Consider the following 226637-nt stretch of genomic DNA (forward strand, 5'->3'; position numbering starts at 1 on the left):
GGCCTTGTTCATCAAGGACGCCGAAACCGCGGCCCGGCTCGTTGCAGGCGCCGCAGGTTGCGTCTTGGAGGTGCCGACCGTCGACTCCCGCCTGGCCATCCGGGGAAACCGCGAGCTGCTGCTCGCCGCATTGGCGAACCTCTTGCAAAACGCGTTCAAGTTCACGCACCCGCACACCGATGTCGCCTTGAGGGCCTATGAGCGTGGCGAGCACGTCCTGATCGAAGTCGAAGATCGCTGCGGAGGGCTGCCACCGGGAATCGCCGCCAAAATGTTCGCCCCCTTCAATCAGCACAGTCACGACAGGTCGGGATTGGGCCTGGGTCTTTCCATCGCCCGCCAAAGCGTTGAGGCGGACTTCGGCACCCTGACCGTTCGCGACGTGCCGGGCGTCGGTTGCGTCTTCACCATCTGCCTGCCGCGTCACCCCCTGCCCTGACCGGCCCTTCGTCGTTCTCCGATCCGAAAGGACTCACCATGGACATTCAATTACTGATGAGGATCGGACGCATGACGCCCCCCCGGTGGCTCACGCTGTCGGCAGATGTCGCTGCGGCAAAGCGGCTGGTTGCAAGCGGCATGATCGAAATGACTCTTGAGGTTCAAGGCAAGGCAAAAAGACTCGCGCTGGAAGTAGCGCATGTGGACGCGATCACCAGCGAGGGCGCCTCGGCGATCGCGCACGAAAAATCCTCCTCAAGGCGGAAATAGGCATCGCGATTGCGTCGATGCATCGGACTGACAGCATCCATTGATGCATCACGCACTTCGCTCCGATCCCACCGGGTTCACCTCGAATCAGCATTCCTTTTGGTCTGGGTTCCCCACCGGTCTGCCAGATCGTGAGCGGCAAGCATGCTTGGCAAAGGAAGGGCACCGCTTGATGTCAAGGACGAGCCGGACGAGCGTCCCAGCGATCTTTGGGCGCACGCGTTGCGCTATGTCTCCCGTGGAATAGCTGATGTGCCCCAAGAACAATCGTCGCCAGCAACTGCGACTCGTAGACTGGTCCGCGACGTTCCAATTCATGACATCAGGAGACACCATGGACAATTTCGCTCAGCTCAAAGTGACTATCGCGGCAAGAAATACGACGCGCGCCAGTCAATTCCTCGAGTGCCTGCGGATTATTTAACTTGCCCGCGATAGTTGTCGGTGGAAAAAAGAGCGTTGAATATCGTCGCACCCCCTTCCTCCAGATCAATGAGAGAAATTGGATACGATCTTGAAATCATCTCTTCGCTCAAACACCGAACGCCGAATTTCTTCAGCACATCCAATATTTCAGATGCCAACCGATCGGACGTCTCCGCCCCATCGATCAACAGGATCTGGTCGGCATCGATCTTTGCAAGAACCGCAAATCGACCGATGAATGACAATCTGAGGATGTATGTCTCTTCGGTCTTGCACAAGCGACAATGCAATGAGACGTCAACATTGAAATCCGTATCGTCGAATACAACAAATCCCTGGGCCCTGAAGAAATCCAGAAGCCCGTCGTAGTTCTCTTTTTCCTCTTCATTCGAAAGGAAGAAATATTCGGGATTTTCCAGATTCTTGTATTTTTTCTTTATTGCCCGCTCGATGTCAGGATAAAAATCTTCCATGATTTGCTTTCAATGCTCAAGGCGTTTCCGGTCCGGCAGGGTGCCCATGAATATTACCACTGGCATCTTGATGGACGCGGACAATGGACTGTCCTCCGCCTTTGGGGCCTGTTCCAATGGGTTGCAAGAAATCGTAATCCCTGACCCCAGGACGCCCCGGAACCGGTGTACCCTTTTGCCAGGCCTCCTGGGTAAGCCGATCTGCCTCGGCCGCATCTCCGGAGAATGTCGAGGTTGGCTTTCCTTGCTTGATCCGATTTGTATTTTGAGGTGTCCCTTTTACATGCCCGTTTTGCTTTTGCCGGGAAATCGGCAAAGCCGGAGGCGGGCGGGCGACAACGGTTCCACTTTTTGCCGATTTTGATGGAGGGGATGGAGTGACTTCCTCGGGAGGAAGAGGCGTTTTCGATGCTCCCGCCGGCTTGCCAACATTGCCTGGCAACGGGTCTTGTTGCATCCGCGGTGGCGATTGACGCAGCACGGGTTGATATTGCCCTTTTGCAATCACCGCCGAACCGGCGGCCCCCAGGAGTCCCGAGGTCATCTGGCCTGCTTGACCCGCGACTGTTTCATTTGCATCGAACCAGCGTGCAATCAATACACCTGGAATACTGGCGAGCGATACGCCCATGCCGATGTTGTTTCCAAATCTTCGAAAATACTCCTTCTCCGGCTCGCTCATGTAATTGGCAGGATCGGTTCGGTAAGGTGCACTCACCTGATACAGCCCTTGGACCTTGTTCACTGCGCCCCGCAAGCGAATCGCGTCTTCGGCGCTCATGCTCAATTCGCCTCGATCGTATGCCATCAATCGATCGCGAGCGCGAGTGTATTTCTCCTCTTCCAGTTGATCCGGCCATTGCTTGCATTCCTGGTATTGCGCGTTGATCACAAATGGATTTCGCCAGGATTCGTCTTTTGTCGCGATCCACTGCAGCCAACCCATCGCTTTTTCAGCTTCGCGAACGTCACTCCAGATTCTTTCGCAATCCTTCTTTCGAAGCATCTTGGGCGTCGGTATCTGGCGCGTTTGCAGTCGACCGATGGTCCCGTTGCCGTTGAAAGGTGCCTCCGCCATCAACTTGCCCCGTTCATCTCGCAAAGATCGCCGTGGCGCGCCACCGCCCGGCTCTCGACGAAGACGGTCTGTGAACCGGAAATGATCTTCACATGGCCGTCGCCCAGCGACACGCCCGAGCGCACGCCGCTGCCGGCATTCCCAGCCACACCTTCGACGATGCTCTCCACCATGAGGACCTTCTCGCTGCGCGCAAACACGGAGTGGGCGTATGCGGCCTTCTCGGGCGGCAGGATGGAAACGATGTCGAAGGGCACGACCTGGTCGCCGACGATGCAGAAATCCGGCGTGACATTGACGACCATGAATTGCGCCTCTGCATCGGCGATGTGCTTTTCCATGCTCATGCGGATGCCCCCTCGGTGGCCTCGTGGTGACGGCGTCGGTCGGCCTCGGCATTGCGTGACAGCAGGTCCACGCCGACGACGTCACGCGCCTGGTCGAGCGTGAGCCGCCAGGTCAGATGCACCAGCATCTCGTCAAGATCGATATGCACGGTATCGAGCTTCATCGATTCGCTGCTTTCCGAACCATCGCCGCAGCGGCAGAGCGCCTCGATCCGTACATCGGGCAACTGCATCTCCAGCGCGTCGGTCGACGCGAAAAAGCCCGCGAGGCGCAGCCGCTCGTCGCCGACCAACCCTTGCGCGACCCGCTGGTCGGCTGGCGCGTATTGGAAGAAGCGCGGGTCGAAGTCCTCGGCGTAGTCCATGAAGGGTGCCTGCGCATGACGCTGCAGCCAGGCGTCGTCGTAGGTGCCCGCGAGCGCCAGGCGGGGCTGCCAGTGGCGCGCAATCGGGCCGAAGCCCGCGGGAACAAGGCCGTCCTGGTTGCCATGCGCGATCGGTGCGTCGACGCCTTCGATCTGGGGGGCGGGCACGGGAGCGCCGCGGTCGTAGCGCGCGCGGGGGTGGGTGTCGCGGCAAGCCGATCCGAAGCGCCCGCTGCCGCAGGGGTTGGCCGCGTCCGTGCGCGGCGGTGCATCCGGCGCGTCGCCAGCGTCGAACCACCATCCGCCGAAAGCGAGTTCGTAGCGCAGGGGCACCTCGAGCACCGGCTGTGGATCGCTCGGCGCGCGCTGCGCCGGATCGTCATGCCAATGCCACGCGCGCGGCCCGGTCAGACGCAGCGACTTGCTCAGAAGCTGGGTGTCGCCTCGCGCGACTTCGAGAGTGGCGAGCCAATCGCGCCGCGGCGTCCAATCGCGCGCCCGTGCGCTGCCCGTGACGAAGACATCGGCTTCGGGCTTGACCAGCACCAGATCGGTCGCGGAACGCAGGCTCGACAGGACAGGCTGCACTGCATCCCACGCGGTATCGGCGAAGACCGGGCCCCGGTGCATCGGCGCCGCTTCCAGCCGGCCCGCCGCAAGCACGAAGCTCGCACACACGATCACGATGTCGTGAAAGCACTTGCCCGGGCCCATCTTGTCGTACTGAAAGTGGCCGAAGGACGTGAGATTGCGCACCTGCTGCAGCCGGGGTGGCGGAACGGAAGGCACGCTCATCAGTGCGCCGCCTTCGCCGTCGCGACTTCGGCGCCTGCGGCGGGCGCCGGGGCGCGGCCGAGAACGTCCGAGGCCACTGCCGCGGACGCCACGCCCAGCACCTGCGCCGCCAGACCGCCGCCTGCACCATCGCCAGAGCCGGCGACCTGCTGGGCGATCGACATCAGCTGGGACGCCTTGCCCAGGAGTTCGCCCGGGTTGCCGCCCATCACCGCGCCCAGGCTTGCCAGCGGGCTGCCGCTTGGCTCCGGCGGCGGCGCGGTCGGTACCGCCGTTGGCTGCAACGCGGCCTGGCCGCCCTTGGGATTGAGCCAGATGTGCTCGCCGTTCAGCGTCACGTCGTCACCCTGCGCGGTGATGTTGATCTTCTTGCCAGTCACGGCGATGGACCCATCGGCCTTGAGCTGGATCACCGACGCCCCCACCCGCAGCGAAATGGTCCTGCCATCCATCTCGATGTGGCTGCCCTTGTCGCCGCCCACCGACAGCAGGTACTTCTCGCCGACCTTGGTGGTCTGCGTCTTGCCGACCATGGTGTTGTCGACCATGCCCACGACGGTGTTGCGCAGCATGCCGACATTGAAGGAATAGGCCAGGCCGATGTTCACCATCTTGGCGAGGCCCACGTTGTGCATGTAGGCCATGCCGATCGTGGCCATCTGGTTGCGGCCCACTTTCTTGCTGCGGTCGCGGCCCACCCAGTGGGTCTCGTCGTGCTCGACCTCGATGTCCTGGTTGCGCTCCGCATGCAGCCACACCTGCTCCTGCCCTTTTCTGTCCTCGAAGCGCAGGGCGTTGGCGTTCTCAGTGCTTCCGCCTTCGCTGCTGCGCGTGAGCAGGCCGCTTTGCGTGGCGTTGTCGGGCAGGCTCCACGGCGGCATGTTGTCGGCGTTGTAGACGCGCCCGGTCACGATCGGGCGGTCGGGATCGCCGTTCTCGAAGTCGACGATCACCTCCTGGCCGATGCGCGGAATCTGGATGCCGCCGAAGTTGGTGCCAGCCCAGGGCGAGGACACGCGCACCCAGCACGAGCTGTTCTCGTCCTTGGTGCAGTAGCGGTTCCAGTGAAAGCTCAGCTTCACGCGGCCGTATTCGTCGGTCCAGATCTCGCGGCCGGCCGGGCCGGTGACGATCGCCGTCTGTGGGCCGGTGGTGCGCGGCCTCGGCACCGTCGGTGCCGGCGCCCGGAACACCTTGCTGGTCGGAATCACCTCGAAATCGACGCGGCACTCGAACTCCTGCTGCGCACTGGCGTCGCCCACGTCCTGCAGCCGGAGGCGGGCTTCCGTCACCAGGTACTGGCGGTTCGACTCGTTGTGGGGGTGGCGCTCCAGCGCGAGCAGATACCCCGGCACCACCGCACGGAGGTTGCCCGAGCCGCTCGCGCGCTCACCGCGGCTGCCGGTTTCCTCCATGCGCGTGCGCACCAACTGCTCGCCCTCCGCCTCCACCACGTAGTCGCCCGGCCAACCGTACCGCTCCCAGCTGTTCTGCGCGGTCTTGCGCGGCATGGCGCTGACCTGCTGCAGCTCGGCCTTGGGGCGCTTGAAGTCGAAGTCGTCCGTGACCCAGCGGCCGCTTTGCAGCTCCTCGCAGGCGTTGAAGCGGTCGCAATGCTCTTCGCGCACGGTGGCTTCGGCCGCATGGAAGGGAATGCGCTGGTAGCCCGCATGGGCGAAGGGCTGGTGCGACGCCATGTCGTCGACGATGACCAGCTTGTGATGGCCCTCTTCGTGTTCGAAGTAGAAATACAGGCCCCACTCGTGCAGCAGCCGCGCGACAAAGTCATGGTCGCTCTCGCCGTACTGCACCTGGAACTCGCGCGGCGGATAGCTGCGGGTGGCCCGCACGTCGAACGCAAAGCCGTACGTGCCGAGGATATCCTTCACGATGTCCAGCACGTTCTGGTTCTGGAAGATGCGGTAGTCGCTGGTGCGCGTGGCCAGGGTGAGCCAGGGTTCGATCACCGCTTCGTACAGTGCGCGCCGGTTCTCCAGGCGCAGGAAGCGCACGCGCGTCACGAGCCCGGAGATATGGCGCTGCTGCGGGCCCGAGCCCTGACGTCCATCGAGCACGATATGGGCCGTGAGCGCCTCGCCCACCAGTTGCTTGATGGCCACGTTGGCGGCCTGGCGCTCGTTGTAGCCGGGCTGCTCCGGCGTGGCCAGGGTCAGGGTGTAGCGAAACAGCCGGCTCAGCCCTTCATCGCCCTCGATGGCGATGGGCTCCAACGCCGGCTCGCCGCCCAGCGTCGGCATGGCGGACGACGAAATGCTGAGAACACGCGCAAGCTGCGCGGAGCCTGTTGGCATGAGATCCCCCTGAGTTGGCCCTACGGAAAGAGGCGTGGCCGGGATGCCCGGGGACCTCATGCGCGCTGAGGCCCTGGAGGCATCGAATGGCGAGAGGCTCAGGCCTCCCGGTTTTCCTTGATGTTCCAGGCCAGCACGGTCTCGGCACCCTTGCCGCCCTTGTCCGTCTGCTCCCAGTACTGCTGCTTCACCTTGGCGGCCTGGAACGCGAACTGCACCAGCACCGCATCGCCGCCCTGCTCGGCCGAGTACTGCACCGAGGTCACCAGCACTTCTTCCAGCGTGACGCGCGTGTATTCGATCTGCGAGCCCCCCGCCTTGCACACCGACACCTCCACCTTGCTCAGGTGCTTGCCGCTGGCGCAGTTCTTCATCACGGACGGCGCCGCCTTGTCGATGCGCGCAAGAACCTGCAGGTCGTTGAAGCTCGCCTTGCCCACACCGCCGCCACCGCCGCTGACCATGTTTCCAGGCTGCGTCGCTCCCCATGCAAACGACTTGATATCCGTCCAGTCCTTGTGGTTCGAGTCCTTGGATTCGCCGTTTGCGCCCTCGACGCGCATGAACATGTCTACTGCCATGATTAACCCCCGAAGTTATATATGCCCGATTGCGGGACACCGTTGAAATCGGCTGCCCTCCTGTTGGACAACACCCCTACCTCTTTATCAATGCCGAAATTAGCTAAATCCGAGCAGGTCTGCCAGTGCCTAAAGTTATTAATCAGAAAGTGCCAAGACAACACAAATTACGAATAAACATCTAATCACCAGATGCCCACGATCCTTAAAAATGAATCTGAATTGGCCTCCATTACTTTAGTAAAATATCAGCTTCCATTGCACGAGTCGATTTCGGCTTTGTTATTTTTTCTTTGCGTCCGTGATTTATTTCCATAAGAAATAGGTATCTGTTTTTCAACGGCATTTGAATTGCACAGATGGTCCCGTGCCGATACGCTCTCGCCCCCGCGCTTTCGGCAGCGGCGCCAGCCAATCGGCCACTGCTTCTGGTTTCGATGTGGATTGCCATGCTCGTTTGACCCGCCTTTCCATCGAGCGCTGGGCCGCACTGGGCGCCAATGCACTGGATCGCCGGCGTGTGCTCTGAGGTATGGGTGGGTCAAGCGCCAACCGAAAGGTGGATCGCGCCCATGCGGAATCAACAGCCTGGGAGCAAGGGCATCCCGTGGCGCCTGAGACGTCTACGGCCCCACGATGAGGGGCAAGCCGGCTTCGGCATCAGGGCACCAGCAGCAGCTTGCCGGTGGTCGCGCGGCTTGCCATGTCGGCGTGGGCCCTGGCGGCATCGGCCAGCGGATAGACGCCGCCGACATGGACCTTCAGCCTGCCTTCGGCGATCCAGTCGAACAGCCGCGCTGCGTGCGCGCGCAACAGTTCCGGCGTATGGATGTGGTCGAAGAAGACCGCGTAGCCCAGCTTGATGCTCTTGGGCAAGCTCATGATGTCGATGGCTCCGGGCCCGCCCAGCACCGGGCCGTACCAACAAAAGGTCCCCGAGCGGCGCAGCACATCCAGCGATCCCTGGAAGGTGCTGGGGCCCGAGCCGTCAAACACCACGTGCACGCCCTCGCCGCCGGACAACTGCCTCGCCTGCCCGGCGAAATTGCTTCCGGTATCGACGATCACGTGATCCGCGCCGGCTGCCTTGGCCATCGCCACCTTGTCCGTCGATGACACGCGGCCGATCACCCGCCCGCCGCGCAGCTTGATGATCTGCGTCAGCAGCAGCCCGAGGCCGCCGGCCGCCGCGTGGACGAAGGCGATATCGCCCGGCTGGATGGCATGGAAATCGGTGGCGAAATGGCTGGCGGTCAGCCCTTGCATCATCACCGACGCGGCGGTCTTGTCGTCGATGCCGTCGGGGATGGGCACCAGCGAGGTGGCGGCCATGGCGATCTTCTGTGCATAGCTGCCGGGCGCATAGACCCAGGCCACGCGTTGGCCGACGTCGAAGCCGTCGACCCCCTCGCCCACGGCCAGCACGCGGCCCGCGCCCTCCACGCCCAGGATCTTCGGATTGGGCATCTCGTTCCACGCCATGCCCTGGCGCACGCCGATGTCCATGAAGTTGACGCCGGCAACGGCGATCTGCACCAGCACCATCCCGCGGCCGGGCACAGGGTCTGGCCGCTCCACATACGCCAACTCTCCGACATCGCCGGTCCGGTTCATCACCACTGCCTTCATCGCTTTTCCTTTTGTTGCTTCGGGGTATGGCGGACCGGCCGGCTCACCCACGCGTCACGTCGAGCACGGCCTTCGCGAAGGCCTCGGGCGCTTCCTGCGGCAGGTTGTGGCCGATGCCGCCGCTGACCAGCCGATGCTCGTAGCGCCCCGAGAACTTCTTCGCATAGGCGCTGGGTTCCGGGTGCGGCGCGCCGTTGGCGTCGCCTTCGAGCGTGATCGTCGGCACGCCGATCACCGGCGCCTTGGCGAGCCGGTCCTCGAGCGCCTGGTACTTCGCCTCGCCGTCGGCGAGGCCGAGGCGCCAGCGGTAGTTGTGGACCGTGATGGCCACGTGGTCGGGGTTCTCGAAGGCCACGGCGCTGCGCTCGAACGTGGCCGCATCGAAGCTCCACTTCGGCGATGCGAGTTGCCAGATGAGCTTGGCGAAGTCGTGGCGGTTCTTCTCGTAGCCCGCGCGGCCGCGCTCGGTCGCGAAGTAGTACTGGTACCACCACTGCAATTCGGCCTCGGGCGGCAGCGGGTTCTTGCCGGCCTGCTGGCTCCCGATGAGATAGCCGCTGACCGATACCAGCGCCTTCACGCGCTCCGGCCACAGCGCCGCCATGATGCAGGCCGTGCGCGCGCCCCAGTCGCAGCCGGCCACGGTGGCGGTCTTGATCTTCAAGGCATCCATCAGCGCGATGATGTCGACGGCGACCGCCGACTGCTGCCCATTGCGCGGCGTGTCGGCCGACAGGAAGCGGGTGGTGCCGTACCCGCGCAGATACGGCACGATGACGCGAAAGCCCGCGGCGGCAAGCTGCGGTGCGACATCGACGAACATGTGGATGTCGTAGGGCCAGCCGTGAAGAAGAATCACTGGCGCGCCGGTGGCCGGCCCGGCCTCGAAGTACCCGATGCTGAGGCTGCCGGCCTCGATGCTCTTGAGCGGCTCGAGGCGCCTGGCGCTGCCCGTGCCGGCGGATTGAGCGAAAGCGGGCACGATCGAAGTCAGCTGGGCGGCGGCGATGCCGAGCGCCGCCTTGGCGAGGAACGAGCGGCGGGGCAACTGTGGCGAAGCGGTCATTGGGATTCCTTTCGGATGGATGGTGGCAATCGGGAAGATCGGTTGTCAGCCGGATCGCACGCGCTTTCCGAACCGATGGAGCGATTGTTCGGCGCAGAGGCGGCCTCGCGATCGGCTTGCGTATGCCTGTGTATCTGGCGCGGCTTCACCAACAATAAATTTCAATCGCAGGCACTCGCCACCGTGCAGGTCGTTTGCAAAGTAATGTCGCAAGGCGACCTCCCGACACACGGGCATACAGAGAAGGCCGGCAGGCATGCGTACCACCCCTAGATTCGACGGCGTCGGTTTCGAGCCGACCTTGTTTTCCCAACGTCGAACCAAGGAAAGAAAGATCGTCATGACAAAGTTCTCCCGCCGCATCGGCATGGCCCTGATCGCCGGCGCAGCAGGCCTGGCCGCCCTCGTGCCGCTGCAATCCCTCGCACAGCCGGATGCGGCCGCGCAGCCGACCAGGCCCACGGTCGTGCTCGTGCACGGGGCGTTCGCGGATTCGTCCAGTTGGGACGGCGTGGTGCGCGGCCTGCAGGCCCGGCACTACCCGGTGATCGCCGCCGCGAACCCGCTGCGCGGGCCCAGGTTCGATGCCGCCGCCGTCGCCGGCATCCTCGATTCGATCAAGGGCCCGGTCGTTCTCGTCGGCCATTCGTATGGCGGCTCGGTCATCTCGGCGGCCGCCAGCGGAAAGGCCAATGTCAAGGCGTTGGTCTTCGTGGCGGCGTTCGCGCCCGAAGCCGGCGAGACGGCGATCGGCCTGACCGGGAAATTCCCGGGCAGCACGCTCGGCCCGACGCTCGCCCCGGCGGTGCCGCTGGCCGACGGCGGCAAGGACCTGTACATCCGGCAGGACAAGTTCCCCGCCCAGTTCGCGGCCGACGTGCCGCTCGGGAAGGCGCGCCTGATGGCCGCGGGCCAGCGCCCCATCGCCGAGGCCGCGCTGAACGAGCCGGCCGAGGCGCCGGCCTGGAAGTCGGTGCCTTCGTGGTTCGTCTACGGTGATCGCGACAAGAACATTCCACCCGCGGCGATGGCCTTCATGGCCGAGCGCGCGAAGGCGGTGAAGACCGTGGTGGTCAAGGGTGCGTCACACGTGGTGATGACGTCGCGACCCGATGCCGTGACGAAGGTGATCGCCGAGGCAGCGGCGCACTGAGCGCGACGGCCGCGTTGCCACGCTCGCCGATAGGGTCTGGCGCGTGGCCACCCGCGCGGCCAGACCCGGCGTACCGGCACGTTCGCGAGGTCGGCGCACCGCGGCACAGTGGAAGCTCTCGGCCGTGACGCGCCGAGGCTCCGTCCCCCGCGTCCAATCCAGGGACAGCGATCGACGGAATCCAACATCACGGGATCATTGCAGCCAGGCTCCTGCCTGACGATCTCAACCCAGTCCCTGGCGCGTTCGTCGATTGGCCCCCCGCCCGGAGACCCATGCATTCGATTAATCTTCTTGCCGTACCTCGCGCTCGCGCCGGGGTGGCGCGTGCTACTTGCCCCTGGACAGATGAGGTCTGGTATGACGCGGGGCTTCTGTCCATGCAGAAGGGCCGATGTTCGTTGCGCGACTGCCATCATGCGGCGGCTTGCCGGGATGAACGGCACAACCAAGCGAAACCTGCATCACCACGATCGCGCGAAAGACGGTTTCCGGGTCCACTGGTGAAGTCATCGGTGGTGTCTCGAGTCCGGAACCGACTCTGCATGGAGGAACCGCGAACTGCACCGAGGTGTTCTGTTCGACGAAACCAAGCAGCGAGATACCCCGCGCTTGACAAACCGGTCCCGTCAGAGATCGCTACCGAAAACTGACTCTGTCGGTACTCGACGGGTCTGATCGAGACCGCGATCACCACGCTCAAGACAACGACGCCCTACGTTTCGCCGCGCTTGACAACCGTGGGGGAGATCGAAGACGGCCGTGCCAAGCTCGAGAATGATGAGCGAGGCCCCCCAAGGAGAATCTCGATGCAATTCACTTGGCTGATGTGACCCTGAGCATTTCTCGATGCGGCGCCGTAAGCGGCAAGGAAAAATCCCGCTAGTCGAAGTCACTTGTTCCCAAGAGCATCGGGTTGGCGTCCGTGTACACATCGCCAACCGGGGCAAGTTCCAACACCTTGGCGTTGATCGTTGCTCGATGGGCCCGGTACGCATGAGCGAGATCCTTTTCGCCCTGTCCCGCTCCGAAGTGAGCTTCAAGCGCTGCGCGCGCTATGGCCACCGGAACCGACCCCTTGTCATCGATTCGTTTGACGCGCACGAACAGCGTGCCGCGCCGGTCTTCAAGGTTCGCAAAGTCGTCGCCAGCGCCAGCGCCCTCTTCCTCCTCATTTGCCTGGGTTCTTACGCTCTTGGTCATGGGGTACTCCGTTCTCGCACGCTGGTTGCAACTAGTGGTCTCCATGCGGCGGGCCGGCCGGCGGGACACAACTTTCGGCGGCGGCTCTGGCACTTCAACGAGGTGCATCCGCACTCGGCACTGAAGACGAGATCACCCCGAGAGTTCAGGCAGCATCGCGCTGCACAACAGCGCCTTGCTCAGACCGGGCAGCCGCTACATTGCGAATAGCCTGTCTCCTGAAATACGGGGCAAGCTCAGGAAGCGGAATGCCTCTCCAACTCGGTTGCGTCGCCCGTGGCGCAACGGAGCAGCCAGTGCCAAGCATCGTGGTGGTCGTTGATCAAGGTCGATCGAGATCAAGGCATGGTGCGAAAGCTGCATGTCTGTTGCCCCTTAGGACTGAGGTTGCGCGTCGCCGGTGCGGTCATGAACCCAGCGCATCGCCTGCTGCTCTGCATGCCGGGTCGCCTCAGCCTCGGTCCCATACACGATCTCTTCCGTGTCGTTGGGCAGTTGTGTCTCTTCCTCATCCGCAGGTGTGCGGACAACAACAACGATGGGTTGATAGCCCCCGGGCACGGGCGCCGTGCGAAGCTCAAAGCGGAACCCACGGTATTCAAGGGAGTGGCCGTCTGAAATGGGTGTGCTGTCGTCTGTCATGGCTGTTGACCCGGGAGTTCCCGACATGGTGCCCACCTTGGAAGCAGCGGCCTGCAGGCGCGCGGACAAACGGCCTGAAGGACGGCGCGCCGTGGCTCGACGTTGACGGGCGTCCATGCGATGAAACCATGACGATGGAGCCGCTCATGACGAAAAGCTCCCAGTGTGAGTTCTGAACGCGTAGGAAACGGCGAAGCGTGTGCCAATTCGCGGAACGCGAATGCGATGAAGTGGCCTTTGAGGGTCTCGCTTGATCGCACTCCACCGTCGCAAGGGACGGTGGACGCGTCGCACAGATCAGACTTTTGTCAGGCGACACGGCAAACTGCGCCCTGACGACATGAGGAATTGACCCCCTCGTGGCAGGAGGCCAAGATGGACGGGGCCACCGCGTTCATGACAATGAACTCCTGTGGAAGACACAGGCGGGATTGCCTGCGTGCCCCCGCGACCCCGTCGCGGCGCAGCGCCCAGGGCTGCAGCAGACGCGCAGCACGCACCGAGCACGCGCAGCGCGCGCAGGGCCTTGAACGCGAGAACGGGGGGTCAGCCTCAGGGCCCACAGGCAAGCCCTCCCCTATCCTTCGCAGCGCCCCGCGGATCCCGCTGCCTGCCTCTGGGCGCCTCCGGTCAGGATCGCGCCTCAGACAGGCGGCTCCAGACAGAACAAGAACTGCATCGACTTCATGGCAGCGTCACAGCAGGCCGGACCGGCACAGGGGGGTGCCAGACCTGATGTGCTACAAGTGTGCTACAATGGCGTTCGCCGTCAACGCCATTAGGACAATCAACATGTCGACAACGACCATCCGTCTTGAAGATGAGCTGAAAGCCCGCATCGCGGCTGCGGCTGCGAGGTCGGGCAGGTCTTCCCATGCGTTCATTCTGGATGCGCTATCCGACATGGTCGAGCGCAGTGAACTGGACGAGGAACTGCATCGGATCGCAGACAAGCGATGGGCTGCGTTGCAGCGCACCGGCGAGTCGATCGCCTGGGAGGACGCCGCGGGCTACTTGCGGGCGCGCGCGGCTGGCAAGAAACCTCGCCGGCCATCGGCTCGCAGGCCGGGATCCTGATTGACCCATGGTCCGCATCGAACTGGCCCCTGAGGTCCTGGATGACATCGACCGCTTCATCGACCGTCTGGAACAGCACGAGGTCGCCAATGTGGCAGACCGGGTCGGAGAGATTCTCGAGGCCATCCAAATCCTTTCGCGCAGCCCGCTGATCGGTCGCCCTGTTGGGGATGGCAAGCGCGAACTGGTCATCGGCAAGGGCAACCGCGGCTACGTGGCGCTATACCGTTACCTGGCCGGGATCGAGACGATCTTCATCCTGGCACTGCGAGCCCAGCGGGAGTCCGGGTTCAAGCATTGACGGGCCGACCGGCCGCGCCTTCAGCCCCGCTCAATTGACGCGCTACAGCGTGGTGATCACACCGGCCTCACCGACAAGCTGCCAGGGCAGCCGCAATACCAGCGCATCGAACTGCGATCGGCTCAGTGTCAGCGTTTCGTCAATGTTCTTGGGCCAGGCGAACTTGCCACTGTTCAGCCGCCTTACTGCGTTTAGAGGGTCAATTTTCGGTGGCAATCAACACTGATATGGTCGCTCCGGTGAGCGCGGCGAGTTCTTCAGCGGTGATGGTGGCGGGCGACGACACGCCCGGTTGGATCGGCGTGCGCCATCATTGTTCCTTCAGGCCACGCTGGAATAGCGCAGACGGGAGTGGCGTTGCACCACCGCCATGTCGATGCCCTCCAGCAACCAGTGCAGCTGTTCGGCCGTCAGCGTGGGAACTGCCTCGGCCGAGGGCCAGATGAACCGGTCCTTCTCCAGGCGCTTGAGCAGCAGCCAGAAGCCGTTGCGCTCCCAACCCAGGATCTTCACCCGGTCGCGCCGCCGGTTGCTGAACACGCACGCGCACGAGGCGAACGGGTCCGGGCCCAGGGCCTGTTCCGCCAGGCCGTTGATGTTCAGCCGGAAGTCCACCGGCTTGCGATGCAGCCGCTTCGTCGAAGCGGAACATGGCAGTCGGCTCAACATCTGCACCAGCGTCGGCAATTCCTGCAAGCTTGTCTCACCGAGGTCGAGCTGCGCGCCGTTGGGCAGGCGCACCTGCAACCCGACCATCGGGGTCGGTGCCGCCAAGGAACTCTCATCCGGGATCACCGCCACGGCCGTAGCAGGTGTGTGGGCTACCGCGGGCACAGCCACCGCGCGCTCGCGCCGAGGCACTCGCTGAGGCTGATCTTGTTCACCCTCTACACGCACGGCAACGAATGCCGCATCTTGCATTCGCGCGATGTCGCCCGCGGGCACCTGGGCGCTTCGCCGCTGGTAAGCCGCGATCCACGTCCTCAGCAGGTTCGTGTTGACACCGTGCTCCATCGCCATGCGTGCCACTGACGCTCTCTGCTTGAGGCAGGCAACGATCAATTCCTTCTTGGCGGCTTCGTCGTAGACGCTGCGACCGTCAGTCTTGCGTCCCACAACCAACCGGCCTCTCAACTCTGCGTACTGCTCTGTCATGTCTACGTGTCCATGTTGCTCTGCATGGGCACGTAGCCTCACAGCTCATCGTTCAATGAACAAGGGCGTGGTTAGTTGACGGCTTACGCAACCGCCTGACGGAAGTCCCGGCGCTCGCAAGCCCCCATGAATCTTGATAGTAGGATGCGCTGGCGCAGTGCATCGCCCGTTCAGCCAGGCCTCGTTCCCAACGACGCATTCTCCAAGGTGCTTGGGCTGCCAACTGTCTGGGTGCCGCATTCATATCCGGCGTGTTCCCAGCATGCGCCCAATGAGCACATGCTTGGCTCGGTCGCGCGGGAAGGCCTTCAAATCATGGCGGGCCCGTTCTGGGACTTGGGAGAGCCCGGCGGCGCCTTCTTTCAAACAGAGAGCACCGTGCGCGCCTAGCTAGCCCACCAGCAAATCGAGACGCTGTTCGTACTCGCGGTGCCAGCCTTTCAGAGCGTTCTTGGTCGGATACCCCAGGCTTGAAACGAATGCCGGGCATGCCGGCGCAGTTATCGACGTCACCGAATAGTGAAGTCGTTTCGGATCGCAGCCACGCAGGGCTGACGTTCCAGAAAATTGAGGCGTATGGCACGCGCGTCAGGCTTGTGGCAAGGGTGAAACTCGGCCCATCTCGCCTTTGTGATAGCGATCGAACGCCTGTTCGAGTTCGCGCCGAGTATTCATGATGAAGGGGCCGTAGACGGCCAACGGCTTCGAATCCACCCCGGACAGCACGAGCACAGCCGTCGGGATGCCCTTGTCGATGATGTGCGGGGCGACGGGCGACCTCCACCAGCGTCTCGCACTTCGTGCAGACGCACTTGCCGCGCACATAGCGGTACCCGCCCACCAAGCTTCGGTTTTCCGAATCAAGCCATGGTTCTTTGGCCTGAAGCAGCAGCAATGCAACTTATGAATGCCCGGGCCGCGCAAACTCGATGGGCAATTCCTTGAACTGCTTGCGCACGCCCGGCGCGGGCGCCCCGCCCACCACGATGCGCACAAACGCATCGAGCGGACTGAAGAAAGCGGGCCGCAGGCGATTGAGCTTGCTTTCATCCACGATCAGAAAGCTCTCCGACGCGCTGCGGATCGCGGCCTGCTTCACCGGCACTTCATGAAAATTGGAGCAGCTCGCGCCACGCTCCAAGTCCAGTCCGCCGGCTGAAATGAAGGCCTTGTTCACGCCCAGCCGATTGAGATATTGCAGCCCCTCGTCGGAAAAGTACGTGGCCGACGACGCGTGGTACAGCCCGCCCATCAGCATCAGCTGCGTGTTCGGCCGGCGGCTCAGGATCGACGCAATGTTCGTGGAGTAACACACCACGCTCAGCGGTATGTCGGGCGGCAACGCCTCCGCGAAATGGACCATGGTGGTGCCGCAGTCGATGAACAGGCTGTCGTGCGCCTGCACCCATTCGGCGGCGCGCTCGCAGGCCGCGCGCTTGTGCGCCGCGTGCTGGTCACTGGCTTCGTCGAGCGAGTACCTGTCGCCCCCCGGCAGCGTGGTCGCAAGCACGTAGCCGCCGAGGGCGGTGAGCGGTGAATCGGCGGCCGACAGGTCGCGGCGGATCGTCATCTCCGTCACGTCCAGCCGCTGCGCGGCCTGCTTGATCGGCAACGGTCCGCCGGCCTCGACGAGCTCCTGCATCTTGGCAAGTCGCAAGGCCCGGGCCTCGGCGCCGGCGGTCTTTCGCATGTTCTGGTTCCTCTGGTCCACAGGCCCGAGTATCGGGCATCGAAAATGTTATTTGAAAAACATCTTGCGCGATCAAATGTTATTGCAATAACATTCACGCCGATGCGCCGCCGGCCCTGCACGATGGCACGCACAACCGATCAGAGACAACGACATGCCCATTGCCTGCCTGCCGCCCATGCGGCGCCTGCGCGCCCCGGCGCCCTTCACGCCATGAATTCCACTTCCCTCGTTCGTGCCAGCGGCGCGGTGCGCGCACGCCCCGTCTCGCCCGCCGCGGCTGCATCGCCGCCGGCTGCCGCCAACGCCGCCGCAGCGGCGCCCGCCAACAAGCCGCACCCCATCGCACGCAACACCGCGCAGCCTTTCGATGCCGGCTGGTTCGACAACCTCCGCGTCAACCTCTCGGCCGCCGAACGCCGCGTGGCCACGCTGCCCGGCCGCCGCTCGGTCAAGAAGGACGCGCAGGCCGGCTGGCTGCTCAAAGCCATCAGCTGCATCGACCTGACCACGCTCAATGGCGACGACACGGCCGAGCGCGTGCGCCGGCTGTGCGCCAAGGCCGTGGCCCCCGTGCGCCCCGACCTGCTGGCCGCGCTGGGCTTTGCGGACCGCACGCTGCACACCGGCGCGGTCTGCGTCTATCACCGCTTCGTGGCCACGGCCGTCGAGGCGCTCGCGGGCACCGGCATTCCGGTGGCGGCGGTGTCCACCGGCTTTCCGGCCGGGCTGATTCCGCACGAGCTCAAGCTCAAAGAGATCGAGGCCTCGGTGCGCGACGGCGCGGCCGAGATCGACATCGTCATCACGCGCGAACACGTGCTCACCAGCCAGTGGCGCAGGCTCTACGACGAGATGCGCGACTTCCGCCTCGCGGCCGGCGACGCGCATGTGAAGGCCATCCTCGCGACGGGCGAACTCAGGACGCTGCGCAACGTGGCCAAGGCCTCGATGGTCTGCATGATGGCCGGGGCCGATTTCATCAAGACCTCCACCGGCAAGGAAGGCGTGAACGCCACGCCGCTGGTCACGCTGGTGATGCTGCGCATGATCCGCCAGTACGAGGCCCGCACGGGTTTTCGCGTGGGCTACAAGCCCGCCGGCGGCGTCTCCACCGCCAAGACCGCGCTCGACTACCAGGTGCTCATGAAGGAAGAGCTGGGCCGCGCCTGGCTCGAGCCCGACCTGTTCCGCATCGGCGCCTCCACCTTGCTGGCCGACATCGAGCGCCAGCTGGAACACCACGTCACGGGCCGCTACTCGGCCTTCCACCGCCACCCGATCGGATGACCCGATGAGCAGCAACAGCAGCGTCGCACGCTATTTCGACACCATGGACTACGGCCCCGCGCCCGAGAGCGACACCGACGCCCGCCAATGGCTCGCATGCCACGCCCAGGGCTTCGGCCACTTCATCAACGGCCGCTTCACCGCCGCGTCGGCCGGCCCGCATTTCGAGACCGCCGAACCGGCCACCGGCCAGCGGCTCGCCCGCATCGCCCAGGGATCGGCGCAGGACGTGGATGCCGCCGTCGCCGCGGCGCGCGCCGCGCAGGCCGGCTGGCTGGCGCTCGGCGGCCACGGCCGCGCGCGGCACCTGTACGCCCTGGCGCGCATGGTGCAGCGCCATGCGCGGCTGCTCGCGGTGGTCGAGGCGCTGGACAACGGCAAGCCGATCCGCGAGACCCGCGACCTCGACGTGCCGCTGGTGGCGCGCCACTTCTATCACCATGCCGGCTGGGCGCAGCTGCAGGAGCGCGAGTTCGCCGACCAGGTGCCGCTGGGCGTGATCGGCCAGATCATTCCCTGGAACTTCCCGCTGCTGATGCTGGCCTGGAAGATCGCGCCCGCGCTCGCGCTGGGCAACACGGTGGTGCTCAAGCCCGCGGAGTTCACGCCGCTCAGCGCGCTGCTGTTCGCCGAACTGGCCGCAGAGGCCGGCCTGCCCGCGGGCGTGCTGAACGTGGTGACCGGCGACGGCGACACGGGCGCCGCGCTGGTGGCGCACGAAGGTGTCGACAAGATCGCCTTCACCGGCTCGACCGACGTGGGCCGCCTGATCCGCGAGGCCACCGCGGGCTCGGGCAAGTCGCTCACGCTGGAGCTGGGCGGCAAGTCGCCCTTCATCGTGTTCGACGACGCCGACATCGATGCCGCGGTGGAAGGCGTGGTCGACGCCATCTGGTTCAACCAGGGCCAGGTGTGCTGCGCCGGTTCGCGGCTGCTGCTGCAGGAAGGCATTGCGGCCGACTTCATCGAGCGCCTCAAACGCCGCATGCAGAGCCTGCGGGTGGGCCTGCCGCTGGACAAGGCGATCGACATCGGCAGCCTGATCGATCCCTCGCAGCTCGAGCGCGTGCGGTCGCTGGTGGCCACCGGCGTGCGCGAAGGCGCGGCCTGCTACCAGCCGCCGGGCGCGCTGCCCGCGGGCGGCAGCTTCTTTCCGCCCACGCTGCTGACGGGCGTGCACCCGGCCTCCACCGTCGCGACCGAGGAGATCTTCGGCCCTGTGCTGGTGACGATGACCTTCCGCACGCCCGACGAGGCCGTGGCACTGGCCAACAACACGCGCTACGGGCTCGCGGCCAGCGTATGGAGCGAGACCATCGGCCTCGCGCTGGGCATCGCGCCGCAGCTGCAGGCCGGCGTGGTGTGGGTCAATGCGACCAACCTGTTTGACGCGGGCGTGGGCTTCGGCGGCTACCGCGAATCGGGCTACGGCCGCGAGGGCGGACGCGAAGGCTGCTACGAATACCTGAAGCCGCGCGCATGGGCCGGGCGCAGGCCGCGTTCGGCCTCCGCGGCGGCCCAGGCCGCGAATGAGGCGGACACGGCGCCGGCCGGCGCGGGGCTTCCGGCCATCGACCGCACGGCCAAGCTGTTCATCGGCGGCAAGCAGGTGCGCCCCGACGGCGAACTCTCGCACCCCGTGTTCTCCGCCGCCGGCCACCGGCTCGGCGAGGCGGGCACCGGCAACCGCAAGGACATCCGCAATGCCGTCGCCGCCGCGCGCGCCGCCGCGGGCTGGTCGAGCGCCACGCCGCACCGCCGCGCCCAGGCGCTCTACTACCTGGCGGAAAACCTCTCGGCACGCGCCGGCGAATTCGCCGCGCGCCTCGCGAGCCTGACCGGCGCGGCCGCGCGCGCCGCGCAGGCCGAGGTCGACGCCGCCGTGAGCCGCCTCTTCGCCTACGGGGCGTGGGCCGACAAGTACGAAGGCACAGTGCATGTGCCGCCGCTGCGCGGCGTGGCCCTGGCCACCGTGGAGCCCATCGGGGTGGTCGGCGTGGTGTGCCCCGACGAGGCGCCGCTCTTGTCCTTCGTGAGCCTGCTCGCGCCGCTGCTCGCCATGGGCAACCGCACGGTGATCGTGCCGAGCGAGAAGCATCCGCTGATTGCCACCGACTTCTACCAGGTGCTCGAAACCTCCGACCTGCCGGCCGGTGTCGTCAACCTCGTGACCGGCCCCGCTGCCAGCCTCGCGCAGACGCTGGCCGAGCACGACGACGTCGATGCGCTGTGGGTCTTCGGCGCGAAGGAGCTGTCGCGCATGGCCGAGCGGCTCTCGGTCGGCAACCTCAAGCGCACGCTGGTCGATCACGGCCTGGCCACCGACTGGCACGAGGGCGCAGCCGCCGAGGGCCCGCTGTTCCTGCGGCATGCCACCCAGGTCAAGAACATCTGGATTCCCTATGGCGAATGAGCGTCGGCAGGGCCGGCCAATCTCTCGAAACCAAGGGAAATCCCCCAATAGCAAACGTTTGCGCAAACGTTTTCTTTCCCTAAGATCGCGCTCTGCCGCGCCGTTCCACCCCCAGGAGTCCGCATGCTGAAGTCCATCCATCCGCTGCTCAATGCCGACGTGCTGTATGCCCTGCGCGCCATGGGCCATGGCGACGAGCTGGTGCTGTGCGATGCCAACTTTCCGGCCGATTCGGTCGCGCGCCAGACCACGCTGGGCCGGCTGCTGCGCATCGACGGCGTGGGCACCACCGAGGCGGCGCGCGCCATCCTGTCGGTGCTGCCGCTCGACAACGCCGTGGACGATCCGGCACGCCGGATGGAAATCATGGGCCAGCCGGGCGAGATCCCTCCGGTGCAGCAGGAAATGCAGCGCGAGATCGACGCGGCCGAGGGGCGCGTGCGCCCGCTGGGCTCGATCGAACGCTTCGCCTTCTACGAAGCCGCGCGCCGCGCCTACTGCGTGATCGCCACCGGCGAGCGCCGCTTCTACGGCTGCTTCATCTTCAAAAAGGGCGTGCTCGCGCCGCAGGACTGACCCCATGACCGTCGTCACTTCCAGGCAGCACGGCGTGGCCGTGCTCGGCATCTTCGTCGCCGACCTCGCATTCCGCGCGGCCAGCCTTCCGGGCGTGGGCCAGACCATCGCCGGCTCGGGCTTCGCGATGGGCCCGGGCGGCAAGGGATCGAACCAGGCCGTGGCGGCCGCGCGCGCGGGCGCCGGGGTGACGTTCATCTCCAAGCTGGGACAGGACGCCTTCGGCAACGACGCGCTCGCCCTGTGGTCGCGCGAAGGCATCACGCCGCGCGCGCCGCAGGTGACGGCGCAGCCCACGGGCGCGGCATTCATCTACGTGCACGAGGTCACCGGCGACAACGCCATCATCGTGGTGCCGGGCGCGGCCGCGCTGATCGATGCGGCCGACGTGGATGCCGCCGCCGATGCGATCCGCGGCGCGCGCGTGTTCGTCACCCAGCTCGAGCAGCCGGCCGCCGCCGCGCTGCGCGCACTGGAGATTGCGCGCAAGGCCGGCACAGTCACCGTGTTCAACCCCGCGCCCGCCTTGCCCTTCGACGATGCGCTCTACGCGCTGTGCGACTACATCACGCCCAACGAGCACGAGGCCGCGGCCCTGAGCGGCATGCCCGTCGAAACCATCGAGGACGCGCGCCGCGCGGGCGACTTCTTCCTCGCCAAGGGCGTGGGTTGCGCGCTCATCACGCTCGGCGACAAGGGCGCCCTGCTGCACAGCGCCGGCGGCTCCGAGCACATTCCGGTGTTCCACGCCGGCGCGGTGAAGGAAACCGCCGGCGCGGGCGACGCCTTCAACGGCGGCTTTGCGGCCGCGCTGGCCGAAGGCGCCACCGCCCGCGAGGCGGCACGCTTCGGCGCGGCGGTGGCGGCCATCTCGGTGACGCGTGCCGGCACGGCGCCCTCGATGCCCACGCGCGCCGAGGTCGATGCGCTGCTGGGCCGCGCCGCCTGACAGGACTCTCTTCATGAAGCTCACGTTTTCAGACCGCGAACTCAACTTCCTGGTCGGCATCAACGTCCTCATCCTCGTGGTGGCGACGGTGCTCTCCAAGGGCGACTTCCTGGATGTCTACAACTTCCAGTCCATGGGCGGCCAGCTGCCCGAACTCGGCCTGCTGGCCATGGGCGTGGCGCTGTCGATGATCTCCGGCAACGGCGGCATCGACCTGTCGGGCGTGGCGCTGGCCAACCTCGCGGGCGTGGTGGCCGCCACGCTCGCACCGCAGCTGGCCTCGCCCGACGTGTCGCCCTGGCTCTACACCGGCTGGTTCGCCGCCATCGCGCTGGCGACGGGCCTGGCCGGCGGGCTGCTCAACGGCCTGCTCATCGCGAAGGCAGGCCTCACGCCGATCCTCTGCACGCTGGGCACGCAGCTGCTCTACACCGGCGTCGCCGTGGTGCTCACGGGGGGCTCCAGCCTGCGCGTGGGCAATGCCGAGGCGCTCTCCGCCATCGGCAACGAGATGGTGCTGGGCGTGCCGATCCCGTTCGCGATCTTCCTGACCATGCTGCTGGCCGTCGGCTGGCTGCTGCGGCAGAGTCCCTTCGGCATCCGCCTGTTCCTGCTCGGCACCAACTCCAAGGCGGCGCGCTACGCCGGCATTTCGCAGGCCCGCATGCTGGTCGCGACCTATGCGCTGTGCGGATTCCTCGCGGCCGTGGCCGGCGTGATCATCGCCGCGCGCACCGCGAGCGTGAAGTCGGACTACGGCAACTCCTACCTGCTGATCGCCATCCTCATCACGGTGATGGCAGGGGTGCGGCCGCAAGGGGGCTACGGACGCATGGTGTGCCTGTTCTTCTCGGCGGTGGCGCTGCAGCTGCTGTCGAGCACCTTCAACCTGCTGGGCATTTCCAACTTCTTCCGCGACTGCGCCTGGGGCCTGCTGCTGCTGTTCTTCCTGGCGTACGGGCGCTTCGGCCTGCACGACCTGCGCGTCTTTCTTTCCACCACGCGCGCCAGCGCACCGCCGCACCAGCTCCCTCCTGGCGCGGCGCAAAGGAATTCCGAGGGCTAGGAGACAAAGAAATGCTGAAGAAAACCAAGATCGCCTGCACCGTGCTCGCACTCACCGCCGTGGCCTTCGCCTCGGCACTGCATGCGCAGGGCAAGCCGCAAGACATCGTCACCGTGGTCAAGATCACGGGCATCAGCTGGTTCAACCGCATGGAAGTGGGCGTGAAGGAATTCGGCGCGAGCACGCCCGGCGTGGCCACGCGCCAGATCGGCCCGGCGCAGTCGGACGCCGCGCAGCAGCAGCGCCTGGTGGAAGACCTGGTGGCCAAGAAGGTCGACGCCATCGCCGTGGTGTCGATGGATCCGCCCACCCTGGAGCCGGTGCTCAAGCGCGCGATGGAGCGCGGCATCAAGGTCGTGACCCACGAGGCCGACAACCAGAAGAACACCATGGTCGACATCGAGGCCTTCGACAACACGGCCTACGGCGCGCGCATCAACGAGCGCCTGGCGGCCTGCATGGGCCAGCAGGGCAAGTGGACCTCGCTGGTCGGCTCGCTGGGCAGCCAGTCGCAGGTGCAGTGGGCCGACGGCGGCGCCTCGAACGCGAAGAAGTACCCCAAGATGGCGCTGGTCGACGCCAAGAACGAATCGCTCAACGATGCCGAGAAGGCCTACGGCAAGGCCAAGGAAATGCTGCGCAAGCACCCCGACCTGAAGGGCTTCCAGGGCTCGTCCTCGCTCGACGTGCTGGGCATCGGCCGCGCGGTGGAAGAAGCGGGCCTGCAGGGCAAGGTCTGCGTCTTCGGCACCGGGCTGCCGAGCGAGGCGGCCAAGTTCCTCGAGTCGGGCGCGGTCGGCGGCATCGCCTTCTGGGATCCGAAGGACGCCGGCCTCGTCATGAACAAGGCGGCCAAGATGCTGATCGACGGCAAGACCATCGCCGACGGCGCCGACATGGGCGTGCCGGGCTACAACAAGGTCTCGGTCAAGAAGGGTCCTGGCGTCGGCATCGTCGTCACGGGCCAGGCCTGGGTCGAGGTCGACAAGCAGAACTACAAGAAGTACGCCTTCTGAGCCTGCGAACCATGACGCTTGCAGCGCCCTTCACGCACGCTCCGGCCGCGCCGGCGGGGCGCCGCGTCTTTCTCGAAGTGCAGGACGTGCACAAGCGCTTCGCGGGCGTGTACGCGCTGCGCGGCATCGACCTGACGATCGAGGCCGGCGAGATCTACCACCTGCTCGGCGAGAACGGTTGCGGCAAGAGCACGCTGATCAAGATCATCTCCGGCGCGCAGCCGCCGAGCCAGGGCCGCATCGTGATCGACGGCACGCCGCACGATGCGCTGTCGCCGCTTCAGGCGCTCACGCTCGGCATCGAGACGGTGTACCAGGACCTGTCCCTGTTGCCGAACATGAACGTGGCCGAAAACGTCGCGCTCAGCGAGCAGCTGGTGAACACCGGCGGCAAGCTGGCGCGCCGCTTCGACCGCAAGGCCGTCGCGGACACGGCCGTGCGTGCGCTGGAGACGGTGAAGCTGCCGACCGATGCCGCCTTCCTGGCGCGCCGCGTCGACGAACTGCCCATTGCCACGCGCCAGCTGGTGGCCATCGCGCGGGCCGTGGCCACGCGCGCACGCATGGTCATCATGGACGAACCCACCACCTCGCTCACGCAGAAGGAGGTGGACAACCTCGTGCGCGTGGTCGAGGCCCTGCGCGCACAGGGCGTGGCGGTGCTGTTCGTGAGCCACAAGCTCGACGAGTGCATGGCCATGGGCGGCCAGGCGATCGTGTTCCGCGACGGTACCAAGGTCGCCCAGGGGCCGATCAAGGGTTTCACCAAGGCCGAGCTTTCGCACTGGATGACCGGCAAGCAGCTCGACGGCGCGCGCTACCGCCATCGCTCGCACGACGGCGACACGCTGCTGAAAGTCGAGGCGCTGGGCCGGGGCACGCAGTTCAGCGACGTGGGCTTCACGCTGCACAAGGGCGAGATCCTGGGCATCACCGGACTGCTCGATTCGGGGCGCAACGAGCTGGCGCTGGCGCTCGCGGGCGTGCAGGCCGCCGACCGCGGCCGCATCTCGCTCGCAGCGGAGGAGATCACGCTGAAGACGCCGGCCGATGGCATTCGCCAGGGCATCGGCTATGTGCCCGAAGACCGGCTCAGCGAAGGCCTCTTTCTCGACAAGCCGATCCGCGACAACATCGTCACGGCCGTGCTCAGCCGCCTGCGCGGGCGCTTCGGCGCGCTCGATGCGCGCCAGTGCCAGGCGCTGGCCGAACGCACGGTGACCGACCTGCAGATCGCCACGCCCGACGTGGACCGACCGGTGCAGTCGCTCTCGGGCGGCAACCAGCAGCGCGTGCTGATTGGCCGCTGGCTCGCCATCGATCCGCGCGTGCTGATCCTGCACGGCCCGACCGTGGGCGTGGACGTGGGCTCGAAAGACACCATCTACCGCATCGTGCAGCGACTGGCCGAGCAGGGGCTGGGCGTGATCCTCGTCAGCGACGACCTGCAGGAGCTGCTGCAGAACTGCGACCGCATCCTGCTGATGCGCAAGGGCCGCGTCGCCCACGACTTCGATGCGCAAGGGCTGGCCGAAAGCGAGCTGTACCGTGCGCTGGTTTCAGACACTCCCTCCCCCGCATTCTCATGACCGCTTCCACCATGCAAGCGCACACCGCCGCCGTGCCCGTGGCCCCCAAGCCCCGCACGCGCACGTCCTGGCGCCACTGGCTCGCGCAGCGCCCCTCGGTCTTCACGCTGGCGTTGATCGTGCTCGTGAGCCTGGTGGTGGGCGTGATCAACCCCAGCTTCTTCCAGCTGCCGGTGCTGTTCGACATCGTGCGTGCCTGCACCGTGCTGGGCCTGTTCGCGCTCGGCGTGCTGATCGTGCTGGCGGCCGGCGGCATCGACGTGTCGTTTGCGGCCATTGCCGCACTCACGATGTACAGCATCACCAAGCTCGTGCTGAACTACTTTCCGGAAGCGCCGATTGCGCTGCTGCTGGTGGCGGGCGCGGTGAGCGGTGCCCTGCTCGGCGTGCTCAACGGCCTGCTGGTGCACTGGCTCAAGGCGCCTTCTTTGATCGTGACCATCGGCACGCAATACCTGTACCGCGGCATTCTTCTGACCTTCGTCGGCACCGTGTTCTTCATGAACGTGCCGCTGCCGATGGACGCCTTCGGCAAGCTCGCGCTCTGGCGTTTCGACACGCCGCAGGGCCTGCATGCGGTGCTGCCGGCGACCGTGCTGGTGCTGGCCGGCGCCGCGGTGCTGACCTGGTGGCTGCTGAACCGCACGCTGATGGGCCGCGCGGTGTACGCCATCGGCGGCAGCCTGGCGATCGCGGAGCGGCTGGGCTACAACCTGCGCACCGTTCACGTCTTCGTGTTCGCCTACGCGGGCTTCCTGTCGGGCCTCGCGGGCATCGTGCATGTGTCGAGCACGCGGCTGGCCAACCCTTTCGACCTGGTGGGCAACGAACTGGACGTGATCGCCGCCGTGATCCTGGGCGGCGCACGCATCACCGGCGGCAGCGGCACCGTGGGCGGTACGCTGCTCGGCGTGGTGCTGGTCACGCTGATCAACAACGTGCTGATCCTGGCGGGCGTGCCAAGCACCTGGCAGAAGGTCATCATCGGGGCCTTCATCCTGGTGGCGGGAGCCTGCTTCGCGATGCGCAAGAGGGCGTGAAGCTTCTCCGGCATCCACCCCGCATCGCGCAGGCGTGAAGCCGGGGTCGAGCGCGATGTACCTGCATGGCCAGATGCATCGCTCGAACATCGGCCCCTGTGAGTCGATAGCGGCTCGTTGTCTGGCCATAGGTCGACCCACCGATCGGTTGACGCCGGCACGCACCCCTGGCTACATTCCCAGAAAGCTCTGGGGGAGGCCACGTTGCCAGTACATGTGTACTTCGTACTCACTCTCGTTGCCATCGCAGTGCTCACGGGCCATCTGATCGCAACGATCATCCCGCCCCTGAAAGCATGGACGGACGGCCTCCAGGAGCCCGCCTTCTTCACCAGGAGGCATGCGCCTCTGCGAAAAATTCAAACTCACTTCCGAAATCGAAGACCATGTTCGGCCGCATCAAGCTCCATCCATTCATCAGGGCGAACCCTCCGCACGCCGACTGCGCGCCCGCGACAAAGGAACTGCGGGACATGTACGAGGGGCAGTTGCCCGCCGCGCTGCTCGAGTTGTGGCGCAAGCACGGGCTCGGGCTCTACGGCCGCCGGCAGATCTGCCTGATCGATCCGCGGGCATGGCAGTCCACGCTCGACCGATGGATCGTTTCGCCGCCCAGCGCCACCGTGCGCGTGCCCATTGCGCTGACGCCATTCGGCACGCTTCTTTTCTACAGGAAGCTCACTGCTTCGGACGAGGACGTTGCGGCGCTGAACCCCGTGACCCGCAGCATCAGCATCCTGAGCTGGGACCTGGCGGATCTGTTCAACGACGTGCTGAGCGACCCGAGCCAGGCCGATGAATTCATCCAGCCGGCCATGCTCGAAACCGCGCAGCAGCAAGCAGGCACGCTCGCTCCCGGCGAGGCGTACCACGTCGATCCGATGCTGCTGTCCATGCAAATGCTGAAGATCACCAGGACGGATGCGCTCGCGCTTCACCAGAAGCTGCGCGCCCAGGTCGACCACGAGCAGGCGCCGCCCGCGCCGCCGCCGGACAGCATCCGCGCCGCCCTGCCCGCCAAATACCGCGAGGCCTTCAAGGACGTGGAAGGCAAAGACGGCCACCCGAGCGGGCTCTATCTGTCAACTTATATCGATTGGCGCCGCCTGGTTGCGTTCGACGCGGACGGCAGCTATCAACTGCTCTTCTGGAAGAACGACCACAAGACGGGCGAGGCATCGGGCATTCGGCACTACAACGGGCGGTATCGGATGCTCGACACCGAGGAAGGTGACTGCCTGCTGCAGCTGGACCTGGTGTTCACCAGCGAGTCCCTGGGCAGCGACGCCAACGATGACGGCCTGTACCTGATGCACAGCGGCGGACAGCCGCTGCTGCTGCAGGCCGCCCGCCTCGAGGACATGGCAACGGCCATCGGCGGGCGCGCAACGATGGGCAGCTCCGAACACCACTTCCGGCCCGTGCGGCTGGACGATCCTTTTCCTGTCGAGGACTCCGACGGAATGGACGCTCCACCCTTCGAGGACCTGCCGGCTGCGCTGCAGGCCCTGGTGCACCGCGAGCCGCTCAAGGCCACGATCGTCGAGGTCGGCGCCGACAGCGACCCGGAAGACGACACCGTGATGGTCTGGGTGGACCTGGGAAGCAACGGCGGGCTGCGGATGAACATGCCGCTCATGTCGCCCAAGGGCGCCCCGCGCGCACTCTACGGCTGGGTGTGGCAGATGGACCCGGCGCGTTGCGGCGTCGGCATCCGGGTGCGGCGCGACGCAGCAGGCGCCATCGTCAACGGGCCCGAGACCGGCGATGTCCTGGTCAGCCGGGCGGATTGAAGCAGGCCAGCCGATGCCGCGCGGCGCGTCGACCTTCTTCCCCCGCGTCACCTGCCCATGCGACCGAGTCCGACATGCCTGAATTTGCCAACGCCCAAGCCCTGCGCGACTCGCTGCGCAAAGCCGGACTGAGCGACTACGCCCGACGCATCGAGGCCTCGGTCCGGCCCGTGGTGATGTTCGTCCGCCGCCAGGAGAGAGACGACGCGCTGCCCGTCGGCAGCAGCAAGATGGCCGGCCATCCCGACCTGCCCCCCGACGTGCCATGGCCCGTGCGCCCCGCGCTGGCGGCGCCCGAGCGCCATCTGGCGCAACTTCGCAGGCAGATCGAGGACATCCGGCACCCCAAGCCGTCGATGTCCGCAGGCGACGCCGAGAAACTGCTGCAAGCGATGCGCACCAGCGGCGCCACCGAGCAAGACATGGCGCTCATGCGCGACAGGCTGCTCGGCCCCCCGCGGCGCGATCCCAAGGTCGACGCGAGCCGCATCGCGTGGCTGCAGGCCCGCATGGCCGCACTGCAGACCGAATTTCCACTCGCCTTCATCGCGCAGCTCGACCTGGGTCAGCTGTCTGCGCTGCCCGGCTTCGACCCGAAGCTGCCGCGCAGCGGCATGCTCGCCATCTTCATGGATGCGATGCGCGATGACGATGGCGAGACGCCGCTGCACCGCGTCTACTGGCACGACGCAAAGCCGTCCGCACTGCGGCGCCGCGAATGGCCCGTCGAACTCCAGCGCTGGAACGACCGCTGGTCTTCCTACGGCCATCCTGCGCGCCCCGAAGATGCCTGGTCCCGCCTGCCGATGGCCGACCGGCTGCTGCCGCACTCCGGCCTCAGCGTGCCGCATCACTGGAAGACGGCCCTGCCGCAGCACAGCAGCCAGGCGATCTGGGCCTGGTTCCGTGAGCCGGACCCGCTGCAGCTGTCGCCGAAGTTGCCGCCGGGGGACACCGCGCACGGCGGCAATTTCGGTGACCGGCTCGGTGGCTGGCCCGACGACATCCAGGGCCATGCCGAGGACGATGTGGACCCTGCCGGCAGGCACATCGCAGTGCCCGGCCGAACGCCCTGGCGGCACCTGTTTTCCTACGGGGGTGAGTACCATGCCGGCGCCCGCCGCTCGGATTCCGTGGCCAGTGGCGACGGCAACCACTTCCTCATGATCCGCGACGAGGACCTCGCGCAGCGCCGGTTCGACCGTGTTCGCGAGAGCTACCAGTCGACCTAAGCATCGAATAGAGCAGCCTCGCGCCGCGGCTCAGCTGTTCTCGGGCGCTCCAAGCACGCGTCCTGCCCGGGCTCGCCGATTTGCCCCTGCACCGCGTGCCGACCCATCGCTTTCCGCATATCCAAGCACGTTTTCGTTATTTAACGGCACAGGCATCGCTGACTAGCATCCGGCTCATCCAACCGGTCATAACCAGTCAGCCGCATGTCCACTGCCAGGGGCCTTGAGCCCATCGCCTTTTCCCCCGTCCCGCTCTACACCCAGGTGCGCGAGACGCTGCGCGAGCGCATCCTCGACGGCACCTACGCACCGCATGCGCAACTGCCTTCGGAAAGCGAGATGGTCGCGCTGTTCAAGGTCAGCCGCATCACGGTGCGCCAGGCGCTCAGCGACCTGCAGCGCGAGAACCTGATCTTCAAGATCCCGGGCAAGGGCACCTTCGTCGCCAAGCCCAAGGTATTCCAGCACCTCGGCCAGCTCGAGGGCTTTGCCGAGGCGATGGTGCGCATGGGCTACGAGATCCGCAACCAGGTGACGAGCCACAAGACCGTGCCCGCTTCTCCCCGCGTAGCGCAGCGCCTGAACCTGGCCGAGGGATCGCCGGTCGCGCAGATCAAGCGCGTGCGCCACCTCAACCGCGCCCCGGTGTCCTACGAGGTGACCTACCTCCCGCATGCCATCGGCGAGCGGCTGCGCCAGGCGGACCTGGCCGGGCGAGACATCTTCCTGATCCTGGAGAACGACTACGGCCTGGCACTCGGCCACGCCGATCTGCAGATCGACGCGATGTTGGCCGACGAAGTGCTCGCGCGCGCGCTGAGCGTGCCCGAAGGCACCGCCGTGCTGCGCGTGGAACGCCTCACCCACACCGCCGACGGCGCGCCGCTGGATTTCGAAGACCTCTACTTCCGCGGCGATGCGTTCCAGCACCGGCTGCGCATCGCCCGCAGCCACCCGACGAAGGCCCACCCATGAACATCCTCACCCGCACCGTCGACGTGCTGGTCATCGGCGGCGGCACGGCCGGCCCGATGGCCGCCGTCAAGGCAAAAGAAGCCAACCCCGCGCTCGAAGTGCTGCTGCTGGAGAAGGCGAACGTCAAGCGCAGCGGCGCCATCTCGATGGGGATGGACGGCCTCAACAACGCGGTGGTGCCGGGCTTCGCCACGCCCGAGCAGTACGTCAAGGAGATCACCACCGCCAACGACGGCATCGTCAACCAGAAGACGGTGATGGCCTATGCGCGCAACAGCTACTCGATGATCGAGGAGCTCGACCGCTGGGGCGTCAAGTTCGAGAAGGACGAGACCGGCGACTACGCGATGCGCAAGGTGCACCACATGGGCACCTACGTGCTGCCGATGCCCGAGGGCCACAACATCAAGAACGTGCTGTACCGGCGCCTGAAGCGCACCCGCGTGGAGATGTCGCAGCGCCTGGTGGTGACGCGCCTCATCACCGCCGCCGACGGCAGCATCGCGGGCGCGATGGCCTTCGATTGCCGCACGGCCGAGTTTCACGTGCTCCGTGCCAAGGCCGTGGTGCTGGCCACCGGCGCGGCGGGCCGGCTGGGCCTGCCGGCCTCCGGCTACCTCTTCGGCACCTACGAGAACCCGACCAACGCGGGCGACGGCTACAGCATGGCCTACCACGCGGGTGCCGAACTCTCGGGCATCGAGTGCTTCCAGATCAACCCGCTCATCAAGGACTACAACGGCCCGGCCTGCGCCTACGTGACCGGCCCCTTCGGCGGCCACACCACCAACAACAAGGGCGAGCGCTTCATCGAGTGCGACTACTGGAGCGGCCAGATGATGATGGAGTTCTACAACGAGCTGCAGGGCGGCAACGGCCCGGTCTTCCTCAAGCTGAACCACCTGGCCGAGGAAACCATCGCCACCATCGAGCAGATCCTGCACACCAACGAGCGCCCAAGCCGCGGCCGCTTCCATGCCGGGCGCGGCACCGACTACCGCGCGCAGATGGTGGAGATGCACATCTCCGAGATCGGCCTGTGCAGCGGCCATTCGGCCTCGGGCGTGTGGGTGGACGAGCATGCGCGCACCACCGTGCCGGGCCTGCACGCTGCGGGCGACCTGGCCTGCGTGCCGCACAACTACATGCTGGGCGCCTTCGTCTACGGCCGCCTCGCCGGAGAAAGCGCGGCGCGGCATTGCGCCGAGACCGAGCTGCCCGCGCTCGACCAGGAACAGGTGGCGCGCGAGCATGCCCGCGTCAGCGCACCGCTGCTTCGCACCGGCGGCCTGCCGCCCGCGCAGGTCGAATACAAGCTGCGCCGCATGGTCAACGACTACCTGCAGCCGCCCAAGGTGACGCGCAAGATGGAGATCGGCCTCGCGCGCTTCGAGCAGATCCATGAAGACCTGGAGCAGCTCGGCGCCCCCGGCCCGCACGAACTGATGCGCGCGATGGAGGTGCACGCCATCCGCGACTGCGCCGAGATGGCCGCGCGCGCCTCGCTGTACCGCACCGAAAGCCGCTGGGGCCTCTACCACCACCGCGTGGACTTTCCCGAGCGCAACGACCGCGACTGGTTCTGCCACACGCAATTGCAAAAGCAAGGCGACGCGATGGTGAGCTTCAAGCGTCCCGTCGATCCCTACATCGTGCCGCTGGAAACCCACGAGATGTCGGCCTACCAGCGCCTGCGCGTGCCCGCTGCCGCGCGCGAGCCGGTCGCGGCCTGACACACCTTTCCCCACAAGAAGAGAACCCCACATGCCTCTCGCCTTCAATCCCACCAGCGTGCCCGTGCGCGTGGACGAGGACAAGTGCATCGCCCACAAGGGCTGCACCGTCTGCGTGGATGTCTGCCCGCTCGACGTGCTCGCGATCGATCTCAGCAAGGGCAAGGCCTACATGAAGTTCGACGAATGCTGGTACTGCATGCCCTGCGAAAAGGACTGCCCCACGGGCGCGGTCACCGTCGACATCCCCTACCTGCTGCGCTGACCGAGCCGCGGCCCCTCGCATTTCAACCGGAGCATCACGATGAAGACCCAGAGAACACTCGCCCTGTGGGGCGCGGCCCTCGGCCTGCTGCTGGCACTGCCGGCCGCCCGGGCCGAGACCGTCCGCATCGCCATCGGCACGCAGGACACCACCATCAACTGCGCCACCGGCGGCCTGCTGATCCGCGAGCTGAAGTTGCTCGAAAAATACCTGCCGCGCACCGGCAAGTACAAGGACGCGCAGTACCAGATCGAGTGGAAGAACTTCACCTCCGGCGCGCCGCTGACCAACGAGATGGTCGCGGGCAAGCTCGACCTCGGCTCGATGGCCGACTTTCCGGGCAGCTTCAACGGCGCGGCGTTCCAGAAGGCGGGGCGCAAGAGCATCTTCATCACCGTGCTCTCCGGCAGCACCACGGGCAGCGGCAACGGCATCGTCGTGCCGAAGGATTCGAAGGTGCAGTCGCTGGCCGAGCTCAAGGGCAAGACCATCTCCGTGCCCTTCGCGTCGACCTCGCACGGCATGCTGCTGCGCGCCATCCAGGCGCAAGGATGGGACCCGCTGAAGGACGTGAACATCACCACGCAGGCGCCCGAGGTGGCGGGCCCCGCGCTGCAGGCCGGCAAGGTCGAGGCGCATGCGGACTTCGTGCCCTTCGCCGAGCTCTTTCCGTACCGCGGCTTCGCGCGCAAGATCTACGACGGTTCGCAGGCGAGCGCACCCACCTTCCATGGCAGCCTGGTCGACGAGGACTACGCGAAGAAGTACCCCGAGGTCGTCACCGCCTACCTGCGCGCCGCGCTGGAGGCCGACCGGCTCGTGGCCGCGGAACCCGAGAAGTACAGCGAGCTGATCGCCAAGGTCACTGGCGTCGAGGCCGAGGTCAACTACCTGTTCCACGGCCCGCTCGGCCTGCAGACGCGCGACCTGAGCTGGAAGCCCGAGTACCGCCAGGCGGTGAAGACATCGCTGGAGACCCTGCGCCTGCTCAAGCGCACCGACAACGACATCGACGCCAACGCCTTCGTGCAGGACGGCTACATCCGCGCCGCTTTTAAGGAGGCCGGCCAGGACTACGACAGGCAGCTGAAGAACTATGCCCGAGCCCCGCTGGTGGCCAAGGACGCCTCGACCGGCAAGCCGATCGCCGACGTGAGCCGCGTGGCCCAGATCTGGGTGGCGGGCGAGCCGCTGGTGCGGCACTACGCCTCGCCCGAGAACGCCTTCGGCGACCTGCAGAAGCTGGAGAAGGCCGGCAAGAAGGCGCGCGTGGTCTATGCGCAGGACCGCCACAGCGGCAACAAGCTGCTCGCGGCCGATGCGTGGTTCGTGCTCGGCGCCAGGGGCGAGGTCGACGCCTTCCTGCTCAAGGAGCAGGCCGAGGGCTGGGCCGCGAAACATGGCGGCAAGGTGGCGGACTTCGCCGGCGTGCGCACAGCGCTGGCCGGCTGACGCCTTCCCCGTAGCCCGATCTTCACCATGTCCGGCTTCTTCAACGCCAACCTGCCGCGCGCCACCTGGCGCATCGCCGCGCTGCTCGCCTGCGTGCTCGCGTGGCACCTGGCCACACGCCAGCGCATGAACCTGGGCTTCATCACCTTCCAGAACGTGCCGCCGCCGCGCGAGGTGTTGGAGTCGGCATGGGCGCTGGTGCGATCGCCGCTGGTGCTGCCGCACCTGTCGGCGAGCCTGCGCCGCGTGTTCATCGGATTCGGCCTCGCCGCCATGGCGGGCGTCGCGCTGGGCCTCGCGATCGGCCGCGCGCGCTGGGCCGAAGACACGCTGCTGCCGCCGCTCGAAGTTCTGCGGCCGATTCCCGCCGTGGCCTGGATCCCATTGGCCATCCTGATGTTTCCGTCCTCGGAGGCGTCGATGGTCTTCATCACCTTCGTCGGCGCGCTTTTTCCGGTGCTGCTCAACACCGTGCACGGCGTGGAGGCGGTGGATGCGCGCCTGGTCGCCTCGGCGCGCAGCCTGGGCGCCGGCCGGCTCGCGGTGTTCCGCGAGGTGGTCTTGCCGGGCGCGCTGCCGAGCATCGTCACGGGCCTGGCCATCGGCATGGGCACGGCATGGTTCTGCCTGGTCACGGCCGAGATGATCTCCGGCCAGTTCGGCATCGGCTACTACACGTGGATGTCGTACACGATCCAGAACTACGCCGACATCGTGGTCGGCATGCTCTTCATCGGCGTGCTCGGCATGGGCAGCAGCGCGCTGGTGCGATGGATCGGCCAGGCGCTGATGCCCTGGCGCTCCATGCAGGAGAAAAGACCGTGAGGGCCGATGTGCAAACCGGCCGCATCGCCATCGACGAGCTGCGCGTGCGCCTCGGCCAGGGCGCGCAGGCTTTCGACGCCGTGCAGGACATCACGTTGCACATCGAACCCGGCGAGTTCGTCTGCCTGCTCGGCCCCTCGGGCTGCGGCAAGTCGACGCTGCTCGGTGCGCTGGCCGGCCACCTGACGCCTGCGGGCGGTGCCATCCACCTGGACGGCGAACCGGTGCGCGGGCCGCACCCGGACCGCGGCCTCGTCTTCCAGCACCACACGCTGTTCCCATGGAAGAAGGTGCTCGACAACGTCGCCTTCGGCCTGAAGATGCAGGGCGTCGGCCGCCGCGAGCGCCATGCACGGGCGCACGAGATGCTGCGGCTCGTCGGACTGGACGAGTTCGCTGGCTTCTACCCCTCGCAGCTCTCGGGCGGCATGCAGCAGCGCGCGGAGATCGCGCGGGTGCTCATCAACCACCCGCGCGTCGTGCTGATGGACGAGCCCTTCGGCGCGCTCGATGCCCAGACGCGGCTCATGATGCAGCGCCAGCTGCTCGACGCCTGGGCGCGCGTGCGCACCACCATCGTCTTCATCACGCACGACATCGACGAGGCCCTGTTTCTCGGCGACCGCGTGCTCGTGATGGGGCCGCGGCCGGGCCGCATCGTCGCCGAGTTCGCGCTCGATTTCGCCCGGCCTCGCGATCCCTCGCTGGTCACCTCCTCCGAATTCGCCGCGCTCAAGCGGCGCTGCCTGCAGCTGCTGCATCCGCACGCGGGCGCCGGCGCGCCGCTGGAACGCCTCACGCCGCTCGGGGCCCCCGCCGCCGCGCAGCTGCGCTTCGCCATCTGAAGGAAAAATGAACCCCGCCCTCCTCGACGATCCCGAACTGCAAGTCATCGCCGCACGGCTGGACTCGCCCGACATCGAAGTGCGCCGCATCGCCGTGCTGGCCCTCGGCGATCTCGCCGACGAGGCGCACACGCCGCTGCTGGTCGCCGCCCTGCGCGACGATGCGCCGACAGTGCGCGCCGCCGCCGCGCAGGCGCTCGAAACCATGGAGAACCAGGCCGCCGTCGAAGGGTTGGCGCAAGCGCTCGACGACCCCGACGCGCAGGTGCGCGAAGCCGCGGCCCACAGCCTCGCCGAACTGAAAGACCCCGCGTCCGCCGCCTGGCTTCTGCCGCATGCGTGCGCCGGAGCCGCGCGGGTGCGCGCCGCCGCGCTGCGAGCGCTGCGCGAACTGCGCGTGCCCGCCAGCGCCGGCCCCGCTCTGGCGGTGCTGCAGGAGCCCCGGTCCGCGCAGGGCACCGCCGATGCCGTCGCGCTGCGCCGGGAGGCCATCGGCGTGCTCGGCTACCTGAAGCACGCGCCTGCGCTGCCCGCGCTGGCCGACCTCGCCATCTCCGACCCCGTGGATGAAGTGCGCCGTGCGGCCGTGGGCGCACTGGCATTCGCCGCCGCCGATGTCGGCGCCCGCGTCGCACTCGAGGCAGCGCTGCGCGATGCGAGCTGGCAAGTGCGGGAAGAAGCCGCCACCGCGCTCGGCAAGCTGCAGCAGCGCGCCGCATCGGCCGCGCTGCTGGCGGCGCTGGATGACCCCTATTGGCAGGTGCGCCTGCGCGCGGCACGCAGCCTCGGCCGGCTGCGCAGCCCCGGGAGCATCGCGCCGCTGCTCGCGACGCTGGGCCACGGCATCAGCAACCTGCGCAAGGAGGCCGCATTGGCGCTGGGTGAGATCGGCGATTGCGCCGCGCTGCCCGCGCTGGAACTCGCCGCCGCCGATCCCGACCCGGAAGTGCGCAAGTCGGCCCGGCTGGCCATCGCGCAGATCGGTGCAGCGGCCCATGGCGCCTGAATCCATCGTCGACCATCGCGCGCGCGCCGCGCTGGAGTTCGGTTGGGCGGATGGCACTCGGCATCTCGCCGCGTACCGGCTGCTGAGATCGAGCTGCCCTTGCGCCGATTGCAAGGCCCGGCGCGCGATCGGCGCGGCCGGGCAGGATGGAGAAGCAGCAGAGTTGCCCTCGGCCGCAGCCATACGGCTCACGGACATCCGGCCGGTGGGCGCCTACGGCGTGCAGTTCGTGTTCAGCGACGGCCACGACCGGGGGATCTTTCCCTGGGTCTTCCTGAGGGAGCTGCTGGACCAGAGTCCCGCCTGGCTGCAGACGGGCGCTGGTCAAGAGGCCGCTGCTTATGCACGCACCGGCTAAGCAATGACAAAAGCCTTCTTTGGCGAGCGCGCAGGCCGCGCGTAGCCTGCAGCGTTCCTTCTCCCTCCGAGGAACTTGCAGATGAACGATCGTTTGAACCGCGTGCACGCATCGCGCTCCGCCGCCGTGAAGGCCGGCCTCGACCATCCCGTGATCGACACGGATGTCCACGTCAACGACTACGCCCCTGTGCTCGAAGACTACGTGGCGCAATACGGCGGCAGCAAGCTCGTCGACGCGCTGCGCAAGGCCCTGGGCGGGCGCTTCGTCACGCGCAATGGCGGCGGCAAGGACTGGTACCAGCAGACGCCCGAGGAGCGCCAGTTCCACCGCACGCTGCGGGCGCCCTGGTGGGCCCGCGTGACACGCAACACCTATGACCTCGCCACCTACACGCTGCCGGCACTGCTCTACGAACGCCTGGGCGAGCAAGGCTCGGACTATTCGATCCTGTTCCCCAACGACGTGCTCTCGCCCGCTGCGGCGGGCAGCGAATACCGCCAGCCGCTGCACCGCGCGATCAACCACTTCCACGCCGACCAATACCGGCCGTACGCCGACCGCCTGACGCCGGTGGCGGGCATCCCGCTGCACACGCCCCAAGAGGGCATCGAGGAACTGGAGTTCGCGGTCAAGACGCTCGGGCTGAAGGTGATCAACATCGCGGGCGGCGTGCGCCGGCCGATCCGCGCCATCGCGGAGAAGTATCCGGCGAAGGAGCATCCGGAGATCAGCAAGCAGGTGGGCTACATCGACTTCTACGGCATCGACAGCGAGCACGACTACGACCCCTTCTGGGCCAAGGTGGTGGAGCTCGGCGTGCCCGTCACCACGCACTATGGCAGCCAGGGCTGGACGGGCCGGCAGTCGATCAGCAACTACATGAACAACCACGTCGGCCACTTCGCCGACGGCTCGCAGGCCTTTGCCAAGGCGCTGTTCTTCGGCGGCGTGACGCGGCGCTTCCCGGGCCTGCGCGTGGGCCTGCTCGAAGGCGGCGCCGACTGGGGTTCGCATGTCTACACGCACCTGGTGGACCGCTGGGAAAAACGAAACAAGCATGCGGTGCGCAACTACGATCCCGCGGAAGCCGACATCGAGCTGCTCGCCTCGCTGTTCGAGCGCTATGGCGGCGACCTGCTCAAGGGCCGCACGATCGACAAGTCGACGCTGCTGCGCGACAGCCTCGGCATCTCCGCGCTGCCCCACAGCCGCGAGCCGAACGAATCGGAGATCGACGACTTCGCGCTCGCCGGCATCGAGAAGGTCGAGGACATCCGCGACCGCTGGGTCAACAACTTCTACTTCGGCTCCGAGGCCGACGACCGCACGGTGGCGGCCGCCTTCAACGACCGGGTGAATCCGCTGGGCGTGAAGATCAACGCGATCTGGTCGTCCGACGTGGGCCACTGGGACGTGCCGGAGTTCACCGAGCCGCTGGCCGAGACCTGGGACCTGGTGCAGCAGGGCGTGATTTCGGCCGCCGACTTCAAGGCCTTCGTCTTCGACAATCCGCACCGCTTCTACACCGAGGCCAATCCGCGCTTCTTCGAAGGCACCGAGGTCGGCCGCAAGCTCGGCCTGAAAGGCGCGAAGTGAACAACACACGTCCTCTGCTCGCCCTTCTGCGCCGTTGGGCCGCGCCGCTTGGCTCGCTTGCGCTGATGGCAGCCGCCGCATGGCCCGCGCAGGCGGCGACGGAGACCATCCGCATCGGCGTCGCCACCGCGGGCGGCGGCGATCCCGTGACCTGGGGCGGCTCGCCGGGCGGCGTGGCGCGCGTCAACAATTGGCTCGAGGAAGAGTTCAAGGCCTCGGGCGTGAAGGTCGAATGGCTCTTCTTCAAGGGTGCCGGCCCGGCGGTGAACGAGGCGCTTTCCAACAAGCAGATCGACTTCGCCTACCAGGGCGACCTGCCGCAGATCGTCGGCCGCTCCAACGGCCTGAAGACCAAGCTGCTGCTGGTGAGCGGCGCGCGCAACAACCTGTACCTGGTGACGCCGACCAAGTCGGAGATCCGCTCGATCAAGGACCTGAAGGACCGCACGGTCTCGATCTTCCGCGGCACCAACGGCCACCTCGTGGCCATCAACGTGCTGGCCGCCAACGGGCTGGCCGAGCGCGACATCAAGGGCGTCAACCTCGACACCGGCAGCGCGCAGGCCGCGCTGGTGTCGAACGGCGTGGATGCGGCCTTCGGTGGCTACGAATGGTTCAAGGTGCGCGACCAAGGCCTCGCCAAGGTGGTGTACTCCACGCAGGGGCAGGACCCGGCCTTCACGCGCCAGGCTTCGCTGCTGGTGCGCTCCGACTTCGAGCAAGCCAACCCGGCCGAGGTGCAGCGCGTGGTCGACGTGTTCGTGCGGGCGGCGCGCTGGTCGTCCGACGAGAAGAACCGCGACGAACTTTTCCGCATCTGGGCACGCAGCGGCACGCCGGTCGCGTCCTGGACGGCGGAGTTCGATCAGCAGCAGCTCGCCGTGCGCAACTCGCCGCTGGTCGATGACTTCATCATCGGGCGCTACAAGGCCGTGGTGGCCGACGCGCTCAAGCTCAAGCTGATCCGCCGCGAAGTGTCGGTGGACGACTGGTTCGACACGCGCTACCTGAAGAACGCGTTGAAGAAGCAGGGCCTCGAGAACTACTGGACGGCCTACGACGCCAAGGGCAATCCCAAGGGCGGGCCGGCCGCATCGGTCGCGGCCAGATGAGCGCCGAAGCCAAGTTGACGGCCGTCCTGCGGCCTCGCGCCGATGCGCCCGTCTCCGCCGGAGCGCGCTCGTTCGCATCGTCGCTGCCCTGGCGCCGCATCGGCCGCGCCGGTGAAGGCGCCCTGCCCTGGCTCCTGCCTGTCGCGCTGCTGGCGCTGTGGTTCACGGGCGCCGAGCAGGGCTGGATCTCGCCGCAGGTGCTGCCGCCGCCGCAGTTCGTCTGGGAAACCTTGCGCGACCTGGCCACGAGCGGCGATCTCTGGCGGCATGTGAGCACCAGTTTCGCCCGCGTGGGTATCGGCTTCGCGGCCGGAACGCTCCTCGGCCTGGCGCTGGGCTCGGCCATGGGCCTGTCGCGCAGCTTCGAGGCCTACGTGCTGCCCACCTTCAATGCGCTGGTGCAGATCCCGGTGCTGGCCTGGCTGCCGTTCGTGCTGCTGATCGTGGGCATCGGCGAACCGTTGAAGTACATCCTCATCGCCAAGGCGGCGCTGGTGCCGGTGGCGCTGAACACGCTGCAGGGATTCCGGCAGACCCCACCCGCGCTGCGCGAGGTCGGCCAGGTCTATGGCTACAGCCGGCGCCAGCAGGTGCTGGAAATCGTGCTGCCGCATGCCGTGCCCACGCTCTTCACCGGCGTGCGGCTGGGCTTCACCAAGGCCTGGCTCTCGCTGGTCGTGGTGGAGCTCGTGGCGTCGAGCGAAGGGCTGGGCTACCTCATCGTCTACGGCCGCCAGCTGTTCCAGCTCGACCTGGTGATGGCGGCCGTGATCGTGGTGGGTGCCATCGGCTATGCCATCGACCGCCTGCTCGACCGCCTCGAAACCGCGGTGCACCGGCGCCAGCCCGGCAGAGCCGTGCGATGAGCAGCGCCACGCGGGACGCGGCCGAGCTGGCCGCCGTGCAGCCGCTGCGTCCCGAGCAACGCGGCCGCTGGCGCGGCTTCGTGCTGCCCGTGGCGGCCTTCGCGCTGTGGTGGCTGCTGTCGTCGCTCGATGTCGTGAATTCGGCGCTGCTGGTCTCGCCGGCCAAGGTGTTCGACACCGCCGTCGATCAGCTGGCGAGCGGACGCCTCTGGCGCGCGCTGAGCGCCAGCCTCGCGCGCGAGGCGACGGGCTTCCTGATCGGCACCGTCTCGGGCCTCGTGCTCGGCGCGCTGCTGGGCCTGTCGCCGCTCTTCAATCGCATCGTCGGCCCGAGCTTCAACACCTTCAAGCAGATCTCGCTGTTCGCGTGGATTCCGCTGATCTCCGTCTGGTTCGGCCTCGGCGACGTCGCCAAGGTGGTATTCCTGTCGCTGGCGGCGCTGGTGCCGGTGGTGGTCAACACCTGCGACGGCATCCGCACGACGCCGGCCGGCCTGCTCGAGGTGGCGCGCGTCTACGGCTACACGCGCTGGCAGACCGTCACGCAGGTGGTGCTGCCGGCCGCCCTGCCCTCGATCTTCACGGGCGTCTACCTTGCGCTCATCTATTCCTGGCTCGCGACCATCGGGGCCGAATACCTGCTGGTGGCCGGCCGCGGCATCGGCAACACGCTGATCGAGGGCAGCGAGCATTTCCAGATGGACCTGGTCATCTTCGGCATGTTCGTGATCGGCCTGGTCGGCTGGCTCATGAACGCCTCGGCCCGCGCGCTGGAGCGCCGTCTGGCGCGCTGGACCGGGCGCGCATGAACGACGCACAAAGGACTCTCCTTCCATGACCTCCCTCCTCGAAAACCCCTCCAACGAACTCGACATCCGCGGCCTGGGCAAGCGCTATGCGAACGCGCAGGCCAGCGGCGGCGAACTGCAGGTGCTCGAAGGCATCGACCTGCACGTTCCGGCCGGCCGCTTCGTGAGCATCGTCGGCGCCAGCGGCTGCGGCAAGTCGACGCTACTGCGGCTCATCCTCGGCCTCGACGCGCAGTACGAGGGCCGGATCCTGCTGGACGGCGAACCGATCTCGGGCACCGGCCGCGAGCGCGGCATCGTGTTCCAGGACCACCGCCTCTTCCCCTGGCTCACGGTGGAGCAGAACATCGCGGTCGGCCTGCGCAATGCCCCCTTCAGTCCCAAGGAAAAGCGCGAACGGGTGGCCGAGCACGTCGCCCTGGTCGGGCTCGAGGGCTTCGAGAAGTCCTGGCCGCACCAGATCTCCGGCGGCATGGCGCAGCGCGTGGCGATCGCCCGCGGCCTGGTGAACCGGCCGCGCGTGCTGCTGCTCGACGAACCCTTCGGCGCGCTCGATGCGCTCACACGCTCGCGGCTGCAGAACGAGCTTCAGCGCATCTGGCAGAAGGAGCGCATCACCATGCTGCTGGTGACCCACGATGTCGAGGAAGCCGTATTCCTGGGCGATCGCGTGGTGGTGATGCAACCCTCGCCCGGCCGCATCCGGCGCACGGTCGAGGTCGACCTGCCGCACCCGCGCAACCGCAGCGACCCGGCCTTCATCGCCTTGCGCGACGACGTGCTCAGCGACTTCCTCGATGTCGATACCGATCGCGCGCCAGCGGCCGCACCGCTGCCCGAAGCGGCCGGCACCGGCCTGCCGCAGCGACTGCAGCTGGCGTGGTGAGCGCCGCAACCTCTTTCTCTCTTTCCCAAGGCATTCGACCCATGGCTTCCCCCGTGCATCCCGCGCGTCCGGCGCGCAAGGCGCATCTGGCCGCCATCTCGTGACCGCCTTCCTCACCTCACTTGTTCCGTCTCCGCTGATGCCCCCACAACCACCGACCGACGAGCAGCTCGCCGAGCGCTTCCGCCCCGTCTTCGCTCGCATCGCCAAACATGCCGCCCAACGCGAGAACGAGCGTGCATTGGCCTACGACGCCGTCACCTGGCTGCGCGAGGTGCGCTTCGGCGCGTTGCGTGTGCCGCTCGCCCATGGTGGCCTTGGCGCTTCGGTCGAGCAGTTGTTCGAGCTGCTCATCGAGCTTGGCGCGGCCGACTCCAACCTGCCGCAGATCCTGCGCGCGCACTTCGGTTTCATCGAACGGCTCTACGCCGAGATCGATCCCGAACTGCATGCCCCCTGGCTGCGGCGCGCGGCCGAGGGCGCGATCTTCGGCAATGCGACCACCGAGCTGGGCGAAGCCGAGGTGGGCACGCTGCAGACCAAGCTCACACGCGACGGCAAGGGCTGGCTGCTCGACGGCGACAAGTACTACAGCACCGGCACCCTCTATGCCGACTGGATTCCGGTGACCGCGCAGCGCGCGGACGACCCGGGCAAGCAAGGGCGGGTCCTGGTGCTCGTCCCCGCGCACGCGGGCGGTGTGGAGCGCATCGACGACTGGCGCGGCTTCGGCCAGCGCCTGACCGGATCGGGCACCACGCGCTTTCGCCGCGTCGCTGTCGAGGCCGGCCATGTGCTGTCCTACGACCGCGATCGGCCGACGCCGCTCACGGCCCATTTCCAGCTCACTCACCTGGCCACGCTGGCCGGCATCGCGCGCGCGATCGAGCGCGACGCGGTTGCCTTCGTGCAGCCGCGCCGCCGCGTGTACAGCCACGGCAGCGGCGCGACACCACGGGAAGACCCTCTGGTCCAGCAAGTGGTGGGGCAGCTTTCCAGCGCGGCCTTCACTGCGGCAGCCGCGGTGGCCGCGGTAGCCCGCGGACTGGGCGACATCGACCGCCTGCGCCAGCGCGGCGAGGCCATCCCCGAAAGCCTGATCGTCGACGTGGAGCTGCGCACCGCCAAGGCGCAGGTCGGCATCGTCGACGCCGTGCTGAACACCGCCACGCGCCTGTTCGACGTCGGCGGCGCCTCGGCGCTGCAGGAAGACCGGAGGCTGGATCGCCATTGGCGCAACGCGCGCACACTCGCCTCGCACAACCCGGTGATCTACAAGGCGCGCATGGTCGGCGACCACGCGCTCAACGGGACCCGGCCTTCCTTCTATTGGGCGGTGGGGACCCGTGCCGAAGGTTGATCAGGCTTCGCCGTCCCGATGCCGGAACTGCGCCGCCGCATGGCGTGCGGGCAGCCGGTCGCCGGCGTCGAACAGCTTGTGGCGCAGGCTGCCTTCGGCATAGGCGGTCTTGTAGACGCCCCGGTTCTGCAGCTCGGGCACGACCAGGTCGACGAAATCCTCGTAGCTCTCGGGCACCACGGTGCGGCTCAGGTTGAAGCCGTCGACTCCAGTTTCCTCGATCCACGACTGCAGTTCGTCCGCCACCTGCGCCGCATCGCCGACGATGGCCGGGTAACGCCCGCCGAGCTCGAACAGTTCCAGCAGCTTGCGGCGCGTCCAACCCTGCTGCTCGGCGGTGCGGGTGGCCGATTCGATGGCATTGGTCTTGCCGTAGTCGATTGGCTCGTCCAGGTCGTAGCGCGCGTAGTCGATGCCCGTGCTGGCCGAGAAGTGGGCCAGGCCCGCCTCGCGGCTCGCGTAGCGCCGATAGTCCGCATACTTGTCCCGTGCCTCCTTCGCGCTCGCGCCCGGCACCACCGCGGCACCGACGAACACCTTGACGTCGTCGGGGCGGCGGCCGGCGCGCACCAGTTGCTCGCGCAGCGCCTGCACGGTCTTGCGCGCCGCATCCTTGCTGGGCGGCGAGATGAAGACGCACTCCGCGTGCCGTGCCGCAAATCGCTGGCCGCGACCGGAACTGCCGGCCTGGAACAACACCGGCGTGCGCTGCGGCGAGGGCTCGGCCAGGTGGTAGCCCTCGACCTGGTAGTAGCGGCCCTCGTGCCGCACCTTGTGCACCTTGGCCGGGTCCGCGAAGACACGCGCGGCCTTGTCGCGCCGCACCGCCCCATCCTCCCAGCTTCCCTCCCACAACTTGTAGAGCACTTCCAGGTACTCGTCGGCCCGGTCATAGCGCTCGTCGTGCGCGATCTGTTCCGCCAGGCCCATGGCGCGCGCGGCGCTGTCGAGGTAGCCGGTGACGACGTTCCAGCCGATGCGCCCACGCGTGAGATGGTCCAGCGTCGAGAAGCGCCGCGCCAGCAGGTACGGCTGCTCGTAGGTGAGATTGACCGTGACGCCGAAGCCCAGGTGCTGCGTCGCCGCCGCCATGGCCGATACCAGCAGCAGCGGGTCGTTCACCGGCAGCTGGATCGACTCGCGCAGCGTCACGTCCACGTTGTGCTGGTAGACGTCGTAGACCCCCACGATGTCGGCGATGAACAGGCCGTCGAACAGGCCGCGCTCCAGCGTGCGCGCAATGCCGGTCCAGTGTTCGAGGGCGTTGTATTCGACAGAACGGTCGCGCGGATGGGTCCACAGGCCGTGGTTGATGTGGCCTACGCAATTCATGTTGAACGCGTTGAGCAGGATCTGTTTCTTCTGCGCCATGTCAGAACGCGGGCAGCACGCCGCCGGCGAAGGTCCTGACGATGAAGTCGCGCACCTCGTCGGTCTGGTAGGCCTTGACCAGCTGCTGCACCCAGGGCTGCTCCTTGTCCTGTTCGCGTACCGCGATCAGGCAGGCATAGGGGCCTTCCTTGTCCTCCACCAGGATGCCGTCGCGCGCCGGATTGAGCCCGGCCTTGTTGGCATAGTCGGCATTGACCGCCGAGGCGTCGGTGTCGTCGAGCGTGCGCGGCAGCTGCGCGGCCTCGATCTCGACGAAGCGGAACTTGCGGGGATTCTCGGTGATGTCGCGCGGCGTGGCGTTGATGCCGGCGATCGGGTCGATGCCGCTCTTGAGCTTGATGGCGCCGGCCTTCTGCAGCAGCAGCAACACCCGGCTTTCGTTCGACGGGTCGTTGGGAATGGCGATGCTCGCGCCCTCCGGCAGATCCTTGAAGGCCTTGTACTTGCGGGAATAGATCGCGATCGGGCCGATCCAGGTGCGGCCGAAGCCGACGATCCTGTAGCCGCGCGAACGCACCTGCGCCGCGAGAAAGGGCCGGTGCTGGAAGCTGTTGGCGTCCAGGTCGCCGGCGTCGAGCGCGGCGTTGGGCCGGCTGTAGTCGGTGAAGGGCACGATCTGGATCTTGAGGCCGTAGTCGCGCTCGGCCACGCGCTTGACGACCTCGAAGGTCTGCTCGTGCGGTCCGGTCGTGACGCCGACCTTCAGGACCTTGGCGGTGCCCGGCTGCTCCTTGAGGGCCGCGAAGGCGGGCAGGCCTGCGCCGGCAGCGGCGGCGGCCGAGGCGAGTTGCAGCAGATGGCGGCGCGACAGTGCGGCCGGAAACAAGGGAAGACGGCTCAAGAGAAACTCCGGGATAAGGGGAAAAAGGACCCGGCGCTCACAGCGCGCCGTGCCGCGGCGGCGGCCGGTCGTTGAGGTGGTAGTTGCCGATGTGGTGGTACTTCCAGCGCACCGGGTCGTGCAGCGTGTGGGTGCGCGCGTTGCGCCAGAAGCGGTCCAGCCCCAGGCCGTCGAGCGTGGCGCCGGTGCCGGCCAGCTCGAACAGGCGGTTGCCGGCGTCGAGCGAGGCAGTGGTGCTCAACACGCGGGCCTCGGCCACCGCGACCGAGGCCGCGGCCACGCTGTGCTCGTCGGGGGCGCGCTGGGCCGCCTCGACGAAGCGGGCGGCGCGGCGCAGCAAGGCCTCGGCCGCGCGCAGGCGCACCGCCACCTCGCCGGTCAGCTGGATCGCGAGCGGGTCCTCGCTGGCGCGTTCCACGCCGGCATCGATCCATGGCCGCGAACGCTCGCGCACGAAGGCCAGCGTGGCCTCGAAGGCGCCGCGCCCCAGTCCCAAGTCGATGGCGGCATGCAGCAGCTGCGCGAAGGGGCCGATGGTGGTGGGCCGCTCGAAGGAGGCCAGGAAGGGGATGACCCAGGCCGGGTCGATCTGCACTCCCTCGAAGCGCACCGAGCCGCTGCCCGTCACGCGCTGGCCGAAGCCGTCCCAGTCGTCCACGATGCTCACGCCCTCGGCGCGGCGCGGCACGAAGGCGAGCTTGGTCACCTCGCGTTCGCCCTCCTGCGCCACGACCAGCGTGGGAATCCAGTGCGCGAACAACGCCCCGGTGCAGTAGAACTTCTGCCCGTCGATCTGCAGGCTGCCGCCTTCCTCGTGCAGGCGCGTGCGGCGCTTGAAGTCCTTGTGGCCGATCTCCGCAAGCGCATTGCCGAAGCGCTCGCCTTCGAGCACGCGGCGGTAGAAGAAGCTTTTCTGCGCGTCGGTGCCGCCGACGCGCAGCACCTCCAGCGCGTAATAGTGGTTCTGCGGGATCTGGCCGAGCGAGCCGTCGGCGGCCGAGATGATGGCGATCACCTCCGCCAGCGTGCGCGCCGACACGCCGGCGCCGCCATGCTCGCGCGGCACGGTGATGGCCCAGAGGCCGCTGGCGGTGAACCGCTCCAGCTCGGCCCAGGGCAAGCGCCGCTCGCGGTCGCGCGCCGCGGCGTCGCGGGCGAAGTCGGCAGCGAGCTCGCGTGCGATTTCCAGCGCCTGGGCATCGTCGCGGATGCGCAGCGGCTTCTGCTTAGGGATGGGCGCGGGCTGTGCCTCGGCACGGACGGGAGCTCGCCCCGCGGACGCCTCGGACGCGCGATCGGGAAGAAGGGCGGTGAGCGTCATTCGTCAGTTCCAGGAATGCCGCGGCGGCGGCACGTGGTTGAGCAGGTAGTTGCCGATCAGGTGCGCCTTCCAGCGCACCGGGTCATGCAGGGTGTGCGTGCGGGCGTTGCGCCAGTGCCGGCCCAGGTTGTGGACGTCCCGCGTGGCCGAGGAGCCGGCGAGTTCGAACAGCTTCTCGGTGGCATCGAGCGCGATGCGCGTGGTCAGCACCTTGGCTTCGGCCACGGCGACCGAGGCGCGCGCGCTCGATTCGGCGGTCACGGGCTGTGCCGCCACGGCATCGAGCGTGCGACCGCTTTCCAGCAACACCTCGTGCGCAGCATGCAGGTCCACCTCGAGGCGGCCCACGTCCTGGACGATGTAGGGATCGTCCGCGGCGCGGGCCACACCGGAATCGGTCCAGGGCCGCGCGTGCTCGCGCACGAAGGCGATCGCCTCGGCCAGTGCGGCCTGCGCGATGCCCTGGTCGATGGCCGCCTGCAGGAGCTGCGAGCCCGGGCCGAAGAGGCCTGGCCGGTCCGCCAGCTGCCACAGCGGCAACACGTCCGCCTCGTCGACCGGCACGGCCTCGAAGCGCACCGTGCCGCTGGCGGTGGTGCGCTGGCCGAAGGAGGACCAGTCGTCGATCACGGTGAGCCCCGGCGCATCGCGCGGCACCCACACCTGCACGGCGCGGCCCTGGTCGTCGAGCGCGCGCGCCGGCACGCGATGGGCGAAGAGCGCGCCGGTCGAGTAGAAGCGCTCGCCGTCGAGGCGCAGGCCCTGGGGCGTGCGGCGCAGCCGTGTCCCGCCCTCCACGACGGTCTTCGATCGCCGCTCCGGCCCGGCATTGCCGAGGCGCCCGCCCGCGAGCACCTCGGCGTAGAAGCGGGTCTTCTGCGCCTCGCTGCCGATCTCGCGGAGCACGCCCAGCACACCGAAGTGGTTCTGCGGGATCTGGCCGAGCGAGCCGTCGGCGGCCGACAGGATCACGAAGATCTCGGCCAGCGTGGCGTAGGACACATCGGCGCCGCCATGCTCGCGCGGCACGGTGATGCCGCCGAGCCCGCTCTCGGACCAGCGGTCGAGCTCCTCCCAGGGCAGACGGCGTTCGCGGTCGCGCTGCGAGGCGCCCGCTGCGAACTCGGCCGCGAGCCGGTGCGCGGCCGCCAGCGCTTCGGGGTCGCTTTGAATGCGGTGCACGCGCGGCAGCCGCAGGGGCGAGAAAGTTGGGGAATGGGCTGAAGACATGAGAGTGCTGTATCCAAGGCCGCGCAGTTCCGGCAGCACGAGCCGCGAAGGCCCGAGTTCCCGTGCCCGACCACGGGTCGATCAGGCCAGGGCGAGCGAAGGCACCACCGCAGGCGCGTGGGCACGTTGCCGCAGCACCGGCAACGCACGTTCGATCGCGAGTGCGATACGCGCACGCAGCGCCTCGCCGCTCACGCGGTAGTTCTCGAACTCCTTGTCCGTCGCGTAGACACCGACCGGCAGGGTATGCGCCTGGAAAAAGCTGAACAGCGGGCGCAGCTGGTGATCGATCGCCAGCGCGTGGCGGTCGCTGCCTCCGGTGGCCGCAAGGAGCACCGGCACGTCGATCAGCGATTCGTGATGAACGAAGTCGAAGAAATGCTTGAAGAGCCCGGTGTACGACCCGCGATAGATCGGGCTCGCCACCAGCAGCAGGTCGGCCGATTCCACGTCTCTGAGCGCCTGCTCGACCTCGACCGGAAGCTGGCCGCGCTGCAGCACGCCGCCGAACTTCGGCACCAGCTGGCCGAGTTCGATCAGGCGCGTCTCGGCGGGCCGGGCCACGGTCAGGCCGTCCAGCAGTTCCTCGACCAGCGCGAGCGTGCGCGAGGGACGCTGCAGGCCACCGGAGACAGCGACGATCTTGAATTTTTGAGTCATGGTGAAGAGAAGAAAAAAAAGCCAGACCACGAATGTGCCGCCCGCGCAGGCCTTTTCATGCACGGCTTCTAGAAGCATTTCAGTTATGGATATGCGGATTCCGGGCTTGGCACCCATGCCGAGCGGACCGGTTCGAAGGTCCCGTTTCCAGTTCAAGTTCTTCGAACGAGCTGCACCTCGCTACGAATGAGGCGCCAAGGTCAACGCCGCAGCAACGCGCAGCCGGCGCCTGGCCCTGACCGGGACATAACCATGGGGGGCGCGCCGCGCCACCTCGTGCGGCGAGACTGGTGCAATGCCCCAGGCCGCGGCAGTCAATGCGAGGACATGGCGGGCCTGTGTCGCTGGAGAAACATGGAAGGTGCAGACTGTTGCCATTGGTGGCTCCGGATGAACGCTTCGGCGATTCTGCGGAGCTGCCCCGCGTTTTCCAACGACGGATTGCGAGTTTCTTGATGCGGAAATCTCCCTTGCCGCCGCATTGCTCCGGTCACGACCTGCCCACGACCATCCCAAGGCGCACGGTGCGTGATCCACTGGCTGCGATCACCGAGACGCGGCCATGCGAGGCCCCTTTTGCGCATAAGCATGCGCGGTTTTCTTCGTTGATGGCGCAACCAGGGCTTCCTAGGATCGGCGCTTCGCAACCAGCCCCACCGCTCCCGTGCCGGAGCGCGCCGTCATGCCCATCGAGACGCCCTCCTCTTCCCCTGCCAGCGCCCCGCCTTCGAGGCGCCTGGCGCTCAAGACCCTCGCCTCCCTCGCATCCGTCAGCGCCATCGGCGGCCTGGCGCTCGCGGGCTGCTCGCGCGAGGACGGCGGCCGGGCCGCTGCGGCCAGCGGCCCGGCCGTGGTGAAGAAGACCGGCGACAAGGTGGCGTTCAAGTACCCGAACAATCCGTCGTTCGACCTGATCTACCTGGCCGACGAGCTCGGCTACTTCGAGGGCGGCAACACCCGCCCCGAATACGTCGGCAAGATTGCCGCGCCGCAGATCATTCCGCTCGTGGGCACGGGCGAGATCGACTTCGGCAGCCGCATGGTCCCGCTGGTGATCTCGGCCATCGCGTCGGGCGCAGACCTCAAGGTGGTGGCTGCGGGCGGCAAGACGCTGCAGGAGGCACCGCACATGAAGTACTTCGTCCGCAAGGATTCGGGCATCCGCCAGCCCAAGGACCTCGAGGGCAAGACCATCGGCTTCAACAGCTTCGGCGCCTGCGCCGAGTTCGTGACCAAGAAGTACCTGCGCCAGCACGGCGTGGACGTGGCGAAGATCAACTTCGTCGTCATTCCCGACGAGCAGGCCGAGCAGACCCTGGTGACCGGCAACACCGACCTCGCGATCATCCATGCGCCCTTCTCGGGCAGAGCCGACAACGCCGAGTCGCTGGTGCGGCTGTGGAGCGACTACGACCTCGACGGCGGCCTGGGCGGCATGGCGCCGTACAGCGCGCACGGCCAGTTCATCCGCCAGCACCCCGAGGCGGTGCGCGACGTGGTCGCGGCGCTCGCCAAGGCCGGCAACTGGGTCAACGCCAACACCGAGGACGCCCGCAAGCTGGTGGCCAAGCGCATCAACATGGACCTGAAGAACGTCGACCGCTACGCGTATGTCGACGACCTGGTGGTGACCGAGCCGCCGATCCAGTACTACATCGACATCCTGCAGTCCGAAGGCAAGCTCGCCGCTGGCAAGGTCGCGGTGAAGGACGTCTACACCAACGAGTTCAACCCCTTTGCGCAGCAGGCCGCGAAGTCTTGACCCCAATGCCTGCCATATGAGCTTGAAGATCTCGGCCCGCGAAGTGCGGATGGACTATGCGGCGCGCGGCGCGAGCGAGCGCGTGCGCGTCCTCGAAGGCTTCGACCTCGACGTGCGCGACGGCGAATTCCTCTCGGTGCTCGGCCCGTCGGGCTGCGGCAAGTCGACCTTCCTCGGCATCCTGGCCGGACTGACGGAACGCACCGGCGGGCGCATCGCCATCAACGGCCAGCCGCTGGCGGGCATCAACCGCAACCAGGGCGTCGTGTTCCAGGGCTATGCGCTGTTTCCGTGGCTCTCGGTGCTCGACAACATCGCGGTCGGGCTGGAGATACGCGGCATCGGCAAAGCCGAGCGCCGTCGCACCGCGCACGAATACCTCGAACTGGTGGGCCTGCATGGTTTCGCAGACCGCTATCCGCACGAGATCTCGGGCGGCATGAAGCAGCGCGTGGCCATCGCACGCTCGCTCGCCTACAAGCCCGACGTGCTGCTGATGGACGAGCCCTTCGCCGCACTCGATGCGCAGACGCGCGAGATCCTGCAGGGCGAGCTGCTGCGCATCTGGGAGCAATACCGCAAGACCATCGTCTTCATCACGCACAGCCTGGAGGAAGCGGTGTACCTCTCCGACCGCGTGGCGGTGATGACGCAGCGGCCCGGCCGCATCAAGGACATCATCGACATTCCGCTCGCGCGCCCGCGCTCGGCGGAACTTCGTCACTCGACCGAGTTCGCCGCGCTGCGCCAACGCGCGTGGGAGGTGCTGAAGGACGAAGTGCAGATCGGCTTGCGGCCCAGTTCGCTGGAAGGGGTGGTGTCATGAGCGCCGTGCTCGATGCGCCGGTGGTTCGCACGCCCGGTCGATTCTTCAAGTTTGCGCGCAGCTTTGCCCGCGTGGCCGAGCGCGGCATCGGCATCGCGATCTTCCTGGCGCTCTGGGAGGCGTTGCCGCGCCTGGGCGTCGTGAGCGATGCCTACCTGAGCCCGCCGTCGGCCGTGGTCGCGAGCATCGTCCAGCTCGTCGAGACCGGCCAGCTCTGGAAACACCTGGCGGCAAGCCTGCAGCGCTCGCTGTGGGGCCTGCTGCTCGCGGGCTTCTCGGGCGTGCTGCTGGGCCTCTTGATCGGCAGCTCCAAGCGGCTGGCAGCCATCGTCGATCCGGTGCTGCAGCTCTTTCGGCAGACCTCGGCCTTCGCGCTGTTCCCGGTGTTCATCCTGTTCCTGGGCATCGGCGAACTGTCGAAAGTGGCGATCATCTTCTGGGCTTCGTTCTGGCCGGTGCTGCTGAGCACGGTGAGCGGCGTGAAGCAGGTCGACCGGCTGCTCGTCAACTCGGCGCTGTCGATGGGCGCCTCGCCGCGCTTCGTCTTCTTCAAGGTGGTGCTGCCGGCGTCGCTGCCGTCGATCTTCACCGGCGTGCGGCTGGCGGGTGCCTACAGCATCACGGCGCTGGTGGCGGCCGAGATGATCGGTGCGCATTCCGGGCTGGGCTTTCTCACGCTCAACTCGCAGGAGACCTTCCAGATCCCGACGATGTATGCCGGCATCCTGCTGTTGGCCGTGCTCGGGCTGCTGCTCAACTACCTTCTGGCCTTGCTGGAGCGGCGACTGCTGCGCTGGCGCAAGGGGCTGAGCCTCGATGACTGAGCGCAGGCGGTCCAAGCGCGGGCTGGTCCTGGCAGGCACGGCGCTGGCGATGGCCGTGGCGATTGCCGGCATCGGCGGCGCCTGGGCTTTCGCAACGCCCGTGCTGTCGGGCCTGCCGAAGGGACCGGTGCTCGCGCAGGCGATCGAGCGCGGCAGGCTGATCGTGGGCGTGCGCCGCTATCCGCGCCCTGCCCCGCCCGAGGCGCCGACGCCGCCGGAGCCCGATGGTTTCGACGCCACGCTCGCACGGCAACTGGCGGCTTCGCTCGGCGTGCCGCTGGAGCTGGTCGGCCTCGACCCTGCAGCGCAGGAGGCCGCGCTGCGCGAAGGCCGCGTCGACCTGCTGGTGGCCGGGGTGCCCGCGCAATCCGTGCCCGGCATCGCCGCCACGCCCGGCAGCTACGACATCGGCCGCGGGCTCGTGGTCGCGCTCAGGCGCGGCAAGGTCCAGGATGCATCCGCGCTGCGCGGTGCCCGGGTCTGCGTGGGCGAAGGTTCGGGCTACGCCGGTGCGGTGTCGCAGCGCTATGGCGCGCAGCCGCGCAGCTACCCCTCTTCGGTGCATGCGGCGTCGGCTTTCATGGCCGGCGAATGCGCGGCGCTTGCCGAGGACGCCGAGGTGCTGGAACGGCTCATGCAGAACGAGGAATGGCGTTTCTACAAGCCGCTGGCGAGCGATGTGCGCCTGCCCTCGGATGCTGCCATTCGCCTGCCCGAGGGTGATGTCGTCTCGCGCGATTACCTGGCGGCGGCCCTGCGTCAATGGCGTGCCGACGGCACACTGGACAAGGCGCGCGCCGCGCGCGCGGGCAACCTGCAGTTCGAGATCACGCTGCTCAAGGACGGCTTCGTCTGCCATTCCTGAGCACGATGCACTTCAGGCTTGCACCGCACGCCACGGCACGAGCGGGGAAGCTCGCGAGCTTCCCCGCCGCCCTTCTCCACTAGCGCGCGCGGCGCTGCCCTGCCAATCGCCGCACCACCCGCACCAGGCGGTCGATCTCGTCGAAGGTGTTGTAGAAGGCCAGCGACGGCCGCACGGTCGTCTCGACACCGAAGCGCCGCAGGATCGGCTGCGCACAGTGGTGGCCCGTTCGCACCGCGATGCCTTCTTCGTTCAGCGCGTGGCCCACTTCTTCGGTGGTGTAGCCGTCGAGCACGAAGGACATCACGCTCGCCTTGTCGGCGGCCGTGCCGATCAGCCGCAGGCCCGGGATCGCCCCGAGTTGCGCCATGCCGTAGACCAGCAGGTCGTGCTCGTAGCGCGCGATGTTCTCGATGCCCACCTTGTTCACGTAGTCGATGGCCGCGCCCAACCCCACCGCATCGGCGATGTTGCCGGTGCCGGCCTCGAACTTGTTCGGGATCGGCTGGAACACGGTCTTCTCGAAGGTCACGTCGGCGATCATGTTGCCGCCCCCCTGCCAGGGCGGCATGTCTTCGAGCACTTCGCGCTTGCCCCAGACCACGCCGATGCCGGTCGGGCCGAAGACCTTGTGGCCGGAGAACACGAAGAAGTCGGCCCCGATGTCCTGCACATCGACCCGCATGTGCGAGACCGACTGCGCGCCGTCGACCAGCGCCCTGGCGCCGGCACGGTGCGCGAGCTCGACGATCTCCTTCACCGGCACCACGGTGCCCAGCGCGTTCGAGACCTGCGTGACGGCGACGAGCTTCGTGCGGTCGTTCAGCAGCTTGCGGTATTCGTCGAGCAGCACCTGGCCCGAATCGTCCACCGGGATCACGCGCAGCTTCGCGCCCTTGGCGGCGGCAAGCTGCTGCCACGGCACGATGTTGGCGTGGTGCTCGAGGTTGGAGACGATGATCTCGTCGCCCTCGCCCACGTGCTGCCCGCCCCAGCTCTTGGCCACGAGGTTGATGGCCTCGGTGGTGCCGCGCACGAAGATCACCTCTTCGACCTCGGGTGCGTTGAGAAACAAGCGCACCCGCTCGCGCGCGCCTTCGTAGGCATCGGTGGCGCGAGCGGCCAGTTCATGCGCGGCGCGGTGGATGTTCGAATTCTCGTGTTCGTAGAAGTACGCGATGCGATCGATGACCGATTGCGGCTTGTGCGTGGTGGCCGCGTTGTCGAACCACACCAGCGGCCGGCCGTTCACGCGCTCCCGCAGGATCGGGAAGTCGCGGCGCACCGCATTGACGTCGAACGGCGGATGCTGGCCGTTGCCGGCGAGCGGCACCGCATCGGGACCGCGCGGATCGGGCTTGGCCGGCGTGACGAAGCCGTTGGGCAGACGCACCGCGTCGACGAAGTAGAACTGCGCATCGCGCCCGGCAGGCACTGCTGGCGGGCTCGGCGGCGAGACGGGCGCGGCCGCTGGCGGCAACGCAAGGCCCGCGAATGGGTCATGAATCGCAATGCCCTCGGTCGCACCCGCCGACGGATGGCCGTAGCTGTTGCCCACGAAGTAGAACGGCGAGGCCGCGGCCTGCGGCGTCACGGGTGCATGCGCCTGAGGCACGCCCTGCACCGTGCCGCCCGAGCGCGGCTCGAAGGCCGGTGCGACCGACAGCACCGTGTCCGGCACGCCGTTGCCCGCCACCGCATGCGGCAGCAAGGCCGGTGTGCGGTTCGCGAGCGAAGGCAGTTGCGTGGGTGATGCCGGCAGCACGTTGGCGCCGGGAATCTGGCCTTGCGGAATCGGCGTGCCCGGCACGCTCGGCCCGAAGCCCGCAGGGCTCGCCAGCGGCGAACCGGGCGGTGCGACATTGGCGGGAAACTGCGCGCCCGGCACCAGCCCGCTCGCCACGCCGGGCAGCGAGGCCGGTGGCGTGCCCGGCAGTGCGGAGAACATGGCGCTCGCCATGCGTGCGAGGATGGCCGTGTCGAACGGCGCCTCGCCCGGAATCGATGGTGTGCTGCTCACCGCGGCTTACTTGTAGGTGTCGGGATAGTCGTGGTACTTGCCGATCTCGACGTCGTCGAGCACCGCCAGTGCATCGGTGGTCAGCACCGCGAGCGAGCAGTACAGCGAGATCAGGTACGACGCGATCGCGTGGTTGTTGATGCCCATGAAGCGCACCGACAGGCCCGGGCCCTGCTCGCCCGAAAGCCCCGGCTGAAACAGGCCCACCACGCCCTGGCGCTTGTCGCCCACGCGCAGCAGCAGGATCTTGCTCTTGCCGTCGGCCACCGGCACCTTGTTCGACGGGATCAGCGGAATTCCGCGCCAGGTGATGAACTGGGAGCCGAACAGGCTCACCGTCGGCGGCGGCGTGCCGCGGCGCGTGGCCTCGCGGCCGAAGGCGGCAATGGCCAACGGGTGCGTGAGAAAGAAGGCGGGCTCCTTCCACACCTTGGTCAGCAGCTCGTCGAGGTCGTCGGGCGTGGGCGCGCCGGTCAGCGGGAAAATGCGCTGCTCTTCGCTCACCTGGGCCAGCAGGCCGTAGTCGGGGTTGTTGATGAGCTCGCTCTCCTGGTTCTCCTTGATCGTCTCGATCGTGAGGCGCAGCTGCTCCTTGATCTGGTCGTGCGGGCTGCTGTAGAGGTCGGAGATGCGGGTGTGCACGTCGAGCACGGTGCTCACGGCGTTGAGGTAGTGCTCGCGCGGGTTCTCTTCGTAGTCGACGAAAGTGCGCGGCAGCTGGTTTTCCTCTTCGCGCGAGGTGCAGGTGACCTTGATCGATTCGGGGTTCTTGACCTTGTTGACGCGGTAGATGCCCGCCTCCACCGGCACCCATTGCAGCAGGTGCGTCAGCCAGCGCGGGCTGATGGTCTCCAGCTGAGGGACTGTCTTGGTGGCATTGGCTAGTTGGCGGGCGGCGTTGTCGCCAAGGGCGGTGGTACCACCGACTGTTGCGCTCATGGATCAGGGCTCCGTATCGAGAAGAAAGTGGCCGCAAGTGTCAGGCGGCATGGGGTTTTCCCTCAACAGGCTATAGCCGCCAAATTGATCCTTCGCACAAGACGCGATTGCTCCAGCTGCTCGCAGCGCAGCAGCAGGCCCACCATGTTGATGTCGAGCGCCGCAGCCAGCTTGTGCGCGGTGACGATCGACGGGATGACGCGCCCGCGCTCCACTTCGCCGACATAGGAGCGGTTCAGGTCGGCGTGCTCGGCCAGTACTTCCTGCGACCAGCCCTTGCCTTCGCGCAGCTGGCGGATGGTCACGCCGAAGTCTTCGACGAAATCCTTCATGCGCCGGCTCCCTTCGGGGCGTTCTGCAGGCTGGCCTGCGTCACGCTCGCACCCGCGGGCACGTCGTCGGTGATCCACACGTTGCCGCCGATGACGGCGCCCTTGCCCAGTGTCACGCGCCCGAGGATGGTGGCGCCGGCATAGATCACCACGTCGTCCTCCACCACCGGATGGCGCGGCAGGCCCTTCTGCAGATTGCCCTCGGCGTCGGTCGGAAAGCGCTTGGCGCCCAGCGTCACGGCCTGGTACAGGCGCACGCGTTTGCCGATGACCGCCGTCTCGCCGATCACCACGCCCGTGCCGTGGTCCATGAAGAAGCCCGCGTCGATCTGCGCGCCGGGGTGGATGTCGATGCCTGTCTGTGCATGCGCGAGTTCGGCCACGATACGCGCCAACAGCGGCAGGCCGAGCTGGTAGAGCTCGTGCGCCAGCCGGTGGTGGATCATTGCGAGCACGCCGGGATAGCACAGCAGCACCTCGTCGACGCTGCGCGCCGCCGGGTCGCCCTGGTAGGCGGCGAGCACATCGGTGTCGAGCAGGCGGCGAAGCTGCGGCAGCGCGCTGGCGAAGCGGCGCACCGCATCGGTCGCAGCATCGTCGATCTCGCCCGGGGAACGCGGTTCGTGCCGGGCGTTGAATTCGAGCTCGAGGCGGGCCTGCACCAGCAAGGCCTGCAGGGCGGAATCGAGCGAGTGGCCGACGTAGAAGTCTTCGCTTTCGTGGCGCAGGTCGGGCGGTCCGAGCCGCATCGGGAACAGCGCGCCCTTGAGCGCCTCGACGATCTGCGCGAGCGCGTGGCGCGATGGAAACTCGCGTGCGCCGGGCTCGCGCGAGCGCCGCTGTGAATCGCGCCATTCGTCGCGCACGCCATGCAGCGCGCGCACGATGCCGCTCACCTCGAAATGAGCCATGTGGTGGTTCTCCCTGGAAAGGAACGCTCGCGTCAGTCCTGCACCCACGGCAGGCCGTGGAAACGCCAGCCATCGGAACCGCCGCGGTGCTGACGGGCGTCGATCTCGCCCTCGAAGCCCTCGAGCACGTTGAACACGTGCGTGAATCCGGCCTTGGCGGCTGCTTCCGCCGCGAGTGCCGAGCGCTTGCCACTGCGGCACAGCAGCAGCGCCACCGCGTCCTTGCCGCCGTGCTTCGCCAGCCTGGCCTCGAGCTCGCGCACGAAGCGCGGATTGCGTGTCAGCGCCGTGCCGGTCGCCCAGGCCACGTGCAGGCTTTCGGGCACATGGCCCACGAACTTGCGCTCTTCACCCGAGCGCACATCCACCAGCACGGCCTGGCCACCCTGCACCAGCGCCCATGCCACGGACGGGGCCACGCCACCGGCGTAGGTCCATCCCGCTTCGGCCGCGCGAACGCGCGCTTCCTCAAGGGCGGGCGGCAAGGCGACGACATCTTCAACTTCCACTGACATGCGCTCTGGCTCCTGTGCGTTGGCTCATTTCCCATCCGGCTTGATGGCGATGACCATCACTGTAGGAGCGCAGCGATGAAGCTCAAACAACTGAAAAGTCGGTTCTAAACAACCAACTGGTCTAAAGAGAAATCCGGCGCACAGGCCCGGTCGCCATCCAAGACCTTCGGAAAGACCTGCAAAAAAAACGGGCCCCATGGGGCCCGCCAAACGTCGCTTTGGGGACGACGAGGAGACACTCACCTCCAAGCGAGAACGGCCATTCTTCAGGCTACGGCGCGGAAAGCGAAGCACGGAATCCGCATACGCTGAGACGCTTTTGTTCTTTGGCATCTGCGGGCGCACGCGACAGGTTGCGGCCGGCCTGCCACCTGCACATCAAATCAGCGGCAGTTCGATCGCAATGCGAAGTCCGCCCAACGGCGATGCCGAGGCAGTGATGCGTCCCTCGTGGGCCTCCACGATGTTGCGGCAGATCGCCAATCCCAGGCCGCTTCCGCCGGTCGCACGATTGCGCGACTGTTCGACACGGTAGAAGCGCTCGAACAGCTTCTCCAATTTGTCGTCCGGGACGCCGGGTGCACTGTCCTCGATGACGATGAGCGCGGTGGTGCCGTGCCGGGCGCAGTCGACACGGACCGTGCCGGCACCGTCCGTATAGCGCAGCGAGTTTTCCAGCAGATTGCCGAACAACTGGTGCAGGCGCGCCTCGTCGCCACTGATCGTCAGCGGCACCTGTGCGATCTGCAGCACCAGTTGCAGGGACGCCGCGTCAAGCCGCCGCTGCATGCTTTCGGCCGCCGCCTGGAGCACCGTGACCACATTGAGGGGGGCACGCCGGTATGCCATGGCACCGACATCGCTCAGCGACAGATCGTGCAGGTCGTTGACCAGCTTGCCGAGCCGCTCGACCTCCAGGTGCATGAGGTTTGTCGACTGGATCGAGGATGAGCGAATACCGTCCTGAACGGCCTCGAGTTGCACGCGCAATACCGCGAGCGGCGTTCGCAGTTCATGGGAGATATCTGCCATGAAGCCTCGCCTTGCTCGTTCGGCATGCTCCAGCGTCTGCGCCATGTGGTTGAAGTCACGCGCCAGCGCTCCGAGCTCGTCATGGGCCCCGGCCGCAATGCGCGACGCGAAATCGCCTGCGGCCAGGCGATGCGTGGCCCCAGACATGTCGCGAAGCCGCCGCAACAAGGCGCGCGCCAGGATGAATGTCAGCAACGCTGCCACCAGGACCGACCCGAGCCCGACCATCGTCAAGGCGGTGAATTGGTGTTCGAGAAAGCGCTTGTCATTCTTCGGAAGCACAGCCTCGAACGGCACCGTCGCGACCCAGCCCACCGTCCGTCCCTCGACCACGATGGGAACGCGGATCGAATCCGCGTTGACGTCCGGATTGCCGACCACAACGCGCATCTGCGCATCCAGCAGGCCCACGCGCGCGAGTGCGCCAGACAGATCGGAACTCGCCAACCGAGGCGCAGCATCGCCGCCCGTTTCGCGGAGAAAGGGCAACACCAGGTTCATCCACTCCCGGAAATCGGAGCGCAAGAAATCCCAACTGCCTCGAATGGCATAGGTTTGCTCCAGGCGTGGGACGATCTCTTCCATCCGAGTCCGGCTCTGCTGATTGAGGTAGCTCAGAAAGCCACGTTCCATCACGAGCCGCACGGCAACGGCCTGCACCACGACCACGGCAGCGCACGCAAGCAGAACGAACAGGAAGAGCTTTGCCCTGATGCCGAATTTCATGTGAGCGGACCTGCCGAACGGGCTGCGGGCACGGGTGCTCCGTCCCGTGTCTCCTTATTTCTATACACTGATGATCATTATTGATTGCCAGGCCGCGGGGGTCAAGCAATTTCGATACAGCGTTGTCCATTTAATGGGCGGCCGGACGGCATGAAATTTCCGCTGTCGCATGGCGCCATGCGAGACATCCACCCATCGACCGAGACTGGGGACTCCGCTCAGCGAACGCTCGCCTTGGCACGCTGGCGCAGCGGCCGCGCAATGGCTCAGAAGCGCAACCGCAACTAGGAGGCGCAGGTGTAATTGGCAGCCAACTTCGAAGCTGCCGCATCATTGGCGGGACCTGTGTATCGCGGATACTGCGGGTACTGGCACAGAGGCCGGCTCAGGACAACCGCGTCTTCTGCATCGCGCTTCTCCGCGGCCAAGGTGGCAGGGGCCTTGCTTTTCGTCACCCATTGGTCAAGGGCTGTCAGCAGATCCGACGAATCGGCACCCGGCCCTCCGGCGCAGTGGTTGACCCCCGGCGCGACGTAGAAACGCGTTGATGCGTCAGCGGCCGCAGCGCCCACCGAACTGCGCATATTGCCGTAGTACTCGATGGTCGATTTCACGCTGAGAGCGGAATCATTCCCGCCGTGCCACAGGATCAGCTTGCCGCCGCTGTTGATGAACGGTCGAATGTCCGCGTTGGTCGCGTCATTGAGCGCGGCCATGGCATAGAGTGCATTCTGATTCTGATCCCAAGGCGTGTAGGCCAGAGAACTGACCGTCCTGTCGCGGGCCAGATAGTTCTTGACCGTTGTGTCCTGAAACAGGAATTGCAGCGCTGCGGCGAAATTGCCGTCGCCCGTGAGCCATGTCCGCCAGGCGCCCGGGTCGTCCTCGTTTCCTGTCAGGTTCCAACCGGCGTTCCGGAAGCTGGCGCTACCCGTGAAGCTTGCTTCCGTGGTCCAGGACGCCACCACGTCGAGTTGTGCGTCCGACAGGCAGCTGTCACCCGTATCGGTTCCGCCGGCGCAGCGCAGGGCGGCCACATTGACGAGCGCCGGCGTGCATGCGGCCTGGTTCGACACCACGCCGTCGGTGACCCCGTCGAGCCCATCGCAAGCGTCTCGCACATGCTTGCTCAGAAGCGCCGTCTTCGCCGCGGAGAAGGCACCGCCAGGCGCGGCGAGGGCCCTGGAATTTCGGTTGAAGGCGCCCATGAACCCGACCCAGTTGTACGCGGGTGCACGTGCGATGACGCCATCGAAAAGGTTCGGCGAGCGTTGCACCGCCATCAATGCTTCCCGCCCGCCATTGGAGCAGCCCTCGAAGTACGACTTTGCCGGTGGCGCCCCATAGGCAGCCGCCAGGGTCTCGGTCGCCGTCGACATCACGGTGGGTACCGAGAGGCTGCCGAACAATTGGGCCGCAAAGGTATCGGTCAACGCGAAGTCCGCGCTCAAGGCATTGTCCTGATGCCCCGAGTCGCTCGCAACGACCGCATAGCCTTGGCCCAGGGGCGCCGCGGAAGGTGGTGAAATGGCGCCGTTGTAGCCGCCTCCCCCTTGGTAGTAAAGCTTGCCGTTCCATGCCTCCGGCAGAGAGATCTGGAAGTTCAACGCGGGTGATATGGTGCCGGTCACCTTGCAGTACACGGGAACGTTGGTCGTCGCAGCCACCATGACGGCCGTGAGCGCAGCGCCCGCTACGGTTTTTCCGGTCAGGTCGCTGCAGGCCTTCTGAGCCGTCACAGCCGGTGCGGATGGAGGACTTTCGGGTTGTGCAGCTGGGGGGCCAGGGAGCAGCAGCGGGAACGCGCCGCCGTTGTCGGAGCCGCCGCCGCAAGCTGCCAGCATCGCCACGCTGACGGCAGCAGCGTGAAGCTTCGCGCGAGCCAAGGGTGCCTTTGGGGAGAAGAAGTGCATGTCTCTATCCTTTATCAGTTTTCAGCCTGCGCACCGCAACGAGATGGAGCGATGCCCAGGAGATTCTGAAAGGCGAGACCTTGGCCAACTGTTCCGGGACAGACATTCAGCCCACTGATTTCTAAGGAGAAACCCTCCGGTTTCGATGCACGGCAGCCGTGTTACGGGTACTTGGCAAGTGCTTGCCTGTCCATCACGGTGATGTAGCCGTAGCCCCGCTGAATGAGGCCCGCGGTTTCCAGTTCGGTCAACGCGATGTTGACCCGCTGGCGCGAGATGCCGACGAGCAAGCCGATCTCCTCCTGGTTGATCCGCAGCGTCGAGTCGGTGTTCGGATAGAGCACTGGATGAAAGAGGCTGGAGATGCCACGCGCCACGCGCGCCGTCGGTTCGAGCAGTCGATCAAACTTCACCATCGCGATGAATTGTCCAAGCCGCTCGTTCAGATGCGAAAGCATGAAATGGTTGAACGGGATGCTTCGATCGAGCAACCATGAGAACGTGGTCCTCGGCAGATGGACGGTGATGGTCGGTCGCGTCGCCATGATCTCGTACTTGCGCTGCTCTGGCTTCAGGAGCGACCCTTCGCCGATCCACCCGCTGGCGGCAACCCCGGTGAACATGATCAGGCGACCGTCCACCGTGGTGTCCTGAACACGCAGGAAGCCCTCCAGCACTCCGATCCAGCTGTCGGCGATCTCGTCGCGTTGGCACACATAGGAGTGCGCTTCATGGTGTCGAACGTACAGGGCCTCGAACGCTTTCGTTCGTTCTGCCTGCGTCAGGGCACGCGGCCAGATGCATCGTTCAAAGAAAGCGCTCAGATCCTTGGCAGGCAACATCTGTCACCACCCAACGACACGGGCGAAGACCAAACCAGATCGAGCTCTCATTGCATATTTCCCTCAGGCTTGCGAATCCTATGAACATAGGCTCGTCGCGTTTGTTGCGCGAAGGACATTTGGGCCCTTAGACCGCGGGGACATACCCTGACGAGGCGACGGTGCTGGGACTCGATGGCGACAAACGCCTGCCATCCTTGGCCGGAACGAAATCGGCAGCAACGCCGTCGAGGCGTACTTGCATATCCATTTGCAGCCCTAAAAAAACTTACAAATGTGAACGATTTCGCATTCGTTGAGGGAATGCAAAGTGCACTTGAAATAGTGCAAGTCCATTGCATTAGAGTCCGGCTCGTTCCAGGGAGTACAAGAGCACCGGCCACACCGGTGCCGCAGGCGCAGTTCAAGCAAGCGCGCTATTTGTTGCCGGGGACTCAGGCCATGAACAGGATTTTTCGCGTCGTTTCGAACGACGTTCTCGCCCTTTGGGCCGTTGCATCCGAACGCGGACGCGCCCACGCGAGATCAACCGCCGCCAAGGTGGACGGTGGCCTCGCGCCCCCTGCAGGCACTGCGGTGATGGTGATCCCAGGCACGACGGTCAGCACAGGCAACAACGCTGGCGCCGACATCGCCTTTTCTATGAAGTGAACTGCTGCCCTCCTCCAGGAGCGGGTTCGATGGGCTCATGTTGTCCGGCGCCATTGCGATCCGTCTTTTCTCCTCAGCCGTCACCGGCGTATCAGTTCATCTTTCCCCAGCGGTCCGATCGATGAGGTCCAGTCCACGGGCGGGTCAATTTTCGGCCGGCGCCAACAGCGCTCTTGGCCCAACCGACCCTCTACCGGCTCGACTCAAACCGTTCGGTTCTTGCGGGGAATCATTCAAAGAATCAAAGTACTATGATTTTCAGCGACGATAGCAGCGGCTTCGCGTTCTCTTGCGAAGACGCCAAGATGTCCATCTGCGCAAGCACGTGGAACAAGCGCCTATCGCAAATTGCGCGCGTCATCGGCCCCGTCTTGATAATGACCGGATCACTTCCGGACCCGGATTACATCTCTCACACCTTGGGCAAGCGCCCGCGAGACATATTCATCATTGCAAACACCGACGCGCAGAAGGAAGCGAGGGTGCTTAAGCTCCGCTTCCCCGATGTACGCATGGCACTGCATCGCAACAACAACGCCAAAGTGGTGCTGGTGGCGCCGGACACGGTTTGGGTATCCAGTGCGGACTTCGGCAAGACAACACGGATAGAGTCTGCTGTCGGTCTGCATTCAAGCGTCGTGTTCAAGAAGACCCGGGAGTCCCTTTTCAATAGGGTATGGGCGGAGGCAACCGAGATCGCATGATTTGCTCCATTGGCGTTGCACGCGGCGGTCTATTGATCGAGCGCCGCTGTCAACACCTGCCGAGCAGAAATATGAATGCGACCAACGGACTCTCTATTAAAATACTCCATGCACCGTCCAGTAGTTACATTTTGAAATTCGACGCTTCCAACCTCCAATGAACTCAAAACGCAAACTGCTGCTTGGCGTCGCGCTCCTGTCAGGTTGGATGGGCCTGGCCTCGGCCCAGGATGCAGATCCAACGAACATGGTTCGCGGCGGCCTGCAGGCCATCCAGATGGTGGATCAGGGCAAGATCGGCGATCTCTGGGACGGCGCCGCGCCCGCGACCAAGAAGCGGGTCGCTCGTCCCGAGTTCGTCCGCCAAGTCGAGGCGTCGCGGTCGCCCCTCGGTGCGGCGCAGCAGCGCACCTGGATCTCGGTCAATCGCCAAATGGTTGCGAACGAAGATCCCGATCTGGCCGGCCAATACGTCAACGTTGAATACGAAACCCGTTTTGCCAACGCCCCCAACCGGGTGGCGCGAGAGATGACGAGCTTTCGCCTCGAACCCAACGGCACGTGGCGCTTGAGCGGCTACGTACTGCGCTAAACCGCCCCCGCCCCCTTCGATCCGCCGCAATCTCCGCGGTGGACCTGCTCGACGAAGCCGCATGGCAGCAGGCAGTCGCAGCACCTCTCCCTCCCCGCTCGCTCGATCGCCCCGCAGCTCTTGAGCCGGGGCTGTAGCCATCGGCGACAGCCCGCACCCGGGCACCTCGCGCGCCAACCAAGACCGGCAGGCAGCTCCTCCTCTGAGGCAGCCGCTCCCCGACCTCGACCCTTCCTCACAGCAACCCGTGCGAGCCGGACACCGTCTTGCGCCGGGTTCCCGGGTCTGCCGAGCGCGCAACGCGCTCCAATTCAGTGCGCCGCCATCTTAAAAAATACTCGACATTAACTTTCAATCTTTTGACATCGGAGAGAAATGAAACATTTAAAAACTTAGTGTTACTATTGATGCTGAACCTTCAATAGGAATTTAATAATACCCCTTTTCAAGTAATGAGGTAGGCGCTTTTTTGAATAGTAAATTCTTGGTACTACCCATAGAACAGCATCGATAAAGATCCTCAATTTTGCGCTTCCTTTCTTGACGCTAATTCACCACACGCCAGTTGCACTTCATTGCTTTCTCTTAAGATTCGCCCCAAAAATGTTTCCGCTTAATTGCAATTGATGTCGTCGTGTTGCAATTATTTCTAAAGGTTTCATTGGCACAGGCCGTCCGTGGACACCGCTGCCGTGAAGCAAGGCTTTTGGCGTCTCAACAATCGAGGAAAAATGCATGAATAAGTCGTACCGCAGCATCTGGAATGAGGCATTGGGCGCCTGGGTGGCCGCCTCGGAGCTCGCATCGAGCCGGGGCAAGAAAGGTTCTTCGCGTGCCCTGGCGAGCGGCCCGGATGTCGAGGCATCGGGGCCGGCGGACACCTCGAGAGTCCACGTCAAGTTCGCCAGGATCGTGGCCGCGCTGGTGGCGATGGGCGGGATGGGTTGGGCCTCGTCGGTCCAGGCACAGGTGAACTGCAGTGCGGCGCCCTACAACTTCTACAACGGCAGCTCGACGTGCGTGGGTTTTCAGTCCCAAGCGACTCTCGCCGGAGCCACTGCAATAGGTTTTAACGCCTTAAGTGCGGGGATAAATGCCACGACTCTCGGCTACGGCGCCATTGCCTCTGCGACCAATGCCCTTTACCTGGGTGCGCGCGCGGCCCCCGGGACAGGTGCATTGGCCGAGAGCGCCATTGCAATCGGTACAGACGTGACTTCCAGCGGCGAGGGGTCCATCGGCATCGGTGTGCAGTCGCAAGCAACCGGAAAATTCGGCATTGCCCTTGGAGTGCAAGCCATTGGCACGGCGCAAGGCGTGGTCGCAGTGGGCGGCGGTGCCACGAGTTCGGGATTCAATGGTGTGTCTGTTGGCGCCGGAGCCACTGCCACCGGAGTCAACTCGATTTATCTCGGCGCTCGCACCGCTGCCGGGACGGGTGCATTGGCCGAAAGCGCCATTGCAATCGGCACAGACGTGAATGCTAGCGGGCTCCGGGCCACTGCCGTTGGCTTCCAAGCCTTGGCCACCGGCGCATCAGCCACCGCCCTTGGGGCGACCGCTCAGGCGGTCGGGGGCGGCACCGTTGCGATCGGCCAGGGGGCCGGTGCGGCCTCGACGAGTGCCAATACGGGTTCGGTCGCGGTGGGTATTGCCTCGGGACAATTTGTCTCTGGCGCGCAGAACACCGCCATCGGCGGTGGCGTTGAGAGCGTGATCCGGGGCGCGGGTTCGGGCGTCACGGGCACGCGCAACGTCGCCTTCGGCACGGGCGACGGCTCGATAACCTACGCCGGGACCTTGAAGGCTGCGGCAGGCAGCCTGGTCAGCGGCAACGACAATATCGCGATCGGCACCAACGCCGGCATCGGCGTCGCGGCCAGCGCGACGACGTCGATCGGCTTGAATGCGAATGCGACCGCGATATCTGCAGTCGCGGTAGGTACCGGCACGGTCGCTAGCAACGTCAATGCGGTCGCGCTGGGAGCTGCCGCCACTGCCACCGCCGCTGGCGCCAGCGCGTTGGGCACTTTCGCCAATGCCTCGGGAGCGAACTCCACAGCGGTCGGTGTCAGCGCCACCGCCGGTGCCGAGTTTGCATTCGCCGGCGGTTGGGGGAGCAAAGCACTCGGGCTGCGCAGCGTCGCCCTTGGCTTCCAAGCAAACACGGCCGCGATCGCGGTGGATGCGATTGCGCAAGGTAACAGTGCTTTTGCAGGCGACCAGAATGCCATCGCAATCGGCTTCCAATCGGTGGCTTCCAAGATAAATTCCATCAATCTTGGCGCAAGCACGCTTGTGGGAGCGGGTGCCACGGCGCAGGGCGCTGTCGCCATCGGCACGGATGTGACGGCCTCGAAGGATCGCGCTGTCGCAATGGGTATCGTAAGCCGGGCAACCGGCCTGGATGCCGTAGCCATCGGTACCCGGGCCACCGCAGCTGCCGACAACGCCACCGCACTCGGCTCGGGCGGAACCGACGCCGCGACCGCCGTGCGCGCTTCGGGCACCGGTTCAGTGGCGCTGGGCGGCAACACGACCGCGGGCGCCAACGCCGCGGGCACAAATGCCATCGCCATCGGTGGCGAGTCGTCCGCCACCCAAACGGAGGCGATCGCCATGGGCCGCCTGGCCACCGCCTCGGCCTCGAACACCATCGCGGTCGGCAGCAATGCGCGCGCCGATTCGGCCGAAGCCGTGGCGATCGGCACCAACGCAACGGCAACCGGCGGCAAGTCTGTCTCCATCGGCTCCGGCAACACCGCCTACGGCAACGGCGCCGTGGCCATCGGCGACCCAAGCTTTTCCAGTGGTACCGGCGCGTTCGTCGGTGGCGCGGACAACATCGCCAACAGCGACGGCACGGCGAGCGCAACAGCCGCCAACCAGGCCAACGGCGCAGTAGCCATCGGCAATGCCAACAAGGCGATCGGCCAAGGCAGCGTGGCACTGGGCAACGGTTCCACCGCCGGCGCCGTCGGCATCGCGGGCAATGTGGCGATCGGCGACGGCGCCACGGCGACCGTGAGTGCGGGCGATGTGGCGCTGGGCTCTGGCTCGGTGACGGCAGCGGCCGTGGGCACGCCCGGCGTGACCATTGCGGGGACGCCCTATACCTTCCAGGGAACGAACCCGGCCAGCACGGTGAGCGTGGGCAGCGTCGGCGCCGAGCGCACCATCACCAACGTGGCGGCGGGGCGCATCAGCGGCACCAGCACCGATGCCATCAATGGCAGCCAGCTGTTCGCCACCAACAGCGCCATTGATGCGGTGAGCACCGTCGCCAACGCGGGCTGGAACGTGACCACGGCAGCCACCGGCACCGGCACTGCGACGGGCACCACGGTGCAGAACATTGCACCGGGCGGCACGGCCACCTACACGGCGGGCAACAACATCGCCATCACGCAAAACGGTGCGGAAGTGCAGATTGCCACCAGCATGACGCCGACCTTCACCAGCGTGACCAGCACCAACTTGACGGCCACCGGCCCGACCACGCTCACCGGCGGCACCACCATTGGCGGCAGCCTGACGCTGAACCCGGCCACCACGGTGAACATGGGCGGCAATGTCATCACCAATGTGGCACCCGGCGTGGCCGGCACCGATGCGACGAACGTGAACCAGCTGAACGCAGTGAGCGCTGTGGCCAACGCCGGCTGGAATGTGACCACGGCGGCCACCGGCACCGGCACTGCGACGGGCACCACGGTGCAGAACATTGCACCGGGCGGCACGGCCACCTACACGGCGGGCAACAACATCGCCATCACGCAAAACGGTGCGGAAGTGCAGATTGCCACCAGCATGACGCCGACCTTCACCAGCGTGACCAGCACCAACTTGACGGCCACCGGCCCGACCACGCTCACCGGCGGCACCACCATTGGCGGCAGCCTGACGCTGAACCCGGCCACCACGGTGAACATGGGCGGCAATGTCATCACCAATGTGGCACCCGGCGTGGCCGGCACCGATGCGACGAACGTGAACCAGCTGAACGCAGTGAGCGCTGTGGCCAACGCCGGCTGGAATGTGACCACGGCGGCCACTGGCACCGGCACTGCGACGGGCACCACGGTGCAGAACATCGCACCGGGGGGCACGGCCACCTACACGGCGGGCAACAACATCGCCATCACGCAGAACGGCGCTGAAGTCCAGATCGCAACCTCGGCAACACCGAGCTTCACCAGCGTGACCACGGGCAACAGCACGCTGAACACCAACGGCCTGACCATCACCGGCGGGCCGAGCGTGACCAGCACGGGCATCAATGCCGGCAACACCGTCATCACCAACGTGGCACCCGGCGTGGCCGGCACCGATGCGACGAACGTGAACCAGCTGAACGCAGTGAGCGCTGTCGCCAATGCGGGCTGGAACACCACGACGGCCGCGACGGGCACCGGCACGGTCTCTGGCACCAGCGTGGCCAATGTGGCACCCGGTGCCACGGTGACGACGACGGCGGGCAACAACATCGCCATCACGCAGAACGGCGCCAATCTGACCATCGCGACCAACCCCGACCTGGTGGCCACCAGCCTGACCACGGGCAACAGTGTGCTCAACACCAACGGCCTGACTATCACAGGTGGGCCGAGCGTGACCAGCACGGGCATCAATGCCGGCAACACCGTCATCACCAACGTGGCACCCGGCGTGGCCGGCACCGATGCGACGAACGTGAACCAGCTGAACGCAGTGAGCGCTGTCGCCAATGCGGGCTGGAACACCACGACGGCCGCGACGGGCACCGGCACGGTCTCTGGCACCAGCGTGGCCAATGTGGCACCCGGTGCCACGGTGACGACGACGGCGGGCAACAACATCGCCATCACGCAGAACGGCGCCAATCTGACCATCGCGACCAACCCCGACCTGGTGGCCACCAGCCTGACCACGGGCAACAGCGTGCTCAACACCAATGGCCTGACCATTACTGGTGGCCCGAGCGTGACGAGCACGGGCATCAACGCCGGCAACGCCGTCCTCACCAACGTGGCGCCTGGCGTAGCTGGCACCGACGGGGTCAACGTGAACCAGCTGACCGCGGTCAGCGACGTGGCCAATGCCGGCTGGAACACCACGACGGCTGCGACGGGCACCGGCACGGTCTCTGGCACCAGCGTGGCCAACGTGGCACCCGGCGCCACGGTGACGACGACGGCGGGCAACAACATCGCCATCACGCAGAACGGCACCAACCTGACGATTGCCACCAACCCGGACCTGGTGGCCACCAGCCTGACCACGGGCAACACGACCGTCAACAACACCGGCCTGACCATCACCGGCGGGCCGAGCGTGACCAACACGGGCATCAATGCCGGCAACACCGTCATCACCAACGTGGCACCCGGCGTGGCCGGCACCGATGCGACGAACGTGAACCAGCTGAACGCAGTGAGCGCTGTGGCCAACGCCGGCTGGAACACGACGACCGCGGCCACCGGCACCGGCACGGTCTCCGGCACCAGCGTGGCCAACGTGGCACCCGGCGCCACGGTGACGACGACGGCGGGCAACAACATCGCCATCACGCAGAACGGCACCAACCTGACGATTGCCACCAACCCGGACCTGGTGGCCACCAGCCTGACCACGGGCAACACGACCGTCAACAACACCGGCCTGACCATCACCGGCGGGCCGAGCGTGACCAACACGGGCATCAATGCCGGCAACACCGTCATCACCAACGTGGCACCCGGCGTGGCCGGCACCGATGCGACGAACGTGAACCAGCTGAACGCAGTGAGCGCTGTGGCCAACGCCGGCTGGAATGTGACCACGGCGGCCACTGGCACCGGCACTGCGACGGGCACCACGGTGCAGAACATCGCACCGGGGGGCACGGCCACCTACACGGCGGGCAACAACATCGCCATCACGCAGAACGGCGCTGAAGTCCAGATCGCAACCTCGGCAACACCGAGCTTCACCAGCGTGACCACGGGCAACAGCACGCTGAACACCAACGGCCTGACCATCACCGGCGGGCCGAGCGTGACCAGCACGGGCATCAATGCCGGCAACACCGTCATCACCAACGTGGCACCCGGCGTGGCCGGCACCGATGCGACGAACGTGAACCAGCTGAACGCAGTGAGCGCTGTCGCCAATGCGGGCTGGAACACCACGACGGCCGCGACGGGCACCGGCACGGTCTCTGGCACCAGCGTGGCCAATGTGGCACCCGGTGCCACGGTGACGACGACGGCGGGCAACAACATCGCCATCACGCAGAACGGCGCCAATCTGACCATCGCGACCAACCCCGACCTGGTGGCCACCAGCCTGACCACGGGCAACAGTGTGCTCAACACCAACGGCCTGACTATCACAGGTGGGCCGAGCGTGACCAGCACGGGCATCAATGCCGGCAACACCGTCATCACCAACGTGGCACCCGGCGTGGCCGGCACCGATGCGACGAACGTGAACCAGCTGACCACGCTGGGCACGAGCACAGCCTCCTCGCTGGGCGGCACCTCGGCGTACAACCCGGCCACGCAAACCGTGACGGCCGGCTTGGCGGTGGGCGGCACCACCTACACCAACGTGCAGGATGCGCTGACCCAGGTCAACAGCAGCGCCACGGCCGGCTGGAACACCACGACGGCGGCCACCGGCACCGGCACGGTCTCCGGCACCAGCGTGGCCAAGGTGGCACCCGGTGCCACGGTGACGACGACGGCGGGCAACAACATCGCCATCACGCAAAACGGCACCAACCTGACGATTGCCACCAACCCGGATCTGGTGGCCACCAGCTTGACCACGGGCAACAGCGTGCTCAACACCAATGGCCTGACCATTACTGGTGGGCCGAGCGTGACGACGACCGGCATCAACGCCGCGGGCACGACGATCACCAATGTGGCGGCCGGCACCAATGCGACCGACGCGGTGAACGTGGACCAGCTGAACGACATGGTGGCGGCCAACAGGACCAGGTACTACAGCGTGAACGACAACGGGGTGGCCGGGGCCAACGTCAACAACAACGGGGCGCAGGGCATCAACTCCATTGCCGCGGGTGTGGGCGCCAGCACTACCGCCGCGGCCACCGGGGGCGTGGCCATGGGCAACAACGCCGCGGTCAGCAGAGTCAACGGGGTGGCGCTGGGCACCGGTGCGGCGGCGAGCGCCAACGCGGGCGACGTGGCACTGGGCTCGGGCTCGGTGACGGCCGCTGCGGTCGGCACGGCCAGCACCGTGATCAACGGCACGACCTACAACTTCCAGGGCACCACACCGGCGAGCACGGTCAGCGTTGGCGCAGTCGGCGCCGAGCGGACCATCACCAACGTCGCGGCCGGCCGGATCTCCGGCACCTCGACCGATGCCATCAACGGCTCGCAGCTGTTCGCCACCAACCAGTCGATCGAGAATCTCAGCACCACGGTCACGGCCAACAGGATCAGGTACTACAGCGTCAACTCCACCGGCGGGGGCAACGAAGACAACCTCGGTGCCACAGGTGCCGACGCCATCGCGTCGGGCAAGGATGCGAGCGCAACGATTGCCGGCTCGGTGGCCATCGGCTCAGGCGCCGTCTCTGACCGGGCTGTGGCGCCCTCCACCGGCAGCATCCCGGCGGGCAGCTCGTTGATCAGCTACAACACGACCGACCGCACGCTGCTGGGCGCCCTCTCCGTCGGCAGCGCCACCAGCTATCGCCAGATCACCAACGTGGCCGACGGCACGCAGGCGCAGGACGCGGTCACGGTGCGGCAGCTCTCGGGCGCGCTGACGTCCTTCGCGGTCACGCCAACCCTGTACTTCCACGCCAACTCGAGCGCGGCAGACTCGCTGGCCATCGGCGCGGAATCGGTGGCGGTAGGGCCGCAGACGGCGGTCAACGGCGACAACGGCATCGGCATCGGCAACGGCGCGGTGGTGCAGCAGAGCGCGCCGGGCGGGGTGGCGATCGGTCAGGGGGCAACCTCGCACATGGCCGACTCCATCGCCCTGGGCACGCAGTCATCGGCCGCCGCGGTCCAGGGCGTGGCACTGGGTGCGGGCAGCAGCGTGACGCAGGCCGGCGGCGTGGCGCTGGGCGCGGGCTCGGTGGCCTCCACCGCCGCGGGCGTGGCCGGCTACCTGCCGCCCACGGCCACCGACGCACAGCGCATCGCCATCGGCGCCACAACCAGCACGCTGGCAGCGGTGTCCGTGGGCGATGTGGCCAACGGGCAATTCCGCCAGATCACCGGCGTGGCGGCGGGTTCGGCCGACAGCGATGCGGTCAACGTCTCGCAACTGCGAGGCGTGCAGGGCCAGGTGGCGGTGATCGACCAGTCGACCGTCAAGTACGACACCAACCCGGATGGCTCCATCAACTACAACAGCGTGTCCATGGGCGGCAGCAACGCAACCGGACCGGTCACTGTGCACAACGTGGCGCCCGGCGTTGCTGGCACCGATGCGGTCAACGTGAACCAGCTCAACAGCGGCATTGCGGGGGCCAACGCCTACACGGATGCGCGCGTCAATGCCCTCGGCGGCGAGATTCGCAGCATCGCCAAGGATGCCAGCGCGGGCGCAGCCGGTGCGATGGCCATGGCCAACATGCCGCAGGCCTTCATCCCGGGCAAGAGCATGGTGGCCGCGGGTGTCGCGGGCTTCGACGGCCAAGCGGCGCTCGCCATCGGCGTATCGAAACTCTCCGACAACGGGAGGTGGGTCGTGAAGTTCAGCGGCTCGGCCAACTCGCGCGGAAAAGTCGGCGTGGCGGCCGGTGCGGGCTTCCACTGGTAAGCCGTGGCATCAAAGAGGAACAACATCATGACAACGCAATTTCATCGCTTCTCGGCCATTGCAACGGGGGCTGCCGTACTGCTTGTGCTGCAGGGCTGCAGCACCTATGTGAGCAAGGGCATCACCGACGACGGCAAGGCCACGGAAGTGGTCTTTCCGAACATCGACAACGATGCGTGGCTCAAGGAAGGCACGTTCCCGAATCTGGACAATCTGCGCGCCGTGGCCCCCGGCGTCACGAAGGACCAGTTGTACGACCTGCTCGGCCGCCCGCATTTCAGGGAAGGCATTGCGGGTCCGCGCGAGTGGGACTACATCTTCCACTTTCGCAAGGCCGGAGGCGGGGTGACCACATGCCAGTACAAGGCGATCTTCGACAAGGACTACAGGGCGCAGACCTTCCATTGGCTGCCGGCCGGTTGCGGCGACGTGCTGGCGGCTCGTGCGGTGCCGGCGTTCGAACGTCCGATCACCGCAAGCCCGACGGCGCCGCGCCGGACCACGCTGGGTGCCGATGGCCTGTTCCGCTTCGACGGTAGCTCGATGGCAGACCTCTTGCCCCAAGGGCGCCGCAATCTCGAGGCCCTGGCCGGCGACATCCGTGGCAGCTTCAAGGCGACGGATGCCGTCAAGGTGACGGGCCATACAGACCGGCTCGGCAGCCAAGCCTATAACAACGCGCTCTCGCTGGCACGCGCCAACACCGTGCGCGACTATCTCGTACAGGCCGGCGTGCCGGCGCAGAAGATTCAGGTACAAGGCAAGGGCGAATCCGAATCGAAGGTGCACTGCGCACAGACGGCGCGCGCGGACCTGATCGACTGCCTGGCACCGAACCGCCGCGTCGAAATCGAGGTATTCGAAGAACGCTGAGCTTCGACCAGGCTCGCCAAACAGCTGCTGCGCTCGCGCTGGCAGCCAAAGGTGGCATCAATGGCTCAGCGTTGATGGCCGAGGCGGACGCCTCGGCCGCGTTGAAAAGAACTCACGGCTCCACGGTTGCCGATCGCTACTTCAAGGTGGCGCCGCCTCGTGCGAGGTACTGGGCCGACAGGCGCGCAAATTGACCGCCATCGGTGCTGATCGAAGTCTGAACGCTCCCCCCAGGGCTGAAGACGATTGCAAAAGTGTGGGTGTCACCGTACTCCTGGGCGTTGCGCAGCATGTAGTCGACATGGTTGTCTCGATAGTGCAGGTCGGTCCCACCGGGCGTGTCGGATGGCACGCCCATCGGCGTTTGCCACCACAGGATCGGCAGCCCATTGCCCAGGGCAGCGCGATAGTCGGAAATCTGGCGCTGCGACTCGTGGAAGTTCGGGCTGGCGATGTTGCTTGCGTCCCAGTAGAACGGACCGCTTCGGCCCGTGCATTCCGCGGGCGGCGACGGGACCTCCCTGCAGCCCGCGTCGCGGTCGGTCGTCTGGGCGACGATGAAGTCCGCCTGATGCGCCCCGGCCGCCCGCATCTGGGCGCCGATTGCCGCAGGGGTGCCGCTCCAGAATGCGGGCGGGAATCCCACCAGCGCCTTCGGCGCGATCTGCCTCCCCATCTGCACCAGGCATTGGCCGAGGCCCCCGGCGGTGTTGGGCAACCCGCCGCATTCGGGCTGGCTGTTCACGACGGCCGCCAGCCGCGTCGCATCGCGATCGGGCGCCAGCGCCGCAACGAATCCCCAGAAGTCCGGCTCCAGGTTGATCAGAACGGGCGTACCGAGGGCCGCAATGCGCTGGTACATCAGCCGGACATGCGCCAGTAGTTGTTCATGAACTCTTCCCGTGCCACCGCCGCTTTGGCTTTCGCCACCCTGGCTGGCGCCATTGACGCCCTGGCTACCAGTGCTGCCTGCCAGACCGGCCAGCCCGGCGAAGCCCCCACCTTGAGTACCACCGCCGCCGCCGCCTCCACCGCAGCGAAGAGGAGCACCGAAATCATCAGTGCAGAAACGCATCGTCGGGAAAACATGATCATGAAAAACATTTTTTGATTGAAAGAGAATCAGCTGCCGCCGGGGCCGCTTTGCCGGAGACTTGCCGTGGGCATTCATGTCCCACGGCGTCACCGGCCGTGGCACACGGGCCCACGATCCATGCCCACTTCCCGCGAAGGAAGAACACGCGCGTTGACCTCGAAAAGTGACATGGAGCGTCGCTTCGGACTCCGCATGCGACAGTTTTGGCTCGCACTCAGGTGAAGGTCGACAAAAAAGAGATACCGGGGCTCCCGGTTGCCGGCTGCGGCCGGCCGTGCAGCTGCGTGCGAGAAGCGGCTACAACTCGAATATCCGCTCCATGCCCACCCACTTTTCTCCTGCAGGCGTCCAAGGCGTAGGCGCCTGGAACTTCCACATCAGTTCTTCCCAGGCCCGGATCTTCGGATCGTTCCGGGTCGCAGCCGCCATGGCCTCGGCGTCATACCGCGCGTCGTCCGTCTCCATCAGCATCACCATCCGCGTCCCGAGCCGATAGATTTCCATTCCCGTCACGCCATGCGCATGCAGATGCGCGCGCACCTCGGGCCAGATGCTGCGGTGGTAGGCCTCGTACTCGGCGATCAGCGCCGCATCGTCTTTCAGGTCAAGGGCAAGGCAGTGGCGCATGGGTCGTTCGTTCCGGTCGTCGATGAAAAAGAGGACGAGTGAAGAGGGATCAGGTCAACGCCCGATCCAGGTGCGTATACCCGCCGTCCACGAACACCCACTGCCCCGTCGTGTGCGAGGCCTGTTCGGAGAGCAGGAACACCGCGGTGCTTGCAATCTCCTGCGGCGTGGTCATGCGGCGGCCGAGGGGGATCTTGTCGGTGATGGCAGCGAGCTTGCGGTCGGGTTCGTCGAAGGCCGATATCCAGCGCTGGTACAGCGGCGTCATCACCTCGGCCGGTATCACGGCGTTGACGCGCACGCCGTCCGGTGCGAGCGCGGCAGCCCACTCGCGCGTCAGCGACAACTGCGCGCCTTTGGCGGCGCAATAGCCGCTGGTATTGCCCTGCCCCGTCAGCGCCGTCTTCGATGAGACGTTTACGATGGCCCCGCGGCTGGCCTTCAAGTGCGGCAGGCAGAAATGCGCCATCACGTAGTAGTGAACGAGGTTCCGGTCCAGCGATGCGATGAATGCCTCGCGCCCCGCTTCGAGCCCCACGCTGTCATTCACGCCCGCGTTGTTGACCAGCCCGTCGATGCGACCGAACTCCGCGACGGTACTCTCGACGGCCTTGCCGCAAGCTGCCTCTTCCATCAACTCGAACTGGAGAAACCGCGCCCGCGGCTGCAGCCCTCGCAGCTCTTGCTCGAACGCCGCATCCAGCGGATTCTTGCCGCAGATCACCGGCACCGCCCCTTCGCGCGCGAGCGTGAGCGAAATGGCCGCGCCGATGCCGCTGCCGCCGCCGGTGACGAGCACCACCTTGTCTTTCAGATTCAGGTCCATGACTGCGCGATGCCTTTCTATTTTTCCATCTACCCACGGAAGCGATAACGCTCGAGCGATTCGGGCTTCATCGTGATCGAGAAGCCGGCCGCCGTCGGCGGCATGTACGCCGCGCCGCGAATCACGCAAGGGTCGGCGAAGTGTTCATGCAGATGGTCCACATACTCGATCACCCGCCCTTCGCGCGTCCCCGAGATGCACAGGTAATCGATCATCGACAGATGCTGCACGTACTCGCACAGCCCTACGCCGCCGGCATGCGGGCACACGGGCAGCTTGTACTTCGCGGCCATCAGCATCACCGCCAGGATCTCGTTCACACCGCCGAGCCGGCACGAATCGATCTGCACCACGTCGATGGCGCCGCGCATGATGAACTGCTTGAACATGATGCGGTTCTGGCACATCTCGCCCGTGGCCACCTTCACCACCGGCGCGATGCCTTCGCGGATCTTGCGATGGCCTTCGACGTCGTCGGGGCTCGTCGGCTCCTCGATGAACCAGGGCCTGGCGAATGCCAGCTGCCGCACCCAGTCGATCGCCTGGTCGACCTCCCAGACCTGGTTGGCGTCGATCATCAGGTGGCGGTCGGGCCCGAGCACTTCGCGCGCCACGGTCAGCCGGCGGATGTCGTCCTGCAGGTCGCGCCCCACCTTGAGCTTGATGTGGTTGAAGCCCGCATCGACCGCCTCCTGCGCGAGCCGCCGCAGCTTCTCGTCGGAATAGCCGAGCCAGCCGGCCGAGGTGGTATAGCAGGGGTAGCCCTCGGCTTGCAGCGTGGCGATGCGCCCGGCCTTGCCGACGGCCGCCTCGCGCAGCAGCGCAAGCGCTTCTTCGGGCGTGACGCAATCCGTGATGTAGCGAAAGTCGATGCAGCGCACCAGCGCCTCGGGGCTCATGTCCGCCACCAGCTGCCACACCGGCTTGCCCTCGGACTTGGCCCACAGGTCCCACATCGCATTGACCACGGCGCCGGTTGCGAGGTGAATGGCGCCCTTGTCGGGCCCGATCCAGCGCAGCTGGCTGTCGGAGGTGATGTGCCGCCAGAAGCGGCCCATGTCCTCGGCCACCCACTGCAGATCGAGCCCGACGACCAGGTGACGCATCGCCTCGATGGCCGCGCAGCAGATCTCGTTGCCGCGGCCGATGGTGAAGGTCAGGCCATGGCCTTCGAGCCCCGGCTGGTCGGTCTCCAGCACGACATACGCCGCGGAGTAGTCCGGGTCGGGGTTCATCGCGTCGGAGCCGTCGAGCTGCTGCGAGGTGGGAAAGCGCACGTCCAGGACGCGCATGGATCGGACGATGGTCATGAGGTCTTCGCCGAAAGAATCAGTCGTACAGAACCGCGGCGATCTTCGGATCGGCGATATTGGTCTTGTCGTACCAGAAGAACCCGGTGTCCACCACCTTGGGCAGCTTCTCGCCCTTGATCGCCTTGACCGCCATCTCGACGGTCTTGTAGCCCATTCCCACGGGGTTCTGCGTGATCGCGCCGGCCATGCTGCCGTCCATGATCGCGTTCTTCTGCTGCTTGCCGGAGTCGTAGCCGATGATCACGACCTTGCCGTTGCGCTTCATCTCCTTCACGCCGTTGACCACGCCGATGGCGGAGCCCTCGTTGGCGCCGAAGATGCCCTTGAGGTTCGGCGAGGCCTGCAGAATCGACTTGGTGATCTCGGTCGACTTCAGCTGGTCGCCGCCGCCGTACTGCACGCTCACGATCTTGATGTTCGGGTAGGCCGACTTGATGCGGTTGACGAACCCGTCGCGGCGATCCACGCCGGTGCGGCTGGTCTGGTCGTGCACCACCAGCGCCACCTCGCCCGACTTGCCGATCATCTCGGCCATCTTGTCGGCCGCGAGCGCGGCGGCGGCCTTGTTGTCGGTGGTGGTGGTGGTCACGGGAATGTCGCTGTCCACGCCCGAGTCGAAGGCCACTACGGGAATCTTCGCGGCCTGTGCCTTCTTCAGGAGCGGAATGGCGGCCTGGCTGTCGAGCGCGGCAAAGCCGATGGCCTGCGGCTTCTTCGCGAGCGCAGCGGAGAGCATGTCGATCTGCTTGTCGACCATCGCCTCGGTCTCGGGCCCTTCGAAGGTGACCTTCACCTTCAGGTCCTTCGCGGCCTGTTCGGCGCCGGATTTCACGGCCTGCCAGAACTGGTGCTGGAAGCCCTTGGACACGAGCGGGATGTAGATCTCCTGCGCCTGCTGTGCCTGGGCGAAACCCGGCAGGCCGATGAGGGCTGCGACCAGCGTGGTTGCGACTGCTCTTCTTTGAATCATGCGAATGTCTCCTTCGGTTGTAGAAATAAGGTCAGTGCGTGTTGCTGCTGCGACGGCGCAGGATGTCCGCGTACACGGCGAGGATGATGATCACGCCCGTCACCACCGTCTGCCATTCCTGCGCGACCGAAAGAATGCGCAGGCCGTTGGTCAGCACGCTCATGATGAAGGCGCCGATGATCGTGCCCACGATGGTGCCGGTGCCCCCGCTGAGCGAGGTGCCGCCGATGACCACGGCGGCAATCGCATCGAGTTCGTACCCTTGTCCCAGCGCAGGCTGGGCGGAGTTCAGGCGCGAGGCAATCAACAGGCCCGCGATGCCGCAGATGCCGCCGCTCACCGTATAGACCACGACCTTCCAGAAGTCGGTGTTCACGCCCGACAGGCGCACCGCCTCCTCGTTGCTGCCGAGCGCGAAGGTGTAGCGCCCGAGGATGGTCTTGTTGAGCAAGATGCTCGCGGCCACCGCCACCAGGAACAGGATCAGCACCGCATTGGGAATCGGCAGCGACGGAATGAAGTAGCCGATCAGCGAATCCTGCGAGATCGCCGGAAAGTCCGGCGTGTCGTTGAAGTAGATCGGCTTGGTGCCCGAGATCACGAGCGACAGGCCCTTGAGTAGCATCATCATGCCCAGCGTGGCGATGAAGGGCGGGATCTTGAGCTTGGCGATCAGCACGCCCGACACGAACCCGGCCAGCGCACCGAAGAAGATCGCAGCCGCGATGCCCAGTGCGAGCGGCATACCCATGTAGGTGAGCACCACACCGGCCATGACGGCGCAGAAGGTCATCAGCGTGCCCACCGAAAGATCGATGCCCGCGGTGATGATCACGAAGGTGCAGGCGATGGCCAGCACGCCGTTCACCGCGGTCGACTGCAGGATGCTTACGAGGTTGTCGGTCTGCAGGAACTGCGGCGACGCGACACTGAAGAACACCAGGAGCGCGATCAGGCTGGCAAAGGCCAGCAGCTTCTGCCGCGTGGCGGGACGAAAGAGCCGTGCCTTCAGCGAGAAGCCGGGCGCGGCGGCGGTGGTAGCGGTGGGGGTTGTCAAAGCGTTGTCTCCAGTCGTCATGCGGTGGCGGCAGCAGCAGTGGTCTCACGCCGGGTGGCGAGCTGCATGATCTTTTCCTGCGAGGCTTCGCGCCCCGCCAGTTCGCCGGTGATGCGGCCTTCACACATCACCAGCACGCGGTGGCTCACGCGCAATATCTCGGGCAGCTCCGACGAGATGATCACGATGGCCTTGCCCTGCGCGGCCAGGTCGTTGAGCAGGCGGTAGATCTCGGCCTTGGCGCCCACGTCGATGCCGCGCGTGGGCTCGTCGAAAAACAGCACGCTGCAGTCGCGCAGCAGCCACTTGGCGATCACGATCTTCTGCTGGTTGCCGCCCGAGAGCAGCCGCACCTGCTGGCGCACCGAGGGCGTCTTGATGCTGAGCTGCTTCACGTAGCGCTCGCCTGCGGCCTCGATGGCGGCCTGGTCGATGAAGACGCCCATCGACAGGAACTTCTTCATGCTCGGCAGCGCGATGTTGGTTTCCACATCCATGCCGGTGGCCAGGCCGAAGTGCTTGCGGTCCTCGGAGAGGTAGCCGATGCCGTGCGACACCGCATCCTCGGGCGACCTGATCGACACCCGCTTGCCGTGCACCCGGACCTCGCCCGCGTCGAGGGGGTCGGCCCCGAACACCGCGCGCGCCAGCTCGGTGCGGCCCGCGCCCATGAGCCCCGCAAAGCCCAGGATCTCGCCGCGGCGCAGCACGAAACTCGCATCGCGCACCATCGAGCCGCGCGTGATGCCTCGGGCCTCGAGCACGATCTCGTTGCCCGAAGTGTCGGGAAAGTCGTTCTCCACCTCAGTGAGCTGGCGGCCCACCATCATGGCGATCAAGGTGTCCATAGGGGTGTCGGCCATCGACACGGTGGCGATGTACTGGCCGTCGCGCATCACGGTCACGCGGTCGGCGATGCGCTTGAGCTCGTCCATCTTGTGCGAGATGTAGACGATGGCCACGCCCTGCGACCTGAGCTGGCCGATGATGCGGAACAGGTCGGCCACTTCCTCGTTGTTGAGCGCAGCGGTGGGCTCGTCCATGATGAGCACGCGCGAATCGAACGAGAGCGCCTTCGCGATCTCGACCATCTGCTGCTTCGCCACCGTGAGTTCGCCGACCGGCGTGTGCGGGTCGAGCCGCAGGTTCATGCGCTCGAAGACGCGCTCGGCCGCGGCGCGCATCGCGTCCTCGTCGATGAAGAGGCCGAAGCGCCCGCGCGGCTCGCGGCCGATGAAGATGTTCTGCGCAGCGCTCAGGTGGTTCATCAGGTTCAGCTCCTGATGGATGATCCCGATGCCCAGCGCCTGCGCCGCTCGCGGGCTCGCGATGTCCGTGGGCTGGCCGTCGATCATCACCTCGCCGGAGTCCTTGCTGTAGACACCGGCCAGCACCTTCATGAGCGTGGACTTGCCCGCGCCGTTCTCGCCCATCAGGGCATGCACCTCGCCGGGCAGGAGATCGAACTGCGCCCTGTCGAGCGCGCGCACGCCGGCAAACGATTTGCAGAGGTCGCGGATGGTGACGATGGGTTGCAGCATGGCGCGTTCAGTCCGTTGCAAGGCCATAGAAGCGTTGCGCGGTGCCGCGCCAGAGGTGCGACTGCTCGCTGGCCGACAGGCCGCCGATGCAGGCTTCGCTGACCGAGATCCATCCTGCGTAGTCGCCGGCCAGCGTGAGCACCGGCCAGTCGCTGCCCCACATGAGGCGCGCGGGGCCGAAGCTCTCGAGCAGCTGCTCCCACACCGGCCGCACGGCGCGTGCCGCCACATCGACGTCGTGGTGCGCAGCCTGCGGCGCCTCGCCCCAGAGCCCCGAGAACTTGCAGCACACCTGCGGCAGCGCGGCGAGCTCGGCCATGTCCCTGCGCCAGGCCGCGAAGGCCTCGCTGTGGTGCGCGCCCACGGGCGGCTTGGCCGCGTGGTCGATCACCACGGGCAGCTGCGGCCAGTCCTTGAGGAACCGCATCAGCGAGGGCAGGTGCCGCGGCTTCACCAGCGCATCGAAGCGCAGGCCCAGGCGAACGAGCGCCTGAATGGCATCGGGGCGTGGCATGCGCGCGATCCAGTCGTCGTCGGGCAGGTCCTGCAGCATCGGCCGCACGCCCTTGAACCTGGGATGCCGCGCCATGCGTTCGAGCGAAACCACGGCATCGGGGCTGCTCAGGTCGACCCAGCCGACCACGCCGCCAACCACGTCGTGCGCGGCGGCCAGTTCGAGCATGAAGTCGGTTTCGGCTTCCGAGTCGGCGGCCTGCACCAGCACGGTCCGCTCGACGCCGTGCGCTTGCAAGAGAGGCGCGAGATGCGCGGGAAGAAAGTCGCGCACCAGCGGCGCGAGGGCGGGCACATCGGCGCGCAGCCACGCGTAGTCGCCGCGCGCGGGCCGCCAGAAATGCTGATGCGAGTCGATGCGTTGTCTCATGCTGGTTGGCACCTCGAGCCTCCTCAAACGGAACGCCGCCATCTCTTTTGGCCTTACCAATTTTGAAGTGGCACTTTGCCATAGCGTCAAAAATGGCCTCACCGGAACAAACCCTTTTCGGGTTTTCCCGCAAAATACAGCTCATTAGTAGCAATCACTACATAGAGGATGGCAAACTGGCATGACCAAATTGCCGACCCGCTCTTCTCATGTTTCCCCCCACCAAGCCCGCCGACACCCGCCGGCTCTACCAACAGATCGCGGACCAGATCCGGGCTTTCATCCGCAACGGCAATCTGCCCGTCGGTGCGCGCTTGCCACCGGAGCGGGAGCTGGCCTTGCAATTGGGCGTGTCGCGCCCCTCGCTGCGCGAAGCGCTGATCGCCCTGGAGATCGACGGGCGCATCGAGATACGGATGGGGTCAGGCGTGTATGTCTGCGCGGCGCCGGATGCGCCGGAGCGCGCAACGCCCGCGGTCGGCGAAAGCCCGTCGGAAATGATCCAGGCGCGCGCGATGCTCGAAGGCTCAGTCGTCACACTGGCCTCGGCCCGCGTCACGCCGCAGCATCTGGAGCGCGTGGGGGCAGCGCTCGAAAGCATGCGCCAGGACGGCCGGAGCGGCCGCACCCAGATCGAGAACGACCGGCGCTTCCACATCGCCATCGCCGAGATGACGGGCAACTCGGTTCTCGTGCGGCTGGTCGGTGAACTCTTCGATGGGCGGCACAGCCCGATCTCGTCCCGCATGAGCGAGCGCACGGAGGATTCGCAGGCGTGGAAGGCGGCGTTCGCCGAGCACGAGGCGATCTACCGCGCGCTGGAAGCGCGGGATCCGCAGGCCGCGGTGGCAGCCATGCTGCATCACCTGGGCGCGTCGCATGCGCGGTGGACCGAAGAGTCCGGGCCGCGCGCTGCCGGCTGACCGGCGAATCCCTGCTCTCGCTTTCCCTTTCAGTCGCGCGCCGGAACCCACGGTTCAGCCGCATCGGGAGTGGCCTTGTTGCGCGAAAGCAGGCGGCGCCGCCCCCATTGCAGCAGATCGTCGACATAGGTAAAGATCACCGGCACCACCAGCAGGCTCAGCGCCGTGGAGGTCAAGAGACCGCCGATCACGACGATGGCCATGGGCTGGCGGAAGCTGGGTTCCGCACCCAGGCCAAGGGCATTGGGCAGCATGCCGGCGCCCATGGCGATGGTCGTCATCACGATCGGACGCGCCCGCTTGTGGCAGGCATCCAGCAGCGCCTCGAAGCGGCCCATGCCCCGGTCGCGGCGCGCCATGATCGCGTATTCCACCAGCAGGATCGAATTCTTCGTGACGATGCCCATCAGCATCAGCACGCCAATCACCACCGACATCGAGAATGACTGGTGCGTGACCCACAGCGCGAACATGGCCCCGCCCATTGCGAGCGGCAAGGCGCTGAGAATGGTGCCCGGCTGCAGGAAGTCGTGGAACAGCAGCACCAGCACCGCATAGATGCAGAAGATGCCGATCGCCATCGCGACGCCGAAACTCTGGAACAGCTCGGACATGCGCTGCACCTCGCCCTGCTCCACTTGATGCACGCCGGCCGGCAAGGACTTGAGCGCCGACAGCGCCATCGCCTCTTTCTGGACCTCGCCGATCGGGCGTCCGTTCAGCTCGACGCTGAGCGTGATGTTGCGCGAGCGATCCATCCGGTCGATCTGCGACGGGCCGCTGCCCATCGCAATGTCGGCCACCGAGCCCAGGTCCACGATGCCTTCATTGCCCTTGACGCGCAGCTGCGCGATGGCTTCGATGTTCTCGCGCACCGACGGATCCATGCGCACGCGGATCGCAATCTGGCGCTCCGGCAGGTTGAGCTTGGGCAGCGAATTGGAGTAGTCGCCGTATGTGGCCAGCCGTATGGCGTCGTCCAGCGCTTGCGCGGTGACGCCGAGCGCTGCGGCGCGGCCCGTGTCGGGGCGCACCTGGATTTCGGGCCGTTGCAGCGAAGCGCTGGAGGTCACGTTGCCGATGCCCTTGAGCGTGCGCAGTTGCGTCTCGGCCTGAGCCGCCGCGCTCGCGAGGACCTGGGGGTCGTCGCCTGCCAGCGTGATGTCCAGCGACGCGCCGTTGGTACCGGCGCCCACCGTGACGCGGGCGCCGGGAAGCGTTCGCAAGAGCTCGCGCATCCTGGCCTCGACGCCCGATTGCTTGAGCTTCCGGTCGCCGCGCGGTGCCAGGTCGATGGTCAGCGTGGCGCTGGTGACGTCGGTCGACGAGCTGGCGCTCATGCCGGCTCCGCTGGTGGCCGTGCCGGCCGAGACGAAGACGCCTTTCACCTCGGGCAGCGTGCGCAGCATCTCCGCCGCGCGTTGGCTCATCGTCGCCGTGTCCTGCAAGGTGCTGCCCGGTGCCAGCTTGATGGTCACGCTGCTTTGCGCCTTGTCCTGCGCCGGGATGAAGGCCGTCGGAATGAACGGGATGATGATCAACGCCAGGGCAAAGAAGGCCGTGGCGGCCAGCACCGTGGCCTTGCGCCGCGAGAGGCTCGCCCGCACCCAGCCGAGATAGCGGGTCATCGTGGGCCCGTCGGGCGAGATCTCGTGAGATCCCGGCGCCTTGCGCTTGAGCAGATAGGCCGCCATCATCGGCGTCAGGAGCCGCGCCACCAGCAACGAGGCCAGTACCGCCACAGAGGCGGTGACGCCGAACTGCCGGAAGAATTTTCCGGGAATGCCTCCCATGAAGGCCGTCGGGAGAAAGACCGCGACCAGCGCGAAGGTGGTCGCGATCACCGCCAGCCCGATCTCGTCCGCGGCTTCCATCGCGGCCTGGTACGGTGTCTTGCCCATCAACAGGTGGCGCTCGATGTTCTCGATCTCGACGATCGCGTCGTCGACCAGGATGCCCACCACCAGCGACAGGGACAGCAGCGTGATGACGTTGAGCGAAAAGCCCGCGAGCGCCATGAAGCCGAAGGTCGGGATGATCGACAGCGGCAGCGCGGTGGCCGAGATCAGCGTGGCGCGCCAGTCGCGCAGGAACCACCACACCACCACGATCGCCAGGAACGCGCCCTCGAACAGCAGGTGCATCGAACCTTCGTAGTTGTCCTGGATCGGCGTCACCGTGTTCGAGGCCTCGGCAATGCTCGCCTCGGGGTGCGACTTGGAGAAGCGCTCGATCGCGCCGCGCACGTCCTCGGCCACGCTCACGTCCGAATAGCCGCGCGACCGCGTGACCTGGAAGCCGATCACCGGCTTGCCATCGCGAAAGGCCATGGTCGTGCGGTCGGCATGGGTGTCGCTGACCCGCGCGATCTGGTCCAGCCGCACGTAGCGGCCATCCGACAGCGGTATGGTGATTGCCGCGATCTCCCCGGCCGTGCCGGCGGTCGCAATGGTGCGCGTGGACTGCTTCTGGCCGCCGACCGCGCCCTCGCCGCCCGAGCCTTCCTTCTGCACCGCCTTGAGCTGCGTGGAAACATCGGACGGCGTCACGCCCAGGCCCGCCATCAGCGTCGGATCGAGGTCCACATGAACCTCCCTGTCGATGCCGCCCACGCGCTCCACCTTGGCCACACCCTTCACGGCCAGGAGGGCCTTGGCCAACTTGTTGTCGACGAACCATGAGAGGTCCTTGTCGTCGAGGTTGCCCGATTCGACGGTGAAGGTCAGCAGCGCCGAGCTTGCCGCGGTCTGCTTCGAGACGGTGGGCGAGGCCATGCTCGAAGGCAGGTCGGCGCGCGCGCTGTCCACCGCGTTGCGGACCTCGCTCAGCGCCTCTTCGCTGTCCTTGTCGATCTCGAAGCTGACGCTGATGCTCACCGTGCCATCGGTGATCTTGGTGGTGATATGGTCCAGCCGCGTCAGCGAGGCCAGCTTGTCCTCGATCTTGCGCGCCACCTCGGTCTCCAGCTGCGATGGCGCGGCGCCTTCGAGCGCGGCCGAGACCTGGATGGTCGGCAGATCCATGTCGGGAAAGTCCTGGATCTGCAGGCTCTTGAAGCCGATCAGGCCCATGACGGTCAGCAGGATGAAGACCAGGACCGCGGGAACCGGGTTGCGGATGGACCACGAGGAGATGTTCACTGGGCGCTCCCGGCTTGTGCCTTGGCGGCACCCGCCACGGTCACCTGCGTGCCTTCCGACAAGAAGGCGCCACCACTCGCAACGACGCGGCCCTGGCCGTCCAGGCCCGACAGCACCTCGACACGATCGCCCTGGCGGCGGCCGGTCGTGACCGGCCGGCTGCCCGCCTTGCCATCGCTTCCGACCACGTACACGTAGGAGCGGCCGTCGCGCATCACAATGGCCGACTGGGGCAGCGTCGACGCCGGCCGGGCGTCGAGCTCCAGCGTGCCGCTGGCGAACATGCCGATGCGCGTCGAACCGATGGCGGGCAGGCTCACGTAGAGCACGGCGCGGCCGGTGGTGGTGCTCAGCGTCGGCCCCACCAGTCGCACCTTGCCTTCGACCTGCTCGCCGCCTGGCAGGGTGACCCGCGCAGTTTGTCCCGCATGGACGGTGGCGACCTGGCGCGCATCGAGTTCCGGACGCCATTCGACCTTGCCCTGCCGGACCATGCGGAACAGCTCCGCGCCCGCGCTGACCACATTGCCCAGCACGGCCGTCTTCGATGACACGATGCCATCGTCGACCGCGACGATCCGGGTCTGGACCAGCTTGAGCTTGCTGCTGTCGAGTTCCGCCTGCGCCGAAGCGAGCGAGGCGCGCGACGTCGCCTCGGTGATGCGGTATTCCTCGATCTTCTGCGCCGACAGCGCGCCGCTGCTTTCAGCAACCTTGGCGCGCTGCATGTTCGAGACCGCCTGGTCGAGCGAGGCGCGCGCCTGCGCGACGGCCGCCTCCTGCTTGCGCAGCTCAGCCTGGACGGTGGCGTCCGCCAGCCGCGCGAGAAGCTGGCCGCGCTTGACGCTCGAGCCCACATCGACCAGCAACTCGGCGATGCGCAGTCCGCCGGTCTCGGGACTGACGATGATCTCCTGCCACGCGGCAACCGGCCCGCTGGCTTGCAGCGCCTGCGGCCAGCTTCGTGTCTCCGGCGCCACCACCTCCACCGTCAGCGCACTGGGGGCCGGGGTACTGGCGCCGGACGCGCTGGCGCCGCCCGATGAGCGGGCAAGCCAGGCGGCCGTGCCAAGGCCGAGCGCCGCGGCGACCGCCACGGCTGCGATGAAAAAACTTCGATTCACGAGGTACCTCATTGATTGTTCGTCTGCCGGCTCGCCATCGCGGCCGGCGACAACGCCGGCGCATCCGGTTGCCAGCCGCCGCCCAGCGCCTTGTAGAGCGCAATCCAGTACTGGACGCGGCTGCGCTGCAGCGTGATCTGGTCGATCTGCGCAGAGAGCGCGGAGCGACGGGCTTCTTCCAGGGTGAGCAGGCTCGCACCGCCCGCGCGCCAGTTCACTTCCGTCGCCTCGAAATAGCGGCGGTATTCGAACGCCGCTTGCTCGGCCTGGTCGGCTCGCTGGGCGGTGCTGTCCAGGCGGACCAGTGCCTGTTCGATCTCCTTGACCACATCGCGCACGCTCTGCCGATAGCTGGCCAGTGCCGACCTGTAGCTGGCGTGCGCGCTGTCCACCGCGGCCCGGCGCTTGCCGGCGTCGAAGAGCGGAAGCGACAGCGAAGGGCCCAGGGACCACGTGGTGGCCGGCGACGAAAGGCTGCTGGCCGAGACGGTGATCGAGCCGGAGAGCGAAAGGCTTGGATAGAGGTCCGCCACCGCCACGCCAATTTCAGCGCTGGCGGCCGCGAGTTCGCGCTCGCTCGAGGCAAGGTCCGGCCGCTGGCGCAAGGCCCCGGCGGGCACGCTGCGCACCGCCAGGGCGGCGGGCTGCGGCACCTTCGCGCCGCCGGGCGCCAACCCTGCACGCAACTCGTCTTCGTCGGAGCCGGTGAGGTTGACGAGCGTCTTCACCAGCAGCTCGCATTCGGCGCGCTGCGACAGCAGCGTCGATGTGGTGCTCGCGACGCTGGCGCGCGCGAGCGCGCCATCGGACGGCGCGGTGAAGCCGGCGCGCACCGACACGGCAGTGGCCTTCTCGGTCTCGGTCATCGACGCCAGTTCGCGCTCGTAGGCTTCGGCCAGCAATCCGCAAGCGCGGTATTGCACATAGGTGTCGGCCACTTCGGCCGCGAGCGAAACCCGTGCGTCGTGCCAATCGTCCGCGCGCGCCTCGATGCGAGCCTGTGCCGCCTGCGCGTTGCGGCGTGCCTTGCCTAACAGGTCCAGCTCCCAGGAGGCATCGAGGTCCGCGCTGCGGCTGGTGGCCAGCACCGGCGAACTGCCCTGCGTCAGCTGCTGTTTTCCGCGCGACAGCGCGCCGCTGCCGCTCAGGCTGGGCAGGCCGGAGGCGCGTGCCGTGGCCAGGGTGGCGCGCGCTTTTTCGATGCCTGCCCAGGCCTTGTCCAGGCTGGGACTGTCGGCTTCGGCCTGTGCGATCAACCGGCTGAGGACCGGATCGTCGAACTGCTGCCACCAGTCGGCCATGGAGTCCGTGCTGCCTTCGTGCGGCAACACCGCTTGCCATCTTGCCGACACGGCCGGCACCGGCGCCTGGTAGTTCGGGCCGACCGCGCATCCGCCCTGCACCAACCCCAGCACGAGAAGTGCCGAGGCACACCAGCCTCTTGCGGGGGATTTTCGTTGGAATGCCTGCACGGTATCCTTCATGAGCGTGATCCGAAGGCCGCCATGCTGGAAAAAAAATGTGGAGCAACGATGGATGCCACCGGCCGTCGCCCGCCCATCCTTGATTTACCCGGCCAGCGCGGCGCTAATACCCGCATGCATCATTCGTTCGCGCTCCGCCGCCCCGTTCCATGAGAGTCGGCATCACAGCCAAGCTCTTCCTCGCCGTGCTGGTGGCCTGCGCTGCCGTGCTGCTCGTACAGGGTGTCGCCATGCGCATCAGCTTCGAGCGCGGCTTTCTGGGCTACCTCAACGGACAGGCCACGCAGCGCATGGAAGAAATCGTGCCGCGCCTCGTGGCGGGCTACGGCAAGCACGGCAACTGGGACTTCCTTCGCACGGACTTCAGGGCATGGATGGACCTCGCGGTGGCGCGCACGGAGGACCCTCCCACGCCGCCCTGGCTGACCTCCTCCGACCAGACCGGCGTGATCTTGCGCATGGGCGTGCTGGACACGGAGTTGCGGCACGTCGCAGGCAACCCGCAGGTGGCGGCCGATTCCATCCGTCTGCCTGTGGTGGCAGGCGGCCGCACCGTGGGCTGGATTGCGACGGTGCCCTTCGAGAAGGTGCTCGCAAGTGGCGAGGCCCGCTTTCTCGAACAGCAATTCGGGGCGCTGCGGATGATCGTCCTGGCCTCGCTGGCCGTGGCCGCCCTGCTGACCTTCGTGCTCGCGCGGGCCTTGCTGCGGCGCGTGCGCGGCATGGCCGGCGCCACCCACCGGCTCGCGGCCGGCGACTACGCCTCGCGCGTCGAGATCGGCGCCAACGACGAATTGGGAACGCTCGCCCGGGACTTCAACCAGCTCGCGCAGACGCTGGAACACACCGAGCGCGCGCGGCGCACCTTCATGGCGGACATCTCGCATGAACTGCGCACGCCCCTGGCGGTCCTGCGCGCGGAACTGGAGGCCATCCAGGACGGAATCCGGCCGCCGAGCGCCTCCACGCTGGAGGCCATGAACGTGGAGATCAGGCAGCTGGGCAAGCTGATCGACGACCTGCACGACCTGTCTCGGACGGACGTCGGCGCGATGGCTTACCGGCGCGCGCCCATCGATCTTGTGACCGTGCTGCAGGCCGCCCAAGCCAGCATGCAGAGGCGCTTCGAGGCGGCCGGCCTGCGGCTCGAGGTGTCGATCCCACCGCCCCCGTTGACGATCAGCGGCGACGAGGCACGCCTGCAGCAGCTGTTCGGAAACCTGCTGGAGAATTCGCTGCGCTACACGGACAAGGGCGGCACCGCGCGGCTGCGCTGCCAGCGGCGTGACGCAGTGGCCAGTATTTCCATCGAGGACAGTGCACCCGGTGTTCCCGAGGACAAGCTGGAAAAGCTGTTCGAGCGCTTCTATCGCCTGGAGGCGTCGCGCAACCGCGCCAGCGGCGGCAGCGGCCTGGGGCTGGCGATCTGCCGCAACATCGTCGAGGCACACGGTGGCAAGATCGTCGCCGGGCCATCGCCGCTGGGCGGGCTGCGCATCCATATCGAACTGCCGCTGGCCGCACCATGAACGCCCTCCAAGCACACATCCTTATCGTCGAGGACGAGCCTCGGCTGGCCGCCGTGCTGGGCGACTATCTCGGCACGGCCGGCTATACGCACCACTGGGTTGCCGACGGCGCGCTCGCCATGTCCGCCTTCCACGACCACCGGCCCGACCTGGTCCTGCTGGATCTCATGCTGCCTGGCCGCGACGGCACGGACATCTGCCGCGAACTGCGCCGCCACAGCACGGTGCCGGTGATCATGATTACGGCGCGTGTCGAGGAGATCGATCGGCTGCTGGGCCTGGAGATCGGCGCCGACGACTACGTCTGCAAGCCCTTCAGCCCCCGCGAGGTGATCGCGCGCGTGGGCGCCGTGTTGCGCCGCTATCGCCGGGGACCCGATGCCGCCCCGACGGGAACCGTGCTGACGCTTGATGCGCAGACATACCGCGCAAGCCTCAATGGCCGCTTGCTGGACCTCACGCCCGGGGAGTTTCGCCTGCTCGGCGTGTTGTATGGATCACAGGGGCGGGTGTATTCGCGCGAGCAGCTTCTCAACCGCATTTACGACGACCAGCGTGCCGTCACCGACCGTGCCGTCGACAGCCACATCAAGAACCTGCGCAGGAAACTCGTCGAGGCCGGAGGAGAGGACGACTGGATCAAGTCGATCTACGGCGTGGGCTATCGAATGGAGCTTTGAAGGCACACAAATACGTGGCTTCGGGCCCGGAGCTCCACCCGTCGCAGCCGGCTACAGTGGGCCCAAGACCGGACGTTCCCGATCGCCTGCCAATTCGCCCGTCAACGCCGAAAGTATGACCATCGACCCTGACCTCAACATCGCCGAGATTCCCTACGAGTCGGGAGCCATCAGATTCCGCTATGCCAGGGTGATGGCACCAGACAGGATACGATGGATCCGGCACGGTCTCTTCGTTGAGTACCATGAGAACGGCACAGTGGTGTCCGAAGGCCAGTACGTTGATGGCAAGGAAGACGGGCTTTGGCGAGACTTCCATCCGGACGGCCGGCCTGCAGCCGAGGGATGCTATCGCGAGGGCAAGGAGGTCGGCGTTTGGCGGTTCTGGAATCCCGATGGAACCGAAGAGCCGAGCACGAATTTCAACTGACTGCCAACAGCGGCCGGTCGTTTCGGGTCTGCTAGTTAGGCAAGCGCACGTGCTCGCCCGTGTGGCCGCCTGCAGCTGGACTTGGGATCGCCGTGAGCGCTCGCCGCTGCAGGAGGTAGAGCCGGCCGCCGGCGAACGCCCACTCGATGTCGTGGCTTCCGCCAAACACCTCGTCGCAGCGGAGCGCGAGCGCATGAAGTGCGGCGAGCTGTGCATCGCCCAGGCAGAGCACGCGGGTGAGCCCCTCGGAAACGTGTGTGCTGCTTGTGCCCCCTTCCGGGTCGGTGCGTATGGCGACGTCCTTCAGTCCCGCGATTCGCTCGGCGACGGCACCGTCACGCCTCAAGCGGAACCGATCTGGGATGACGAGACCGGCAACGACCGACTCCCCGAGCCCCCAGGCCGCCTCGATCACGATCTCGTCCGACCCGTTGACGGGGTTGCGGCTGAAGAGCACGCCGGCGGCGTCCGCATCGACGAGTTCCTGTACGACGACGGCCATTCTCGGCTCGCGGGGCAGCCGAAGGCGCTCGCGGTACGCGAACGCTGAAGGCGAGCGCGCCGAGCGCCAGATGGCGGACACGGCGTCAACGAGTTCAGGCTCGGAGCGCAGGTTCAGCTGCGTCAGGTGCTGTCCTGCGAAGCTCGCCTGCTCGGAGTCCTCGCCCACTGCGGACGAGCGCGCCACGAGCGGGGCGCCGAGCGTGCGAAAGACTGCAGCCAGCCGCTGCCTCGCGTCGCGTTCGTCAGCAGCGAGTGCATCCACGAACCCGTACGGAAGCGCGACACCCGCGGGAACGGGCAGGCCCGCACGCGTGGCCGTGGCTAGCTGCGTGGCCTTGCCGCCAAACAGGCTTTCCTCAAGCTCCTCGGTAAGTGCTGCCGGTTTCATCGTCGCCTGCTTCCGTCATGCGACGAGCTCGACCTCGCCCGCGGTGCCATCAACGATGATCCTCGCACCGTCCAGGAGAACGGAGGTCGCATCGGTGCACCCGACGACTGCTGGCAGCCCGTACTCGCGCGCGACGATCGCGGCATGCGAGAGCAGCCCGCCCCGGTCGGTCACGATCGCGCCGAGGAGCGGCAGCACGATGTTGAATGCCGTCGTCGTGGAGTTCGTGACGAGGATGTCGCCCCGCTCGATGCGACCAAACTCCTCGGTGCCGCGAATCACCCGTGCGGTGCCCTCGTACACGCCCGGGCTGACGCCGAGACCGTGAACCTTTCGCTCCTCTGTGCGTGGCTTCGGCGCGGCGAAGATCGCCTGCACGGCTGCACCGATCGCGCGCTCCAGCCTTGCCGCCGAGGGCGGCAGCCACTCGGGCGGCAGCGGATCGCCCGGCTCGCCGCCGAGAAACGCGGGCGCATCCGCGTAGCGCGCCCTGAGCCGGTAGCCCGCACGCTCGGCCAGTTCCTCACCCGATGGGCCGTCGCCGGACTCGACAAGGCTTCGCAGCTCCGCATAGCCAGCCTCTACGAGATGGCCGGGATCAGCGAGCCGCCCGGGCGCCGTAAGCCGGCGGCCGGCCGCGAGGATCGCGCGCCGCATGATCCCGATCGCCCAGAGGTCGGCGTAGATGCCCCGCTCGTCGCGTAGCCGGTAGGTCGCCCGAGCCTCCTCGAGCAGCGCGTCGAAGGCGTCGCGATGCCGAGCGGGCACTGCTTCCCGCAATTCAGAGGTCTTCCGGTCCAGGTCGTTCGCCGGTGGAGTCTCGAGGCGATCGAATGCTGTGTGGATCGCTCCGACGATCAGCTCGGGAAGCTCGTGCACCGACGGGTCGCCCACGTCCTCGCCGTTTACCGGCCGGTAGGCGACACGATCGACGTATGCCGAAGCGAGCCGGCCCGTGTCGCCGGACAGCGAGCGAAGCGCGGCGACCACCTCGCCCGGCTCTCCGGCCGACGTGAGCAAGGCCGTCGCCGCCGTATCCAGTCGGAGAGCGCCGACCAGTCGCTCGAGCTCCTCGTCTGCACCGAGCGGGTCGGGGTTCGCGCCCTGGAGGAGACCGAGTAACTGGGCCGGCGAGCGGCCTGTCCATTCTTGCGCGTGCACGAGGAAGTCGCCCACAGGCAGGAGCGCCGGCACGTTGAAGAGGTGATGGATGTACGCCCCATGGATCTGGTTCTCGCGGCAGCGATCGATGTATGCGAGGAGCGCTGGCGTGTCGAGCGCCGCCGGGTCAACCGCGAGCAGCGCGAGGTGAGCCCGGATCACCGCGGGCTTCACTTCTCGGTCCCAGCGCTCGAGGTCCTCACGCCAGAGCTTGCGTTCGAACACGGTCGCGCTCGTCTCGAGTCGGCGCCGAATCATTGGGTGACTGCGCGCGAGCTCGTCCCACACCTCTTTCGGAGGGTGACCGACTGCCTCGCTTGGCGCGCCGACGGCACGTGCGCAGTAGTACGGGAACCCGTTGACGAAGCCCGCCTCCAGGTACTCGAGCAGCGATCCGTAGCGGCGGAGGCTCTCGCCGAAGCCGCGTTCGAACGGCTCGGGAAAGATCTCCGCTTGGAAGCGGGTCACCGGCCGCGTCCAATGAGTCGGGTCGAGGAACCACGATCCCGGACCGGGTGGGGCGAAGGTTTGCTCAGCGACGAGTGTCATCATTACCAACCTCCTTCATGCTTGCCGGATTGCGGCGAAGTTCGTCCGTCAGCACGCGTACGGCCCAGGCGGCGGCCTTGCCGGCCTCCTGGCCCTCGAGGCCCCACTGGTCGCGCATCGCCTGCCACGCGGGCGCGCTCACGAGCAGGTAGATCACCCCAAGGGCGCGTTGGCGCTCGGCCGGCCCGAGCCCGTCGGTGACCTCCCGCATCGCCTTCTCGAACGTCGCCAGTCGCCGGCGCCGCGTGCGGGCCCGGATCTCCTGTCCGCGCTTGGACAGGAGGGCGCGGATCAGCGGCGCTCGCTCGTCGTACATGCGATAGAGCGCAGGCGCCATCTCGCGGACGCCCTCGAGCGTGTCTGGGTAGGAAAGGAGGACGACCCGGAGGTGCTCCTCCGCCCATTCACCGAACTCGTCGAAGAGCGCCTCCTTGGTCGGAAAGTGCCGGTAGACGGTACGGACCGACACGCGGGCGCGCACGGCGACAAGCGGAACGGTGACCTCGTTGACCTCCTCGTCCGCCAGCACATCTGCCGTCGCCTCCAGTATCCGAAGGCGCGTCTGCTCCATCTGTTCTGCGCGGAGCGGGCTTTCGTACGTGGTTGTGCTCATGGCAGCACAATAATCATGTCACTTTATCGTGTCAAGAAGGCACGTTGGCATGTCGTCAATTACCGCACCCCATGATGCCGTGGCAAAGCCGATTGAAAATCGTGAATCTCTACGCTGCATCGCGACCAGTCCCGCGGCTCTGCGTCGTGCGCGTGCCAGCCCGTTAGCCGCGACATGGACCGCAAGGGGCTCAGAGCCGCGGGGCCGGTGACAGGCTCCAGTCGGCCAACACCGGACGATCCCGACCATCGAAGTTGACCTAAGCATCGCCGAGATTCCCTACGAGTCGGGAGCCTTCAAGTTCCGCTAGACGCGGGGCGTGCCACTACTCGACATCCGCGTGAATTTTCAAAGTCAAGCCCGTGCGCTTGATGTCGTTCACGAAGACTGTTCGAGCGTCCGGCATCAGCGCACTCGGTGCAACCCCGCAGCTGGCACGTAGCGCCTGCCGACACAACTGCTGGCGGACCGAGCGCGGGCCACGAAAAGTGCTTGACCCTCTCGTAACGGCACGGTCTAGGATGCCTTCAACTTGAGAGGGAAGGCATGTTTTTAAGGATTGGTGAACTGGCCCGGCGCACCGGGCTGACGGTGCGCGCATTGCGGCACTATGACGACATCGCCCTGCTGGTGCCGTCCAAAAGGTCCAGTAGCGGCTACCGTCTATACGGCCGGAAAGACGTGGCGCGGCTTTACCGCATCCAGGCGCTGCGGCGCCTCGACCTGTCGCTCACCGACATACAAGGCCTGCTCGACAACGCGGCCGGCGGGGTTTCGGAAATCGTGGCCCGGCAGGTGGCGCAACTCGACCGCGAAATCCTGCAGGCATCGGCGCTGCGCACCCATCTGCTCACGGTGCAGGACCAGTTGCAAGCCAGCGAAGAACCCGGCATCGACGACTGGCTCTTGGCGCTCGAGAGCATGGTCGCGGGCTCGAAGTACTTCAGCGAGGACGAGCAGCGCAGGCTCAAGACGCAGCGCGATGGTTTCACTGACGCAGTGGCGCCCGAGCGCGCGGAGTTGTCGGCGTGGCTGCAACGCCTGGTGGCGGCCGGCGTTTCACCCGAGGACCCGGAGGCACAGGCCCTGGCGCAACGTTGGATAGAACGGTTGCTCGAAGAAGCCGGTGGTGACGAAGGTCTGCTGATGAAGCTCTACACCATGCACTGGAACGAGCCATCGCTTCACGCGCTGACAGGGGTGGACCGCGCCGGCATCCGGTACATCTCGCACGCGATGGCCTTCGCGCGCCTCCAGCTCTACGCGCCTTACTGCAGTTCGGGCGACATGGCCACGTTGCGCCAGCACTACGTTGCGCAGACCGATGCATGGCCGCCGCTCATTGCCGAGGTTCGGCAACAGATGTTGGCGAGCGCTCCCACCGATGGTGCGGCCATGCGCGCGCTGGCGCTGCGTTGGCAGGCGCTCTCGCTCGCCAAGGCCGGCGGCGATGCCGCGTTGCACGCGAAGCTGCAACGCGCGTTCCACCACGATGCGGCTCTGCGGGCTGGCTCGGGCATCGACGAGACATTGGCCGCCTATGTCGGGCAAGCCATCGCGCACCTGGACAGCGCATCGACCTCCTGAATGAATCCGAAAGGCCTCCACGTGAACGCACAAACGCAGACGAACCCTCACTTTTTCACCGGCAACTACGCGCCGCTCACCGACGAGCACGACATCGCGGCGCTCCACATCGAAGGCACGCTGCCACCCGAGCTGTCGGGCAGCCTTTACCGGGTCGGCCCGAGCCCGCAGTACGCACCGCGCGACGACAGCTACCACTGGTTCTCCGGCGACGGGATGGTGCATGCCTTCCACATCGTCAAGGGCAAGGTGTCGTACAGCAACCGCTGGGCGCGCACGCCGAAATGGCAACTGGAACATGAAGCCGGACGCGCGCTCTTCGGCACCTTCGGCAACCCCGCCACCAGCGACCCGCTGGCGCAGGGCCGAAACGGTGGCACGGCCAACACAAGCATGCTGTGGCATGGCGACCGGCTGTTCGCTCTCGAAGAGTCGCATCAGCCCTTCGAGCTCGACGCCTATACACTGGCTTCCAAAGGACATCAGAGCTTCGGCGACTGCGTGACCTCGCGCTGCACCGCGCACCCGAAGATTGACCCCGAGAGCGGCGAACTGCATTTCTTCGCGTACTCGCCCGACGGCCCCTGTTCGCCAACCATGCTCTATGGCGTGATGGACAAACACTGCGAGGTCACGCGGCTCGAGTCGTTCAAAGCGCCGTATGCCAGCATGGCGCACGACTTCATGGTGACGCGCGGGCATGTGCTCTTTCCGGTCACGCCGCTGACGCTCAGCGTGGAACGTGCGATGCGCGGCAAGCCACTGCTGGCCTGGGAGGCCGGCCTGCGGACCCATGTTGGCGTGATGCGTCGCGGTGGCACGACGGACACACTACGCTGGTTCCGCGCCGACGCCTGCCACGTGTTCCACGTGATGAATGCCTGGGACGACGGCGACACCATCGTGGCCTATGTGATGCAGTCGGAAACGGCGCCCGGCCTGCCCGATGCCGAAGGCCGGCCTGGTGACCCCGATGCCATGGCCGCGCACCTGTGCCGCTGGACCTTCGACTTGAGTGGTGCGGACACCGGGTTCCGCCGTGAGTACCTCGACGACCTGGTGGCCGAGTTTCCACGCATCGACGAGCGCTACACGGGCCGGCGCAACCGCTACGGCTTCTACACCTGTCATGCGACGTCGCGCGCAAGGGACGACTCGGAAAGCGTGCTCTACGACAGCCTCGCCCGTTTCGACTTTGATACCGGCGGGCGCAGCATGCACACGCTGCCGCATGGAGACGTGGTGTCCGAACCGGTGTTCGTGCCGCGCGCGACCGACGCGGCCGAGGGCGACGGCTGGCTGCTTGCCGTGGCCTGGCGTGAACAGGAAAGGCGCAGCGACTTGCTGGTGTTCGATGCGATGGACCTGGCGACGGGACCTGTTGCGGTCGCCCGTTTGCCGCACCGCGTGCCGTTCGGTTTTCATGGGACTTGGCGACCTGGCCTGTAACGAGCTAGTGCCTGGCCAGACGGCCAGTCGCTACGAAGCGAGACGGTCACATGAATGGCTGTTCTGGGGGCGGACGTACTTCGGCTTTGGGCCCCTTTGCGCGGACCGGTCGGGCGAGTTCCAGGCGAACCCGAAATATCGGGGCGAGCCCTGAGCCTCGGCGCTACAGCCGGACGCGACCATCAGCGGACCTTCGCGAGGCGTGGCTGACCGTCCGCTTGCGACGGGATAGCTGCCACAGCGTTGTCATCAAAACGAGGTTCGCGTCGGGCCATAGGGCGTGTTCGCGGCCAAGGCAGGAGGCCGCAACCGCGTGTGCTGGGCGACCCAGCCGGCGCCCGCGTGAGCAGGCAAGGCCGCTCGCCGTTCACGTCAACCGGATTGGAAGACCCGCTCGATGACCTTCACCTGGGCGCCCAGCGCTTCGAAGCGGCGGACAAGATCATCCTTCCGAGTGACGCTGACGTTTTCGTGCATCAGCTGCAAGGGCAGCTGATGCTTGAGCTTCAGCAGGCTTGCGCCCGACAACCGGCTGTAGTGCGGATGCGTCTTGAGCGCGGTCAATACCTGCAAGGGCTGATCGCCCAGGTCCACCAGATGAACCGTGTAGAAGACCGTCGGCGAAACCTCGTCCGACGGAGGCGGCACATACACCTCGATGCGCTCCATCAGCACCTGCAGACTCGGGAACAGCGGCCGGGGCGACCAGCGTCCGCTTCCGTGCCAGTCCCACAGCACCGGCACTTCGGGCCGGCCGATGTCGCCGATCAACGGGTCGCCGCCGGCGTTTTGCAGAACCACCCAGTGCGCCTGCCACTGGCCCGTGTCCACGGCGTCGCTCCACACCAAATGCTCCGGCGTACTCGCTTTCTGGTTCAGGATGAAGCGGTAGCCTTCCATTTCCGCCAGCAGGCCGGGCACATCGACGGCGCCCGAGCCGGTGAGCACGCCACTCGCGTTCTCGCGCCAGTTCGGGTCTTCCAGCACAAGACATTGGGTTCCCATGCGGCGGCACCAGGCGAACCAGTCCTGGATGGGCGGGGGCAAGGGCGGCAGGGCGAACTGCGCTGCCAGTGAGGCCTGGATGGCTGCCCGGCTGGGCCAGTTGTCGCGTGTCAGTGCCATGGGATGTTCGAAGCCTTCGCAGTTCGCCTGCGCGCACTCCAGTGCGCGGCGACGCCATGCATCTTCCTTCTTGAATTCTGCCCGAGCAATGTGCGAGCGACGACTCCGTGCTCAGCGCGCGGCGCGTGCCGGGCGCAGCTGGGGCTCCAGCAGGCCCGGCGTCGTGTCTTGCGCGTCGTGCAACTGGCCATGGAGGTCGTGCTGAACCAGCAGTTGCCGGGCTCGCTGCCAAGCCGACAGGCGTGCAGGCGGCACGGAGATGTAGGACGCCAGGGCAAACAGCGACGAATGCTCCTGGTCTGCCGGCGCTTCGCGCCGATGCTGCATCCGCCGCAGCGGTGCGATCGCCAGCATCGAGGCGAGGATCGCGCCGATGACGATGGCGTACAGGCCCAGCAGATGCAGGACCTCGGGTTGCGAGCGTGCGCCGAGCACATAGGGCCAGGCGTACCAGATGGCGCAGAACCAGATCCCGACGTTGACCGCCGGGCGCACGACGCGCAGCCACAGGTACATGGCGAGGGTTCGCTGGGGCGACCGGCCGGTGCCGAACGCGCGCAGCGGAATGCGCGCGGCGTCGATGATCGGTTCCTCTCCCGCGGGCTGGCCCCAGGAGCGGCGCCGCACGGGCGGAGTGGTATCGGTATCGGTGGCTTGAAGGGGAAGGTTGGATTCAGGGTGCATTGGAAATTCCTCGGTCAGGGCTTGTCCACACCGCGCGCTTGCCGCGACGGCGTAGAAGGGCTTTGGGCAAGGCGACCACGGTGGCCGCCATGGTGATGGTCCAGAAGGCGATCGGGTACCAGATCGTTCCGACGAAATAGCGCATCAGGTCTCGGTCGTAGCGACGGTCGATCCACAGGCTCAGCAGCATCTGCAGGATGCAGGTCATGGCGAGCAAGGTGCCTTGCCAGTGCGGCAGCAGGGCCGAATGCCACGGCGACGCTGCCGGCAGGAAGGGCCGCAGAAAGCCGATGATCAGCACGAGCGCCATGGCATAGGCCCATAGCACGCTGGTCATGTACTCCGCGTAGATCAGCCACATCCGCCAGTGCCGCGGCCGCAGGATGCGCGTGGTGTAGCGCAGCATCGTCTGAATGCCACCGAGGGCCCAGCGCTCGCGCTGCCTCCAGAGGCCCCTGAGCGTCTCGGGCATCAGGATCCAGCACAGCGCGCGGGGCTCGAAGCGCAGCTGCCAGCCGCCGAGCTGGAGCTTCCAGCTCATGTCGATATCCTCGGTCATCACGTCGGGGCTCCAGAAGCCCACGTCGATCACGGCGCGGCGGCGGAACATCGCAATCACGCCCGAGACGGTGAACAAGGTGCCCACCAGCTGCTGCGAGCGCTTGATGAGGCCGATGATCGAAGAGAACTCGCCGACCTGCATGCGTCCGAGCAGCGAGGTTCGGGTGCGGATGCGCGGATTGCCGGTCACCGCGCCGATGCGCTCGGAGTTCAACATCGGCTTGAGCATCCACGCGATGGCATCAGCATCCACCAGCGCGTCGCCATCGATGCCAAGGAGGTACTCGCCGCGCGCGAGCTGGCACGCGGTGTTCAGACCCACGGCCTTGCCCTGGTTGCTTGCGTTGTGGATCACGCGCAGCCGGCTGTACTCCATCGTCATGGCGTCGAGCAGCTCGCCGGTGCCGTCGGTGCTGCCGTCGTTGACGGCGATCACCTCGAAGTTCGGATAGCGCGTACGCATCAGCTGCTCGATCACCTCGCGCAGGTGCGGCGCCTCGTTGAAGCAGGGCACCACCACGGTGACCAGGGGCAGCGACGGAAGCGTCCCGAGCGGATCGATGTCCACGTCCCGCTGGCGCTCGAAGAACCAGGCGTGCGACAGGCCACCTGCCATCCACACATACGCCATGAAGAAGGGGTAGTAGAAGACGAAGCCGAACAGCAGCGATGGCAGCGCCTGCGAAAGGGCCTGGAGGGTGTTCATGGCGAGCGGCTTTCCGGCGCAGCGGCGGCTGCAGGTGTCGTTGCGGGGATCGGCAGCGCGCGCCAAAGCAGGTTGCGCACCGAGATCGCGCGGCGCACGACCTCCAGCGAAGGCTGGTTGTGGAGGAAGTCGTCGGGGTAGTACCCCAGGTGCCGCACGCCCATGCGATGCAGCAGTTCCCATTGGCGCGCCAGTTCGTCGTCGGCCACCGGTTTGCCGGTGCGCCAGTCGCGTGCCTGCAGTTCGAAGACGGTGCCGTCCAGGCCGCGCGGTGTGCCGGCCACGCGGCGCGCAAGACGCGCAAGCCAGGCTTGCGCATCGTCCTCGCGCTCCATGCGGGGCATGGCCATCAATGCCACGTAGTCGTAGGCGGCGAGCGAAGCCTCGTAGCTCTGCGCGAACCATTGCTCCGCCGCCGGGTCGAGCACCGGCCGCGCATAGAGGTTGCGCGCGGTTTCGAGGCCCGCCCGCCAGGCACCTGTGCGCGCGGCGAGCTCCTTGGTGAATTCCGTCAGGTACCGCGTCTTGGCGCCGGTCCAGCGCGCCATCAACGCCGGGTCGGCCCTGATGGCAGCCACGTCGGCCGGCAGGCCCCAGCGGCCATACGCGGCGAGGGCAAGTGGGCTTGCGTCCTCGTCGTCCGCGAGCGTGGCGTCGTCGTGGAACAGCAGGCCCTCGAAGAAGGCGTGACGGCCCAGGTCTTCATAGATGTCGCCGACAAGCGCGCGCACTGCCGGGTCGAAGGGCGACAGCCGGTGATAGCGGTCCGCGGGTGTGCCGCCGTCCGCGGTACGCACCGTATGCGTCGCCAACGGGTTGGACGCCGGCAGGCGAAACGCCATGACCGGCATCCATGCGTAGACCTTCACGCCGGTGCGGCTGCGCAGCTGCCAGGCCGCGCGCCCGAAGAGGTCGGAGCGCATCGGCAGCTGGCGGTTCGGAAAGTAGAGCGCATCGGCAACGCCGTCACCGTCGGAATCGGCGTAGGCCTGCAGGAACACGGAGCGCGGCCTTACCGCCGCCACGCGTTCGATCAATGCCGAGAGGTTGCGTTCCTGCTGCGCCGGATCGGGGTCGTAGACGTAGTCCAGATCCACATGCATGACCCGGTTGACTGGCCGCAGTTCGCCGCCGACCGGGCTGCGCAGCAGCCGGGCGTACTCGGTTGCTTCGTTGTCGTAGGCCACCAGCGCGCGGCGAATCCGGGAGAGGGGCACCGAGGGGTCGTTCGGCCCGTCGTCCAGCGTGAAGGTGATCGGCAATCCCGCGCGCCCGGCGGCCTTCAGCGAAGCGGCGTTGTAGGCGCCATAGGGCCACACCATTGCGCGCACCTTGGCGCCGGTGCGTGCTTCGATGATCTCGCGGCTGCGGCGCAGGTCGGACTCGACGCGCTGCATGTAGGCCGCGTCGTCCTCGTAGCGGCCCAGGGCCGGGTCGTAGCGGTGGGTGGCGGCCGACGGCAGCATGTTGCCTTGCGGATTGGCCCGCACCCCGGTATGCAGGGCATCGCTGTGGCTCGCCAGCTCGACCAGGCCGGAGCGCGCCATTTCGGCGGCTTCGCTCCAGCGCAGGAAGTCGCCGCGGGGCACGGGCTTGTCGCCGTAAGCGACGTTGCCGCCTTCCGGCACCTCAAGCCAGCTCGTCACCAACGCCAGCAGCGCCGGGTACTTGAAGCGCTGCAGCAGCGGGAAGACCTTGGTGTAGGCGCTGCGATAGCCGTCGTCGAAGGTCAGCAGCACGGGTCTTGAAGGCAGGGGCTTGCCGCCGGCGCGCGCGTCGATCACCTGCTGCAGGCTGACCGGGTGGTAGTCGTTGTGCTGAAGCCAGGCGAACACCTCGGCCAGCGTGCGCTCGTCGATGGCGGTTTCGTCGGGTGAATTCTCGAAGCTCGCCCGCACGTTGCCCCGCACGTCGTGAAAGGAGAGCACGCGAAAACTCACGCCGTCGTCGGCATCGGGAGGCGGCAGCGGCTGCGCGGGGCTGGCGGATGCAAGACCCAACAACAGCCAGGCAACGGCAACGCGCAGGAGAGGGAAGAGGTGGGTTCGCATCACGGCAGGGGCATCGAAAGATTCATGAAGACGCTGCGCTGTCGTTCGCGCACACCGTCGTAGGAGTGGCTGGAAATGCCCAGCCCGTATCGCAGGGTCAACTTCGGGCCCAGGTTCCATTTGTGTTCGTAGCGCAGGCTCCACAGCGGGCCGGCGCCGAAGCCGGCCTGGTGATAGCGGCCGGCGCCGACCTCGATGGCCTGGAAGAACTGCCGGTCGTCGCTTTTCCAGTTGAGCCATTGCGCGCGCACCGTCAGTTGCGCGCTGGCGTCGCTCGACGGGCTGAAGTACGGCACCTCCTGTTGCCGGCTGCGGCTGGTCTCGGCGCCGAGCCGTGTTTCGAGCTGGAAGCGCGGTGTGCTCACCCAGCGTTCGCGCCAGGTGAAGTCGAGGCCGTTGCGCAGATTTCCGTCGCTGAAATCGAGCCGCCGCCATTGCAGATCGAAGTGGCGGGCCTCGTTCACGACATGGCTCACGGCGACGCCGGTTTCGCGCGCGCCGATGCCGGCGACGCGGGCCTTCCATGGCAGATCCTTGCTGTCGCCATCGAAGTTGGCCGAGAGCCGCCATGCGTCTGCGGCGCGGTAGTCGACGCGCCCGGCCACGCTGGTTCGGTACGGCCCGGTGTTCGAACGCTGCACGGCGCTCTCGGTCAGCCAGCGCCCGCGCTGCCAGCTCAGGCCGATGCCGCTGCGCGCCCAGCGGGCATTGCCGAGAGAGGTGTCCCCGCGCCCCAGCGATTGGTCGTAGAAGATGCGCCATTCGTCGTCGAGCAGCCCCGAACTGAGCCGACTGTCGACGCGCCATTCACGGTCTGCAATGGCGCCGCCGCCTGTCGATCCTTCGGCATCGACATCGAGCCGTGGACCCGTGGTGGCGCGGCGCGTGCGGCCCAGCTCGCGCACCTGGGCCGTGTCGGAGGCATCCGCTTCGAGCGACTCGGCGCGCCGGCGGGCCTCGGCGAACTCGCCCGCGTCGAGCAGCGCTTCGACGTGGCCGGCACGCGCGCCGATGTCGTGGGGTTGATCGGCGGCGAGCGCGTCGAAGCGCGCGAGCGCTGCTTCAGGATGGTCGCGCAGCCGTTCGGCGATGCCCGCACCGGCGGCAAATTCGGCATTGAGCGGCGCTTCGCCGGTCAGCAGCGCGAAACGCCGCTGTGCGAGCGCGTGCCGGTCGCCGTAGAGCAGCAACATGCCGCGCATGCCGTTCATGTCCGTGTACTGGTCGTTGGGCCGTCCGGCTTCGGGCGCGAGCCGCATCAGGGCCGGCGTGGCGGATTCGATTCGCGTCAGCAGCGCTTCGGCTTCTTCGAAGCGGCCGGTGTCGAGGTAGGCGTAGGCCAGCCCCAGGTAGATCGGGTCGGGCACGGGCAGGTTCGCGTCTCCCATCGCGACAGCCGCTTCGTACAACGGCACGGCCTCGGCAGAGCGGCGTTCTTCCGCGAACGCGCGGCCTGCGGCACCGAATGCGTATGACGGCAGGGCCGCCCCATTGGCGCGCAGCATCTCGTACAGCGCAATCGCATCGGCAGCGCGGCCTCGCTCGACCAGTGCCAGGAGGCGATCGCACTGCAGGCGCAGGCGAAGCGAACGCCATGCGTCGGCGTCGGCAGGCTCGGCGCGCAGCGCCGATGCCTCGAGCCGGGCCAGCGCGGCTTCCTGCTGCGCCAACACACGATCAAGCGCGACCACCCGCGAGGCGCCGATCAGTTCGTCGCGTTCGCGCACAGCCCAGCGCAATTGCTGGGCCAGCGCCTGTTGCTGCAGCGTGGACAACGCCAGTGCGGAGAAAGTGCCAGGGTGCGCGCGCTCCGCCATTTCGGCTTCCTGGAAGGCGGCCGATGCCGCACCGCTCGACGCCAGCAGAAGTTCGGCCTCGCGTTGCGCATCGCGTCTTGCGGGCTGCAGCATGGCGACCTGTCTGTATGCGGAGATCGCCTGGAGCGCATGGCCTTCGACACGCGACAAGGTCGCACTCAACTCGAGCAACGCCACCCGATCGGCGGTTTCCGTCGGCGCGGGTTCGGCAAGCGCCCGGTACATCTCCCGCGCACCGGCGGTGTCGCCGCTGTCGAGCCGCCAGAATCCTTCATGAATGCGCGCGTCCCGCGCCGCGGGCAGGCGCGCCCGCCAGACGGCAATGGTCTCGCCTTGCAGCACAAGGTCCTGCGTGCGACGCGCTGCCACGGCGAGCGGACCGAGCGCGTAGTCGCGCAATCTCGCTGGCGACCGCTCGCGGCCAAGCGCCGTCGCTTCGGCGAATTGGCCGTCGTCGACCGCGATCGAGATCGCATCGGAAACCGCGCGTTGGCGCGCGGCATCGTCGAGCGGCATCGCGAGCCAGGCTTTCAATTGCTTCAGCGCCTGTGCCGCCGTGATGCGGCCGGCACGTTGTTCGGCAATCAGCGCGTCGTGTTGCTGCGAGTCATGGGACACCACGCGGCGCTCGGCCGCGGCCGGCGGGCGCGTGACGCCTGGATCGGCCGCCGCCGCCGAAGCGCCGAACGCCAGCACGCAAACTATGGGTGGTAGGCCCCGCACCGCCTGTGCGAGGTAATGAGGCAACGAGTTGGGCTGCGCCGAATTGCGCGCGGCCACGACTCTGCCTCCATCGATCTTGTGGATTGGCACTCTGCTCCCTTGGATGGCACTTCTGCGTGGCTGATGGCCGGGGCAGAAGCGAACATTCCGGCACCAACATGCCTACCGAAAAGTTCGTAAGATCGGACTCTAGGGCGTTTTGTTAACAAAAGGCCCAATTCAGTTAAAGATGTTGCCGGAGCGTGAACAGGTGCGCGAAACGGCAGCGCGTAGGACAGCCCGCTCGGGCAATGACTTATGAATAAGTAATCTCGTGAGGATGAAATGGAACTCCCCGCTCCATTCCCACAAGCTTGACCCTGACGCAGTCCCCGCTCATGCCAGTGATGATTCCGCTGACGCCGCGTATTTCGACCAAGCCGCCGCGGCGTGCGGGTACGGAAAATTTCTGCCGGATGCAAGCGAGCATGTCGTTCTTCTTAAGGGCCATGAGTGTCTAGGTGAGCGAAAAAAACCCAGCAAGCAGCTGGGTGCAAGTCTCGGTGCGGTGGTGCACCCAGGTCCCGCACAGAGCGCGAGCGAACTTAAGTTATCGCCTCGCACCAGCCCAAGTTGTGGGACAAGAGCCTGCTTCCTTGTGCTCGCATCAAACGCCACCTGGCGGCCGGATGGTGAGCGTAGGGCTTGTTTCCACATGCGAGCCTGGGCCCGCGCCCGGGTCTTTGAATCAAGGCCTCGCGGCAGGTTGCGATGCCGGATTGAATGAGCGCTTTTGAGAGAGCCGAAGGACGGCATCGGGCCCGAGGACTAAACCGCTCGCGCGGTAGCCCGCCGCACAGTCTGTGATTTAACAAGCATCGCGCCCCTGTCTATGTTGGGAACCGAGGCAATCGGCCTCGTTCTTCGACAGGAGCACGATCATGATCCCTTCGACACCGACAATTTGCCCGCTGCGCCAGCGTTTGCTCGACGACATGCGTATGCGCAAGCTCGTCCCCAAGACGCAATCGGCCTACGTCCGCGCCGTGCGCTACCTCGCGAGCTTCCTCCAACGCTCCCCCGACACGGCCTCTGCCGAGGATCTGCGGCGTTTCCAGCTGCACCTGGTCGACCGGGGCGTCTCGCCGATCACGCTCAACGCCACCATCACCGGCCTGAAGTTCTTCTTCGACGTCACGCTCAATCGCGGCGAACTGGTCGAGCGGATGAACTACGTGCATGTGCCGCAGAAGCTGCCGATGGTGCTCAACCGCGCGGTCCATGACGCCGCCGAAGCGGCCAAGATCGACAAGCGCGTCACCATGCATACGCTGCGCCACAGCTTTGCCACGCACCTGCTGGAGCAGAAGGTAGACATCCGCGTGATCCAGGTGATGCCCGGCCACAAGAAGCTGGAGACCACGTCGGTCTACACGCACGTGGCCACCGAAGTCCTGCGCGAGGTCGTCAGCCCGCTCGAGAAGCTGCAGCCCGCATAGAGCATCTCCATGGCGCACTGCGCCCTGGAAGTCGCCGACATCTTCCGCACCCACGGTCCCGACTGGCGCAACGCGCAGCGCGGTCACCTGAGCCTGGGCCAGCTCAAGGTCATGTCGGCCATCGAACAGTGCCGCAGCGCGGCGCTGGGGGGACACGTGTTGCGTTGCGAAGCCTGCGGGCAAGATCAGATCGCCTACAACTCGTGCCGCAACCGGCATTGCCCGAAGTGCCAGGCCGCTGCAGCACGGCGTTGGCTGGACGCGCGCCAAGCCGATCTGCTGCCGGTGGACTACTACCACGTCGTCTTCACCTTGCCAGCGCCGATCAGTGCCATCGCCTACTACAACAAGGCCGAGATCTACGCCTTGCTGTTCGATGCGGCCGCCGAGACCCTGTTGACCATCGCAGCCGCTCCCAAGCACCTTGGTGCAAGCATCGGCGCGACCTTTGTGCTGCACACCTGGGGATCGGCACTGACGCATCATCCGCATGTGCACGGTATCGTGCCGGGCGGAGGTCTGTCGCCGGATGGCGGGCGCTGGATCGCCTGCAAGCCCGGCTTCTTCCTGTCCGTGCGCGTGCCGGATGGCTTCCATCGCATCCGACACTACGGGCTTCTGGCCAACGGCAATCGCGCGGCCAGCCTGTCGCGCATCCGGGAACTGCTGGGGCAAGAAGCTGACGCGGTCGCGCAAATCGCGAGCCTGGATGCCGAGCCTTGCCATCCTCAACCGACCTTCGTCTGCATGCGCTGCGGCGCTGCGATGATCGTCTTGCTGACGTTGGCTCGCGGGCAGCCGATCCGTGCGCCGCCACCACAGGTCCGGGCACCATGACGACGCAGCTGCTCAGCCAATCTTTGACCCTTCTTGCTGTCGGGCCGATGAGAGGAAGTCTGGTCTTCGAGTCCTGTGATGCCCTTCGTCGACCGTCCTGGCGTCAAGCGACGCAAACGACAGCCTTGAATTGCTGCGCTTCGGCAACGCCATGGCAGGCGTCCCCGGGCTCCGCATCGGAGCCAGCTCGGGCCGAGCGTCCCGAATCCCCATAGGCCCGTAGCCTTCCCAGTCCGCAGCAGAGCATTCCGCGGTTTCCTCCTTAGAGGCTTGTCCAACACCTGCCCTCAGGCCGTTGTCGTGCGTGGGCTCGTGGTGTTGCACGGGCAGGTGTCGGACAACCCTTAACCGAAGCTGTCTTACGCACTTCCTGAAACCAGACGTTCAGAGAGCCCGCATCATCAATCGCCAGACGTCTCAGGCTTCAGGGTTGCCGACAGGCGATTAACGACCTCGCCTACAGCAAGGCCTTCGCCGGAGCCCTCACGAAAGACGGCGCAACTCGCCGTGTCAACACCGTAGGCGCTGCGGTAGACGGCCACTACGCTGCCCGGCCCAGCTCCGGTGTGTCCGCACAAGGTCAGACCCGTATCCATCACGCCCTGCATCAGGCCGAGGCCATATCCCGGCGAAGTCCAAGGGCGCCCAGGAAGAGGTCCGCCGAGGGTGCGTGCTGCTTGCATCTCCTGCAGCAGCGAATCAGGCAGGAGGTGTCCAGCCAGCAGGCGGTCTAGAAAAAGGGCAGCGTCCGAGAGAGGGCCGACAAGCAAACCGTGATAAACCCATCCGGGGTCATAAGTGGATGCGCCCCCCAGACACACGCCGTCCAAGTCAGCTCGCGTCTTTGCGGCGCGAACTCGCAACAAGCCCAGCGGCGCCAACGCTTGTTGCATCAGCGCTTCCTCAAGCGCGAGTCCTGTCACACGTTCGACAAGTCTCGCTACGTACATGTAGCCGACGTTCGAATACCGCCAACCGATTCCAGGCGCATAACGCAACCTCGTAGCATCGAGGCATTGCACCATTTCATCCGCCGGCCAGGGTGCCTCGCCGCGAGCAACGGCAGCGTGGTATTCGACAAGCTCGCCATAGTCAGCCAGCCCGGCTTCATGTCTCAGCAGCTGACGCAGCGTGAACGGACCTTCAAGGACTGCGTCATCGAGTCGAACCAACCCATCACGCACCAGTGACAGGGACACTGCCGATAGCACTGCCTTCGTAAAGCTCCACCAGGGAACCACCGCATCGTGCTCTCCGTGCTGCACTGGCGAACCGTTTGATACGAGGGAGAAAAACGTTGAAGAGTGCACTGGACGGGGAATCAGGTTGGCGCATCGAAGGTCCGTTCCTGGCCGTATTCTGCCTTTTGCGGCCGACTTCGAATGCGCGTCGGCAAAGTCAACGGCCACTGTTCAGCCATAGCGAACTATGTTGAAGCCTTCCTCCGCCCCAGGCGGGACGAAATGGCTGGTGATTTGATCGAACTCCGCATCGGTTGTTTGGAACGGGTGTTCGCCTGAAAGGTTACGAGCACGCAGGCGCGCCTTGCAAACTTCGTCGGGAACCTCCAGGTAGTGCAGGCGATGCGCTGCTTCAGCTTTCTCGAAGATGCTTCGGGCCCAACTTCTTGTAGTGGGGGTGTTCGAGGGGAAGTCGAGTACGACGGACGTGCCGGCTGCGAGCAGTGCCGCGATGTGGCCCGACATCGCTTCGCGCAATCTGCCGGCACAGCGCACGTAGTCCGCGAGAGCTTGAATCTCGTTCGGGTAAAGGCGTGCGAGCCAATCGTCCTCGCTGATGAGAACCACCTTCGGCTGCGCTGCGAGGTGCTTGGTGAGCGTCGACTTGCCGGAAGCGATCTTCCCGCAGACTATATGCAGGACCCCTGGCGAGGAAGAAGCGGCGGCAGTCCGCGAGGTTTCGGTTTCGAGCATTCCAATCTCCGGTAACTCTGAGGAGCCCCAGGAGACAGAAAAAACCCGCCTCACGGGGCGGGTTGCTTGGCTACTCAGGCCGCGAGCTAACCCACCATCCTTCGGATGGTGCGAATAATGGACGCGAATTGCGAGCAAGCCATGAAGAGCAAGGATAGCGGGTTCCAGAGGTCTCGGCAATCCGTTCGCGTGGGACGCCTATGCACCGAGGTCAGGCCAGAGGTTCGATCCGTACTTCCGCTCTTGGCCGCGAGGAGGCATTTTGGTGATTGTCTTCATGCCGCGAGCTCAGCTGTGCTGAACGAAAGTTGTGAACGCGTCCTTCGCCGGGTCATGGAAAACATACACCGCCGCCTCATCATGAAAGTAGTCGGCGACAGGAAACTGCCCCAAGAAGACCAAAGGGCCAGCATCTCCGATAGGCCACGCTGGAGACTGCAACCAGCGCGGGGGCTGCTTGGCGTACTTAAACAGCTCCAAGATTCTCTGACGCAGCCATACCTTTCTCTGTTTGGAAGGTAGGCATGGCGCAGCATCGAGTAACGAGGCAAGGAACTTGACGTCCGCGTCGAGCCAGCGGGGCTGGGCATCGACCAGCAGCGCATATTCCGCCGTTGCGGCCCCGGCCAGCGCTGTCTTCACTCCGTGCTTCTGGAGCAACGAAACCAATACGTCCTGTGCGTTGAGCACGTGGCTTGGGTCGCTCAAGTCGAGTCCGATCAGGTAGTGGAATAGCGTTGTTCCCGTTTGGCAAAACCGAGGCGCGCTCTCTGCCGAGAGCAACGTTTCAATGTCTGGATCGTTGTAGAGCTGTTGCTCGAACTCAGGCACCAGGGTTTTGCCAGAGGCGAAGTCGCTCAGTCGTTGCAGGGCTTCAGTTGACGGAGGCATTCTCGGAGGCTTCTAGATTGGCATGCGCCGCGAACGACCGGTCTCGCGGGACTGGTGGTAATTGGCTGAATGACTGCATGTGGCCGACTGTAGCCTCTTGATGACACCTGAGCTTTGGGCCCCGTGCGGTTATACGACCGGTCATCCCGGAGAGCCGCTTCGCGGTGCAACTGCGGACGTTCATCGATTCACTACGCACTCCGACGGGGCAAGACCTTTGGTTGGCGGAACAGGGCGAGGGGTGACTTACTCTCGACGAACTGGCAATGCCATAGACAGATAGTCCACCTGGCGCCCGTCCATACGGAAGCAGTCTCGAATGAGTCCGGTCTCCGTAAACCCCGCTCGCTTATAAAGCCTGACGGCCGCCCCGTTGGACGCGATTACTTGCAGGTCGATCCACTCCATCTGCTGATCGGCTTTCGCCCATTCGATTGCGACGTCTAGTAGGCGCTGTCCCATGCCCAAGTGTCGCCACTCGCGATGCACGCCCATCCCCAGCAGACACCGATGAACCATGTGAGGAGTCGGATGAGCCCTCAGGTCGACGTGGCCGACAAGCCTGTCCTTACCAGCCAAGGCGACCCAAGCCCGGCGCCATCCTGGAGTAGGAGGAACCACATCTAAGGCTCGGCGGAAGCCAACTGCTCTCTCGCCTGCAAAGTGGCAATCCGATCGAGCAATGGGCTGAAACAGAGGCTGCCCTTCGGCCCCGTTGTCGGAAATGTGATCGTTCAAGTACTCCGCGAATTCTGAGAAATCACGTGTTTGAAGATCGATGATGCGGGGGGTCATGGGGCGATTGTCTCGTGGACGACTGCTAATCCGAAGTCCGTTCCAGTCTAGGCCGGTCGTTGCTGCTCGATCCGCGACTGACCGGTAGTGGCCGCATTTTGCCCGACGTGGGGAGCGGCTGGCGCTGCTCCCTGATGCCGCCCCGCACCTATCGAAGCTTTGCCTGAGCGATGCTGGCTCGGCCTTCATCGGACAGCATCGGCGCGAGACTCATCAATGCATGCCACTCGCCGTCCCCGAAATTTTCGACACTCTCGGATGGTGACATGTTCGTCTCACGGCAGGCCTGCAGGGCTGTCAAGCCAATTGCAAGAAAAGCAGCCGTCATCGCGCGGCCCGCATTGCTGTTGGCCTCGTATAGCGTCGAACGGAAAGGCAAATTCGCCTCGCCATCGATGTAGTCGCAAAGCAGACGAGGGGCGACGTGGTGCCCCTTCACCCATTCCCAAGAGAGCCTTAGCCCCTGCGCCGAGAGAACTCTGTCTTCGCCGGTCAGGTCGCTAGCGTCAAGGAACAGATCGGCAATCAAAAGCCCAAGAGCAAGATTCTCTGGAAGGGTGAAATTGCAATCCATGGATAAATTCTTCTAGGAGCCTAGACCGAATGTCGGCTCTCGGCCGCATTGAGCCGACATGTCGAACAGCCACTTCTGGCCGACTGTAGACGAAGGATGTCGGCGGCGCAGGGCCCGTAGCGGCTGTTTGCCTTGGCTCCGGAGCGGGCATCCGGCGACGGCAGGACATTAGGACGAATCAGTCTTTTGATCTGCGCTGGAACAGCGGCGCCACACCACCGATAAACGGCAACAGAAAAATGGATGCCCAAGATGTTGTCTGCCCCACAGAAGTCACCCATAACAAGAAGACAAAAGTGGCTGCGCTGGCGACCCCAAGCAAAAGCGAGCAAGCGCGGAGCGGAAATCGCTTGGACAACGCTGCCCCAAGTCCAAAACCGACGACAAGTAGGAAGGTCGCAACAAAGGACAGAAGGCAAAGGATCTGGAATGCTCCGCTCTTGCCCCAGGCGTGCTCCACATGCTCCACGGAAAAAACCAAGAGGATGCTTGTCAACACGAACATGGCAAGACTACCAACTCCAAACCAAATCATTCCCATGCTTGATGCTTCGCCCACCTTTTAAAGGATCGATGCGAGTGTCTGTTTATGGCGGACTGTAGCCGGTCGCAGCCTCTGAGCTTTGGGCCCGAAGCGGCTGTACGGTCTGCTCCGAAGCAGTCCTTCAGTGATGAGCGAAGGACTAAACGCCGTGAACAAGCATCCCCCGCCGCCTTCCGAGATTCAGGTGGCGTCAGCCAAGGCGATAGCGTCAGCCCCTGCCGCGAAGCGCAGCCGCTCGGATCGGTCGTTGGCAGCCTGCCAAACCACCTCCGCCACATCCCGCTCGGTGGTAACGGCCGCCGGTTGAGCAAAGGCCGCGAAGATCGGGCCCGCGAAGGGCATGTACGCCTCCGGGATAAGGCCCTGGATGCGCGCGGCGCCGTTCTCGGCAAAGCGGGTCGTGGGGGCATACCCCGGCTCGACGAGTTTGACGCGCACATCGAAGGCCGCGAGTTCCAGGGCCACCGAGCCGGTCAGGCCGGTGATGGCGGTCTTGCTGGCCGTGTACACGCCGGCCAGCGGCATGGCCGCCAGGGTGACGCTGGAGGTCACGTTGACGATGACGCCCGAGCGGCGCTCCCGGAACTGCGGGATGACGGCCTGCATCATGGCCATGACGCCGAAGGTGTTGGTCTCGAACACCTCCCGCGTCAGCGCTATCGACGTCGCCTCGAAGGCGCCGACGACGCCGATGCCGGCGTTGTTGACGAGCACGTCGATGGGCCCGGCCGCCTCGATCGCCGCGGCAACGCTTTCGGGCTGTGTCACGTCGAGTGCCAGCAGGCGCAGCCGGTCAGACGTTGGCAACAGGTCTTCCCGTGGCGTGCGCATGGTGGCGATGACCTTCCAGCCCTGGGCGAGGAAGTGGCGCGCTGTTTCCAGCCCATAGCCCGAAGAGCATCCGGTGATCAGTACGGTTTTCATGTGCAGTCCTTGTCGAATGATGAGAGAAGGCCTCACGATATCGACGCAATACAGGACTTGAAACCTGCAAGAATCCTTGCTTTTTTAGCCATCGTCCAATTCATGGCCCTTGCGCATGAGTGATCCGCTCACTGAAGTCGTCCGGCTGCTGAAGCCGCGCGCCGTCTTTGCCAACCTCATCAGCGGCAAGGGCGACTGGGCAGTGCGCTATGCCGAATATGGCCAGCCCAGCTTCTGCATCATGTTGGAGGGCCACTGCTGCCTTGCCGTCGACGGGCACGAGCCAGTGACGCTCAGCGCCGGCGACTTCGTGCTGCTGCCGTCGACCCCGCCCTTCACCCTCTCAAGCTTCGGCCCCGCCCCGACGGTTCACATCGACCCCAAGGTCGTGCCCGGTGGCGAGGGCGAACGGCGCCACGGCGACCTGGCGGGCGAGCCAGACATGCGTTCGCTCGGCGGAGCGTTCCTGTTCGACGGCGCAGACCCCGGGCTGCTCGCCTCCCTGCTGCCTCAGGTGGTCCATGTGAAGGGCTCGCAACGACTGGCACAGCTCGTGCGCATGGTGGGCGAGGAATACCAGGACCCGCAATCCGGCAAGGAACTCGTGCTGTCGCACCTGGTCGGCATGCTGCTCATCGAAGCGATGCGCTGGACCACGGCAGGCGCCGCGCCACCCGGCCTGCTGCGCGGGTTGGGCGACACGCGCCTGGCACCGGCGCTCCAGCAGATGCATGCGGACGTGACGCGCGCCTGGACCGTGGCGCAACTGGCGGAAGTCGCCGCCTTGTCCCGTTCGGCCTTCTTCGACCGGTTCACGCGCACTGTCGGCACCCCGCCGATGGACTACCTGCTGCGCTGGCGCATGGAGATCGCCAAGAGCCTGCTGCGTCACGAACGCATGGCGGTCGCCGACGTGAGCGAGCGCGTGGGGTACGCCTCGACGAGCACCTTCAGCGTCGCGTTCTCCCGGCATGTCGGGCAATCGCCCAGCCGCTACGCACGGGACGGCCCGCCTGTCGCGTAAGTTGCAACATTGGTCACGACGCCCATCCGCCGCGATGAGGGGAAGTCGTTGTTTCAAGCGCGCTTTAGCTCGTGCTGATGAATCTTGGTTCCGAGCAGAGGATGCTTCACCCAAACGTCGGGTTTTGGCCCGACTGTAGCCGGACGGGCTGTCGGTGCAAAGGGCTCACTGCAGACATCTGCGCGCCTCCAAAGCAGTCGGTTGCACCAGCAATGCTGGGGCCGAAAAGAGCGCGCTCGCCTCCCGGTACCGATCACGCGGCGCGAGCCCTTGCGGGGCTTCTGAGCAAGCTGGCCACACTCCCGGCCAACGCGGCCAAAGCCGCCATCGCCAGGCCCCAGTGCACCGCGCTGTGCGGCGACAGCAGCGCGAACACCAGGCTCATCAACAGGCTGCCGAGCGTCAACCCCGTGAGTCGGGCGGTGCCTTGCGCGCCACCGGCGGCGCCGCTGCGCTCCTTGGGTGCCGAGAGCAGCATGTTCTGGTTGTTCGGCGTCTGAAAGAAGCCGAAGCCCAGGCCGGCGAGGCTCGTGAACACAGCGATCGGTAAAGCCGGGTTGCCGTGCGGCGGCCACAGGGCACACAGGGCCAGACCGCTCGCGAAGCACGCACTTCCGGCCGCGCAGAGCCAGGCGGTCGGCACGCGCTGGGCCAGGCGTGCCGACAGCGGTGCGGCCAGCATCACCGCCAGGGGCCAGGGAGTCATCAGGAGGCCGGCGGTCACTGCGCTCTGGCCGAGTTCGTGCTGGATGTAGAACGGCAGCACCACAAGGGCCGCCATCTGGCCGGTGAAGCAACACACGGAGGCAATGACCGACACCCGAAAGGAATGCAGGCGCAGCAGGTCGAGCGGGATCAACGGCGCCGCCTTTGGCATCTCACGCCGTACCAGCAGGACCATGCAAACGGCCGACAACGCGAGCAACGCGCTGCCGTGCAACGGATGCACCACCAGCCGGTCACTCCCCAGCACGAAAGAGGCGAACATGACCGCATTGAGCGCGATGCTCCAGACGTCGATGCGGTGCACCGAGCGCGCCGGGCTCGGCAACCCTGCGCAGGCGGCGAGCACGAGGAGGCCGATCGGCAGATTCACCGCAAAGAGCCACGGCCAACTTGCCGCAGAGAGTATGAAAGCGCCAAGGGTGGGACCCGACGCTGAAGCGGCAGCGACGGCGAGCGCGTTCCAGGCGATCGAGCGCGCCAGCAATCGACGCGGATAAGTGAAGCGCAACAACGCCAGTCCAAGGGGCATCACGGCCGCACTGCCCAGGCCCTGAAGGCACCGCGCGGCCACGAGCCATGGCAGCGACGGGGCCAACGCGCACAACACCGACGCCGCAGTGAAGAGCGCGACGCCGCCGGCGAAAACGCGCCGATACCCGAACCGCTCCCCGACAGCAGAAGCCGGCAACAGGAACATGACCACGGCCAGTTGATAGGCGGTGATGATCCAGATGGCATCGGCGGGTGTCGCCTGCAATTGCTGGGCGATGCCTGGCAGCGCGATGTTGGCGATTGCGCCATCGAGCACCACGAGCATGCCCGCGCCCAGGATCGCGGCGACGGCTGCGTAGCGCCGCGGTCGAGGCAGACCATCGGCGTCATGCACTACGTTCACGTCGTTCACCTCTTGGGTTTCGACGGTGCGGGCAATGGTGGAAGAAGAGTTCGGTCGAAGCGTAGATGACAACATGATTGGACGACTGGAAGAGGCACGCTCTATCGCGCCAAGCCAGCTTAGGACTGCGCGCACGGCTTGCACAGCGCGTGGCGCTCAGCTTGTCCCTGCACCCGGCGCCTGTCGAAATCCTCGCAGCCATGCTAGGTTTCGGGCATGCCGACAAATGCCGACCTGAACCTGCTGTTTGCGTTGAACGCGCTTCTTTCCGAGGGCAGCGTCGCGAAAGCTGCCGAGCGCCTGGGCCTGAGCGAGTCGGCGATGAGCCGGGCGCTCGCGCGGTTGCGGGAATCAACCGGGGACCAGCTCCTCGTGCGCGCGGGTCGCGCCATGGTGCTCACGCCGCATGCGCTGGCACTGCGCGACCGCGTCAGGGAGCTGGTGCAGGAATCGCGCGCGGTGCTTCAGCCCGCCGGCACGAGCATGGACCCCCGCGCGCTCCAGCACTTGTTCACCATACGGGCCAACGACGGCTTCATCGAGGCCTTCGCGCATCAGCTGGTGGCTCGCGCCGCGCACGAAGCGCCCGGCGTTCGCCTGCGTTTCGCGCCCAAGCCCGACAAGGACGTTCGCCCACTGCGGGAGGGATTGCTCGATCTGGATGTCGGCGTTCTCGGCGAGTCGGGCCCGGAGGTACGCGTTCAGGCGCTCTATCGCGACCGATTCATCGCGGTAGTGCGCCAGGGCCATCCCCTGCTCGCCGAACCCGAGATCACCGCCGAGCGCTACGCTGCCTGCGACCACGTGGTCACTTCACGCCATGGCCGGACTGTGGGACCGGTGGACGACGCGCTCGCAGCGATGGGCCTGGTGCGCAATACCGCAGTCGTGGTGCCCAGCTTCAGCACCGCCTTGTCGATAGCGGCCGCGACTGAGTTAGTTGCATTGATACCGTCATCGTACTTTGAACACCTGAGGGCGCGGGGCACGCTGCGCTCGTTCCCGCTGCCGCTGCCTACGGAGCAGATCACCGTGTCGCAGATGTGGCATCCGCGTCTTGATCGGGATCCTGCGCATCGATGGCTGCGCGGGGTGGTGCTGGAGGTTTGCCGGCCGCTGAATGAGCAGACAAGCGCGCCGTGACTGCGTTCAAGCATCGACCTTGAACGTCGGCTTCGCCGTCGAATCCAGCTACGGAAGCCTCGCTCATGGCAACTTCTTTGGCATCGCGAAGATGATCGCGACTACCACCAAGACTATTAGCCAGTGCCACAAGCGGAGCGTGGCCATGCTTTCCTTCCAGCAACGGATCGACTGATCGTCATCAGTAGCCCCTATCCCCAGCCGGGCCTCGTCAATGCCCGGTTGTGGCTGGCAATCGCCTTTAGCCCAAGGCCCCATCCGTCCCGGGTTCTGCATCACCGACAAAACCAGACAACCCCTCGGCGAAGGTCAGCCAATCAAATGGACTGTAGATCAGCATCTGCCGCAGCTCCGGGCTCGCAAGAACGTACACGGCAGCAGGATCTGCTTGTAGCGGCCTGCACAACCGCAGCCTGCTTTGTGCAAGACCCTCATTGCAGCACCGGCGCGAGGGGCACGCGGCCTAAACTTTTGGACATCCACAGGCCCGCCCTCAGCCCCCTCATGACGCACCCCACCGCACTACCAAGCATCCGCGCCGCGCTTTCATGGATGGCGATGAACAACCCTGACGTCGTTTCCGAAAGGCCGGCTCCATGAACTCCTCGATCGTCGAGCACCTCAGGCGCGCCGGCCGCCTGGATCGCATATTTGTTGGCGGCGAGTGGGTCCTGCCCGAAACGCAGGCTCGCAGCGCCGTCGTCGACCCATCGACCGAGGAGCCCGTCGCGGAGATCGCGCTGGGCAGTGCAGGAGATGTCGCTGCAGCCGTGGCTGCGGCGCAGCGCGCATTCGCGGCCTGGTCCGTGAGTTCCGCCCAGAGCAGGGCCCTGCTTCTCGATCGTGTCCACGCCCTGATCCTCGAGCGCGCAGAACTGTTTGCCCAGGCGATCTCGCTGGAGATGGGCGCGGCCATCGGCTTCGCGCGCCTCACGCAGGTGCCGTCTGCAGCGGAGCACATTCGCGTGGCCCGCGACAATGCGCGCAGTTATGCGTTCGTCACCCATCGGGGCGACATGGCCATCATGCGCGAGGCCATCGGCGTGTGCGGCCTGATCACGCCGTGGAACTGGCCGCTCTACCAGATCACAGCCAAGGTCGGAGCCGCCCTGGCCGCGGGATGTACCGTCGTCTTGAAACCCAGCGAGCTGTCGCCCCTGAGCGCCCTGCTCTTTGCCGAAGTGATGCACGACGCCGGCATTCCGCCGGGTGTGTTCAATCTGGTGAATGGCAGCGGACCGGAGGTCGGCGCTGCCTTGGCGGAGCATCCGGACGTGGACATGATCTCGTTCACCGGTTCGACGAGGGCCGGCGTCCTGGTTGCCCAGGCGGCGGCCCCAACGGTGAAGCGCGTGGCGCAGGAACTCGGCGGGAAATCTCCCAACCTCGTCCTGCCGGATGCGGACCTCGCGCGCGCCGTACCGGCAGGCGTGGCGGCCGGCTTCCGCAACGTCGGCCAATCCTGCAGCGCGCCGACTCGCATGATCGTGCCCCGCGCGCGCCTCCAGGAGGTCGAACGGATCGCGCTCGAAGCGGCATCCAGCATCGTCGTGGGCGATCCACGTTCGCAGCAGACCACGCATGGCCCGGTGGCGAATCGCGCCCAGTTCAATCGGGTGCAGGAAATGATCGGCATCGGAATCGCCGAAGGCGCGCGGCTCATTTGTGGCGGCCTCGGCCGGCCAGAGGGCTTGAGCCGCGGCTTCTACTGCCGTCCGACCATCTTCACCGCGGTGCATTCTCAAATGCATATCGCGCAGGAGGAGATCTTCGGGCCGGTGCTCGCGCTGATCCCCTATGACAGCGTGGACGAGGCGGTGGAGATCGCCAACGACACCGTCTACGGCCTGGGCGCCCACGTGCAAGGGCAGGACCTCGGCGCGGCGCGCGCCGTGGCAATGCGCATCCGCTCCGGGCAGGTGCACATCAACTATCCGGCCTGGAACCCGCATGCCCCCTTCGGTGGCTACAAGCGGTCGGGAAACGGCCGCGAATACGGAATCGAAGGTCTCGAGGAGTACCTGGAAACCAAGGCCATTCTTGGCTTCCAGGATGCCTCGGCATCCAGTACCGACTGAACTGACAGGCTTTCAGTGAAGACATCGCGCAACGCGCAGGAGCAATCATGACCGTGGCCCTCGTGCTGCATCGCGCCAACGGCGCATCCGTTTCAACCGCCTTCCGCCGGGCGCCGTTCGGCAAGGACGATCCTTTTGCGCGGCATCGCGAGATTGCGTGGGAGGGACCGGGCGCGATGATCGCGGGCCGCACCAGCTTCATCGGTGAGCTCGAAGTCGCAAGCTATCCCCACATCGAAACCATCGTCGTGGTCGAGGGAGAGCTGACCCTGACGGCGGCCGGGGAGACCCCGTTGGTGGTCGGTCCGCAGGCGGGTGCCGTCATCGGATGCGGTACGGCGGTACGCATACGGGCCGGATCCCGCGTGCGTTTCGTGTTTTGCGCGGCCGCCTGCGAGAAACCGACCCAGCGCGGCGTCTTCCCGTTGCACGCCGACGCCAACTTCAAGCCCACCGGCACGCTACCTGCCGAAGTGCTGCTGGGCCCCGTGCCCGAGTGCCGCAGCGACAAGGTCTTCACCGAGGACGCCGCGCAGTACCTTGCGGGCACCTGGGACTCAACCCCCTACCACCGGATCGTTCGCGCGCATCGCATGAACGAGTTCATGCATCTCCTGGCCGGCAGCGTGCGGTTCGCGGCCCCTGATGGCAGCGTGCTGTCGGCGGGCGCGGGCGACGCGGTTTTCGTGCCCCAGGGCGCACCGATCGGCTGGGAAAGCAGCGATCGCGTGGCGAAGTTCTACGTGTGCCAAACCGTCCCGGCTTGAACGGGCGAGCAAGATTCATCATGTCGCCTCCGCTGCAACACATCAACACGTCCCCAAAACCACCGGCTTCGGCGGACGTCGTCGTGATCGGCGGCGGCATCATCGGCGTCTTCACGGCCTACTACCTGGCCAAGCGCGGCGTTTCGGTGGCTCTGGTGGAAAAGGGCAGGATCGGCGCCGAGCAGTCGAGCCGCAACTGGGGCTGGTGCCGGCAGCAGAACCGCGACGCTCGCGAACTGCCGTTGGCGAGCAAGAGCCTCGACCTGTGGGAACAATTTGCCGCCGAGAGCGGTGAAGACACGGGCTTTCAGCGCTGCGGGCTCCTGTATCTCAGCAATGACGAGGCCGAAATTTCCCGCTGGGCCAGCTGGCGCGATTTTGCGAAGACCGCAGGCGTGACGACCCACATGCTGAGTGGCCGCGAGGCCGCCGAGCGCGGGCAGGCAACCGGCCGCGCCTGGAAAGGCGGCGTCTTCTCGCCCAGCGATGGCACCGCCGATCCCGCCAAGGCCGCGCCGGCGGTGGCCGCTGCGCTCATCAAGCTCGGGGGCAGCGTCCATCAGAATTGCGCGGCCCGCGGCATCGAGACGGAAGGCGGACGGGTCAGCGGCGTGATCACGGAAGCCGGGGTCATCAAGACCAGGACGGCCGTGCTCGCCGGCGGCGCCTGGGCGTCCTCGTTCTGCCGGCAGCTCGGCATCCGCTTTCCCCAGGCGTCGATCCGGCAATCCATTCTGAGCGTGTCCCCTGTGGAGCATCGCTTGCCGGCTGCCGTGGTGAGCGCGAATGTGTCCGCCACGCGCCGCAGCGACGGGCGCTACGCACTGGCCATCAGCGGCCGCGCGCGCGTGGACGTGACCGGGCAGTTCTTGCGATTCGCCCCGCAATTCGTGCCGATGTTCGCCAAGCGCTGGCGCAGCCTCCGTTCGGGCGGCCTGGAAGGCATTCGTGGTGGCCATGAAACGCTGGCGCGGTGGCGGCTCGATGCACCCACGCCGATGGAGCGGGTGCGCATCCTCGATCCGAAGCCTGACATGCCCACGATCAGGGAGACCCACCGCCGCGCCGTCGAACTGCTGCCCCAACTTCGCGATGCAAAGATCACGCACGCCTGGGCAGGCTATATCGACAGCACGCCGGACGGTGTTCCCGGCATCGGAGAGGTGCCCGGTCTGCCTGGCTTCATTCTGGCCGCAGGCTTTTCCGGACACGGCTTTGGCATCGGCCCCGGCGCCGGCCACCTGATTGCGGACCTTGCCAGCGGCGGCGAACCGATCGTGGATCCCGCACCGTACCGGCCGGCGCGGTTCAGCGGCTCGGCCTGGGGCAAGGTCGCTGATTTCTAGGCCGCGCCTGCGCCGCGATGACCGGCACCAAAGGCATGCATGTTCTCGAGCGCTCGGACTCCGATGCCCACCCTGGGCCTCAGGGCGCGAGGCCTGAGGGACGCCCAAGCGAAGTTGCCGCGCTGAGCACCAGCGCCGATGGGCCGTTCAGGGCTGGAAGCCCGAGCGCCGCACCACCGGCTCCCATTGCTGGCGGAAGCTCTTGAGCATCTGCGCCGTCTCGGCCTGCGTGCTGACCACGGGCGTGATGTAGGCCGCATTGGCGGCCTTCTGCAGCGCCGGGTCCTGCATCACGTCGCGGATCGCGATGGCCAGCTGCTGCACCTTGGCAGGCGGCATCGCGGCAGGGGCGAAGAAGGTATTCCAGCCATCGGCGTCGATCTTCATGCCGGCCTCGCGGAAGGTGGGAATCGCCGGCGCGAAGCTCACGCGCTTCTTGCCCGACACGGCCAGGATGCGGATCTTGCCGGCCACGTGCTGCGCGTAGAGCGAATCGAGCGTGTCGATGGCGATCGGCAGGTTGCCGCCGGTCAGGTCGGCCGACAGCGGCGCCGATCCGCCGTAGCCCTTGATCTGCGGCTGCACACTCAGCGCATCGCCCACCATCAGGCCGAAGAAGTGAGGCAGGCTGCCGGTGGCCGGCACGCCGAAGACGGCCTCCTCGGGGTGCGCCCAGAGGCGGCCCACGAGGAACATCGCGCGGTCGAGCTGCAGCTTGTTGCCCACAGCCAGCGCGAAGTCGTAGCTGCTGACCTGCGACACCGGCACGAAGTCCTTGTCGGGGTCGTAGCCCAGGTCCTTGAACACGAGCGGCGCCACCACCATGACGGCCGGGTTGCCGAGCATCAGCACGTTCTGCCCGGCAGGCGCGCGCTTGATCTCCTTGGCAGCCAGCCGGCCGCCCTCGCCCGGACGGTTTTCGACCGTCACCGCCACGCCGAGCCTCGGGCCAAGCCGCTCGGCGACCAGGCGTGCGATGCGGTCGGTGCTGCCGCCCGCGGTGTAGCCGACCACCAGCGTGAGCGGACCGTCGAAGACCGGCGTCTGGGCGTGGGCCAGCGGCGCGGCACATGCGGCGAGCGCGAGGCACCATGCGGTGAGCTTGCGCCGGGAAAAGAATGCGGTCATCGGATCTCCTGCTTGCGGTGGTGGCATCGACACGGGCGCGCACAGGCCTTCGCGGCGACAATCGCCGAGCTGCGGTTGTTTCATCCCGTGTAATTTGTTACCGTTTATACGCACGCCACAAACAGTTGATCTAATCCATCACTTGCCTGCCGAGGCGCGCCGGCCACACCCTTTTCACCGCTTTCCGATTCCGATTTCCTATTCCCGATCGCCATGCACGGTCCGCCAGACATGCCCGCTTTTCCCGACGCCAGCGCGGTGCTTGCGCCGCGCTGGCTCGACGACCTGCTCCTGTACCGCTTCTCGCGCGCGGTGCGCGCGAGCAACGGCATGGCCACGCGCCTGGTCGAGGGCGGCTTCGGCATCACGCGGCGCGAATGGGGAATGATTGCCACGCTCGCGCAGCAGGGCGAAATCCGCTCCTCGGCACTGGCCGCACACCTGCACCTGGACCGCGTACGCACCTCGCGCGGCCTCCGCGGCCTGGTCGACAAGAAGCTGGTGGTGCGCCGGCAGGACGCCGAGGACCGGCGCGAAGTGCACGTGCGGCTGAGCCCCTCGGGCCGGCAGCTTTTCGAACGCGTGTTTCCGCGCATTGCGGATCTCAACGTCGATCTGCTCGAGGGCATAGCGCCCGCGCACCTCGACATCTTCCTGCAGTGCCTGCAGCACCTCGAACAGCGCGGCAACGCCTTGAGCGCGCAGGGCGCGGTGGCCGAGAAGGCCGACCGGCGCTCGGGCGGCACGCGGCACCGCTGGCCGGAATCGCGCCAGGTTTAGCGGCACCCCGCTCAGCGCAGGTCGAACAGCGCGGCCGCGTTGCCCCAGGCAATGCGCCGCGCCACGTCGGGCGGCAGGTCGCCGAGCCAAACGCGATAGCCGCGCATGATCTCGTCGTAGGCGCTCCAGCGCTGGTTCACCCAGGTGTCGGAGCCGATCATGAAGCGCTCCGGATACCTGAGGATCAGCGTGCGCCACTCGGGGCACAGCCTGCCGCCCTCGCAGGTCAGCCCCGGCCGGTACGAGAGTTCGCCCATCAGCAGCGGGTAGCGTTCCAGCAGGGCCTGCACCCGCTCGATGGGTGCGCCGCCGATGCCGGTGTGCGCCCAGATGAGGCGAAGGTTCTTCCCCTTCGACGGCGCGTTGGCCATCAACAGGTCGATCGCCACGTCGTCGACGTGCGCGAGCACCGCGAGCTTCTGCCGCTCCGCCAGCGCGATCAGCTTCTTGGCCACCGGCCCGTTGGCATTGGCGCTCTCGTACAGGTGGAACTCGCCGATCCCGCGGTAGGGCCCGCTCGCGGTGCCGCGCGCCAGCTCGGCCAGCACCATCTCGTGGATGCTCTCGTCGCGGAACCAGTTGCTGTAGTCGTCGCGGTTGCGGTACAGGCGCACGAAGGGCACCACGGTCACGCCCGCGGCGCGGGTTTCGCGCGCCGCAGCCAGCGTTTGCGTGCCTGCGTTGGGCCGCGAGTTGGCAACGATCGCCGTCACGTGGTTGCGCTGCATGCGCGCGAGCGCTTCGGCGGGCGGATAGGGCCCGGTGTTGCCGTCCCAGGCTTCCTGGTTGTAGTGCAGATGCGTGTCGAACAGCGGGCCGTCGTAGGCCTGCGGGCCTTGCGCGGCCTGGCCATGGGCAAGCGGCGCGACGGCCAGGCAGGTGGCCAGGACAAGGGCCGCGAGGGGCGCAATGGCTCTCATGTGATTGCTGAAGATGGAACGCGTGTCGATCGGTCGTCTCATTCTGGACCAGTCCTCGATTCAGCTCGGCCTGTACCAGTTCTGGATCAAGGTCTTTGCCGCCTCGGCTGCACCGGGCTGGCGCCAGCTGAGCGCTATAGAACTTTTCATGTAAACACTTGCGCGGCCCGCGCCAGATCAACGGTTAGCTGCAGGGATATCCCGCATGGAATGAGTCGACTGCGACGATCCATCGAGGGTCTAATGAGCACCACGGCTCAGTCCGAACAAACCGTATGGCATGAAAAAATCACTCCTGAGGCTTGTCGCGGCATGGGGGTTTGCAGCGCTCGCGCCGGCGGCGCACGCCGAGCCCGTCGTGTTGTCGCTGGTGCACGCCGCAACCACCACGCACCCGGCACATCTGGCGGCGCTCCAGTTCGCGAAGCGCGTCGAAGAGCGCACGCGCGGACAGGTCAGCGTCGAGATCTTTCCCGCGTCCCAACTCGGCAGCGAGAACGAACTGCTGCAGAAAGTCAGGCTCGGCGCCGTCGACATGGACGTGACCTCGATGAACTATCTCATCAAGTACGAGAAAACGTTCTCGGTTGTCATTCTTCCGTATCTCTTCGACAGCTATTCGCATGCTCACCGCGTGCTCGATGGCCCGGCGATGAAGTGGCTCGCACCGCTTGCCGAGAAGCAGGGCTTCATCGTCTTGTCCAACTGGGAATGGGGATTCCGCAATCTCACCAACAACAAGCGCCCGATCAACGTGCCTGAAGACGTGCGAGGCCTGAGGGTGCGCGTTCCGCCCGTTGCCGAGCTCGAGGCCACCATGGAAGCGCTGGGTGCCCAGGTCAGCAAGGTCGGTTTCAAGGAACTTCCTCAGGCGCTGTCCCAGGGCGTGGTCGACGGCCAGGAGAACCCGATCAATGTCATCTACTACAACAAGCTGTACGAGACCCAGAAGCACCTCGCCTTGACGCGCCATGTGTACTACAACACGCTCCACCTCATGAGCGCCACGAGTTGGGCAAAGCTCACGCCGGCGCAGCAAGCGATCGTGCGCGAAGAGAGCAAGGCGGCAGGCGACGGCATGCGCAAGAAGATCATCGACGAGGAGGAACAGCTCATTGCCAGGATGGCCGCCGCCGGCGTGAAGGTCACGCGGCCCGACCCCGCGCCGTTTCGCGCGGCCACGCAAAGCGCCCGGGCGGAGATCGCGCGCTTTGCCGGCGAAGAGAACGTGCGCATTTTCCTGAAGATGGTCGATGCAGAGCGAAAGCAGTGACGCACCTCGCCAGCGAGGAGACTTCTCGTGGTGGAAAAGATCGCTCAGCCTGCGGGCGGAGATCGCCCTCGGCTTCGGCGTCGTGATTGCGCTGATGCTCGCACTGGGCGTTGCCTTCTATCTGAGCGAACGACGGTCCTCGGCCGCCATCGACAAGTTGCTGAACAGCGACAACCGGATGGCGGACCTGAGCCTGCGCAGTTCGCTGGCGATGTACAAGGCACGCGAAGCTGAAAGCGAACTCCTGCTGTCGGCGGATCGGCTCGGCGTGGCGGAGGCCAGCACGCGTTCGCTGCCAGCCATGCAAAACCATTTGCTGGATATGCGCGAGTACCTTGCCAGCCTGCGAATCGTCTCGACCGATCCGCGGTTTCGGGACCAGGTCGACCGGATCGAGGCCCAGACCCGGCAATACGAGAACGGCTTTCTCGCGTTCATCAAGCAGCATGGCAAGGAGGGCCATCTCGGCTCGGCACGCGCGTCTCGCCAAGACTACGTCGACGCGGCGGTTGCCATCGAGTCCTCCGTGGAGGCGCTGCACACCGCGGCAAGCAAACGAGCGATTCAAACGCGAAACGATGTAGCACGCGCAGCCAGTTTCTCGCGCTGGGCCGCTATCGCCACGATTGCGCTGGCCACCCTCATGGGCGTCGTGATCGCAAGGATTGTCTCGCGGCGCATCACGGGCTCCATCACGCAGCTCATCGCCTTCTCCCGGCGCGTTGCCTCGGGAGACTTCAGCGCAAGGGCGCAGCAGGGGCGCGACGATGAATTCGGCATCCTGGCAAGAGCCATGAACCAGATGGCCGAATCGATCGAGAATTCCAATGTGCTGCTGGAGAGCAGCGCCGACACGTTGAAGCACCAGGCCACGCACGATGCATTGACGGGGCTCCCGAACCGCGCGCTGCTGGAAGATCGGCTCAAGCAGGCCATTTCGTATGCCGATCGATACGGCCGGCTGATGACGGTGGTGTTCATCAACCTCGATGGTTTCAAGCTGGTCAACGACAGCCTGGGCCGCAAGGCCGGGGACGAATTGCTGAAGGTCATGGCCGGACGCATGAGCCAGTGCCTGCGCAGCGTGGACACGGTGGTGCGAACCGGCGGCGACGAGTTCGTGGTCGTGCTGTACGACCAGCCGGGAGACGGGGCAGAGATCGCTCCGGCACTGCAGCGGCTGCTCGACGCCATTGCATGGCCGATCCAGATCGGCAGCCAGGCAGTCCAGGTCACCGCCAGCATGGGCGTGGCCACCTATCCCGCGGATGGCGCCGACGCAGACGCCCTGGTCATGAATGCCGATGCCGCGATGTCCCGTGCCAAGGCCTCGGGGCGCAACACCTACCAGTTCTATGCGGCCGAGATGAACGGCACGGTCCGCGACAAACTCGCAATGCGCGAAGGGTTGCGCAATGCCATCGCCCGGGGCGAGTTCTACCTCATGTACCAGCCCCAGCTGGAGATGAGATCGGGCCAGGTGATTGGCGCCGAGGCTCTGATCCGCTGGAAGCACCCGGAGCGCGGCCTGATACCGCCGGCGGACTTCATCCCCCTGGCCGAAGAGACGGGGCTCATCGTTCCCATCGGCGAATGGGTGCTGCGCACCGCCTGCTTCCAGAACAAGGCCTGGCAGCATGCGGGCCTGCCGGCCTTCGGTGTCTCGGTCAATGTGTCGGCGCGGCAGTTCAGGGAGAGGACCCTGATCGAACAGGTCGCCCGGGCGCTCGCGGAAAGCGGGCTCGAAGCCCGGTTCCTCGAACTCGAGCTGACCGAAAGCCTGGTGATGGAAGATCTCGAGAACGCCCTGTTGTCGATGAAGGCGCTGCAGCGGATGGGCGTGCAGCTCTCCATGGACGATTTCGGAACCGGCTATTCCAGCCTGAGCGCCATCAAGCGCTTTCCGATCGCCCGGCTGAAGATCGATCGGGCCTTCGTGCGTGACATTCCGGACGACGAAGAAGACAAGGCGATCGCCAAGGCCATCATTTCGCTGGGACACGAACTCAATCTGAAGGTCATTGCGGAAGGTGTCGAGACCGAACAGCAGCTGCAGTTCTTGCTTGCCAACGGCTGTGACGAGATGCAGGGCTACCTCTTCAGCCCCCCTGTGTCCCCCACCGAACTCGCAGCCTTGGTCAGAACACGCTTCGCCACTGCACACACGCCGGGCGCGGTGCCTCTGTCGATGCTTGGCTAGCCGCCGACGCGCCGCTTGGCCAGCTCCAGCTTGGCGATGGCGTTGCGGTGCACTTCGTCGGGCCCGTCGACGATGCGCACGGTGCGCTGGTGCGCATAGGCTTCGGCGAGCCAGAAGTCCTGGCTCACGCCGGCCGCGCCATGCGCCTGGATCGCCCAGTCGACCACCTTGCACGACATGTTGGGTGCCACCACCTTGATCATCGCGATCTCGGCACGCGCTTCCTTGTTGCCCACGGTGTCCATCTTGTAGGCCGCATTGAGCGTGAGCAGGCGGGCCTGGTCGATGAGGCAGCGCGACTCGGCGATGCGCTCGTGCCAGATCGATTGCTCCGCGAGCGGACGGCCGAAGGCCACGCGGCTTCGCAGCCGCTCGCACATCAGCTCGAGCGCGCGCTCGGCGGCGCCGATGGAGCGCATGCAATGGTGAATGCGCCCCGGGCCGAGCCGGCCCTGCGCGATCTCGAAACCGCGCCCTTCGCCCAGCAGGATGTTGGCCGCGGGAACGCGCACGTCTTCCAGCAGCACTTCCATGTGCCCGTGCGGTGCGTCGTCGTAGCCGAACACCGAGAGATGGCGCAGCACGGTGATGCCCGGGGTGTCGCGCGGCACCAGCACCATCGACTGCTGCGCATGGCGCGGTGCGTCGGGGTCGGTCTTGCCCATCACGATGAAGATCTTGCAGCGCGGGCTGCCTGCGCCCGAAGAAAACCACTTGCGGCCGTTGATCACGTACTCGTCGCCCTCGCGGCGGATGGTGCACTGGATGTTGGTGGCGTCCGACGATGCGACGGCGGGCTCGGTCATCAGGAAGCCCGAGCGGATCTCGCCGGCAAGCAGCGGCGCCAGCCATTCGTCCTTCTGCGCCTCGGTGCCGTAGCGCTCGATGGTTTCCATGTTGCCGGTGTCGGGCGCCGAGCAGTTGAACACCTCGCCCGACCAGGAGACGCGGCCCATCACCTCGCACAGCGGCGCATAGTCGAGATTGGAGATGGCCGGCACGTCGCGGTGCGGGTGGGGCAGGAACATGTTCCAGAGGCCGGCCGCGCGCGCAACGGGCTTCAGTTCCTCGATCAGCGGCGAGACCTGCCAGGCATTGCCCTGTCGGCGGAAGGCATCCATCTCGTGGTGGTAGCGCGCTTCGTTCGGATAGATGTGCTGGTCGAAGAACTTGTTCAGGCGTTCGAGCAGATCGCGGGTCTTGGCGGAGGGTTCGGCAAACATGAGGCGTCCTTTTTGCGGGGTGGGGCAATTCAAACACCGCGGACTGTTGCAAACCGTCCCGAAAGTGACGCGCGGGCCCGCACCCTCCTTCTCAATGCGCAGGCGCGTCCGGCGGCAGCAGCACGATCTTGCCGAGCGTGCTTCCGCTGTCGAGCAGTTCGTGCACGCGGCGCGCATCCGCCAGCGCAAAGCAGGCGGCCGGCGGCGCATGCACGCGGCCTTCGGCCATGAGGGCGATGGCGGCTTCCATGAGCCCGCGCCGCTGCGGCACGTCGTCGTCCACCGAATGGATCGAGAAGGTGCGCACCGCCAGGCTCCTGCTCAGCAACTTGCGCAGCTCGCCGAACACATCGCCGGCCGGCGGGCCGTTCACGATGTTGTAGGAGACCACCATGCCGAACGGCGCCAGCGCGCGCAGGCACGCAATGAAGAGCTCGCCGCCGAGATGATCGAAGGCCAGGTCGACGCCGCGCCCGTTCGTGAGCTGCATGACCCTTTCAGCAAGGCCGGGCACGTCGCCCTCGACAATCTCGTGCGTGCCGTTGGCCAGCGCGAAGTCGCGCTTCTGCGGTGTGGAGGCGGTGCCGATCACGCGCAGCCCCCGATCGCGCGCCACTTGTGCCAGCGCCGTGGCCACGCCGCCCGCTGCGCCGGGAACCAGGATCGACTGCGCGGGCAGGTTGCCGTTGCTCGACAGCATGGCCAGCGCGAGCTGAAAGTTGCCGAGACTCACGGCGTCCTCGAAGCGGATCGCGTCGGGAAGAACGAAGGGCGCGGCCTCGGGCACGCAGATGGCCTCGGCATAGCAGCCGCCGCGCTGCGTCAGTTCCCGCGCGCTCACGAGCACTCGCTGGCCGACCCGCAGGGCCGTGACGCCGGGGCCGACCGCATCGACGACGCCGGCCATCTCGTTGCCGGGAATCGCCGGCATCGGCGGCATCCACTTGTAGGTGCCGTTGCGGATCAGCACATCGGGTCCGCCGGCGCCGATGGCCATCGCCTTGACCCGTACTTCGCCCGCCCGCGGCTGCGGCAGCGGCAGCTCCACCAGTTGCAGAACGTCGGGACCGCCGGGCGCCTGGAGCTGGATCGCCTTCATGGTGGTGTGCAACATCAGCGCTGCCCGTCGTGCACGGACACCTGTTCCTTCGCGAGCCCGCCCAGGCGGGCATGCACGCGCCCTCCCGTGCCCATGACGAGCGCGAACAGGATCTCGTTCGGCCGCGGCGCATCCTGGATGCCCACCTCCATCGCGTTGTAGTGGCTGCGCACGTACGCGGCGTGGATGTAGTGCAGCGGCACCATGAGCCGGTAGCCCGTGGCGGCCACCGCCTTGGCCGAGGGCACGATCGCCTTCGGCTCGCCGAGCACATCGCGCATGGCCCAGCCCCCGGCCTCGTGCCAGACGGCGCCGTGCTCCAGCTCTCCGTTCACGCCGACGATCGCGGCCTTGCTGTAGACCTCGACCTTGTCGCGGCCCAGCACCTCGACCAGTTCGGTGGCCAGCAGCGTGCCGAGCGAACGCAGCTCGGCCATGAAGGGCATCAGGTCCGGCTCGTAGCGGCCTGCGTAGGGGTTGTGGATGACCGCGCACGCGGCCGCCAGCCTGAGCGGCGTCGCGGGCGGCGGACCGCCCTCGTGGTAGATGGTCTCGATGGAAAGGCTGCGCTTGCGGATGTCGATCAGGGACATGGAATGGTCCTCATTGCTTGGGAATGCGTGCATCGTTCACCACGGTGGTCCACCGCTTCAGCTCGGCGGCCACCATGGTGGTCATTTCTTCGGGTGTGCTGCCGCGCGCTTCGCCGCCCATCTCCTCGAGCCGCGCGCGCACAGCCGGCGCCTTCAGGGCCTTGAGCGTCTCGGCATGCAGGCGATCGACGACCGGGCGCGGCGTGCCGGCGGGCGCCATGATGCCGGCCCAGGAGCGCACGTCGTAGCCGGGCACGCCCTGCTCGGCCACGGTCGGCAGCTCGGGCATCTGGCTCCAGCGCTGCGCGCCGGTGGTCGCCAGCGCCCGGAGCTTGCCGGCCTTGATGTTGGCCAGCACGGCCGTGGGCGGCGCGATGATCATCGGCACCTCGCCGCCGAGCAGCGCCGCGACCGAAGCCGCATCGCCGCGATAGGGAATGTGCAGCATCTCGACGTTGGCGGTCTTCACCAGCAGCTCGCCCGCCAGGTGGTGCGTGGAGCCGATGCCCGCCGATCCGTAGGACACGCCGCGCGCATCGGCGCGCGCCGCGGCGAGCATCTCGGCCAGCCCGCGGTAGGGCGAATCGGCCCGCACCACCAGCAGGAACGGAAAGTAGGTGATCGTCGACACCATCTGGAAATCCGACACCGTCTGATAGTTGAGCTTGTTGTAGAGCGCACCGGCCACGGCATGGCCGCCCGTGGCCAGCAGCAGCGTGTATCCGTCGGGCTTGGCACGCGCCACCGTGCCCGAGGCAATGGTGCCGCCCGCGCCGGTCTGGGCCTCGACCACGAAGGGCTGGCCCAGCCCCTTGGCCATCTCGGTGCTGACCACGCGTGCGATGGTGTCGGCGTTGCCGCCCGCCGCAAAGCCCTGGTAGATCTTGATCGGCTTGTCCGGGAAGCCCTGGGCCAGGCCGTGAAGGGGTGCCGCGCAGGCCAGGGCCAGGCCTGCGGCGACGAGCGATCGTCTGTGCCACATGGTTTGTCTCCAATGATGGTGGAATGAAGGCCGCGGCTTGTGCCGCCGCGGTCCGGTCCGGGCTTCAGTCCTGCTGGACGATGGGATTGCGCAGCACGCCGATGCCTTCGATCTCGACCTCGCACACGTCGCCCGGCTTCATGAAGCGCGGCGGCTTCTTGCTCCAGCCCACGCCGGCCGGCGTGCCGGTGGCAATGACGTCGCCCGGCGCGAGCGTGAAGATGGTCGACGAGTAGCTGATGAGCTTCGGAATGCTGAAGATCATGTGACCCGTGTGGCTGCTCTGCACCACTTCGCCGTTGAGGCGTGTCTCGAGCTTGAGCTCGCGGCCGGGCGCGATCTCGTCGGCCGTCACCATCCAGGGGCCGAAGCCGCCGGTGGACTCGAAGTTCTTGCCCGAGGCGATCTGCTTGGCATGGAACTGCCATTCGCGCACGCTGCCGTCGTTGTAGCAGGAGTAGCCCGCCACGTGGTCGAAAGCGTCCGCTTCCGCGATGTTGCGTCCGCCCTTGCCGATGATGACGGCGAGCTCGCCTTCCCAGTCCAATGATTCCGACACGTGCGGCCGCACGATGGGCTGGTTGTGCGCGCACTGCGAGCGCCACACGCGCAAGAAGATCGGCGGCTGCTCCGACAGCTCGCGGTGCATGCCGGCGGCCAGCACCTCCTGGTGATGGTCCATGTAGTTGCGCACCGCGCACACGATCTTCTCGGGGCGCGGAATCACCGGCAGGTAGGTGATGTCGGCCAGCTTGGCCGCGACCGGCAGTCCCTCGACATGCTGCGCGGCCTGCAGGTACTCGCCCGAGGCGATGTAGTCGGCCAGGCTCGCATGCTGCGGGCGCGCCTTGCCGAGATCGACCACGCCGTCGCCGACGACGGCGCCCCAGGTTTCGCGGCCTTGATGGACAAATGACAAAAGCTTCATGGGAACTCCGGTTGGGATGTGCGGGAATGGAAGAAAGAAAGCGGGCGTGTCAGGCGGCCGGTGCACGCGACTCGAACTGCGCCTGCCACTGCGCGAGCGGCATGAAGCTCGGGTCCTTGCGGCAGGCCTCCTCGGTCTCGCGCATGAGCGTCTCGTCGTCCTTCGAGAGGTCGAGCGGATCCCCATGCGGCTGCGCGATGTAGAACGGCGTGTCGACGTAGATCTCCACCGTGTTGCCTTCAGGGTCGAGCATGTAGACCGAGAGCGCGTTGCCGTGGTTCAGGCCGCGGATGTTGGTGGCGCCCCGGGCCTCGGCCCGCGCCGAAATGTCGCGCAGGTACTGGATGCTCGGCACCACGAAGGAGATCTGCATCACGGTGCTGAACTTCGCCTCCGGCGGCCGGCCCGACGCCAGCACCAGCTGGTGGTGCTGGTCCGGGCTGGCGCTGGTGAACACCAGCTGGTTCTTGAAGGTGCGGCCTTCGCCGCGATCGGTGATCGTGAGGTCGAAGGTCTCGGTGTAGAAGGCCACCATCCGGTCCAGGTCGGTGACGAAGATTCCGAAATGCGAAGGCGTGGGTCGGGCGACCTTGAGCATGCTGTCTCCAGGGTGATGGGGCTTCGCGCCCCTAGGTTTGCGCGGCCTCGGCGGCCTTGAGTGCGGCCAGCACGTTGCGCTGCGTGCTCAGGATGTGCTCCTCGAGCAAGGCGCAGGCCGTGTCCGTGTCGCGGCGCAAGGTGGCATCCATGATCTTGCGATGCTCGTTCGACTTGCGGCGCGCGGTCTTCCTGTGGCGGGCGGAAAACCGCCGGTAGCGCTCGGCCTGGTCGAACAGGCTCGCGCCCCACACACGCTGGCGCAACGAAGGGCACGCGGCCAGCAGCGCGAGGTGAAAGGCGCGATGCAGCTGCGACCAGTCGTTGTCGAGAATGACGGGCCCGTCGCTCAGGCGGGACTCGACCTTCTCCAGCCGGTGGTACGCGGCCAGGATGGCGGCCTCCCAGGCGTCGTCGCCATGCGCAATGGCCTCCCGCAGGGCCGGCACGTCGAGCATGACGCGCATGCGCGTGATGTCGGCCAGGTCGTCTTCGGAGATGGGCGCCACGCGAAAGCCGCGGCGCTCGTCGGCGCGCACGAGCCCTTCCTGCGCCAGCCGGCTGAGCGCCTCGCGCAGCGGGCTGCTCGAATAGCCGTAGGCGGACTGGAGTTCGTCGAGCTTGAGCTTGGCGCCGGCCTCGAAGGTGCCGGTCAGCACATCCTGCCGCAGACGGGTGAAGGCCTGCTCGACCAGCGGCGGTTCGTAGGCGGGGGAGATTTCTTGTTTATGCATGGAAATCATTTTATGCATTCCCCTTATGCCGGAGCGCCCGTTCGCCTGGCCCCCACGAGCACGAACAGCATGGTCGCGGGCTTGTCGCCGAGGTTGCGCCATGCATGCCGGTTGCCATGCTGCACCGCGACTTCGTGCTTGCGCAGCAGCACCTGCGCACCGTCGTCGAGCTCGAGCGTGATCTCGCCTTCGAGCACGATGTCGTAGTCGATGCTGTCGGTGGTGTGCATGCCGGGGTGATCGGGCTCGAAGGTCTCGGCCAGGCCCGGGACCAGGCGGCCGAACTCGGCGCCGAAGGCGGCCGCGTCGAAGTCGGCGCGCATCATCACCGCATCGGGCGGAAAGCTGACCATCATGAGCCGGGTCCCGCCGGCGGCCGGCACGAAGCCCGCCTCGCCCGTACGGTCGGCCACGCCGCCGGTGCCCACGCTGTCGGAAGCGTCGGTGGCCCACAGCAGCGCCGCGGCAAAGCCGGGCACGGTCGTGAATTCGACGCTGCGCGGTGCCGCGCCGTCCGATAGAAACTGCGCCTTGCCGTTGGCGCCCGTGCCTGCCACCACGCGTCTGATTTTCATGGCATGCCTCAGGGGTTGATGACGAAGTTGCTGAAGCCGCCGTTGCGGCTTGCGATGCCCGAGATCGCCTCGTTGACGCGGTCCAGCGGATAGCACACGTGCTCGAACACCGAGAGGTCTAGCGTGCCCGCCTCCGCCATGTCGGCCATGTCCTGCCCTTCGCCGGCGGTGAACCAGGCCGAGCCCTCGATGCTCTGCTGCTCGTCCATCATGGTGTGCAGGTCCATGCCCACCATGCCTGCGATGGCGCCGATGTTGAAGGCGCGGCCGCCGCGCTTCAGTGCGCGCACGCCTTGCTGGAAGGTTTCATGCGGCGCGCCGGGGCCCAGCGCGTCGATGAAGGTGTCCACGCCCAACCCGTCGGTGCGCGCCTTGGCCCAGGCGTCGATCGCCTCGCCGTCGGCATTGGAAAAGATCTCGATGCGGTCGGGGGCCAGCGCCTTGACGCGCTCCAGCAGTTCCCGGTTGCGCCCGGTGCCGAGGATGCGCGTGGCGCCCATGGCCAGGCCGAAGAGAGCGCCGCCGATGCCCAGCGTGCCGCTGATGCCGTTGATCAGCACGCTGCGGCCGGGACCGACCTTCGCCTTGCGCATCGCGGAGTACATGGTGCCCAGGTAGCCGAAGCGCGCCGCCTGGTTGAAGCTCACGTTGTCCGGCAGCTTCACCAGCGCGTACTGCGGCGCGATCATGTATTCGCACAGGCCGCCGTACGGATAGTTCTTGTAGAGCTTGAGGGAGTTCTGCGAGAAACCGAAGTAGCCGCTGAACGCGTAGTGCGTGCAGTTGACGAGATCGCCGTTGCGGCAGGCGCGGCAGCCGCCGCAGTAAAGACTGGGGTTCACGTAGACGCGGTCGCCCGGCTTCCAGGTGTGCACGTGGGAGCCGACCGCCGTCACCTCGCCGGCCGGGTCCAGCCCGAAGACCGCGGGCAGCGGCGGCAGCGGCAGCTCCGGAAACCAGGTCGTCCAGTTGGCCAGGATGTTGCCCAGGTTGGGCACGATGCCGCAGGCGCGGACCCGCACCTGCACGTCGTTGGCAGCGGGCTGGGGAATCGGCAGTTGCTCGACTTCCATCGGGGCGCCGACCTTGTGCAGTCGGGCGGCTTTCATCGTCGTCATGGTGTCTCCTTGCTGATGGGATTAGATGCACAAAGTACGTTTTATGCATTCTTTTCGACCAGCCGGCACGGCGCCATCGGGGACAACCCTTGGTGCACGGAAGTTTGTTTTATGCACAATTCTATCTTCATGCATTCAAGAGACACCATGCCCCAACACGACCTGGAACCCGTCGACGTGGCCGTCATCGGCTTCGGCCCCGTCGGCGCCACGCTCGCCGCACTGCTGGGCCGGCGCGGCCTGCGCGTCGCGGTCCTCGACAAGTCGCAGCAGATCTACCCGCTGCCGCGCGCCTTCGCGCTCGACCACGAGGCGTTGCGCGTGTTCCAGGAGATCGGCATCGCCGGCACGCTGGCGCCGAACATGACGCCCTACCGCCCGACGATCTACCAGGGGAGCGACGGCGAACCCATCCAGCACTTCGACATGGGACCGTCGCCCTATCCGCTGGCGTGGGCGCCGTCGTACACCTTCAACCAGCCGGCACTCGAGGCCTCGCTGCGCGAGGCCGTCGGCAAGCTGCCCGGCGTTTCGGTCCATCTCGGGCACGAGGTGCAGCAGCTGAGCCAGTCGCCGGACCATGCGCTGCTCGGCGTTCGCCGGCCCGACGGCACCGAGGCACAGCTGCGCGCGCGCTATGTCGTCGGCTGCGACGGCGGCGCCAGCCCCACGCGCAAGCAGATGGGCCTGAAGCTCAAGAGCCTCGACTTCGACGAGCCCTGGATCGTGGTCGACATGCACGTGGACGAGGACAAGCTCGACCGCCTGCCCGCCACCAATGTCCAGTACTGCCACCCGTCGCGGCCCTGCACGTACGTCGTGGGCCCGGGCACCCACCGGCGCTGGGAGTTCCTGCTGCTGCCCGACGAGGCCGAGCAGCGCGAGATGCCGCACGAGTCGATCTGGAAGCTGCTCGCTCTCTGGCTCACGCCCTCGGACGCACGCATCTGGCGCGCGGCAACCTACCGCTTCCACGCGGTGGTTCTCACGCAATGGCGCAAGGGGCGCGTGCTGCTGGCGGGCGACAGCGCACACCAGATGCCGCCCTTCCTGGCGCAGGGCATGTGCCAGGGCCTGCGCGATGCCGTCAACCTGGCCTGGAAGCTCCAATGGGTGCTCGAGGCGCGCGCGCCCGAGAGCCTGCTGGACAGCTACGGCGACGAGCGCGGGCCGCAGGTCGAGGAGGTGACGGCGACCGTCAAGCGCCTGGGCCAGATCATCTGCGAGCGCGACCCGGTGCGCGCCGCCGAGCGCGACCGCCGACTGCGCGAGCAGCAAGGCGGACAGGTGCGCATGCAACTGCGCCAGAGCCTGCTGCCCGGCGTGCACCACGGACTGATCGACCGCGACGAGCTTCCCGCGGGCACGCCCTTTCCACAGGCCATCGGATCGATCAAGGCGGGCGCGGCGCCGCAGATGATGGACGACCTGCTGCCGCACGGCTTCCTGCTCGTGCTGCGCCATGCGCCCGACGCGGCCGTGCTGCGGGCCCTGCGCGAACCGGCTGCCGCCCTCGGGGCGCAGGTGCTGTGCATCGACGCCGCGGCGGCAGCGCCCGGCGTGGCGACACTGGCCGAAGCCGACGGCATCCTTGCCGCGTGGTTCGAGCGCCACCAATGCGAGGCCGCGCTCGTGCGGCCGGATCACCTGGTCTACGGTGTGGCACGCAGCCTCGGCGAAGTGGAGGCCCTGATGCAGCGCGCCTGCAGGACCCTCGGTGCCCCGCAGAACCGCCCTGTCACCGCTGTCCAGGAACCGACATGACCGAGACTTTCACCACCCCCGCGCCCTCCGGCACCGAAGCGCTGTTGCTCGACCTCGAGGCGCAGCGATGCGACGCCATGAGACGCGCCGATTTTGCGCGGCTGCGCGAGATCCTTCATCCAGCGCTCACGCACGTTCACGCCAAGGGCCAGGTCGACGACTACGAAAGCTACTTCCGCTCGGGCGGCACGCATGTCGACTACCGGCAGATCGACCGCTCGGAACTGAAAGTCCGGGTGCTTGGCGGCACCGCGCTCATGACCGGCCGGCAACTGCTCGTGGCCGTGCGCAAGGACGGCAGCGGCACCGTGCGCATCGACTCGCGCGTGATGCAGGTCTGGACCGAGGACGAAGGCCGCTGGCGGCAATTGGCGTTCCAGACCACGCCGCTGGCCATGAGCGTGACGTGAGCGCGCATTGGCGCGCTGCAGTCACGTCGCATGGGTTGTCTATCCGTGGAAGAACCCGGCGGGCACCGTCACCAGCCAGGGGAACAGCACCATCAGGAACATGACCGCAAACTCGGCCAGCATGAACGGCACCACGCCGCGCGTGACGTCGTCCATCTTCATCTTTCCGACACCGGCCACCACGTTGAGCACCGTGCCCACGGGCGGTGTGACCAGCCCGATGGAGTTGTTGATGATGAACAGCACGCCGAAGTACACCGGGTCAATGCCGGCCGCCTTCACGATGGGCATCAGCACCGGCGTGAGAATCAGGATGGTCGGCGTCATGTCCATGGCGGTGCCCACGACCATCACCAGCACCATGATCGCGAGCATCAGCAGGATCTTGTTGCCCATCACGGGCTCCAGCAGGCCCACCACCTTCGAAGGCAGGTCGGCCACGGTGATGAGCCAGGCGCTCACCATCGCCGCAGCAATCAGGAACATCACGATGGCGCTGGTCTTGGCCGCGCTCACGAAGACCGCGTACAGGTCTTTCCAGTGCAGCTCGCGGTAGATCACCGTCGACACGAAGAGCGCGTAGGCGGCGGCCACCACGGCCGCTTCGGTCGGCGTGAACACGCCCATGCGCAGCCCCACGAGAATGATCACCGGCAGCATCAGCGCCCATGACGCCTTGCGGAACGTGCCGAAAATCTCGGCCGCCGACTTGCGCGGCGGCGGCACGATCTTCTCGCGGCGCACGAGCCAGGCCCAGGTGAGCCAGAGCGCGCCGCCAATCAGCAGCCCCGGCACGATGGCCGCAAGAAACAGCTTCGAGATCGAGACGTTGGCGGCCACGCCGAAGATCACGAGGCCGATGCTCGGCGGGATCACCGGCCCGATGACGCCGGTGGCCGCAATGAGCCCGCCCGCGCGCGCCTTGTCATGGCCCGCGTTCACCATCATCGGAAGCAGCAGCGCCGTCAGCGCCGCGGCGTCGGCCACGGCCGAGCCCGAGAGCGCCGAGAGCAGGCAGCCGGCCATGATGGTCACGTAGCCCAGGCCGCCCTTCACATGGCCGACCAGCGCGAGCGCAAAGGCGACGATGCGCTTCGACAGGCCCCCGGCATTCATGATCTCGCCCGCGAGCATGAAGAACGGCACGGCCAGCAGCGGAAAGCTGTCGGCGCCGCCGATCACGTTCTGCGCGAGGATCTGCGCATCGAACAGGTCGAGGTGCCACATCAGCGCCACCCCGCTGGCCAGCAGCGAGAACGCGATGGGAATGCCCATGGCCATGGCGAGAAGCAGCGAGCCGACGAAAACGAGAATCGTCATTTGCGTGCCCCCGGTTCGGCGCCCGCCACGTCGCCTTGCGCGCCGAGGATCTGCTGCAGCTGCACCGCCTCCTCGGACTCCTGCACCATCACCAGCTCGGCCTCGGCCAGGCGCCCGGTGAAGAGCCGAAGCAGGTCGAGCGCCAGGATGAACCCGGCCAGCACCGAGAACACCAGGCCCGACGCGTAGACCACCGCCATCGACGCACCGGTCACCGGCGCCGTGACGTCCCAGTTGATGCGCGCCTGCGCGAGGCTGCCCTGGAACAGCAGCCAGACGATGTAGAGCATCACGGCATGGCCCACCGCGAGGCAGATCTTCTTGCCGATGGGCGGCAGCTTCTGCACCACCATGTCCACGCCCAGGTGACCGTGATCCTTCAGCGCAACCACCGCGCCGAGAAAGGTCATCCAGATGAAAAGCCAGCGCGAGACCTCTTCCGACACCGTGATGCCGGAGTTGAAGCCGTACCGGAGCACCACGTTGCCGAAGACGAGCACGACCATCACCGCGAGCGCGGCCGCGATCGCGGCTTCGATGGCCGTGCAGCACCGGTCGATCCATCGGTTCATCTTTTGGTTCTCTTCACGCACCCGCCGGTTGCTGCTGCATCTCGACCAGCGCGCGCAGCGCGGCCAGGTACGACAACGGGCCGAGGCCCTGGACCGTGCCCCTGACGGCCGGCGAGATGATCGAGTGCGCGCGCCAGGTCTCGCGCGCGGCAATGTTCGACATGTGCACCTCGATGGTCGGAAACGGCATCGCCTTGATTGCGTCGTGCAGCGGAACGCCGTGCTGCGTGAGGCCGGCCGGGTTGACGAGGGCGCCCTGTGCATCGTCGATGTGCGCGTGCAGAAAGTCGATCAGGTCGCCCTCGTGGTTCGACTGGATCGTGTCGAGCGTCGCGCCGAGTTCGTCCGCAAGCTTCTGCAGCCGCGCATCGATCTCGGCCAGCGTGGTCGTGCCGTAGATGTGGGGTTCGCGCCGGCCGAACAGGTTGAGGTTGGGGCCGTGCAGGACGAGGATCTTCATGGGCTGGCTTCCGTGATGTCTTATTTGCGGATGCGCGTGAGCTCGTCGCCGTAGAGCTTGACGATGGCAGGGTCGTAGCTGGCGGAGAAACGCTCGATGACGGGCTTCGCGATCTGCCGCATGCGGGCCTGCTCGGCCGGCGCGAGCTCGTTGAACTGCGCGCCCTTGGCCTGGAGCTCGCCCACCGCCCTCTGCGCGGCGGCGCGGCTCACCTGCCGCTGATAGCCGCGCGACTCGTCGGCGGCGTCGCGCATCATCTTCTGCTCTGCAGGGCTCAGCGAGTCCCAGAACTTCTTGCTGACCAGCACGATGTTGGCCGCGTAGACGTGGTTGGTGGCGCTCACGAACTTCTGCACTTCGAAGAACTTGTTCGAGAGAATCACCGAGTACGGATTCTCCTGACCGTCCACCGCTTTCGACTCCAGCGCGCCATAGAGCTCGGCGAAGGGCATCGGCACCGGGTTGGCCTTGAAGGCCTTGAAGGTCTCCAGGAACACCGGGTTCGGGATCACGCGGATCTTCAGTCCCTCGAGGTCCTCGGGCTTCGTGATCGGGCGCTTGCTGTTCGTCACGTTGCGAAAGCCCAGGTCCCAGTAGCCCAGCGCGACCAGGCCCTTCTCCGGCAGCCTGGCGATCAGCGCCTGGCCCAGCGGGCCGTCGAGCAGTGCATCGGCCTGCGCAAAGTTGCCGACCGCGAACGGGAAGTCGACGAGGCCGAACTCCTTCACGATGCCCGCGAGCGAGGTGGTGGCCGGCGCCGACATCTGCTGCACGCCGCCCTGCAGTGCCGACTGCTGCTGCATCTCGTTGCCCAGCTGCGAGGCCGGGAACTCCTGCACCTTCATCTTGCCGCCGCTCTTGGCCGCAAGCAGTTCGGCGAAGCGTTTCACGCCGAAGCTCACCGGATGGTCCGCATTGTTGAGGTGGCCGAAGCGGATGACCCGTTCCTGCACGTCCTGCGCAAGGGCGGGAATGGTCAGTGCAAGGGCCAGGCCGGCGGCGGCCAGCGAGCGATGAAGCTTTTTCAAGTTGATCTCCAGCAAGAAGTGATCCGGCGCGATCTTAGGGCCAAAGTGGAAAATGTTTCCACTAGTGAAAACACTTGGCAAAAGCGCTAGAGTGGCGCCTGCCCCATCCTTCGAACGACATGACCGCCATACTCGAACGCAGCTTCAAGGTGCTTGAACATCTCGCCGGCCACCCCGAAGGCCGCGCCCTCTCCGCGCTCTCGGCCGAGCTCGACATGCCGCTGAGCGCCACCCATCGCCTGCTGAGCGAGCTGATCCGCTGCGGCTACGTGCGCCAGGACCAGAGCCACGGCGACTACATGCTGACGATCAAGCTCGTGTCCCTCGGCTTGAGCTTTCTGAGCAACAGCGGCATCGTGGACGTGGCACAGCCGCTGCTCGACCGGCTCGCGGCCGAAGCGGGCGAGCTGGTGCGGCTCGCAGTGGTCGATGGCGACGAGCTCACCTTCGTCGCCAAGGCGCAGGGCGCGATGCGCGGCCTGCGCTACGACCCGGACATGGGCCTTTCGGTGAACCTGTCGTGCAGCTCCGCGGGCCATGCGTGGCTGTCGACCATGACCGACGAACAGGCGCTGCAGCTGGTGGCCAGGCAGGGCTTCGGCAAGCCCGAAGACTACGGTCCGAAGGCGCCGACCAGCGTGAAGGCGCTGCTCGCCTACCTGCGCGCGGCACGCAAGCGCGGCTTCGCGATGATCAACGAGGTTTTCGCGCCTGGCATGAGCGCCATGGCCGCCCCCGTGCGCAGTGGCAACGGCGCGGTGATCGGCGTCATCACCATTGCCGGGCCGCTGGTGCGCCTGACGGAAGAACGCATGCTCCACCTCGGGCCCGCCCTTCTCGCGGCGGCGGAAGATGTCGCGCACGCCAGCGGCGCGTCGGCGCTGTTCAGGCGAAGGGCCTGAGGTAACTCGACGGTTCTCGCAACTCGCCAGTTGGTTGGAGCCTCGTCGCAGCTTTCGCGCGGAGCTCAAAAGTGTTCTTGTTAATGGACATTTTTCCCTCGCGACGGCAAAATCCGACTCCCGAGCGAGCTGGGTCAGGCCATCCAACGTGCGCGAAAGGAAGGCCGCCTGAAGGCGACCGACATCGCCTCGCGCGCGGGCCGCGCGCGCAACGTTCTCTACCGTCTGGAACGAGGGGAAGACATCACCCTCGCCTCTCTTTTCGATATCTTGCGCGCAATGGACCTAACGATCCGATTGGAGCGCCTGGGCATGCCGACGCTGGAGGAGGTCACAGAACGTTTTGGACAGGATGACGACGATGCTTCCTGAAAAGATCAAGCAGCTCGACATCGAGATCGCCGGCGAGCCGGCCGGCCAGCTCCTCAAGCACTCGGTCTACGAGTTCCGCTATCTCGACAGCCGTGCGGAGCAGCCCTCGGTCGCGCTGCTCATGCCGCCGACGCAACCGACTACCGGTACAGGCGCTATGAAGGCGGACCCGAACTCGAAGACCGCACACTGGCGCTGAAGCTCTTCGCCGGCAAGGGCCATACGAAAGCTTACCCCACGACCGAAGAGTTGCTATTGTTCGGCAGCAAGGTCTGCGGGGTCGCCAAGCCCGGACCCGTTCTCTCCCGAATCGCCGAGGGAATGCAGAGGACACTGGGACGGGCAGCCAGCGACCAGCGCATCCCGAAGGATCTGCTGAATAGGATGACGGACATATGGACCGACGGGATGACTTACGCCAAGGCGCAGTAGATCCCCGATGTCGATGCTGGCACCCTTGCCGGTCTCGTTGCGACGGGCCAGTGCCGCGAGCACAAACACCACAGCGTACATGGTCTGGATCAGGAAATCGTAAGCCGGCTTTTCACGGCTGCACCACCACGACCGAGGCGTGTGCGCGATTTTCGAGACGGCGCGCGAAACGCACTCGATAGTCCATGGAGCCGGCCGTACCAGCGCCTGCCCGCTATTCCAGCGGATCGAACCCCGGTGCCTGCGCCATCTCGGAAGCCTTGTAGATCTTGTGCTGCGCGGTGGGGCCGAGTGCGTCGGAAACCACCAGCAGGCGCCATAGCGGTTCGCGCGTCGAGCATGCGCGTTCTTCGCCCGTGAGCTGGAAGGCGGGCAAGCCCGTGGCGGTGCCCTTCACCACGACCCTGAGAAGCGTCGCACCCTTGGCGTTCGACACCTCGATGTCGTAGCCGAGGCCTTGGCTGCTCACGTCCTCGGCGTTGTAGCCGTAGCCCTTGAAGTGGCGCATCACATAGGCCGTGGCGGCGGCCTGCACGTCTTCGCGCGAGACTTGCCCGGAAGCCGGCTGCCCTGCCGCAGCCGTATCGGGAACGCTGCCCCGCGCCTTGGAGGCCTGAATCTCGGCCTCGTCGGGGGTCCATCCGCGTGGGCCACGGACCAGGACCGCGAGCTTTCGGGCCGGCTCCCAGATCGCGACATGCCATTCGCTCTCGTCGCGCACCCGCGTCGACACCTTGGCGCCCTTGTTGCTCTCGAGTTCGGCGATGGGCACACGGTTCGTCTGCACAACGGCGCGGAACCCCTGGCCTGCATCGAAGGTTCGCTTGAGCAGCGCCAGGCGGTCCTTGGCGCGCTGTATCTGATAGGGCGTGCGTTCACCGCCGTCCGGCCGATGATGCGTGTCCAGCGACTCGAGGCAGAACCAGCGTCCCTGCGCACCCACGCTCACGTATTCCGCCCAGATGGTGGCAATGACGTTGTCGCCGGTTGCCAGCCAGGCCTGGTCGAAGGGCTTTTCGCGCGCGTCGAACACGCCCATCTTGGCGACGATTTCGACCGGCGTGAGCCTCGGTCCTGAGAGTCGCATCTCGTCGATGACGGCGAGTACGGGGGGATCGACTTCCTTGTCCATGCAGTGGGGTTTTGGCGAATTGGGGGGTGGGAGTATGCCGTATCGATGGCCGCCTTCTTCATATGCCTGGCCATTCGCACACGCTGTTACGGAGGCCCTACATTGTTTCGAGTCGGACCTGCCCTCGGGCCCGGCGGTGGCCGGCCAGGAGCCATCACCGCCCGAGGCAGAATCGGGCGAAGGCCCCCGCACATGAATTCCTCGACCTCGCCCCCCATCCTCCAGCTCGACGACGTGGGTTTTGCCTATCCGGACCAGCCCGCGCTGGCATCCGGCTGGTGCGCCTCGGTGGGCGAAGGCGTCACGCTGCTCTACGGTGACACTGGCACCGGAAAGTCGACCCTTCTGCGCGTGATCGCGGGCACGCTGCCCGCTTCCGGAAGGCTGACGCTGGCGGGCGCACGCCTCGACGCGGCGCCCGAAGCCTACAAGCGCAACGTGTTCTTCTGCGATCCGGCCACGGAAGCGTTCGACCAGGTCACCGCGCATGCCTGCACGGCCATGCTGACCGAGGGCGATGGGGGCTTCGACGCGGCGCTGTGGCGTTCGCTCGCCGAGGGCTTTTCGCTGCTGCCGCACATCGAGAAGCCGATGTACATGCTCTCGACCGGATCGAAGCGCAAGGTGTGGCTGGCCGCCGCGCTGGCATCAAGCCGGCCGCTGGTGCTGCTGGACGAGCCCGAAGGCGCGCTCGATGCGCGGTCGATCGGCTGCCTGTGGAAAACCATCGGGTCGCTCGCCGCACGCCCGGGCCATGCGATTGTCATTGCGAGCAGCGCGCGCCTCGACCATGTTCCGCAGGTTCCGCTCGCCGGCTGCATCGAGCTGCCGCTTGCCTGAGCTCACCTGCCCCAGATCTTCCTGTAGGAGTCCCGATAGCCGTTGTCCAGCGAAGCTGTTCGTGGATCCGCCATCGCTTGCGATGGCCGCGGACGTGCGAGGGCACACGAGGCACACGAGGACACCCTCCACGCAGCGGAGCCAAGGCAGAGTCGAAGCGGGCCGACGGCGGGCGCACCAGAGGCAGGTGCGCCCGAGCGGCGCCGTGCAAGCTCAAGCTGCAAGCACCTGCAGATTGCCTGCGCCCGGGAGCACGCGTAGCGTGGCGGCGAGCCGCACCGAATAGTCGCGGCTGAACACCGTGCTGATCTCGATGTATTCGCAGCGCGCTTCGGCCGTTGTCAGGGTCAGCACGACATAGCCGCGCTTGCTGGTCTCGGCGTAGCGCAGGTCGTCGACCATGCGCTTGAAGGCATCGGACAGCAGGTCGTTGGCGATCAACGGCAGCGCCCGCTCGAAGCCGGGGGAGGACACCGAGGAAGTACCGAATTCCACGCCCACCCGCTGACCCGAGGGGTCTGTGAGGTTGCCGGACCAGGCATTGTGCGTGTCGCCCGCCAGCGAGATCAGGTTCTTGCCCTGGCTGCGCGCCATGGCCAGCACGGCATCGCGCGCGGCCGGGTAGCCGTCCCATGCATCGAGGTTGTAGGGCACCTTCTGCTGCGCGACCAGGGCGCGCTGGGTTTCATTGCGCGCGGACTCCGGCAGCGCCAGCGCCGCGAGGTACGCGGTCAGCGTCTCGAGGCTGAAGTCGGTCGCAACGCTCAGGGGAATGGTCATGCGCATCATGAGCACCTGCTGCCCGAGTACCTGCCAGGTGCAGGGCGATGCGGCGATGCGTCCGGACAGCCAATCGACCTGAGGCTGGCCCAGCAGCTGCCGAGTGGGCGCGGAGGCCTCGCCGGCCAGGTACTGGCTGAGCGTGACCTGCTTGTCGCGGCCGATCAGGCGGGTGTCGAGCATGTGCATCGATGCCAGCGTGCCGATGTCGAACGAGCGGTAGATGCGCAAGGGGTTGGCCGGGTCGGGCAGCCGCGTCGGCAGCCACTCGTGGTAGGCCTGCACGGCCGCCGCGCGCCGTGCGGCAAAGCTGCCTTCGGACGCCTCGTCGTGGTTCTCGGCCCCGCCCGACCATGCGTCGTCGGCCACGTCGTGGTCGTCCCACACGGCAATCACGGGCAGGCGCGCATGCAGGGCACGAAGGTCGTTGTCGGTGCGGTACTGCGCATGGCGCAGGCGATAGTCCGTGAGCGTCAGGAGCTCGTGGTCGGGATTCGACTCGCGGTCGATGGCAATGGCGAGCTGCGACGCATAGCCCACCCGGCCATACTCGTAGATGTAGTCGCCCAGGTGCAGCACCACGTCGATGTCGGTGCGCTTGGCGATCTCGGCATAGACATTGAAGTAGCCGCTCGGGAAATTGGAGCACGACACCACCGCCAGCTTGGCCTGCGACACGCCACCCACCGGCAGCGTCTTGGTGCGGCCGACAGGCGAGTTCTCATTGCCCATGGCAAAGCGATAGAAATAGGTGCTGGCAGCCTGCAGGCCGACGACGTCCACCTTGACCGTGTAGTCGCGCTCGGGTCCCGTGCTCGTGGCGCCGCGCGCGACGATGATGCCGAAGCCTTCGTCGCTCGCCACTTCCCAATCGACGTTGATGGTGCCCGGAGCGGGCGCCGTCACGCGCGTCCAGATAATCACGCGGTCCGACAACGGATCGCCGCTCGCGATGCCATGCTTGAACACCGAGCCGGAACCGTCCGGCGGCCTGCCACCCCCACCGCCTCCACCGAAGCCCCCTCCTCCTCCTCCGTGGCCGCCGCCACCCCCGCCGCAGGCGGTCAGGCCGATGCCGCCGCCCGAGAACATCGCGAACAGCACCGCGCTACGCAAGAGCGAGCGTCGGGTGGTGCCGGTCAAGGCTTGGTGGGGATCGACGCCGCCATCATCAGTGATATGGCTTGACTCGTCATTCTTCTTCTCATCGTCAGTGCGCATGGCTGTCTCCTGGTCCGTCGATGGTGAGACGCACGGCACGCCTCAATCCCCTTTCGACGTCGGCGCCATTGAATGTGAAGACTTTGGTAGTTAACGTAGGCTTGCGCCGACGCCCGCGTCAGCCGCAAGCGCGCGGCGCGGACTGAGCCGCGGCCCCACGCGATCGCCGACTGCTTCAGGTCTTTTTGCGGGCCCGGCGATCGGCGCCCCGTTGAACATGGCGAAGCAGTACGCATGAGGTGCGCCGAAGTGACGCACCCTGCGGTGGACGCATCAGTCGCATGCTTGAAAGCGCTTGCACTGGGGAGCGACGTGGATGGACGTCAGCGTGTTCTCGCCATCGATGTGCTTTGCGGTGAACCTCACCCACGCGCCTTCGGCGATGCCCGCGAGCAGCGTGCGATCCCTCACCCTGAATGCCTGAACCGTGAACGGGATCTTGGCCCTTGGAATCAATTTCAGCCGGACGTAAAGCTTGCCGTCGGACTCTTCCTTGAAGGAGGTGAGGCGCGCGTACGTGGTCACCGGCGCCGCCCCCGCAATGGCTTGGGCAGGCGGCGTTCCAACCGGCTGAGCGGCCGCCCCGCCCACCGTGGCAAGGCTCAACGCGATCATGAGAACGAAGGGTTTGAGCATGTCCGTCACGAGATCCTGCAAGATGCGGGCGCGGTGTCGCGCTGGGTCAAACGTCTTCAGGTCCAGCCATGGCGCGCTCGACAAGCGAGGCCATTGCCGCGGCGTTCTCGGTCCCCTCGGCCGCAAGTCCGGCGACGGTCCCCCGCCTGTCTTGCAGGTCTTCGTCCTGACTCGCCTTGAGCTTGCCAACCAGGCGTTCGATCGGAATTTCTATGCCCACGACGGCACGCGTGAGCCTGTCGATGAATTCTGGTGGTGCGTCCGTCACTTTCCAAGGCGATTGCCGTGAGGACTCATGGGCAGCCGTGAGGCGGACCAGCAGGTCGCGCAGCCACGCTTCATCGGTGACGGCCCGGGCGACACCGTGCGCATGGGCGACTGCGTAGTTCCAGGTGGGAACGACCTTGCCGTGCGCCTGCTTGCCCGGATACCAGCCGGGCGTGATGTACGACTGAGGGCCTTGGAACATGACCACCGACTGATCCGAATCGAGAAGCTGCCTCCATACGGGATTGGCGCGTGAGACGTGGCCAAGAAGCGTTCCGAGCTTGCCGCGCGACCTGTCCAGCAGAAATGGAACATGGTTCGCGACCAGTCCTTCGCTGCCGGGCGCAACCCACGCCCCAAGGGGATGGGCTTCCATCAGCGCCTGGGCTTCGGCGAGGTCGGGCAGCATGTGGTGCTTTGATACGTACACAGGAACTCCAGGATTCAGTCAAGTCGAGGCCCGGCTATTTTGTCCCCTGGAACTCCCGTCTCCCCACCGAGATGGCAAACCAGTTCATCAATAAGGGCCGATGCTCTTGACAGTACCGTCGCTCTATGTCGAGTGGCTAGATGCAAACAGGACGTACTCAAGACTACATTCCGAAAACCAGAAAGGGCCGGCTTTCCTGGCCCAGTCAAGTGCCGGCAATGGGAGGATTGAATGCCGCTCTTGTTCTTGATGAGACTGCAGCACACCCCGCTGCCAGTACGGGTCGTTCAGCCGGAAGAGATCCGCCATGTCTCGGTGCTTGTGGCCACAGGCCTGATAGAAGCCGACATCGCACCTCTGCATCCGACCGACCCCTACGCTGCATCGCGCATCGCGACGGTGAAGCGCATCACGGAGGACGGTGTTGCCGAAATCGCAAAGATGAGCGATGCGCCCAAGCGCGTGAAAACCTCGATGCGATTCGCGCGGGGGCAACGGCTGATGTGAGTCTCGGCTCCCGGTTTCACGGTGGCGGAGAAGCGCCAATCTCGAAGACGTCGCCGTTCGTGGGCGTGGCACGCTCGTGATAGATGTCGTAGAGGTATTGCGAAAGCTCGCCGCCAGTGACGTCAGACGGAATGCCCAGCTGGACCTTCCGGCGCTTTCCATCCGGCCCCATCAGATAGCCGTTCCACCGGTCTTCGACTCTCTCGATGGCCATGAGCTGGCCGAACACGTTGAACAGATGCCGCATGCCTTTTTCTCCTGACGAACCGCGACAGTGTCTCTTGGAATGCAATGCGGCCGGGCGAGTCGCCCACCAAAGCATAATCTCGCCCTTTTTTTCCTCGGAGGCCGAATGGAACTGGAGATCGCGCAATCCACGCCGACGGCAGCCAGCATTGCCACGCTCGTGCAGGCGCACTACGACCTGGGACAAGTGGTCGAGAGCGAGTTCCTGCGGCGCAGCTTCAACCAGGTGTACCGGCTGGGCTTTGCGAGCGGGCGACGTGTGGTGGCGCGGCTGTGTGCCGAGCGTCCGCGTGGCGGCCCCAACACGTTGTTCGAGGCGGCCGCGCTGGAACATTGGGCACGGCTCGGGTGCCGTGTCGCTCGCTGCCTGCCGGCGGCGAGCGGTGAGTTTGCAGTACACGTTCCACTGGCCGAAGGGCGCCGGGCGCTGATGCTGTTCGAACACCTCGATGGCGAGGCCACAGGCGACTCGGCCGAGGACATCGAGGCCTTGGCGCGGGGCTTGGCCGCCCTGCACAGGGCTGGCGAGAGCTATCAAGGACTGGACAGCATCTATCGTCTGGACTTGGACTACCTGCTGCTGATGCCCCTGCTGGGACTGCTGCGCGCTCCAACCATGACGGCCGAGTTGCGCCCGCAGTTCGAGCAACTCGGCCAGCGCCTGCATGACGACATCCTCGCGCTCGGCGACCTCAGCCACGTTCTATGCCACGGCGACGCGCACGGCAGCAATAACTTCGTCGTACCAGATGCAGAGGGCCAGCGCGAAGCGGTGTTCTTTGATTTCGACGAAGCGGGTCCCGGCTACCTGGCCTATGAGTTGGCGGTCTACCCATGGAGCCTCTACCCGCGTGCACCCGACGTTCCGGCGAGCGACAAGACGAAGGCCCAGTGGCGGCGCTTCATTTCCGCGTATCGCGAGGTGCGGCCTGTCACTGGCGCCGACCTCGCCGCCATCGCGCGCTTCATGGCGGTGCGGCAGTTCTGGTTGCTCGGCGAGTACGCAGGACGAATTCCCGTATGGGGCTCCCAGGCCATTCCGACCGACTACCTGCGCCGGCAGGTCAGCATGCTTCGCACCTGGGAGACGCTGGAACTGCCTCTGTAGGTCGGCCGTGCGCACAGTCGCACGCACCTGCTATCGGTGAATGGAGGGCAGCGAAACGGTCTCGGCGAATGTTCCGCAGCCGAAGGCTTCGGAATCCCACGCGCACTGAGCGACAGGCCGGCGGCCTACTCGATCGTGACCTTGCCCTCTTTCACGAGCCTGGCGAACTTCACGGTCTCTTCGCGGAGGCGCGCTGCCATGTCGGCCGAACTGTCGCCAATGGGGTCGGCGCCAATCGCGCGCATCCTCTCGGCGAATTCGGGCGACCTGATGATCTTGACCATCTCGGCATTCAGCTTTGCGACGATCTCCTTGGGTGTCCCTGCCGGCGCCAGCACGCCGAACCAGGTGCCGATGTCGAAGCCCTTGAGCCCCGCTTCTTCGAGCGTCGGCACATCGGGCAGCACGGCGGAGCGCTTGGCCGTGGTCACAGCCAGTGCGCGCAGCTTTCCACCCTTGATGTGCTGCAGCACGGGCGTGATGGTGTCGAAGGACATGGCCACCTGGCCGCCGAGCAGGTCGGTGGTGAGCGGACCGCTGCCCTTGTACGGCACATGCAGCAGGTTGACGCCGGTGCTGGCCTGGAACTGGGTGCCGATGAGATGCTGCGCCGTGCCGTTGCCGTTGGAGCCGTAGGCCAGCTCCTTGGGCGACGACTTGGCGAGCGCGACGAGCTCGGCGACCGACTTGGCCGGCGTGAGCGACGCGTTGACCACCAGCACGTTCGGCACCATCGCCACCGTGGTGATGGGCGCCAGGTCTTTCTGGAAGTCGTACGGGAGCTTCTTGTAGACGCTGGTGGCGATGGTGTGATGCACCGCCCCCATCAGCAGCGTGTATCCATCGGGCCTGGCCTTGGCGACGTAGTCGGCGCCGAGCGTGGCGCCGGCGCCCGGTTTGCTTTCCACGATCACGGGCTGGCCCAGGCGCTTGGACAGCGCGTCGGCGAGCGCGCGGGCCAGCACGTCGGTCGTGCCGCCCGATGGGAACGGCACGACCAGGCTGATGGGCTTGGCCGGCCACGGCTCCTGCGCCGCAGCCCAGGGCGCGATGGAAAGGCCGAGCGCCGCCACGGCGCTTGCCGCGAGGGCGCGGCGCCCGATCGCAAATCGTTGAGTCGTCATGATGTCTTGTCTCCAGGTTGACGGTCTGCGCCGTTCTTCTTGTGGTTCGGTGTGAATCCGCCGCGCCCTATGCGGCCTGCCGCTGCCGTTCGGCCGACGCGAGCTGTGCGCACACGGCCTGCGTGACCTGTGCAGTGGTGGCGGTGCCGCCAAGATCCCTCGTATGGAGCGCGGGATCGGCCGTCACGGCTTCCACGGCCTTCATGACGCGCCGGGCGGCCTCGGCCTCGCCCAGGTGCTCGAGCAGCATCACCACGGACCAGAAGGTGCCCACCGGGTTGGCAAGGCCCTTGCCCATGATGTCGAAGGCGGAGCCGTGAATGGGCTCGAACATCGACGGGTAGCGGCGCTCGGGATCGATGTTGCCGGTCGGCGCGATGCCCAGGCTGCCGGCCAGCGCTGCGGCCAGGTCGCTCAGGATGTCGGCGTGCAGATTGGTGGCGACGATGGTGTCGAGCGAGGCCGGCCGATTGATCATCCGCGCGGTCGATGCGTCGACCAGTTCCTTGTCCCATGTGACGTCCGGAAACTCCTTGGAGATCTGCAGCGCGATCTCGTCCCACATCACCATCGCATGGCGCTGCGCGTTGCTCTTGGTGATGACGGTCAGCAGCTTGCGGGGGCGCGACTGCGCCAGCCGGAAGGCGAAGCGCATGATGCGTTCCACGCCGGCGCGGGTCATGATCGAGACATCGGTCGCGGCTTCGATGGGATGGCCCTGGTGCACGCGGCCGCCGACACCGGCGTACTCGCCTTCGGAGTTCTCGCGCACGATGACCCAGTTCAGGTCGTCCGGGCCGCAGCGTTTCAGCGGACCGTCGATGCCAGGCAGGATGCGCGTCGGGCGCACGTTGGCGTACTGGTCGAAGCCCTGGCAGATCTTCAGGCGCAAGCCCCAGAGGGTGATGTGATCGGGGATGTGCGGGTCGCCGGCCGAGCCGAACAGGATCGCGTCCTTGCCGCGCAGCGCGTCGAGGCCGTCGTTGGGCATCATCACGCCGTGCGCGCGGAAGTAGTCGCCGCCCCAATCGAAGTTCTCGAACTCGAACTTGAAGCTGCTGCCGGCGGCGGCCAGGGCTTCCAGCACCTGCTGGCCGGCGGGCACCACCTCCTTGCCGATGCCATCTCCGGGAATGGTTGCGATCTTGTACGTCTTCATTTGCGGCTTCGTCCTGTGATTGGGTAGGGCCGATTCTGTCGGTTGCACCCGATGGCATCGCAGGGGTAAAGTGAATCCATCATTAACCTGAAGTCAACAATCTTTTTTTCATGGGCCACGGCATCCAGCCCTCCGAACTGGGCTTCTTCGTGCAGATTGCCACCGGCGGCAGCCTGAGCGCCGCGGCGCGCAACCTGGGTGTGTCCACGCCGGCGGTGAGCAAGCGGCTGTCCCAGATGGAGCAGCGGCTTCGCATGCCGCTGGTCAACCGCACCACGCGCCGCATGAGCCTGACACCCGAGGGCGAGGTGTTCCTGGAGCATGCGCGCCGCATCCTCGGGGAGCTGGACGACCTCGACCAGTTGCTGGCCAAAGGCCGGAGCTCGCCCAAAGGGCTGCTGCGCGTGAACGCGACCCTGGGCTTCGGCCGCATGCACGTGGCGCCAGTCATCTCGCGCTACAGCCGCCTGTGCCCGGACGTGGAGGTGCAGCTGCAGTTGTCGGCCGACCCGCCGCCGCTCACCGACGATGCCTTCGATGTCTGCGTGCGCTTTGGCGAGCCGCCGGACGCCAGGGTGATCGCGAAGCGCCTGGCGCCGAACCGCAGGCTGCTGTGCGCATCGCCCAAGTACCTGGCCCAGCGCGGCATGCCGGTGGTGCCGAGCGACCTGGCACGCCATGACTGCATCGGCATCCGCCAGGGCAACGACGCCTACGGCGTGTGGCGGCTGTCGAGCGGAAAGGGCCGCAAGGAACACACCGAGGCCGTCAAGGTGCGCGGTGCGCTCACCACCAACGACGGGGAGATCGCGGTGCGCTGGGCACTCGATGGACACGGCATCGTGATGCGCGCCGAGTGGGACATCGAGCGCTATCTGGCGAGCGGCCGCCTGGTGCAGGTGCTGCCGCAGTACCGGACGCCCAGCGCCGACATCTACGCCGTCTATGCGCAGCGGCATCAGCTCTCATCGCGCATCAGGGTGTTCGTCGATTGCCTGTCGGAAGCCTTCGGGCGGCTCGGTGCCGGCACTGCAACGAGCTGAGGTCGAATCGATTCAGGTTGACCACGGCGTGCCTCCTCGACGAGTATTGAAGGTGGCGTCGCCCGATGATGCCGTGCCGGCGCGCCTGCGACGCCGGTGCTTCCGAAGACCCGGAGACAAACAATGAGCAAACTGGTAGCCCCGGTGCAGGCCCTGCGCTGGAGAATCGCGATCATGGCGGCGGCACTGCTTGCCGCCCTTGTCGGCTGCGCGCAGATGCCCGCTTCGGGCGCCGCACCCGCGGTGGTCGAGCAGCTTCTCGTGCGCGAGCGCCAACCGGCATTCGGAGGCATCGCCTTCGGCAATGCCGGACCTTACGAGCGCGTGGTCGCGCAAGCCCAGGTGGCGCTCGATCCGGCGCATCCGGCCAACCGCGGCATCGTCGACGCAGGCGCGGCCGCGTCGGCCGACGGCAAGGTTCGCTACAAGGCCGACGTGGTCATCCTGCGGCCGCGCGACGGCGCCAGGTCGTCGGGAACGTGGGTGGTCGAAGTCGCGAATCGCGGCCGCAAGCTGATGCTCGAGATCGTCAACGGCGGCAGCCTGCAGGCGGAGCGCGCCGAAGAGGCCGGCACGGGCTGGCTGATGCGCCAGGGCCATACGCTGCTGTGGGTCGGCTGGCAAGGCGACATTCCGGCGGACCCCACCGGCAAGACCGTCGGCATGGTGCTGCCAACGGCCACGCAAGGCGGGCAACCCATCACCGGCACCGCGTTCGAAGAGATCGTGTTCGACGCGCCGGGCCCCCGCGGCACCTTGCCATTGAGCTACCCGGCCGCCTCCCTCGATCCGGCCATGGGCGAGCTGAGCGTGCGCGCGCGGCCGGAAGCGGCGCCCACCGTGATCGGGCCTACGCAGTGGCGCTACAAGGATGCGAACTCGGTTGAATTCGATCGCCCCGCCGGCTTCGATGCCGGCGCGATCTACCAGTTCCGGTACACGGCACGCGACCCGCGTCCGATGGGCCTGGGCATGGCGTCGCTGCGCGATGTCGTGTCGCACCTGAAGACCGGCCTGCCCGACGCGAGCGGGCAAGCCAGCCCGTTGGCCGATCTGAAGCCCAGGGCCACGGTGGCGATCGGCATCTCGCAATCGGGACGCTTCCTGCGCGACTGGGTGTGGCAGGGCTTCAACGCCGGCCCGGGCGGCCAGCGCGTGTTCGACGGCATGGTCGCGACCATCGCCGGCTCGCGCAAGACCTACACCAACGTGCGCTGGGCCCAGCCCGGCCGCTACTCCCGCCAGCACGAGGACCACTTCTTCTACGGCGACCAGTTTCCGTTCAGCTACGCGACCACGACCGATCCGCTGAGCGGCCGGCAGGGCGGCCTGCTTGCGCGCTGCGCTGCCGACCGGACATGCCCGAAGGTCTTTCATCTCGACAGCGGCCTCGAGTACTGGCAGGGCCGCGCCGCGCTGGTGGTCACCGATGGCGCCGGCCGCGACATCGCATTGCCCGACGACGTGCGCGTGTACCTGATGTCGTCGACGCAGCACGTCACCGCGCGCAACGCGACCTCCCCCATCTGCGAGACGCCCATCAACCCGGCGCAGCAGCAGCCGGTGTACCGCGCGCTGCTCACGCGCATGGTCGAGTGGGTACGCGACGGCAAGGCCCCACCGGCCAGCCGCCACCCGACCGTGCGCGACGGCACGTTGGTTCCTGCGACTGCCGCGTCGATGAGGTTTCCCGATCTGTCGCCGCTCGGCATGACGCTGCCGGTGCCCAACCTTCTCACGGTGAACGATGACAGCGCAATGCCTGTGAAGTCGGACCCCGGGCGCGCATACACGGTGCTCGTTCCCAGGACCGATGCCGATGGCAACGACCTGGCCGGCATCCGCCTGCCCGACATCGCCGTGCCGCTGGCCACCTACACCGGGTGGAACCGGCGAAAGGCCGGTTTTGCGCCGGGCCAGTTGTGCGGCCTCGACGGCAGCTACCTGCCCTTCTCGGCGACCGCCACCGAGGCCGCCGCCAGGCGCGACCCGCGGCTCCCGATCGCCGAACGGTATCCCAGCCGCGAGGCCTACCTGGCGAAAGTAAGGAGCGCGGTACAGCGCTTGCAGGCGGACGGCCTGATGCTGAATGAGGACGCCGAACGCTGGATGGACAACGCAGCCAAGGATGGCCGCATTGCCGTGCTGCCCTGACCCTGGAGTCGACAGCTAGGCGAGGTCGAACCAGAGCCAGCGAGCGTCCGTCACCGCGGTGAGATCGACTGATCGCACGGTCACCAGTTGAAGGGCATCGCCGCCTCTCAGTTCCAGCGGCTCCGCCGCGGCGCCTTCGCGCACCGAGACGACGCCGTCGAGCACCTGCAGCCATCCAAAGCGCCCCGCGGCGAGTGCTTGGGTCTCTCTGCTTCCGGCAAGCAGCTTGCCTGCCCAGATCCGCACGGGTGCCGACAAGGCCAGCGCGCCTTCGGCCGCTTCCGGGCCCGCGACCAACCGCGTGGACGAAGCTTCGCCAGCGTCCAGCACGCCGGCAAGCGTCTGGTAGCGCGGGGGCGCAGCATCCGCCTCGCCATGAAGCCAGATCTGGAACAGGTGGGCGGGCTCGGTCGCTGAAGGATTGCGCTCGGAATGCCGGGTGCCGGCGCCGGAGCTGATGAGCTGCATGTCGCCACCCTGCAGGAAGCCCGAATTGCCGGCCGAGTCCCTGTGCTCGATCGTGCCGCTCAAGACGAAGGTCAGGATCTCGAAATGATCGTGCGCGTGCTCCGCAAAGCCGGAGCCTCCGGCGACGGTGTCTTCGTTGATGACGCGCAAAGCCCGAAATCCCATCCGCAGCGGGTCGTTGAACGAACCGAACGAAAAGGTGTGGTGGCTGGTGAGCCACCCGGTGCGGGTCCGGCCACGGGCCTGGCGGTCGTGAAATACGTCGTTCATGGGATGAGGTGATTTTGATGGCACTTTGTACAGGCTCCAAGCAGTTCACTTCCCCGTGGGATGCCCGCCCCCCGGGCGCAGCCCCTTTGAACTTCCGCCGAAATCCGCTCCAATTGATGACCGACCACCGCTGCAAAGCCCCGGCCGGACTCTCCGATTCCGCAAATTTTTTTCCTTTGGAGGGACCGATGAATTACCAAGGAAGCTGCCACTGCGGTCGGATCGCCTTCGAGGTCGAGGGTGAAGTGCAAGGTGCGATGGCCTGCAATTGCTCGATGTGCCAGCGCAAGGGATCGCTGCTGTGGTTCGTGCCGCACGATCGGCTCAGGCTGAAGACGCCCCCCGAAGACATGAGCACCTACATGTTCAACAAGCATGTGATCTCGCACCGCTTCTGCCCGGTCTGCGGCATTCACACCTTCGGCGAGGGAACCGATCCCAAGGGCAACAAGATGGCCGCCATCAACATCCGCTGCCTCGAGGGCATCGACCTCGATGCGGTGCCGGTGCAGCATTTCGACGGGCGCTCGAAGTAGCTCGGACAGCCGAAGCCGAGCCCTTCGGGTGTCGCTGCATCGCGGCGGTGGTTGCAGATTCGAGCTTCAGGCCTACATTGCGGCCGGCATTTTGGAAGCGGGGCCGATGCACGGGCAGGGCTAATGTGATGTTTCCCCACATCAAGTCCGGCCGTGAAAAATGGCGGGGCGCTTGGGGCAACGCAACGTCTGCACCCGGAAGATTCGAATGCCGCTCTTGTTCTTGCTGAGGCTTTTTCAAACACAACTGCCTGTCAGGGTCGTCCAGTCAGACGAGATCGGGTACGTGTCGGTACTCATGGCTACGGGGCTGATCGAGGCCAAGATCACGCCGCTTGAGGGTTCCAGGCTGTATGCCAAATCGTCGTTGGCGACGGTGGAGTGCATCACGGAAGAGGGCTTCGCCGAGATCGCGCAGATGGGCGATGTGCCGGTGTTCGCGAATACCTCGATGCGATTCGCCCGAGGTTTGCGTTTGATGTGATGTTCGCATCGCTGCGACGGGCGCGGCGACCGCAAATGGTCGCATGCCTTCACCGCAGCGCTCTTTTCACCGAACGCCGACGGGGGCAGCGCCACGCCCGACGGTTGGACTACAGGACACCGCGCCTGCCGCCGACCTTGCGCCGCCGGCAGGCGGAGCCACATCAGAACCCGTCCGACATCAACCACCATCCAAGGAATGCACGTGACCCAAGCCAAGACCCCGTCCGAGCGCTACGACCTGAACCTCGATCCCATCACCGGTGAGCCGGGAGCTCATCCCGTCGGTACAGGCGCGGGTGCCGCGGGCGGCGCGCTCGCCGGTGCTGCGGTGGGTGCCATCGGCGGACCGCCCGGTGCGGTAGCCGGCATGCTTGTGGGGGCCGTGGCCGGCGGCTTGGGCGGCAAGGCCGTTGCAGAGCGCGTCAACCCCACGACGGAACACAGCCACTGGGAAGGCTCCTACACGCGCGAGCCCTACTACGAGCCGGGCCTGAGCTACGAGCACTATGCGCCCGCCTACGAACTCGGCTGGAGCCGCCGCGCAACGCTGGACGATGACTTCGCGGCCGTCGAGCCGTCGCTGGCCCGCGAATGGGAAACACGCCGCGGCACCTCGTCGCTCACATGGGAGCAGGCGCGGCCTGCATCGCACGCGGCGTGGGAGCGCATCGATCGGCTCTACATGCGGGAAGAAGACATGCCGTTCCCCGAGGGCGATCCGCTCTCGAACGACGACGTGGTCGACGTGCTGAATGACGTGCTCGAGAACACGCGTGACGGCGAGGCCGGCTTTCGCACCTGTGCGGAAGAAGTGGAATCGCCGCGACTGAAGCAGCTGTTCGCGACGCGTGCCGCGCAGTGCCGCGAGTCCGCGGCGCAACTCTCGCAGTTGGTGATCTCCTATGGCGGAAAGCCCGCCGACGGCGGCACCGCCTCGGGCGCGCTGCACCGCGGCTGGGTGCACCTCAAGAGCGCGGTGGGTGCCAACAGCGAGTTGTCCATCCTCGAGGAATGCGAGCGCGGCGAAGACGCCGCCGTTGCGCGCTATCGCAAGGCCTTGCAGCAGCTGCCCCAGGATGTGCGCCAGGTGGTGCAATCGCAGGCCCAGGCCGCGCAGCGCAATCACGACCAGATTCGCGACTTGCGCAACGAAGCTCGCGCGGCGCGCGCCTGATCCGCGCGGCAGAGGGCGATCCGATCAGGCACCGCCCAGGCGGTGCGCCCGGAAAAACCGCAGCATCTCGCGGCTGGCGTCCACGCCCTCGGGCTGCGTGTAGCTGCCCTGCGCGCTGCCGCCCGACCACGCGTGGCCCGCCGCGTGGAGGCGCCAATGCTCCGCATCGCCACGACCGGCAGACGCCGGATACACCGTGCGCGTGAAACGCCGGCCCGAAGCGGACCGGCCTTCGCTCACCGCGCCCGGCACGGCGCCGGCCACGATGGCCATGCCATTGCTCGCATGCACCGTCGTGTCCGCGTCGCCATGGAAGACGATGGTGGGCGGCGCGGCCGTCGCCGCTTCGCGCCGTGCCGCGGACGGACCCGATCGCATGGCGTTCAGGGCGCTCATCAGGTCGTTCGCGACGCCATGCGGAAGCCCTGAATGCACGCCGACCGCGGCGTAGAGGTCGGGGTAGCAATGGCCGAGGGTGTGCGCCATGGCACCGCCCGCCGAAAGGCCGGCCACGTAGATCCGGGCGCGGTCCACCTGCTCTTGCTCGGCAATGTGCTCGGTCAGCGCTGCGAGCAGGGCCGGCTCGCCCCGCCCGCGTTGTTGATGCGGGGTCTTGAACCAGTTCCAGCATTTCTGGCCGTGGGCGTGCTGTGCCTGCTCGGGGTAGAGCACGATCGCGCCGCATTCCCGCGCGTGCTCGTTCATGCGCGTGCCCGCGGCAAAGTCGGCTGCGTCCTGCGTGCAACCGTGCAGCATCACGACCAGCGGGCGCGGCGCGGGCGCCTCGCCGGCCGCGCCCGCCGGCACGAAGAGCATGAAGTTGGCCGTGCGGCCCTGGTGCGAAAAGCTGCCCCGGATCCATCGTTCGGTACGGTCGGCTTGTTCGGGGTCGGGCTGCGAGCGCATCGGCCGCTCGCGCTCGATCACCCGCGCCTCGACGTCGATCACTTCGGCATCGCAGCTGGGCATGGCGGGCGCGACGGACGATGGCGGCTCGGCCGCGCCGCGCAACGCCCGTTGGATTGCCTCTGTCGCTTCGGCGAGCCGGCCGCTGCGCGTGAGGTGAGCGGCCTTGCTCATCAGGCCGGTGAGAAGTGGATTCATTGGTGGGCCCAGTTGGGTTTGCGCTTTGCTAGCGAATGCGTCCCGCCAGCGCGGCCTTGACGGCCGGTGACGCGTGGAGTGCGCCGAGCACGGTGAGGGAGTCGATGGTGGACGCAGCCAGTTCGGGGCTCACGTCGGGCGCGATGACCGCCAGCCCCAGCACGCGCACCTGCAGCGTCTCGCCCGCGGCGCGCACGGCTTCAAGGTCTGCGGCAGAAAAGCTCTGCAGCCCCAGGACGAGCATCTTGCGGGAGACCGCCTGGCGCAGCGCGTCCGCGTGCGATGCCAGGTGGGTGCGAATGGCCGTTCGGATGAAGTCCGTGCGGTTCGAATAGAAGCCCTCGGCCACGAGCAAATCGATGTGGCCAAGGTCGACGAAGCCCATGTTGATGGTGATCTTCTCCGACTCCGGCGGCTTGACGGCGGCAGGCACGGGTGCATGGTATGACGGCATTCCGCCATCCTAACACCATCCATATGGATGGTCTATGGATGGCAAAAAATCGGCGGGGCGATGCGGTTCGCTTGCCAGGCCCACCGGGGCCCGGCGGCCGTCCATGCTCAAGCGCCAGGCGTTCCGGGAAGGCCCGCTGCAACCTTGTTCAAGGCAGCACCGGCATCCGCGCGCGATGCGGAGGCCGACGCCGACCTGTCGTGCTGGATGAGCAGCACCGCGACCATGCCGATGACCGCCGGAATCGCGATGGCAATGAAGTTCTGGTGCAGCGGCAGGTTCATGCCCACCAGCATGCCGATCAGGATGGGTGCCAGGATTGCGCCGCTGCGGCCGACGCCCAGTGCCCAACCGAGACCGGTGGCGCGCACGGCCATCGGATAGAACTGCCCGGTGTAGGCGTTGGCCACGATCTGCGTGCCGATGGTCGAGGCCCCGGCCAGCCCGATGAGAACGAAGAGCACCGGCGTCGGCATCTTGTAGCCCAGCAGCGTGAGCGAAACGGCTGCCAGCGCATACATGCCCGCGAGCACGTACTTGATGTGGAACCGGTCGGCGAGCCAGCCCCCGGCAATCGCGCCAACCATGGCACCTGCGTTCAACACCAGGACGAAGGTCAGGGCCGAGCCAAGGCTGTAGCCTGCGCTGGCCATGAGCTTCGTCAGCCACGAACTCAGCGCGAAAACCATGAACAGGCACATGAAGAACGCGATCCAGAACATCACCGTGCTGAATCCCCGGCCATCGTAGAAGAGGTGCTTGATCGGTGCGCTGTCGGCCCGGTCCTTGGCCGGAACGACGAAGCTATCGGTGGCCAGCGGCTGGTAGCTCGGGTCGAGCCGCGAGACGATCTTCTTCAACTCTTCGGTGCGGCCCTTGGCCAGCAGGAACGGCATCGATTCCGGAACCGACTTCAGGATGAGCGGAAGCAGAAGCACCGGCAGGCCGGCCGCGAAGAATACCGATTGCCACCCGTAGCTCTCGATCAGCCCCTTGCCCAGAATCGCCGCAATGATGCCCCCGACGGCGTAGCCGCTGAACATCAGCGTGACGAGGGTGGCGCGGATCTTCTTCGGGGAGTACTCGGTCATCTGCGCCACCACGTTCGGCATCACGCCCCCGATGCCGAGCCCGGCGAGGAAGCGCAGTGCGCTGAATGCGACAGGGCTCTCGGCCAGCCCGGCAGCGGCAGTGAAGACGCTGAAGAAGCCCACGCAAATGGCGATCGCCCAGCGGCGCCCGATCCGGTCGGCGATGGTGCCCATGAAGATGGCCCCGAACATCATTCCGAAGAGCGCGGAACTGACCATGAACCCGGCATTGGTCGCGTCGACACCCATCTTCTTCATGATCGAAGGCAATGCGATGCCGACGACGGCCAGGTCGTAGCCGTCGAACACGATGATGAGCGCGCACCAGAGCAGCACCAGGCCGTGAAAGCGGTTGAAGCGGGCATCGTCAGCCAGCTTGTGAAGGTCGATTTGACGCATGACTCTTGTCTCCGATTCGAATGGCAAAGATGCCTGATGCGCCGCCCTGGGTCTCGCAGCGGGCTTGGCGCAGTTGTGCGGCGATGCTTGCGATCATGGGCTTGCCGGCTTCACGGGTCCAACGCATTTTCCGGATGCCCTTTATGCGGCTCGTAAATGTTGGGGCGGGTCTACCCACAGGTTGCGCTCACCCGGCGGCCACTGCTGCTTCCATGCGATCTTCGAATGCGCGCTATCACCGATCTTTGTTGGACCGCGCCCCACCCGCTCCCTTAGATTGGCCGCCAGGTTGAGCGCCGCTGTGGCGCTGCCGTCGGTCAGGTGTTTGCGGGGCAGTGCCCGCACAAAGGAGACAGGTATGCAAGGAAAGATCGGGCTCGAGGAACATTTCGCGATTCCTGAAACGCTGCAGGACTCGGCCGGCTTCGTGCCTGGCGCGTATTGGAGGGAACTCAGCATGCGCCTCCTCGACCTTCATGATGTGCGCCTGCGCCAGATGGACGCGCACGGCATGGAGATGATGATCCTCTCGCTGAACGCGCCCGCGGTGCAGGCGGTGCCGGACCCCAAGAAAGCCTATGAGCTCGCGGTCCGCGCCAACGACTTTCTTGCCGAGCAGGTCGCGAAGCGGCCGGACCGCTTCCAGGCGTTCGCGGCCTTGCCGATGCAGGACCCCGAGAAGGCCACGCAGGAACTCGAGCGCTGCATCAACGTGCTCGGCTTTCGCGGCGCGCTGGTCAACGGGTTCTCGCAGGTCGGCACGCCCGACAACGTCGTCTACTACGATGCGCCGCAGTACGCATCGTTCTGGGCTGCGGCGGAGCGGCTCGACGCGCCCTTCTATCTGCATCCGCGCAATCCGCTCGCGAGCTGGGCGCAGATCTATGAAGGCCACCCGTGGCTGCTCGGTCCCACCTGGGCCTTTGCACAGGAAACCGCCGTTCACGCCCTGCGCCTGATGGCAAGCGGCCTGTTCGATCGGCATCCGGGCCTGAAGATCATCCTTGGCCACCTCGGCGAAGGGCTGCCCTACAACATGTGGCGCGTCGACCACCGCAACGCCTGGGTCGAGGCGCCCAAGGGCTATCCGGCCAAGCGCAAGCTGTGCGACTATTTCCATGAGAATTTCTATCTCACGACCTCGGGCAACTTTCGCACCCAGACACTCATCGATGCGATGCTGGAAGTCGGATCGGACCGGATCCTGTTCTCGACCGATTGGCCGTTCGAGAATGTCGACCATGCGTCGAACTGGTTCAACGATGCCAGCATCAGCGAGGCCGACCGCAAGAAGATCGGCCGCACCAATGCGTTGTCGCTGTTCAAGCTGCCTCAATCCTGAGCCACCCGGAAAGGCAAGGCTACCCATGATCGACATCGACGAGTGGACCATCACCAGCGCCGCGCTGAAGGCGCAAGGCGCAACGCCCAGTCCGCGCCTGAAGACCGTGATGGACAGCCTGGTGCGGCATCTGCACGACTTCGCGCGCGAGGTGCAGCTCACCGAGGCCGAGTGGTCCAGCGGCATCGACTTTCTCACCGCCGTCGGAAAGATCACGGACGACAAGCGCCAGGAGTTCATCTTGCTCTCTGACGTGCTGGGCCTTTCGACGCTCGTCACTGCGCAGTGCAACCGGCGTCCGACGGGCTGCACCGAGGCGACGGTGTTCGGGCCCTTCTACGTGTCCGACGCGCCGGAGTACAACAATGGCGATGACATCTCCAACGGCGCAAGCGGCGAACCCTGCTTCGTCAGCGGCACCATCCGCGGGATCGACGGCGAGCGGATCGCCCATGCAAGCATCGACGTGTGGCAGTCCGACGACGAGGGCCGGTACGACGTGCAGCGCCCCGAGCTGGACCATGCGCAGGGCCGGGGCCATCTGAGCAGCCTCGAGGACGGGCGCTACCACTTCAAATCCATCGTGGCCGTGCCCTACCCCATTCCCCACGACGGCCCGGTCGGCCAGATGCTGGAGCAACTCGGCCGCCACCCGTGGCGCCCTGCGCACCTGCATTTCATGATCAAGGCGCCGGGCTACGAGACGCTCATCACCCATGTGTTCCGCTCCGGCGGCAGCTATCTGGAATCGGACGCCGTGTTCGGCGTGCGCTCCTCGCTCATCGCCGACTGGAAGCGCCACGAGTCCGGCGTGGCGCCGGACGGAACGCGCATGGATGTGCCGTTCTATACGCTCGACTACGACTTCGTGTTGAACAGCGTACCGCGTGACTAGAAGCATGGACCGCTTCGTCTACACCGCGAGCGCTTCGCGCATCGTTTTTGGCGCGGACAGCATCGACCAGATTCCGGCGGAGATCGAGCGCCTGGGCGCCCATCGTGCGCTCGTCCTGTGCACGCCCAACCAGCGCGACCAGGCGCAAGCCATTGCCGACCGGCTTCCCGGCCGCGTCGCATTCATCTTCGACGAAGCGGTCATGCATGTGCCGATCGAGATCGCGCGCAAGGCGCGCGCACTCGCCTCCGAGTTGAAGGCGGACTGCGCCCTGGCCGTCGGGGGTGGATCGACCATCGGCCTGGGCAAGGCCATTGCGCTGGAGTCGGGGCTGCCCATCATTGCCGTGCCGACGACCTATGCGGGAAGCGAGGTGACGCCCATCTATGGCATCACGGAAGGCGGCCTGAAAAAGACCGGGCGCGACCCGCGCGTGCTTCCCACGGTGGTGGTCTACGACCCCAAGCTCACGCTGTCGCTGCCCCTGGATCTGACGGTCGCGAGCGCGATCAATGCCATGGCGCATGCGGCCGAAGGCCTCTACGCCCACGATGGAAATCCGGTGATCGCATTGATGGCCGAGGAAGGCATCCGCGCTTGCGCCGCGTCGTTGCAACCGCTTCGAGAAGATCCGCGCGATCTGCCGGCACGCAGCCAGGCGCTCTACGGCGCCTGGCTGTGCGGCACGGTGCTGGGGGCCGTGTCGATGGGCCTGCACCACAAGCTGTGCCACACCTTGGGCGGCACCTTCGACTTGCCGCATGCGCAAGTGCATACGGTGGTTCTTCCGCATGCGCTCAGGTACAACGCCGGCGCGGCGCCGGAAGCCATGGCCCGCATCGCGAGAGCGCTCGGCGTCGCGGATGCGCCCATGGGCCTTTTCGAGCTTGCAAGAACCCATGGCGCGCCGGTGTCGCTGAAGGCGATCGGCATGCCCGCCAACGGACTTGAACAAGCGGCCGAGCTGGCAGCGTCGAACCAGTATCCGAATCCGCGCCCGCTCGAGAAGGGGGCGCTTCGCGCCCTGCTCCACCGCGCATGGGATGGAGCGCCGCCAACGGCCTGATCACCTGCTTCGCGTCTGCGGCGCAGGCTCGCGGCTCGATCGCTCGTGGAAGAGGCCGAATATCAGCTCGCGCAGCCAGCGGTTGCCGCTGTCCTGATGAAACCGTTCGTGCCATTGCTGGCGAATTTCAAAGGGCGTGACCTCGAAGGGCGCGTCGACGCTGCGCAGGTCCGTGCGCGATGCCACCATCGCCCTTGCAAGGCGTGCCGGCGCGGTCAGCAGCAGGCCCGACGTGGCGACGATCGACGTCAGGCCCAGCGAGTGGGCGGCCGTGAGAACGACCCGCCGCCGATCGATCGCACCCGCCCTGTCCAGGGATTGCTGAAGTTGCGAATCGGTCGTTCCCTGGGGCCTGTACGCAATGTGTTCGGCCGCGAGGTAGTCGTCGAGCTCGATGCGCTCGCGGGCGCCCAGGGGTGACGCCTTCGACATCAGGACGACGAAGGTCTCGTCGAACAGCCGCTGCTGGTAGAACGATGGCCCCATCGCTTCCCAGCTGCCGAGCGCGATGTCGATCTGCCCGTGCAGCATCCGCTGCCGGGCGTCGGCCATGGAAACGTCCACGGTTTCGAAGCGGACACCGGGTGCGATGCCGCGTGCGACGGACAGCAGCTCGGGCATCATGACCAGTTGCCCGATGTCGTTGACCGCGATTCGAAACGTGCGGCTCGATGTCTCCGGCTCGAAGGTCCTGCCCTGGTCGACGGCCTGCGCCAGGCAGGCGATGCCTTCCTCGATGGGAGCGATGAGCCGCTCGGCGACCGGGGTGGGGACCATCCCGTCTGCCGTGCGCACGAACAGCGCATCGTTGAAGCGTTCGCGCATGCGTTTGAGCGCGTTGCTCACCGCCGATTGCGTCATGCCGAGGCGCTCGCCTGCGAGCGTGACGCTGCGCGTGGCGTAGATCGCCTGGAACACCAGGAAAAGATTCAGGTCAATGGAGTTGATGTTCACCGCGCCGCCTCCTTCAACGAGCCGTCATTCGTTGTCCAGGACTGCCAGGTTGTCGTAGACCATCCGAAGCATGTCCCGCAAGGATTCGGCCTGCGCGGCAGTCAGCCCGGACAGCGATACGCGCTCGTACACCTGGGCCAAGGGAATGATTCGCAGCGTGAGATCGCGGCCCGCCTCGGTCAGGCTCAGGGCGAGCGCGCGGGCATCCTCGTCCGATCGGTCGCGCACCAGCACGCCGCGCTGCAGCAGGCCGTCGACCACGCGGGAGAGCGTGGAAGGGTCCGTCGACGTGTGCAACGCCAGGTCGGAGAGCCGCTGGTGCGCCTTGTGGTGCAGCGCGACGCAGACCCGCCATTCGGTCAGCGAGAGCTTGAACTGCTTGAGCTCCTTGCTGAACGACTGCCCCATTCTCATACCTGCGCGTGCAAGCAGGTAGGGGATGGCTCGCTCCAGGTCGTGATCTGCCACCTTGTCTGCATTTGCATTCAATTTAGCAGGCGCCTCGATGCGCGCTCTGTGCACCTTCCGAGGCTCTGCGCCGGGTGATTTTCTTGTGGCCATGCCGAATGCTACAGGCGAATGCAGCCATCGATATAGCGTAAACCCCAGGTATTTATTAATTGCGTTTGCAAGTTTTATGGGCTTCAATCGAGGCCTTCGCTATCGCGTCCCCCTCAATTTATCTGGAGACCAACTATGACTGAAGCCGCGAACCCGTTTGCTCAACTCAACCGCGTCGACCTCCCCGCTCCGGGTCGAAAGTCACCTGTGAAGGACGCTCCTTCGATCGAAACAATAGTTGCATCCGCAAGCAATTTGGTGCCGATGCTGCGCGAGCGGGCACAGCGCACCGAGCAAGACCGCCGCGTTTCCGAAGAAACCACGCGGGCGTTTCACGAAGCAGGCTTCTTCAGGCTGATGCAGCCTGCACGCTACGGCGGCTACGAGTACGGGTTCACCGCGTTCATCGACGTGGTCAGCGAACTGGCGCGGGGCTGCACGTCGTCGTCATGGGGCTGCTCGCTGGGCGCGATTCACCAGTGGCTGGTCGCCATCTTTCCGCAAGAGGCGCAGGACGATGTCTGGCGCAAGGACCCGAGCGCGATTGTCTGCGGCTCATACGCGCCGGCGACCATGGCCGAGAGAGTCGACGGCGGCTACCTCGTGCAAGGCAAGTGGCTTTTCGCGTCCAACGTGGACAACTCCCAGTGGGCCTTGCTGGGCGTTCAGTTTCCGCCCGATGAGAAAGGTGCCCCGCCGACGGCCGGCTTCCTGCTCGCGCCGCGGTCGGATTGGGCGATCGAGGACAACTGGCACGTGGCCGGCCAGGCGGGTACGGGATCCAAGGCGATCGTCATCGACAAGCCGACGTTCATTCCGGGACACCGCAAGCTGACCTTCGCGGAGGCTTCGTCCAACGCCCCGCCCGGCGCCAGGGTCAACACGAATCCGATCTATCGCATCCCTTTTCTTTCGGCGGTGCCGGTTTGTCTTGTGTCGCCCATCATCGGCACCGCGCAAGGCGCGGTCGATGAACTGATCGAGCTGGCCGGCACGCGGGTCACCCGGGGGGCCGTTGCCGGAGGCGGCAGCAGGCTGAGCGAATTCTTTCCCGTGCAATCGCGCCTGGCCGAAGCCTCGGCAAGCGTCGATGCGGCGCGGCTTCTTCTTTACCGGGACACCGCACAGGTGGAGCAGATGGCCGTCGACGGCCACGTCATCAGCGTCGAACAGCGCATCCGCAATCGGCGCGACCATGCCTTTGCCGCACGTCTCTCGCGCGATGCCGTCGAGGCGGTGTTCGCTAGCGTGGGAGGGGCGGGCCTGTCGCTGAACCAGCCGATCCAGCGCATGTGGCGCGACACCAATGCGATCTCGCGCCACATCAGCCTCAACTGGGACGCGGTGTCTTCGATGGTCGGGCAATACCTGCTCGGCCTGGAGCCCAAGGGCCAGTACTGATCGAGGCGCCGGCCATGTACTCCTGGGCTCTCATCACGGGCGACGCGGCCGAGACGGTCGATGCCCGACAACTGCGTCAGGCGCTTGGCGCCTTTCCCACCGGGGTGTGCCTCGTGACCACCACCACACCGGACGGCAAGCGCGAGGGCATGACGATCAACTCGTTCGCCTCGGTGTCGCTGGATCCGCCGTTGATCCTGTGGAGCATTCGCGACGACACGCGCAGCGCGGACGCGTTCCTCGCCACCCGGCCGTTCAACCTCAGTGTGCTGACCGCCGAGCAGCGCGAGTTGGCCTGGCATTTCGCCAAACCCGCGGTGGACAAGTTCGAACGGTTTGCGGAAGCGTTCGAGGTCGGCTCCAACGGATGCGCGCGGCTCGTCGAAAGCGTGGCGACCTTCGAATGCTCGACCTACTCGCGCCACCAGGAGGGCGACCACACCATCATCCTCGGCCGCGTGGAGCGCTTCTCGCGCACGGACACGCCGCCTCTGCTTTTTCATTCAGGGCAGATGGGGTCGCTGTGGGAACTGGCCGAAACCCTGGCGCGGCCGCGGTGACGCATGCGCGGTCGCACCAGCCTTCGAATACTCAGGGCGTGTGCCGGCCGACGTATTCGATCAGCGCCTTCAGCTTCGAAGGCTGGTCGTGCCTGCTGGGGTAGTACAAGTAAAAGCCCGGAAACGTGGGCGAGAACGCTGTCAGCACGCGCTTCAATCGCTTGGCCCGGACGTAGGGCCGCGCCAGCTGCTCGAAGGTATAGGCCAGCCCGATGCCTTCGAGCGCGGCGTCCAGGCCGAACATCGTGTCGCTGATGGTGAGGTTGCCGCTGATCTCGTAGTCCACCAGGCGGCCGTCCACCTCGAACTCCCACTTGTAGATCGCGCCCGTGCCGGCAAAGCGAAATCGAATGCAGTTGTGGCGCGCGAGTTCATCCGGATGCCGAGGGGCCGGCACACGCCGCAGGTATTCCGGGGAGGCCACCACCGCGACGGCAACCGGCCCGCCGATGGGAACGGCCACCATGTCGCGGTGAATGCTCTCGCCAAAGCGGATGCCCGCATCGAAGCCTTTCTCGACGATGTCGACGAAGCCTTCGTCGTTGGTCAGCTCGAGATGGACATGCGGGTTGGCGCGCAGAAAGCCATCCAGCAGAGGGCGCAGGACCAGCGCGGTTGAAATCCTCGCGGCGTTCAGGCGCAATGTGCCGGCGGGCCGTCCCTGGAGCATGTGAAGCTCGTCGCCTGCATCGATGACTTGCCCCAGGGCCGGGCCGACACGCGCGAGGTAAGCCTCGCCGGCTTCCGTCAGGCTGACGCTTCGCGTGGTCCTGTTCAACAGGCGCACGCCCAAACGGGTCTCCAGTTGCCGGATGGCCTGGCTCAACGCGGAGGGCGAGACCGCCAGGTCCGCGGCGGCTGCCGTGAACCCGCCGTGTTCCGCGACCTTCCAGAACGCCATCAATCCGTCCAGTTGATTCAGCTTCATACCTTGAAGCTTAACTTCACAGGGTGTTCAGCATTAGCCCATTTTTCTATCAGATGCATGTTCGTAAAGTCGGCGCACCCACAGCCCACGAAAGACGAAAGAGATGGTCAGAGCACTGACAACGCAAGCCGCGGTCGATGGCGCCAGGTACACATCAAGCAATCACAAGGAACACGCATGAGCAAGGTCTGGTTCATCACAGGCGCGGGCAGCGGCATCGGCGCCGGCACCGTCAGGGCGGCGCTGGCGGCCGGCGACCGCGTCGTCGCCACCGGCAGGAACCTGCAGAAACTGCGCACGGCCTTTGCCGAGGCGGCGACCGGCAACCTGGAGATTCTTCAACTGGACGTCTCCGACGAGGCGCAGGCCTCGGCCGCCATCGACCAGGCCTTGCAGAAGTTCGGCCGCATCGACGTGGTGCTGAACAATGCCGGCTACGGCCTGATCGGCAACTTCGAGGAGCTGGCGACGCAGGAGATCGAGCGCCAGTTCGCCACCAACTTCTGGGGCGTGAGCCACGTGATGCGCGCCGCGCTGCCGGTCATGCGCAAGCAGCGCTGCGGCCACATCATCAACATGAGCTCGGTGGCCGGCGTGGTCGGCATGAAGCACTGCAGTGCTTATGGCGCGAGCAAGTTCGCCGTCGAAGGCCTTTCGCTCGCCGTGGCCGAGGAGGTCGAAAGGTTCGGCATCAAGGTCACCGCGGTCGAGCCGGGCTTCTTTCGCACGGACCTGCTGGACGCCGCCAACGTGCAGTGGCCGAGCCATCGCGTCGACGACTACGCGGCCGCCGAGCTGGGCGCGCAGGAGATGTGGTCGCCCTACGACGGGAAGCAGCCAGGCGACCCCGACAAGCTCGGCCAGGTCCTGGTGAAGCTCGCGGGCATGGAAGCGCCGCCGCGCCTGTTCGTCGCGGGAGCCGATGCGATCGAGGTGATCGCGCCGGCGGTGCAAGCCCGGCTGAACGCAGTGCATGCCCTCGAGGACCTCTCGAAGTCCACGGCCGGCAGCTTCTGAATTTTCCTTCCATTCCTCCCACCTTCGGAGACCTGCCCATGAGCGCGCTCAACGTCAACGGCCGTGACCACACGGTCGACGCCGACCCCGGCACACCCATCCTCTGGGCCCTGCGCGACATGCTCGGCATGACCGGCACCAAGTTCGGCTGCGGCGCTGCGCTGTGCGGCGCCTGCACCGTGCACCTGGACGGCCAGGCGATCCGCTCGTGCATCACGCCCATCTCGGCCGCCGAGGGCAAGAAGATCGTCACCATCGAAGCCGCGACCGATGGCAGCGACCCCGTCGGTGCCGCGGTGCACACGGCATGGGTCAAGCATGACGTGGCGCAGTGCGGCTACTGCCAGAGCGGCCAGATCATGAGCGCCACGGCGTTGCTCAAATCGCAACCCAAGGGCAAGCAACCCACGGCGGCCGAGATCGATGCCGCGATGGCCGGCAACATCTGCCGCTGCGGCACCTACGCCCGCATCCGCGCCGCGGTGGCCGATGCCGCCCAAGCCCTCGCCTGAAGGAGCACCCGCCATGATGCCCACCCCCATCGACCCCCGCGAGCTGCCGCGCGCGCTGCAGCGCCTGATGACCTCGGGCCGACCCGACGAAGCCGCATCGGCAACGCTGCCGCGCCGCAGCTTCCTGAAGCTGGCCGGCGCCGGCGGCCTGGCGCTCGGCGCGTTTCCCCATCTGGCCATGGCACAGGCCGACGGTGCAGCAAAGCCTGCCGGTGCGCTCAGGCCAACGCAGCAGCCGCTGGCCTTCGTGCAGATCGCCCCGAACGGCGAAGTCACCGTGACCCACAACCGGCTTGAATTCGGCCAAGGGGTGCAAACGGGCCTGCCGATGATCCTGGCCGAGGAGCTGGATGCCGATTGGAACCTGGTGCGCAGCAAGAGCGGCACCAACGACGCGGCTTATCACGACCCCGTCTTCGGGATGCACCTGACCGGCGGCTCCAATTCGATCAAGAACAGCTTCACGCAATACCGCGAGCTCGGCGCGCGCGCCCGGGCCATGCTGCTGTCTGCCGCGGCTGCGCGGTGGAAGGTCGACGTGGCCACGCTGCGCACGCAGGCCGGCACGGTGATCGGTCCGGGTGGCCGCAAGCTGGGCTACGGCGAGCTGGCCGACGCCGCGATGGCGCTGCCCGTGCCCGAGAAGGTGGCGCTGAAAGATCCCAAGGACTTCAAGATCATCGGGCGGCCGACCACACGCTTGGACGCGCGTGCCAAGAGCAGCGGGCGCCAGGACTTCGGCATCGACGTCAAGCATCCGGGCCAGCTCACCGCGGTTGTGGCCCATCCGCCCGTGTTCGGTGCCCGCCTGAAGTCGGTCGATGACGGCGCAGCGCGCGCCGTGAAGGGCGTGAAGGCCGTGCTGCGCGTGCCGCTGGATCGCGGCGCCGAAGGCGTGGCCGTGGTGGCCGACGGCTACTGGCCCGCCAAGCTGGGCCGCGACGCACTGAAGCTGCAATGGGACACGGCCGCCGTGGAGAAGGTCGACAGCGAGAAGCAACTGGCGCAGTACCGCGAGCTGGCTGCGAAGCCGGGCCCGCGCAAGTTCGACGCCGACATGGCGCCGCTGGCCAAGGCGCCACGGCAGCTCGAGGCCGAGTTCGTGTTCCCCTACCTGGCCCATGCGCCCATGGAGCCGCTGAACTGCACCGTCAAGCTGACCGACGACCGCGCCGAGCTGTGGGTCGGCACGCAATGCGCCGGACTGGACGCAGCTGCGGCGGCGCGCGCGCTGGGCCTCAAGCCCGAGCAGGTGCAGGTGAACGTGCAGATGGCGGGCGGCGGCTTCGGCCGGCGCTTCGTGGGCACGAGCGACTTCGTCGTCGAGGCCTGCGAGATCGCCAAGGCCGCTCGCGCCGCGGGCCTGAACGCACCGGTGCGCCTGCTCTGGAGCCGCGAGGACGACATCAAGGGCGGCTACTACCGCCCCATGCACCTGCACCGCGCGCGCATCGGCTTCGACGAGCGCGGCAAGGTGCTGGCCTGGGACCACGTCATCGTGGGTCAGTCCATCACCACGGGCACGGTGTTCGGCGAGTTCCAGGTGAAGAATGGCATCGACGCCACGGCCACGGAGGGCATGCGCGATCCGTACCCGCTGCCCATGCGGCTGACCGTACACCATCCCAAGCTCAACGTGCCGGTGCTGTGGTGGCGCAGCGTGGGTTCCACCCACACGGCTTTCGTCATGGAGACCCTGCTCGACGAGATCGCGCGCAGCACGAAGCAGGACCCGGTCGCCTATCGCATGCAGCTCTTCGGCGACAAGCACCCGCGCCACCGCGCCGCGCTGCAGCTCGCGGTGGACCAGAGCGGCTACGGCAAGAAGCAGCTGGCGGCCGGCCGCGCCTGGGGTGTGGCCGTGCACGAGTCCTTCGAGTCCGTGGTCGCCTATGTGGTCGAAGCCTCCGTCAAGGACGGCCAGCCGGTGCTGCACCGGGCCACGGCAGGCGTGCATTGCAACCTGGCCGTCAACCCTCGCAGCGTCGAAGCCCAGGTGCAGGGCGCCGCGGTCATGGGCCTGTCGATGTGCCTCCCGGGCGCGGCCATCACGCTCAAGGACGGCGTCGTGCAGCAGGGCAACTTCGGCGACTTCACCGTGGCGCGCATCACGGACATGCCCGAGTTCGCCGTGCACGTCGTGCCCAGCGCGGAGCCGCCGAAGGGCATCGGCGAGCCGGGCCTGCCACCGCTGGCGCCCGCCTTCGCGAACGCCATCGCGCAGCTGACCGGCAAGCCGCTGCGGCAGCTGCCTTTCAACCTGGCTTGACGTCGAACGGTTCCGGGTCAAGCGCGGTCAGATCGATCCCTCACTCGCTGCCGGTGGTTTTGGTGCTGGTCCCAGAAGCGCCCTGCGCTCGCGCCAAGCGCCCTGCACGAAAGGGTCTGTGACCGCGTAGACGCCGTGCCCCTTGCGCATGATGATGTTCGCGTCGCGCAGTTCTTCGGAGATCCGTTGCACCTGGTCGGCCGTCACGTCGCGTCCGACGATGGTGGCGTATTCGCTCAAGGCGTCGGCGGCAAACAGGCCCGTCACATCGCCATCCGCGCGAGCAATACGGGCAAAGATGGCCCCAGCGAGGACGCCCAGATCCTCGACCTTGCGCAACTCGACGTCCGCGGCCGCGCTCTTCAGCGTGGCTGCAATCACTGGAAGAAGGTGATCTGCTTCCTGTGGGTTCTGATGCTGCAGCTGCCGCAGGGCCTTGGTCAACTCCTCAGGCCGTCGGCCCAGGGTGTTGAACGCTTCGACTGCGACAGGCAGGCTGGGCAGGGCCTTCGCTCCCTCGCTCGCAATGCCCTTGAGGACGTAGTCGACAAAGTCCTCGCCGAGGGTGGGGTAGTCGACCGTCGATGCGCCAGCGAAAGCGTGTTTGCCCTGCAGGGTCATGCCGACCACTTGAGCGCGATGCGACCCGGTTCCGATGAAGATGAAGTGGCCCGGTGTGTTGGGCCTCGGGTTGATCGCATCGCGGGCAGCCTTGATGGCCAGCAACATCTGGGCGCCATCGTCACCCGCGAGCGCCTGCTGCACCTCGTCGACGATCAGCACCACGTCGGTCTTGGCCAGGTCGACGACCTCGGTCAAAGCCTGAGCGAGCGTGGGCCCGCCTCGCGCGCCCAGGTCGGCGAGCTGAAAGCCGAATCTCAGGCCCGCGGCGCCAATATCCAGGCCTTTGAGCCGCTTCAGCCGCCCCAGCGCACCCGAAGCGGGAGTCTGCAGGTCCGCCAGGGCCTTGCGGATGGCCGCGTGGATCAGCGTGGCAGGGTCTGCCTTGGTGTCGGCCCACAGGTCGACATAGATGACCAATGCACCCATGGCCTCCAGGACGGGGATCAGGTCCTGCTGCAGAAAAGTGGTCTTGCCGGTGCGCCTGAGCCCGGAAAGAAAGAGTCCGGATCGCAGGCCTTGGTCCAGAAAGCCTGGCCGGAGCAGTTGCGTGGCCATCTGCTCGGCCAAGGCGGTGCGGCGAAAGAAGTCCATTTTCTATGATTTAGTCAAAAAGCCTAATTAGCAGTATTGACTAAAACAGACAAAAAGGAAAGCCGCGCGGGGGAAGCCCATCCATCCGGCTCAGAAAACTCGGAAGTGTTGAGTTCAAAACCATAAATCACCAATGAAATCAATGAGTTAACGAACTGATGCCGGTCGGCTCGCGAGAACGGCAACGGCTAGAGCGACAGAAAGTGATGCACCTCCGGCTTGCCCGGGCCGATGTGGAAACGCGTCGCCTCGCCTTGCAGGTCGGCGTCGGCATGCGACACGCGGTGGTGCTGGCGCAGGTGCTCAGCCCACGACTCGACGAGAAACCACTCCACGATACGCTCGGCATCGACCGTGTGCTCGGTGATGCCCCAGGCGTAGGCGCCGTCGCGGCGGCGCTCCAGCGAAAGCCGCTTCATCACCGCGAGGAACGCCGCGCGGTCTTCCTTGCGGATGCGGTACTCGACCTGGATCATCACGGGCCCGCGGTCGTGCGCCACGGGCTCGGCCACGAGCGGTTCGGGCCAGTGGTTGGAGGGCTGCAGGTCGGCCTCGCCGGCCGGCAGCCGCACGCGGTGGAACAGGAGCGCCACCACCACGAGCCCCACCGCGCCCACCACCAGCGTGGCCGGCACGCCGACCTGCTGCGCGACCAGGCCCCAGCCCAGGCTGCCGGCGGCCATGGCGCCGTTGAAGACCGTCAGGTACACCGCCAGCCCGCGTCCGCGCACCCAGTTCGGCAGGATGGATTGGGCCACGCCGTTGAGCGTGGTGAGCGCAATGATCCAGCCCAAGCCCAGCACCAGCAGCAACAGCACTGCAAGCCATTTCGGCGGCGCGAACACGAGGCCGCCCATGACGGCCGCGGTGAGCAGCGATGCAAGCAGGATGAGCCCGTCGGCGTCGAGCCGGGCGCGCAGCCGCGGCATGACCAGCGCACCGGCGATCGCGCCCGCGCCCACCGCACCCAGCAGCACGCCGTAGAAGCCGGCCGTGCCGCCGAGCATCTGGCGCGCGACCAGCGGCAGCAGCGCCCAGACGGAGCTGGCGAACAGGAAGAACACGGCCGCGCGCAAAAGCACCACGTGCAGTTCCTTGCTGGCACGCGTGTAGCGCAGGCCGGCGCGAAAGGCGCCGAGAAAATTCTCGGACAGGCCGCCGTCGACGGCGGCCGGGCGCTTCCACCACAGCAGCGCGGCAATCACGAACGCATAGCTCAGCACGTCGATCCCGTAGGTGACCGCCGCACCGAAGCTCGCGAGGATCAGCCCGCCCGCGGCCGGGCCAATGGAGCGTGCGATGTTGATGCCGAGCGAGTTCAGCGCCACCGCGCCCTTGAGCTCGGCGCGCGGCACCAGCTCCGGCACGATCGACTGCCAGGTCGGCCCCATCAGCGCGGCGCCGATGCCGCCCACGAAGGTCAGCGCAATGAGGTACTCGACCGTGAGCGCGCCGGTGTGCGAGAGCACCAGCAGCGTGCCGCTCACGGCCGCGAGCACCAGCTGCACGAAGATCAGGAAGCGCCGCCGGTCGAGGATGTCGGAGAGCACGCCGGCCGGGATCGCGAGCAGAAAGATCGGCAGTGTGGCCGCGGTCTGGATCAGCGCCACCGCGGTCGGGTTGGCCGAGAGATCGGTCACCAGCCACGAGCTCGCCACGTCGCGCATGAAGCTGCCGATGTTGCCGAGCACGGTGGCGGCCCACAGCACCGCGAACACCGGCTGGCGCAGCGGCGCGAAGGCGCCGGGCTGCGGGGGCGACGCGACCGCGCCGGCTTGAGGTTCAGTCATGCGCACGCTCCCGCAGGTCATGCCAGGCCACCAGCAGGAAGCCGCCGACCAGGCCCAGGTGTTCGAAGAAGGAATTGGCCGCCATGAAGCGCTCGGGCTGCGGCATCTCCCAGAACCGCAGCGCGACGAAGGTCGCGAGCAGCGTGAAGCCGCCCAGCGCCAGCGCGCCGAGCCAGCGCAAGAAGCCCGTGAGGATGAGCGCCGAGGCGCCCAACTCCAGCACGATGACGGCCACGGCCAGCGGTGCCGCGGGCGACAGGCCGAAGTGGTTCATCTCCGCGATGGCGGCACTGAAATCCACGGCCTTGTTGAAGCCGCCCTGAAGATAGGCTGCGCACAGCAGCAGCAAGGCGATCCAGCGCAGCGCGGGAGTGGGTTGCCAGCGTTTCGTCATCAGACCGCCCAGCAGGCGCAGCCGAGCGCGCCCCAGAAGCTCTTGAGGTCGGCGATCGGCAGCTTGCTGCTCCAGGCCGTCGCGTGCTGGTGGCCGTGCACGCTGCAGTTGTTGGCGCAGGCGCAGGACAGGGCCGCGTGGCGCATCGCCTTTTGCAGCGGTGCGCCCTCGGCGTCGCCCCAGCCGCCATAGCCGCCGAAGCTGCGCACCGGCGACCAGTCGGGCATGGCCGGCGGCGGCGCGCCTTCGTCGTGCGCCTGGAACGGCCCCGCGGCGTACACCACCTTGCCGCCGACCATGGTCAGGAGCGCCGTGGTGTCGGCAATCTCCGATTCCGGGCAGGCGAAGAAGTCGCGGTCGGGCACCACCAGGTCGGCAAGCATGCCGGCTTCGATGCGGCCCTTCTTGCCGACCTCGTTCGAGAACCAGGTCACGTTCTCGGTCCACATGCGCAGCGCGGCCTCGCGGTCGAGGCAGTTGCGCTGCGGGTAGAGCTGCATGCCGCCCACCGTCTTGCCCGTGACCAGCCACGACAGCGACACCCACGGGTTGTACGAGGCAACGCGCGTGGCGTCGGTGCCGGCGGACACCTTCACGCCCTTCTCGAGCATGCGCTTGACCGGCGGCGTGGCCTCGGCCGCCCCGGCGCCGTAGCGCTCGACGAAATATTCGCCCTGGTAGGCCATGCGGTGCTGCACCGCAATGCCGCCGCCCAGCGCGGCGATGCGGTCGATCGATTTTTCGGAGATGGTCTCGCAATGGTCGAAGAACCAGTTCAGGCCCGCTAGCGGCGTGTCGCGGTTGACCTTCTCGAACACGTCGAGCGCGCGGTCGATGGTCTCGTCGTAGGTGGCATGCAGGCGCCATGGCCATTTGTTCTGAACCAGCACGCGCACCACCTCCTCGAGCTCGCCTTCCATCTCGGGCGCCATGTCGGGCCGCGGCTGGCGGAAGTCCTCGAAGTCGGCGGCCGAGAACACCAGCATCTCGCCCGCGCCGTTGTGGCGGAAGTAGTCGTCGCCCTGCTTGTATTTCGACGTGGCAGTCCAGTTGAGGAAGTCCTGCTTCTCCTGCTTGGGCTTCTGCGTGAAGAGGTTGTAGGCCAGGCGGATGGTGAGCTGGCCGGCGTCGGCCAGCTGCTGGATCACCTGGTAGTCCTCGGGAAAGTTCTGGAAGCCGCCACCCGCGTCGATCGCACCGGTCACGCCCAGACGGTTGAGCTCGCGCATGAAGTGGCGCGTCGAATTGAGCTGGTATTCGAACGGCAGCTTCGGTCCCTTGGCCAGGGTGGCGTAGAGGATCGACGCGTTGGGCTTGGCCAGCAGCAGGCCGGTCGGGTTGCCGGCCGCGTCGCGCACGATCTCGCCGCCGGGTGGCGCCGGCGTGTCCCTGGTGTAGCCCACCGCACGCAGCGCGGCGCCGTTGAGCAGCGCGCGGTCGTACAGGTGCAGCAGGAACACCGGCGTGTCGGGCGCCACCGCATTGAGCTCCTCGATGGTCGGCAGGCGCTTTTCCACGAACTGGTGCTCGGTGAAGCCGCCCACCACGCGCACCCATTGCGGCGCGGGCGTGATGGCGACCTGGCGCCTCAGCATCGCCATCGCATCGGCCAGGCTGCGCACGCCGTCCCAGCGCAGCTCGAGGTTGAAGTTGAGGCCGCCGCGAATGATGTGCAGGTGGTTGTCGATCAGGCCCGGCAGCACGCGCCTGCCCTGCAGGTCGATCACGCGGGTCTCGCTGCCTGCCAGCGGCAGGATGTCTTGCGCGCGGCCCACGCGGGTGAAGCGGCCGTCCTTGATGGCCACGGCGTCGGCCACGGGGTTGGCACGGTCCAGCGTGGTGAAGCGGCCGTTGTGCAGGATCAGGTGGGGGGCGGTGGTGCCTGCCATGTCGGGTGTCCTCGAAGGGTTGGGTTGGGCCATTGCCGTACCGCCAAGGGCGGCGCCGAGCGTGCCGAGGCACAGCCGGCGGCGTCGTTCGTCGAATGATGGATCGCTCATGCGTCTTTGCCCGGTGTGGCGGCCTGGCTGGCCTTGGCGCATTGTGGCAACTCGCCGAACACATGCGGCTTGACCTGGTGGTGCAGCCACGAGGTGGCGGCGGCCTCGGGTTTGATCACGCTCTTGATGAGCGGCGGAATCTGCTCGCCGAGCAGGATTCCGAGAAGCCCCACCAGGGCGATCACCGGCGGGGCCGGTGAGCGCACCTGGAGAGCGCGTAGATCACGCCGACCAGAAGGCCCAGCGCAAGCGACAGGACATAGGGCTTCATCGGAATGCGCCCGCTCAGCCTTCGTGCGCGCCGAACATGGTCTTGGCGTAGGTCACGCCCAGGCCGTAGGCGCCGCCGAACTTCTTCGCAATGCCGGTGGTGAGCTCGTAGGTGTCGCCGCGGGCCCAGTCGCGCTGCAGCTCGAGCAGGTATTGCAGCGAGGTCATCGGCTGGGCGCCGGCCTGCACCATGCGGTCCATCGCGCGGTTGTGCGCCTCGGCCGATACGTCGCCGCAGGCGTCGGCGATCACGAACACCTCGAAGCCCTGGTCGAGCGCCGACAGCGCCGGGCCGACGATGCACACGCCGGTCCACAGGCCCGCGAGCACGATGCGCTTCTTGCCGATCTCGTTGACGCGATCGATCACGGCCGCATCTTCCCAGGTGTTCATCGAGGTGCGGTCGAGCATCTTCTGGCCCGGGAAGGCATCGGTGATCTCGCTGAACATCGGGCCCGAGAAGCTCTTCTCGGCCACGGTCGTGAGGATGGTCGACACGCCGAAACCGGCCGCCGCGTTGGCCACGAGAGCGGCGTTGTTGCGCAGGTTGACCGCGTCGATCGAGTGCGTGGCAAAGGCCATCTGCGACTGGAAGTCGATCATGACCAGCGTGTGGTCGGCGGGGGTGAGCAGCTTGGCGCCGGCGGTGGGGGTGGCTTTGATGGACATGGGGTACTCCGTTTGAAAAATTGAAAGATAAGAGAAAGGAACAGGGAATCGGGATGCGATGTCAGCGTTATTGGAATGAAGGCAATTCGTTCGGTCGCAGGTCGAACACCAGCACCTCGGCGCTCTCGCCGCGCGCCAGGTCGATGCGCTGTTCGCCGCGCACCCGCGCGCCGTCGCCCTCGCCCAGCCGCTGGCCGTTGACCTCGATGCTGCCGCGCGCCACATGCACATAGGCATGGCGATCGGCGCCGAGCACGAGCGATGCGGATTCATCGCCGTCGAACAGGCCGGCATGGACGCGGGCGTCCTGGTGCACGGCGAGCGAGCCGTCGGTGCCTTCGGGCGAGACGATCAGGCGCAGGCGGCCGCGCTTTTCTTCCGGCGCGAAATGCACCTGCTGGTAGCGGGGCGCCACGCCCTTGGCGTTCGGCGTGATCCAGATCTGCAGGAAGTGCAGCGGATCGGTGGCCGACGAATTGAACTCGCTGTGGCGCACGCCGGTGCCCGCGCTCATCATCTGCACGTCGCCCGGGCGGATGACCGAGCCCGTGCCCATCGAGTCCTTGTGCTCCAGTGCGCCGTCGAGCACGTACGAGAAAATCTCCATGTCGCGGTGCGGGTGGGTGCCGAAGCCGCGGCCGGGATGCACCCGGTCGTCGTTGATCACCAGCAGGTCCGAGAAGCCCTGTTGCGCGGCGTCGTGGTAGTGGCCGAAGGAGAAGGTGTGGCGCGACTTGAGCCAGCCGAAGTCTGCGAGTCCGCGGTCATTGGCGCTGCGAATTTCCAACATGATGTCCGTCCTTTGTGGTTCGATGGATTCGATTTGATTCACAATGGCCCCGAAGAAGAATCTCCGAGGCATGGCTGAATCATCTTTCTTTCCAGGAGGCCTGTTGACGAAACTTTTCGCCTTCAATCATCGAATTTTTCGATGATTCCTTTTCCAAGGACTTGTCCGTGCTGAAGCTCAGCCTCGAAGCCATCGAACTCGTGGACGCCATCGCGCGCCACGGCTCCTTCGCCGCCGCCGGCGCGCGCCTTAACAAGGTGCCCTCGACCATCTCGTACGCCGTGGGCAAGCTCGAAGAGCAGCTGGGCATGCTGCTGTTCGTGCGCAACGGGCCGCGCGTGACGCTCACCGCGGCCGGCGAAGAAATGCTCAAGGAGGGCCGCTGGCTGCTCGGCGCCGCGAGCGATCTCGAATCGCGCATGCGGCAGATCGCCACCGGCTTCGAGTCGGAGCTGCGGCTGGTGCACGACTCGCTGATTCCCACGCAGGCGCTCATCGACGACATCCGCGCCTTCGAGGCGCTGCGCTGCGGCACGCGGCTGCGCATCGGCTGCGAGGCGCTCACCGGCGCCTGGGAGGCTTTGCGCGAGGGACGCGCCGACATCGTCATTGCCGCGGGCGAAGGGCCGGCCGGCGGGGGCTATCAGGCCGTCATGGTGGGCAGCCTCGACTTCGCGTTCTGCGTCTCGCCGACCCATCCGCTGACCCGGCTCGGCCGGCCGCTGCATCGCGGCGACCTGCTCGAACACAACGCCATCGTGGTGAGCGACAGCGCGCGCACGCTGTCCGACCGCACCGTGGGGCTGCTCGCCGGCCAGCATCGCGTGGCCGTGCCGTCCATGGCCGCGAAGATCGCCTGCCAGGCGGCGGGCTTGGGGCATGGCTTCCTGCCGCGGGCCTGCATTCATGGCGAACTGGCGCGCGGCACGCTGGTCGAACTCGCCACCGAGGAGCCGCGCGCACCCGAGGCCTTCTGGCTCGCCTGGAAGACCGGGGCGCGCGGCCAGGCGCTGCGCTGGTGGCGCGAGCGGCTCAACCGCACGCTCGTGCCCGCGCTGCTGCCGCGCTCGCCCTAGGGTCGTGGCACCTGGCCGCCCCTCGTCGATCAGTTCCGATCTGCCCGGTGGACCCGCCGCAGGGGCTCGGCTCAAGCGTGAGAAATCTTGGTGGCGATCAACAGGATCAGGCATTCTCCGATGAGTGCATGCAATGCGCCGACATTTCGACTCCCGATTATTTGGTGCACTCTGCCTTGGGCCACCCTCCAGTGGGGCATGCCCTCGGCACACTTGCTGCGGCCCGCAGCGGTGATGCGCACGCTGCGGGTGCGCCCGTCGGTACCCGGTCCAAGATCCACCCAGCCTGTCGAGATGAGAGGCTTGAGAGTGCGTGTCAGCGTCGATGGCGACAGCGACAATGTCTCGGCAAGGTCGCCGGGTCGCACGGGCCCATGTTCCAGGACTTCCATCAGCAATCGAAACTGCGTGATCCTGAGCCCGACCTTGATCAGTTCCGCGTCATAGTGCTGCCTGACCAGGCGAGCGAGCTGATGCGCCTTGGTGTCGGTGCAGGCTGACCGCTGAAGGCTCGCGGCAGCGACTGCCGTCTGCGGCGCAGAGAGCGTTTGCATCAGCGCACGTGAGGGAGTGGCGCGCCGAGACACATCGGCTTCGGCTGTCAGGACGCCTTGGACGGCTTTGCGGGGGCCTCGTCGAGCGCGTGGGTCTCGTCGATGAAGCGGCGACTGGAGGCCAGGATTTCCTTGCGGGTGCGTTCGGATTCGACCACGCGAGACAAGACCAGTGCACCAACGCACTGGGCAATCAGCGCCCACGCCGCATCCGGGTCGCCGATGCGCGAGCTCCAGCTCTTCTGCAAGCGCTTCAGGCCATCCTCGACGGCCCCACGCACCTCGGGCCCTGCCCTTGCGATTTCCGGCCCCAATGCCGGCAAGACGCAGCCGGTTTCCGGGTGCATGGCGTGATACGAACTCAGGTAGCTTCGCAGCCGCTTCGCGACATGGTCCGGCGGCGACTCGCGGTCGCCGGCGAGCATCTCGGCGCTGTTCGAGACTTCGAGCTCGACGAGCTCCGCGAACAGCGCTTCCTTGGATGCGAAATGGCCGTAGAACGCCCCCCCGCTCAGGCCGATGCTCGCCATCAGTTCATCGACGCCGGTGGTACCGAAGCCGCCCTTCTTGGCGATCGCACGGGCATTCGCGAGCAGCTTCTTGCGGGTTTCCTCTTTGTGGTTTGCCGGATAGCGCATGAATGAGCCTCTACAGATCGTGGAGCACCATCATAGCATTTAGATCGTTTGGTAAACGAACGTATCCCCATCAGTCCGTCGAGCCTTCGGGCGAGGGTTTCTCCCTGCTGCAAACCCGCTCCAGCATGTTGACGCTGCCGTCACTGCAAACCTATAGTTCACCACCGTTTACCAAACGATCGTTATTTAAAGCCAAGCGGAAGATCTGATGACGCAACTGACCCAGCTGATCGTGCAAGGCATCTCCAGCGGTGCCATCTACGGGCTCGTCGCGCTCGGCCTCGTCCTCAGCTACAAGGCGACCGAGGTCCTCAACTTTGCGCAGGGCGACGTGGTGATGCTCTCCGCGTTCCTCGGCTGGGGCCTGGTCGTCGCGGCGGGCCTTCCCTTCTGGCTCAGCTTCGTCGCCGTGCTGTGCATCTCGGCCGCGCTCTGCTTCCTGCTGGAGGCGAAGATCATGCGCAGGATCGTCGGCCGCCCGCAGTTCTCGGGCGTCATGCTCACCATCGGTATCGGCTTCATGATCCGCGGCGGCGTCAGCATGTTCTTCGGGCCCGAGTCGCGCAGCTATCCCACGCCGTGGACGGGCCAATCCATGCAGCTCGGCGGCAGCGTGGTGGCCGAGCTCAACCTGGTGATCGTTGGCGCTGCCATGGGCGTGACCGCGCTCCTGTATTACTTCCTGCGCCGCACCACGCTCGGCATCGCCATCCACGCGACGTCGCAGAACCAGCTGGCGGCCTATCTCTGCGGCGTGCGCGTGAAGCGCCTCAATTCGCTGGTGTGGGCCATCTCCGGTGCCATTGCCGCACTGTGCGGGCTGCTGCTCGCGCCCATCACGCTGGTCGACCTGGGCCTGTGGTTCGTCATGCTCAAGGCGCTGGCGGCGCTGGTTCTCGGCGGCTTCGGGAGCGCGCCGGGCGCCGTCATCGGCGGACTCCTCATCGGCCTCATCGAACAGTTCGCGGGCGTCTACCTGCCCGACGGCGTGAAGGATGTGGCGCCCTACCTCGTGCTCATTGCGGTTCTCGTCCTTTATCCGCGCGGAATCCTGGGCGAAAGCCACGGCCGGAGGGTCTGACACCATGGCACGCTACGAAACGGGATTCGAAGACGGCCGGCGGCTGCTGCGCGGCAAGCACGAGCGGCTCGCGTACGGCCTGCTCGCCGTGGCCCTGGTGGCTGCGCCATGGGTACTGCCGGCGTACCACATCGGCGAGGCAACCTTCATCCTCATCATGTGCGTCGCGAGCCTCGGCCTCATGATGCTGACCGGCTTCACAGGCCAGGTGTCGCTCGGCCAGTCCGCGTTCGTCGGCATCGGCGCGTACATCCACACCATCCTGCTGACCCAGGGCGTGCCGCTGCCGGTGTCGCTGCTCCTGACAACCGCAGGCGCGGCGCTCGGCGGGCTGCTCGTCGGCATGCCTGCCATTCGCGTGTCGGGGCTGCACCTGGCGATGGTCACCATGGCGTTCGCGATCGTGTGCGAGCATGTGCTCGGCCGATGGAAGAGCGTCACCGCGGGGCACAGCGGCATGGCTGTCCCGGACCCGACCCTTTTCGGGCTCAGCCTCGGCGGTCCGCGCGCCTTCTACTTCCTTTGCCTGATGGTGCTGGCGGTGGTCTTGCTCCTGCTGGTCAACCTGATGCGTTCCGCCACCGGCCGCGCCTTCATCGGCATCCGCGACTCGGAGGCGGCAGCGCAGGGCCTGGGCATCGACGTCGCCCGCACCAAGGTGCTTGCATTCAGCCTTTCGGCGGCGTGCTCGGGACTGGCCGGCGCATTGCTCGCCCACCAGATGCAGCACATCACGCCGGAAGCCTTCGGCCTGGCGCTGTCGCTGCAGCTGGTGCTGATGGTGTTCATCGGTGGGCTCGGGAGCCTGCGCGGAGCCATCCTCGGCGCGATCCTGATCGGCCTGCTGCCGTCGTTCATCTCCTCGTTGAAAGAGGCGTTGCCCGCGAGGCTGGGCGCGCAGTTCGGGCTGGAGCTTTTCGTCTACGGCGCCGTGCTGACCTTCTTCGTCCTGCTCGAGCCGGGCGGCCTGAACTCACGCTGGGTTCGCATCCGCAAGGTCCTGGCCGAGTTCCCCTGGGTGCGCAAGAGCAGCGTCCACAAGACCAAGGTCTACATGAAATCGGAGCGTTACCGATGAGCGCCGCACGGCCGCCCGAAGGGGCGAAGGCCCCCTTGGGGGGCAGCGCAGTACACGAAGTGACGAGCGTGGGGGCCCTATTGAGCCCCGCATTCTTCGAGGTCGAGCGACTGAGCCTGTCCTTCGGCGGCGTCAAGGCCGTGCGCGACGTGAGCTTCTCGATTCGCGCGGGAGAGATCCTCGCGGTGATCGGACCGAACGGCGCGGGCAAGACATCGCTCCTGAACCTCATCACGCGCGTGTTCGACGCCAGCAGCGGCAGCATCCGCTTCAACGGCCAGGACATCCTGCGCCTGGCGCGGCACGACGTGGTCCGGCAGGGCATTGCGCGCACGTTCCAGAACATCGAGCTGTTCGAAGGCGCGACGGTGCTGGAGAACCTGCTGCTCGGGCGTCATCGCGCGAACCACGGCAACTTCTTCTCGCAGATGTTCAACCTGCCATCGGTGCAGCGCGCGGAAGCCCACACGCGTGAACGCGTCGAAGACGTTGTGCGCCTGCTGGATCTCGCGCCCTTCCGCCACCGGCCGGTGGCGGAACTGCCCTACGGCGTGCGCAAGGTCGTCGAGCTCGGTCGCGCGCTGGCCGCCGAGCCCCGGTTGCTTCTGCTGGACGAACCCGCCTCCGGGCTGAACCCCGAGGAGACGCGCCGGCTCGCGTATTGGCTCGAAGACATCCAGGCCGAACTGGGCGCCACCGTGGTCATGGTGGAACACGACATGTCGCTGGTCGCCGCCGTGGCCAACCGTGTGGTGGTGATGGACCAGGGCCAGGTGCTGACCGATGGCACGCCGGCGCAGGTGCAGGCCGACCCGCGCGTGATTGCGGCTTACCTGGGGACCTGATCTCATGACTTCTCTGCTCTCCGTCCGTAATCTCGAGACCTGGTATGGCCCCGTGCGCGCGCTTCACGGCGTGAGCCTCGAAGTGCAAGCCGCGCAGATCGTCACGGTGCTGGGTGCCAATGGCGCCGGCAAGACCACCTTGCTCAACACCATTGCGGGCGTGCTCGCGCCCTCCAACGGAACGGTCGAGTTCGAGGGCCGGCCGATCGGCGGCAAGGACGCCGACGAGGTCGCTCGCGGCGGCGTGGTGCTGGTGCCCGAGGGCCGCCAGATATTCCCGTTCCTCACCATCGCGGAGAACCTGCGCATGGGCGCGTTCGCGCGGAAGGACGCGGAAATCGCGCGCGACATCGAGCAGATGTACGACTGGTTCCCGCGCCTGCGCGAACGCCAGCGCCAGCAGGCGGGCCTGCTTTCGGGCGGCGAGCAGCAGATGCTGGCGATCAGCCGCGCGCTCATGGGCCGGCCGCGCCTGCTTCTGCTCGACGAGCCGTCGCTGGGCCTGTCGCCGCTGTTCACCAAGGACATCTTCGCCATCATCAAGCGAATCCGCGAGCAGACCAAGACAGCCGTGCTGGTCGTCGAGCAGAACGCGGCGATCGCGCTGGCCACGGCCGACCACGGCTATGTCATCGAACTGGGGCGCGTGGCCGCGGCCGGAAGCTGCGAGGCTCTCTCCCAGCGCGACGACATCAAGGAGTTTTACCTGGGTGGCGCATCGCACCACCTGCCGCAAGGTGTCGCCGGCGGGATCCGACCGGCGCGGCGACGCCCTTCCTGGAACTGAGAAAAGGACTGCCATGACACTCAATCGCCGAACCCTCCTGAAGACAAGCCTTGCCGCCGCGGCGCCCGGCGCCCTGTGGACCACATCCGCGCGTGCGGCGGGTGTCGGCGACAAGGAACTGGTGCTGGGTACCCATCTCGATCTTTCCGGACCGGTGGCGATCGGCATGCCCGTGATCCGCAACGGCATCCAGATGCGCATCGACGAGGCCAACGAGGCCGGCGGCATCAACGGCCGCAAGATCCGGCTGGTCATCGAGGACAACGCCAGCCAGCCGTCGCAAGCGGTGCGGGCCGTGGACAAGCTGATCCGCAAGGATGAGGTCTTCGCCCTGCTCTGCCCCTTCGGCTCCGGCCCGAACGTTGCCACGGTCAAGAAGGCGGTGGACGCCGGCGTGGTCTGTTTCGCGCCGTATGCGGCCTCGGGCCTGGTGCGCCAGGCGGCCGGCCAGACGCCGCTGCTCTTCACGACCAACCTGAACTACGACAGCACGACCTCGTCCGCCGTCAAGTGGGCCACCGGCACCCTGGGCAGCAAGAAGGTCGGCTTCATCTACCAGGAAGGCCCGTTCGGCGACCTCGTCGGCAAGGGCGTGAAAGCGGCACTCGCAGCCAAGGGCATGCCGCTCGTGGCCGAAGCCAGCTACAAGGTCGGCGATCTCGACTTTTCCTCGCACGTCGCGCGCATGCAGGCCGCGGGCGTGGACCTCGTCGTCTGCGCGACCACCACGCGCGAGACCATCGCCGTGGCGGCCGAAGTGAAGAAGCTCGGCCTCGCCGGCGTCAACGTGCTGACGGCCAGCCCCGGCCGCGCCGGCCTCACCGTCGCCCTCGGCAAGGAGGCGATGGAAGGGGTGTACGGCGTCGGCACCTGGCGCATTGCGACGCCCGACCAGGCCACCGCCGCAGAGAAGTCGTGGGCCGAGGCCTACCGCAAGCGCTTCAAGGCGGAGCCGGACGACGTGGCCGCCGCCTTCTACGACTACACCAGCTGGTTCCTGCAGGAAGTGCGCAATGCGGGCCGCGAGCTGACGACTGACAAGCTGGTGAAGGCGCTGCAGGCATCCACTTTCAAGGGCGTGGCGTCGTACGACACGCAGCGCTTTGCCAACAACCACATCGACCCGGAATGGACCCGGGTCGAGCAGGTCGTGCAAGGCCGCTGGACGGCGCGGTCTGGCGTGGTCGACCCGGCCAAGAGCGCCCTGTGATCCACGTGTCGCCATCCCTGGCCGCGGACGAGGCGCGCATCGCGACCGTGCCCCAGTTGTGGCGGCGCCGATGCACCGAATGGGCCGATCGGCCCGCGCTCCGGCACAAGGAGCGCGGCATCTGGCAGGGCCTGTCCTGGAGCGGCTACTTCAGCGAGGCGCGGGCCATCGGGCTCGCGATGGCCGAATCCGGGCTTCAGGCCGGCCAGGTGGTTTCGATCCTTTCGGACAACCGGCCCCGATGGCTGATCGTCGACATGGCCGCGCAGGCCATGGGCTATGTCTCCCATGGCATGTACCCCTGCAGCACCGCCGCGCAAGTCGGGCATGCGCTGGCCGAGGCCGGGTCGCGGGTGGTCTTCGTGGAGAACGCCGACCAGCTGGTGAAGGTGCTCGCGGTACGTGACACCTGCCCCGACCTGCGCCACATCGTGGTCCTGGAAACACGCGGGCTCTCCCGCTTCGCGGACCCGCAGGTCAGCGCGTACGACGAATGGCTCGCGCGCGGCACCGAAGCCGCGGCCAGGGAGCCGGCGCTGTTCGACAGCCGCATAGACGCCGGCTCCGGGGAGCAGACTGCATTCCTCGCGAGCACGGCGGGCAGCACCGGCCCGGCGCGGCTGGTGGTCCGCAGCCAGCACGACTTCTTGCGGGAAGTGCGTGCGCTGAGCCATTGGCTGCAGCTGCGTCCGGGCGACCGGGCACTGTCGATCATGTCCTTGGCGCACTACGGCGAACGCATGCTGGCCCAGAAAACCATGCTCATGCACGAAACCTTGCTCCACTTGCCGGAAAACGGAGCCACGGTGTTCAATGACATGGGCGAGGTCGAGCCGCACCTCCTGTTCGCTGCCCCGCGCTTCTTCGAGAAGCTGCAGGGAATGACCGAGCTGTTCATGCAGGAAGCTGTGCCTCTCGCCCGCAACGCATACGCCTCGTGCCTCGCGTCGCGCCGGCCCGGCTGGCTGCAGCGCAGCACGCGGGAGCGCATACGGTCCGCCCTGGGTTTGCGCAACGTGCGCCTTGCGCTGGCGAGCGGAGCCTCCAGCCCCGCGCAAGTCGCCGACTGGTTCGACGCCATCGGCGTTCCGATGCTCGACTGCTACGGCATGGCCGAGGCCGGCTTCTGCAGGATTGTTCCCGCCGGCCGCTCGATGGAGGCTGCATCCGCACCGCTCGAAACAGGCACCCAGCTGAAGCTGGCGCCCGATGGAGAAGTGCTCGTGCGCGGTGCGATCCCGCGCCCCGGCTACTGGGTGCGCGGAACACTGAGCCCTGTCGCGGCCCTTGCGGACGGGTGGCTGCGCACCGGCGACCTGGGGCGTGTCGACGAACACGGCCGCTTGCAACTGCTCGGCCGCGTGCGTGCGCGGGCCGTCGGAATACGCGGCGAATCCATCAGCCCGGAGATTGCGGAAGATGCGTTCCGACTCAGTGCCTACGTCGCCGATGCAATCGTCGTGCCGGCGGAAGGCGGACATTCGGCGGCGCTTCTCTCTCTCGACGAGGAGCGGATCAGGAAGTATGCACAGCAGCAGCGCCTGCCGTTCACCGACTACGCCAGCCTGCTGGGCCTTCCCGAAATCACTGCGCTCGTCGCGGCGCAAGTGGAGATCGCGAACGGGCGCCTGCCCGAGCACCATCGCGTGCGCACTATTCGCGTCATTCCGCGCTCGCTGCATCAGGGCGACGAAGAACTCACGCCCGCACTGCGCCTGAACCGCGCGGTCGTCGCGAGCCGGTACGCCAACCTTTTCACCGAACCCCTTGGAGTCTGATTTATGAGAGAAGCCGTCATTGTTTCCACCGCGCGCACGGGCATCGGCCGCGCGTTCCGCGGCGCATTGAACAACATCAAGTCGCCCACCCTGATGGGCCACGCGATTCACCACGCCGTCCAGCGCGCGGGCATCAATCCCGGGGAAGTGGAGGACGTGGTCATCGGCAGCGCGATGGCCGCCGGCACCGCGGGCATGAACATCGGACGCCTCGCGGCGCTCGCGGCGGGACTGCCGCAGTCGGTGCCGGGACAGACGATGGACCGGCAATGCGCCTCGGGGCTGATGGCCATCGCGACGGCGGCCAAGCAGATCATCGTCGACGGCATGGACGTGACCGTGGGCGGGGGCCAGGAGAACATCTCCGCCGTGCAGAATCCGTTCGTCAAATGGGTGGGTGAGGAGGCCGACCCGCTGCTCATCGCGCGCGTGCAGCACGCCTACATCCCGATGCTGAACACGGCCGAGATCGTGGCGAAGAAGTACGGCATCTCGCGCGAGGCGCAGGACGAATATTCCGCGGAAGCCCAGCGCCGCACCGCGCTGGCGCAGGAGCGCCACCTGTTCGACGACGAGATCGTGCCGATCACGGCGCGCATGGCCGTGGCCGACAAAGAGACAGGCGCGGTCAGCTTGCGCGACGTGACCCTGGACCGCGACGAAGGCAACCGGCCCGACACCACGCTCGAAGGCCTTTCCAAGCTCAAGCCGGTCATCGAAGGCGGCGTCATCACGGCCGGCAACTCGAGCCAGCTGTCGGATGGCGCATCGGCCTGCGTGCTGGTGGAGCGCGCGATCGCCGAGCGCCGCGGGCTCAAGCCGCTGGGCATCTACCGCGGCATCGCAGTCGCCGGCCTCGCGCCCGAGGAGATGGGCATTGGCCCGGTCCTGGCGGTGCCCAAGCTGTTGAAGACCCACGGGCTCAAGGTGAGCGACATCGGGTTGTGGGAACTGAACGAGGCCTTTGCTGCCAGGTGCTGTACTCGCGCGACCGGCTGGGCATCGATCCCGGCAAGCTGAACGTCAACGGCGGCGGCATCACCATCGGACACCCCTACGGCATGACCGGCTCGCGGCTGGTGGGGCATGCGCTCATCGAAGGCAAGCGGCGCGGCGCGCGCTTCGTCGTGGTGACGATGTGCGTCGGCGGCGGCATGGGTGCCGCGGGCCTGTTCGAAGTGGCCTGACGCAAGGAACAGCAGCATGACGTATCAGATCCCTCTGCGTGACATTCAGTTCGTATTGCATGAGTTGCTCCAGGTGCCGGCCATGCTGGAGGCCTGCGGCCAGCCGGAGCTCGATGGCGAGACCATCGACCAGGTGCTCGCCGCGGCCGGCCAGTTCGCCTCCGAGGTGATTGCGCCGCTCAACGCGCCGGGCGACGCGCACGGTTGCAGCATGCCCTCGCCCGGCGTGGTGCAGACGCCGCCGGGCTTCAAGAAGGCCTATGACGAGTTCACGAAGAACGGCTGGGCCGGCCTCGCGTGCAGCCCCGAGTTCGGCGGCCAGGGCTTTCCTTCGGTCGTGGCCAACGCGGTCTACGAAGTCTTCGGCGGCGCGAACATGGCGTGGGCCTCCTACCCCGGCATGTCGCATGCCACCTATGTGAACGTGTCGGCCAACGGATCGGAGGAACAGAAGGCGCTCTACCTGCCGAAGATCGCCTCGGGCGAGTGGGCCGGCACCATGTGCCTGACCGAGCCCAATGCGGGCACCGACCTGGGCCTGATGCGCACCCGCGCCGTGGCGCAGCCCGACGGCAGCTACAGCATCACCGGCAGCAAGATCTTCATCTCGGGCGGCGAGCAGGACCTGACCGGCAACATCATGCACCTGGTGCTCGCGCGCATCACCGATGCGCCGCCGGGCGTGAAGGGCATCTCTCTTTTCATCGTGCCGAAATTCATTCCCGATGCGAACGGCGCGGCGGGCGCACGCAATGGGGTGGTCTGCGGCTCCATCGAGCACAAGCTGGGAATCCACGGCAACTCGACCTGCACCATCAACTTCGACGGTGCGACCGGCTGGCTGCTGGGCGCGCCCAACAAGGGGTTGGCGGGCATGTTCGTGCAGATGAACCACATGCGCGTGCTGGTCGGCATGATCGCCATCGGCCTGATGGAAGCGGCCTACCAGAAGGCCCTTGCCTATGCGAAGGATCGCCTGCAGGGCCGCGCGAGCGGTGCAAGATCGTCCGGCGAAGCAGCCGACCCGATCATCGGACATGCCGACGTGCGCCGCATGCTGCTCACGCAGAAGGCGAACATCGAGGGCGCGCGCGCCCTGGCGCTGTGGACCGCGCAGTTGAGCGATCTCCAGCGCCTTCATCCCGACCCCGCGAGGCGCAACGAGACGGCCGAACTGCTCGGCCTCCTGACCCCGCTCGTGAAGGCGCTGTCGAGTGACCTGGCGGTGGAAGGCACGCTGCTCGCCATGCAGGTGTTCGGCGGGCACGGCTACATCCGCGAGAACGGCGTCGAGCAGCACCTGCGGGACGTGCGCATCGTCGGGCTCTACGAGGGCACCAACGGCGTGCAGGCCATGGACCTGCTCGGGCGCAAGGTGCTGGCCGACCAGGGCCGGCAGATGGGCGTCTTCCTGGACATGGCCGGCGCATTCGCCGAGACCTGCGGCCCGCGCGAGGCGATGCGCGAATTTTCGGAGCCGCTCGCCGCACTGGCCGCCGACATCAGGCAGCTCACCGGCGAGCTCGTGGCCACGTCGGCGCATGACCCGCACGCGGCAGGCGCGGCCGCCGCGCCCTACCTGCGGCTGGTCGGGCACCTGGCCCTCGCCTGGACTTGGGCGCGGATGGTCGAGGTCGCATTCAGGAATTCGGAATCCACCGACCCGATCTATGCATCGAAGATCGCCACGGCCCGCTTCTACTTCCAGCGGCTGCTGCCGCAGACGGCGGCGCTTTGCAGCGAGATCCGGGCCGGTTCGTCGGCATTGATGGAGCCGGCCGTCGAGCTGTTCTGACAGGGGCGGCATGTACCACCTGAGCCGCTTCGCACGGGCCACGCCCGACAAGGTAGCCGTGCGGTTTCTCGAATCCGCCGAGGCGCTCAGCTTTTCGCAGCTGGAGCGTGAGGCGAACCGCGCGGCCAACGCCTTGCTGCGGCTCGGCCTGGAGCGCAACGACTGCATCGTCCTGTGCATCGAGAACTCGCCCGACCTGCTCTTTCTTGCGCTCGGCGCGCAGCGCATCGGGCTGTATTACGTGCTGGCCTCGACGCGGCTGTCGGCCGCGGACTTCGCGTACATCGCCAGGGACTCGATGGCGTCGGTCGCCATCGTATCGTCGGCCTGCATGAGCGCCGACACCGCTTCGTCGCTGGACCTCGGCGGCGCACGGCGCGTCGGCATCGGCTTTGCGGATTCGGCCATGGAACGCTGGGAGACGCACTTTCTCGCTGCGCCGGAAAGCCTGCCGCCCACGCTCGCGCCAGGCCGCGAAATGCTGTACTCATCGGGCACGACCGGCCGGCCCAAGGGCGTGCGCAAGCCGCCCTTCGAAGGCGACTTCGATGCGGTCGACAACCGCAACGCCGCGGTGGCCCGGTCGTTCGCGCTCGACGCCTCGTCGGTCTACCTGTCGACGTCGCCGCTGTATCACAGCGCACCCAACCGGTTCCTGTCGGCAGCCATCCATGCGGGCGCCACCAGCATCGTGATGGCGAAGTTCGATGCCGAGCGCGCGCTCGCCGCCATCGCGCAGTTCGGATGCACGCATTCCCTCTGGGTGCCGACGATGTTCCATCGCCTGCTGCGCCTGGAAGCGGAGGTACGCAGCCGCTACAGCACCGCCTCCATGGCCCATGCGGTGCACGGCGCGGCGCCCTGCCCGGTCCACGTCAAGCAGGCGATGATCGACTGGTGGGGCCCGGTCCTGCATGAGTACTACTCGGGCACAGAGGGCATCGGCGCCACGGCCATCAGCTCGCGCGAATGGCTCCGGCACAAGGGCTCGGTCGGGCGCGCGACCGACGGCATCCTGCACATCCTGGACGACGCCGGCCGCGAGCTGCCGCCGGGCGAGACCGGGAACGTCTACTTCGAGAGCGACGCGCAGTTCGAGTACTGGAACGACCCCGCCAAGACCCGCGCGGCGACGAGTCCGCAGGGCTGGCGCTCCTTCGGCGACATCGGTCATCTCGATCGCGAAGGCTATCTCTACCTGACCGACCGCAAGGATTTCGTCATCGTCTCTGGCGGCGTCAACATCTACCCGCAAGAGATTGAGGACGTGCTGCTGCAGGACCCCCGTGTCGCCGACGCCGCGGTCTTCGGGGTGCCGAACGACGAGTACGGCGAAGAGGTCAAGGCGGTCATCCAGCCGGCGCATGCGGATTTCGCGGGCCCGGCCGTCGCCGAGGCGCTGAAGGCTCGCTGCCGCGAGCTGCTCGGTCCGCTCAAGGTGCCCAGGAGCATCGATTTCGAGTCCGACTTCCCCCGGCACGCGACCGGCAAGCTCTACAAGAAGTTGCTGCGCGATCGCTACCTGACCTAGAAGGTGCGAGTCGCCGGCCCGCTTCGCAGCGAGCCGGCGGATGTCCAAGGCTAGGCCAGCGCAGGCTCCAGGAACCCGGCGAGCCGCTGCACGATCAGTTGCTCGGCTTCTTCCATGATGCGATCGATCAGCTCCTGCACCGTCGGAATGTCGTTGATCAGGCCAACCACCATGCCGCAACTCCAGGCACCGGCATCCATCTCGCCTTGCAACATCACGCGCGGGTAGACGCCCGCGACCTGGTCGATGATGTCCTCGAACTTGAGATCGGCTCCTTTTTCCTTCTCGATCCGGATCAGCTGCTCGACCGATGAATTGGTCAACACGCGCTCCGTGTTGCGCAGGCCCCGCATCACGAGCCGCGTATCCAGTTCGGTGGCCGCCACGATCGCGTCCTTCACGTTCTGGTGGATCGGCGCTTCCTGCGTGGCCACGAAGCGCGTGCCCATGTTCATGCCCTCCGCGCCCAGCGCCAGCGCCGCCACCAGGCTGCGCGCGTCGGCCATGCCGCCGGAGGCGACGAACGGGATCTTCAGTTCCTCGGCCGCGCGCGGCAGCAGGATCATGTTCGGCAGATCGTCCTCGCCCGGGTGGCCGCCGCACTCGAAACCGTCCACGCTCACGGCATCGCAGCCGATCGCTTCGGCCTTGAGCGCGTGCCGCACGGAGGTGCACTTGTGGATGACCTTGATGCCAGCCTTCTTGAGCGCAGGCATGTAGGCCTCGGGACTGCGCCCCGCGGTCTCGACAACGCGAACGCCGCCCTCCGCGATCGCCGCGATGTACTCGGGGTATGGCGGCGAAGACAGGGTCGGCAGGAACGTGAGGTTCACGCCGAAGGGCTGGTCCGTCATCTCGCGGCAGCGGGCGATTTCCTTGGCCAGCAATTCGGGCGTCCGCTGCGTCAGCCCGGTGATGAGCCCGAGACCGCCAGCATTGGAGACGGCGGCGGCGAGCTCAGCGAATCCGACGTAGTGCATGCCGCCCTGGATGATCGGGTGGCGGATGCCGAAGAGTTCAGTGATGCGTGTTTTCATGTATCTTTCACCAGGTTTCCATGTAAGGGCGAAGGTCCATCTCGAACGTCCATGCGTCCCGAGGCTGGGTGTGCAGGTACCAGTAGTTTTCCGCGATGTGCTCCGGGTTGAGGATGCCGTCCTGCTCCTTGAGCGCGTAGCGTTCAGGGAAATTGCTGCGGATGAAATCCGTGTCGATCGCGCCATCGACCACGACATGGGCCACGTGTATGCCACGCGGACCGAGCTCGCGCGCCATGCTCTGGGCCAGCGCGCGCAGCGAATGCTTGGCCCCCGCAAAGGCCGCGAAATTCGCCGAGCCGCGGACACCTGCCGTCGCGCCGGTGAAGAGAATCGTGCCGCGCCCACGCACGACCATCCTGCGGGCAACCTCGCGCGCGTTCAGGAATGCGCTGAAGGCGGCCATCTCCCAGATCTTCATGTACTTGCGCCCCGTCTCCTCCAGGATGCTGCTGGGCACGTTGGCGCCGATGTTGAACACCATCACCTCGATCGGGCCGCGCTCCTTCTCGATCTGGTCGATGAGGGCGATAACGTCGTCCTCCTTTCGCGCATCGCTGCCGTAACCGAACGCCTGGCCGCCGGCGGCACGGATGCGCTCGACGGCGGGCTCCAGTTTGTCGGCCGATCGCCGCGTCAGGCACGCGACATAGCCCTCGCGGGCGAAGCGCGCACCGATCGCGCTGCCGGTGGCATCGCCCGCGCCGACGACGAGAGCCACGCCGCGGTGGTTGGCTGATGGGTCCATACGGTCTCCTTTAAAAAACGTTCGTTAGGTCATCGCACGTTAATCAGTGAACGTTCGTTTGTCAATCAAAGAAGAACCCAGTGAAACCCCGTTGACGGCGCTGCATTAATCACATAGCTTCCGTTCATCAAACGTTCGTTTACTTAAAGGAGCCCTGAATGCGCAAGTCGGTTGATTTTTTCTTTGACGTCGGCAGCCCGTCTTCCTACCTCGCGTGGACGCAGTTGCCCGCCCTGTGCGCCAGCCATGGCGCCGACCTCGTGTACCGGCCGATGCTGCTCGGCGGCGTCTACCAGGCCACTGGCAACGCCTCGCCCGCCACCATTCCCGTCAAGGGACGCTATACGCAGATGGACTACGAGCGCCACGCGCGCCGCTATGGCGTTCCGTTCCAGGGCAATCCGCACTTCCCGGTCATCACGCTGTTCCTCATGCGCGCGGTCACCGGCATTCAGCTGCGCCGCCCGGAGCAGCTGCAGCAGCTGCTGGGCTGCGTGTTCAAGGCGCTGTGGATCGACGCGCTGAACCTGAACGATGCGCAGCTCACGGCCCGCATCCTGTCCGAGGGCGGATTCGATCCCGCCGACATCGAGCGCCTGGCGCAGGACGCCGAGACCAAGGCCGCGCTGAAGGCCACGACGCAGGAAGCGGTCGAGCGCGGCGTGTTCGGTGCACCCACGCTCTTCGTCGGCGACCAGATGTTCTTTGGACAGGACCGCATGGACTTCGTTCGCGAAGCCCTGTCCTGAGCCGCCGCCAACCGCACGAAGGAAAAACTCATGGAACACCGCCCCTGGCATGCCTCCTACCCCGCAGGGCTTCCCCGCGAGATCGTCCTGGACGACAGTGAAACCCTCGTCACCTTGCTCGAGCGTGCGTTCACGAAGCACAGTGCCAGGACGGCCGTCACCTGCGCCGGAGAATCGCTGACCTTCGCGCAGGTCGAGCATGCGTCGGCGCTGCTCGCGCGGTCCCTGCAAGCGGCCGGGCTCAAGCGCGGCGACAGGGTCGCCCTCCTGCTGCACAACAACCTCGTCTACCCGGTGGCGCTGGCGGCCATCCTGCGCGCGGGCATGGTGGGCGTGACCATGAATCCGCTCTACACGGCGCGAGAGCTGCAATACCAGCTGGCTGATTCGGGGGCGTCTGCACTGGTGGCTGCCGAGCCGTTCATGGGCGTGGTCACCGAGGTTCTCGGCCAGACACAGCTTCGGTATGTCATGACCGTGCCGATGCAAGAGGTGAAGCAGGCATTGTTCGCGACGGCCAGCGATGCGAGTGCGACTGTCTTGAGCGATGGCCCCCGCGTCGTCAGCTTGCGCGACGCGACCGCCGCGCTGCCGGACGCCGACTTCGCCAGCGAGCAGATGCGCCCGTCCGACCTGGCCTTTCTCCAGTACACCGGCGGCACGACGGGTGTTTCCAAGGGCGCTTGCCTGACGCACCGCAGCGTGCTTGCCAGCTCGCTGCAGATGCGGTCATGGCTGGGACTGGCACTCGACATCGACAATTTCGAGATCGTGACGCCGCTGCCGCTGTATCACATCTTTCCGCTCGGGACGACTCTGACGGCCCTTGCCAGCGGCGCCCACAATCGCCTGGTCGTCAACCCGCGCGACGCCCAGGCGCTTTGCGCCGAGCTCAAGCGGGCCCCCTTCGACATGCTGATCGGCGTCAACACGATGTTCAATGCCATGGTGATGTTGCCCGAGCTGCCCGGCATCGACTTCTCCCGCTGCAACGTGGTCATCGGCGCGGGCGCCTCGATCCAGGCGGCGGTTGCAGCCAAGTGGGTAGCGGCCGGCGGCCCACCCATCACCGAGGCCTACGGGCTTACCGAAACATCGCCCAGCGTCACCTTCAATGCGCCGGGGCGCAACGGCACCATCGGTGCGCCTGTGCCCTCCACCGACGTTCTCATCGTCGACGACGCTGGCGACCCGGTGCCGCTTGGCACGCCTGGTGAGCTGCTGATCAAGGGGCCGCAGGTCTTCGCGGGTTACTGGAACCGCGAAGACGAGACGCACAGGTCCTTCACCCAGGACGGCTGGTTCCGCACCGGCGATATCGTCACCATGGATGCGCAAGGCCTGATGTACATCGTCGACCGCAAGAAAGACATGATCCTGGTCTCCGGGTTCAATGTCTATCCGAACGAGATCGAAGGTGTGGTCGCCATGCACCCGGACGTGCTCGAATGCGCGTGCGTCGGGGTGCCTGACGAGCGCTCGGCAGAGGCGCCTCACCTCTTCGTCGTGCGCCGCGCGCCGGGGTTGCGGGCGGACGAGCTGGAAGCGCACTGCCGCAAGCTCCTTGCCGCGTACAAGGTGCCCCGCCACATCACATTCCTCGAGTCATTGCCCAAGTCGGCCGTGGGAAAGATCCTGCGCAAAGAGCTGAGGCCCATCTCCGGCGGCGCCGCCGACGCGGCCCACAGGGTCGAGCCCGCCAAAGCGACTGCTGTTACGAGGCGGACGTGAAAAGAACCGTCCCCTGCGCAAGAACGCTGGTCCGGTCGTCTGCGCTCTTGATCGCACCCCGCAATTCGAGGATGCAACCGCCCTTCGAATGCGCGGCCATCGACGTCACCTGCCACTCGATGAGCACGGTCTCAGTCGCCCGCACGGGACGCAGCAAGTCGACCGAGAAGTTCATTCCCAGCACGTTCCCCTTCTCGGCGAAATGGCTGGCGGTCAGTCCCATCAACAGGGAGGTGGTGTGGGTCGCGCTGGCGATCAATCCGCCGAAGCGCGTGCCCTGTGCAAACGCCGCATCGTGGTGCAGGGGGTTCTCGTCTCCCGCGGCCAGCGCGAAGGCACGCACCTGCGCTTCGTCGAAGGTATAGGACCGCGAGAAGCGGTAGCCAGGCCCGACCGGTGCAAGGGCCGCGGCAGCTTCGAACTCAGCCATGGCTCGCGAGCCGAGTGATGGCGTCCTGGCTTCCGGCCTGCTGGCGCAAGCGGAACTTCTGGATCTTTCCCGTGGCCGTCTTCGGCAAGAGGGTGAAGATCACCCGGCGCGGACACTTGAAGTGGGCCAACCGCTCGCGGCAGAACGAAATGATCTCTTGCTCGGTGGGTGCGGCGACTCCGATCTTGAGTTCGATGAACACGCACGGCACCTCGCCCCACTTGCCGTCGGGCTGGGCCACCACGGCGGCATGCAGGACTGCCGGGTGTCCATGGACGACATCCTCGATTTCCACCGACGAGATGTTCTCGCCGCCCGAGATGATCACGTCCTTCGAACGGTCGGTGATCTGCGCATACCCGTTGGAATGAAGGACCGCGACGTCGCCGGTGCGGAACCAGCCGTCGGCGAGCGCCTTGCGCGTTGCTGCCTCGTTCTTGAAGTAGCCCATCATCACCGTGTTGCCGCGCAGCATGAGTTCCCCCGCGGATTTGCCGTCGGGCAGGACCGGCTCGAGGGTGTCGGCGTCGCCGACCATGAGGCCTTCGAACATGGCGGCCCGCACGCCCTGGCGTACCCGCAGCGGGCCCTGCTCGGCAGGCGAAAGATCGTCCCAGCCGTCCTGCCACACGCAACTCACCGGCGTGCCGGAAACCTCCGTGATGCCGAAGACGTGCTCCACGTCGAAGCCCATCGCCAGCACCGCGTTCAGCACGGCGAGCGGCGGCGGAGAGCCGGCGGTCAGCACGCGCACGGTGCGCGGCAGCCGGGTGTCCTGCGCCGCGTCCGCGAGCATCGCCATCACGACGGGCGCGGCGCAGAGGTGATCGATCTGGTGGCGGTCGATGGCCTCCAGCACGGCATCGGCGGACACCCGGCGCAGGCAGACATGGGTGCCCGCGGCCGCCGTCACGGCCCAGGTGAAGCACCATCCGTTCGCGTGGAACATGGGCAAGGTCCATAGATACTTCGGCGCCCGGGGCATCGCCCAGTTTGTGATCTGCAGCAGGCTCATGAGGTAGGTGCCGCGGTGGCTGGCGACCACGCCCTTGGGGTCTCCGGTCGTGCCGGAGGTGTAGTTCAGAGCGATGGGTTGCCACTCGTCGCTGGGCCAGCGGCCGGGGAAGTTCGCGTCTCCACTCGCCAGCAAGGACTCGAAGTCGGTTTCGCCGATGCGTTCGCCGGGTGGCGCGAGGTGATCGTTGATGTCGATGACCGCAGGCGCGCGGTCAAGCAGCTTCAAGGCAGCGGCCACCGTGGCGGCGAACTCGCGGTCGACCATCAGCAATCTGCACTCGCCGTGGCGCAGGATGAACGCGATGCCTTCGGCATCCAGGCGATGGTTGATCGCGTTGAGCACCGCACCGGCCAGCGGAACGCCGAAGTGGGCCTCCAGCATCGCCGGCGTGTTGGGCGCGATCACCGACACGGTGTCGCCCCGCTCGATGCCTCGCATCGCCAGCGCCGAGGCCAGGCGATGGCAGCGCTCCCGCGTCTGCGCCCAGGTTCGCGTCAAGTCCCCGTGCACCACCGCCACGCGGTTCGGATGCGCCAGGGCGGCGCGGTCTAGAAAGCCCAGCGGCGTGAGCGGCACATGATTTGCCGCGCAGCGTTCGAGGCCCTGTGCATAGGATGGCGCGCTCATGCTGTGGTCTCCTTGGAGGTGTCGTGAAATGTCGTGAAGGCGGAAACCGGCTCCCGCTCGGTGACGAGCGAGTTCTCGATCGACGACGCGTCGGCGTAGCCCAGGCTCATGCCGCAGACCAGCATCTGGCCGGAGGGAATGTCCAACAGGTCCGCGATCTGGCGATGGAACTTCAGGAAGGCGGCCTGAGGGCAGGTGTGGAGGTTCCGGCCGCGCGCGGCCACCATCACGCTCTGCAGGAACATGCCGTAGTCCAGCAGGCTGCCTTCCTGAAGTTCGCGGTCCACCGTGAAGAACAGGCCCACGGGCGCATCGAAGAACCGATAGTTGCGCCCGTGCTGCAGGTGCATGCGCTGCTTGTCGCCCTTGGCGATGCCGAGCAATCCGTAGAGGTCCCAGCCGACCTTTCGGCGCCGCTCCAGATACGGCGAAAACCATTCGCGCGGATAGTAGTCGTAGGGCTCAAGCAGTTCGCCCGACCGGCCGGGATCGTCGTCGAGCGCGACAATCGCAGCCGACAGCCTGGCCTTCGCGGGCCCCATCAGCACATGCACATGCCAAGGCTGCATGTTCATGCCGGAGGCGCTGTAGCGCGCGGTCGAGAGGATCGCTTCGACCTCTTCTCGCGGCACCGGCCGGGGCAAGAACGCCCTGACACTGCGTCGGGTGGCAATGGCCCAGTCGACCGCGTCCTTCAACGCGTGGGCATCCAGCGGCGGCGCCATCATTCGGTTCATTCCAGAATTCCTTGCTATTTCGAAGCCAAGCGAATGGCTCCGTCCAGACGGATCACTTCGCCATTGATGTATTCGTTCTCGACGACATGCAGCACCAGGCTCGCGAATTCGTCCGGTTTTCCCAGCCTCTGCGGAAAAGTCACCATCTGGCCGAGCGCCTGCTGCACTTCTTGCGGCATTGCCGACAGCATGGGTGTTTCCATGATTCCTGGAGCAACCGCCACGACCCGGATTCGCACGCGTGCGAGCTCTCGTGCGATAGGCAAAGTCATCGCGGCGATGCCTCCTTTGGAGGCGGCGTATCCCGCTTGTCCAATCTGGCCGTCGAATGCAGCGACCGATGCCGTATTCACGATGACGCCACGCTCATTCGGCTCCGTGATCGTGTTCTTGGCAATCTCTGCGGCGGCCAGCCGAAGGACATTGAACGTGCCGACAAGATTGATTTGCAAGGTACGAACAAAGGAATCCAGATCATGGGGACGCTCGCGTCCGAGGACCTTCTCCGCTGGAGCCACGCCAGCGCAGTTGATCAATCCATGCAGGTCGCCGAAGGTTTCACGAAACTGTCGAATGGCGTTTTCGACATCTGCAGCATCCGTGACATCCGCGCGCACGGCAATCGACCTGTTTCCAAGCGCCTGGGCGAGGGCATCGGCCGCTGCACCGTTCTGGTCCAGCAGCAGCACGGCCGCACCGGCCTTCACGAGGCGTCGAGCGGTCGCGGCACCCAGGCCCGACCCCGCCCCCGTGACGATGAAGCCACGATCCAATACCTGCATTTTTTGTCTCCGTCGAATGCGCCAGTTGCTAACGCTCTTTACTGATCACTCTATCGGCCGAGAGCTTCCAGGTCGATGTCCAAAGACAGCGAGACCGTTGAGGTAATCGGACATCTCTACTCGCTCGGCTTTCGCGCAGCGGCAATCAATTTCTTGGAACGACCGCTTGATGTCGTTGGCTGGTGAATGCGCGTGCGGCCTTGGGCTGGGTTGAATCGGCGCGGGATTGATGCACCAACGAAACCGCCGCCGCGCCGATGACGCCGGCCAGGGCGATCGCCATGAAGTTCTGCTCGATGGGCAGGCTCAGCGAGACGAGCCGGCCGATCAGAATCGGCGCGGCAATGGCGCCGATGCGGCCGATTCCGGACGCGAAGCCGACGCCCGTCGAACGCACGGCCGGTGGATAGAAATCGCCGGCGTAGGCATAGGCCAGCAGTTGCGTTCCGAGCGTGGACGCGCCCACCACGAACACGGCGACGAACAGCAGCTCGGTCGACTTCGTGTACGCGAGCGCGGCCAGCGAAGCCGCGCCGACCGCGTAGAACGCGATCAGCACATGCTTGATGTTGAACTTGTCGCTCAGCAGGCCGCCGCCGATCGCGCCCACGATGGCGCCGACGTTGAAGACGATCACGAAGTTCAGGGCCGAACCCAGGCTGTATCCCGCCATGGCCATGAGCTTGGTCAGCCAGGAGTTCAGCGCATAGACCATGAACAGCCCCGTCATGAAGGCCACCCAGATCATCACGGTGCTGAACGCGCGTCCGGCAGCGAACAGGGTTCGCACCGGCGCGTCGTGCAGGCGGTCGGTGGACGCGCCGACATACACGGTGCCGGCTGGTTTCGGCTGGTTCGGCGCGAGCCGGGCCGCGATCTCCCCGAGCTGCCGCTGGTCGCCCTTCTTGAGAAGGAAGGACAGCGATTCGGGCATCGTTTTCAGGATGAGCGGGATCAGCAGCACCGGCAAGCCGGCAACATGGAACACCCATTGCCATCCGTGGCTCTCGATGAGCTGCTTGGCGGTGAGCGCGACCAGGATGCCGCCCACGGAGTAGCCTGCGAAAACCATCGTCACCAGACGTGTGCGCAGCTTCGCCGGTGCGAACTCTCCCATCTGCGCGGTCACGATGGGCAACACCCCGCCGATGCCGAGGCCCGCGATGAACCGGGCGACGCTGAAGCCGATGGGTTCGGTGGCAAGCCCGGTCAGCGCAGTGAAGACACTGAAGAGCGCCACGCACACCGCGATCATGCGCGGGCGGCCGATGCGGTCTGCCAGGGTGCCCAGAAAGATCGCGCCCAGCATGGTCCCGAACAATGCCGACCCGGCCATGACGCCGGCGCTCGTGGCGTCGACGCCCATGTCCTTCATGATCGCCGGCAGCGCGGCCCCCACGACCGCCAAGTCATAGCCGTCGATGACGAGGATCAGCACGCACCACCAGAGCACGAGCCCGTGGAAACGGTTGAACCGCGAGTGCCCCGCCAACGCGTGGATGTCGACCTGCTTGCCGGTCTGCTGCATGTTTGTTGTCTCCTGTCGTTCGATCTGTCGCGAGATGCGATTTCGACGGGAGGTTAGTTCTGCAAGCGGCGCGCATCCATGCCCGCGCGTCTCGATCTGGATGGGGCGTTCGGACATGCCGTCGTCCCTGGCGAGCGCCGGGAGCTTCGGCTTATTCCGGCGCGGGCGCGGATGAGCGATAGGCTCCTGGGCTGACGCCAGTCCATTTCTTGAAGGCGCGATGGAAAGCGCTCGTTTCCTGGAAGCCGGTGCGGGCGGCGACTTCGGCCACCGTCAGCGATGCGCTCGACAAGAGGTCGATGGCGATGTCCCGCCGCAGGTCGTCCTTCACGCGCTGGTAGCTCACGCCCTCATGCTGCAAGCGGCGTTGAAGCGTGGTGCCGGAAACACAGAGTTCTTGTGCGAGCTTTTCGAGTTCCGGCCACGCCTCGGGCATCTGGCTGCGCAACCTGTTGCGCACCTGTGCGCTGGTGCTTGCATCGTTGCGGTACTTGACCAGCAGGTTGGCCGGCGCTTCCCTGAGGAAATTGTCGACCGTTGCGGGCGATTCCGCGATCTTCAGGTCCAGCAGATCGCTTGCGAAACTGATGTGCGTGGTCCCGCCGTTGAACTTCACGTTCTCGCAAAAGCGCGTGCGGTAGTGGCTGTCGTCGCCCGGAGGCGGGCATCGGAACTGCATCTCGCTCAGGGGAATGCGCCGGTGCACGAGCCAGCACGCCAGGCCATGGACGAGGATGAACCAGGTGCCGTAGCCGAACAGCCGGCGCAGCACGCCGCCGTCATGCAGGACGACGCGCGCCTCGTCGCCGTCGCAGACCAGCTCGCCGCGGAAGTCGTCCAGAGTCGCGTGGAGGAACCTCAGGATCCGGCGCAGAGCATGCGCCAGGTTGTCGGCGTTGACCGCCGCGCGCGTCATGAGCGCATAACTGCCCCGGCGAAGCCCGTGACTGTCCAGGCCGAAGAACTCATCGTCCATCAGGTCAGCCAGCGCGACCCACATGCGCGAGTACGCAGCCGCCGAGATGCGCGCACGCGGCGCGCTCAACAGCTCGCGATCGATCTTTGCGCATTCGAGGACGCTGCTGATGTCCATGTTCCTCAGCGCTGCGGCGTGGATCGCTTCGTGCACCAACTCGATGGACACTGTTCCCTTCAAGCCTGCTGACTTCATGCGAACTCGCTCAAGAATCGTTGATTGGGGCGAGTCCTTTATAAGCGCGTTTTACGTCGAGCAACCCCCGCTGAACCCTCGGAAGTGAGCATCAGAACGCCAAGGATCATCAGCTGAAGCCCGCCTGAGGGCTCAGTCGGCGTACTCGCCGGCGTCCTTGATCACCTTGGCCCAACGGTTTTTCTCCGCTTCGAGGAATTTTCGATGATTTGCCGGATCGAGTCGCTCGTCAGTCACGACGGTCAGTCCCAGAGCCTCCTCGCGCTTGATTAACTCGGGGTCTTTCAGGGCGGCGCGCAGCGCGCTGTTCAGCTTGGCCAGCACCGGTGCCGGCGTTCCCTTTGGCGCGTAGAGCCCATGCCACACCTGGACGTTGAAATCCTTGAGGCCCGACTCGGAAAGTGTCGCCGTGTCCTTGAGCGCCGGCAGCGGAAGGCGCTGCAAGCTTGTGATGCCATAGCTCTTGACCTTCTTGCCCTCGATCTGCGGCACGGCATTGACCGCCTGCTCGCACATCAGGTCCACCTGGCCGCCGATGAGGTCGGTCATGGCCGGCGCCGTTCCCTTGTAGGGGACCGACGTCATGGTGGTCTTAAGAGCGTTCTGGAACATCAGGCCGCAGAGGTGCGAGGCGGAGCCCAGCCCCGCATTGGCAATGTTCACCTTGCTCCCGTTCGCAGCGATCCATTGGCGAAGTTCGGCAAAGTTGTTCGCGGCAAGGGACGGCTTGCCGATCACGACCGAGGGAGCTTCGTTGATGAGGCCCAGCGTCTCGAAGTCGTCGGGTACCTTGTAGCTCAGCTTGCGGTATAGGGCCGGGGCGGTCGCCATACCAATGTGGTTAACCAACAGCGTATAGCCGTCTGGGGCGGCTCTCGCCACCTTGGCAGAGCCGATCGTGCCACCCGCACCGATGGTGTTGTCGACGATGATCGTTTGGCCCAGCGGCTTGCGGAGCGCCTCGGCGAGATCTCGAGCGATCTTGTCCGTAGGACCGCCTGCTGCGAACGGCACAACCAGCGTGATCGGCTTGTCCGGAAACTCAGCGAAAGCAAGGGAGGCAGCGCTGGCCCAGACGAGGCCGGCGACCAAACGCATTGAGTTGATCATGTCTTGTCTCCTTTTTCTTTTTGTCGAATTTCAGGCCGACAGCGCCTGCATCTCGCGATACAGATCGGCCTTGCCTTCAAAGCCGATGCCAGGGAGTTCGGGCAGCGTGACGAAGCCGTCTTGCACCTTCACGCCATCCGGGAAACCACCGAACGGCTGGAAGAGGTCGGGGTACGATTCGTTGCCCCCCAGGCCCAGGCCGGCGGCAATGTTGAGCGACATCTGATGGCCGCCGTGCGGGATGCAGCGGCTTGCCGACCAGCCGTGCTCCTTGAGCATGTCGAGCGTGCGAAGGTACTCCACCAAGCCGTAGCTGAGCGCGCAATCGAACTGCAGCCAATCACGATCTGGGCGCATGCCGCCGTAGCGGATCAGGTTGCGCGCGTCCTGCATCGAGAACAGATCCTCGCCTGTGGCCATCGGGTTCTTGTAGAAATTGCGCAGCGCGGCCTGCAACTCGAAGTCGAGCGGGTCGCCCGGCTCCTCGTACCAGAACAGATCGTATTGCGACAGCGCCTTGGCGTAGGCGATGGCGGTCTCCAGGTCGAAACGACCGTTGGCGTCGACGCAGAGCTTCTGGCCGTCTTGAAGCACCTCCATGATGGAATCGATGCGGCGCAGGTCTTCGTCGAGCGACGCGCCGCCGATCTTCTTCTTCACGACCGTGTAGCCACGGTCGATGTAGCTGCGCATCTCGTCCTGCAGCTTCTTATGGTCTTGGCCGGGGTAGTAATAGCCGCCGGCGGCGTAAACGAAGATCTTGCGGTTGGGCTTGCCGTCGCCGTACCGATCAGCGAGGAGTTGGAACAGCGGTTTGCCTTCAATCTTGGCGACAGCGTCCCAGACAGCCATGTCGATCGTGCCGATCGCCACCGAGCGCTCGCCATGGCCGCCCGGCTTCTCATTGGTGAACATGGCGTTCCAGATCTTGTGCGGGTCGAGGTTGTCGCCTGTGTCGTCCACGAGCGACGCCGGATCGGCTTCCAGGATGCGCGGAATGAAGCGCTCGCGCATCAGCTTGCCCTGGCCATAGCGACCGTTCGAATTGAAGCCATAGCCGACCACCGGCCTGCCGTCGCGGATCACGTCGGTTATCACGGCGACCAGGCTCAGGGTCATCTTGCTAAAGTCGATGTAGGCGTTGCGGATGGGCGAGCTGATGGGGATGGTCTTCTCGCGGATTTCGACGATCTTCACGGTTGTGTCCAGGTGGGTTTGAATGGAGGACTGAATGGTCGGGCACGCTGGATTTTTCAGCCAATGTTCAATTTCTTAACTTCTATGCGCTGGACGAACCGCAATGAATCTGATCTGGTTGGATGACTTCCTGTCGCTGGCGGCCACGGGGAATTTCTCGCGCGCGGCAGATGATCGCCACAGCTCGCAACCTGCCTTCAGCCGGCGAATCCGCGCGCTGGAGGAATGGATCGGGGCCGACCTGTTCGACCGCAGTTCGCAGCCCGCCACGCTGACCGAAGTCGGCGAGTGGTTCGCCGGAGTGGCACAGGAACTGAACGCCAGGGTGGCGCGGCTGCCCGGCGACGCCAAGAAGATCGCCGAGGCAAGCTCGGTCACTTTGCGGATAGCGTCCACGCACGCTCTCTCCTTCACATTCCTGCCGCGGTGGTTGCGAAGCCTCGAATCGCACACACCGCTCGGCCCGGTGCAGCTGATGTCCGACGTGCTCGAGCGTTGCGAAGCACTGATGCTGCAGAGCAAGGTTCAGTTCGTTCTGAGCCACGCGCACAGCAAGGCACAAGGCGCGCTTGATGCTGAGCCTTTCAGATCGGCTCGGATTGGCGAGGATGTGCTCGTCGCTGTGTCGGCGCCCAAAGAGGGAGGTGGCGCGCGTCACCCACTGCGGACGGGCGCCGGCGCGGTTCCAGTGCTCCAGTACACGGAGGAATCGGGATTGGGGCGCATCATGCGCGCTGTTCTGGGACGCAGGCTGGAATCGCTGGGGGTTCAGGTCGTCTTCACCGCGCACCTCGCCTCGGTTCTGCGGACGATGGCGCTCGATGGCAGGGGCATCGCGTGGCTGCCGCAGACTCTTGTAGAGGACGACATTGGGCAGGGGCGCCTGGTCGCTGCAGCCAGTGGCGAGTGGGCCGTCCCACTGGAAATCAGGCTCTACCGCGACAGCGAACTTTTGGGAAAGGCTGCCAACGCCTTCTGGAATACAGCTGTCGATGGCTGATGGTCCTTGATCGTCGTTTGCACCTCGTCATGCGGCTATCGCCGCTTCGCTCCGCATTGCGGTCAGTCACCTTCGAAACGCCAAAGGCTGTTGATTGCCGCCGAAAATTGACCCTCCGAACGCGGTGATTCAGGGTCGGACGTCGGTGAAATCCAATAGGCGGGGCGCTTCCTTCCGCAAAAGCGCGCATGCGGCCGGTGAGGCCCAGGTCTCGGTCAACGCGCCGGACAGTGCCGCCAACAGCTGCGAGACATCGTTGGCGGCCTCCGCATGCAAGGCCTCCGCCACGATGAGGACATCGGATGTTTCGTCCCGCACGGCGGAACGAGCGCTTTGGCGATGGGTCCACCGCCGGGCGTGCGCGCGGCCGTCGGCATCCGCGAAGATGACTTCACCGCGTTCGGGCGTTTCCGTTTCGCCCGAGAACGCCAGATAGCTTTCCGTGCCGTCCGCGCACCGTACTTCCAGCCCTTCGGAAACCTTCGACACATCGAACACCGCAACGGGAATCGCGAAGGCCACCGACACCGCGTTGCAAAGATCGACGAGCGGATGAAGCGGTGGCAGCGAGCCTTCCTTCCTGAAGCGCCGCAGCAGCGACTCGGACGCGCACCGGTACTGCGTGGGCTTGAGGCCCATGCGCGCGAAGGTGCGGCGCCAGGCCTGGATCTCCGGAAGATCGGATTCCGAGCCGGCGGCTTCGAGCCTTGCGCGCGCCCTGGCGTGGTAGTGCGCCACCTGCGCCTCCACGGAGACGTTCCTGTGAATGCCCTGGGCCAGCAATACGCCGGGCACCAGCTCAGGATGGCGCTCCCAGATTTCCGGCGAATGAGAGAAGAAGAAATGCATGGCGCACAGTGTGTCGCTCGCGCGGCGGTGCGTCTTGAACTCTATTGCAGTTGACCGGGCCGCACCCCGGCGCGCTGCCATGCACCTGGCGTGTAGCCGAAATGCCGGACGAAGGCGCGGGTCATGTGGCTCTGGTCCGCAAAGCCGGCCGCCAGCGCCGCCTCCGACAAGGCGGTGCCCCGGCGGATGAGCCCGCGCGCGACTTCCGCGCGCTGTTGCAGCAGCCAGGCATACGGCGTGACGCCATGTACTTCCCTGAAGCGCCGCAGCAGCTGGTACTTGCTCAGCCCTGAAGCTGCCGCCAGCTCGCCCAGGCTCGGTGGCTTCGCCAAGCCATCCGCGAGCATTTCGCGTGCCCGCGAGACGTCGGCCGATGCCGTGCGGGCGGGCAGCCCGAGCGCGCCATGGCGCGCGACGAGCATGGTGCAGACCTGCACGAGCAACTCCTCGCAGCGCAGTGCGTCCAACGGAGCCCGTTGCGGCGCGCCAGACCCTGCGTCCAGCATGCGCAAGAGCGCGCCGAGCACGCGCCGTAGCCGCTCGTCCTCGATGACCGGACGAAGCAGGGCCACGTCCCGCGCCGCGCCGGCAGAAGCCGCATCCACCGCCCATCGAAGCGCATCGGGTTCTAGGTACAGCATGCGCCAGCGCCGAAAGTGGCCGCCGAGCGGCCGGCCGTCATGCACTTCACCGGGATTCGTCGCGATGAGATTGCCGGCGTAGGCATCGACGTTGCCGCATCCGCTGGCGGAGCTTTGGGCGCCCTCGTCGATGATCCCGACGCCGAACGTGGCATGCCAGTGCCTGCCATAGTGGCGATCGCTCGAAATGCTCGTGCCGTGCACGCCCTCCCAGGGAGAGCCGAAGACGCGGCAGACGTGGTGCGGGTTCCTCATCGCGCGGAGTATGCATGCGCCGGGTCCGGTCCCTTGGCGTGCGCCGTTCGATATATGCTGGTGTTCCGGTGCGGCATCGCGGAACATCGCGGACCGTGCCAACAACCAAGAAAGACGCATGCGCCGCATCCTTGTCATCCTGCTGGGCATGCTGCTCGGCCTGGCCGGGTGCGACGGCAGCAGCTACACGAAAAAGGGTTTGCAGTGGGCTTACGACGGCTCGCCCTTCACGCCCGACGACCCGAAGACGTTTCGCGCCCTGGACAAGCACTTCGCGCGCGACGCGAAGCGCGGCTACTACCGGGGCAGCACCATCGACGGCAGCGACGGCGCCAGCTTCGAGGCGCTGTCCGACCATGAGGCACGCGATCTCCGGACGGTCTACTACTGCGACACCTATCGCAAGGGCCAGGAGTACTGGGCGATTCAATACGTTCGCGTCACGCCCATCCGGGACGCGCATGCGCCGACCTATCGCGTCATGGGCTTCGGCTATGCGCGAGATCGCTCGCGCGCGTACGGAGACGGCGTGGGCTTCGCGGTGCGAGACGCGGCGAGCTTCGAACCTTTGAGCTCGCAATTTGCACGCGATTCAGAGCGCGGCTATTTCGCTCGTGTCGAGATTCCCGGCAGCCACGGACCGACGTTTTCGCTGATCGACGAGGGGTATGCGCGCGATCGCACCAGCGCCTATCACGGACACATCGAAACCGACACGCCCAATCGAGGACCGTACCCCGTGGTTCGCACACTGCGCGGCGCGGACACCGCGGCCTTGCGTGTTCTCGGGCGCGGCTACGCCTCGGACGCCAGCCGAGTCTGGTACCGGGGCACGCTCGTGCCTCACGCCGATGCAGCGAGCTTCGCGGTGGTCGACGATGTCGCGAGCGACATCGATGCAAATGATCGCACGGGCTCCTGGAAACAGGGGCGAAAAGCTGCTGCCACCGCACGCTGAGCCCGGCCAGCCAAGGCAGATGCAGAAAATTTCCCGTGTCGCTGCGCACCTGACTACGATGTGTCCACGGCTACAAGGAGCACAGACATGTCGAATCACGTTTACAAGTCGCTCGAGCTCACCGGCTCATCGCCCGTCAGCATCGAGGATGCCGTGCAGACGGCCATCGCCAAGGCGCACGAGACGGTTCGCAACATCCAGTGGTTCACCGTCACCGAGACGCGCGGCCACGTGGTGGACGGCAAGGTCGCGCACTGGCAGGTGACGCTGAAGATCGGCTTCACGCTCGAGTAGCGGCTGGCTGGCTGCGGCCGGCCAGCTAGTCGGCGATGACATGGAGGCTGTGCTTGGCGCGGCGCGCACGGGCGCACATCCGCGCCAGATCCAGCAGAAAGCCGATCACGGCCGGCGTGTCGGTGCAGCCCGGCAGCGCCGCCAGGATGTCCTTGCGGAGCTCCGCCAGGCCGTCGCCTGCAAACACCATCTCCGCGGAGGCGCCGTAGTAGTGCTTCCAGAACTTCTGCAGCGCTCCCTGTTTCAGTTCATCGATGACGAGCGAATAGCCGTCCTCCCAGATGGATTCGTCCATCGGGAGGCTGGGGAGGCCCGGTGTCTCGGGCCGCATTCCTTGTGGCACCTGGATGATTCGCCGCATTGTTTCAGCCGCTAGCTGCAGTTGCCCGGCGCACCGGCGAGTTCCGGAAACTCGGTGACGACCGTGCCGTTGGTTGCGCTTTCGATGATGAGGCGTCCGCACTTTTCGCCGGCCGTGCCGACGACCTGGTTGAGGTTGGCGTCATAGCGGATCCGATGGTCGGGCTGCACGACGCGGGTCTGGCTCGGCGCAGTCTGGACCATGCGGCAGAAGTTCTGCGCCGCGGCGGCGTTGGTGCAGTACTGCGGCAGCAGCTGGCTGGCGCCGGACGTTGCGGTGCAATGGCGCGCGAAGATGTGCTGGTAGCCGGTCGCGGTGACGACGCACTGGGCGTCCACGCCCACCTGGGTCTCCCCCGGCTTCGATCCGATGCCCTGGCAACCGCTCAGCACGGCCATCGAGATGGCGCAAAGGATGGCGAGTTGGCTTGTGTTCTTCATGATCTTCTTCCTCAGCGAAATTTGATGATGTAGTTGATCGAAAGGTTCTTCGGCCGCGTCTCCGAGGTGAGCCGTGCGGGCTCGATGGGCACGCTGGTCTCCAGGTCGCCCGAGGATTGGCCCGCCGCACTGCCGCTCTGCGACACCGCCGCCAGCGTCACCGCCTTGTAGGTGTGGGTGTGCGTCTGCAAGGCGTCGCATTGGTAGGAACCCACGCCGTTGACAGTCCCGCTGCCCGTCGGCGCCATGCGCAATGCGGCATCCGGGTCCATGCCCGAGCCCGCATCGTTGCCGCGCAGGAAGAGGCCGCGGTAATCGGGAATGCAGAAGTCGTCGCTCACCCCGCCGTACAGGTAGCCCAGCGCGGCGAACAGCTCCGGGTACGCGCTGACCTTGAGCTTGCGCCCGTCGCACAGCATCCAGCCCTGCGCCTCGAGGTAGGTGGTCGGGATGTCGTCGCGCTTGGGCGCCGTCACCGAGTTCTGGCTCGCACACGCGGTGTTCTTCCAGATGTTGTTGGCGTCGCCCGAAACGGGGTTCACCTGTCCGGCAAAACCGCAGACGCTGCCTATGACGCATGCATCGAACATGTCGAATTCCTTTCCAGCCAGGCCTGCGGTTTTTTTGCCAGGCGCAGATCAGCGGGAGAGCAGCCGCAGGCGCTGCGTGTTGGCCTCCGCCAGCGTGACCGGCGGATCCCAGGTGTTGTCGACGTTTAGCGTGGTCGTGAGCGAATAGACGCCAGTGGGGTACGACAACGCCAGGGGGTTATTGATCGAACCGACATCGATCACGTCGCCTTCCTCGTAGCTGCCGTAGGCGATGTAGTACTTGGGTGTCGTCGAGAAAGTCAGGTTCTGATTGGGACGCGCCTGCACTGCATACACCGTCTTGCCGGCCATGGTCACACCGACCGAGGCCTGCGAGTTGATGGGAATGTTTGGGGATTCACGGAGATAGAACCGCGCAGGATCGGGCCCCTTGCTGGGCTCGATGAACTGATAGGCCTTGTTGTAGTCCAGCGTGATCTTGTTCTGTCCGTTACTCGCGTCGTAGAGTTCGGAGGCTGTGAACTGAATGCCGGCCTGCAGTTCGCCCGTCTCAGCCCAGGAAAAACCGGTGTCCAGCGTCCACTCGAACTTGATGCGTGCGGTCGGGCTCGGATTGGAATACTTGGAGAACCATGCGAGTGACATCGCGTTGGGTGCCCAACTGGTCGGGTCATCCTGGAACACCATGAAATACGCCGAATGATTCGCACGGTTGTTGACAGTGATGGAATAGATATTGCCCATGTCGCTCTCCAGAGGAAGTGGTTGGTGGAACAGTCCGGACCGCTGTGGGACCGAACTGGAACCAACTCTAGGGAGCCGCCCTCTTCAACGGAATTACAGGCGATTACACGAAGCGCAGTCTCCGGCAGGCGGCCGTTCAGCTGCGCGCGCCGCCCTCGATCAGGAACGGGTAGTTGCCGAAACGCACATCGCCGCGGCGGCGCTCCACCAGCGGCGGCTCGGCCGCGTGGGTGGGCAGCGCATTCAGGATCTGATGCTTCGCGCGAAAGATCTGGATGTTCACGTACGACGGTTCCACGCCGAGCATGCGCGACAGCTCGTCCAGCGCGATCCAGCCCTGGCTTTGCGGCGCAAGCCCGCGTTGCGCGTCCTGCGAACGCACCCTGGCAAGGGTCACGAGGGTGTAGTGGTGGATGCGCTCGCCAAGGGAAACCGACTTGCCGCCCGTCACCAGGCTCAGGCTCGTGTGTTCCTCGTTCTGGCTGACATTGAAGTGAAGGGCGACCTCCACGGGCGGCGGCGACACCGACGCCATCTGGTTTTCTGCCGTCGATTCCAGGTCGTCGCACAGCACGAACTCCCAGGTGCTGCCGGAAGTCCGCACCATGGCACCGTCGCCCAGCCGGTCGACACCGTCGATGTGCTCGAGCACCCATTGGCCTTCGAGGAAATAGACGTTCACCTCGGGCTGCTGCGCGTCCGGCAACAGGTTCTCGCGCGAGCTCAGTACCACCAGCGAGCCCTGCCCGTCACTCGGGAAAAGACAGGTCGCCGGAGGCGCCAGGTCTTCGGCGATCCAGGCCGATTCCTCGCCCAGGCCCAGCTGTATTTCCGCGCCCGGCGGCACCACGGTCCAGCGGCCGCTCGGCAGGCGTTCGCCATTCAGCGTGGTTCCGTTGCGGCTTTGATCGACGATCTCCCAGGCCAGGCGATTCCAGCGGACCAGCGCATGGATTTGCGACACGTCGGGCGCCTGCAGCACCGTCTGGCAGGCCGAGGGACGCCGGCCGAAGGCATGCATGGGGCGCAGCACGATGCCGCGTTGATCGAGCTTGTTCCGGAAGATGGCCATCGGCAGTTTTTCCTTCGTCGTTTTCAGACATACAGCGCCTCGGTATTCAGGTCGCTTTCGTACAGGGGGGTGTCGCGCCATCCCATCGCCATGGGCACGCGGTAGAGCCGCGGGTTGCCCAGCTCCGGCCAGATGTGGCACAGGCCGGGCACGACCACTTTCACGGTGCGAAGCGGAATGTCCGGCCGCGTGTAGTCGAGAACCACCGTCTCCATGCCGAGCGACGCAGCGATGCGCACGCAGCGTTCGATCTCTTCGGCAATGTCCGCGCCGGCCGCCATGGCGAATGGGCGCATCGGTGCCGCATGGCCATCGACTTCTTCCGCCGGCATGAGAAAGCGTGGCGCGTCTTCCGGGCCGCCTGAATGCAGTACGGAAAATTTCTTTCCGGCGGCAATGAGCTGGCTCATTTCCGTGAGCGCGCGCTCGCAGGCGAGCGCGGCACTCAGGCTGCAACCGAAGCCGATGGCCCAGTCACCCGTTGCGCGATGCCGGCCGATGGCAGCCACGACCGGAATGCCGAAGTCGTGGGTGAGGTCCAGCGCCCAGTGCTCCCATTGCGGCCCCAGGCTGCGCGCGATGCGTGCGCGGCTTTGCGCAGCGAGGCACCCGACGTCGATGGCGGGCCTGCGGATTTCGCCGTACCACCAGATGGCGGCGGCGTCGCGCTCCACCAGTTCGAGAAAGCCCTGAAGGATGGCTTCCTCCAGCGTGTTCCCGGCAGCGCAGCCGTTCGAAGTCCACACCGAGTGCCGCTGGCTTTCCGCCGGGGCGTTGGCATGGCAGAAGGCCAGCGGCAGGTAGCAGCGGGACTTGGATGTCAGCGACCAGGCCGGCGTCCACCATGCCGGTTCGTGCGCCAACGGCGCCGGCGAGGCCACCGCATGCGGCGGGCCGTGCGCTTCCAGTTGCATGCGCTGCCTGTCGCTGAAAAGTGCGAGCGCCTGCGGCAGGATGCAGCGCGCGTCCAGCGCCGACGCCGCCGCGAAAACGCAGGCCTCATCGCCCTGGTGAAAGGCGGCGTACCGCTCCACGGCTTCGCACATTGCGCTGGCACGGGACTGCTCCGTGGACATGCCCTTGCCAAGGCACACCTGGACCAGCGCGCTGGCGGAAAGATCGCCGCGGGCGGCTGGCGTCCTGAAGATTTCGCTGCGGTAGACCGCCAGTGCGTCTTCCGCTTCCGTGCCCAACGGCACGACGCGCGCAATGACGCCGCACAGCGGATCGAGGTGCGGAGCCAGGCGCTCGACCGTGGCGGATGCGGGCATCGTGCGCCAGCCACCATCGGGCCGGGCACTTGCAAGGCACGGCGCAGGCACCACCGGACGACGCTGAAGTTGCGCCATGAGCCCCGCATCGCCGCACTGCGGACACTGGGGCCGCACCACGACGGCATGCGGCTGCACGGGCTCGATGGTCCACAGCTGCTGGCCGGCCTGTGCGACGATCTCCAGCGCCAGCGGAAGCAGGCGTTCCAGGCGGTCGCTGGCGAGCTTCGCGTCGGCGCGTACCGGCAAGCCGACGGCTCGGCCGCCATGCCTGTCCTGCCACCACGCCCTTACAGGCTGATTCCGCAGCAGGCGATGCGCGAGGCAATGCCAGCACGCGGTGGCGGCGGCCGCATGCGGCGTGAACAGCGGTCCGACCATGGCCCGCTCGCCCGTCGGCTTGACCAGCAGCCATGGACGCCTTGCCGCCCGCTGCTGCGCGTCAATCAGGCCGAGCCTGGGGTCGAGGTAGTCGTCGCAGAACACGATGGTGCGCGTTTCGTTGCCGCCCGCTTCCCGCGCCCAGCGCCGAGCCGCATCGGGGTCCAGCGCTTGCGACAGCACGATGGCGTCGACGTGCGCCTCCACGTGGATGCGTTCGAACGGCAATGAAAAATCCGGAACGACGTAACGCTCCGTGTCGTTCACCGGCACCGGCCTTGCCAGCCCCTGCCGCACCAGGGCTTCGACCGCGTGCAGCATCTGCGCCAGCAGTGCGGGCGCGCCCTGGGCTCTGCAATGCGAGGCCAGGCTCACACGTTCGCGCAGCATGCGCTCGGCGGCCAGCACGCCGGGTGCGCCGAGCAGGAACAGGTCGGTCTCGCTCAACAGCAGCAGGCCTTCCGGCCGCACCAGCGGCGGCAGGAACTTGCCATGCCACTCGTAAACGCCGGTGAAGAAATCCATCGAGGGCAGGTTATGCGTCATGCGGCGATCCCAGCGCGAAGCGGGCAACCGTGTAGGGCCATCGGCCGGTCGCCGCGCGGAATGCAGCCTCGAAGAGCCGGTGCGAATCGGAGAACTGCGAGTAGAGATGATCCTCGGAGACCATGCGGATCGACGGATGGATGGCCGCGATGCGGGCGGAGTCCTCGAAGCCCGAGACCACCGGCAGATGCATGCCGCCCACCTGCACCGGCATGCCCGCCAGGACCGGATGGACGTAGTCCAGCACGACGACGCTTGCGGACCCGCGCGGTTCGAAACGCCGGGCCAGATGAAGCAGCATGGCCTCCAGGGGTGCCTGCGGCAGATAGGGGCACACGCCTTCCAGCATCACGAGCACGGGCCGGTCGGCCGGCAGGTCGGCCGCATCCAGCCACGCGAGGTCGAGGATCGAGCACGCGAGGTTGCGCTCTGCTTCGCCGGGCGTCACATGCTGCTCGCGCAGGCGAATCGCATCCGGCAGATCAACGTTGAGCCAATCGACGCCACCGCTGTGCGCCACACGCGGCCCCAGCCGTTTGCGGCGCGTGCACAACCCGGCTCCCAGGGTGACGCCGATGCCGCGCGGATGCGCCGCGAAGAACTCGGCCGCCAGGCGATCGATCAATGCAGCGCGCAGGACAACGCCGCGGACGAATGCCGCATCCCGCGTGCCGGCGGACAGGTCGAACGGCAGCGCTGCGGCAATGCGGCGCGCCTCGGGGTCGGAGAAGGCCGACGCCTCAATGACCCCCGCCGACCCGGCCCGGGCGGCGAGCGTCAACAGCAGCGTCGCGGTGGCGCCCTGCAGCGCAGTCGGCGGCACCCCTTCTGCAGGGGACTCAGCAAGTGAAGGGATAGGCACTGCCCGTGTTGTTGTACGCGGTGAGCGCAATCGGGCGCATCCCCTCCTCCGCCGGTGCCTGCGGATAGTTCAGCTGGATCGAGTTCTTGATCAGCGAACCGTCCGGGCCCTTCAGGTTCCACTTGCCGCTTGCGGCATCCCAGGTGAGCTTCGGATGTGTGACGAACCGGATCTGGAAATTGAACGGGTTGTTGTAGCCCAGCCATTGGCTCAGCACCGGGGCCTTGTCGGTCGCGGGCTCGCGCGTCAGGTCGCCCAGGAACTCCGGCGATTGCCACGCGAGGGCGATGGCGCGCAGCACCACGCCGCCGAACGCCAGCAGGGAATCCGGACCACCACCCGGAATGCCGAGCCCGGTCGGCAGCGCGCCTTGCGGCGGTCCGACGGGCTTGTCCGGCTCGTCCGGTTTGTCGAAGGCGGCGGCGGCGCCCATGAAATTCGGGAACAGCTGGTAGTAGGCGGCCAGGGCCTCGGTCGCGTGAGAGGTCGGCGCCTGCGGCAACACGATGACGAAGGCATCGTCGGGGCTGGTCCAGCCTGCCGTCAGCACCGGCTTCCATTCGGCCCTCTGCGCCGGATCGCCGTTGAGGTACAGGCCGATGTTCACCAGCGGCCACAGCGTCGGCAGGCCGAAGTCGCGGTGCAGCAGCGGCTGGATGTCCTGCTGGTCGAGCAGTTCGCGTCGGTACGCATCGTCTTGCCAGGATCGCGCAAGGGCCCGGAGGTAGGCGAGACGGAATTCGAGCAAGGGCTCGGATGCACTTTGGCGCTGGGTCATGATGACTTCTTCCTTGGTTAAGAAAAATGCGCAGGCATCGGCTTGCGCGGGCACAACTCCGGCCGCATGGCGGCCAGATCCTTCAAGCGTCTGGACACGTCCCGGTCGGCCGGCGCGAGCGCCTGCAACGCCACCAGCGCATCGAACTCGGTCCTGTGTTTTCCGCCTTCCCGCGCGACCTTCGCGGCGCGGAAAAAAGACAGCATCGCTGCCGCACGTTCGGCGCCTGCGCCCAGAAGGTAGCGGGCCTTCTTCAGGTGGAGCTCGGCGCTGTACAGCCTTTCGTTGAGTTGCTCCACCAGTCGCAGGCAATCGTCGATGCGGTCGATCGCCTCGTCCCATCGCTCATGGCCGGCCAGCGTTTCGGCGGCGAAGACACGGTAGTAAGTCTGGCAATAGCGGCACCCCATGTTCCACAGGGCCTGCACGGTGCCGTCGGCCTGCGCGATGTCTTGCGGGTCGCCCGTCGCCCAGCAGCGGATGATGTCCGCATAGCCCTGGAAAGCCGGCAGGCCGTAGCGCGCGGTGATGTCGAGCAGCTCGGTCGTGCTCGCCAGCGCCGCCGCCTTGTCGCCGCGGGCCTGGTGGCCCAGGCTCTGGTACAGCAGGGACATGCTCAGCGAAGGAATGTGAGACATCTCCCTGGCCCACTGCACGGCCTGGGCGGCATCGGTGCCCGCAGCCCCGTCACGGCCGGCGAACCATCGCACCAGCGAACGACCCGTGGTCGCCCACACGCGCGTGTCGAAGCCGAAGTCCGCCGCATGGTGCGCGTGCGCCTCGGGGTCGTAGCGCTCGACGGCGTCGGTCAACGCGCGTTCCGCCATGGCGAACCGGCCATCGGAATAGTGCGCGAGGCCCAGGTAGGTCTGGCCGGCCACCAGCACACCCTGGTCCTGCTGATGCCTCGCATGGCCCAGCAACCGGTGGCTCAGCCGCCGGACCTCGTCGCGGTTGCTCGCAACATGGTGAAAGGTGATCATGGCCCACAGGTGCTGCACCTGCTTGTCCGCGGCCACCGTGTCGTCCAGCAGCTCCTGCGACAGGGCGATGCGGTCCACCACCTGGGCATGGGCCCAGCCGTACTTGTTCATCATCGCCTGCGTGACGTAGCTGTTCACGTCCAGGCGGGCTTCGCGCTGCGGGGCGCCGGCCAGATGCCCGAGCCAGCCGTCGATGTGCTGCGCATAGGCGATGGTTTCGTCGTTGAGCGAACGGTGCTGCGTGAGGCGAAGCTGGCGCACCGCGTGCGCGACCGCCTGCGCGTGCTCTCCGGCATCGGCCCAATGCTGCGCGACGATGCCCGGCTCGTTGGCGACGCGCTGCGGGTCGCTCTGCAACAGGGCCTGCGCCACCTTCCGGTGCTGCTGCCGGCGCTGCGCGACGAGCATGCATTCGTAGGCGGTGTCGCGGATCAGCGCATGCCGGAAGACGAAGGCGTCCGCACCCGCACCCGACGGCTCGGCCGGCATGACGAGCCCCGCGTCGCGCAGGGCCTCCAACTCCCTGTCCACCATCTCGCGCGCCTTGCCTGAACATGCGCACAGCAACCTTGCGTCGAACTGCCGCCCGATGGTGGCCGCCAGTTGCAGCAGGCTCTTGGCGGGCCCGAGGCGATCGAATCGGCTCACCAGGGAGTCGCGCAGCGTGACGGGGATGGCGGCCGGCTGTGCCGTGTGCTTGAAGACCCAGGCACCGCCCTGTTCGACCAGGTAGGTGTCCAGCAGCATGCGCGCCATCTCCTGCACGAAGAGCGGCACGCCGTCGGTGCGCGCGACGATGTTGCGGATCACCGCGGCGTCGATCTTCCTCGGTGCGAGCACCTGGTGGGCCAGCTGGCTGGCCTCTGCATCGTCGAGCCTTCGCACTTCGATGCATTCGGCCTTCAGGCCTTCGGGCTTTTCCCATTCAGGCCGCGCCGTCAGCACCAGCAGCACACGCCGGTCGGCCAGCTGCGCGACCAGCTGCTCGAGAAATTCGATGCTCGTGGGGTCGGCCCAATGCACGTCTTCCACCACAAGCAGAAGCGGCGCCGAGGCCGCCGTGTGCAGCAGCCACTGCGCGGTCGATTGCAGCAGCAGTGCCTTCTGCATCGCCGGGGATGCCTGGCTCGCCTGGCCGGCGCCCAGCGGAAGCGACAACCATGAACAGAAGATCGGCGTCACCGCACGGCCGTCGCAGCCGGCGGCCTGCAGGGCCTCGTGCAGTTGGACGCGCTGGGTGTCCGGCGACGCGCCCGGCACCGCTTCGAGCTGCTGGCGCAGCAACGCGAGGAACGGCATCAGCGCGCTGTTGCGGTGTTCCGGCTGGCAATGGGCATTGACGGACCTGGGTCTGCCTTCCTGGGCCACGTGCTCTCGCAGCACGTCGACGAGGCAGGACTTGCCGATGCCCGGCTCGCCGCGGATCCACACCGCGCGCCCATGGCCCATGGCGGCCTGCGTCCATTCGGCCCGCAACAGCGCCAGCTCCCGATCGCGGCCGATGCACATGCGGCTCAACGCACCCGGCGTGGCCGCAGGCGGCGACGCAGACGGCTTCTGCGCATCCAGCCGGTAGGTCTGAACACCGGCGGACAGTCCCGGCATGCTCACGCTGCCGGCCTGTTCGAAATGCGCGTGGCGAGCCAACAGGCGATAGCTGCTTTCGCTGGCGAGCAGCGTCCCCATCCCGGCCATGCCCTCCAGGCGCATCGCCACGCTCACGGCATGGCCCGAGGGAATCTCGCCGCCCGCCACCACGGCCATGCCGGTGTGCATGCCCATGCGAATGCCCAGGTGCACGCCGTGGGCCTGCCGGATGGCGGCCGACCTGCTGCAGCCCAGGGCCGTCAGCTCGAGCGCCGTCATGCACGCCTGCCGCGCGTCGGTGTCGCTCGCATGCGGGTAGCCGAACAGGACGATCATGCGATCGCCCAGCGTGCCCGCCAGCAGGCCACCGCGCCGTGTGGCCGCTTCTGAAAAACGGCCGAGCTCTTCGCGCTGCAGCAGCTCCAGGTTCTCGATGTCCGAGGGCAGGGACGCGCCCTCGCCCTCTTCGCTCTCGCTGACGTCAGGCCAGACCGCGACGCTGCAGCACAGCACCGTCAGTTGCCGCTTCTCCGAGAAAGCCCTTGCCGTGGCGACAGTGCGCGCCAGCGAATCGTCCCCTTGGCCCAGCACCGGTCTGAAGGCACCCACGAGGTCGTCGAGCCTGAGCCGGCCGAGTTCTTCGAGCAACGCGGAGGCCGATGCGCAACGCTCGGCAGGCTTTTTCTTCAGCACACGCCGCAGCAGCTGCGCCACCGGATGCGCGGCCATCTCGGCCGGCAGCGGCACCTCCTGCGGGCTCAGTTGCCGATGCACGATCTCGGCGGTCGAATCGCCATGGATCGCGGGCGCGCCCGTCAGGCATTCGAGGAACATCAATCCCCAGGCATAGAGATCGGAGCCGGCGCTCGGCGGCTCGCCGCGAAGCTGCTCTGGCGCGCTGTACGCCGGCGTGCCGAGGCACTCCTCGTCCATCGTCAGCGTCGCAAACTGAACCTCTCTTTGCAGCGGGATCACCGTGCTGATGCCGAAGTCCAGCACCTTCGCATGCGGCAGCGCACCGGTGAAGCTCACCATCACGTTGTCGGGCTTCAAGTCGCGGTGAACGATGCCGGCCCGATGCGCGCAATCCAGCGCATCGAGCACTTCCGCCATGAGATGGCCGGTCTCTGCCGCGGTCAGCGAGCCTCTGCGCCGGATCAGGCTCTTGAGCGTTTCTCCGGGCACGTACTCGAAGACGCCGTACACGCAGGCGCCCTGCTCGCCCTTGTCGAGCAACTGCACGATGTGGGGATGATGCAGCGCGGCGCAGAGTTTGGTCTCGCGATGGAAGCGAGCCACGCGCTGCCGGCCCTCCCGCAGCTTCACGACCTTGATCGCGACCGTGTTTCCCGTGTGATGTTGCGTGGCGCGATAGACAGTACCGTAGCCGCCGACGCCCAGCACACCGAGCACGTCGTAGCCGGGAATGCGCAACGGGTCATCCGGCGCCACATGCTCCGTTGCGTCAATGCTCGCAATGACGGCATCCTGCATTTCAGCCCCCACCTGGTTGATTGGCCAACCCAACTCCGAAGTGCGTTGCGGCAACGGTTGGCCGCGCAGACAAATCGAACGAAACACGATTTGTTACTGTAGCCGAGGGGCGATTTATTTCGTAAGAGATTCTTCAAAAAGAAAGCGCACTGCAGGGGCAATGGAGGTCTTTCTAGCGCGTGGTTCCTTGGTTGTAGGTTGAAAGAACTCGCGATTTCGTCGGCCGGCGGTTCGACTATCCTCCGCCTCGCCACGCCGGCTGCAAGGCCGATCCACCTTTTAGAAAAGAGAGAGTCCGTTCCATGTTCCGCACCCTGCTCAAGTCCAAGATCCACCGCGTTGCCGTCACCGACTGCGAACTGCACTACGAGGGCTCCTGCGCCATCGACGAAGACCTGCTCGACGCCGCCAACCTGGCCGAGAACGAACAGGTGCACATCTGGAACATCAACAACGGCGAGCGCTTCGTCACCTATGCGATCCGCGGCGAGCGCGGCACCGGCATCATCTCGGTCAACGGCTCGGCCGCGCGCCGGGCATCGGTGGGCGACCTCATCATCATCGCGGCCTTCGGCCTGGTGCCGGAAGACCAGGTGGCGGGCTACAAGCCCAAGCTCGTGTTCGTGGATGGCGCCAACCGCATCAAGGAAGAGCGCGCGCACATTCCGGTGCAGGCGGCTTCTGAATCTGCGATGGCCTAGACCTCTCGCCATTGCCGTGGAATCGAGCATGGGGGTGCTGCCTTGGAAAGCACATCCGACTCGGCTTTTCGTGACGGAGTTCGCAAGAGCGGCGGCGTGCACTCATCGTGCGCTCAACGTTGCCCCAGTAAAGTCGCTCCAGGCTGCGGAAGAAAAAAGCAGGGCTCACGCCCCGTGCCAGCTGCGCCGCATTCGTTCGTCCAGCCCGAGCCATGCAGCGTTGTTCATTCACCTTATTGCTCAGAAAGAACTCCATGAAGATCAAGCAATTCATTCTCTCCAGCGTTGTGGCATTCGCCAGCCTCGCGGTGCTGGCGCCGAGCGTGGCCTCGGCAGCGCCGTACCGTGGCCACAAGATGCACAAGGCGCACAAGGTGTGCAAGTGGGATGCGCACCGCCATCAGCGCGTGTGCCGCTGGGTGCGCTGAGTTCGTGTGCCGACCAGGCACGTGACACGACTGGCGCATTGCGATCGACCCCGGCTTCGTGCCGGGGTTTTCTCATGCGTTCTTATTCCGCGCGGACGGTGTTGCGCAGGATGCCGATGGCATCGACCTCGACCTCCACCACGTCGCCGGGCTTCATCCAGACCGGTGGCGTGCGCTTGGCACCCACGCCGCCTGGCGTGCCCGTCACGATCACGTCGCCCGCGGCCAGCGGCATGAAGGCGGAGATGTGCGCAATCTGCCGCGGAATGCTGTGGATCAGCTTGTCGGTGGTGGTGCGCTGCATTTCCTGTCCGTTCAGCCGCGTGACGAGCGTCATCACCTGGTCGTCCTTGATCTCGTCGCGCGTGACCATCCATGGACCGAAGCCACCGGTACGCCAGAAATTCTTGCCGGCCGTCCACTGCGGCGTGGCGGTCTGCCAGTCGCGGATGCTGCCGTCGTTGTAGCAGGCGTAGCCGGCAATGTGGTGCCAGGCATCGGCTTCGGCGATGCGGCGACCGCCGTTGCCGATGACGATGGCGATCTCGCCTTCGTAGTCGAGCTTGCCCGACTCGGGCGGCATCACGATGGCCTCGCCATGCGCGACCTGCGACTCGGCGACGCGCAAGAAGAGCGTCGGCTTTTCGGTGATCTCGCGGCCCGTTTCCCGCACGTGGTCACCGTAGTTGAGCCCCACGCACACGATCTTTCCGGGGTTGGGAATCACGGGCAGCAACTGCACTTCGCTCAGCGGCAAGGTCGCGCGCGCCTTCTCGGCGGCTGCGGCCGCTTCGGCCAGCAGGCCCGCGGCGATGAGCGTCTTCAGGTCTGCCGCGCGGTCACTGAAGACCTCGCGCAGATCGATGACGCGGTCGCCGAGCACCGCGCCGTAGCTGTCGATGCCGTTGTATTGGTAGCTGATGAGTTTCATGGTCTGCCTCTGATGGAGCGTGGTGGGTTGGGTTGTTGATCTATGCCAGCCGACCTCCTATGCGCGCAGCGCCTTCGGTGATCAGGTGAACCATCTTGTCGATGTCGACGATGGCCAGGCGCGAGGTATCGAAGACCAGCGAGAGGGCGGCCCATGCGCCCCCGTCGGCCTTGGGGATCGGCGCGGCCACGGCCGCGAGTTGCGGCTCGAGTTCGCCGACCGACACGTAGTGCCCCGCCTTGCGGATCGCGGCGAAGCTGCGGCGAAATTCGCTCCACTCGGCGGGCAGCCCGCTGCGCACGGCTTCGTCGCGGCGCGCATCGAAAATCTTGCGCAGCTGCGCGGGCGGCAGCGCGGCAAGCAGCACCTTGGGCGCCGCGCCCTGGAACGGCGGGCGTGGCCGGCCTCGTCCATACGCGAGCGTGGCGGGGGTACTGCCCATCTCGCGGTGCGTGTCGAGCACCTGCAGTCCGAACAGCGCCGAGACCACGCAGTCGAAGCCCGTGGCCGCCACCAGTTCGCGCATCACCGGAATGCCTTCGCGCAGCACCGGGTCGGCCTTTCGGATGTAGTGGTCGAGCAGGATGATGCGCGGTCCCAGCGCATAGTGCGAGTCTTCGACGCGCTGCAGCAGGCCGGCTTCGAGCAGCATGCGCACGTAGCGGTAGCCCGTGGGCAGCGACACGTCGAGTGCTGCCGAGATGTCGTCCGCCGTGCGTGTCAGGTGCCTGTCGTCGAAGAGGTCCAAAACCCCGAGCATGCGGCCCAGGCTGGACATGGATTTTTCCGGCACGCGAGTTCCTCCGAGATTTCATGGCGCGACGGGGAGGTATTGCGAGATGCGATCCAGATCGTGCCCCGTGCGCGCGACGCCGACGATATATCGGTCAGGCCGCAGTATCACCGCATGGGCTTGGTGTGAATCGAGCCAGTCGCGCAGCAATGCATCGGGACGGTCGATGACGATCGCGCCGGCGCGGCGCCATCGATCGGCGGTGGACGGCGCGGCCGATGCCAGCGCCGGTGCGTGGCCGATGACGGCGCTGCGATGCCCCAGCAACTCGTCGAGCAGGCGGCCATCGTCCAGGCGCGGTTGCGGAAAAGGGCTGCCCGCCAGCGCGCCGGGCGTCGCATCGAAGGCACCGGCGCCGAGCATCTGCGGCGGCAGTTCGAAGATCTCCGGCTGGCCGGTGCGGAACTTCGCATCGCGCTCGGCCGCGAGTTCGGGGTCCGTGGTCTGGATGATGTTGCCCAGCCGCACGGCCAGTTCGATCAGCGCGCGCACGTGCGGCGCGCGCTCCGACTCGTAGGTGTCGAGCAATTCGGCCGGCGCGCGGCCCTTCAGCACCGCCTCGAGCTTCCACGCGAGATTGGCGGCGTCGCGAATGCCCGCGCACATGCCTTGTCCCAGGAATGGCGGCGTCTGGTGGCAGGCGTCGCCGGCCAGGAGCAGCCGGCCATCGCGCCAGCCTTCGGCGATCACCGAATGAAAGGTGTAGATGGCGGCGCGCTCCAGCCGCGCCTGATCGGGCCGCACCCAGGGTGCGACCATTTGCCACAACGCGTCGGGCTGCACCATGGCCTCGCGGTCGTCGCCCGGCAGCACCATGATTTCCCAGCGGCGCCGGTGGCCGACCACATTGCAATAGGTCATCGGGCGCACCGGGTTGCAGTGCTGCACCGTGTGATGCGGCAGATCGACGTCCTTCTCGAGCACCACGTCGAACACGAGCCAGGGCTGCTTCAAACCGAGATCGGCCATCGCGCTGCCCATGCGCTGGCGCACCGGCGAGCGCGCGCCGTCGCAGCCGACGACGTAGCGCGCGCGCATGTGCTGGACGCGATCGGCCTCGACGGCGCGCACGCGCAAGGTGGCGCCATCGGTGTCCTGTTCGACGCCGACGACTTCATGGCGCAGGCGGATGTCCACGTTCGCGAAGCGCGCGAGGCCTTTGCGCAGCACGGCTTCGAGTTGGGGCTGGTGAAAGTAGTAGTTGTTGGCGCAGCCGTGCGGTCCCAGCGCGGCCGTGCCGCCTCGGATGAGCATGGTCTCGCCGGCGCCGTTGACGAAATGCATGCCTTGCACCCCGGGCCGGGAGATGGCCAGTGCCTCGTCGCGCAGCCCCGCGGCCTGCAGGATCCGCAGCACCTCGCCATCGAAATGAATGGCGCGCGGCAACGGAAAGATGCCGGTCTCCTTCTCGAGCACCAGCACCGAGAGGCCCGCGGCACCCAGCAGGTTGGCGAGCGTGGCACCGGTCGGCCCGAGGCCGACGATCGCCACGTCGTGAATGCGCCCTGCCTCAGCCACGCT

207 protein-coding genes and 3 pseudogenes (2 of these 210 cut by a window edge) are annotated in these 226637 nt (G+C 66.4%); 93 read left to right on the forward strand and 117 right to left on the reverse strand.

Annotation, left to right across the window (positions count from 1 at the left end; all coding sequences use genetic code 11):
• Nucleotides 1–439, forward strand: the 3' end of a protein-coding gene (locus tag ACAM55_RS25910; RefSeq protein WP_369657128.1) for a sensor histidine kinase. 686 nt of this gene lie to the left of the window's left edge; only the last 439 of its 1125 coding nucleotides appear in the window; its start codon lies beyond the left edge, outside the window; the stop codon is at nt 437–439.
• 38 nt (nt 440–477) lie between these two features.
• Nucleotides 478–711 (forward strand): hypothetical protein, encoded by a 234-nt coding sequence (locus ACAM55_RS25915; protein WP_369657129.1) that lies wholly within the window; start codon nt 478–480, stop codon nt 709–711.
• 416 nt (nt 712–1127) lie between these two features.
• On the opposite strand, the gene ACAM55_RS25920 is transcribed toward ACAM55_RS25915, so the two are convergent.
• The 8 genes from ACAM55_RS25920 to ACAM55_RS25955 all read right to left on the reverse strand — a co-directional run bounded on the left by ACAM55_RS25920 (nt 1128) and on the right by ACAM55_RS25955 (nt 9783).
• Entirely contained in the window at nt 1128–1610 is a 483-nt protein-coding gene (locus ACAM55_RS25920) for a hypothetical protein (protein WP_369657130.1), read from the reverse strand.
• 16 nt (nt 1611–1626) lie between these two features.
• Nucleotides 1627–2616: a hypothetical protein gene (locus tag ACAM55_RS25925; protein ID WP_369657131.1), complete on the reverse strand. Its 990-nt coding sequence runs from the start codon at nt 2614–2616 to the stop codon at nt 1627–1629.
• A gap of 71 nt (nt 2617–2687) precedes the next feature.
• On the reverse strand, nt 2688–3035 hold the full coding sequence (locus tag ACAM55_RS25930) for a PAAR-like domain-containing protein (protein WP_369657132.1): 348 nt from the start codon (nt 3033–3035) through the stop codon (nt 2688–2690).
• Complete coding sequence (locus ACAM55_RS25935) at nt 3032–4195, reverse strand: DUF2169 domain-containing protein (RefSeq protein WP_369657133.1); 1164 nt, start codon at nt 4193–4195, stop codon at nt 3032–3034. The genes ACAM55_RS25930 and ACAM55_RS25935 overlap by 4 nt, the downstream gene beginning before the upstream one ends.
• Nucleotides 4195–6507: a type VI secretion system Vgr family protein gene (locus ACAM55_RS25940; protein WP_369657134.1), complete on the reverse strand. Its 2313-nt coding sequence runs from the start codon at nt 6505–6507 to the stop codon at nt 4195–4197. The genes ACAM55_RS25935 and ACAM55_RS25940 overlap by 1 nt, the downstream gene beginning before the upstream one ends.
• Before the next feature lie 98 nt (nt 6508–6605).
• Nucleotides 6606–7088: a type VI secretion system tube protein Hcp gene (locus ACAM55_RS25945; RefSeq protein WP_012745360.1), complete on the reverse strand. Its 483-nt coding sequence runs from the start codon at nt 7086–7088 to the stop codon at nt 6606–6608.
• Nucleotides 7089–7748: 660 nt separating this feature from the next.
• On the reverse strand, nt 7749–8717 hold the full coding sequence (locus ACAM55_RS25950) for a quinone oxidoreductase (RefSeq protein ID WP_369657135.1): 969 nt from the start codon (nt 8715–8717) through the stop codon (nt 7749–7751).
• Nucleotides 8718–8760: 43 nt separating this feature from the next.
• A complete protein-coding gene (locus ACAM55_RS25955) occupies nt 8761–9783 on the reverse strand; it encodes an alpha/beta fold hydrolase (protein ID WP_369657136.1) in 1023 nt (340 codons plus the stop codon).
• 340 nt (nt 9784–10123) lie between these two features.
• Between ACAM55_RS25955 and ACAM55_RS25960 the strand changes: the two genes are divergently transcribed.
• Nucleotides 10124–10936, forward strand: coding sequence for an alpha/beta fold hydrolase (locus tag ACAM55_RS25960; RefSeq protein WP_369657137.1), 813 nt, complete (start codon nt 10124–10126; stop codon nt 10934–10936).
• An 882-nt stretch (nt 10937–11818) separates the two neighbouring features.
• Here ACAM55_RS25960 and ACAM55_RS25965 read toward each other — a convergent pair.
• Complete coding sequence (locus ACAM55_RS25965) at nt 11819–12139, reverse strand: DUF1488 family protein (RefSeq protein ID WP_369657138.1); 321 nt, start codon at nt 12137–12139, stop codon at nt 11819–11821.
• A 375-nt stretch (nt 12140–12514) separates the two neighbouring features.
• On the reverse strand, nt 12515–12781 hold the full coding sequence (locus ACAM55_RS25970; RefSeq protein ID WP_369657139.1) for a hypothetical protein: 267 nt from the start codon (nt 12779–12781) through the stop codon (nt 12515–12517).
• 792 nt (nt 12782–13573) lie between these two features.
• On the opposite strand from ACAM55_RS25970, the gene ACAM55_RS25975 reads away from it, so the two are divergent.
• Nucleotides 13574–13858 (forward strand): ribbon-helix-helix protein, CopG family, encoded by a 285-nt coding sequence (locus ACAM55_RS25975; RefSeq protein ID WP_369657140.1) that lies wholly within the window; start codon nt 13574–13576, stop codon nt 13856–13858.
• A 7-nt stretch (nt 13859–13865) separates the two neighbouring features.
• A complete protein-coding gene (locus ACAM55_RS25980) occupies nt 13866–14159 on the forward strand; it encodes a type II toxin-antitoxin system RelE/ParE family toxin (protein WP_369657141.1) in 294 nt (97 codons plus the stop codon).
• 321 nt (nt 14160–14480) lie between these two features.
• Here the strand turns inward: ACAM55_RS25980 and tnpB are convergent, their stop codons facing one another.
• The gene (gene tnpB / locus ACAM55_RS25985) at nt 14481–15314 is read right to left on the reverse strand and encodes an IS66 family insertion sequence element accessory protein TnpB (protein WP_369657142.1); all 834 of its coding nucleotides are present in this window, start codon (nt 15312–15314) and stop codon (nt 14481–14483) included.
• A gap of 183 nt (nt 15315–15497) precedes the next feature.
• Here tnpB and ACAM55_RS25990 point away from each other — a divergent pair.
• Nucleotides 15498–15704: pseudogene (locus tag ACAM55_RS25990) on the forward strand (M20 peptidase family dipeptidase); the annotation flags it as partial.
• 198 nt (nt 15705–15902) lie between these two features.
• Here ACAM55_RS25990 and ACAM55_RS25995 read toward each other — a convergent pair.
• Both ACAM55_RS25995 and ACAM55_RS26000 read right to left on the reverse strand, forming a co-directional pair.
• Nucleotides 15903–16316 carry a pirin-like C-terminal cupin domain-containing protein gene (locus tag ACAM55_RS25995; RefSeq protein WP_369657143.1) on the reverse strand — a complete coding sequence of 138 codons (414 nt, stop codon included), beginning with the start codon at nt 16314–16316 and terminating at the stop codon, nt 15903–15905.
• Nucleotides 16216–17004: a DeoR/GlpR family DNA-binding transcription regulator gene (locus tag ACAM55_RS26000; RefSeq protein WP_369657144.1), complete on the reverse strand. Its 789-nt coding sequence runs from the start codon at nt 17002–17004 to the stop codon at nt 16216–16218. The genes ACAM55_RS25995 and ACAM55_RS26000 overlap by 101 nt, the downstream gene beginning before the upstream one ends.
• Before the next feature lie 213 nt (nt 17005–17217).
• On the opposite strand from ACAM55_RS26000, the gene deoC reads away from it, so the two are divergent.
• From deoC to ACAM55_RS26120, 24 genes are all read left to right on the forward strand, one after another.
• Nucleotides 17218–18294: a deoxyribose-phosphate aldolase gene (gene deoC / locus ACAM55_RS26005; RefSeq protein WP_369657145.1), complete on the forward strand. Its 1077-nt coding sequence runs from the start codon at nt 17218–17220 to the stop codon at nt 18292–18294.
• Nucleotides 18295–18298: 4 nt separating this feature from the next.
• Complete coding sequence (locus ACAM55_RS26010; protein ID WP_369657146.1) at nt 18299–20707, forward strand: aldehyde dehydrogenase family protein; 2409 nt, start codon at nt 18299–18301, stop codon at nt 20705–20707.
• A gap of 123 nt (nt 20708–20830) precedes the next feature.
• Nucleotides 20831–21283, forward strand: coding sequence for an RbsD/FucU family protein (locus tag ACAM55_RS26015; RefSeq protein WP_369657147.1), 453 nt, complete (start codon nt 20831–20833; stop codon nt 21281–21283).
• 4 nt (nt 21284–21287) lie between these two features.
• Nucleotides 21288–22232 carry a ribokinase gene (rbsK, locus tag ACAM55_RS26020; protein WP_369657148.1) on the forward strand — a complete coding sequence of 315 codons (945 nt, stop codon included), beginning with the start codon at nt 21288–21290 and terminating at the stop codon, nt 22230–22232.
• 13 nt (nt 22233–22245) lie between these two features.
• Nucleotides 22246–23298, forward strand: coding sequence for an ABC transporter permease (locus ACAM55_RS26025; RefSeq protein WP_369657149.1), 1053 nt, complete (start codon nt 22246–22248; stop codon nt 23296–23298).
• A gap of 11 nt (nt 23299–23309) precedes the next feature.
• The gene (locus ACAM55_RS26030) at nt 23310–24314 is read left to right on the forward strand and encodes a substrate-binding domain-containing protein (protein WP_369657150.1); all 1005 of its coding nucleotides are present in this window, start codon (nt 23310–23312) and stop codon (nt 24312–24314) included.
• An 11-nt stretch (nt 24315–24325) separates the two neighbouring features.
• The gene (locus ACAM55_RS26035; protein ID WP_369657151.1) at nt 24326–25903 is read left to right on the forward strand and encodes a sugar ABC transporter ATP-binding protein; all 1578 of its coding nucleotides are present in this window, start codon (nt 24326–24328) and stop codon (nt 25901–25903) included.
• Nucleotides 25900–26943, forward strand: a complete 1044-nt coding sequence (locus ACAM55_RS26040; protein ID WP_307642137.1) for an ABC transporter permease — start codon at nt 25900–25902, stop codon at nt 26941–26943. The genes ACAM55_RS26035 and ACAM55_RS26040 overlap by 4 nt, the downstream gene beginning before the upstream one ends.
• 386 nt (nt 26944–27329) lie before the next feature.
• Nucleotides 27330–28736 (forward strand): GAD-like domain-containing protein, encoded by a 1407-nt coding sequence (locus tag ACAM55_RS26045; RefSeq protein ID WP_369657152.1) that lies wholly within the window; start codon nt 27330–27332, stop codon nt 28734–28736.
• A 74-nt stretch (nt 28737–28810) separates the two neighbouring features.
• Entirely contained in the window at nt 28811–29968 is a 1158-nt protein-coding gene (locus tag ACAM55_RS26050; protein WP_369657153.1) for a DUF1963 domain-containing protein, read from the forward strand.
• 204 nt (nt 29969–30172) lie between these two features.
• Entirely contained in the window at nt 30173–30943 is a 771-nt protein-coding gene (locus tag ACAM55_RS26055) for a GntR family transcriptional regulator (RefSeq protein WP_369657154.1), read from the forward strand.
• Nucleotides 30940–32676 (forward strand): fumarate reductase/succinate dehydrogenase flavoprotein subunit, encoded by a 1737-nt coding sequence (locus ACAM55_RS26060; protein ID WP_369657155.1) that lies wholly within the window; start codon nt 30940–30942, stop codon nt 32674–32676. The genes ACAM55_RS26055 and ACAM55_RS26060 overlap by 4 nt, the downstream gene beginning before the upstream one ends.
• Before the next feature lie 31 nt (nt 32677–32707).
• On the forward strand, nt 32708–32941 hold the full coding sequence (locus tag ACAM55_RS26065) for a ferredoxin family protein (protein ID WP_018904228.1): 234 nt from the start codon (nt 32708–32710) through the stop codon (nt 32939–32941).
• A 39-nt stretch (nt 32942–32980) separates the two neighbouring features.
• On the forward strand, nt 32981–34393 hold the full coding sequence (locus tag ACAM55_RS26070) for an ABC transporter substrate-binding protein (RefSeq protein WP_369657156.1): 1413 nt from the start codon (nt 32981–32983) through the stop codon (nt 34391–34393).
• A 27-nt stretch (nt 34394–34420) separates the two neighbouring features.
• Complete coding sequence (locus ACAM55_RS26075; RefSeq protein WP_369657157.1) at nt 34421–35218, forward strand: ABC transporter permease; 798 nt, start codon at nt 34421–34423, stop codon at nt 35216–35218.
• On the forward strand, nt 35215–36063 hold the full coding sequence (locus ACAM55_RS26080; RefSeq protein ID WP_369657158.1) for an ABC transporter ATP-binding protein: 849 nt from the start codon (nt 35215–35217) through the stop codon (nt 36061–36063). Before ACAM55_RS26075 ends, ACAM55_RS26080 begins: the two co-directional genes overlap by 4 nt.
• Nucleotides 36064–36070: 7 nt before the next feature.
• Nucleotides 36071–37069 (forward strand): HEAT repeat domain-containing protein, encoded by a 999-nt coding sequence (locus tag ACAM55_RS26085; RefSeq protein WP_369657159.1) that lies wholly within the window; start codon nt 36071–36073, stop codon nt 37067–37069.
• The gene (locus tag ACAM55_RS26090) at nt 37059–37427 is read left to right on the forward strand and encodes a gamma-butyrobetaine hydroxylase-like domain-containing protein (protein WP_369657160.1); all 369 of its coding nucleotides are present in this window, start codon (nt 37059–37061) and stop codon (nt 37425–37427) included. The genes ACAM55_RS26085 and ACAM55_RS26090 overlap by 11 nt, the downstream gene beginning before the upstream one ends.
• A gap of 81 nt (nt 37428–37508) precedes the next feature.
• A complete protein-coding gene (locus tag ACAM55_RS26095) occupies nt 37509–39026 on the forward strand; it encodes an amidohydrolase family protein (protein ID WP_369657161.1) in 1518 nt (505 codons plus the stop codon).
• Nucleotides 39027–39091: 65 nt separating this feature from the next.
• Nucleotides 39092–40138, forward strand: a complete 1047-nt coding sequence (locus ACAM55_RS26100; RefSeq protein ID WP_369657480.1) for an ABC transporter substrate-binding protein — start codon at nt 39092–39094, stop codon at nt 40136–40138.
• Nucleotides 40135–41004 (forward strand): ABC transporter permease, encoded by an 870-nt coding sequence (locus tag ACAM55_RS26105; RefSeq protein WP_369657162.1) that lies wholly within the window; start codon nt 40135–40137, stop codon nt 41002–41004. The genes ACAM55_RS26100 and ACAM55_RS26105 overlap by 4 nt, the downstream gene beginning before the upstream one ends.
• Nucleotides 41001–41813, forward strand: a complete 813-nt coding sequence (locus ACAM55_RS26110) for an ABC transporter permease (protein WP_369657163.1) — start codon at nt 41001–41003, stop codon at nt 41811–41813. The genes ACAM55_RS26105 and ACAM55_RS26110 overlap by 4 nt, the downstream gene beginning before the upstream one ends.
• Before the next feature lie 25 nt (nt 41814–41838).
• Nucleotides 41839–42699: an ABC transporter ATP-binding protein gene (locus ACAM55_RS26115; RefSeq protein WP_369657164.1), complete on the forward strand. Its 861-nt coding sequence runs from the start codon at nt 41839–41841 to the stop codon at nt 42697–42699.
• Nucleotides 42700–42838: 139 nt separating this feature from the next.
• Entirely contained in the window at nt 42839–44059 is a 1221-nt protein-coding gene (locus ACAM55_RS26120; protein WP_369657165.1) for an acyl-CoA dehydrogenase family protein, read from the forward strand.
• Here ACAM55_RS26120 and ACAM55_RS26125 read toward each other — a convergent pair whose 3' ends face one another.
• From ACAM55_RS26125 to msuE, 5 genes are all read right to left on the reverse strand, one after another.
• Nucleotides 44060–45430 carry an LLM class flavin-dependent oxidoreductase gene (locus tag ACAM55_RS26125; protein WP_369657166.1) on the reverse strand — a complete coding sequence of 457 codons (1371 nt, stop codon included), beginning with the start codon at nt 45428–45430 and terminating at the stop codon, nt 44060–44062.
• Nucleotide 45431: 1 nt separating this feature from the next.
• On the reverse strand, nt 45432–46292 hold the full coding sequence (locus ACAM55_RS26130) for a MetQ/NlpA family ABC transporter substrate-binding protein (RefSeq protein WP_369657167.1): 861 nt from the start codon (nt 46290–46292) through the stop codon (nt 45432–45434).
• 37 nt (nt 46293–46329) lie between these two features.
• On the reverse strand, nt 46330–47613 hold the full coding sequence (locus tag ACAM55_RS26135; RefSeq protein ID WP_369657168.1) for an SfnB family sulfur acquisition oxidoreductase: 1284 nt from the start codon (nt 47611–47613) through the stop codon (nt 46330–46332).
• Nucleotides 47614–47616: 3 nt separating this feature from the next.
• Nucleotides 47617–48843: an SfnB family sulfur acquisition oxidoreductase gene (locus ACAM55_RS26140; RefSeq protein ID WP_369657169.1), complete on the reverse strand. Its 1227-nt coding sequence runs from the start codon at nt 48841–48843 to the stop codon at nt 47617–47619.
• 81 nt (nt 48844–48924) lie between these two features.
• Nucleotides 48925–49503, reverse strand: a complete 579-nt coding sequence (msuE, locus tag ACAM55_RS26145; protein ID WP_369657170.1) for an FMN reductase — start codon at nt 49501–49503, stop codon at nt 48925–48927.
• A 682-nt stretch (nt 49504–50185) separates the two neighbouring features.
• On the opposite strand from msuE, the gene ACAM55_RS26150 reads away from it, so the two are divergent.
• From ACAM55_RS26150 to ACAM55_RS26165, 4 genes are read left to right on the forward strand one after another with little or no spacing between them, the layout of a single operon-like run.
• Nucleotides 50186–51265 carry an ABC transporter substrate-binding protein gene (locus tag ACAM55_RS26150; RefSeq protein WP_369657171.1) on the forward strand — a complete coding sequence of 360 codons (1080 nt, stop codon included), beginning with the start codon at nt 50186–50188 and terminating at the stop codon, nt 51263–51265.
• A gap of 16 nt (nt 51266–51281) precedes the next feature.
• Nucleotides 51282–52091, forward strand: a complete 810-nt coding sequence (locus tag ACAM55_RS26155) for an ABC transporter ATP-binding protein (RefSeq protein ID WP_369657172.1) — start codon at nt 51282–51284, stop codon at nt 52089–52091.
• A complete protein-coding gene (locus ACAM55_RS26160) occupies nt 52088–52915 on the forward strand; it encodes an ABC transporter permease (RefSeq protein ID WP_369657173.1) in 828 nt (275 codons plus the stop codon). The genes ACAM55_RS26155 and ACAM55_RS26160 overlap by 4 nt, the downstream gene beginning before the upstream one ends.
• The gene (locus ACAM55_RS26165) at nt 52908–53780 is read left to right on the forward strand and encodes a substrate-binding periplasmic protein (protein WP_369657174.1); all 873 of its coding nucleotides are present in this window, start codon (nt 52908–52910) and stop codon (nt 53778–53780) included. The genes ACAM55_RS26160 and ACAM55_RS26165 overlap by 8 nt, the downstream gene beginning before the upstream one ends.
• Before the next feature lie 79 nt (nt 53781–53859).
• Here the strand turns inward: ACAM55_RS26165 and ACAM55_RS26170 are convergent, their stop codons facing one another.
• The 8 genes from ACAM55_RS26170 to ACAM55_RS26205 form a co-directional block, all read right to left on the reverse strand.
• A complete protein-coding gene (locus tag ACAM55_RS26170) occupies nt 53860–55740 on the reverse strand; it encodes a family 2A encapsulin nanocompartment cargo protein cysteine desulfurase (RefSeq protein ID WP_369657481.1) in 1881 nt (626 codons plus the stop codon).
• 66 nt (nt 55741–55806) lie between these two features.
• On the reverse strand, nt 55807–56739 hold the full coding sequence (locus ACAM55_RS26175) for a family 2A encapsulin nanocompartment shell protein (protein ID WP_130424459.1): 933 nt from the start codon (nt 56737–56739) through the stop codon (nt 55807–55809).
• Nucleotides 56740–56801: 62 nt separating this feature from the next.
• The gene (locus tag ACAM55_RS26180) at nt 56802–57071 is read right to left on the reverse strand and encodes a multiprotein-bridging factor 1 family protein (protein ID WP_369657175.1); all 270 of its coding nucleotides are present in this window, start codon (nt 57069–57071) and stop codon (nt 56802–56804) included.
• Complete coding sequence (gene epsC, locus ACAM55_RS26185) at nt 57068–57982, reverse strand: serine O-acetyltransferase EpsC (RefSeq protein WP_369657176.1); 915 nt, start codon at nt 57980–57982, stop codon at nt 57068–57070. The genes ACAM55_RS26180 and epsC overlap by 4 nt, the downstream gene beginning before the upstream one ends.
• A gap of 32 nt (nt 57983–58014) precedes the next feature.
• Nucleotides 58015–58497 (reverse strand): rhodanese-like domain-containing protein, encoded by a 483-nt coding sequence (locus ACAM55_RS26190; RefSeq protein WP_369657177.1) that lies wholly within the window; start codon nt 58495–58497, stop codon nt 58015–58017.
• 378 nt (nt 58498–58875) lie between these two features.
• Nucleotides 58876–60255 carry a sensor histidine kinase efflux regulator BaeS gene (gene baeS / locus ACAM55_RS26195; protein WP_369657178.1) on the reverse strand — a complete coding sequence of 460 codons (1380 nt, stop codon included), beginning with the start codon at nt 60253–60255 and terminating at the stop codon, nt 58876–58878.
• Between the two features lie 284 nt (nt 60256–60539).
• Nucleotides 60540–62168, reverse strand: a complete 1629-nt coding sequence (locus tag ACAM55_RS26200; RefSeq protein ID WP_369657179.1) for a tannase/feruloyl esterase family alpha/beta hydrolase — start codon at nt 62166–62168, stop codon at nt 60540–60542.
• 161 nt (nt 62169–62329) lie between these two features.
• Nucleotides 62330–63010 carry a Crp/Fnr family transcriptional regulator gene (locus ACAM55_RS26205; RefSeq protein ID WP_369657180.1) on the reverse strand — a complete coding sequence of 227 codons (681 nt, stop codon included), beginning with the start codon at nt 63008–63010 and terminating at the stop codon, nt 62330–62332.
• Between the two features lie 387 nt (nt 63011–63397).
• Here ACAM55_RS26205 and ACAM55_RS26210 point away from each other — a divergent pair, with 387 nt between their 5' ends.
• From ACAM55_RS26210 to ACAM55_RS26230, 5 genes are all read left to right on the forward strand, one after another.
• Nucleotides 63398–63661, forward strand: a complete 264-nt coding sequence (locus tag ACAM55_RS26210) for an ESPR-type extended signal peptide-containing protein (RefSeq protein WP_369657181.1) — start codon at nt 63398–63400, stop codon at nt 63659–63661.
• A 251-nt stretch (nt 63662–63912) separates the two neighbouring features.
• On the forward strand, nt 63913–64365 hold the full coding sequence (locus tag ACAM55_RS26215; protein WP_369657182.1) for a hypothetical protein: 453 nt from the start codon (nt 63913–63915) through the stop codon (nt 64363–64365).
• Nucleotides 64366–64522: 157 nt separating this feature from the next.
• On the forward strand, nt 64523–64957 hold the full coding sequence (locus tag ACAM55_RS26220) for a DUF4019 domain-containing protein (protein ID WP_369657183.1): 435 nt from the start codon (nt 64523–64525) through the stop codon (nt 64955–64957).
• 735 nt (nt 64958–65692) lie between these two features.
• Nucleotides 65693–73729, forward strand: a complete 8037-nt coding sequence (locus ACAM55_RS26225; protein WP_369657184.1) for an ESPR-type extended signal peptide-containing protein — start codon at nt 65693–65695, stop codon at nt 73727–73729.
• A 27-nt stretch (nt 73730–73756) separates the two neighbouring features.
• The gene (locus tag ACAM55_RS26230; protein ID WP_369657185.1) at nt 73757–74602 is read left to right on the forward strand and encodes an OmpA family protein; all 846 of its coding nucleotides are present in this window, start codon (nt 73757–73759) and stop codon (nt 74600–74602) included.
• A gap of 136 nt (nt 74603–74738) precedes the next feature.
• On the opposite strand, the gene ACAM55_RS26235 is transcribed toward ACAM55_RS26230, so the two are convergent.
• The 9 genes from ACAM55_RS26235 to ACAM55_RS26275 form a co-directional block, all read right to left on the reverse strand.
• The gene (locus ACAM55_RS26235) at nt 74739–75464 is read right to left on the reverse strand and encodes a hypothetical protein (RefSeq protein ID WP_369657186.1); all 726 of its coding nucleotides are present in this window, start codon (nt 75462–75464) and stop codon (nt 74739–74741) included.
• Nucleotides 75464–75706, reverse strand: coding sequence for a hypothetical protein (locus ACAM55_RS26240; RefSeq protein ID WP_369657187.1), 243 nt, complete (start codon nt 75704–75706; stop codon nt 75464–75466). Before ACAM55_RS26240 ends, ACAM55_RS26235 begins: the two co-directional genes overlap by 1 nt.
• 289 nt (nt 75707–75995) lie before the next feature.
• The gene (locus ACAM55_RS26245; RefSeq protein WP_369657188.1) at nt 75996–76325 is read right to left on the reverse strand and encodes an L-rhamnose mutarotase; all 330 of its coding nucleotides are present in this window, start codon (nt 76323–76325) and stop codon (nt 75996–75998) included.
• A 49-nt stretch (nt 76326–76374) separates the two neighbouring features.
• Nucleotides 76375–77151: an SDR family oxidoreductase gene (locus ACAM55_RS26250; protein WP_369657189.1), complete on the reverse strand. Its 777-nt coding sequence runs from the start codon at nt 77149–77151 to the stop codon at nt 76375–76377.
• Between the two features lie 29 nt (nt 77152–77180).
• Nucleotides 77181–78461: an L-fuconate dehydratase gene (locus tag ACAM55_RS26255; RefSeq protein ID WP_369657190.1), complete on the reverse strand. Its 1281-nt coding sequence runs from the start codon at nt 78459–78461 to the stop codon at nt 77181–77183.
• A 19-nt stretch (nt 78462–78480) separates the two neighbouring features.
• Nucleotides 78481–79434: an ABC transporter substrate-binding protein gene (locus ACAM55_RS26260; RefSeq protein ID WP_369657191.1), complete on the reverse strand. Its 954-nt coding sequence runs from the start codon at nt 79432–79434 to the stop codon at nt 78481–78483.
• Nucleotides 79435–79465: 31 nt separating this feature from the next.
• Complete coding sequence (locus ACAM55_RS26265) at nt 79466–80491, reverse strand: ABC transporter permease (RefSeq protein ID WP_369657192.1); 1026 nt, start codon at nt 80489–80491, stop codon at nt 79466–79468.
• 17 nt (nt 80492–80508) lie between these two features.
• A complete protein-coding gene (locus tag ACAM55_RS26270) occupies nt 80509–82032 on the reverse strand; it encodes a sugar ABC transporter ATP-binding protein (protein WP_369657193.1) in 1524 nt (507 codons plus the stop codon).
• 7 nt (nt 82033–82039) lie between these two features.
• Nucleotides 82040–82915, reverse strand: a complete 876-nt coding sequence (locus tag ACAM55_RS26275) for an amidohydrolase (protein WP_369657194.1) — start codon at nt 82913–82915, stop codon at nt 82040–82042.
• A gap of 209 nt (nt 82916–83124) precedes the next feature.
• On the opposite strand from ACAM55_RS26275, the gene ACAM55_RS26280 reads away from it, so the two are divergent.
• Nucleotides 83125–83838, forward strand: a complete 714-nt coding sequence (locus ACAM55_RS26280; protein ID WP_369657195.1) for a FadR/GntR family transcriptional regulator — start codon at nt 83125–83127, stop codon at nt 83836–83838.
• Between the two features lie 29 nt (nt 83839–83867).
• Here the strand turns inward: ACAM55_RS26280 and ACAM55_RS26285 are convergent, their stop codons facing one another.
• The 3 genes from ACAM55_RS26285 to ACAM55_RS26295 are packed head-to-tail and all read right to left on the reverse strand — an operon-like array spanning nt 83868 to nt 89586.
• A complete protein-coding gene (locus ACAM55_RS26285; RefSeq protein WP_369657196.1) occupies nt 83868–86978 on the reverse strand; it encodes an efflux RND transporter permease subunit in 3111 nt (1036 codons plus the stop codon).
• Nucleotides 86975–88102: an efflux RND transporter periplasmic adaptor subunit gene (locus ACAM55_RS26290; RefSeq protein ID WP_369657197.1), complete on the reverse strand. Its 1128-nt coding sequence runs from the start codon at nt 88100–88102 to the stop codon at nt 86975–86977. Before ACAM55_RS26290 ends, ACAM55_RS26285 begins: the two co-directional genes overlap by 4 nt.
• A gap of 8 nt (nt 88103–88110) precedes the next feature.
• On the reverse strand, nt 88111–89586 hold the full coding sequence (locus tag ACAM55_RS26295; protein WP_369657198.1) for an efflux transporter outer membrane subunit: 1476 nt from the start codon (nt 89584–89586) through the stop codon (nt 88111–88113).
• Nucleotides 89587–89735: 149 nt separating this feature from the next.
• Between ACAM55_RS26295 and baeS (ACAM55_RS26300) the strand changes: the two genes are divergently transcribed.
• The 3 genes from baeS (ACAM55_RS26300) (at nt 89736) to ACAM55_RS26310 (ending at nt 92225) form a co-directional block, all read left to right on the forward strand.
• Nucleotides 89736–91115 (forward strand): sensor histidine kinase efflux regulator BaeS, encoded by a 1380-nt coding sequence (baeS, locus tag ACAM55_RS26300; protein ID WP_369657199.1) that lies wholly within the window; start codon nt 89736–89738, stop codon nt 91113–91115.
• Nucleotides 91112–91795, forward strand: coding sequence for a response regulator (locus ACAM55_RS26305; RefSeq protein ID WP_369657200.1), 684 nt, complete (start codon nt 91112–91114; stop codon nt 91793–91795). Before baeS (ACAM55_RS26300) ends, ACAM55_RS26305 begins: the two co-directional genes overlap by 4 nt.
• Before the next feature lie 115 nt (nt 91796–91910).
• On the forward strand, nt 91911–92225 hold the full coding sequence (locus ACAM55_RS26310; RefSeq protein WP_369657201.1) for a toxin-antitoxin system YwqK family antitoxin: 315 nt from the start codon (nt 91911–91913) through the stop codon (nt 92223–92225).
• 31 nt (nt 92226–92256) lie between these two features.
• Here ACAM55_RS26310 and ACAM55_RS26315 read toward each other — a convergent pair whose 3' ends face one another.
• From ACAM55_RS26315 to ACAM55_RS26325, 3 genes are read right to left on the reverse strand one after another with little or no spacing between them, the layout of a single operon-like run.
• Nucleotides 92257–93117, reverse strand: coding sequence for a PEP/pyruvate-binding domain-containing protein (locus tag ACAM55_RS26315; RefSeq protein ID WP_369657202.1), 861 nt, complete (start codon nt 93115–93117; stop codon nt 92257–92259).
• A gap of 15 nt (nt 93118–93132) precedes the next feature.
• Nucleotides 93133–94830: a PEP-utilizing enzyme gene (locus ACAM55_RS26320; RefSeq protein WP_369657203.1), complete on the reverse strand. Its 1698-nt coding sequence runs from the start codon at nt 94828–94830 to the stop codon at nt 93133–93135.
• The gene (locus tag ACAM55_RS26325) at nt 94811–95440 is read right to left on the reverse strand and encodes a TetR/AcrR family transcriptional regulator (RefSeq protein WP_369657204.1); all 630 of its coding nucleotides are present in this window, start codon (nt 95438–95440) and stop codon (nt 94811–94813) included. The genes ACAM55_RS26320 and ACAM55_RS26325 overlap by 20 nt, the downstream gene beginning before the upstream one ends.
• A 546-nt stretch (nt 95441–95986) precedes the next feature.
• Here ACAM55_RS26325 and ACAM55_RS26330 point away from each other — a divergent pair.
• Complete coding sequence (locus tag ACAM55_RS26330; protein ID WP_369657205.1) at nt 95987–97027, forward strand: MerR family transcriptional regulator; 1041 nt, start codon at nt 95987–95989, stop codon at nt 97025–97027.
• Nucleotides 97028–97048: 21 nt separating this feature from the next.
• Nucleotides 97049–98476 carry a carotenoid oxygenase family protein gene (locus tag ACAM55_RS26335; RefSeq protein ID WP_369657206.1) on the forward strand — a complete coding sequence of 476 codons (1428 nt, stop codon included), beginning with the start codon at nt 97049–97051 and terminating at the stop codon, nt 98474–98476.
• 372 nt (nt 98477–98848) lie between these two features.
• Here the strand turns inward: ACAM55_RS26335 and ACAM55_RS26340 are convergent, their stop codons facing one another.
• From ACAM55_RS26340 to pgaA, 5 genes are all read right to left on the reverse strand, one after another.
• Nucleotides 98849–99601 (reverse strand): hypothetical protein, encoded by a 753-nt coding sequence (locus ACAM55_RS26340; protein ID WP_369657207.1) that lies wholly within the window; start codon nt 99599–99601, stop codon nt 98849–98851.
• Nucleotides 99602–99712: 111 nt separating this feature from the next.
• On the reverse strand, nt 99713–100285 hold the full coding sequence (locus ACAM55_RS26345; protein ID WP_369657208.1) for a PgaD family protein: 573 nt from the start codon (nt 100283–100285) through the stop codon (nt 99713–99715).
• Nucleotides 100275–101552 (reverse strand): poly-beta-1,6-N-acetyl-D-glucosamine synthase, encoded by a 1278-nt coding sequence (pgaC, locus tag ACAM55_RS26350; RefSeq protein ID WP_369657209.1) that lies wholly within the window; start codon nt 101550–101552, stop codon nt 100275–100277. The genes ACAM55_RS26345 and pgaC overlap by 11 nt, the downstream gene beginning before the upstream one ends.
• Nucleotides 101549–103603: a poly-beta-1,6-N-acetyl-D-glucosamine N-deacetylase PgaB gene (gene pgaB / locus ACAM55_RS26355; protein WP_369657210.1), complete on the reverse strand. Its 2055-nt coding sequence runs from the start codon at nt 103601–103603 to the stop codon at nt 101549–101551. Before pgaB ends, pgaC begins: the two co-directional genes overlap by 4 nt.
• On the reverse strand, nt 103603–106200 hold the full coding sequence (pgaA, locus tag ACAM55_RS26360) for a poly-beta-1,6 N-acetyl-D-glucosamine export porin PgaA (protein WP_369657211.1): 2598 nt from the start codon (nt 106198–106200) through the stop codon (nt 103603–103605). Before pgaA ends, pgaB begins: the two co-directional genes overlap by 1 nt.
• 863 nt (nt 106201–107063) lie before the next feature.
• Between pgaA and ACAM55_RS26365 the strand changes: the two genes are divergently transcribed.
• Together ACAM55_RS26365 and ACAM55_RS26370 are read left to right on the forward strand one after the other, a co-directional pair.
• Complete coding sequence (locus ACAM55_RS26365) at nt 107064–107621, forward strand: tyrosine-type recombinase/integrase (RefSeq protein ID WP_369657212.1); 558 nt, start codon at nt 107064–107066, stop codon at nt 107619–107621.
• A 9-nt stretch (nt 107622–107630) separates the two neighbouring features.
• Complete coding sequence (locus tag ACAM55_RS26370; RefSeq protein ID WP_369657213.1) at nt 107631–108458, forward strand: transposase zinc-binding domain-containing protein; 828 nt, start codon at nt 107631–107633, stop codon at nt 108456–108458.
• Nucleotides 108459–108859: 401 nt separating this feature from the next.
• On the opposite strand, the gene ACAM55_RS26375 is transcribed toward ACAM55_RS26370, so the two are convergent.
• From ACAM55_RS26375 to ACAM55_RS26405, 7 genes are all read right to left on the reverse strand, one after another.
• Entirely contained in the window at nt 108860–109723 is an 864-nt protein-coding gene (locus ACAM55_RS26375) for a serine hydrolase domain-containing protein (protein ID WP_369657482.1), read from the reverse strand.
• Nucleotides 109724–109870: 147 nt separating this feature from the next.
• Nucleotides 109871–110392, reverse strand: a complete 522-nt coding sequence (locus ACAM55_RS26380) for an AAA family ATPase (protein WP_369657214.1) — start codon at nt 110390–110392, stop codon at nt 109871–109873.
• A gap of 288 nt (nt 110393–110680) precedes the next feature.
• The gene (locus ACAM55_RS26385) at nt 110681–111283 is read right to left on the reverse strand and encodes a hypothetical protein (RefSeq protein WP_369657215.1); all 603 of its coding nucleotides are present in this window, start codon (nt 111281–111283) and stop codon (nt 110681–110683) included.
• Nucleotides 111284–111529: 246 nt separating this feature from the next.
• Nucleotides 111530–112078: a GNAT family N-acetyltransferase gene (locus ACAM55_RS26390; protein ID WP_369657216.1), complete on the reverse strand. Its 549-nt coding sequence runs from the start codon at nt 112076–112078 to the stop codon at nt 111530–111532.
• A gap of 148 nt (nt 112079–112226) precedes the next feature.
• Nucleotides 112227–112652, reverse strand: coding sequence for an Imm6 family immunity protein (locus tag ACAM55_RS26395; protein WP_369657217.1), 426 nt, complete (start codon nt 112650–112652; stop codon nt 112227–112229).
• A gap of 178 nt (nt 112653–112830) precedes the next feature.
• On the reverse strand, nt 112831–113193 hold the full coding sequence (locus tag ACAM55_RS26400) for a hypothetical protein (RefSeq protein ID WP_369657218.1): 363 nt from the start codon (nt 113191–113193) through the stop codon (nt 112831–112833).
• Nucleotides 113194–113376: 183 nt separating this feature from the next.
• Nucleotides 113377–114120: an SDR family oxidoreductase gene (locus ACAM55_RS26405; protein WP_369657219.1), complete on the reverse strand. Its 744-nt coding sequence runs from the start codon at nt 114118–114120 to the stop codon at nt 113377–113379.
• Nucleotides 114121–114235: 115 nt separating this feature from the next.
• Between ACAM55_RS26405 and ACAM55_RS26410 the strand changes: the two genes are divergently transcribed.
• Nucleotides 114236–115144 (forward strand): AraC family transcriptional regulator, encoded by a 909-nt coding sequence (locus ACAM55_RS26410; protein WP_369657220.1) that lies wholly within the window; start codon nt 114236–114238, stop codon nt 115142–115144.
• A gap of 253 nt (nt 115145–115397) precedes the next feature.
• Here the strand turns inward: ACAM55_RS26410 and ACAM55_RS26415 are convergent, their stop codons facing one another.
• Nucleotides 115398–116840 (reverse strand): MFS transporter, encoded by a 1443-nt coding sequence (locus tag ACAM55_RS26415; RefSeq protein ID WP_369657221.1) that lies wholly within the window; start codon nt 116838–116840, stop codon nt 115398–115400.
• 141 nt (nt 116841–116981) lie between these two features.
• Here ACAM55_RS26415 and ACAM55_RS26420 point away from each other — a divergent pair, with 141 nt between their 5' ends.
• The 5 genes from ACAM55_RS26420 (at nt 116982) to ACAM55_RS26440 (ending at nt 122099) form a co-directional block, all read left to right on the forward strand.
• Nucleotides 116982–117908, forward strand: a complete 927-nt coding sequence (locus tag ACAM55_RS26420; protein ID WP_369657222.1) for a LysR family transcriptional regulator — start codon at nt 116982–116984, stop codon at nt 117906–117908.
• A 19-nt stretch (nt 117909–117927) separates the two neighbouring features.
• Entirely contained in the window at nt 117928–118083 is a 156-nt protein-coding gene (locus ACAM55_RS26425) for a hypothetical protein (protein ID WP_369657223.1), read from the forward strand.
• 421 nt (nt 118084–118504) lie between these two features.
• Nucleotides 118505–119986, forward strand: a complete 1482-nt coding sequence (locus ACAM55_RS26430) for an aldehyde dehydrogenase family protein (protein WP_369657224.1) — start codon at nt 118505–118507, stop codon at nt 119984–119986.
• Between the two features lie 47 nt (nt 119987–120033).
• On the forward strand, nt 120034–120753 hold the full coding sequence (locus tag ACAM55_RS26435) for a cupin domain-containing protein (protein ID WP_369657225.1): 720 nt from the start codon (nt 120034–120036) through the stop codon (nt 120751–120753).
• Between the two features lie 20 nt (nt 120754–120773).
• Nucleotides 120774–122099: an NAD(P)/FAD-dependent oxidoreductase gene (locus tag ACAM55_RS26440; protein WP_369657226.1), complete on the forward strand. Its 1326-nt coding sequence runs from the start codon at nt 120774–120776 to the stop codon at nt 122097–122099.
• A 147-nt stretch (nt 122100–122246) separates the two neighbouring features.
• Here the strand turns inward: ACAM55_RS26440 and ACAM55_RS26445 are convergent, their stop codons facing one another.
• Entirely contained in the window at nt 122247–123227 is a 981-nt protein-coding gene (locus ACAM55_RS26445; RefSeq protein ID WP_369657227.1) for a tripartite tricarboxylate transporter substrate-binding protein, read from the reverse strand.
• A gap of 231 nt (nt 123228–123458) precedes the next feature.
• On the opposite strand from ACAM55_RS26445, the gene ACAM55_RS26450 reads away from it, so the two are divergent.
• A complete protein-coding gene (locus ACAM55_RS26450) occupies nt 123459–124007 on the forward strand; it encodes a MarR family winged helix-turn-helix transcriptional regulator (RefSeq protein WP_369657228.1) in 549 nt (182 codons plus the stop codon).
• Between the two features lie 11 nt (nt 124008–124018).
• Here the strand turns inward: ACAM55_RS26450 and ACAM55_RS26455 are convergent, their stop codons facing one another.
• A complete protein-coding gene (locus tag ACAM55_RS26455; RefSeq protein WP_369657229.1) occupies nt 124019–124969 on the reverse strand; it encodes an amidohydrolase family protein in 951 nt (316 codons plus the stop codon).
• A 238-nt stretch (nt 124970–125207) separates the two neighbouring features.
• Between ACAM55_RS26455 and ACAM55_RS26460 the strand changes: the two genes are divergently transcribed.
• Together ACAM55_RS26460 and ACAM55_RS26465 are read left to right on the forward strand one after the other, a co-directional pair.
• A complete protein-coding gene (locus tag ACAM55_RS26460; RefSeq protein ID WP_369657230.1) occupies nt 125208–126200 on the forward strand; it encodes a TRAP transporter substrate-binding protein in 993 nt (330 codons plus the stop codon).
• Nucleotides 126181–128400 carry a putative bifunctional diguanylate cyclase/phosphodiesterase gene (locus ACAM55_RS26465; protein ID WP_369657231.1) on the forward strand — a complete coding sequence of 740 codons (2220 nt, stop codon included), beginning with the start codon at nt 126181–126183 and terminating at the stop codon, nt 128398–128400. The genes ACAM55_RS26460 and ACAM55_RS26465 overlap by 20 nt, the downstream gene beginning before the upstream one ends.
• On the opposite strand, the gene ACAM55_RS26470 is transcribed toward ACAM55_RS26465, so the two are convergent.
• The 9 genes from ACAM55_RS26470 to ACAM55_RS26510 all read right to left on the reverse strand — a co-directional run bounded on the left by ACAM55_RS26470 (nt 128397) and on the right by ACAM55_RS26510 (nt 136249).
• Nucleotides 128397–129623, reverse strand: coding sequence for an acyl-CoA dehydrogenase family protein (locus ACAM55_RS26470; protein WP_369657232.1), 1227 nt, complete (start codon nt 129621–129623; stop codon nt 128397–128399). The genes ACAM55_RS26465 and ACAM55_RS26470 overlap by 4 nt on opposite strands.
• A gap of 91 nt (nt 129624–129714) precedes the next feature.
• A complete protein-coding gene (locus ACAM55_RS26475) occupies nt 129715–130737 on the reverse strand; it encodes a zinc-dependent alcohol dehydrogenase family protein (protein ID WP_369657233.1) in 1023 nt (340 codons plus the stop codon).
• Nucleotides 130737–131315: an amino acid synthesis family protein gene (locus ACAM55_RS26480; RefSeq protein WP_369657234.1), complete on the reverse strand. Its 579-nt coding sequence runs from the start codon at nt 131313–131315 to the stop codon at nt 130737–130739. Before ACAM55_RS26480 ends, ACAM55_RS26475 begins: the two co-directional genes overlap by 1 nt.
• Before the next feature lie 10 nt (nt 131316–131325).
• Nucleotides 131326–132297, reverse strand: coding sequence for a tripartite tricarboxylate transporter substrate binding protein (locus ACAM55_RS26485; protein WP_369657235.1), 972 nt, complete (start codon nt 132295–132297; stop codon nt 131326–131328).
• A 64-nt stretch (nt 132298–132361) separates the two neighbouring features.
• The gene (locus ACAM55_RS26490) at nt 132362–133225 is read right to left on the reverse strand and encodes a fumarylacetoacetate hydrolase family protein (RefSeq protein WP_369657236.1); all 864 of its coding nucleotides are present in this window, start codon (nt 133223–133225) and stop codon (nt 132362–132364) included.
• Between the two features lie 49 nt (nt 133226–133274).
• Entirely contained in the window at nt 133275–133823 is a 549-nt protein-coding gene (locus tag ACAM55_RS26495) for a VOC family protein (RefSeq protein WP_369657237.1), read from the reverse strand.
• Between the two features lie 31 nt (nt 133824–133854).
• Complete coding sequence (locus ACAM55_RS26500; RefSeq protein ID WP_369657238.1) at nt 133855–134574, reverse strand: FCD domain-containing protein; 720 nt, start codon at nt 134572–134574, stop codon at nt 133855–133857.
• Between the two features lie 5 nt (nt 134575–134579).
• Nucleotides 134580–135131 (reverse strand): cupin domain-containing protein, encoded by a 552-nt coding sequence (locus tag ACAM55_RS26505; protein WP_369657239.1) that lies wholly within the window; start codon nt 135129–135131, stop codon nt 134580–134582.
• 8 nt (nt 135132–135139) lie between these two features.
• Nucleotides 135140–136249, reverse strand: coding sequence for an alcohol dehydrogenase catalytic domain-containing protein (locus ACAM55_RS26510; RefSeq protein WP_369657240.1), 1110 nt, complete (start codon nt 136247–136249; stop codon nt 135140–135142).
• 147 nt (nt 136250–136396) lie between these two features.
• Between ACAM55_RS26510 and ACAM55_RS26515 the strand changes: the two genes are divergently transcribed.
• Together ACAM55_RS26515 and ACAM55_RS26520 are read left to right on the forward strand one after the other, a co-directional pair.
• A complete protein-coding gene (locus ACAM55_RS26515; RefSeq protein ID WP_369657241.1) occupies nt 136397–138013 on the forward strand; it encodes a bifunctional 3-(3-hydroxy-phenyl)propionate/3-hydroxycinnamic acid hydroxylase in 1617 nt (538 codons plus the stop codon).
• The gene (locus ACAM55_RS26520; protein ID WP_369657242.1) at nt 138010–138423 is read left to right on the forward strand and encodes a nuclear transport factor 2 family protein; all 414 of its coding nucleotides are present in this window, start codon (nt 138010–138012) and stop codon (nt 138421–138423) included. Before ACAM55_RS26515 ends, ACAM55_RS26520 begins: the two co-directional genes overlap by 4 nt.
• A gap of 39 nt (nt 138424–138462) precedes the next feature.
• Here the strand turns inward: ACAM55_RS26520 and ACAM55_RS26525 are convergent, their stop codons facing one another.
• From ACAM55_RS26525 to ACAM55_RS26540, 4 genes are read right to left on the reverse strand one after another with little or no spacing between them, the layout of a single operon-like run.
• Nucleotides 138463–139743 carry a TRAP transporter large permease gene (locus ACAM55_RS26525; protein WP_369657243.1) on the reverse strand — a complete coding sequence of 427 codons (1281 nt, stop codon included), beginning with the start codon at nt 139741–139743 and terminating at the stop codon, nt 138463–138465.
• Entirely contained in the window at nt 139740–140315 is a 576-nt protein-coding gene (locus ACAM55_RS26530) for a TRAP transporter small permease (RefSeq protein ID WP_369657244.1), read from the reverse strand. Before ACAM55_RS26530 ends, ACAM55_RS26525 begins: the two co-directional genes overlap by 4 nt.
• A 13-nt stretch (nt 140316–140328) precedes the next feature.
• Complete coding sequence (locus ACAM55_RS26535; protein WP_369657245.1) at nt 140329–140775, reverse strand: type II 3-dehydroquinate dehydratase; 447 nt, start codon at nt 140773–140775, stop codon at nt 140329–140331.
• 20 nt (nt 140776–140795) lie between these two features.
• Entirely contained in the window at nt 140796–141803 is a 1008-nt protein-coding gene (locus tag ACAM55_RS26540; RefSeq protein ID WP_369657246.1) for a TRAP transporter substrate-binding protein, read from the reverse strand.
• 119 nt (nt 141804–141922) lie between these two features.
• On the opposite strand from ACAM55_RS26540, the gene ACAM55_RS26545 reads away from it, so the two are divergent.
• Together ACAM55_RS26545 and ACAM55_RS26550 are read left to right on the forward strand one after the other, a co-directional pair.
• Nucleotides 141923–142705: an IclR family transcriptional regulator gene (locus ACAM55_RS26545; RefSeq protein ID WP_369657247.1), complete on the forward strand. Its 783-nt coding sequence runs from the start codon at nt 141923–141925 to the stop codon at nt 142703–142705.
• Nucleotides 142706–143057: 352 nt separating this feature from the next.
• Nucleotides 143058–143276 carry a hypothetical protein gene (locus ACAM55_RS26550; RefSeq protein WP_369657248.1) on the forward strand — a complete coding sequence of 73 codons (219 nt, stop codon included), beginning with the start codon at nt 143058–143060 and terminating at the stop codon, nt 143274–143276.
• Nucleotides 143277–143723: 447 nt separating this feature from the next.
• On the opposite strand, the gene ACAM55_RS26555 is transcribed toward ACAM55_RS26550, so the two are convergent.
• Nucleotides 143724–144641, reverse strand: coding sequence for a DUF3883 domain-containing protein (locus tag ACAM55_RS26555; RefSeq protein WP_369657249.1), 918 nt, complete (start codon nt 144639–144641; stop codon nt 143724–143726).
• Nucleotides 144642–144833: 192 nt separating this feature from the next.
• Here ACAM55_RS26555 and ACAM55_RS26560 point away from each other — a divergent pair, with 192 nt between their 5' ends.
• Nucleotides 144834–145481: an ATP-binding cassette domain-containing protein gene (locus ACAM55_RS26560; RefSeq protein WP_369657250.1), complete on the forward strand. Its 648-nt coding sequence runs from the start codon at nt 144834–144836 to the stop codon at nt 145479–145481.
• Between the two features lie 213 nt (nt 145482–145694).
• Here ACAM55_RS26560 and ACAM55_RS26565 read toward each other — a convergent pair whose 3' ends face one another.
• From ACAM55_RS26565 to ACAM55_RS26575, 3 genes are all read right to left on the reverse strand, one after another.
• Nucleotides 145695–147482 carry an alkaline phosphatase gene (locus ACAM55_RS26565; RefSeq protein WP_369657251.1) on the reverse strand — a complete coding sequence of 596 codons (1788 nt, stop codon included), beginning with the start codon at nt 147480–147482 and terminating at the stop codon, nt 145695–145697.
• 273 nt (nt 147483–147755) lie between these two features.
• Nucleotides 147756–148139: a hypothetical protein gene (locus ACAM55_RS26570; protein WP_369657252.1), complete on the reverse strand. Its 384-nt coding sequence runs from the start codon at nt 148137–148139 to the stop codon at nt 147756–147758.
• Between the two features lie 25 nt (nt 148140–148164).
• The gene (locus tag ACAM55_RS26575; protein WP_369657253.1) at nt 148165–148815 is read right to left on the reverse strand and encodes an FMN-binding negative transcriptional regulator; all 651 of its coding nucleotides are present in this window, start codon (nt 148813–148815) and stop codon (nt 148165–148167) included.
• A 231-nt stretch (nt 148816–149046) separates the two neighbouring features.
• Here ACAM55_RS26575 and ACAM55_RS26580 point away from each other — a divergent pair, with 231 nt between their 5' ends.
• Nucleotides 149047–149322: a hypothetical protein gene (locus ACAM55_RS26580; RefSeq protein ID WP_369657254.1), complete on the forward strand. Its 276-nt coding sequence runs from the start codon at nt 149047–149049 to the stop codon at nt 149320–149322.
• A 16-nt stretch (nt 149323–149338) separates the two neighbouring features.
• Here ACAM55_RS26580 and ACAM55_RS26585 read toward each other — a convergent pair whose 3' ends face one another.
• On the reverse strand, nt 149339–149569 hold the full coding sequence (locus tag ACAM55_RS26585; protein ID WP_369657255.1) for a hypothetical protein: 231 nt from the start codon (nt 149567–149569) through the stop codon (nt 149339–149341).
• A 105-nt stretch (nt 149570–149674) separates the two neighbouring features.
• Here ACAM55_RS26585 and ACAM55_RS26590 point away from each other — a divergent pair, with 105 nt between their 5' ends.
• Nucleotides 149675–150676 (forward strand): phosphotransferase enzyme family protein, encoded by a 1002-nt coding sequence (locus tag ACAM55_RS26590; RefSeq protein ID WP_369657256.1) that lies wholly within the window; start codon nt 149675–149677, stop codon nt 150674–150676.
• 125 nt (nt 150677–150801) lie between these two features.
• Here the strand turns inward: ACAM55_RS26590 and ACAM55_RS26595 are convergent, their stop codons facing one another.
• Entirely contained in the window at nt 150802–151800 is a 999-nt protein-coding gene (locus ACAM55_RS26595) for a tripartite tricarboxylate transporter substrate binding protein (protein ID WP_369657257.1), read from the reverse strand.
• Nucleotides 151801–151867: 67 nt separating this feature from the next.
• Nucleotides 151868–152959, reverse strand: coding sequence for a tartrate dehydrogenase (locus tag ACAM55_RS26600; RefSeq protein WP_369657258.1), 1092 nt, complete (start codon nt 152957–152959; stop codon nt 151868–151870).
• 110 nt (nt 152960–153069) lie between these two features.
• Between ACAM55_RS26600 and ACAM55_RS26605 the strand changes: the two genes are divergently transcribed.
• Both ACAM55_RS26605 and ACAM55_RS26610 read left to right on the forward strand, forming a co-directional pair.
• Nucleotides 153070–154002: a LysR family transcriptional regulator gene (locus ACAM55_RS26605; RefSeq protein WP_369657259.1), complete on the forward strand. Its 933-nt coding sequence runs from the start codon at nt 153070–153072 to the stop codon at nt 154000–154002.
• 123 nt (nt 154003–154125) lie between these two features.
• A complete protein-coding gene (locus ACAM55_RS26610) occupies nt 154126–156156 on the forward strand; it encodes an alpha/beta hydrolase domain-containing protein (protein ID WP_369657260.1) in 2031 nt (676 codons plus the stop codon).
• A 15-nt stretch (nt 156157–156171) separates the two neighbouring features.
• On the opposite strand, the gene ACAM55_RS26615 is transcribed toward ACAM55_RS26610, so the two are convergent.
• Nucleotides 156172–156894 carry a pirin family protein gene (locus ACAM55_RS26615; RefSeq protein ID WP_369657261.1) on the reverse strand — a complete coding sequence of 241 codons (723 nt, stop codon included), beginning with the start codon at nt 156892–156894 and terminating at the stop codon, nt 156172–156174.
• 188 nt (nt 156895–157082) lie between these two features.
• Here ACAM55_RS26615 and ACAM55_RS26620 point away from each other — a divergent pair, with 188 nt between their 5' ends.
• The 3 genes from ACAM55_RS26620 to ACAM55_RS26630 all read left to right on the forward strand — a co-directional run bounded on the left by ACAM55_RS26620 (nt 157083) and on the right by ACAM55_RS26630 (nt 159090).
• On the forward strand, nt 157083–157430 hold the full coding sequence (locus ACAM55_RS26620) for a GFA family protein (RefSeq protein WP_369657262.1): 348 nt from the start codon (nt 157083–157085) through the stop codon (nt 157428–157430).
• Nucleotides 157431–157638: 208 nt separating this feature from the next.
• Nucleotides 157639–157914 carry a hypothetical protein gene (locus tag ACAM55_RS26625; protein WP_369657263.1) on the forward strand — a complete coding sequence of 92 codons (276 nt, stop codon included), beginning with the start codon at nt 157639–157641 and terminating at the stop codon, nt 157912–157914.
• Between the two features lie 204 nt (nt 157915–158118).
• On the forward strand, nt 158119–159090 hold the full coding sequence (locus ACAM55_RS26630) for a PA2169 family four-helix-bundle protein (protein ID WP_369657264.1): 972 nt from the start codon (nt 158119–158121) through the stop codon (nt 159088–159090).
• A gap of 24 nt (nt 159091–159114) precedes the next feature.
• Here ACAM55_RS26630 and ACAM55_RS26635 read toward each other — a convergent pair whose 3' ends face one another.
• The 3 genes from ACAM55_RS26635 to ACAM55_RS26645 all read right to left on the reverse strand — a co-directional run bounded on the left by ACAM55_RS26635 (nt 159115) and on the right by ACAM55_RS26645 (nt 162138).
• On the reverse strand, nt 159115–160194 hold the full coding sequence (locus tag ACAM55_RS26635) for a PHB depolymerase family esterase (protein WP_369657265.1): 1080 nt from the start codon (nt 160192–160194) through the stop codon (nt 159115–159117).
• A 28-nt stretch (nt 160195–160222) separates the two neighbouring features.
• Entirely contained in the window at nt 160223–160648 is a 426-nt protein-coding gene (locus ACAM55_RS26640) for a CopG family transcriptional regulator (RefSeq protein ID WP_369657266.1), read from the reverse strand.
• A gap of 107 nt (nt 160649–160755) precedes the next feature.
• Entirely contained in the window at nt 160756–162138 is a 1383-nt protein-coding gene (locus ACAM55_RS26645; protein ID WP_369657267.1) for an MFS transporter, read from the reverse strand.
• Nucleotides 162139–162496: 358 nt separating this feature from the next.
• Here ACAM55_RS26645 and ACAM55_RS26650 point away from each other — a divergent pair, with 358 nt between their 5' ends.
• The 3 genes from ACAM55_RS26650 to ACAM55_RS26660 are packed head-to-tail and all read left to right on the forward strand — an operon-like array spanning nt 162497 to nt 165441.
• On the forward strand, nt 162497–163480 hold the full coding sequence (locus ACAM55_RS26650) for an amidohydrolase family protein (protein WP_369657268.1): 984 nt from the start codon (nt 162497–162499) through the stop codon (nt 163478–163480).
• 25 nt (nt 163481–163505) lie between these two features.
• Nucleotides 163506–164375 (forward strand): intradiol ring-cleavage dioxygenase, encoded by an 870-nt coding sequence (locus tag ACAM55_RS26655; RefSeq protein WP_369657269.1) that lies wholly within the window; start codon nt 163506–163508, stop codon nt 164373–164375.
• 4 nt (nt 164376–164379) lie between these two features.
• The gene (locus tag ACAM55_RS26660) at nt 164380–165441 is read left to right on the forward strand and encodes a maleylacetate reductase (RefSeq protein ID WP_369657270.1); all 1062 of its coding nucleotides are present in this window, start codon (nt 164380–164382) and stop codon (nt 165439–165441) included.
• Here the strand turns inward: ACAM55_RS26660 and ACAM55_RS26665 are convergent, their stop codons facing one another.
• Both ACAM55_RS26665 and ACAM55_RS26670 read right to left on the reverse strand, forming a co-directional pair.
• Nucleotides 165442–166395 (reverse strand): LysR family transcriptional regulator, encoded by a 954-nt coding sequence (locus ACAM55_RS26665; protein ID WP_369657271.1) that lies wholly within the window; start codon nt 166393–166395, stop codon nt 165442–165444.
• 24 nt (nt 166396–166419) lie between these two features.
• Nucleotides 166420–166956, reverse strand: a complete 537-nt coding sequence (locus tag ACAM55_RS26670) for a MarR family winged helix-turn-helix transcriptional regulator (protein WP_369657272.1) — start codon at nt 166954–166956, stop codon at nt 166420–166422.
• Between the two features lie 135 nt (nt 166957–167091).
• On the opposite strand from ACAM55_RS26670, the gene ACAM55_RS26675 reads away from it, so the two are divergent.
• Nucleotides 167092–168357 (forward strand): acyl-CoA dehydrogenase family protein, encoded by a 1266-nt coding sequence (locus tag ACAM55_RS26675; RefSeq protein ID WP_369657273.1) that lies wholly within the window; start codon nt 167092–167094, stop codon nt 168355–168357.
• Nucleotides 168358–168371: 14 nt separating this feature from the next.
• Entirely contained in the window at nt 168372–168917 is a 546-nt protein-coding gene (locus ACAM55_RS26680) for a flavin reductase family protein (RefSeq protein WP_369657274.1), read from the forward strand.
• Nucleotides 168918–168948: 31 nt separating this feature from the next.
• Here the strand turns inward: ACAM55_RS26680 and ACAM55_RS26685 are convergent, their stop codons facing one another.
• Nucleotides 168949–169845, reverse strand: a complete 897-nt coding sequence (locus ACAM55_RS26685) for a LysR family transcriptional regulator (RefSeq protein ID WP_369657275.1) — start codon at nt 169843–169845, stop codon at nt 168949–168951.
• Between the two features lie 177 nt (nt 169846–170022).
• On the opposite strand from ACAM55_RS26685, the gene ACAM55_RS26690 reads away from it, so the two are divergent.
• From ACAM55_RS26690 to ACAM55_RS26700, 3 genes are read left to right on the forward strand one after another with little or no spacing between them, the layout of a single operon-like run.
• On the forward strand, nt 170023–170862 hold the full coding sequence (locus ACAM55_RS26690) for an SDR family oxidoreductase (protein WP_369657276.1): 840 nt from the start codon (nt 170023–170025) through the stop codon (nt 170860–170862).
• A 38-nt stretch (nt 170863–170900) separates the two neighbouring features.
• Nucleotides 170901–171374 carry a (2Fe-2S)-binding protein gene (locus tag ACAM55_RS26695; protein ID WP_369657277.1) on the forward strand — a complete coding sequence of 158 codons (474 nt, stop codon included), beginning with the start codon at nt 170901–170903 and terminating at the stop codon, nt 171372–171374.
• Between the two features lie 13 nt (nt 171375–171387).
• Nucleotides 171388–173643, forward strand: a complete 2256-nt coding sequence (locus tag ACAM55_RS26700) for a molybdopterin cofactor-binding domain-containing protein (RefSeq protein WP_369657278.1) — start codon at nt 171388–171390, stop codon at nt 173641–173643.
• 27 nt (nt 173644–173670) lie between these two features.
• Here ACAM55_RS26700 and ACAM55_RS26705 read toward each other — a convergent pair whose 3' ends face one another.
• From ACAM55_RS26705 to ACAM55_RS26735, 7 genes and pseudogenes are all read right to left on the reverse strand, one after another.
• Nucleotides 173671–174858, reverse strand: a complete 1188-nt coding sequence (locus tag ACAM55_RS26705; RefSeq protein WP_369657279.1) for an ATP-binding protein — start codon at nt 174856–174858, stop codon at nt 173671–173673.
• 188 nt (nt 174859–175046) lie between these two features.
• Nucleotides 175047–176648: an MFS transporter gene (locus ACAM55_RS26710; RefSeq protein ID WP_369657280.1), complete on the reverse strand. Its 1602-nt coding sequence runs from the start codon at nt 176646–176648 to the stop codon at nt 175047–175049.
• Nucleotides 176641–177042, reverse strand: a complete 402-nt coding sequence (locus tag ACAM55_RS26715) for a DoxX family protein (RefSeq protein ID WP_369657281.1) — start codon at nt 177040–177042, stop codon at nt 176641–176643. Before ACAM55_RS26715 ends, ACAM55_RS26710 begins: the two co-directional genes overlap by 8 nt.
• Nucleotides 177042–178964, reverse strand: coding sequence for an amidohydrolase (locus ACAM55_RS26720; protein ID WP_369657483.1), 1923 nt, complete (start codon nt 178962–178964; stop codon nt 177042–177044). Before ACAM55_RS26720 ends, ACAM55_RS26715 begins: the two co-directional genes overlap by 1 nt.
• A gap of 74 nt (nt 178965–179038) precedes the next feature.
• A pseudogene (locus ACAM55_RS26725) lies at nt 179039–179313 on the reverse strand (DUF1427 family protein).
• Between the two features lie 14 nt (nt 179314–179327).
• Nucleotides 179328–179981: a hydrolase gene (locus ACAM55_RS26730; protein ID WP_369657282.1), complete on the reverse strand. Its 654-nt coding sequence runs from the start codon at nt 179979–179981 to the stop codon at nt 179328–179330.
• Between the two features lie 67 nt (nt 179982–180048).
• Nucleotides 180049–180771: a pirin family protein gene (locus ACAM55_RS26735; RefSeq protein WP_369657283.1), complete on the reverse strand. Its 723-nt coding sequence runs from the start codon at nt 180769–180771 to the stop codon at nt 180049–180051.
• Between the two features lie 167 nt (nt 180772–180938).
• On the opposite strand from ACAM55_RS26735, the gene ACAM55_RS26740 reads away from it, so the two are divergent.
• Nucleotides 180939–181847, forward strand: a complete 909-nt coding sequence (locus tag ACAM55_RS26740) for a LysR family transcriptional regulator (RefSeq protein WP_369657284.1) — start codon at nt 180939–180941, stop codon at nt 181845–181847.
• A gap of 71 nt (nt 181848–181918) precedes the next feature.
• On the opposite strand, the gene ACAM55_RS26745 is transcribed toward ACAM55_RS26740, so the two are convergent.
• Both ACAM55_RS26745 and ACAM55_RS26750 read right to left on the reverse strand, forming a co-directional pair.
• Complete coding sequence (locus ACAM55_RS26745) at nt 181919–182401, reverse strand: MarR family winged helix-turn-helix transcriptional regulator (RefSeq protein ID WP_369657285.1); 483 nt, start codon at nt 182399–182401, stop codon at nt 181919–181921.
• A gap of 47 nt (nt 182402–182448) precedes the next feature.
• Entirely contained in the window at nt 182449–183039 is a 591-nt protein-coding gene (locus tag ACAM55_RS26750) for a TetR/AcrR family transcriptional regulator (protein ID WP_369657286.1), read from the reverse strand.
• Between the two features lie 208 nt (nt 183040–183247).
• Here ACAM55_RS26750 and ACAM55_RS26755 point away from each other — a divergent pair, with 208 nt between their 5' ends.
• The 9 genes and pseudogenes from ACAM55_RS26755 to ACAM55_RS26795 all read left to right on the forward strand — a co-directional run bounded on the left by ACAM55_RS26755 (nt 183248) and on the right by ACAM55_RS26795 (nt 194331).
• The gene (locus tag ACAM55_RS26755) at nt 183248–184120 is read left to right on the forward strand and encodes a branched-chain amino acid ABC transporter permease (RefSeq protein ID WP_286544371.1); all 873 of its coding nucleotides are present in this window, start codon (nt 183248–183250) and stop codon (nt 184118–184120) included.
• Nucleotides 184121–184124: 4 nt separating this feature from the next.
• Nucleotides 184125–185198, forward strand: coding sequence for a branched-chain amino acid ABC transporter permease (locus ACAM55_RS26760; RefSeq protein WP_369657287.1), 1074 nt, complete (start codon nt 184125–184127; stop codon nt 185196–185198).
• A complete protein-coding gene (locus ACAM55_RS26765) occupies nt 185195–186043 on the forward strand; it encodes an ABC transporter ATP-binding protein (RefSeq protein ID WP_369657288.1) in 849 nt (282 codons plus the stop codon). Before ACAM55_RS26760 ends, ACAM55_RS26765 begins: the two co-directional genes overlap by 4 nt.
• Nucleotides 186044–186047: 4 nt before the next feature.
• A complete protein-coding gene (locus ACAM55_RS26770) occupies nt 186048–186830 on the forward strand; it encodes an ABC transporter ATP-binding protein (RefSeq protein ID WP_369657289.1) in 783 nt (260 codons plus the stop codon).
• Nucleotides 186831–186843: 13 nt separating this feature from the next.
• A complete protein-coding gene (locus ACAM55_RS26775; protein ID WP_369657290.1) occupies nt 186844–188040 on the forward strand; it encodes an ABC transporter substrate-binding protein in 1197 nt (398 codons plus the stop codon).
• 5 nt (nt 188041–188045) lie between these two features.
• Nucleotides 188046–189818: a long-chain fatty acid--CoA ligase gene (locus tag ACAM55_RS26780; protein ID WP_369657291.1), complete on the forward strand. Its 1773-nt coding sequence runs from the start codon at nt 188046–188048 to the stop codon at nt 189816–189818.
• Between the two features lie 3 nt (nt 189819–189821).
• Nucleotides 189822–191005: pseudogene (locus ACAM55_RS26785) on the forward strand (acetyl-CoA C-acyltransferase).
• Nucleotides 191006–191021: 16 nt separating this feature from the next.
• A complete protein-coding gene (locus ACAM55_RS26790; protein WP_369657292.1) occupies nt 191022–192800 on the forward strand; it encodes an acyl-CoA dehydrogenase C-terminal domain-containing protein in 1779 nt (592 codons plus the stop codon).
• A gap of 10 nt (nt 192801–192810) precedes the next feature.
• Nucleotides 192811–194331 carry an AMP-binding protein gene (locus tag ACAM55_RS26795; protein ID WP_369657293.1) on the forward strand — a complete coding sequence of 507 codons (1521 nt, stop codon included), beginning with the start codon at nt 192811–192813 and terminating at the stop codon, nt 194329–194331.
• A 50-nt stretch (nt 194332–194381) separates the two neighbouring features.
• On the opposite strand, the gene ACAM55_RS26800 is transcribed toward ACAM55_RS26795, so the two are convergent.
• Together ACAM55_RS26800 and ACAM55_RS26805 are read right to left on the reverse strand one after the other, a co-directional pair.
• The gene (locus tag ACAM55_RS26800; protein ID WP_369657294.1) at nt 194382–195368 is read right to left on the reverse strand and encodes an NAD(P)H-dependent flavin oxidoreductase; all 987 of its coding nucleotides are present in this window, start codon (nt 195366–195368) and stop codon (nt 194382–194384) included.
• A 7-nt stretch (nt 195369–195375) separates the two neighbouring features.
• Nucleotides 195376–196116, reverse strand: a complete 741-nt coding sequence (locus ACAM55_RS26805; protein WP_369657295.1) for an SDR family oxidoreductase — start codon at nt 196114–196116, stop codon at nt 195376–195378.
• Between the two features lie 158 nt (nt 196117–196274).
• Here ACAM55_RS26805 and ACAM55_RS26810 point away from each other — a divergent pair, with 158 nt between their 5' ends.
• Both ACAM55_RS26810 and ACAM55_RS26815 read left to right on the forward strand, forming a co-directional pair.
• Nucleotides 196275–196865, forward strand: a complete 591-nt coding sequence (locus tag ACAM55_RS26810) for a 2-hydroxychromene-2-carboxylate isomerase (RefSeq protein ID WP_369657296.1) — start codon at nt 196275–196277, stop codon at nt 196863–196865.
• A 30-nt stretch (nt 196866–196895) separates the two neighbouring features.
• Nucleotides 196896–198596 (forward strand): AMP-binding protein, encoded by a 1701-nt coding sequence (locus ACAM55_RS26815; protein ID WP_369657297.1) that lies wholly within the window; start codon nt 196896–196898, stop codon nt 198594–198596.
• Here ACAM55_RS26815 and ACAM55_RS26820 read toward each other — a convergent pair.
• The 8 genes from ACAM55_RS26820 to ACAM55_RS26855 all read right to left on the reverse strand — a co-directional run bounded on the left by ACAM55_RS26820 (nt 198580) and on the right by ACAM55_RS26855 (nt 207196).
• Entirely contained in the window at nt 198580–199026 is a 447-nt protein-coding gene (locus tag ACAM55_RS26820) for a MaoC family dehydratase (RefSeq protein WP_369657298.1), read from the reverse strand. The genes ACAM55_RS26815 and ACAM55_RS26820 overlap by 17 nt on opposite strands.
• A complete protein-coding gene (locus ACAM55_RS26825) occupies nt 199019–200671 on the reverse strand; it encodes an AMP-binding protein (protein WP_369657299.1) in 1653 nt (550 codons plus the stop codon). Before ACAM55_RS26825 ends, ACAM55_RS26820 begins: the two co-directional genes overlap by 8 nt.
• A complete protein-coding gene (locus ACAM55_RS26830; RefSeq protein WP_369657300.1) occupies nt 200668–201408 on the reverse strand; it encodes a nitroreductase in 741 nt (246 codons plus the stop codon). The genes ACAM55_RS26825 and ACAM55_RS26830 overlap by 4 nt, the downstream gene beginning before the upstream one ends.
• 14 nt (nt 201409–201422) lie before the next feature.
• A complete protein-coding gene (locus ACAM55_RS26835; protein ID WP_369657301.1) occupies nt 201423–202190 on the reverse strand; it encodes an SDR family NAD(P)-dependent oxidoreductase in 768 nt (255 codons plus the stop codon).
• 145 nt (nt 202191–202335) lie between these two features.
• Nucleotides 202336–203718, reverse strand: coding sequence for an MFS transporter (locus ACAM55_RS26840; RefSeq protein WP_369657302.1), 1383 nt, complete (start codon nt 203716–203718; stop codon nt 202336–202338).
• Between the two features lie 151 nt (nt 203719–203869).
• A complete protein-coding gene (locus tag ACAM55_RS26845; protein ID WP_369657303.1) occupies nt 203870–204889 on the reverse strand; it encodes an AraC family transcriptional regulator in 1020 nt (339 codons plus the stop codon).
• A gap of 132 nt (nt 204890–205021) precedes the next feature.
• Nucleotides 205022–205999 carry a tripartite tricarboxylate transporter substrate-binding protein gene (locus ACAM55_RS26850; RefSeq protein WP_369657304.1) on the reverse strand — a complete coding sequence of 326 codons (978 nt, stop codon included), beginning with the start codon at nt 205997–205999 and terminating at the stop codon, nt 205022–205024.
• Between the two features lie 30 nt (nt 206000–206029).
• Nucleotides 206030–207196 (reverse strand): mandelate racemase/muconate lactonizing enzyme family protein, encoded by a 1167-nt coding sequence (locus tag ACAM55_RS26855; protein ID WP_369657305.1) that lies wholly within the window; start codon nt 207194–207196, stop codon nt 206030–206032.
• Between the two features lie 103 nt (nt 207197–207299).
• On the opposite strand from ACAM55_RS26855, the gene ACAM55_RS26860 reads away from it, so the two are divergent.
• On the forward strand, nt 207300–208196 hold the full coding sequence (locus ACAM55_RS26860) for a LysR substrate-binding domain-containing protein (RefSeq protein ID WP_369657306.1): 897 nt from the start codon (nt 207300–207302) through the stop codon (nt 208194–208196).
• A 129-nt stretch (nt 208197–208325) separates the two neighbouring features.
• On the opposite strand, the gene ACAM55_RS26865 is transcribed toward ACAM55_RS26860, so the two are convergent.
• Both ACAM55_RS26865 and ACAM55_RS26870 read right to left on the reverse strand, forming a co-directional pair.
• Nucleotides 208326–209045 carry a B3/4 domain-containing protein gene (locus ACAM55_RS26865; protein WP_369657307.1) on the reverse strand — a complete coding sequence of 240 codons (720 nt, stop codon included), beginning with the start codon at nt 209043–209045 and terminating at the stop codon, nt 208326–208328.
• 41 nt (nt 209046–209086) lie between these two features.
• Nucleotides 209087–209941, reverse strand: a complete 855-nt coding sequence (locus ACAM55_RS26870; RefSeq protein WP_369657308.1) for an AraC family transcriptional regulator — start codon at nt 209939–209941, stop codon at nt 209087–209089.
• Between the two features lie 118 nt (nt 209942–210059).
• Here ACAM55_RS26870 and ACAM55_RS26875 point away from each other — a divergent pair, with 118 nt between their 5' ends.
• Both ACAM55_RS26875 and ACAM55_RS26880 read left to right on the forward strand, forming a co-directional pair.
• The gene (locus tag ACAM55_RS26875; protein WP_369657309.1) at nt 210060–210899 is read left to right on the forward strand and encodes a DKNYY domain-containing protein; all 840 of its coding nucleotides are present in this window, start codon (nt 210060–210062) and stop codon (nt 210897–210899) included.
• Nucleotides 210900–210986: 87 nt separating this feature from the next.
• Nucleotides 210987–211193: a dodecin gene (locus ACAM55_RS26880; RefSeq protein ID WP_369657310.1), complete on the forward strand. Its 207-nt coding sequence runs from the start codon at nt 210987–210989 to the stop codon at nt 211191–211193.
• A gap of 25 nt (nt 211194–211218) precedes the next feature.
• On the opposite strand, the gene ACAM55_RS26885 is transcribed toward ACAM55_RS26880, so the two are convergent.
• The 9 genes from ACAM55_RS26885 to ACAM55_RS26925 form a co-directional block, all read right to left on the reverse strand.
• Nucleotides 211219–211488, reverse strand: a complete 270-nt coding sequence (locus ACAM55_RS26885) for a hypothetical protein (RefSeq protein WP_369657311.1) — start codon at nt 211486–211488, stop codon at nt 211219–211221.
• A 77-nt stretch (nt 211489–211565) separates the two neighbouring features.
• On the reverse strand, nt 211566–211994 hold the full coding sequence (locus ACAM55_RS26890) for a hypothetical protein (protein ID WP_369657312.1): 429 nt from the start codon (nt 211992–211994) through the stop codon (nt 211566–211568).
• Nucleotides 211995–212005: 11 nt separating this feature from the next.
• Entirely contained in the window at nt 212006–212584 is a 579-nt protein-coding gene (locus tag ACAM55_RS26895) for a tail fiber protein (RefSeq protein WP_369657313.1), read from the reverse strand.
• 48 nt (nt 212585–212632) lie between these two features.
• Nucleotides 212633–213289: a hypothetical protein gene (locus ACAM55_RS26900; RefSeq protein ID WP_369657314.1), complete on the reverse strand. Its 657-nt coding sequence runs from the start codon at nt 213287–213289 to the stop codon at nt 212633–212635.
• A gap of 136 nt (nt 213290–213425) precedes the next feature.
• Entirely contained in the window at nt 213426–214361 is a 936-nt protein-coding gene (locus tag ACAM55_RS26905) for an FHA domain-containing protein (RefSeq protein WP_369657315.1), read from the reverse strand.
• 23 nt (nt 214362–214384) lie between these two features.
• On the reverse strand, nt 214385–216559 hold the full coding sequence (locus tag ACAM55_RS26910) for a TOMM precursor leader peptide-binding protein (RefSeq protein WP_369657316.1): 2175 nt from the start codon (nt 216557–216559) through the stop codon (nt 214385–214387).
• Nucleotides 216549–217382, reverse strand: a complete 834-nt coding sequence (locus tag ACAM55_RS26915) for a class I SAM-dependent methyltransferase (RefSeq protein WP_369657317.1) — start codon at nt 217380–217382, stop codon at nt 216549–216551. The genes ACAM55_RS26910 and ACAM55_RS26915 overlap by 11 nt, the downstream gene beginning before the upstream one ends.
• A 16-nt stretch (nt 217383–217398) precedes the next feature.
• Complete coding sequence (locus ACAM55_RS26920) at nt 217399–218199, reverse strand: BMA_0021/BMA_0022 family TOMM bacteriocin (protein WP_369657318.1); 801 nt, start codon at nt 218197–218199, stop codon at nt 217399–217401.
• Between the two features lie 17 nt (nt 218200–218216).
• Nucleotides 218217–222263 carry a TOMM system kinase/cyclase fusion protein gene (locus ACAM55_RS26925; protein ID WP_369657319.1) on the reverse strand — a complete coding sequence of 1349 codons (4047 nt, stop codon included), beginning with the start codon at nt 222261–222263 and terminating at the stop codon, nt 218217–218219.
• A gap of 302 nt (nt 222264–222565) precedes the next feature.
• Between ACAM55_RS26925 and panD the strand changes: the two genes are divergently transcribed.
• Together panD and ACAM55_RS26935 are read left to right on the forward strand one after the other, a co-directional pair.
• Nucleotides 222566–222964, forward strand: coding sequence for an aspartate 1-decarboxylase (gene panD / locus ACAM55_RS26930; protein WP_369657320.1), 399 nt, complete (start codon nt 222566–222568; stop codon nt 222962–222964).
• Between the two features lie 254 nt (nt 222965–223218).
• The gene (locus ACAM55_RS26935) at nt 223219–223392 is read left to right on the forward strand and encodes an HHHH-motif protein (protein WP_369657321.1); all 174 of its coding nucleotides are present in this window, start codon (nt 223219–223221) and stop codon (nt 223390–223392) included.
• Between the two features lie 82 nt (nt 223393–223474).
• Here ACAM55_RS26935 and ACAM55_RS26940 read toward each other — a convergent pair whose 3' ends face one another.
• The 4 genes in view from ACAM55_RS26940 to ACAM55_RS26955 are tightly spaced (at most 40 nt apart) and all read right to left on the reverse strand, a layout consistent with a single transcriptional unit that may run on beyond the window.
• On the reverse strand, nt 223475–224323 hold the full coding sequence (locus ACAM55_RS26940; protein ID WP_369657322.1) for a fumarylacetoacetate hydrolase family protein: 849 nt from the start codon (nt 224321–224323) through the stop codon (nt 223475–223477).
• Between the two features lie 40 nt (nt 224324–224363).
• Nucleotides 224364–225116 (reverse strand): IclR family transcriptional regulator, encoded by a 753-nt coding sequence (locus tag ACAM55_RS26945; protein WP_369657323.1) that lies wholly within the window; start codon nt 225114–225116, stop codon nt 224364–224366.
• Between the two features lie 18 nt (nt 225117–225134).
• Entirely contained in the window at nt 225135–226634 is a 1500-nt protein-coding gene (locus ACAM55_RS26950) for a bifunctional 3-(3-hydroxy-phenyl)propionate/3-hydroxycinnamic acid hydroxylase (RefSeq protein ID WP_369657324.1), read from the reverse strand.
• On the reverse strand, nt 226627–226637 hold the 3' portion of the coding sequence (locus tag ACAM55_RS26955) for a VOC family protein (RefSeq protein WP_369657325.1). The gene runs 547 nt beyond the window's last position; the window shows 11 of its 558 coding nt (coding positions 548–558); its start codon lies off the right edge, out of view — the gene reads right to left on this strand; it ends in the stop codon at nt 226627–226629. The genes ACAM55_RS26950 and ACAM55_RS26955 overlap by 8 nt, the downstream gene beginning before the upstream one ends.

The organism is Variovorax sp. V213 (assembly GCF_041154455.1).
In the GTDB taxonomy this organism is placed as follows: domain Bacteria; phylum Pseudomonadota; class Gammaproteobacteria; order Burkholderiales; family Burkholderiaceae_C; genus Variovorax.

Bases quoted from the DNA above. Each gene is read 5' to 3' on its own strand.
- ACAM55_RS26440 (WP_369657226.1), top strand. From the start codon at position 120,774: ATGTCGCCTCCGCTGCAACACATCAACACGTCCCCAAAACCACCGGCT.
- ACAM55_RS25995 (WP_369657143.1), bottom strand. From the start codon at position 16,316: ATGCGTTTGTGCGCATCGTGGTGGGCGGGGCGCCCGCGCCGGGCGTGC.
- ACAM55_RS26635 (WP_369657265.1), bottom strand. From the start codon at position 160,194: ATGAATCCACTTCTCACCGGCCTGATGAGCAAGGCCGCTCACCTCACG.
- ACAM55_RS26445 (WP_369657227.1), bottom strand. From the start codon at position 123,227: ATGACCGCATTCTTTTCCCGGCGCAAGCTCACCGCATGGTGCCTCGCG.
- baeS (WP_369657178.1), bottom strand. From the start codon at position 60,255: ATGAAATTCGGCATCAGGGCAAAGCTCTTCCTGTTCGTTCTGCTTGCG.
- ACAM55_RS26310 (WP_369657201.1), top strand. From the start codon at position 91,911: ATGACCATCGACCCTGACCTCAACATCGCCGAGATTCCCTACGAGTCG.
- deoC (WP_369657145.1), top strand. From the start codon at position 17,218: ATGAATTCCACTTCCCTCGTTCGTGCCAGCGGCGCGGTGCGCGCACGC.
- ACAM55_RS26600 (WP_369657258.1), bottom strand. From the start codon at position 152,959: ATGAAGACGTACAAGATCGCAACCATTCCCGGAGATGGCATCGGCAAG.
- ACAM55_RS26515 (WP_369657241.1), top strand. From the start codon at position 136,397: ATGCCCCAACACGACCTGGAACCCGTCGACGTGGCCGTCATCGGCTTC.
- ACAM55_RS26010 (WP_369657146.1), top strand. From the start codon at position 18,299: ATGAGCAGCAACAGCAGCGTCGCACGCTATTTCGACACCATGGACTAC.
- ACAM55_RS26890 (WP_369657312.1), bottom strand. From the start codon at position 211,994: ATGAAGAACACAAGCCAACTCGCCATCCTTTGCGCCATCTCGATGGCC.
- ACAM55_RS26695 (WP_369657277.1), top strand. From the start codon at position 170,901: ATGAGCGCGCTCAACGTCAACGGCCGTGACCACACGGTCGACGCCGAC.
- ACAM55_RS26685 (WP_369657275.1), bottom strand. From the start codon at position 169,845: ATGAAGCTGAATCAACTGGACGGATTGATGGCGTTCTGGAAGGTCGCG.
- ACAM55_RS26315 (WP_369657202.1), bottom strand. From the start codon at position 93,117: ATGAAACCGGCAGCACTTACCGAGGAGCTTGAGGAAAGCCTGTTTGGC.
- ACAM55_RS26800 (WP_369657294.1), bottom strand. From the start codon at position 195,368: ATGAAAACACGCATCACTGAACTCTTCGGCATCCGCCACCCGATCATC.
- ACAM55_RS26845 (WP_369657303.1), bottom strand. From the start codon at position 204,889: ATGAAGTCAGCAGGCTTGAAGGGAACAGTGTCCATCGAGTTGGTGCAC.
- ACAM55_RS26840 (WP_369657302.1), bottom strand. From the start codon at position 203,718: ATGCAGCAGACCGGCAAGCAGGTCGACATCCACGCGTTGGCGGGGCAC.
- ACAM55_RS25930 (WP_369657132.1), bottom strand. From the start codon at position 3,035: ATGAGCATGGAAAAGCACATCGCCGATGCAGAGGCGCAATTCATGGTC.
- ACAM55_RS26750 (WP_369657286.1), bottom strand. From the start codon at position 183,039: ATGCGCTATCCGGCAAACCACAAAGAGGAAACCCGCAAGAAGCTGCTC.
- ACAM55_RS26050 (WP_369657153.1), top strand. From the start codon at position 28,811: ATGCCTGAATTTGCCAACGCCCAAGCCCTGCGCGACTCGCTGCGCAAA.
- ACAM55_RS26415 (WP_369657221.1), bottom strand. From the start codon at position 116,840: ATGTTGTCATCTACGCTTCGACCGAACTCTTCTTCCACCATTGCCCGC.
- ACAM55_RS26420 (WP_369657222.1), top strand. From the start codon at position 116,982: ATGCCGACAAATGCCGACCTGAACCTGCTGTTTGCGTTGAACGCGCTT.
- ACAM55_RS26815 (WP_369657297.1), top strand. From the start codon at position 196,896: ATGGAACACCGCCCCTGGCATGCCTCCTACCCCGCAGGGCTTCCCCGC.
- ACAM55_RS26395 (WP_369657217.1), bottom strand. From the start codon at position 112,652: ATGGATTGCAATTTCACCCTTCCAGAGAATCTTGCTCTTGGGCTTTTG.
- ACAM55_RS26535 (WP_369657245.1), bottom strand. From the start codon at position 140,775: ATGAAGATCCTCGTCCTGCACGGCCCCAACCTCAACCTGTTCGGCCGG.
- ACAM55_RS25960 (WP_369657137.1), top strand. From the start codon at position 10,124: ATGACAAAGTTCTCCCGCCGCATCGGCATGGCCCTGATCGCCGGCGCA.
- ACAM55_RS26365 (WP_369657212.1), top strand. From the start codon at position 107,064: ATGATCCCTTCGACACCGACAATTTGCCCGCTGCGCCAGCGTTTGCTC.
- ACAM55_RS26495 (WP_369657237.1), bottom strand. From the start codon at position 133,823: ATGCTCAAGGTCGCCCGACCCACGCCTTCGCATTTCGGAATCTTCGTC.
- ACAM55_RS26450 (WP_369657228.1), top strand. From the start codon at position 123,459: ATGCCCGCTTTTCCCGACGCCAGCGCGGTGCTTGCGCCGCGCTGGCTC.
- ACAM55_RS26405 (WP_369657219.1), bottom strand. From the start codon at position 114,120: ATGAAAACCGTACTGATCACCGGATGCTCTTCGGGCTATGGGCTGGAA.
- ACAM55_RS26505 (WP_369657239.1), bottom strand. From the start codon at position 135,131: ATGAAAATCAGACGCGTGGTGGCAGGCACGGGCGCCAACGGCAAGGCG.
- ACAM55_RS26620 (WP_369657262.1), top strand. From the start codon at position 157,083: ATGAATTACCAAGGAAGCTGCCACTGCGGTCGGATCGCCTTCGAGGTC.
- ACAM55_RS26035 (WP_369657151.1), top strand. From the start codon at position 24,326: ATGACGCTTGCAGCGCCCTTCACGCACGCTCCGGCCGCGCCGGCGGGG.
- ACAM55_RS26255 (WP_369657190.1), bottom strand. From the start codon at position 78,461: ATGACCATCGTCCGATCCATGCGCGTCCTGGACGTGCGCTTTCCCACC.
- ACAM55_RS26460 (WP_369657230.1), top strand. From the start codon at position 125,208: ATGAAAAAATCACTCCTGAGGCTTGTCGCGGCATGGGGGTTTGCAGCG.
- ACAM55_RS26530 (WP_369657244.1), bottom strand. From the start codon at position 140,315: ATGAACCGATGGATCGACCGGTGCTGCACGGCCATCGAAGCCGCGATC.
- ACAM55_RS26150 (WP_369657171.1), top strand. From the start codon at position 50,186: ATGCCCATCGAGACGCCCTCCTCTTCCCCTGCCAGCGCCCCGCCTTCG.
- ACAM55_RS26805 (WP_369657295.1), bottom strand. From the start codon at position 196,116: ATGGACCCATCAGCCAACCACCGCGGCGTGGCTCTCGTCGTCGGCGCG.
- ACAM55_RS26700 (WP_369657278.1), top strand. From the start codon at position 171,388: ATGATGCCCACCCCCATCGACCCCCGCGAGCTGCCGCGCGCGCTGCAG.
- ACAM55_RS26060 (WP_369657155.1), top strand. From the start codon at position 30,940: ATGAACATCCTCACCCGCACCGTCGACGTGCTGGTCATCGGCGGCGGC.
- ACAM55_RS26240 (WP_369657187.1), bottom strand. From the start codon at position 75,706: ATGTTTTTCATGATCATGTTTTCCCGACGATGCGTTTCTGCACTGATG.
- ACAM55_RS26645 (WP_369657267.1), bottom strand. From the start codon at position 162,138: ATGCGTCAAATCGACCTTCACAAGCTGGCTGACGATGCCCGCTTCAAC.
- ACAM55_RS26880 (WP_369657310.1), top strand. From the start codon at position 210,987: ATGTCGAATCACGTTTACAAGTCGCTCGAGCTCACCGGCTCATCGCCC.
- panD (WP_369657320.1), top strand. From the start codon at position 222,566: ATGTTCCGCACCCTGCTCAAGTCCAAGATCCACCGCGTTGCCGTCACC.
- ACAM55_RS26605 (WP_369657259.1), top strand. From the start codon at position 153,070: ATGGGCCACGGCATCCAGCCCTCCGAACTGGGCTTCTTCGTGCAGATT.
- ACAM55_RS26940 (WP_369657322.1), bottom strand. From the start codon at position 224,323: ATGAAACTCATCAGCTACCAATACAACGGCATCGACAGCTACGGCGCG.
- ACAM55_RS26025 (WP_369657149.1), top strand. From the start codon at position 22,246: ATGAAGCTCACGTTTTCAGACCGCGAACTCAACTTCCTGGTCGGCATC.
- ACAM55_RS26470 (WP_369657232.1), bottom strand. From the start codon at position 129,623: ATGTTTGCCGAACCCTCCGCCAAGACCCGCGATCTGCTCGAACGCCTG.
- ACAM55_RS26190 (WP_369657177.1), bottom strand. From the start codon at position 58,497: ATGTCAGTGGAAGTTGAAGATGTCGTCGCCTTGCCGCCCGCCCTTGAG.
- ACAM55_RS26715 (WP_369657281.1), bottom strand. From the start codon at position 177,042: ATGACGAAACGCTGGCAACCCACTCCCGCGCTGCGCTGGATCGCCTTG.
- ACAM55_RS26015 (WP_369657147.1), top strand. From the start codon at position 20,831: ATGCTGAAGTCCATCCATCCGCTGCTCAATGCCGACGTGCTGTATGCC.
- ACAM55_RS25955 (WP_369657136.1), bottom strand. From the start codon at position 9,783: ATGACCGCTTCGCCACAGTTGCCCCGCCGCTCGTTCCTCGCCAAGGCG.
- tnpB (WP_369657142.1), bottom strand. From the start codon at position 15,314: ATGACAGAGCAGTACGCAGAGTTGAGAGGCCGGTTGGTTGTGGGACGC.
- ACAM55_RS26660 (WP_369657270.1), top strand. From the start codon at position 164,380: ATGGACCGCTTCGTCTACACCGCGAGCGCTTCGCGCATCGTTTTTGGC.
- ACAM55_RS26280 (WP_369657195.1), top strand. From the start codon at position 83,125: ATGTTTCCCCCCACCAAGCCCGCCGACACCCGCCGGCTCTACCAACAG.
- ACAM55_RS26770 (WP_369657289.1), top strand. From the start codon at position 186,048: ATGACTTCTCTGCTCTCCGTCCGTAATCTCGAGACCTGGTATGGCCCC.
- ACAM55_RS26485 (WP_369657235.1), bottom strand. From the start codon at position 132,297: ATGTGGCACAGACGATCGCTCGTCGCCGCAGGCCTGGCCCTGGCCTGC.
- ACAM55_RS26140 (WP_369657169.1), bottom strand. From the start codon at position 48,843: ATGTCTTCAGCCCATTCCCCAACTTTCTCGCCCCTGCGGCTGCCGCGC.
- ACAM55_RS26340 (WP_369657207.1), bottom strand. From the start codon at position 99,601: ATGGCACTGACACGCGACAACTGGCCCAGCCGGGCAGCCATCCAGGCC.
- ACAM55_RS26755 (WP_286544371.1), top strand. From the start codon at position 183,248: ATGACGCAACTGACCCAGCTGATCGTGCAAGGCATCTCCAGCGGTGCC.
- ACAM55_RS26370 (WP_369657213.1), top strand. From the start codon at position 107,631: ATGGCGCACTGCGCCCTGGAAGTCGCCGACATCTTCCGCACCCACGGT.
- ACAM55_RS26490 (WP_369657236.1), bottom strand. From the start codon at position 133,225: ATGAAGCTTTTGTCATTTGTCCATCAAGGCCGCGAAACCTGGGGCGCC.
- ACAM55_RS26165 (WP_369657174.1), top strand. From the start codon at position 52,908: ATGACTGAGCGCAGGCGGTCCAAGCGCGGGCTGGTCCTGGCAGGCACG.
- ACAM55_RS26295 (WP_369657198.1), bottom strand. From the start codon at position 89,586: ATGAAGGATACCGTGCAGGCATTCCAACGAAAATCCCCCGCAAGAGGC.
- ACAM55_RS26095 (WP_369657161.1), top strand. From the start codon at position 37,509: ATGAACGATCGTTTGAACCGCGTGCACGCATCGCGCTCCGCCGCCGTG.
- ACAM55_RS25970 (WP_369657139.1), bottom strand. From the start codon at position 12,781: ATGACAGACGACAGCACACCCATTTCAGACGGCCACTCCCTTGAATAC.
- ACAM55_RS26430 (WP_369657224.1), top strand. From the start codon at position 118,505: ATGAACTCCTCGATCGTCGAGCACCTCAGGCGCGCCGGCCGCCTGGAT.
- ACAM55_RS26085 (WP_369657159.1), top strand. From the start codon at position 36,071: ATGAACCCCGCCCTCCTCGACGATCCCGAACTGCAAGTCATCGCCGCA.
- ACAM55_RS26155 (WP_369657172.1), top strand. From the start codon at position 51,282: ATGAGCTTGAAGATCTCGGCCCGCGAAGTGCGGATGGACTATGCGGCG.
- ACAM55_RS26555 (WP_369657249.1), bottom strand. From the start codon at position 144,641: ATGGACAAGGAAGTCGATCCCCCCGTACTCGCCGTCATCGACGAGATG.
- ACAM55_RS26125 (WP_369657166.1), bottom strand. From the start codon at position 45,430: ATGGCGCAGAAGAAACAGATCCTGCTCAACGCGTTCAACATGAATTGC.
- ACAM55_RS26850 (WP_369657304.1), bottom strand. From the start codon at position 205,999: ATGATCAACTCAATGCGTTTGGTCGCCGGCCTCGTCTGGGCCAGCGCT.
- ACAM55_RS26030 (WP_369657150.1), top strand. From the start codon at position 23,310: ATGCTGAAGAAAACCAAGATCGCCTGCACCGTGCTCGCACTCACCGCC.
- ACAM55_RS26735 (WP_369657283.1), bottom strand. From the start codon at position 180,771: ATGTTGGAAATTCGCAGCGCCAATGACCGCGGACTCGCAGACTTCGGC.
- ACAM55_RS26320 (WP_369657203.1), bottom strand. From the start codon at position 94,830: ATGATGACACTCGTCGCTGAGCAAACCTTCGCCCCACCCGGTCCGGGA.
- ACAM55_RS25915 (WP_369657129.1), top strand. From the start codon at position 478: ATGGACATTCAATTACTGATGAGGATCGGACGCATGACGCCCCCCCGG.
- ACAM55_RS26905 (WP_369657315.1), bottom strand. From the start codon at position 214,361: ATGGCCATCTTCCGGAACAAGCTCGATCAACGCGGCATCGTGCTGCGC.
- ACAM55_RS26115 (WP_369657164.1), top strand. From the start codon at position 41,839: ATGACCTCCCTCCTCGAAAACCCCTCCAACGAACTCGACATCCGCGGC.
- ACAM55_RS26135 (WP_369657168.1), bottom strand. From the start codon at position 47,613: ATGACGCTCACCGCCCTTCTTCCCGATCGCGCGTCCGAGGCGTCCGCG.
- ACAM55_RS26400 (WP_369657218.1), bottom strand. From the start codon at position 113,193: ATGGGAATGATTTGGTTTGGAGTTGGTAGTCTTGCCATGTTCGTGTTG.
- rbsK (WP_369657148.1), top strand. From the start codon at position 21,288: ATGACCGTCGTCACTTCCAGGCAGCACGGCGTGGCCGTGCTCGGCATC.
- ACAM55_RS26810 (WP_369657296.1), top strand. From the start codon at position 196,275: ATGCGCAAGTCGGTTGATTTTTTCTTTGACGTCGGCAGCCCGTCTTCC.
- ACAM55_RS26480 (WP_369657234.1), bottom strand. From the start codon at position 131,315: ATGTCCCTGATCGACATCCGCAAGCGCAGCCTTTCCATCGAGACCATC.
- ACAM55_RS26215 (WP_369657182.1), top strand. From the start codon at position 63,913: ATGATTTTCAGCGACGATAGCAGCGGCTTCGCGTTCTCTTGCGAAGAC.
- ACAM55_RS26040 (WP_307642137.1), top strand. From the start codon at position 25,900: ATGACCGCTTCCACCATGCAAGCGCACACCGCCGCCGTGCCCGTGGCC.
- ACAM55_RS26640 (WP_369657266.1), bottom strand. From the start codon at position 160,648: ATGCCGTCATACCATGCACCCGTGCCTGCCGCCGTCAAGCCGCCGGAG.
- ACAM55_RS26795 (WP_369657293.1), top strand. From the start codon at position 192,811: ATGTACCACCTGAGCCGCTTCGCACGGGCCACGCCCGACAAGGTAGCC.
- ACAM55_RS26055 (WP_369657154.1), top strand. From the start codon at position 30,173: ATGTCCACTGCCAGGGGCCTTGAGCCCATCGCCTTTTCCCCCGTCCCG.
- ACAM55_RS26270 (WP_369657193.1), bottom strand. From the start codon at position 82,032: ATGCTGCAACCCATCGTCACCATCCGCGACCTCTGCAAATCGTTTGCC.
- ACAM55_RS26820 (WP_369657298.1), bottom strand. From the start codon at position 199,026: ATGGCTGAGTTCGAAGCTGCCGCGGCCCTTGCACCGGTCGGGCCTGGC.
- ACAM55_RS26500 (WP_369657238.1), bottom strand. From the start codon at position 134,574: ATGCATAAAATGATTTCCATGCATAAACAAGAAATCTCCCCCGCCTAC.
- ACAM55_RS26790 (WP_369657292.1), top strand. From the start codon at position 191,022: ATGACGTATCAGATCCCTCTGCGTGACATTCAGTTCGTATTGCATGAG.
- ACAM55_RS26065 (WP_018904228.1), top strand. From the start codon at position 32,708: ATGCCTCTCGCCTTCAATCCCACCAGCGTGCCCGTGCGCGTGGACGAG.
- ACAM55_RS26160 (WP_369657173.1), top strand. From the start codon at position 52,088: ATGAGCGCCGTGCTCGATGCGCCGGTGGTTCGCACGCCCGGTCGATTC.
- ACAM55_RS26830 (WP_369657300.1), bottom strand. From the start codon at position 201,408: ATGAACCGAATGATGGCGCCGCCGCTGGATGCCCACGCGTTGAAGGAC.
- ACAM55_RS26710 (WP_369657280.1), bottom strand. From the start codon at position 176,648: ATGACTGAACCTCAAGCCGGCGCGGTCGCGTCGCCCCCGCAGCCCGGC.
- ACAM55_RS26520 (WP_369657242.1), top strand. From the start codon at position 138,010: ATGACCGAGACTTTCACCACCCCCGCGCCCTCCGGCACCGAAGCGCTG.
- ACAM55_RS26775 (WP_369657290.1), top strand. From the start codon at position 186,844: ATGACACTCAATCGCCGAACCCTCCTGAAGACAAGCCTTGCCGCCGCG.
- epsC (WP_369657176.1), bottom strand. From the start codon at position 57,982: ATGGCTCATTTCGAGGTGAGCGGCATCGTGCGCGCGCTGCATGGCGTG.
- ACAM55_RS25950 (WP_369657135.1), bottom strand. From the start codon at position 8,717: ATGAAGGCAGTGGTGATGAACCGGACCGGCGATGTCGGAGAGTTGGCG.
- ACAM55_RS26070 (WP_369657156.1), top strand. From the start codon at position 32,981: ATGAAGACCCAGAGAACACTCGCCCTGTGGGGCGCGGCCCTCGGCCTG.
- ACAM55_RS26235 (WP_369657186.1), bottom strand. From the start codon at position 75,464: ATGTACCAGCGCATTGCGGCCCTCGGTACGCCCGTTCTGATCAACCTG.
- ACAM55_RS26510 (WP_369657240.1), bottom strand. From the start codon at position 136,249: ATGACGACGATGAAAGCCGCCCGACTGCACAAGGTCGGCGCCCCGATG.
- ACAM55_RS26680 (WP_369657274.1), top strand. From the start codon at position 168,372: ATGTACTCCTGGGCTCTCATCACGGGCGACGCGGCCGAGACGGTCGAT.
- ACAM55_RS26580 (WP_369657254.1), top strand. From the start codon at position 149,047: ATGCCGCTCTTGTTCTTGATGAGACTGCAGCACACCCCGCTGCCAGTA.
- ACAM55_RS26045 (WP_369657152.1), top strand. From the start codon at position 27,330: ATGTTCGGCCGCATCAAGCTCCATCCATTCATCAGGGCGAACCCTCCG.
- ACAM55_RS25925 (WP_369657131.1), bottom strand. From the start codon at position 2,616: ATGCTTCGAAAGAAGGATTGCGAAAGAATCTGGAGTGACGTTCGCGAA.
- ACAM55_RS25965 (WP_369657138.1), bottom strand. From the start codon at position 12,139: ATGACCAAGAGCGTAAGAACCCAGGCAAATGAGGAGGAAGAGGGCGCT.
- ACAM55_RS25945 (WP_012745360.1), bottom strand. From the start codon at position 7,088: ATGGCAGTAGACATGTTCATGCGCGTCGAGGGCGCAAACGGCGAATCC.
- ACAM55_RS26745 (WP_369657285.1), bottom strand. From the start codon at position 182,401: ATGCAAACGCTCTCTGCGCCGCAGACGGCAGTCGCTGCCGCGAGCCTT.
- ACAM55_RS26895 (WP_369657313.1), bottom strand. From the start codon at position 212,584: ATGTTCGATGCATGCGTCATAGGCAGCGTCTGCGGTTTTGCCGGACAG.
- ACAM55_RS26860 (WP_369657306.1), top strand. From the start codon at position 207,300: ATGAATCTGATCTGGTTGGATGACTTCCTGTCGCTGGCGGCCACGGGG.
- ACAM55_RS26075 (WP_369657157.1), top strand. From the start codon at position 34,421: ATGTCCGGCTTCTTCAACGCCAACCTGCCGCGCGCCACCTGGCGCATC.
- ACAM55_RS26670 (WP_369657272.1), bottom strand. From the start codon at position 166,956: ATGGCCACAAGAAAATCACCCGGCGCAGAGCCTCGGAAGGTGCACAGA.
- ACAM55_RS26170 (WP_369657481.1), bottom strand. From the start codon at position 55,740: ATGGCGAGCGCCATGTTCTCCGCACTGCCGGGCACGCCACCGGCCTCG.
- ACAM55_RS26175 (WP_130424459.1), bottom strand. From the start codon at position 56,739: ATGAGCGCAACAGTCGGTGGTACCACCGCCCTTGGCGACAACGCCGCC.
- ACAM55_RS26825 (WP_369657299.1), bottom strand. From the start codon at position 200,671: ATGAGCGCGCCATCCTATGCACAGGGCCTCGAACGCTGCGCGGCAAAT.
- ACAM55_RS26760 (WP_369657287.1), top strand. From the start codon at position 184,125: ATGGCACGCTACGAAACGGGATTCGAAGACGGCCGGCGGCTGCTGCGC.
- ACAM55_RS26900 (WP_369657314.1), bottom strand. From the start codon at position 213,289: ATGGGCAATATCTATTCCATCACTGTCAACAACCGTGCGAATCATTCG.
- ACAM55_RS26435 (WP_369657225.1), top strand. From the start codon at position 120,034: ATGACCGTGGCCCTCGTGCTGCATCGCGCCAACGGCGCATCCGTTTCA.
- ACAM55_RS26565 (WP_369657251.1), bottom strand. From the start codon at position 147,482: ATGCGCACTGACGATGAGAAGAAGAATGACGAGTCAAGCCATATCACT.
- ACAM55_RS26260 (WP_369657191.1), bottom strand. From the start codon at position 79,434: ATGATTCAAAGAAGAGCAGTCGCAACCACGCTGGTCGCAGCCCTCATC.
- ACAM55_RS26935 (WP_369657321.1), top strand. From the start codon at position 223,219: ATGAAGATCAAGCAATTCATTCTCTCCAGCGTTGTGGCATTCGCCAGC.
- ACAM55_RS26110 (WP_369657163.1), top strand. From the start codon at position 41,001: ATGAGCAGCGCCACGCGGGACGCGGCCGAGCTGGCCGCCGTGCAGCCG.
- ACAM55_RS26455 (WP_369657229.1), bottom strand. From the start codon at position 124,969: ATGAGACGACCGATCGACACGCGTTCCATCTTCAGCAATCACATGAGA.
- ACAM55_RS26920 (WP_369657318.1), bottom strand. From the start codon at position 218,199: ATGACCCAGCGCCAAAGTGCATCCGAGCCCTTGCTCGAATTCCGTCTC.
- ACAM55_RS26180 (WP_369657175.1), bottom strand. From the start codon at position 57,071: ATGAAGGATTTCGTCGAAGACTTCGGCGTGACCATCCGCCAGCTGCGC.
- ACAM55_RS26765 (WP_369657288.1), top strand. From the start codon at position 185,195: ATGAGCGCCGCACGGCCGCCCGAAGGGGCGAAGGCCCCCTTGGGGGGC.
- ACAM55_RS25940 (WP_369657134.1), bottom strand. From the start codon at position 6,507: ATGCCAACAGGCTCCGCGCAGCTTGCGCGTGTTCTCAGCATTTCGTCG.
- ACAM55_RS26275 (WP_369657194.1), bottom strand. From the start codon at position 82,915: ATGAGACAACGCATCGACTCGCATCAGCATTTCTGGCGGCCCGCGCGC.
- ACAM55_RS25920 (WP_369657130.1), bottom strand. From the start codon at position 1,610: ATGGAAGATTTTTATCCTGACATCGAGCGGGCAATAAAGAAAAAATAC.
- ACAM55_RS26870 (WP_369657308.1), bottom strand. From the start codon at position 209,941: ATGAGGAACCCGCACCACGTCTGCCGCGTCTTCGGCTCTCCCTGGGAG.
- ACAM55_RS26090 (WP_369657160.1), top strand. From the start codon at position 37,059: ATGGCGCCTGAATCCATCGTCGACCATCGCGCGCGCGCCGCGCTGGAG.
- ACAM55_RS26200 (WP_369657179.1), bottom strand. From the start codon at position 62,168: ATGCACTTCTTCTCCCCAAAGGCACCCTTGGCTCGCGCGAAGCTTCAC.
- ACAM55_RS26305 (WP_369657200.1), top strand. From the start codon at position 91,112: ATGAACGCCCTCCAAGCACACATCCTTATCGTCGAGGACGAGCCTCGG.
- ACAM55_RS26865 (WP_369657307.1), bottom strand. From the start codon at position 209,045: ATGCATTTCTTCTTCTCTCATTCGCCGGAAATCTGGGAGCGCCATCCT.
- ACAM55_RS26525 (WP_369657243.1), bottom strand. From the start codon at position 139,743: ATGACGATTCTCGTTTTCGTCGGCTCGCTGCTTCTCGCCATGGCCATG.
- pgaB (WP_369657210.1), bottom strand. From the start codon at position 103,603: ATGCGAACCCACCTCTTCCCTCTCCTGCGCGTTGCCGTTGCCTGGCTG.
- ACAM55_RS26380 (WP_369657214.1), bottom strand. From the start codon at position 110,392: ATGCTCGAAACCGAAACCTCGCGGACTGCCGCCGCTTCTTCCTCGCCA.
- ACAM55_RS26205 (WP_369657180.1), bottom strand. From the start codon at position 63,010: ATGTTGCCTGCCAAGGATCTGAGCGCTTTCTTTGAACGATGCATCTGG.
- ACAM55_RS26330 (WP_369657205.1), top strand. From the start codon at position 95,987: ATGTTTTTAAGGATTGGTGAACTGGCCCGGCGCACCGGGCTGACGGTG.
- ACAM55_RS26885 (WP_369657311.1), bottom strand. From the start codon at position 211,488: ATGGACGAATCCATCTGGGAGGACGGCTATTCGCTCGTCATCGATGAA.
- ACAM55_RS26720 (WP_369657483.1), bottom strand. From the start codon at position 178,964: ATGGCCCAACCCAACCCTTCGAGGACACCCGACATGGCAGGCACCACC.
- ACAM55_RS26230 (WP_369657185.1), top strand. From the start codon at position 73,757: ATGACAACGCAATTTCATCGCTTCTCGGCCATTGCAACGGGGGCTGCC.
- ACAM55_RS26625 (WP_369657263.1), top strand. From the start codon at position 157,639: ATGCCGCTCTTGTTCTTGCTGAGGCTTTTTCAAACACAACTGCCTGTC.
- ACAM55_RS26100 (WP_369657480.1), top strand. From the start codon at position 39,092: ATGGCAGCCGCCGCATGGCCCGCGCAGGCGGCGACGGAGACCATCCGC.
- ACAM55_RS26345 (WP_369657208.1), bottom strand. From the start codon at position 100,285: ATGCACCCTGAATCCAACCTTCCCCTTCAAGCCACCGATACCGATACC.
- ACAM55_RS26615 (WP_369657261.1), bottom strand. From the start codon at position 156,894: ATGAACGACGTATTTCACGACCGCCAGGCCCGTGGCCGGACCCGCACC.
- ACAM55_RS26650 (WP_369657268.1), top strand. From the start codon at position 162,497: ATGCAAGGAAAGATCGGGCTCGAGGAACATTTCGCGATTCCTGAAACG.
- ACAM55_RS26655 (WP_369657269.1), top strand. From the start codon at position 163,506: ATGATCGACATCGACGAGTGGACCATCACCAGCGCCGCGCTGAAGGCG.
- ACAM55_RS26875 (WP_369657309.1), top strand. From the start codon at position 210,060: ATGCGCCGCATCCTTGTCATCCTGCTGGGCATGCTGCTCGGCCTGGCC.
- ACAM55_RS26000 (WP_369657144.1), bottom strand. From the start codon at position 17,004: ATGCGAAAGACCGCCGGCGCCGAGGCCCGGGCCTTGCGACTTGCCAAG.
- ACAM55_RS26610 (WP_369657260.1), top strand. From the start codon at position 154,126: ATGAGCAAACTGGTAGCCCCGGTGCAGGCCCTGCGCTGGAGAATCGCG.
- ACAM55_RS26390 (WP_369657216.1), bottom strand. From the start codon at position 112,078: ATGACCCCCCGCATCATCGATCTTCAAACACGTGATTTCTCAGAATTC.
- ACAM55_RS25980 (WP_369657141.1), top strand. From the start codon at position 13,866: ATGGTCCGCATCGAACTGGCCCCTGAGGTCCTGGATGACATCGACCGC.
- ACAM55_RS25935 (WP_369657133.1), bottom strand. From the start codon at position 4,195: ATGAGCGTGCCTTCCGTTCCGCCACCCCGGCTGCAGCAGGTGCGCAAT.
- ACAM55_RS26410 (WP_369657220.1), top strand. From the start codon at position 114,236: ATGAGTGATCCGCTCACTGAAGTCGTCCGGCTGCTGAAGCCGCGCGCC.
- ACAM55_RS26225 (WP_369657184.1), top strand. From the start codon at position 65,693: ATGAATAAGTCGTACCGCAGCATCTGGAATGAGGCATTGGGCGCCTGG.
- ACAM55_RS26705 (WP_369657279.1), bottom strand. From the start codon at position 174,858: ATGGACTTCTTTCGCCGCACCGCCTTGGCCGAGCAGATGGCCACGCAA.
- ACAM55_RS26595 (WP_369657257.1), bottom strand. From the start codon at position 151,800: ATGACGACTCAACGATTTGCGATCGGGCGCCGCGCCCTCGCGGCAAGC.
- ACAM55_RS26120 (WP_369657165.1), top strand. From the start codon at position 42,839: ATGCCCCCACAACCACCGACCGACGAGCAGCTCGCCGAGCGCTTCCGC.
- ACAM55_RS26730 (WP_369657282.1), bottom strand. From the start codon at position 179,981: ATGTCCATCAAAGCCACCCCCACCGCCGGCGCCAAGCTGCTCACCCCC.
- ACAM55_RS26245 (WP_369657188.1), bottom strand. From the start codon at position 76,325: ATGCGCCACTGCCTTGCCCTTGACCTGAAAGACGATGCGGCGCTGATC.
- pgaC (WP_369657209.1), bottom strand. From the start codon at position 101,552: ATGAACACCCTCCAGGCCCTTTCGCAGGCGCTGCCATCGCTGCTGTTC.
- ACAM55_RS26545 (WP_369657247.1), top strand. From the start codon at position 141,923: ATGACCGCCATACTCGAACGCAGCTTCAAGGTGCTTGAACATCTCGCC.
- baeS (WP_369657199.1), top strand. From the start codon at position 89,736: ATGAGAGTCGGCATCACAGCCAAGCTCTTCCTCGCCGTGCTGGTGGCC.
- ACAM55_RS26220 (WP_369657183.1), top strand. From the start codon at position 64,523: ATGAACTCAAAACGCAAACTGCTGCTTGGCGTCGCGCTCCTGTCAGGT.
- ACAM55_RS26250 (WP_369657189.1), bottom strand. From the start codon at position 77,151: ATGGACCTGAATCTGAAAGACAAGGTGGTGCTCGTCACCGGCGGCGGC.
- ACAM55_RS26475 (WP_369657233.1), bottom strand. From the start codon at position 130,737: ATGTTGCACACCACCATGAAGGCGATCCAGCTCCAGGCGCCCGGCGGT.
- ACAM55_RS26560 (WP_369657250.1), top strand. From the start codon at position 144,834: ATGAATTCCTCGACCTCGCCCCCCATCCTCCAGCTCGACGACGTGGGT.
- ACAM55_RS26925 (WP_369657319.1), bottom strand. From the start codon at position 222,263: ATGCAGGATGCCGTCATTGCGAGCATTGACGCAACGGAGCATGTGGCG.
- ACAM55_RS26385 (WP_369657215.1), bottom strand. From the start codon at position 111,283: ATGCCTCCGTCAACTGAAGCCCTGCAACGACTGAGCGACTTCGCCTCT.
- ACAM55_RS26105 (WP_369657162.1), top strand. From the start codon at position 40,135: ATGAGCGCCGAAGCCAAGTTGACGGCCGTCCTGCGGCCTCGCGCCGAT.
- ACAM55_RS26590 (WP_369657256.1), top strand. From the start codon at position 149,675: ATGGAACTGGAGATCGCGCAATCCACGCCGACGGCAGCCAGCATTGCC.
- ACAM55_RS26465 (WP_369657231.1), top strand. From the start codon at position 126,181: ATGCAGAGCGAAAGCAGTGACGCACCTCGCCAGCGAGGAGACTTCTCG.
- ACAM55_RS26325 (WP_369657204.1), bottom strand. From the start codon at position 95,440: ATGAGCACAACCACGTACGAAAGCCCGCTCCGCGCAGAACAGATGGAG.
- ACAM55_RS26690 (WP_369657276.1), top strand. From the start codon at position 170,023: ATGAGCAAGGTCTGGTTCATCACAGGCGCGGGCAGCGGCATCGGCGCC.
- ACAM55_RS26910 (WP_369657316.1), bottom strand. From the start codon at position 216,559: ATGACGCATAACCTGCCCTCGATGGATTTCTTCACCGGCGTTTACGAG.
- msuE (WP_369657170.1), bottom strand. From the start codon at position 49,503: ATGACTCAAAAATTCAAGATCGTCGCTGTCTCCGGTGGCCTGCAGCGT.
- ACAM55_RS26675 (WP_369657273.1), top strand. From the start codon at position 167,092: ATGACTGAAGCCGCGAACCCGTTTGCTCAACTCAACCGCGTCGACCTC.
- ACAM55_RS26585 (WP_369657255.1), bottom strand. From the start codon at position 149,569: ATGCGGCATCTGTTCAACGTGTTCGGCCAGCTCATGGCCATCGAGAGA.
- ACAM55_RS26550 (WP_369657248.1), top strand. From the start codon at position 143,058: ATGACGACGATGCTTCCTGAAAAGATCAAGCAGCTCGACATCGAGATC.
- ACAM55_RS26835 (WP_369657301.1), bottom strand. From the start codon at position 202,190: ATGCAGGTATTGGATCGTGGCTTCATCGTCACGGGGGCGGGGTCGGGC.
- ACAM55_RS25975 (WP_369657140.1), top strand. From the start codon at position 13,574: ATGTCGACAACGACCATCCGTCTTGAAGATGAGCTGAAAGCCCGCATC.